The sequence below is a fragment of the uncultured Haliea sp. genome (assembly GCF_963973825.1).
GTDB lineage: Bacteria > Pseudomonadota > Gammaproteobacteria > Pseudomonadales > Halieaceae > Haliea.
Window position 1 is genome coordinate 1 of the sequence record NZ_CAXBAE010000008.1, and the last position, 189,165, is coordinate 189,165.

Here is a 189,165-nt window from a genome sequence, read left to right on the forward strand (position 1 = left end):
ACCGATTGACCGTTCGCCTCTACCAAATTCCCGCTAACCCGCGATGAACCTTTTTAATTGCCGATGCGTGGATTGTGATGCGGGTCATGTTTTTGTCATGGAGGGTTCTCCGGGCTTGCGCTACTTCGCGTACAATATGGGCAGTTTAGTCGGGGAAATCCCCGCCTGCAGCGGCAGGCAGGGTGGTTCAACTCAGAGAAGGCTCGTCATGAAAAAGCAATTCGGTCTGTCGCTCGCCATTCTGGCAGGTAGCCTGCTGCACGCCTCGGCGACGGCGGCACAAACGCAGCCGGTGGCCGACTTCCGCGAGGCCATCACGCAGGCGGTGCTCACCAACCCACGAGTCAGTGCCGCCTGGTACAACTTCGAGGCGACCCGTGAGGCGCAGCGTGCGGCCGAGGGCGGTTACTTTCCCAGCGTGGACCTGAGTGCGGAAATCGGCCGCGAGGAACGCGAGACGCCGCTGGTAGACCTGGGCAGCTACACGCGTGACGCCACCCGGTTCACTATCACGCAAATGCTCTTTGACGGCTTCGCCACCCGCGAGGACGTGCGTGCCCTCGGCTTCACCAAGCTCAACCAGTACTACGAACTGCAGCGCGCGTCTGAGGAGGTTGCCCTCGAGGCTGCGCAGGCCTATCTGGATACGGTGCGCTACCAGAAGCTGGTGCGGTTTGCGGAAGACAATTACGTCTACCACCGCGAGGTGTATGACAAGATCGCCGAGCGCACCCGGGGTGGCGTCAGCCAGGGGGTCGACCTTGAGCAGGCGGCTGCCCGCGTCGCGCTGGCGGAGTCCAATCTGCTGACCGAGATGACCAATCTGCATGACGTGCAGACGCGCTTCCAGCGCATCGTGGGCAACGTGCCCGGCGAGAACCTGGCGATGCCGGAGATTCCTTCGAGCCTCATTCCCGAGCTGCGTGAAGCGGCGCTCAACATGGCCTACGAGAAGAGCCCGGAGATCAACGCCGCCATCGAGAATCTGCGTGCCGCCCAGTCCAACGTCAATCGAACCAACGCCCCCTTCATGCCGCGGGTGGATTTCCGCTATCGCAATGAGATCGAGCACGACACAGACGGCCTGGATGGGCGCTATGACGAGGAAGCCGTGGAACTGGTGCTCAATTACAACCTGTTCCGGGGCGGCGCCGACAGTGCGCGCAAACGTGAATTCTACAACCGCTATAACTCGGCGATGGAAGAGCGCAAGCAGGCGTGCCTGAACGTGCGCCAGAACACCATGATCGCCTTTAACGACATTCGCGCGCTGGAACAGCAGGTCGTGTTTCTGGATCGCAACCGCCTGTCGCAGGACAAGACACGCCGCGCCTACCAGGATCAGTTTGACCTGGGGCAGCGTAGCCTGCTCGACCTGCTGGACTCACAGAACGAATACTTCGATACCGAGCGAGCGTATGTGAGTGCCCAGGCTGCCCTGCGCGCCGCCCAGACCCGTACGCTCTCCAACATGGGGCTCCTGCGTGCCGCCATGAATGTTGATGGGCTCAACGCAGAGCAGATCGCCGAATACAATCTCGAGCTGGCGCGTGGCGATGACCCCAATGGACAGGCGCTGTGTCCTTTGGAAGCGCCTCCGGCGGTGAAGATCGACAAGGAAGCGCTGCTGGCGCGCCTGGCCAGCGCCGGTGGCGGTCAGGATGCAAGCCGCTACCGCAGCGTCGGCGACAATCGTGTCGCGGTGTCGCTGAACGTGCAGTTTGCACTCAACTCCTCGGTGATCACCCGTGCCTATGATACGGAGATTGGCAAGGCTGCGGCATTCCTGCAGGCCAACCCGGACGTGGTCGCCATTGTTGAAGGGCATACCGATAGCAGTGGTACGGAAGCTTATAACCAGTGGCTGTCCGAGCGCCGTGCAAACGCGGTGCGCAGCCTGCTGGTGGAGGAGCATGGAGTCAACGACGCACAAATCAACGCGGTCGGTCACGGTCAGAGTCGACCGCTTGCCGATAACGCCACGCCGGAGGGGCGAGCCCAGAATCGTCGCGTCGATCTGGTGCTGGACAGCAGTGGGTCCTGATGCCCGCGTCTTGATACGCTCTGCCTGAAACAAAAAAAGCCCGGCTTGTGAGAGCCGGGCTTTTTTGTCGGGGTAACGCTAGAACGCGTACTTGGCCCGGATACCGATGATCCGGCCCTCGTCTACGAACTGGCTGTGGGTGCCGGCCAGAACCGGGGTGTCAAAGCTTTGTACCAGCACCTCTTCGTCGAAGATGTTGCGGCTGTAGGCCATGATCTCCCAGTTCTCGCCACGCAGTCCGGTGCGCAGATTTACCCGGGTGTAGTCATCAATGCGATCAATGGGGTCATTGTCGCCGCCCGGCTCGAAGCTGTCCCGGTAGTTGGCTTCACCCGACACGAACAGTTCCAACCCGTTGTTCATCGGGTACTCATAGTCGAATGTGAAGGTGCCGGTGTACTCGGGCGCATAGGTTGTTGCGGCGCCTGACAGATCGTTGCTGGTAAAGCCTCCCGGTGTGCCGCACAGCGGATCCAGATCAAGCTGGATCGCGGTGCAGGGCGCATCCCTGAAGGAATCGTAGGTCGCATCCAGATAGGCGCCGCTGAGGCCCAGGCGCAGGTGGTCGGTGGCCTGCCACAGTACGTCCACCTCAAGCCCCTGGATTTCGGATTTCGCCGCGTTGGTCACACCAAAGCCGAGCCCCTTGAAAATGGAGGTTTGCAGGTTGTCGTACTGGGTATAGAACGCCGCCCAGTTCAACGTCATACCGCCGTCGAGCAGGGTGTGCTTGCCGCCGATTTCGAAGGCATCCACTTCCTCATCGTCAAACTCGAAATCATCGTTGGGGTTGGTTGGGTCATAGCAGGCTTCCACGGGCTGACCGGGCGCGCAGGGGAATGCGCCGGGCGTGAGATCGCCGGGCTCGCCGTCATCCGCGTCGGTGAAACCACCACTCTTGAAGCCCTGTGAGAAGCTTGCATAGAGCATGCTGTTCTCGGTAACGTCCCACTGCACGTTGACGGAAGGCAACCACTTGTCAGTGCTGCGTTTCCGTTCGTAGTCGTATATGTAGGCGTTGAAACTGGTTGCCTGAATAAAGCGCAGGAAGAAATCCTCCGAGGGGTTATTCATGCCGGTGATGCTGTCGCTGAGGAACTGGTTGGTATCCACCTCCTTGTTCTCTTCCGTGTAGCGCAGGCCTACGGTCAGTCGCACACTGTCGCTGAGGTTGAAGGTGCCCTGGCCGAACACCGCAAAGGAGTCGGCATCCTGCTCATAGAGGTGGTTGCGTCCAATCTGCTCGGCCGAGTAGGCGCCGCCGCTGACCAGTGCAAACAGGCTGTTGACCCCCAGCAGCGCCGGTACCAGCCCGTTCATATTGGCATCCAGCGTGACGCGCCGGTCGAACTTGAGTGTGCTCTCCTCGTAGTACACGCCGGCGACGTAGTCGAAGAACTCGCCGCCGGGCGAGGCAAAACGGAATTCCTGACTGAACTGCTCGAACTCCTGGTTATCATCGCGATGGATGAACTGCAGCGGCAGCCAGTCGACATCGACGCCGTCGATGTACTGGTACTCGGACCATCCCGTGGTGGAGGTCAGGGTGCCACCCGGCAGTTCGTAGTCGATGTTCAGCGCGAAGTTGTCGAAGTCTTCGTCGCTGCCATCCGGGTTCTTGCCAATACCGAGGCTGCCGCTGCCGACACCATTGTCCTTGAAGGACACAAACTCCCGCTGCCCGATCTCTGCAAAGTCGGGGAAGAACGAGTCTGTCAACAGATAGGCAATGGTGGCAAAGGCTGAGCGGTTGGGGAACAGCTCATCGCGGCTGGCCGGGTCGAGGTAGCGCTTGGTGGTGGACGGTGAGCCGATGCGCTCGTACTCTGTGTTGCTGTACTTGAAGTTTACGTCGAGCTGCTCGGTAGGCTGCCACACGGTGGTGATGCGGAAGGCAGTTTCATCGATTTCCCCCTCGGAGCGGTTGAGGAATTCGTTATCCATGTAGCCATCGGTCATGCGCGACTTGAAGGCCAGGCGTGCGGCGAAGGTATCGGTGAGCGACCCCTGCACAAAGCCTTCCAGCAACTGCCCATCGTGTGACTCGTAGCTGGCGGCGATTTCACCGCTGAAGTCTTCGCCCGGATCCGGTGATGCGCTGATGATATTCACGGCTCCCGCAACGGTGTTCTTGCCGAAGAGGGTGCCCTGGGGCCCGCGCAGGACTTCCACCCGTTCCAGGTCGAGAAAGCCCGAGCGATACTGGCGACCACGGCCCATGTAGATGCCGTCGATATACATGCCGACCGACTGCTCAAAACCCTGGTTGTTGCCCGATCCGACACCGCGCAGATAGATGTTGGTGTTGACCGAGGCCGCTGCCACATAAAGGTTGGGAACATAGTTCGACAGGGCCTGCATGTTGGGAATGCCGGCGCTTTGCAGTTTTTCGCCCTGTATGGCAGACACGGAAATCGGCACGTCCTGCAGGCTCTCCGCGCGCTTCTGCGCGGTCACGATAACCTCTTCAAGTTGCTGGCTGTGAGCCAGCGGTGTTGCGGAAAGTACGGCGAGTGCCGCGACCAGTGGAGCCTTGCGGAAATGGAAAGCCATGAAGTAGCCCTTTTTGTCAGCTGTTATAAGAATTATGGCTGGCGCTCTGCGGCGCCAGTGACGCGCTTACATACTAGGTTATTACCTCTCGGCGACACAATACCCCCGCGTCCGGGCTTTCGCCGGGCTGGCTGCTGTCTGCTACGCTGGGTCCAGGCACTTTGACAGGGGAAAAACTGACCATGGCAACCCGACTCGAAACCGACAGTATGGGTGAAGTGCAGCTGCCCGAGGGAGCGCTGTTCGGCGCCCAGACGCAGCGCGCACTGAATCACGCAGGCATCGTGCCCGGGCGCGGCATGCCCGCAGCGTTTCTGCACGCGCTGGCGCTGATCAAGGCCGCCGCAGCACGCGCCAACGCGGAGGTCGGCGCACTCACCCCCGCGGTGGCCAAGGCTATTGCCGATGCCGCGGAGTCGGTGGTCGCGGGTCAGCACGACGATGCGTTCCCCGTGCCGGTGTTTCAGACCGGCTCAGGCACCAGCAGCAACATGAATATGAATGAGGTGTTGGCAAACCTGGCCACGCGCAGCCTGGGCGAGCGTGTGCACCCCAACGACGAGGTGAATTGCAGCCAGAGCAGCAATGATGTGGTGCCCTCTGCCACCGCGCTCGCCGCAGCGCAGGAGATTCACGCGACGCTGCGCCCGGCTCTTGAAGGCCTGGAGGCCGTGCTCCTGCGGCGCGGTGCGGAGCTTCAGGCCGTACTCAAAACGGGGCGTACACATCTGATGGATGCCATGCCGGTAACGCTGGGGTTTGAGCTGTGCACCTGGGCGGCTCAGCTGCAGGACTGCCGACAGCGACTTGCCGACCTGCAGCCGCGCCTCTGTGCCCTGCCCATTGGCGGCTCCGCAGTGGGGACCGGTGTCAACGTGCCGTCGGGCTACGTACGCGCGCTGCTGGATGTGCTCAGCGAGCGTGTGGGCTTGCCGCTGACGGCTGCCGCACAGCCCGCCACCCGGATGGCGGGGCAGGAGACCGCAGCCGAGTGCTCGGCCTGCCTGCGCAGCATCGCGCTGGTGCTGATCAAGATGAGCAACGACCTGCGCTGGATGAATTCCGGGCCGCTCGCCGGCCTGGGTGAAGTGCAGTTGGAGGCACTGCAGCCGGGCTCGTCCATCATGCCAGGTAAGGTGAATCCGGTGATACCGGAGGCGGTGCTGATGGCGGCCACCGAGGTGCTGGGGAACGACGCAACCGTGGTCATGGCGGCGCAGTCGGGCAATTTCCAGCTCAACGTGATGTTGCCGCTACTCGCGGACAAGCTGCTGGGCAGTATCGCGCTGCTGACCGGGAGCTGTGCGTCGATGACGGACTGCATCAACGGCCTGCAACCGCTGGCGGATCAGGCGGCGGCGACGTTGGCACGTAACCCGGTGCTGGTCACGGCGCTGAACCCCGAAATTGGCTACGAGGCTGCTGCGGCCATTGCCAAGCGGGCATTGAATGAGGGGCGTCCGGTACTCGATGTGGCGCTGGAGGACACCGATCTACCGCGCGAAACCTTGCTGCGCCTGCTGGACCCCGGGCCGCTCGCCCGGGGCGAACGCGGGGAATAGCGCGCAAGTGATGGGATTCGGTCGGGATTGACGTACCGCAGCGGGGCGCAATCGGCGATGCTGTCAGCCACTGGAACGCAGGTGGATCGAGAGGAGGTCGCCAATGTCGCTGCAAACCGCTCAACATGCGCTGGCTGGTATATTGTGCCTCCCGCTGCTGCTGCCTTCCGCCAGTCGCGCGCAGCTGCCACTGAATATCGAAGAGTTGCTGGTTGCGCCCAACACGTTGACGCTGCAGACCCTGTTCAGTTACAGCAGTACCGATCGCCCACTGAGTGGCGCCGCTCCGGGAGCCTTTCCGGTCCCGGCGGCCAATCTGCAGACCCGCTCCGCAACGGCGCTTACCCGTTTGCGCTATGGCGTGGGTCGGTCGGTCGAGATCAATGCCGATCTGCAGCGCACGCGCGTCGACTGGCAGCAGCCAGCTGCATCCGGCGGTGGCGATGAATATGCGCTGGGGGTGGGCGCCAGCTGGCTGCTGTCGCCCGATACGGAAACACCGGCGCTGCTGCTCAGCGGTGGCGTCGACGCCCTGGCCACGAGCTGGCTGGCTCCGGGTGAGCGTTACAGCGGCAAGGCGCTGCGCGCCGGGGCCCATCTCTATCGGGCGCTGGATCCGGTCGTGCTGTCGCTGGCGTTGTCCTACGAGTGGCGTCGGCCCAGGCCTGTCGGCGTGCGCCGCTACGATCCGGGGGACATTCTGCGCCTGCAGCCGCAGGTCAACTTTGCTGTCAATCCCCGGGTCACATTGATTGGTGGGCTCTCCTGGCAGTATGTCGGTCGCGAGCGCCTCGATACGGCACCGGTAGCGGGCAGCCTTTACCAGACCGGCTTGACCTTCGGTCTTGGCCTTCAGGCGGGGCCCGGCTCAATCATTTTTGTGGATACCCGCGTTGCCACCAGCGGCGGCCGCGGTGCGAGTCTGGGTGTGGACTGGCACTACCAGTTTTAGCGTGAGAGTAGCAGCGAAGAACGCCGCGTGTGTGAGCTTCGCCGGGGAATTATCTGTGTACAAGGAGATGTACCATGAAAACACTAACGTCAATCGGCAGCAGCCTCGCACTGGCTGCGGTCATTCTGAATCCCGCAGTGGCGAGCGCAGGGCCAGCCAGCGATACACCCTGGATGGCCAGTGCCTTCGGCAGCGCGGAAGCCACACTGGAGGGTGCAACTGCACTCTCGACGCAGGAGCTTGAGGCCAGTACGGGGCGCTGGGCACCGCTCGCCCTCGCGCTCGGCATTGCAGGCGTGGATCTCGCGTTGATTTCCGTTTACTGGGGTATCTACCTGCCGACGTACGGCGGTGGTGGATCCTGCGCCGTCTGCAACAACGCCAAGTTCAACGCGCATTGAATGTGCAGGGCAGCGCCCGCCCCGGTGAGCTATGCTTTCCGAGTCGGGCGCTATCCTTAGCCCGGTAAGCTTTGGAGGGGTTTACATGCGTGATCCAGCATTGGAGCAAAAACTCAGGGATTACCGTTTTGAACAATTGGAGCTGCGGTACTCGATTCGCTATCTGGTGCAGGGCAGCGTTGTGGTTGTTGCCTTCACGGGCGTGCTGGTTGCCGTGTTCAACGCGCAGTGGCCAGCGGCGGTGTTTCCTGCGCTCGCCGCAGCAGGGCTGGCCGTGGTTGCCGGCACTGCAATGCGCCTGAGCCGCAGTCGCGCCCTCGCACAGGTGCGCCGCGAGCTGCCTGCTGACGAGCCCTACGAGCCCCCCGGGGATGTTCTCTGACAGCAGGCCCCGGCTATCACTGCGCTGTGGCCTGGTGCTTTGGGCCTGCGGTGTGCTGGCGGCCTCCCCGACGCAGGCAAGCGACGGCGCAGTGTTCAGTTCCTGGCGCGCACTGCGCGATGCCGGCGTCGTCAAGCAGGCCAGGGACTTCTCCTGCGGCCTCGCAGCGCTGGCGACTTACTTTACGGCATACCTCAATGACCCGCTGTCCGAGGCGGCATTGCTGCGTCTCCTGGAGGCGCAGGGAGACGACTGGGGGTTACCCGCGGACTGGCGGGAGCAGGGTGTCTCCTATGCGATTCTCATCGCGCTTGCCACGCACCTGGGCGTGCAGGGTGTGGGCCTCGCGGTAACGCCCGAGCGTCTGCTGTCGTTGCAGGTGCCTGCCATTGTGCGGCTGCACCCTGAGGGGGGTGCACACTTCAGTGTGCTGCGCGGTATCGACCCTGCCGGGCGCGTGCAACTGGCGGACCCCCGTTGGGGTAACCGGCAATTGAGTCGGGCACAGTTTCTCGACCTGTGGCTGGATCCCACACTGGATGCTGAAGTCGGTACGCTGCTCCTCTTGCACAACACCCGCCGCACACGGCAGCAGCGTGAAGGATATTTCACGCTTGTGCCGAGGCTGCCGCTCCTGCGCCCTGGGCTGAACATGGCATTGAGCGCCGGCTGGTTTGCTGACGGGCGTTGACAATCAGCAGGTGCTGGCCAAGGATGTTCTGCACAAGGGGCGTTCCAGTCAATGGTGGGGTGTTTGGCGGCCATGAAGTATGCACAGGGTACTTTGCTCGCAGGATTGCTCCTGCTGGTGTCAGCAACCGGGTCACAGGCGCGCGATACGCTCGCCGATGAGCAACTGCGGACGTTATATGAAGCTGAATACCGGTGGCGACAGCAGGAGTTCGGGCAGGTCCCTGCGGAGCAGGGCGGGTGGCGTGACGGCCCCGCATTGCCGCGCGTGGATGCGGCGACCCAGCGGGAGCGGTTGGCCTACTGGGAGGGCAGCCTCGCGGCGCTGGAGCGCATCCCCGTTGATGCCCTGAGTCCCGAGGGCAGGATCAACGCCGCGGTCTTCAGGCAGATTGTGCAGACACTGGCGGACGAGGTGCGCTACCGTACCTATGAGGCCCCCCTCAATTCCGACACCTTTTTCTGGAGCGGCCTGTACCCGCGTATGGGCGGCTTCGATACCGAACAGGCCTATCGTGACTATCTGCAGCGGCTGAGCCAGCTGCCGCGCTTCTTCGCCGAGCACCAGGCCAATATGCGGGCGGGGCTGGCGCGGGGCTATAGCGTGCCGCGGGTGGCGCTCGCGGGTCGTGAACGGTCCATAGAAGCCTACCTGGCAGGAGGTGAGGACAACCCCTACTGGTCGCCCATCGCGGCCCTGCCGGCCCAGTGGCCAGAGGCGCTGAAGCTGGAGCTGCAGGCGCAGGCTCGCAGCGTCATTGATGCGGCTGTGGTGCCTGCCTACGCGGAGTTGTTGCGTTTCATGCGGGAAGATTATCTGCCCCGCACACGTGAGACACTGGCCGCCCGCGAGCTGCCCGACGGCGACGCGTTCTACCAGGCGCAGATTCGCAACTTCACCACACTGGACCTGACCGCGGAGGAGATCCATGCGATAGGCCTTGCCGAGGTGGCCCGCATTCGCGCGGAGATGGACGCGGTTCGCGCGGCCAGCGGGTTCGAAGGGGATATGCCGGCTTTTCTGGAATTTCTGCGCACTGATCCGCAGTTTTATGCGAAGACGCCCCATGAGTTGCTGGCGTTCACGGCCTGGGTGGCGAAGCGGGTTGACGGCCAGCTGGCCGCGAATCTGGGTTTTCTGCCGCGCCGGCGTTTCACCATCCTGCCGGTGCCGGATGCCATCGCGCCGTTCTATACCGGTGGTCGCGGGGGGCTGGAGAGCTGCCTGTTCAATACCTACAACCTGCCCTCACGGCCCCTGTACACCCTCACCGCGCTGACCCTGCACGAATGCGCGCCGGGGCATTCTCTACAGGCTGCCATCGCCCGGGAGGCCCCCGGTGAGATCCCTGAGTTCCGGGCCAACAATTATTTCTCCGGCTACGGCGAGGGCTGGGGCCTGTACACCGAATGGTTGGGTATTGAGATGGGTGTGTACGACACGCCGTATGAGCACTTCGGGCGGCTGTCCTATGAGATGTGGCGCGCTGCGCGTCTGGTTATCGATACCGGCTTGCACCACTACGGCTGGAGCCGCGAGCGCGCCCAGGCGTTTCTGCGCGAGAATACGGCCCTTTCCGAACATGAGTTGACCACGGAAATAGACCGCTACATCTCCTGGCCTGCACAGGCCCTGTCCTACAAGCTGGGGGAAATGCTGATTCGGCGCAAACGCGCAGAAGCCGAAGCGGCGTTGGGGGCCGCGTTCGACAAGCGCTATTTCCACGACACGATCCTCGGCCTGCGCTCCGTGCCCCTGACGGTGCTGGAGCAGGAGCTGGACCGCTGGATTGCCGCGGGCGGTCCCAACCCGTATGCGGCAGCGGCGTTTCAGTGATCGGCCAGCGTGGCCCCGAGCTTTCGGTACAGGCTGCGCACACTGATTCCCGCAATGGCGGCGGCGCGGGCCTTGTCACCCTCGCAGTGGGCGAGCAGGCTTTTCAGATACTGGGTTTCGCGCGTGCGTAGATCGGTCCACGTGGCCGCAGGCGGCTGGGGTGCGCTGAGAGGTTGTTCAAGGCAGCGCTCGATGATGTGGTGGTCGATCATGTCGCCCTGGGCAAACACCAGGGCCCGTTCCAGGATGTTGCGCAGCTCGCGGATATTGCCGGGGAAGGGCTCCTCCTGCAGCCGCTGCACGGCAGATTCGGTCAGCCGCGCAGGGCGGCCTTGCCGCAGTTTGCCGAGGATGGAGTTGGCGAGCAGGGCCAGGTCCTCACGGCGCTCGCGCAGTGCGGGCAGGTGGATGGGAAACGTGTTGATGCGGTAGAACAGGTCGCGGCGGAAATCGCCTGCGTCCACCATGGCCGACAGGTCTTTGTGCGTGGCGCAAATCAGGCGAAAGTCGGCGTGACGCAGTGTCGTGCTACCCACGGGGCGCCAGGTGCCGGTCTCCAGCAGGCGCAGCAGCTTGACCTGCATGCCCAGCGGCACGTCCCCGATCTCATCCAGGAACAGGGTGCCGCCCTGTGCCGACTCGAGGAGTCCGGGCTTGTCCTGCGTGGCGCCGGTGAAGGCGCCTTTCACATGCCCGAACAGCTCGCTCTCGAACAGGGTTTCAGTGAGGCCGGCGCATTCCACCGCCACCAGTGGGCGGTCGCGCCGTGCACTGGCCTGGTGTATTGCACTGGCCGCCAGTTCCTTGCCGGTGCCCGACTCCCCCAGCAGCAGTATGGATGTTTCGTGGGGGGCTACCAGGTTCACCAGGTTCACCAGTTCATTGAACGCCGCGCTGCGTCCAACCATCTGCCGCGTGCTGAGTTCAGCGCTGGCAACGTTCACCGGGGTCAGCAGCTCCACGAAATACAGAAGCTCACCGGCGTCGTTGTGAATGGGCAGCATGGCGACATCCACGTGCTGGCGGCCCTCGGGAGAGAGATGCACATGCAGCACCCGTTCCTTCTGGCCGCTGCTGCGCGCGGCAGACAGTGGGCAGCTTTCACCGGCCTGATCGCAGGGCACGCGGTAGCCGTGGGAGACCTCGAAGCAGTGTGCGGGGGTCGTGGCGTCCAGTTCACCGAAACTGTCGCGGTACGCGCTGTTGGTGGCGAGGATGCGGTACTCCGGGCTGACCAGGATCGCGGGGCATTCGTAGCCCTCCAGCATCCGGGCGAGGGTGCGGTCAGTATCGGTGGCGATCAATGCACTCATGACATTTCCGGCAAAGTCTTTTGCCAATTTTGGCAGGAATGGGGCGTCGAGCGCTACCCCTTTTTGCAATGCCTCCCCCGGAGGCGTGAAAAGATAGCTATAAAACAATAGGTTACGATATATCGGCAGGGTGTTTAGCGTTCTGGCACGACCGTTGCTAAAACCGGGTAACGCTCAATTCCATGAAGTCGTGAGGTGGATGTTATGCAAGCCCCAGTCAATTTTGCGGTAAATCTGCAGTGCCGACCCGAGGTCGTGCCCTTCTTTGATGCCGATACCAATACCTTTTCCTACGTGGTGCGGGATCCGGACAGCAGGTCCTGCGCCGTGGTCGATTCCGTGCTCGATATTGACTACGCCGCCGGTCGAATCAGCACTGCCAGCGCCGACCGCATTCTCGACTACATCCGCCAGCACGGCCTGTCGCTGGAGTGGATCATCGAAACCCATGTGCATGCGGATCATCTCTCTGCTGCGCCGTATCTGCAGGATGCCCTGGGCGGAAAGATCGGCATCGGCGAGCACATCGTGACGGTGCAGGAGACCTTCGGTAAGGTCTTCAATGCCGGCACGGACTTTGCCCGCGATGGTTCCCAGTTTGATCGCCTGTTTGCCGACGGCGACAGTTACCAGGTGGGCAGCATGACCTGCCATGCCATGCACACCCCCGGTCACACGCCGGCCTGTATGGTGCATGTCATGGGCGATGCCGCCTTTGTGGGGGACACCCTGTTCATGCCTGACGGCGGCACGGCGCGGGCGGATTTCCCCGGCGGCGATGCGCGGACCCTGTATCGCTCTATCCAGCGCGTGTTGTCGCTGCCGGGGGAAACCCGCCTGTTTATGTGCCACGACTATATGCCCAATGGCCGAGAGCTGGAGTATGAGACCAGTGTGGCCGCCGAGCTCGCTGACAACATCCATGTCCACACGGGTATCAGCGAGGACGACTTCGTGCGCATGCGCGAGGCCCGGGATGCAACACTCGACATGCCGCGCCTGATTCTGCCGTCGCTGCAGGTCAACATGCGCGCTGGCCATCTGCCAAAGGCAGAGGACAACGACACGGTTTACCTGAAACTGCCCATTAACGCGCTCTGATAACTGCATTCGAGGACAGTCCCATGGAGATTCGGACACTGGACGATCATCTCACCGTTTCCGGCCAGGTCACGCCCGAGGAACTTGCCGCCCTGGCGGCGCGCGGCGTGCGGCACATCATCTGCAACCGCCCCGACGGTGAAGGTGCGGATCAGCCCGCCTACGCTGAGGTACAGCGCGCCGCCGAGGCAGCGGGCGTCCAGGCGCACTACCTGCCCGTGGTCGCGGGCAAGGTCTCGGACGCCGAGGCGCGTGATTTCGGCCAGCTGCTGGATGCCATTGAGGGTCCGGTGCACGCCTACTGCCGCACCGGAATGCGCTCCACCACCCTGTGGGCCCTGTCCCGCGCGCGCGGTGGTCTGGCACCGACGGAGATTATTCGCCGCGGGCGTGAAGCGGGCTACGACATGAGCAGCGTGGTAGCGCGCGTAGCGGGCGAAGGCCAGAACCACGGCGGGCTGGTGCTGGCGGAGTATGATGTGGTGATTGTGGGCGCAGGAGCCGGGGGCATAGCCTGTGCGTCCAGCCTGTTGAGCCGCGACAGCACGCAGTCGGTGGCCATCATCGACCCTGCCGATATTCACTATTACCAGCCCGGCTGGACCTTCGTCGGGGCGGGTATCTTCCAGCCGGCAACCACTGCGCGCACCATGGCGTCACTAATCCCCCGGGGCGCCGACTGGATCAAGGCGGCGGTGGCGGCGTTTGACCCCATCCACAATTCGGTGGTGCTGGAGGGCTGTCGTGTGATCCGCTATCGCCGGCTGGTGGTGGCCGCGGGCATCAAACTGGATTGGGACGCGATTCCGGGGTTGGCGGAGAGCCTGGGGCGCAACGGCGTCACCTCCAACTACCGCTTCGACCTCGCGCCCTACACCTGGCAATTGGTGCAGAAGCTCAAATCCGGGCGCGCGCTGTTCACCCAGCCCCCGATGCCGATCAAGTGTGCCGGTGCGCCACAGAAGGCGATGTACCTGTCGGCAGACTACTGGCAGCGCCAGCGGCGTCTGCAGAATATTGGCGTGGAGTTCTACAACGCGGGCGCCGTTTTGTTCGGTGTGGCGGATTACGTGCCGGCACTGATGGAATACGTCAAACGCTATGATGCGCGACTCAACTTCAGCCACCGGCTGGTGCGTATCGACGGCGAGGCGCGCCGCGCCGTGTTCGCGGCAACGGACAGCGACGGTGTCACGCGGGAGGTAGAGCGTGACTTCGATATGATACATGTGGTGCCACCCCAGACCGCGCCGGATTTTATTCGCGCCAGCGCCCTGGCCGACGAGGCTGGCTGGGTGGATGTGGATCAGACAACCCTGCGCCACAAGCGGTTCGAAAACATCTGGGCCCTGGGTGATGTCATGAACGCGCCCAACGCCAAGACCGCGGCAGCGGCGCGCATGCAGGCCCCGATCGTCGCCAACAACCTGTTGGTGGACAGCGGGCGCGCTGCGGGCGTGGCACACTACAACGGTTACGGTTCTTGCCCCCTGACCGTGGAACGGGGCAAGATTGTGCTGGCGGAGTTCGGCTACGGGGGCAAGTTGCTGCCGAGCATGCCCGCCTGGCTGCTGGACGGGCGCAAACCCAGCCGGGCCGCCTGGTTTCTCAAGGAGCGTTTGTTGCCGCCGATCTACTGGAAGGCAATGCTGCGCGGCAGGGAGTGGTTGGCAAAGCCGGTGATCGGCGAGGGTTAACGCATTGCAGGGACTCAAGCGCTATCTGCCGCTGCTGGAGTGGGGGCGACGCTACAACCGCGAGAGCTTTGCCAGCGACGGCCTGGCCGCCGTTATCGTCACTATCATGCTGATCCCGCAATCGCTGGCCTACGCCATGCTGGCCGGCCTGCCCGCCGAGATGGGCCTGTACGCCAGCATGCTGCCCCTTATCGCCTACGGGCTGTTTGGCACCAGTACCACACTCTCGGTAGGTCCTGTGGCGGTGGTGTCCCTGATGACCGCGACGGCGGTCAGTCAGGTGGCGGAGGCCGGCAGTGTTGCCTACGTGGATGCCGCGATCCTGCTCGCCTTGATGTCCGGGGCGATGTTGCTGCTGTTCGGCCTGCTGCGGATGGGGTTTCTCGCCAGTTTTCTTTCGCACCCGGTGATTGCCGGCTTCATCACGGCCTCCGGTGTCATTATTGCGGTGTCCCAGTTGGGGCACGTGCTGGGTATTCAGGGGCGGGGAGAGAACCTGCCGCACCTCGCGCAACAGCTCTGGGCGCAGTTGCCCCAGGTGCACATGCCCACCCTGCTGGTGGGCGGCGCCACGCTGCTGTTCCTGTTCTGGGTGCGCAGCGGGCTCAAGCCCCTGCTGCTGAAAGCCGGCCTCCCGGACTACTGGGCGGGCATGTTGACCCGCACGGGACCGGTTTTCGCGGTGATCGGAACCAGCGTTGTGGCCTGGCAGCTGGATCTCGGGGCGCGTGGCGTTGCCCTGGTTGGACACGTGCCGGCGGGGCTGCCGGGCTTTGATCTGCCACCCCTGCTGAACCCTGCCTGGCGTGAACTGGCGGTATCTGCACTGCTGATTTCCATCATCGGGTTTGTCGAGTCGGTGTCGGTGGGGCATACGCTCGCGGCACGCCGTCGCCAGCGCATCGTGCCGGACCAGGAATTGATTGGCCTGGGCGCTTCGAATATCGCCGCCGCGGTCTCCGGTGGTTATCCGGTAACCGGCGGCTTCGCCCGCTCCATCGTCAACTTCGATGCCGGTGCCGCCACCCCGGCCGCCGGTATGCTGACAGCGCTGGGGATTGCCCTCACCGCACTGTTTTTTACCCCCTATCTCGCCTATCTGCCGAAAGCGACGCTGGCGGCGACCATCATTGTCGCCGTGTTGTCGCTGGTGGATTTCTCCATCCTGCGTCGCACCTGGGAGTACGGGATATCCGACTTCGCGGCGGTCGCCATCACCCTCTTCGTCACGCTCGCGGTGGGTGTGGAAACGGGTGTCGCCTGCGGTGTGCTGGCCTCGCTGGCACTGCATCTGTACAAGACCTCGCGGCCACACATGGCGGTTGTGGGGGAGGTGCCGGGCACCGAGCACTACCGCAATGTGGATCGGCACGAGGTCATTACACGCAGTGACATCCTCTCCCTGCGCATTGATGAGAGCCTGTACTTCGCCAACGCCAGTTTCGTGGAGTCCAGTCTCTACGCCCTGCTGGAGAAGCGCCCGGAGGTTCGCCACGTGATTCTCATGTGCACGGCGGTGAATGAAATCGACCTCAGTGCACTGGAGGCGCTGGAGTCGATCAACCGGCAGCTGGCGGAGCGCGATATCACCCTTCACCTGTCCGAGGTGAAAGGGCCGGTGATGGATGTGCTGCGCCACACGCACTTCCTGCAGGACCTTACGGGCAAGGTGTTTCTCTCCCAGCACCACGCGGTACAGCATGTCATGGCCGAAGTTGACGCCGCCCGCACCGACCGCCCCCACGACTGGGTCATCTAGCGCGGACCGAGCCGCCTGCCGCGTGCGGCCCCGTGGCAGGCCGCGGTGACATCGTCGCACTTTCTCAGTACTGTATCGGCATAACGATAGAATACGGAGAGCGTCATGAACTATTTCGTCACCGGCGGGACCGGCTTTATTGGTCGTTTTCTTGTGCCCCGGTTACTGGACCGGGGTGGGCGTGTGTACCTCCTGGTGCGGCCGGGTTCCCTGTCCAAGGTCGACGGTCTACGTGAGCTATGGGGCGCCAACCGGCGTCAGGTGGTTGCGGTGGAGGGTGACCTCAGCGAGCCGCGGCTGGGTGTGAAGCCGGCCTGGGTGCGCCAACACGCGGGCAAGATAGACCACTTCTTTCACCTCGCGGCCATCTATGACATGCAGGCCAGTGCTGAGAGCCAGCGCAAGAGTAATGTCGAGGGCACGCGCCAGGCCCTGGCGCTGGCGAAGTCGCTCAAGGCCGGCTGTTTTCATCAGGTGAGCTCCATTGCCGCCGCCGGCCTGTACGAGGGAACCTTCACCGAGGACATGTTTGAAGAGGCGGGGGCGCTGGAGCATCCCTACTTCCAGACCAAACACGAGTCCGAGGGGATTGTGCGTGCCGAGAAGCGGCTCAAGTGGCGAATCTATCGTCCCGGCATGGTGGTCGGGCACTCGGTCACCGGCGAAATGGACAAGGTAGACGGTCCCTACTACTTTTTCGAGACCCTGCGCAGCCTGAGCAAAGTGGTACCCGAGGGTTTGCCGCTGCTGATGAACAAGGCAGGGCTGCTGAACATCGTGCCGGTCGACTATGTGGTGGCGGCGATGGACCATCTCGCCCATCTGCCAGGCCACGATGGCGAGTGCTTTTTCCTGACCGACCCGGACGGCATCCGGGTGGGTGACCTGTTGAAGACCATGATGCGCGTCTCACACGGCCCGAGGCTGCGGGCGGTCGATGCGTCGCTGCTGGATTCCGCGACCCGCCTGGCGGGCAAGGGTATCGGTCGGCTGGGACCGGTGCGCAAGCTGGGTGAGCGACTGATAAGCCAGATGGGCATTCCCCCCCAGGTGGTGGCCTACATCAATTACCCCACACGCTTTGACTCCAGCCGCACCCGTGCGCTGCTGGAACCTGCCGGAATCCAGTGTCCACCGTTTGAGGACTATGCAGCGGTCATCTGGGATTACTGGTTGCACTTCCTGCGCAAGGACGTGGGCACGCTGGAAAAGGAGGTCGACACGCTGTTCGGTCGCCTGGTGGGGCGGCCCACGCTGGCGGCACTGCGCAAGCGGGTAAAAGGCAAAGTGGTGGTGGTGACCGGCGCCACTTCCGGTATCGGTCGCGAGTGCGCCCTGCGCCTGGCCCGTGCCGATGCCCGTGTGGTGCTGGTGGCGCGCACTGTGGAAAAGCTGGATGAAACCATGGCGGAAATAGAGGGGATGGGCGGTATTGCCCACGCCTATGCCTGCGATGTCGCAGACCTCGCCGCCTGCGACAAACTGGTCGCCGATGTGATCGCCGACTTTGGCGGCGCCGACATACTGATCAATAATGCGGGTCGTTCCATCCGTCGCTCCGTGCGCTACAGCTACGACCGCTTTCACGATTTCGAACGCACCATGCAGCTGAATTATTTCGGTGCCCTGCGCCTGATCATGGGCTTCCTGCCCGGAATGGAAGCGCGTGAGCAAGGTCAGATCATCAACATTTCCTCCATCGGAGTGCTGACCAGCCCCCCGCGTTTCTCTGCCTATGTCGCTTCCAAGGCGGCGCTGGATGCCTTCAGCCTGTGTGCGGCGCCGGAGTTTGCGCGCTGCAATATCGAGTTCACCACGATTCACATGCCCCTGGTGCGCACGCCGATGATTGCACCCACGGGCTTGTACAAGGCGTTCCCCACATTGTCGCCCGAGCAGGCCAGGGACCTAGTGATGAAAGCCATCGTGTCGCGCCCGAAGAAGGTGTCCACCTCCCTCGGGGTCGCCGGTGCCGTGGCGCAGGCGACCATGCCAAGCTTTACCGAAGCCTTCCTCAGCCAGGCCTACGACCTGTTTCCGGATTCGCCAGCGGCGCGCGGCCTGAGTGAAGAGGAAGCGGCGGCCGAACTGGCCCAGATTCCGTCCTCAAAGCTGGCCCTGGCGCGGCGCCTGTTCTCGCAGGTTATGCGCGGAGTGCATTGGTAGAGAGTCGCCTCCATGCAGTTCGGCCTCGTGCTGCTGATGGTGCTGGTGGCACTCAACCTGCGACCGGCGCTGGCATCGCTCGCGCCGCTGTTGAGCCGTGTGCAGGCAGACACCGGGCTCAGCGCCGCCGCGATCGGTGCGCTGACCACAATGCCGGTGCTGTGTCTCGGCCTGTTTGCGCCGCTGGCGCCCTGGCTGTCGAGGCGGATCGGCACGGAGCGCACGCTCTCCCTGGCCCTGCTGCTGTTGGCCGTTGCCCTCATGCTGCGCAGTGGCCCCGGTACCCCGTGGTTGTTTCTGGGTACGGCGCTGGCAGGCGCCGCCATCGGCATTGGCGGCACGGTGCTGCCCGTGCTGGTGAAGCGCGACCTGCCCCGCGGTGCCGACCTGATGACCGGTGTGTACACCATGGCGCTTTGCCTGGGTGGTGCCCTGGGCGCCGGGCTCAGCATTCCTCTGGCCGATGGCCTGGGGAGTTGGCAGCTCAGCCTGGCCAGCTGGTCGGTGCTGGCTTTTCTGGCCCTGTTCTGCTGGCGCCTGTTGGCAGCCCACCCCTGGCCACAGTCCAGCGCCCGCAGCCGAGCCAGGGTGGGCAGCGGCCTGTTGCGCTCCCCCCTCGCCTGGCAGATTACGCTGCTCATGGCATCACAGTCGGCGCTGGCCTACATTGTGTTTGGCTGGCTGCCGGTACTGTTGCAGCGCCGCGGGCTGGGAGAGGCTGAAGCCGGGCTGCTGCTGGGTGCATCGGTGTTTGTGCAGCTGTTTGCCGCACTCGCGGCGCCCTGGCTGGCACGTCTGGGGCGCGATCAACGCCCGGCGCTGCTCTGCGCGCTGACGTTCGTTGCCCTGGGCTTCTACTGCCTGCTACAGGGGCCCGCCATGCTGCGCTGGCCCGGTGTGGTGGCACTGGGCCTGGGGCAGGGCGGGAGTTTCAGCCTCGCTCTGGCGCTGTTGGTGCTGCGCAGCGTGAACCCGGCGGTCGCCGGTGAGCTGTCGGGTATGAGCCAGGGTTTCGGCTACTGCCTGGCGGCACTGGGGCCCCTTGCCGTTGGCCTGTTGTTGCAGTTCAACGTGTCACTGACGGGTATCTGGCTGGTACTCACGGCTGTGGTAGCGCTGGCCATGGTGCTGGCCCTGTTGGCAGGTCGGCAGCGCGTGCTCGATGTCGATGAGGCGGGGTGCTTCGTCACCCGCGAGCAGCGGCGCGGCTGAGCGCGGTTCAGTCCTCTTCCAGATCCTCATCGCCGACTTCATCGGCGCTGTTTTCAACCGCGGGTGTGTGGTTTTCTTCGACCGCTGAGGCATCCGGCTGCTCGGATTCCGCCGCTTCTTCACCACTGCCCGCCGGGGCGTCGGTTGTGACATCGGCGAGCTGTCGCGCGCTGCCGGGATCGGTCGCCACGACGTCTTCCGGGGGGCTGATCTGCCCCTTGGGCGGCGTGATGCCGATATGGTGGGTGGCAAAACCCGGCTGAACGACCTGGTTCAACGCCATACCGATAATGCGCCCGTTGTGATTGGAGATGATGCGGGTACGCACATTGGTGATGGGGTTGGTCACCGTGCCCAGTACGTCCCCGCGTTTCACGGTCTGCCCGAGACTTACCCGGCTGAACACGATACCGCCCACCTGGGCGCGCTCCCACACGGAATTGTAGTACACCGGCTCGGGGTCGCCCCAGAGGCTGAAACGGGTGGTCATGCCGAGATGATTCAGCAGGGTGCGAATCGCCTTTACGCTGTGGCTGACAGCGTCCTCGCTGAGTACCGAAGGGCCACCTGCTTCCAGGGTTACCGCCGGAATGCCTACTTCGACGGCTGCGCGCCGCAGAGTGCCCGCGGTGCCTTCACTGTGCACCACCACAGTGGAGCCAAAGCCCTTGGTCAGCTGCACCACACGGGGGTTGCGCAGGTCGCCGCGCAGCTGTGGCAGGTTGGTGCGGTAGAAAGAACCGGTATGCAAATCGACCAGTGCATCGCAATGTGCGATGACTTCATGGAAAAATGAATAGGCCAGGCGTGAAGCGGAGCTACCTTCCGGATCGCCCGGGAAGTAGCGGTTGAGGTCGCGGCGATCCGTGAGGTAGCGTGAACCGGCATGGAAGCCCTGCAGGTTGACGATGGGAACGCCGATTACGGCCCCCTTGAGCTTGCCGGCATCCAGGTTGTAGAGCACCCGGCGCACGGTTTCTATGCCGTTGAGCTCATCGCCGTGCATGGCGGCCGTCAGGCAGAGTGTAGGGCCGGGCTCCACACCATTCACCACCAGCACCGGCGTATCCACGTAAATTCCCTCAAAGGACTGTGTGGGCGCCCAGGCGAGGCGGGTGGACGTTTTGGGCGGAACCTCGCGGCCCAGCAGTACCAGTTCCTGCAGAACCACGGGTGCCGGGTTGGGCGCTGTGGGTGGTGGCTCGGTCTCCACCGGCTCATCCAGCGGCAGATTGGGTGCGCGAGGTAACCCGGTCGTCGAGGGAGGCTCGCGTTCCTCAAGCTGCACAGCGGCCTCCGGTGCCGGAGCGCCGAGGCCGGCTTCCGGCGTCACCTCGGGCACCGGATCCGGCGCGGGCGCCATCGCTGCCTCCGCTTCCGGAGCGGGTGCAAGGTTCGGCTCGGGTTCTGGCGCGGCGACCGGCCCAGGTTCTGGCGCGGCGACCGGCGCAGGCGTTGACGCGGGGGCTGGCGTCGGTGCTGGTGTGGGCGTTGGCTCTGGCGCCGGTGCTGTGCCGGCCAGCGCCGTTGGCTGTTCCTGCGGCTGTCCGAGCTGCGTTGCGAGCGGGCTCTGCGCTGTCGCCAACCCGCTCCACAGCAGCGCGAGTGCGAGGCCCGGGGCGGAGATCAATCGGTGCAGTTGCGGGTTGTTGGCGCGTGGCAAAGCAGCGTACCGGTCGGTGACAAATGAGGAGGCAGTCTAGCAGATTTGCCTGCGGCAGCGGGCGGAAAAACCAGTATCGGTGGTGGCCGCGGATAGCCATTCGCGGGTTGTGGCCTTGTGTTTCCCTCCCGGTGGTGCGAAATTGGCGTATCGGCGCAGATCGGGGGAGTGTGCACGCTGCTGTCGGTGTACCCATACAAGCTGTGAGGAAGTCCTTATGCTAAAAGAATTCAAAGAATTTGCCATGCGTGGCAACGTCATCGACATGGCGGTAGGCATAATCATCGGCGGCGCCTTCGGCACGATCGTCAAAAGTCTGGTCAACGACGTCATCATGCCGCCCATCGGCCTGTTGCTGGGCGGCGTCGATTTTTCCGACCTGTTTATCACCCTGAAGGAAGGTGCGGTGGCCGGGCCCTACACCACCCTGGCCAGCGCCCAGGAAGCCGGTGCGGTGACCATCAGCTACGGCCTGTTTATCAATGCGGTGATCAGTTTCGTGATCGTCGCCTTCGCGGTATTCCTGCTGATTCGCAGTGTCAATCGCCTGAAGCGCGAAGAGGAGCCGGCGCCTGCGGAGCCTACGGAGAAGGAGTGCCCGTTCTGCCTCTCCAGTATTCCCATCAAGGCAACTCGCTGCGGTCATTGCACATCAGCACTCGAGACTGCCTGACAGGTGGCACGTCGTTGTAGCGGGCGCCAACGTTGGCGCCCGCCCTGCAGGGCACTGCTGGCCATGGCAGGACTGCAGCCGCTGCCTCTGTCCGCTCAGGAGTTGCTCGGTACCACTATCACTGAAGTAACACTGACCGCCTTGCTGGCGGCGATGGCATTCACGCTCGCAGTGGTTCTGGTGCTGTATCGCAATCAACGCCGCCTGACCGCGCTCCTGCTCGCGGAGTCACGCACTGACTATCTTACCCAGGTACCCAACCGGCGCTATTTTCTCGAGCAGCTTGCAAGCAATGTTGCCCGCGCGGAGCGCTACCAGGAGCCTCTGTGTCTGCTCATGCTGGATGTCGACCTGTTCAAATCGGTCAACGATCGCTTTGGTCACGGCGGGGGCGATGTGGTACTGAAGGCGATTGCGAGTGCCCTGCAGGAGCAGCTACGCCGCTCTGACGATGTGGGGCGTCTGGGTGGAGAAGAGTTCGGCGTGCAGCTGCCGATGACCGAGGGCACCGCTGCGCTGGCCATCGCCGAACGTCTGCGCCAGCGCATTGCAGAGCTGCAGTTCACCGGCACGTTTTCCGGGCTGGCGGTGAGTTGCAGTGTGGGTGTCGCGGCGTTCAGCGCCGGCATGTCGGCGGAGACCCTGCTGGCCGCTGCGGATACGGCGCTCTACCGGGCCAAGGACAGCGGGCGCAACCGGGTGGTTGCCGCTGCCAACGAGACCGGTCAGCCGCTGCTGTCCTAGCGGGTCAGAGCGCGTCCAGCGTGTCCATTTGCCGGCGCATCTCGCGCCGGATGCGGGTCAGGTCGTTCACCGTGTCCCCGGCGATCGAGGCGATGACACCCAGCCAGCGGCCACTCAGGCGCACATTGTTCAGCGCACAGCGTGGCGCCGCCGTCAGCGGTGTCGCCCGCACAATCTCCAGTGACTCCCGCACCGCGCAGCGCAGCGTATCCCCTGTCGCCTGCAGTGCCATACGGTTGGCGTTGCCGAGAATCTCCAGTGATTCCAGTGTCGATTCCAGCCCGGCCCACTCGGCAACCACGCCGCGCTCGATGGTACGTCGGGCGCTACGCCGCAGTTTACGTGCGAGGTTCCGGAACTCGCGGTCTACACGCGGGCCGAACACCGGGTCGCCGGTGGCCTGTAGCCGATCGTCAAGCTCCAGTTCCTGCCAGTCGGCCGGCGTCAGTACCGCTTCAATACGGGGGAATACCAGCAGTTCTTCACTCTGCATGTGGCGATTGCTGTTGGCGATGTAGTCACGCCCGGCGCGCACCACCTCCTCGCCAGTGGCATTTCCCGCGCGCCAGCGGCCGATGAGCCCCTGCAGGGCGAGGGCGTTCTTTGCCATGGCGTCGTGTTGTCGCTGCAGGCTGTCCACATCATCGGCAATCTGTTCGTCGAGCTCCGCCGCGCGGCCGTAGATGAGGTCTTCACGCGGGTGATGATGGCGATCTGCCCACCCGACCATGTACCCCATGATTTCGTACAGCACGTGACTGTCGACCGGCCCGCCACTTTCTATGGCATCCAGTTGCTCCGTCATGAGCCCGGAGATGCGCGTGAGGTGTACGTGTTCCGCACGCAGTGTGGCAATCAGCGGTGGCATAGTGTGCAATGTGGACATGTCGACGCTCCAACGCGGTCGCTAGCTCGTTCGCGGCAGGGTAACCCAGGCCGTCCGGCAAGTGTATTGATCTGGCGCATGGCAACGGCCTGCGCCGGGGCCTGTTCAGTCGGAAACCATCACGGCAGGTATCCCCAGCACGTGGCGCAGTCGGTCCTCGCGCTCATCGAGCAGATCCGCCAGGGTGTATTCATCGAGGGCGGCGATAAATGCGTTGAAGGCCTCGCGGAGTGCGCGGGTCAGTTTGCAGTGACCCTGTATGGCGCATTGCCCGCCCTTGTCGAAACATTCCACCAGCGCCGTGGAAGGCTCCATGCGCCGCACGACATCGCCGACCACAATGTCGCTCGCCGGGCGGGCCAGGGCCAGGCCGCCGCCCTTGCCCCGCGTGGCTTCGACAAAGCCGTGTTTGTGCAGATATTGCACGACCTTGGTGAGGTGGTGGCGGGATACGTCGTAGGCCTCCGCGATGTCGCGGATGGTGTGGCGTCCACCCGGGCTCACGCCCAGGTAAATGAGTGTACGCAGGGCGTAGTCTGTGTATTGGGTCAGTCGCATCAACCGGCCTTCCCGTCGATTCGCGGGCGTGTGAGTATCGGGAAGTAGCGCCAGGTGAACAGCAGGAAGGCCGCGACCCAGCACAGCGACGCTGCGTGGATTCCAAAGGCCCAGGGCAGCCAGCCTGTCCCCGCGATGACGCGCAACAGGCCGGCGAGAATTATAAGCCCGAATGCCCACGTGATACCACCGGGCAGGGCCAGAGGCCTGCCGGTGTGGCCCAGCGCCACCCGTGCCATCACGCCGAGGATCATGGTGCCCATCGCGCCCGCGCCCAGGGCATGCAGCCATACGGCGTCGCTGACCAGGGCAAACCCTGCCAGCCCCCGCAACAGGAAGCTGACCGCTACCCACAGCAGCCCGATATGCAGGATGAGCAGCAGCGGCTCGGCGCGCACCTGCCAGCCGCGCCAGAGCAGGGTGCGCAGGCCGGCGGACAGGCCGGCAAGCAGTGCGACACAGGCCAGTAGCGGTTCCGGTAGACCCCGGCTGGCCTCAGCCAGCACCAGCAGCAGGGTGCTGGCCAGTGTCAGTACCTCCAGCCAGCGGTAGCTGGTGATCGCGGGCGCCTGTTGCCCCTGGCGTTGCAGCCAGTTGCGCGAAAACGCCGGCGTGATGCGCCCGCCGACTACCAGAATCAGGCCGCCGGTGAGCAGCATTGCGGCGCGCAGCCAGTGCGTTGCGCCGGAGAGATGGTACGCGACGTCGCACAGCCAGAGCAGGGACAACACCGCCAGTATCGGCAATTGCCGCCACTGCCGGGTAGCGACAATCGGGCGGGCGGCCAGCAGCGCGACAGCGGGCAGGAACGCCAGCTCCACAAGCATTGCCAGGACGGGATGGGTGCCGAACAGCATCACTCCGCGCCCCGCCAGCCACAGCAGCCAGAGTGCGGCCAGTGTCCAGCCAGCGACAGGCCGGGTGCCCGTCCAGGCGCACACGGCGGTAAGCAGGAAGCCGGCGATGGCACTGTTGACGAAGGCGCCGAGCATTTCATGCTGGTGCCAGTCCAGTGCGGGCAGGGCTGGCTGAGCCGCGCTGCCGCTTAGCAGGAAGAACAGCCACAGCGGGATCAGCAGCAGTGCGCTGACCGCCGTCGACAGGAAAAATATCCGAAACGGATAGCGAAACGGGACAGGGGGTTGCGATGTCACGCTGTGCATGGGCGGCCTGCTTGATCTGTGTCAGGTTTCTGTGAATAGAACGTGTTTTCACTCGCATCACCGACAAATCGTGGCGTTGCAACGGTTGACGGCCCGGGCGCCGCGGTGTGAGAATAAAAACATGCATATTATATGCATTTTATAACGGGCGTGTCTGCGGGGTTACTGCAGAATACGCAAGGGGGCAGCAATCATGATGGAATCACTCTCTCGTTCAGCGGCGCGCAATATCTTCTTCGGCGGCTCGCTGTTCTTTTTCCTTGCATTCGCAGGGCTCACCGCGCACAGCCACTGGTACATGGTGAACGTGTCGACTGACAAGGAGGGCCTGACCGAGAGCGTCGCGGCGGGCAAGCATGTCTGGGAGAAGCACAGCTGTATCAACTGCCACAGCCTGATCGGTGAGGGTGCATATTTTGCACCGGAGCTGGGGAACGTGTGGACCCGCTATGGCGGTCGGGAGAATCCGGACGCGGCGCGGGCCGGGATCAAGGGCTGGATCAGGGCGCAGCCGCTGAATATTCCGGGGCGCCGGCAGATGCCGAAATTCGACCTCAGCGAACAGGAACTGGACAACCTGGTGGATTTCTTCCGCTGGGCAGATTCGATCAACACTCAGGGCTGGCCGCCGCACCCGGTAGGTTGAAGCCTTCGCAGAATAGAGTCCGGCGCACACGCAGGCAGGAGAACGCAATGAAATACGAAACGCAACGGGTCGCACTGCCCTTTTTCGCAGTTGCCATGGCGCTTTTTGCGCTGCAGGTCATCTTCGGCATTCTGGCCGCCACGGTGTACATTCTGCCGGAGTTCATGGTGGATCTGGTGCCCTTCCATATCATGCGCATGAGCCATACCAATCTGCTGATTGTGTGGTTGCTGATGGGCTTCATGGGCTGCACCTATTTCCTTCTGCCCGAAGAGGCAGAAACCGAGATCCACAGCCCAATGATCGCCTATATTCAGCTGGCCATCTTCGCGGTGGCCGGTGCGGGGGCGCTGCTGAGTTACCAGTTCGGGATTCACGAGGGCCGAGAGTTTCTCGAACAGCCCCTGTGGTCCAAGATACTGATCACCGTTTCCTTCCTCATGTTCCTGTACAACACCAGCATGACGCTGCTGCGCGGGCGCAAGACGGCGATCAACTCCATCCTCATGCTCGGTTTGTGGCTGGCGGCGATCTTCTGGCTGTTCGCCTTCTACAACCCGTCCAACCTGGCGCTGGACAAGTTGTACTGGTGGTGGATCGTCCACGTGTGGGTCGAGGGCGTGTGGGAGCTCATCATGGCGTCCCTGCTGGCCTACCTGCTGATCAAGCTGACCGGCGTGGATCGTGAGATCATCGAGAAATGGCTCTATGTGATTATCGGCCTGGCCCTATTCTCCGGTCTGCTGGGCACCGGGCACCACTACTACTGGATTGGCGCGCCGGGGTACTGGCAACCGATAGGCAGCTTCTTCTCCACCCTGGAGGTGGCGCCATTCTTCGCCATGGTGATGTTCGCCTTCTACATGTTCTGGAAAGGCCGTCGCAATCACCCGAACAAGGCCGCCATGCTCTGGACCCTGGGCAGTGCGACTGTGGCTTTCTTCGGCGCCGGGGTCTGGGGCTTCATGCACACGCTGCACTGGGTGAACTATTACACGCACGGCACCCAGGTTACCGCGGCCCATGGTCACCTCGCGTTCTATGGCGCCTATGTGATGATGGTGCTGGCGGTGATCACCTACGCCATGCCGCAGCTGCGACGCATACAGCCCTTCAACCAGATCATTAATATGTGGAGCTTCTGGTTGATGACGGCGTCCATGTGCTTCATGACCTTTACCCTCACCTTTGCCGGTGTGGTGCAAACCCACCTGCAGCGGGTCATGGGCATCAACTACATGGAGGTACAGGAGCAGCTGAGCCTGTTCTACGTGATGCGCCTGGGTGCCGGTTGTGTGGTTGCCGTGGCGGCAGTCGTGTTCCTGTGGGCGGTGTTCGGCCCGGCACGGGAGGAAATGCCTGCCGGTGAAACCGGGCTGGCCAACGCATGAACATGCCCGAGCCAAAGCCGCTCCCGCGGGAGGACATTCCTTATTACGAGCCAGTGGGAGACGAGTGTGAGCTGTTCGAGCGGGCCTGGCAGCACGGCCTGCCCCTGCTGCTGAAGGGCCCTACCGGCTGCGGCAAGACCCGCTTCGTCGCGCATATGGCGGCGCGGCTGGGCCGGCCATTGTTCACCGTATCCTGTCACGACGATCTCACTGCCGCGGATCTCACCGGCCGCTTCCTGTTGCTGGAAGGGGAAACGCGCTGGGTTGACGGCCCCTTGACGCGTGCGGTTCGCGAAGGCGGCATCTGCTATCTCGATGAAGTGGTTGAGGCGCGCAAGGACGTCACCGTTATCCTGCACCCGCTGACCGACGACCGCAGGCTGTTGCCTCTGGAGCGCACCGGCGAACTGCTGCAGGCGCCCCCCGAGTTCATGCTGGTGGTGTCCTACAACCCCGGTTACCAGAACGTGCTCAAGGCGCTGAAGCCCAGTACGCGCCAACGGTTTGTCTCCAGCACCTTCGACTTTCCACCGGTAGATCAGGAAGTCAGCATCGTGTCCCGGGAGAGTGGGCTCGCCGCAGAGCGCTGCCGTGCACTGGTAAGCCTTGCACAGCGCCTTCGCGCGATGAAGGGCCAGGATCTGGAGGAGGGCGTATCCACGCGCCTGCTGATCTACTGCGCCACGCTGATCGCATCCGGGATGCCCATTATGCAGGCCACTCGCGCGACGCTGGTGGAACCACTGACCGATGAACCCGATGTCCAGGAGGCCTTGCTGGAAGTGATTGCGATGGCTTTCGGCTCGGACTGAGTCGGTCGCGCAGCGGAGCCTGGCCCATGTTGCATCTGCTCGAATTCGAGGAGCTTGTGGGTCGCTACTGGCATCGGTGGGCCTCCGCCACCAGCAGTTATCCGCACCATCCGCAGGCTGCTGTGCATCTCGATGATATCGCCCCGGTACTGGCGGTGTTTTTTCGCGCTGTCGGCGGGGAGGGGGGCGCCGCGGTCGGTGCGATTGCCCCCAGGGAATCCGGCCACCGCCTGCGTCTGCGCCAGCGTCTGGGCTTTGATCGTGAAGTGATGGACCTCGCGCGCATCGACGAAGAGTCCCTGCTCCTGCCCCCGTGTATCGACCTGTTTCCCGACAGGGCCCTGAACCGGGACCTGTACTTCTGGCTGGCAGCCCACGCCGCTGCCCTGCAGTCGCCGCCTGTTGCCGACAACGCGGTGCAGGCCGACCTGCTGGCCCTGCGTGCCGCCCTCACGGCGGCGGAGCGGGTGTGCAGGGAACTGCCCGGCTTCCGCGCGCGCTACCAGCGGCTGTGCAGTGCGCTGCTGCCGCTGCGACCGCAGCGCAAGCTGCCGGCGCTGGAGCAGGCCCTGGAGTTCGTGATTCGCCACGCCCTGGGTGAAGATACCCCGGCATCGGCCTTCGCCGCCCAACTGGTGACGCTGGTCTCCAGTCCCGGCGTGTCCGTCGAGAATGTCCAGGCTCCGGCACATTACCACCCGCCGTTGCCGGTTCCCCTGTGGGCGACCCGCTTCAGCCTGGGTACCCGGGACGGGGAGCGATCCGGTACCGAGGACGAGGACAACCCGACGTCTGTGCGCGACCAGCAGGAGGGCGGCAAGCGCAAGGCCCGTCGGCAGCGACAGGACCAGGCCGAGCGCGAGGACTCGCTGATTTTCAACCGCTTCGAGAAAATGCTGTCCTTTGCGGAGATGGTCAACGTCAATCGCATGGTCGACGATGAAGAGGATGAGGACGCGGGCAAGGCCGCTGAGCAGCTGGAGGAGATCACCCTGAGCCCGCATCAGCAGCAGGCCGCGGCCCGGATGCGTATGGATCTCGATCTGCCGCCGGGAGAGGCGCTGGGAGCGCCGTCGCTGGCGCGGGTCACCTATCCGGAATGGAACTATCGCAAGGGGGTTATGCTACCGGCACATTGCACCGTCTTGCCCGGCGAGCAGGCGGCAGATGGCGAGCTCTGGCAGCCGGACGTGGCGATGCAACAGCGTGTGCGCCGTGTGCGACGGCAGTTTGAGGCGCTGCGACCCAAGCGCATGCTGCTGCGCGGGCAGCTCGATGGCAATGAGCTCGATATCGACGCAGTGGTGCGCGCCCAGGCAGACCAGTGCGCGTCGGGCAGTAGCAGCGATCGCCTGTATGCCGATGCCCGTACTGTGGAGCGCGACCTCGCTGTCTCCATACTGGTTGACGTATCGCTGTCCACGGAGGCCTGGGTGGATGACCGGCGGGTTATCGACCTCGAGAAAGAGGCCCTGCTGGTGCTGGGGCACGGTTTGCAGGCTTGCGGTGACCAGTTCGCGATACACAGCTTCACGTCCCGGCGTCGGGACAAGGTGTGGTTGCAAACGGTGAAGGATTTCCGTGAGACCATGAACCACAGCGTGGAGCAGCGCATAGGTGCATTGAAACCGGGACATTACACCCGCATGGGCGCCGCGATTCGTCACCTCACCAGCGGTCTGGCCGAGCTCGGTCAACGTCATCGGCTTTTGCTGCTGCTGACCGATGGCAAGCCCAACGACAGCGACTACTATGAGGGCCGCTACGCGCTGGAGGACACGCGCCACGCGGTACGCGAGGCGCGCCGCGCCGGTGTGCGGGTGTTTGCGGTGACCATCGACCGGGAGTCACAGGGTTACTTCCCGCGTATTTTTGGTCGCGGTGGTTACTCGGTGGTGTATCGGCCCGAGCACCTGTCCACAGCGCTGCCCGCAATCTACCGCCAGATTGTCGCGCAGTAGAACACTAGCTGAACAACAGGCTGCTCGGCCGTTCAATGGGGAGATTGGATGTGAGCCGGTGAATGCCCACGCCGCAGCGCGCCACGAACCAGACCAGCAGCGCGGTGATGTACAGGTAGCCGAAGGTCCAGGCTGCCAGCGGTGCTACGGCGAGTATGCCCAGCAGTTGCCATAGCCCCACGGCAGCAGCGGATGCTGCCACCATCCACCAGAATGTACGCACCTGGAAACGCAGGTGACTGCGTACCCAGGGGGCGCTGTGTCCCAGCCGGTAGTGTGCGAGCAGCGCACCCAGTGGCAGCGTCACCAGACTCATGATGGCCCCGAGATACAGGCCATAGACGATAATGGCGGTGCCGCGGCCCGGCGAATCCTTGCCGGTCTGTGCAGACGGATTCCGTGCCTCCTGTGTATCCGGTTCCGACACGCCAACCTCCCGTCAGTTGATGTTCCAGGTGAGCTTCATGGACGCACTGCGTCCCGGCGCGAGCAGGTTTTCGGTGGATTCCCGATAGTCGCGGTCGAACAGATTCTGCAGTTCCACAGCAAGCAGCAGGCGCTCGCCCAGGCTGACACCCAATGCCGCATTCACTGTCGCCCAGCCGCTGCGCCGGGTTTCAACCAGGCCCCTGGCCCCCGGCTCCACCAGCAGGGACCCGCTTTCACCACGCAGGTACACATCTGCCCACAGCGAGTTCCAGAGCCCCGCGAACCGGGGTTCCAGCATGATCCCCGCGCGTCCCGCCAGGGCCGGGATGCCCGTGTCCCAGGTGTCGAAGCTGCCGAAATCGTTGTTGCGCTGCATCCAGGTCACATTCAGGTAGGGTTGCAGTGCCTGATCGGCTGTTTCCCAGGCTAGGTACAGCTCCAGACCGTGTGCGTTGGAGGACCCGATGTTGCGGTACAGTTTATCCGTCGGACTCAGGCAGCGGTCGGCAGCGGTGCAGAAGATGTGGTCGATGTAGTCGCTGGAATCGGCAACGAACAGAGCGGCATCAACCGTCCACGGCCCCTGCATCAAACGCCAGCCCAGCTCGTAGTTGATACTGGTCTCGGGAGTGAGCTCGCTGTTCGGATTGACAAAGCTGGAGCCGGCGTAGGCGCCTGTGGCCAGCTGCATCAGCGAGGGATAAAGATAGCCCTCCGACACGTTGGCACGCAGGGCACTGCCGGGCCCCGTGGACCAGTTGAGCCCCGCTGAAGCGATCAGGTGGCTGTCGGAATCCAGCGGCGCGGCGCGTAACCCGGGCCGGTTGCTGCGATCCAGTTCGCCATCCACCTGGTAGAAGCGGGCGCCCACCATGGCGGTGAGGGTGTCGCCCAATGCCCAGTGGTCCTGCACAAAGGCGGCCAGGGTGCGAATGCTGGCTTGGTCATCGATCCGCTCAATACCGGTGGTAGCGACCGGAGTCCAAGCGCGCGTATCCACCTCGCGGCCTTGATCCACTTCGTCATTGCTGTACTGCAGGCCGCTGATCACGCGATGCTCGCCCCAGGGCAGCCAGTCTGCCTGCAGCAGCAGGCCATCGCTGCGCAATGTGCTGCGGGTGTCGATGTCGCGGCGATACCATACGGTTTCCGTGTTGCTGACGAAGTGGCGCAGGCTGTCCTGGGTGAAACCGGAGATCACCAGTCGGTCCAGCGCGGCGGAGGCCGGTTCCCAGCTGTAATCCAGCGCGAAGCGCTCCCGGTCGCGCTGCGGTGTACTGAGTGCCAGATCGACCAGCGGAAAGGTGCTGCGTGCGGCCTCTTCTACAAAGATGTCTGATCGCGATTCGTAGCGATCCCAGGTCAGCCCCAGGGCATGATTGCCCGCCACTTTTTCCAGGAAGCCGTAGTAGCCCTGATTCTCGAATGCGGTGTTCTCGGCGCGGCCCTCGGGTGTGCGGCGCAGGCTGTGGTCACTGTCGGCGGCCGCCAGTCGATAGCTCCAGCCGTCCTGCAAACCGTGCACGCTGGCAAACAGGGTGTCGCCGTCGGTGGTACCGTCATAGCTGCCTTTCACGGTGGCTTGCAGCGGCGCCGTACCGCCCTTCAGCGTCATCAGGTTGGTGACGCCACTCAGGGCCTTGGAACCATAGAGTACCGACCCGGAGCCGCGCAGCACTTCAATCCGGCCGAGCATATCGGGGTGTATGGTCAGTGGCGTACCCACTTCGCTGTGGTCCGCCAGTTCGTGGCTATCGACCAGAATGGCGCTGCGCCGGGAGTCTTCACCGCGGATACGGATGCGTTTCAGCCCGGCCTGGCCTGAATCGGACACCTGCAGCCCGGGCACGTCGCGCAGGAAGTCGGCCACACCGCTGGCAGTCATGCGTGCCAGATCTTCGCGCGTCATCACGCTGAGACTGGCGCTGCTGTCGAGAAGGCGCTCCTCGACGCGGCTGGCTGTCACCACCACTTCTTCCAGGGGCATGTCGGCGCTGGTGGCGGCAAGCCCCGGCATCGCGCAAAACAGCAGGCTGCGGGCCATTGCGCGTACTGCGGGGTTGGGCCGTGGGCGGAATGTCGGTCTGCGATAGATCATGAGATATCCAATGGGTTATTGCTGTGGGCCCGGACCCGGACAGGCTGCCGCCTGCTTGAGCGCAGAGGCCAGCGCCGGATCGTCCCCGGCCTCGAGGGCCCGCCACAGTTGTGTGTAGTCGGGGCAGTGTGCATCCCTGCCAGTACCGGGGGGCTGATAGATGAAACTGCATTTGCGCAGGTCGGAAGCCAGTGCCGAGCGTTGCAGCGCTGACAGTGGCCTATTCGTTGTGCGCAGCGCTCCCAGCGTGGCAGTGCAGTCGACACGCCACTGCGTTTCCATGTCGTGGCTCCTGGTTGTAAAGCGCTCGTTCACGAGGTCGCTGTCGACGCTGCTCGCGCCGTTGGCGACGCCCGCAAAGAGCATCAAGCAGCTTATCCAGCGTTTCATGCGCTCAGTAAACCGCATTCTGCACGGGAATAAAATGATGCAGATCATTTGCGTCTTATAATCAGCCGTCTATGCTGGTTGCCATCATGTTGCGAGGTCGAGTGCTGTGTTGAGCTACCGGTTAGTGCTGCCTGCCATGCTCTGGCTGGTTGTTGGCCTTGCGCTGGCGCCCGTCAGCGCCCGGGCTGTCGATGACACTGCGGTACAGCAGTTGTTGCCGGGGGTCAGTGTCGCAGCGCCCGTGCCTTCAGTGCCGGGCCTGTTCAGCGCGGACGCACCGGGAGTGGGCCGGGTGCTGTTCTTTGAAACCAGCGATTTTGTGCATATCCCCGCGTATTCGGGATCACCCGTCAACCTGCTGGTGGGCCTGACCGCAACGGGCGAGTTTCTGGCGGCCAGCGTGCAGGCGCATGCGGAGCCGATACTGGTCGTGGGTATCACAGATAGTGACCTGCAGGCCTTTGTGAACCAGTTTGTCGGCAAGCGCGCGTCTGATGCCATCCGCGTGGGTGCCCAGGGCCGCGAGGGCTATGTCGGCATCGACGGGCTGAGTGGCGCGACCATCACAGCCATGGTGATTACCCGCACCATTACGCGCGCCGCGGAGCAGGTGCTGGCGGCCTACGCGGCTGCGGGCGCGACGGCCGCGCCGGTGGTGGGCGCAGGGGTGCCCGCGGTGGCTTCGCCGGCCGAGCCGGAGTGGCACTGGAGCTGGCAGCAGCACCGTGTGCAGGTATCGGTACTGGCGGTCGCCCTTTTTGTCCTGTTGCTGGTGCTCTTTCTGCAGGACTGGCTGGTGCAGCACAAGCGGTTGTTCCAGCGTTTTCGCCTCGCCTGGCTGGTGTTCACGGTGGTCTTTATCGGCTGGGTGTGTCACGCCCAGCTGTCGGTCGTCAACCTGCTGGGTTTTGCCCGCAACCTGGCGGGCGGCTTTTCCTGGGAAAGCCTGCTGCTGGACCCGGTAGTGTTCCTGCTCTGGGCGTTTGTCGCCTTGAGTATCCTGCTCTGGGGGCGCGGCGTGTACTGCGGCTGGCTCTGCCCCTTTGGTGCGGCCCAGGAGCTCTTATCGAAGGCGTCGCGCGCGCTGGGGTTTGCCGGTTGGCAATTCCCGCATGCGGTCCATGAGCGCCTGTGGGCAATCAAGTATCTGATCCTGCTGGCGATTCTCGGGCTGGCGCTGGACTCCATGGCCAATGCCGCGCGTCTGGCAGAGGTTGAGCCCTTCAAGACGGTGTTCGTGATGCAGTTCGACCGCCCACCCGCTTACGTGCTGTACGCGGTGCTGTTACTGGTGATCACGGTGTTCAACAGCAAGTTCTACTGCAAGTATCTGTGCCCGCTGGGTGCGGCCCTGAGCTTTGTCACCCGCTTCAAGGTGTTTGACTGGCTGCGTCGGCGTGTGGAGTGCGGCCATCCCTGCCAGACCTGCGCCCGGGAATGCCAGATCGGCGCCATACGCCCCACCGGGGAGATTATCGACAATGAGTGCCACTACTGCCTGGACTGTCAGGTGACCTACTGGGATGAGCATCGCTGCCCGCCACTGGTGCGCAAGCGCAAGAAGCGCTTTCAGGGCCAGTTGCCGGAGCACGCGGTGATTGCGACCGATGCGGCTGGCAGTCGGAGGGAAAGTTGACCTGTGTCATATTGTCGACTAGAACATGCAGATAATATGCGTTTTAAGAGGCGCATTGAACCTGAGCGCCATTAAGGGGAAGGATGATGAAAAGCAAAGCAAGCAGCTGGAAGCAACGTGCAGGCGCGGGCCTGTTCTCCGTGACACTGGGCTTGAGCGCGGCGGCGTTGGGCCAGGACAAGACCGACCACCCGGGTGTGACGCCGGGTGAAATGGCCTACAAGGGTGCCCCGGTGCCCGCCGGCGAGATGAAGCGCGTGATCTCGCCCGGTGCCCCGGACATGACCCAGGCCGAATTTGACCTGGCCACAAAACTGTACTTTGAGCGCTGCGCGGGCTGCCACGGCGTGCTGCGCAAGGGCGCCACCGGCAAGCCGCTGACCCCGGACATCACCCAGGAGCGCGGCACCGAGTTTCTCAAAGTGCTGATCAACTACGGATCTCCCGGCGGTATGCCCAACTGGGGCACCTCCGGCGACTTCACCGAAGAACAGATCGACATCATGGCGCGCTTCCTGCAGCACGAACCACCGGCTCCGCCGGAGTGGGGCATGGCCGAGATGATGGACACCTGGGAAGTCCTGGTGCCTGAGTCCGAGCGTCCCTCCAAGCCGCAGCACAGCTACGATGTGGACAACATCTTCTCGGTAACCCTGCGGGATTCCGGTGAAATCGCCCTGATCGACGGCGACAGCAAGGACATCATCACGATCCTGCAAACCGGTTACGCGGTGCACATCTCGCGGGCCTCTCACTCCGGGCGCTATGTCTACACCATAGGCCGCGATGCCAAGATCGACATGATTGACCTCTACATGAACCCGCCGCAGCGTGTGGCCACGGTCAAGATCGGTCTCGAGGCGCGCTCTGTGGAGACCTCCAAGTTCCCCGGCTACGAAGACAAGATCGCGATTGCAGGCGCCTACTGGCCCCCACAATACGTGCTGATGGACGGCGCTACGCTGGAGCCGACCAAGATCATGTCGACCCGCGGTATGACGGTTGACACCCAGGAGTACCACCCGGAACCGCGTGTGGCGGCGATTGTGGCGTCCCACGAACATCCCGAGTTCATCGTCAATGTGAAGGAGACCGGCAAGATTCTGCTGGTTGACTACAGCAATCTCGATGCGCTGTCCGTCACGACCCTGGAAGCGGCACGCTTCCTTCATGACGGCGGCTGGGACGCCAGCCACCGCTACTTCCTCACGGCTGCCAACCAGTCTGACAAGATTGCGGTGGTGGACTCCCGTGACCGGAATATCGAGGCCCTGGTGGACGTGACCAAGATTCCCCACCCCGGGCGCGGCGCCAACCTGGTCGACCCGGAATTCGGGCCTGTCTGGGTCACCTCGGCGCTGGGCAACGAGAACATGACCTTCATCGGCACGGATCCGGAAAACCACCCGGAGCAGGCCTGGAAAGTCGTGCGCACCCTGAAAGCGCAGGGCGGTGGCTCGCTGTTCGTCAAGACGCACCCGAAATCGCGTAACCTGTGGGTGGACAACACCCTGCACCCGCAGGAGAGCGTGAGCCAGTCGGCTGCCGTCTACAATATCGACGACTTTGACGCGGGCTATGAAGTACTCCCGATTGCCAAGTGGGCGGGGATCGAAGAGGGGCCCGCGCGCGTGGTGCAGCCGGAGTACAATGCGGCAGGTGATGAGGTCTGGTTCTCGGTGTGGAACGGCATGGAGCAGGTGTCTGCCATCGTGGTTGTGGATGACAAGACGCGCAAGCTGAAGCATGTCATCAAGGACCCACGCCTGGTAACACCTACCGGCAAGTTCAACGTGTTCAACACGCGCAAGGACATCTACTGATATGCGTTCACGGTTGTCAAACGGCAACAACGTGAAGGGGCCCTGCGGGGCCCCAAACGTTCTCGCCAACAGTATTCGTTGCCTGCTGCTGGGCGCCGTCAGCCTTGCCGCGCTGCCGGGCTTTGCAGCCGGTGACAGCACCGACAGTGTGGTGGGCATGATCAGCGATGGCAGTGCCCATCTGGATTTTCGCTACCGACTGGAATACGTGGATCAGCAGCCCCTGGCAGATACCGCGCTGGCCTCCACCCTGCGTTCACGGCTGACCCTGGCGTCGGCCGCCTGGGCGGGGGTGTCATTTGAACTCGAAATTGATGACGTCACGGCGCTGGGCAATGACCTCTACAACTCCACCACCAACGGTGAACTGCGCTACCCCGTGGTGGCGGATCCCGAGGGCACCGAGGTGAACCGCGCACAGCTCGACTACCGCGCGGGTGCGCTGCACGGCACCCTGGGTCGCCAGCGTATCCTGCACGGCAATCACCGGTTTGTGGGCAACGTGGTGTGGCGCCAGAACGAACAGACCTACGACGGGCTGCGTGCACAATGGCAGCCCGCCAGCGGCCTGCAGCTGGATGCCAGTTATGTGTACCGCGTCCAGCGCATTTTCGGGCCCGACGATGGCGCACAGCCTGCGGATTGGGATGGCGACATCGGTCTCTTGCGCGCCACGTTCTCACCGGCGGAGAAACAGAGCCTCTCGGGCTTTGTCTATCTGCTGGATATCGACAGTGACGCCAACTACGCGCCGGCCCTCACCATTGCGAACGCCACAGACACCGTGGGCGTGGAATACAGCGGCCAGTGGTCGGGTTTCAACCTGAACATGGCGCTCGCAACCCAGTCCGATGCCGGTGACAACCCGGCCAGCTACCGCGCAACCTATTACAACGTGGATGCGGGCTGGACCATGCCGCTGGCCAAGCTGGAGCTGGGCTATGAGGTCTTGGGCAGTGACAACGGCGAAGGTTTCCGCACGCCGCTGGCCACCCTGCACAAGTTCCAGGGCTGGGCCGACAAGTTTCTGGGTACGCCGGGCGACGGTATCCGCGATACCTGGTTTGCCGTGTCGGGGCGGCGCGACAGCCTCAACTGGCGCGCGGTCTACCACGACTTCCGCACCGACAAGCACCGTCGCGGCCTCGGTTCGGAGCTGGACCTGCTCCTTGGGTGGACCCTCACCCCCAGGGTGTCGCTGGAGCTGAAGGCAGCCTTCTTTGAAGGCGATGGTCAACCCGCCTATCGGGATACTGACAAAGTCTGGTTGACCGCGCAGGTGGCGCTGTAGTCAAGTGCGACAGGCGGCACTGCCGCCTGTTACTTGCGCTCTGAGGCGAGAATAAACGCTTCCAGCGCCTTGTCGACACCGAATACGTGGCGTCGCAGCCACTCGGTCAGAAAGGTCGCCACCAGAGCGCGAAAGCCGGCGTCATCTTCGTTCTGCGCCAGAAGCGACGCAATCTCCTCCCGGAACTGATTGTGTGCGGCAACGTGAGTCTCGCGCTCGGGGTAGGCGAGCGCCGCCATGTAGTGTTCCTCCAGGGCAAAGTGGCTCTCCGCATAGTCATGCAGGTGGCGCACGGCGTCGATGCCGGACTCCGGCTGGGCAATGAGCTCCAGGATGGCGAACAGCGTCTGGTGCTGCGCGTCCTGCCAGAGAATGTCGCTGGTTTTCTGCATACTGAAAAACATAGCTCATCTGCCCTGTCTGTACAGCCGTCCCGTTCAGTATGGCTACCCGGCGTGGCTATTTTTCACGCGGTCTTCCAGACCGGCGTGCTGTGCTTGCCCCGGCGTACATCCGGCCCGCTATACCTGACGTGCCTGGGGCGTTAAGCTTGCACAGGGCGGTGTTCAGACCCTGCCGCCGCGCAGCCGCGGGTTTGCGCCCGAATACATCGAACAAGGAGCCTGCATGAGCCAGAATGTCGACCCCACACGCGAGCAGTTTGATCGCTTCAAGTCGCTACCGCGTGACACCCCTATCATGATGCTGAACCTGGTCCGCCTGAATGCCCAGGCGGTGTATCCGGACGGTGAGACCATCACCGGTGCGGAAGCCTACGATCGCTACGGCAAATTCAGCGGCCCCGTGTTCCAGCGCCTGGGAGGGAGCATTCTCTGGCGCGGCAGACCCGAGTGCGTGGTCATCGGTCCTCCGGACGAGCACTGGGATGTCGCCTTTATCGCGCTCTACCCGAATGCTGGCGCGTTCATGGCCATGGTGACCGACCCGGAATACCGTGAGGCCGTGGTGCACCGTCAGGTGGCGGTTGCCGATAGCCGACTCATCCGCATGGGGCAGTCGGAAGCCGGGGCGGTATTCAGTGCCTGAGACCGTATTGATGGGCACCTGCGTGTGCCGGAGGCAGCGATGAACTGGATTGTGCAGGGGCTTGACCGGGAGCAGTTGCTGGATCGTTTGCCGGCGATCGGTGGCGCCTTCCGGCAGTTGTACGAAAGCGTGTTTGAACTGCCGCAGGTGTCTGCGGAAACGCTGGAGTTGTGCCGCCTGCGACTGGCGCAGCTGCACCGCAGCGCCGCCGATTTTGCGCTGGAGGAGTGTCCGGTGTCCGCGCCACAGCGTGCGCAGCTGCAGGACTGGCCGCAATCGCCACTGTTCAGTGACGAGCAACGTGCCTGCCTCGCGTTTACCGAGGTGTACGCGATGGATTGCAGCGCCATCACGGATGCGCAGGCCGACGCGGTCAAGGCGCACATCGGCGAGGAGGGTCTGGTGGCGCTGCTGCAGGCGCTGGGGGTTTTTGATGGCCTGATCCGTCTGGGCCTGATCTGGCAGGCAAAGCCTGCGGGGGTACGGCAACATGGGCAGTAATGCGCGCGTACAGGCGCCTGCACAGAATACGGGCAACGTGATCCGGGACTCCGCGCTGGGCATCGTGCCCCGCACAGTGGAGCCCTATCTGGCCCTGAATGCGGCAGTATGGGACGCCGGCCCGCTGTCGGCCGCGGAGGTGGAGCTGGCACGGTTGCGCAACGCGCGCCATACCGGCTGCGTGATGTGCCAGGCGGTGCGTTACGATGTGGCGATCAGCGACGGCTTGACGGAAGAGAAAGTCCAGATGATCCGCGGCGCTGAGCCGGATGCCGAGCTGTCGGCGCGGGAGCGCCTGCTGGTGGCGTTTGTCGACCAGTACAATCTGGATCCGTCCGGGATTGATCAGGGACTGCAGAATGCGCTGCTGCAGGAGTTCAGTGAAGCCGAGCTGCTGCACCTGTCGCTGCTGGTGGCCTGGTTCAATGGGTCGTCGCGCTGTGCCGTGGCGCTTGGTGGCATGCCGGATGCCATGCCGCGCATGGAAATCAGTATCCCGCGCTAGAGAGCGCCCGCCCCGGGCATCGCCCCGGGGCGGGTCAGTGGCAGGCTATTTCTGATTGAGAAAATGGCCGTACTTTTTCATCGCCGCCTCACGCTGGGTGGGCGTGTGGTAGGTCGGGAACAGGCCGGGCGCGGGCTTGTAGTCGCGCAGGACGGTACGCGCCACGGTTATCTTGTGCACTTCCGACGGGCCGTCTACCACGCCCAGCTCCGGAATGTTCGCCCACATGGTCATCAGCGGCACTTCGTCTGACATGCCCAGGCTGCCATGCAGGTGCATGGCGCGGTAAATGACTTCCTGCAGGATTTTCGGCGTCGCAGCCTTGATGGCGGCGATTTCCTTGCGCACCTCCCGGTTGTATTCCTTGTACTTGTCGATCAGCCATGCCGTGTACAGCACGTGCAGCCGGTACTGCAGAATCTGCGTGTAGCTGTCGGCTATCTTGTCCTGGGTCATCTGCTTGGTGGCCAGCAGTTCGCCTTTGGTGGTCCGGCTGAGCACGCGCTCACACATCATATCCATGGCTTTCTTCAGCACGCCGACGCTGCGCATGGCGTGGTGCACACGGCCACCGCCGAGACGCGTCTGCGCCACCAGGAAACCCTTGCCCTCTTCGCCCAGCAGGTTTTCGGCCGGCACACGGCAGTTGGTAAAGCGGATGTAGGCGTGTACACCGTCACCCTGCTCGACATACGGGCCAACAGCGGAGTTGCGCAGGATGTCCATGCCCGGCGTGCCTTTCTCCACCAGGATGATGGACGCGCCTTCGTGGATGGGTACGTCCGGGTTGGTCACGACCATGACCAGCAGGAACTCCGAGAAGCGTGCGTGCGATGCGAACCACTTTTCACCGTTGATCACCCACTCATCACCTTCTCGCGTGGCGGTGCAGGTGAACTCCGCCGGGTCTGCGCCGGCCTGCGGTTCGGTCATGGAGTAGCAGGAGGCAATTTTGCCGTCCAGCAGAGGCTGCAGGTAGCGGGCCTTCTGGTCGGGTGTACCGTAGTGGGCAAGGATTTCGGCGTTGCCCGAATCCGGGGCCTGGCAGCCGAATACGCTGGGGCCAAACCGGCTGCGCCCGAGAATTTCGTTCATGAGCCCGAGCTTCACCTGGCCGTAGCCCTGGCCGCCGAGTTCGGGGCCAATGTGGCAGGCCCACAGGCGCTTCTGCTTGACGATTTCACGCAGCGGCGCCATGGCCCTGGCGGCGGGGGAGTCGGGGTCCCACGGGTCTCCGGGTTCGCGGAAGACGAGATCCAGCGGCTCGATTTCCTCGCGGGTGAAGGTGGCAATCCAGTCCAACTGCTGCTGGAATTCGGGGTCAGTCTCAAAGCTCCAACTCACGATGATATCCTTTATGGTTTGGTTTCTGGTTGAGCTTGGCGGCTGTTCCCGGCATGGGTTGGGGACACTGCGCCAGCCTGTTCAGCCCTCCGGGCGTGTTGCTCGTGTTTTGCTTGACTTGCGTGAAGCCTAGTTTAGACTTGTTAGATGCAAACAAGCAAATAATAAACTCATTCGGGTAGTAGTGAAACAATGGTAGACGAAAAAATCTGGTTCATTACCGGGGCATCGCGCGGAATCGGGCGAGCGATAGCCGAGTGCGCGCTGCAGTCCGGCGACAAGGTCGCGCTGGTGGCGCGGGGGGAGGATGTCATTGCCCTGGCGGAGTCCCTCGGCAGTCACTGCATGGCCTGTCGCGCCGACGTCAGTGATGCGGCAGCCGTGGCGGCGGCGATGGCGTCGGTGGTCCAGCGTTGGGGCCGGGTCGACGTACTGGTGAACAACGCCGGGCTGCACCGCGGTGGACGCATAGGACGCATTGCGCTGGAAGACTGGGAAAGCGTCGTCGACGTCAACCTGAAAGGCGCGGTGAATGTCATCCGCGCGGCCGACCCGCACCTGGGTGAAGGTGGCGCCATCATCAATATCGGCGCGGTCGTGGGGTTCCGCGGTTTCCCGGGCGACTCTGCCTACGCGGCGTCGAAGGCGGGCCTGGCCGGGCTTACCCGCGCCCTGGCGATTGAATATGCCGCGCGCGCCATTACTGTGAATCTGGTGATTCCGGGGCTGGTGCTGACCGAGATGACGGGAGGTCTGTCTGAAAAAGCCCTGGAAGCCATGCGACAGACGATACCGCTGGGCCGCTACGGCCAGCCGGAAGAGATCGCGCAGGTGGTTGATGCCGTAGCCCGGGCCCGCTATATGACCGGGGCCTTCGTGCCCGTTGACGGCGGTCTGATGAGCAGCTTCGGGGTGGCGGGATGACGGCGGGCCACCCATTCGATGCGCCGCTGGCCACGTGGATTGCTGCAGAGGCCGGCGTCACGGGTGCGCGCGTGACCCGCGCCCTGAGCGGCGGCAATGCGAACCTGACGCTGCTGCTGGATACGGATGACGGGCCGCTGGTATTGCGCACTCCGCCGGAAAACGCGATTTCCGCCACATCGCATCGGGGTATCGAGCGTGAGGCGACCGTGCTGCGCGCCATCCAGGGCCACGTCAAAGCGCCGCGCGTAGTCGGCTGGTGCGAGGACGTGTCGGTCATTGGTCGCCCCTTCTTGCTGGTGTCCCACGTCAACGGGGTGGCAATCACCGACACCCTGCCCGGGCCCTACCCGGACACGGCCGCGAGTGTGAACCGGCTGGGTGAGGACCTGATCGACGAACTGGCGGCTATCCACACGGCGCCCTGGCAGTCGATTGGTCTGGAGCGCTTCGGGAACCCCGAGAACTTTCTGCAGCGGCAGATCACCCGCTGGCGCAAGGCTCGCGCGGAGTCCCCCGTGCGCGACCTCCCGCTGCTGGATGAACTGGCCGGCTGGCTGTTGCAGCATATACCCGCCTCAGGCCCCGTGGGGTTGGTGCACGGCGACTACCATCTGGACAACACGCTGTCACACCCGGAACGCCCCGGATTGGCAGCGGTCATCGACTGGGAGCTGGCAACGATCGGGGATCCGCTCGCCGACCTGGGCCTGTTCCTCATGTTCTGGGGGCCGCGCGAACTGGACCCCCCGGGGTTCAGTCACATCCAGGCGGTCAGCCGGCGAGAGGGTGTCTTGTCCCGGCGGGTGTTGGCCGAGCGTTGGGGTGCCGCCACGGGCTACCCGCTGGCCAATCTGGATTTCTATCTGTGCTTCGCCTTCTGGCGCCTGGCGGCGATCGTGGAGGGTGCCTACGCACTGTACTGTGAAGGCAAGGTCGACTCGGCCTATGCCAGGGGGCTGGAATACGACGTGCCCGCACTGTTACAGGAAGCCGCGGCGGCTGCGCGCGGCGACTGGTAAGGAGACGCTTTTCCATGTTGGCAACAATGATGCACATGCCCATGACGGTTCGCATGATCATGGAGCACGGTGCGGCAGTATTCCCCGACAGCCGCGTGGGTGTCTTTGATGGCGAGGTAACCACATGGTCCAGCTACCGCGACGTGGCGGCACGCGCGGAGCAATTGGCCGGAGCGCTCGCCGCGCTGGGTATCACTCAGGGTGACCGTGTCGCCACCTTCAGCTGGAACAATCTGGCGCACATGGAAGCCTATCTGGCGATACCCTCCATGGGCGCCGTTATGCATACGGTCAACATACGACTTTCGGCCGAGCAGGTCGCCTGGGTCATCAATCACGCGGAGAACCGGGTGGTGATCCTGGACGCGAGCCTGCTGGACCTGTTCCTCCCGGTCGTGCCGCTGCTGACGACAGTCGAGCACATTCTGCTGGTCGGTGGCGATGAACAGTCAGTGGGTGGCATTCCCGCAAGCAGCTATGCACGGGCCCTTTCTGCGCAGACGCGGGGCTTTGACTGGCCCGAACTGAATGAAACCGCCGCCGCGGCGGTGTGCTATACCAGCGGCACCACGGGCAATCCCAAAGGGGTTGTCTACAGCCACAAGACGACCTTTGTCCATTCGCTGGCCTCCCGAGCCACCGACACGTTCGGCATCAACGAGCGCGATCGCATACTGTTGCTGCCGCCCATGTTCCACGCCAACGCCTGGGGGCTGCCCTACAGCGGCTGGCTCAGCGGCAGCGACTTCATTCTACCGGGGCCGCACCTCCAGGCTGCAGGCATCGAGGCGATGATCCGCGCCGAGCAGCCTACCTTCACCGCCACGGTGCCCACCATACTCTCGGATCTGCTGCGTGCCTCCCGTGATACCGGCCTGCAGATGGACAGTTTTCGCATGCTGGTCTGCGGCGGGGCGGCTGTAGCGCCGTCGCTGATTGATGCCGCGCGCGAACGCTGGGGCGTTCCCGTGCTGCAGGGTTGGGGCATGACGGAAACCAGTCCGCTCTGCCATCTGTCACATCCGCCCCGGGATCCAGGCCCCGGCGGGGAGACGCCCTGGCGTGCCAAGAGTGGCCGCCCGGTCCCCGGCGTGCAGGTGAGGGTCGTGGATGCCGAGGGCAAGGCGCTACCGCATAATGGGCGCGATGTTGGTGAACTGCAGTTACGCGGTCCGTGGATTACGGGCACCTACCATAAGAACAGTGCGGAAGACTCATTCACGGCGGACGGCTGGTTACGTACCGGCGACGTCGGGCATATCGATGAGAAGCACTTTGTGCAGCTCACTGACCGCACCAAGGATGTCATCAAATCCGGTGGGGAGTGGATTTCCTCGGTGGATCTCGAGAACGCCCTGCTGGCACACCCGGCAGTGCGTGAGGTGGCGGTGATCGCCACGGATGATCCCCGCTGGCAGGAGCGGCCGCTAGCCATTGTGGTACCGGAGTCCACGGTTTCGCCGGCGGATTTGCGGGAATTTCTCGCTGACCGCGTGGCGAAGTTCTGGATTCCCGAGTATTGGGCGTTTGTCGAGGAGATCCCCAAGACCAGTGTCGGCAAACTCGACAAGAAAGTGTTGCGCGCGTGCCACGCAGCCGGAGAATACGACGTCGGTTACGTAAAATAGCGGTCGCTGCGCTTTATCAGCGCTGCAGGATTGGGAGGAGTGCGGATGGGAGTAGCAGGGAAGCGGGCGGTGGAGTCCGGTGCGCGTCGCAGGACGCAGGCGGAGAGAACGGCGCTCTCCGACAAGCGCATGTTCGAGGCGGCGATCCAGCTGATTATCGAGCGGGGCACCGAGCGCACGACGCTCAAGGAGATCGGTGAGCTTGCCGGATACAGCCGGGGACTGGCACATTCCCGCTTCGGCTCGAAGGAAGGGTTCCTGAACAAGCTCTTCGTGCGGTTTGATGGCCGCTGGAAAGAGCACCTTACCAGCTACGTCGGGGGCAAGACCGGCACCGAGGCCGTGCTGGGTGCGCTGCATGCACTGCGCGATTTCCTCACGGCAGAGGCCAGTTACATGCGCGCCATGTACATACTCTGGTATGAGTCGCTGGGCCACGACTCCAAAATACGCAACAAACTGTCGGACCATCACCGCATCTACCGCGAAGACGCCGCCCGCTGGGTGCGGCAGGGTATCGAGGATGGCGAGATCGACCCGGTGATCAACCCGGAACAGTTTTCGGTGCAGTTCAACGCCTTTATTTTCGGCATCATCTACCAGTGGCTGGTGAATGCCGAGGCGCTGGATCTGCACGCCGTCTTCAGTGACTACGAAACCACCATAAAACGACTTCTCAGTAATAAAGGGTAATCTCATGTCCTATCTGCAGACCGATTGTGGCAAGAATGTGTACTTCGAGGATTACGGGGTTGGCAGCAGCGCTGTACTGCTGATCCACGGCTGGGGTTTCAGCTGCCGTGCGTGGGATAACACCCTGCCAGCGCTGTTGGCGGCGGGGCATCGCGTTGTCATGCTGGACCACCGGGGCTGTGGTGCCTCGGACAAGGATTTCGCCGATATGGGCATCAATGCCATCGCCGGTGACGTCGTCGCCCTGGTGGATCAACTCGGCCTGGCCTCCGTCGTGCTCAACGGCTGGTCGCTGGGTGGCGCGGTTGCGGTGGAAGCGGCGAGCCGGCTCGGCAGCCGCTGCAATGGTGTCGTGCTGACCGGTGGTGCCACGCCCATCTATGTGCAGAAGCCCGATCTTCCCCTGGGCGGCACCGAGGCGGATATGGCGGGCACCGTCGCTGCGCTGCAGGCCGATCGCATTGGTTTCCTCGCCGGTCTGGTACACGCGGTCTGCGCCAAAGAGGTGGCGCCCGCCATCACTGACTGGATGTGGCGTGTGTTCTGCGAAGCTTCGCCACTGGCGCACCAGACGCTGGCGCAACTCGCGCCGCTGGATCAGCGCGCCCAGCTTGCCGCCCTCGATGTGCCCATTCTTTCCTTTGTCGGCACGCAGGATGCCTTCGTTGCGCCGGATATCTGTCGCTGGGTGGGCGCCAACAACGCCCGTGCCCGGCTGGTGGAATACGAAGGCGTAGGGCACGCGCCGTTCATCGAAGTTGCCGAGGACTACAACCGTGATCTGCTGGCTTTTCTGGCAGAACTAGCCTGAGCCCGGGAGGTCTCGTTCATGACATCAACTGTAAACTATGGACTCTGGTACGACTTTCGCAATCCGGCCCCGTGGCAGGAAAACTTCGAGAGTTTCTACGCCAGCCGCCTTGGCCAGATAGCGGATGCCGAGGCCCTGGGCTTCAACTCGGTCTGGCTCACCGAGCACCACTTCTGCGAGGATGGCTACACGCCGTCGCCATTGGTGATTGCCGCCGCCATCGCCGCGCGCACACGCGCCATGCACATCGGCACCAACCTGATGCTGCTGCCACTGCATGATCCGGTGCGCATGGCAGAAGACGCAGCGACGGTGTCACTGCTCAGTGGCGGCCGCTTCGATCTCGGTGTCGGTATCGGTTACCGCCAACTGGAGTTTGACCAGTTCGGGCGCCAGCTTTCGCACCGTCCCAGCCTGGTGGAAGAGGGTATCGAAGTGCTGCGCCGCAGCTGGTCGGGCGAACCGGTCAATTTCAGCGGCAAACGCTTCAATGTCGGTGACCTCAAGGTCCTGCCGGCCCCGGTACATACGCCGAAGATTCTCCTCGGCGGCATGGCGCCGCCGGCGATCGAGCGTGCAGCCCGCATCGCGGATGGCTTCCTCTCCACCGGCGGGCTGGGGCTGGATAATTACTGCGAGGCCTTGCTGGCCCAGGGCAAGTCGCTGGACCAGGGGAGCGTGATTCTCGGCTGCTGGGCGATTATTGCCGAGGACCCGGAAGCGGAAGCCGCTCGCATCGCCGATCATATCCTGTACCAGACCAATGCCTACATCCAGTGGGGCGCATTTGGCCCGCCGGAACAGGCAACGCTGTACGACGACGTATTCTCCGCAATCGAGAACGGCCTGTATGAGTTGTGGGACGCGGATATGGCAGTGACAAAGCTGAAGAAGCTGGTGGCAGATTATCCAATGATCCGCGACATTCACTTCTGGGCGCAGTTTCCCGGCGAATCGCTGGAATCAGGCAACCGCCGCCTGCAGTATATCGCCGAGAAGGTCCTGCCCCGGCTGCGCTAACGCCGGTCGTTTCAGGCGCTGAAGCCACTCATCCTGTTCACGGTTTCCGTGAACAGGGTGTGTGCCCGCTCCAGGCTGATATCGTCATCGAAGTACACGGCAGAGCGCAGGCCAATCATCATTGAGTAGGCAATTTCTGCCGAATCCCTGGCGTCAGCCAGCAGCAGCCTGGGGGCCGCCGCAAAAATATTCGCCAGGTGCGCCTTGCAGCGGCTGTCAAAGTCCGCCTTGGTAATGCGCAGGATGTCATCATTCACCGCATTGCCGAAGCACTCCAACATGAAACCGATTTCCAGTCGGGTGCTGGTTTCCCCCTTGAACCAGAAATCGGCCAGCATCTGCACCTGTTGCTCAGCGGGGTGTTGCGCAAAGCCTTCGATGCGCTCGAGGAAACGCACCGCGACGTTGGCAAAGTACTGCTCCAGAATCGCCTCTTTGCCGTTGAAATAATACAACAGGTGACTGGCGGTCATGCCGGCACCTTCGGCGATGTCGGCCAGTGTTGTTTTCACGTAGCCCTTGCTGATGATGCAGTCGTGCAGTGACTTGTAAATCCGTCGGCGGCGCTTTTCCCCGCGCGTATCGCGGCGCACGGAGGTTGCGGGCGCAGCCAGATCACTGTCGGCAGAGTGTGCTTTTGCTGGAAATGAGACCATGATTTGACTGTACCAGCTAGGCGCAAAAGCGGCCAAGAGTTTTTCCTGAATTTTATTCAAAATTATCTTGAACAATGTTCAAATGGAATCTATGCTTCCTGCATAAAGTAGTGAGATAACAATAATGCAGATAAGCGGAATGAACTTTGTCATCACCGGTGCTGGCGCTGGTATCGGTGCAGGAACTGCGCAGGTCGCGGCACGGTATGGCGCTCGGGTTATGGTATCCGATACCAACGACGTGAATGGCCGCGCCGTCGTGCAGTCCATTCGCGATGCGGGTGGCGTTGCGCATTACCAGCACTGCGATGTTACTGACGAGGCTCAGGTGCAAGCGCTGATGCAGGCCGCCGGTGATCAGCTCGGCGGCATTGATGTGCTGCACAACAACGCAGGTATCCACGAGAGCATGCTCGGTGACGGGCTCACCCTGGAGGCCATGTCGCGCAGCACCTTCGATAAGGTGATGGCGGTGAACGTTCTCGGCCCCTGGCTGTGTGCCAAATATGCGCTGCCCTGGCTGCGAGACAGTTCGCAGGCGTCCATTATTAACGCGGGTTCCACCAGTTCGATTGCCGGCTACCCCAACTGCGTTGCCTATGGATCGAGTAAAGGCGCGGTCATGCAGATGACCAAAATGCTTGCAGTCGACCTCGCGGCGGATGGCATTCGGGTGAACTGCTACTGCCCGGGTTCCATCCACACGAAAATGGTTGACGATTTCCTCGCAGCTGCGCCAGATCCGGCTGCCATGTTGAACACCATGACGTTGACGCACCTGATACCCCGCATGGGCAAGCCAGAAGATGTGGCGGAGCTGGTCTGTTTTCTGGCGAGCCCTGCGGCAAGCTTTATCAATGGCGCGGTCTGGCTGATCGACGGCGGATCGCTGGCCTGGCGCGGGACCCTGGATATTCTGGGCATGGGAGAAAGTACATGAGCGCACTGCTTGATACGGCCAACAAGCTGGCGATCCATGAGCTGCTGTCACGCGCGGCCTACGCGCTGGATGAGCGGGAAGTCGACATGCTGGCAGCCTGCTTTGCAGTGGACGCCATGTTCACCATGCGCATCGGTGGCGGCGACCTTGTTGGTCCCTTCGAGTCCCGGGACGGCATTATGGCGCTGATGACGGGTGCCATGGCGGAGCAGACTGACAAGCGTCGCCACGTTGTCTCGAACATCTTTTTCCCGACAGCAGACGAGCCTGGGGAAGGTCTGCCTGTGGTCTCCAACCTGACGCTGCTGGCGACAGAGAACGGCGCTATCAGCCTGCTGTCAGCCGGTGTCTATCACGACCGCGTGGTGCAGCGAGACGGGCAGTGGACGCTGCTGCGGCGGCACTTGGATCTCGACAAGAGTTACTGACGGAAGCGGCGCGTGAATATCGGCAAAATCCCGGCGAAGACTGCCCGTCTGGCACCCACCCGCGAGGCACTGATCGATATCTCGACCAGCCGCCGGATGACCTTCGGCGAGTTGGACGAACGCGTATGTCGCCTTGGTAACGCGCTCATGCAACAGTTGGGGCTTGCCAAGGGTGATCGTGTAGCGGTGCTGGCGCGCAACTGCATCGAGTACATGGAGGTGTATTACGGTTGCGCGAGGGTCGGCCTCATTGTGCAACCTTTGAACTGGCGCCTGGGGGCGCCGGAGCTGCTCAAGATCGCCAGTGGCGGGGAACCGGCGGTGCTCATGTATGCCGCCGAGTACGCCGATGAAGCGGCGACTCTCGTTGCGCAGGCCGGCATTTCCCATGCCTTTGCCTTCGGCGAAGACAGCGACGGCAGCTACGAGGCCCTTCTGGCACAGGCGAGTGCGCAGGAACCCGCCCAGTCCGCGTCGACGGGGGGTGATGATCCGGTACTGATTCTCTACACCGGCGGCACCACGGGGGAATCGAAGGGAGCGCTGCACACACACCGCTCCCTGTTTGCGGGCATGATCAACCAGACCGTCGCCGAGCGTATTGTGCCCTCCGACGTCTACATGCTCACCGGCCAGATGTTTCACATACCGGTAGGTCTGGCCATGAACTACATGGCCCATGGCTGTCCGCTGGTTTTGATCAACTTTGAGGCCCGGCTCGCGCTGGAGGTCATCCAGCGCGAGCGCGTGTCGGCTTTCCTGGGCATCACCACCATGCTCAACTGGATGATGGCGGTGGACAACTTTGCCGATTACGATCTCAGTAGCCTGAGGAATATCCAGTACGGCGGTGGCCCAATGCCGCACAGCGTGGTGAAAGCCGCGCTGGAGGCTTTCCCCTGTACCCTGATCCAGGGCTACGGACAGACTGAAGGCATGACCATGAGCTTTCTCTCGCAGGAGGATCATGCCAACGCAGTCGCCGGTATCCACCCCGAGCGCCTGAGTTCCTGTGGGCGGGAAGGCTTCATGACCACCATCAAGCTGGTTGATGCGCAGGGTGAACCGGTGCCGCGCGATGGCGTGACACCGGGCGAAATACTGGTGCAGTCGGAAGCCAACATGGTGGGCTATTGGCAGCGCCCGGATCTCACCGCCGAGACCCTGCGCGATGGCTGGATGCACACCGGAGACGTGGCGGTGTGGGATGAAGAGGGCTATATCTTCATTGTTGACCGCGCCAAGGACATGATTATTTCCGGTGGCGAGAATATTTACAGCACCCAGGTGGAGGCCGCGATTCACCAGCACCCAGCCGTGCTGGAGTCCGCCGTGTTCGGGGTGCCTGACGCGGAGTGGGGTGAGTCGGTAAAAGCGGTTGTCGTGCTCAAGCCGGGCATGCAGGCCACCGAGCAGGAGATTATCGCCGCTGCCAGCCAGCATCTGGCGTCCTATCAGAAGCCGCGTTCGGTGGATTTTGTGGACAGCCTGCCGAAGGCGCCCACGGGAAAAATTCTCAAGCGCGAACTGCGCGACCCTTACTGGAATCAGGGAGAGAGGAAGGTATGACAAGCCTGCTCAGTGACGAGCTGCTGGCCAATATCGGGCGGCAGAGCACGCCGCACCGCGAGCTGGTCACCCGGCGCGATATTCGAAAATACGCGATAGCGACGGGGAACCGCCAACGCAAATACCTCGACGGAGATCAGGCGCCGCCGATGTTTCACGTGGCGCTGTTCTGGGATGTGGTGGAGCTTGATGAACTGACCCCGGACGGCGTGTCAATCGATTCGCTGCTGCCCAGGTTTCCGCTGGAGCGGGCCATGGCGGGTGGCCTGAAAATCGACTACTTCAAGCCGGTGTATCCCGGCGACTGGCTCACCGCAACGCGTACGCTGACCAACATCTACGAGAAGCATGGGCGCTCCGGCCCGCTGATTTTCTATGAAGTCGACATGCAGATTGTTAACGACGCGGGTGAACCGGTCATCCGTGAACAAACCACACGAATTCTGAGGTGAGCGATTTGGCGCTGTCTGAAAAACAATCTCCGATGTCGGTGCAGGTTGGCGATGCACTCCCGGAGCGTGAGCTCACGCCCGACAATGTGCAGCTGTTTCTGTACAACGCCGCGCTGTGGAATGCACACAGGATCCATTTTGACGAGCCCTATACCCGGGAGGTGGAGGGTTACCCCGGCCTGGTGATTGCCGGGCCAATGCTGGGGGACTGGCTGAACCAGTGTGTGGAGGAGTGGCTGGGTGACCACGGTCGCCTCGTGTCCATTGAATACTCCAACCGCGCCGCAACCTACATAGGTGAAACCCTGACTTCCGGGGGCACCGTGATCGAGGTCGATCCAGCCTCGGGCTCGGTGCGGGTTGAGGTCTTTATCAAGAACGCGGACGGGGAGGTGGTCACCCCCGGCGTGGCCACCGCTGTGTTGGGCGCAGCATGAGCGGCGGCGGGGGCACGCAGTGAGCAGTTTGCGCGGCAAGGTGGCTATTGTCGGGGCGGCGGATACCCGCGTTGGCGTGGTGCCGGACAGGACGGCCACTGAGCTGTGTATCGAATCCGTTCTGCTGGCACTGGCTGACGCCGGCATTGGCAAGGATGAGGTGGACGGCCTCGTTACCTGTAACAGTATGGCGCAACCCATGCTGTACCACGCAGAAGCCATTGCCGAATATCTGGCGATCACACCGCGTTACTGTTTTGCCGCGGGGGCCGGCGGTGGCACAACCTTCTCCGTATTGCACCACGCGGCATCGGCGATCCTGACCGGTATGGCGGAGGTGGTAGTGGTTGCGATGGCGGACAGTCTGCGCAGTGGCCTCACCCGCGACCAGGCGATGCTGATGCAGTCTTCCACCGGGCATCCGCAGTACGAGCAGCCCTACGGTCCCACGGTACCCGCATATTATGCGCTGATCGCGCAGGCGCACATGGCGCGCTACGGCACACGCCCCGAGCATTTTGCAGAAATCGCGGTCGCCTGCAGGGCGCACGCGGCGCGCAACCCGGCGGCACAGATGCGTGAGTCGATCACCGTTGATGACGTGCTCAACTCGCGCATGATTGCCGACCCGCTGCACCTGCTCGATTGTTCCCTGGTGTCAGATGGCGGCGCGGCGATCATACTTGTAGCGGCAGAACGGGCGCGGGCGTTCCGCCAGTCACCCGTGTATGTGCTGGGCGTCGGTGAAGGCCATGGGCACGAGCACATCAGCCAGGCGCAGGATCTCACCGCGTCCGCTGCTCGGGAATCGGGCCAGAGAGCCTATGCCATGGCAGGCCTGCGCCCCGCCGACATGGATTTTGCGCAGCTCTACGACTGCTTTACACCGACCGTGCTGGTGGAGCTCGAGGATCTGGGTTTTTGTGCCAAGGGTGAGGGCGGGGCCTTCGTCAGCGAGGCGGGCATCGGCCCGGCGGGACAGCTGCCGGTGAATACCCACGGGGGTCTGCTGTCCCACTGTCACCCCGGCAATCCCGGGTCCATGTTCGCACTGACAGAGTCGGTCTGGCAGCTGCGACACACGGCAGGTGAGCGCCAGGTCGCGAATGCCCGTTATGGGCTTCTGCATGCGCAGGGCGGCATCATGTCCAGCCACAGCACGCTCATACTGGGCAGGGAGGAAGGCTGACGTGGAACGTATCCAACCGGCCAGCGGCGCACTTGCCGACGCCTATATCGCGGGTTGCCGCGTGGGCGAGTTACGCCTGCAGTGCTGTAGCCGCTGTGGCCTCCACCAGTTCTATCCGCGCATCATGTGTGCCAGCTGCCTCAGCGATGAGCTGGAATGGGTCGCTGCCACGGGGCGTGGGGAAATCATCAGCTTCACCGTGGTGCGCAGGCCCATCTCCAAGGCCTATGAGGCACCGTACGTGGTAGCGCTGATCCAGTTACAAGAGGGGCCGACGCTGATGAGCCATGTCGTCGATTGCGCCCCGGAAGCCGTTGCGGTAGGGCTCCCGGTGCAAGTGGCTTTTGCCCCCTGGTCTGAGAGCGTTACCCTTCCCGTGTTCACGCTTGACAGTCAGAGAGGTAATTCATCATGAATGCGAAAGGTGTACCGATTGCGGTAATCAACCCCGATGCGCCGGTGGAATCCCTGGAGTCGAAGCAGCCGGAGGTGGACAACGGCGTAGAGATGGCCGGCAAGGAAGGGTACTTCAGCCGGGAATACATGCAGCGCGAATGGGACAAGCTCTGGACCCGCTCCTGGCTGATTGCCGGCGTGGAGTCGGATATCCCGGAGGTGGGTGACTTTTTCCTGTTCAACATTCGCGAGGAATCAATCATCGTCACCCGCACCGAGGACGGGATCAAGGCTTTCTACAACGTGTGCAGCCACCGCGGGGCGCGCCTGGTGTGGGACGAGCGCGGTAACCGCAAGGTGTTTGTCTGCCCCTTTCACAGCTGGAGCTTTCACAACGATGGGCGTTTGCGTCGAATAACCGACGAGGAGTATTTCAAGCCTGAGGTCGTGGCGCATCGCCCCGGCCTGAAGCCGGTACATTGCGATACACTTGCCGGCATCGTGTTCATCAACATGGATGATACGCCCGAGCAGCCCCTGAAAGACGCCATCGGGCTGCCAGAGGGCTACCTCGAGGCCTACCGCATTGCAGACATGCGGGTGGCGCGTCACGTGCGCAGCGAGTGGGGTGCCAACTGGAAGGTCGGCGTTGAGGCGTTCTACGAGAGCTACCACCTGCACGCCGTGCACCCGGAAACCCGCGGCGTAATGGGCGACCTGAATGTGCAGTATGACCTCTACCCGAATGGCGCGAGCCGCATGATCGTGCCACTGGGGCAGCCCAGCCCGCGCATGCGCGACCAGACCACGGTGAACGAGGGTCTGAAAATGATGTTGGAGGACGCGGGCCTGGATCCCTCCGGCTTCACCGGCACCGCCGCGGATGTGCGCCGCGCTATCCAGCAGGGCAAACGCCAGCGCGCGGAGCGGCTGGGACTGGATTACTCCCGCTTCGTTGACGGGCAACTGTCTGACAGCTGGGCGACCGGCGTTTTTCCCAACGTGCAGATCGGCTGTCACCCCGAAGCGGTGTTCCTGATGCGCTTCCTGCCTCACGAGACGGACCCGGAGCGTTTCTACTACGACACCATGACGCTGATTTTCCCGGTGGAAGACGGCAGTTATCGTCCACCGGCCTGGATGGGGCTGCCCGAGGGCACCGATACCACGGGGCGGGTGCGTCCGGCCACCGAGCACTACAGCATTGAAGAGGACGCCAACCTGGGCTTGGTGCTGAGTCAGGACTCCGCACTGCTGCCCGTGGTGCAGCAGGGTATGCGTTCTCGGGGATTTGAAGGCCAGCTCTGGAGTGAACAGGAGCAGCGCCTCAGGCACTTTCACGTTGAACTGGAGAGGAGGCTGGCGCGCTAGCGCAAGTGGGTAGAGGGCACCATACTGGGTTGGACGCCGCTTTGACGCGGCCCCGACTCACTGAATTACACATAACTCATAATGTCAGGAGTACGCCGCAATGAAGCACAATAACATCGATAAGAAGGGTCGTTTTACCGTCAGGGCTTTGCCGCTCGCGTTGGCCGTGAGCAGTGCACCGCTGCTGAGTGGTTTGCCGCTCACCGCAACAGCCGCGCTGGAAGAAGTGTTGGTGACGGCGAACCGTCGCAGTGAAACCGACATTCAAACCACAGCGGTGGCTGTGAGTGCCATCACTTCCAATGACATCGATCAGCTGACGCCGCGGGATCTCGGGGATATCGCCACGCTGGTGCCGAACTTTTCGGCGGCAAAGCCCGCAGGGTTCAATGCTGCATCGTTCGCCATGCGCGGCGTGGGCCAGACATCCATTATTGTCTACCAGGATCCGCAAGTGGGTGTGACGGTAGATGATTTCGTGCTACCCAACATCCAGACACAGCTGCTGGAAATGTTCGACATTGCGCAAATTGAAGTCCTGCGCGGACCGCAGGGCACGCTGTTTGGCAAGAACACTACCGGTGGTGTGATCAACGTCAAGACCAAACGCCCGGTGCTTGGCGAGAATTCGCTGGAAGTGCAGGGTAAGGTCGAAAACTTTGGTCGCCTCGAGACCCGCGTGGCCGGCAACGTGGCGGTCGGCGATACCTTGGCACTGCGTGCTTCGGGCATGTACATGGAGTCCGATGGCTACTGGCGCAATGGCGCCGAGTATGGTCCGGTGACGGCGTTCGATCCCTTGCACCCCGCGCTGGGCACCTCCGGCCGCGGTGATGGCAGCAAGATTGGTGGCGATGACTCTATTTCGGCGCGACTGAAAGCCCTCTGGGAGCCCACTCCGAATTTTACCGCGGTGGCGCAGTACGAAATCATCCGGGACGACGGTGACTCGCCGCCGGTAGCCAACGGTACGCCGCCTGGCGCGCCGCTCGTGTTCAACGCGTTGGGGCTGACGTCTGACCCCGGTGGTGACCAGGTGGATAAAGGCGGCATCACCAACCGTGATGACCTGCTGCTGAACATGTCCAACGGCCACCAGGTCGACGTTGACGGCTATTACCTGAACATGGACTGGCAGCTGGACAATTACACTCTCAGTTCTGTGACCGGTTACCGCGAACAGGAAAGCGAGCTCCCATCCACCTACACGGGCGAGGTCGGCCCCGGTGGTTCACTGTTCGATGCCAACCGTCTCGATGAGCGGCAGACATTCCAGCAGGAAGTTCGTCTCGCCTCGAACTTCGATGGCCCGTTCAATTTCGTCCTCGGTGGTTTCTACCAGGATGATGAAACCACCTTCTGCGTGGTTCAGGTGCTGGGTTTCCTCGACCTTCTCGGCGTGGGCTCCTCGGCCTTTGGCGACCCGACCTGGTGGGATAACAACCCGCAAGTCTTGTGTAACGAGCAGGAGGCGGACAACTGGGCCGTATTCGTTGACGGCAGCTATGACATCAATGACCGGCTGACGCTCTCCGGCGGCCTCCGCTACACCGACGAGTCCAAGAGCTGGACGGGCCGCAACCAGGTCTTTTTCCAGCAGTTGAATGGTGGATTCGACCCCAACCTCACCTGGCGCGACTTCGGTAGCGGGCTCGACGCGGCGGACTTCAACAAGTACTCCGAAGGCGTCTTCCGCGACAGCGAGTCCTGGCAGGAGCCCACCTGGCGCCTGACCGCCAGCTATACGTTCTCGGATGATCTGTTTGGCTACCTGAACTATTCGCGAGGCTTCAAGAGCGGCGCCTACAACGACCAGACCGGTACATCGGGTGCGCCCATTACGGCAGCCTCTGCCGCACCTACCGATCCCGAGATTGCCGACTCTTTCGAGGCCGGCCTGAAGGGTGACTTCATGGACAATCGCCTGCGTCTGAATATGGCGGCGTTCTATGTCGAGTACTCGGATGCGCAGCGCGACCTGGTGGCCATTTTCGACAACGGCTTTGGCGGCAGCTTCCAGGAAACGCGCTTCTTCAACGCGGCGGATCTCTCTTCCTACGGTCTGGAACTGGAGATGACCGCAGAGCTGAGCGATAACCTGACGCTGCGCGGTAACCTCGGTTACCTGAAGAGCGAGTATGACGAGTTCCTGGCCGACACCAACTTCGACGGCGAGATCGACATCGACCTGAGCAACGAGGATGTCAACCGGGCACCAGAATGGCAGTACGGCCTTGATGCAATCTACGTGCACGACTTCATGGCGGGTGACCTGACCTGGATCGCGGGTCTGTCATTTGAAGATGAGGCAATATTCGTCTACTCGAATGTCTCCTCTGACCTGCACGGCGTTACCGACGATCGCACCCTGGTAAATGCCAGCGTGACCTACACCACCGCCGATGAGCGCTTTTTCGCCCGTCTCTATGGTCGCAACCTGACTGACGAGGAGTATCGGATTGGTGAGCTGCCGGTCGGTGACCTGTGGACCATGACCTACTACGGCCAGCCGCGCACGTACGGCCTGGAAGTGGGCATGAAGTTCGGCGGTAACTGATTCGGTTTGCGGTACTTGAGGGCCGGCCTTGTCGGCCCTTTTTTTGCCTTGAACTGCAACCGCTACAGACGAGATGCCAGTCATGGAGCTGATACTTCACCACTTCGACATATCCCCCTTCGCCGAAAAGATTCGTCTGGCGCTGGGGCTCAAGGGGCTGGCCTGGCGGTCAGTGGAGATTCCGCTGGTCATGCCCAAGCCGGACCTCACCGCCCTCACCGGTGGTTACCGGAAAACCCCGGTGTTGCAAATTGGCGCCGATGTTTACTGTGATACGCAGCGTATAGCCTGGGAACTGGAGTCAAGGTTTCCGGAACGACCGTCACTGTTCCCGGGGGCGAGCCGGGGCATCTGTCTGGCCCTGTCCGCCTGGAGCGACAGCGTCTTCTTTCGCCCCGGTGCTGGCCTCTCCATGGGCACCAACGAGGGCTTGCCCGAAGCCATCCTCAAGGATCGCAAGGCTTTTTTTAATTTCCTCGATTTCAGCACACTGGATGCGCAGCTGCCGCATCTGTACGCAGCCTTCGAGGCGCAGTTGCACCTGCTCGACAGCATGCTGGCCGACGGCCGACCCTATGTGTTGGGCGATGCGCCGTCCTGGGCGGATATCCTCGGCTATTTTCCGGTGTGGATGTGCCGCGGAAATATCCGCGATGGCGATGCACTGCTGACGCAGTGGCGCTGGTTGCCTGGCTGGGAGCAACGGGTCAAGTCTATCGGTCACGGTGAGCGCAGTGAACTGGATGCGGAATCGGCACTGGCGATTGCCCGTGCATCCGGCTCTACGGTGCAGGTAGCTGTTTCCTCTGCGCACCTGCCGGGTGTGCAGCAGGGAACTGCGGTTACCGTCACGCCGGAAGATTACGGTGCGGTGCCGGTTGCGGGTGAGCTGATGCGGCTCACCAGTGAAGACATTGCCATTCGTCGAACTGATTCGCGAGCCGGGGAGGTGGTTGTGCACTTTCCTCGCGCCGGTTATCGCGTGGAGCCCCTGGAATGAAAAACCCGGTATCTATCGCGCTCTTGGCCACGTTGCTTCTGGCGCCGTTGTCCCACGCCGACGTGCCTGCAGACCAGGAGCCGGATGGCGCAGCGCTGTACCAACAGCATTGTGCCAGTTGCCATGAAGGCGGTGTGGCGAAGGCGCCGCAGCTGAGCCTGCTGCAGATTATGCCTCCGACCTCGATTCTGCGGGCCATGCAGGGCGGCGTGATGCAAACGCAGGCGGCGGCAATGACCGACGCCCAGCAGCGGCTGCTGGCCGAGTACCTCTCCGGACACAGTCTGGCGGAAGCCGCCATGTCCAGTGCAGCGCCGCAGTGCACTGCGCAGCGGTCCGCGTTCGACTTCAGTGCCCAGCCGGATACCGCCGGTTGGGGCGTCAATCTGGGCAACCACCGCTACTATCGGCCTGAAATAGCGGGCATCACAGCCGCGGAGATGGGGGAGCTCGAGCTTAAATGGGCCTTTGCCTTTCCCGGCGCGTTGCGGGCGCGATCCCAGCCCGCGATCGCGGGAGGCGCTGTATTTATCGGCAGCCAGGACGGTACCGTATACGCACTGGACAAGACGACCGGCTGCATTCGCTGGCGTTTTTCGACAGTAGCGGAAGTGCGTAACGGCATCGTGGTCGCCGACTGGGCGGAGGATACGAAATCGCCGCCGCTGCTTTATTTCGGTGACCTGGTCGGCAATGTCTACGCGCTGAACGCAGTGACCGGGGAGCTCGTCTGGCGCGACCGGCCGGATGACCACCCGAGCCTGACGCTCACCGCGTCACCGGCTCTGCACGATGGCCGTCTTTATGTGCCGCTGTCATCACTCGAGGTCACGGCGGCAGCGGATCCCGGCTATGCCTGCTGTACCTTCCGCGGTGGCGTTGCGGTATACGACGCACGCAGCGGCGAGAAGCTGCATACCAGCTACACAATCGCGGAACCGCCGGTGGTGGTGGGTAAAAATGCAGTGGGTACGGATCGCATCGCCCCCTCGGGCTCGCCAGTGTGGAACACACCGGCGCTGGATATTGAGCGCGGCGTGATGTATGTCGGCACCGGGGAGAATTATTCCTCGCCGGCCAACGACACCAGCGACGCCATCCTCGCCCTGAGTCTTGCGGACGGTTCGATTGTCTGGAGCCAGCAGATGACGGTCGGAGATGCCTGGAATATGGGCTGCGAGACCGAGGAGCGCATTAACTGCCCGCCGGAGGATGGTCCGGACTACGACTTCGGTGCGGCAACCTTGCTGGCCACCACCTCCGAGGGGCGCGATCTGGTGCTGGCCGGGCAGAAATCAGGCGATGTCTACGCCCTGGATCCGGCACGTGGTGGAGCGATTGTCTGGCAAAAGAAACTGGGCCGCGGCGGCATACAGGGCGGCGTACATTTCGGCATGGCGCTTGATGGCGACGTGCTCTACGTCCCGATGTCGGATTTTGACGGTGGCGCTCGCTGGCCCGGGAAGGCATTTCCGGGCATGTATGCCGTGGATATTCGCAATGGTGACGTTCTCTGGTTCACGCCGGCGGAAGATCTGTGCGAGGGGCGTGAATTCTGCCAGCCGGGCCTCTCTGCCGCGGCATCCGCCATTGCAGGTGGAGTAGTCGCCGGTGCCATGGACGGCGTGCTGCGCGCTTACGACAAGGCAACGGGCAAAGTGCTCTGGTCCTACGACAGTGTACGCTCTTTCGACACCACTGACGGTGGCACGGCCCTGGGCGGCTCTTTCGGCGGCGCGGCTGGGCCGGTATTCAGTGACGGCATGATGTTCGTCAATTCCGGATACGGCATCTATTTCCACATGCCCGGGAACGTGTTCCTGGCATTCGGCCCTAAAACCCCCTGAGCCACTGGCAAGGCCTGCGTGAGGCTGTTCACGCAGGCCTCGCCTGAGTCCGGCTGCCCCGCGTCCGCTGCGTTCCAGCTGAACACCCTGTTTGTGACTTATTACCGGGTTCCGGCGCAGGCCGCGAGCGCCGGCAGTGCTTGACTCGCCCCCAAATATCACTACACTTGCTAGACGCAAACAAGCTAATTGCAGTTCGATGACATCGGATGCGTGGCAAAGCGTAAGCCTGCTAATGATAAGAATGGCATGAGGTACGACATGTCCGAAGACCGCGACACGTTGACGGCGCTCGCAGCCCGGCTGGACCAGCTGGAAAGTCGGCAGCATATCGTCGACTTGACATCGGATTACTGTCACGGCTTCGACAAGCGGGATTTCGACCGATTCCTGGCGATCTGGAGCGAGGATTGTGTGTGGAATATCGGCCCGCCGTTTGGCACCTTCCGTGGCCACGCGGGCATTCGCGAGGCCGTGCTGGACGTTCTCTGGCCGGCCTGGGAGGAGTCCCATCACCTCTCGACCAACCACATCGTGCATTTTCAGGATGCGGATCACGCGACCTGTGTCTGCGACGTCGACTGCATCGGCACGCTGACCGGCGATACCGACTGCCAAATGGTCGGCGCGACCTACAGCGACACCCTGCGGCGCACCGCGGGGCGCTGGAAGATTGTCCAGCGTGACGTGCAGATCCATTACTTCAACCCAATACCCGGCGCTCCGCTGAAGGCGCCGCAGGGCTGAAAGAGACCCTGACCTGCTCAACAACGATCGATAAGACTATTAACAAACTCGTCGAGGAGACGTTCCATGAAGACACAACGCAGCATTTTGTTCGCCGCCATAGCCGCCGCCTCGGTGGGCGTTTCCGCGCCTGCCGTCGTATCCGCAGCGCCGGGGGTGCTGGAGGAAATCACCGTCACAGCGCGTAAGCGAGAGGAGAGCATGCAGGACGTTGGCCTCGCGGTCAGCGCGCTGAGCGAAACCGAAATCCAGCGTCAGTTTGCGCGCGATATCCAGGACCTCGCCAATATTGCTCCCAACGTCATCATTGATGACACCGGGCAGGGCCCCGGTGGCACCGCAGCCATCTATATCCGCGGCGTTGGTATCGCCGATCTGGAGAAGAACTTTGACCCTGCCGTCGGTGTAAGCGTCGATGGTGTATTCCTCGGCTCCAACGCGGGTGCGTTGTTGCGTGGCATCGATATTGCGCGTGTGGAGGTACTGCGCGGTCCTCAGGGCACATTGTTCGGCCGCAACACCGTGGGTGGCCTGATCAATATCAGTCGTACTCAGCCCACGGGTGAACTGGGTGGCCGTTTCCGCGCCGGGGTCGAGAACTTTGACACTTACTATGTTGACGGCGTCTTCAATTTTGCGGTTACCGATGACCTCGCTATCAAATTGACCGGCGCCAAGCGCGATCAGGGTGAAGGTTACTACGACAACGTTACCGTGCGGGGTGATCAGGGCCGTCAGGACTACGAGTCACTCGGTTTCAACGCGCTCTGGAACGCCACGGATACGCTGGAATTTGAGTATAGCTACACTATGGAACGACTGGATCAGGACACGCCCGCATTGGTGAATGCAACCCGTCCTGATCAGCTGTTCTGTGTTGCCTATGGCTACTGTTCACCGAGTGTCAATTCGACCATCACCGGTGACCGTAACGGCGTCGCCGGCGGCGGTGGCCGTCCGCCAGTGCCGCCGAGCTTTGAGACAAATATTACCCCTGTCGATGCCGTTGACGACTCCTTTATGGATGCGTTCTTTGATACGGACACGCACATTCTGGAAGCGCGCTGGGAAATCAGCGATGCGCTGCGCTTTGACTATATCTTTGGTTCCTGGGAGTCTGATGAAGCCAGTCTGCAGGATTGGGACGGTACTCCGGAGCTGTTGTATCACACGGACCGCCCGGGCGAGTTCGAGCAGCAGAGCCACGAACTGCGGCTTACCTATGACAACGGCGGTGCATTTAACGTCGTCGGTGGGCTGTTCTTCTGGGATTCCGAGTATGAAAGCCGCATGCGGAGCTATATCGGCTTTGCGGTTCCCGGTTTGATTCTGGATATTCCCCAGACCACCCAACAGGAAACCGAGTCGGTTGCTGCATTCTTCGAAGCAGACTATCGCTTTGCTGATCAGTGGGTGCTCACCGTGGGCGGACGGTACACAGAAGATGAGAAGACCTCACGTCAGTTTGGCGAGGTGAACACCATCCCGGGTCAACATCCCAGCGAGAAGTGGGACGAGTTCACTCCCAAAGTGGGCCTGCGCTATAACATGACCGATGATGTGATGTTCTACGCAACCTACTCCAAGGGCTATCGGGCTGGTGGTTTCAATGGCCGCGTTGCGAGCCTGGAGGAAGCGATTCAGCCCTACGATCCAGAGACGATCGATAACTACGAGATCGGCGTGAAAAGCGAACTGCTGGATAACCGGCTGCGTCTGAATGCGACCATCTTTACCATGGATTACAAGGATAAGCAGGAGGAGCTGCAATTGCCCTCCAGCGAAACCGACACCGGGCAGAAGACCGTAGTTATCAACCCGTCGTCGGCGACCATTCAGGGTATCGAACTGGAGATGCAGGCCTACCTGAGTGACAACCTCAGCGTCCGTGCCAACCTGGGTTATCTCGATTCGGAGTATGACGACTTTGTCTATACCGATGTTGAAGGCTCCATTACGGACCTCAGTGGTCTGGAGTTCCGCCGTGCGCCAGAGTTCACCGGTACCGTCGATGCAACCTACGAGTGGGATGTGGCGGGAGGTAACGCCTGGGTACGCGGCGCGTATCGTTACATTGGCTCGCACTTCACCAACGCCACCAACAACGCCGAACTGGCAAACGATAGCCAGGGGATTGTGGACGCATCAGTGAACTACGCCGTTAACAACCTGACGTTCAGTCTGTTCGGCCGCAACCTGACAGATGAAGACGGCTACACGCACGGCTATGAAGTGGCTGGCCTCTGGTCTTACGCTGCTACCCGTCCACCGCGTACCTACGGGTTCGAGGTGGTTTATAACTTCAACAACTGATTGTCGCGATGAACGAACAGTTGCAGGAGTTGCTCGCGAAGCAGGCGATCACGGAAGTGATCGTCCGCTACGCGCGGGCTCTGGACCGGATGGACGAAGTGCTGCTGCGCAGCGTCTTCCATCCGGGCTCGGAGCATCACCATTTCTTCGAGGGGCCATCTTCTGATCCTTCACGTCCGTCCACCGCGGAGCAGCCTGGTGATTTTGTGGCGTTTGCGTTGGGCGTGCTATCGGCGCACAGCCGCACGCACCACCATCTGGGAAACATACTTGTCGAGTTGGATGGACCGGATAAAGCGAGAGCTGAAACCTACTTCACCGCGTTTCACCGCATGCGACCAGTCGGTGACCCATTGGCGGGCCCGGATGCGTTCGATAACGAGATGGACTATTTCGTCGGAGGGCGTTATCTGGACCACTTTGCGCTGCGCGACGGTGAATGGCGCATCGTGCGCAGGGTTGGAATGACCGACTGGACGCGGCTGGAACCGGCCCAGTCGCGCGGGTTTGGCAGCATTGCGCCGGAGACGGTGGGGCAGCGAGCACCCGACGATTACCTGTACCGAATGTAATGAAGTTTGCGGGGGCTGCGGCCCCCTTTTTTTGCAACCTGTAACGTGGAGATAGCAGGCATGAGATTGGCAGGAAAGGTGGCATTGATTACGGGCGCTGCAAGCGGAATCGGGGCCGCCGCGGTGGAACGGTTTATCCAGGAGGGTTGCCGGGTCGCTTTGTGCGATATCCAAAAGGCGGAGGGCACCGCGCTAGCTGAGAAGTACGGCGACAAGGCAATGTTCAGCTACTGCAATATCACCGATGAAGAGAGTGTGAGCGCGGCCATAGATGCGGCGACGACGCACTTTGGGCGTCTGGATGTCATGTTCAACAGTGCAGGAATTGTTGGGTCGGTTGGCCCTGTTGCGCAGACGCCGGGTGCAGAATGGCGTTTTACCATAGACGTACTCCTGAACGGCGCGTTTTACTGCGCAAAGCACGCTGCGCGTGTCATGCAGCCTCAAGGTAGCGGCTCCATAATCAGCATGGCCAGCACAGCAGGACTCATGGGCGGGCTGGGGCCGCACGCCTATACCGCGGCAAAACATGGCGTGGTAGGACTGACCAAAAACCTTGCCGCAGAGCTGGCAGGCAGCAATGTGCGGGTCAATGCGATTGCCGCGGCATCCATGGCCACGCCTATGGTGGCGAGTGTACTCACCGGCGACCCCAAGAATATCGACAAGGCGAAAGAAATGCTTGCGCAAGCTTCCCCCCTTCGCGGTCGTCCCGGGTTGGCCGAAGATGTCGCGAATGCCGCGCTATGGCTGGCGAGTGACGAATCTGGCTATACCACAGGACATACCCTCACGACTGATGCGGGCTTCACAATCGGCGCGACGGTGGCGGGGCCGGCGTTTGCTGAATACCAGCCACTGATTCGAGAGGCGGGCAAGTCCGGATTGCCGGAGTGACAATGTAGGCCAGAGCATGGCATCCCCCTGGTGCGATGATGGGCAAACCCTGTTGGAATCAGGGCGACGAGTGATTTATTTTTCTGGTCGGGCCGCGCTCTTGTCTATTCGCGGCTATTCCACCTCAAACACATACAGCGCCTCTCCGCCCGTCGGCTGGTAGATCTCAGGGCTGACGACGGCGGTCATGGCGCGAAACACACCGATGCCTGTGGGTACCGCAATGTATTGCTTGCCATCCACCGCGTAGCTGATGGGGTAGCCGTGTAGTGGTGCCCCCAACCGTGTTTGCCAGAGCAATTCGCCGGTTTTCACGTCGAAGGCTTTGAAGTAGCGGTCAAGGTCGCCGATGAACACGAGCCCGCCACCGGTGGTGAGCGCCCCCGTCAGGAACATGGCGCGCTGCTCGTGAACCCAGCTTTCGGCCATGCTGCGTACGTCCCATGCGGCAAGCCGTCCGAGCATGCCATTGCTGCCGGGCATGGGGTAGGTGCGTGAGTCTGCACCGTACCCGCCGGAACCCGGTTCCTGGGCGACCGCGCGCCCGATCATGTCGGAACACAGTTGGTGCAGCGGAATGATCAGGTTGCCGGTTTCGGGGCTATAGGCCGAGGCCTGCCAGTTGTGCCCGCCGTAAATGCCGGGGCAGGCCTCAATCGTGTCGCCGACGCCTGCCGCCACGATATCATCGCGATAGCGCACCTTGCCGCGTGCCTTGTCGATCTCGGCGTAGATGGTCTGTTGCAGTGTTTCAGCCACGTTGACATAAGCACCTGTGGCGCGATCCAGCTTCCAGAGCAGCCCGTCTTTGCCGATGGTGTAGAGCAGCGGCCTGCCGTCTACATCGATTAGGACGCGTTCAAAGCCCACTTCCATATCAATGGTTTCACCGGCGATGTGCTGGAAATGCCACACCAGTTCACCCGTGTCGGGCCGCAGTGCCAGGGTTGAGTTGGTATACAGCGCCTCGTCGGTCGCGCTCATGCCGCGGCTTGACGCCACCCAGGGCTTTGCCTGCGAGGTGCCGATGAAGAACAGTTTGAGCTCCGGGTCGTAGGAGCCGGCTATCCAGGTATCGCCGCCGGCGCGCATCTCCGTGGGCAGGCCTGCCCAGGTGTCGCCACCGGGCGTGCCCGGCAGGGCGATGGTGGAGGTACGCCACAGCTCTTCTCCGGTGTCGGCATCGTGGCCGGTGATGAAGCAACCTTCTTCCTTGTACCACTCGCAGCCATTGAGGCCGCTGATCACCACGCCATCACCGATGATGGGCCCCGCCGTGTGTGTGTAGCCCTTGTTGAAGTCGGCCTTGGGCGTGCGCCACACTTCGGCACCCGTGCGTGCGTCAACCGCCACGATGGCGGCGTCGTAGGTGGCCAGGTAGAGCTTGTCCCCGTAGATCGCGATGTTGCGCGTGGGGCCCCCCAGCGTGCGCGAGGCCTCGGGGAAGCTGTAGGCATACTCCCAGATCAGTTCCCCGGTGTCGGCGGCAAGTGCCTGTATCACGTTGCCGGGGTGAGTGAGGTACATGATGCCATTGTGCACCAGCGGCGTTGGCTGGTTACTGCCGTCCTGCATGGTGATCACCCAGGACAGCTTCAACCCGGCCACCGTGTCGCGGTTGACCTGCCTGAGCGGGCTGTAGCCCTGGCCATCGAGCGTGCGTCGCCAGCTCAGCCAATCACCGTCCGCCGGGTTGCGCAGGTCTTCTGCGGTCACGGGTGTAAAGTCGCTGATGCTGCGGTTCTGGAAGCCTCCGCGCGTGCGCGCGTCCGCATCGATGGAACCTGCACCGTCAAAGGCGACCCAGGAGACTTCGGTGCTGCCATCGGCTGCGCCCACCAATTGGTCAGCGCTGGCAAACAGCCGCTGGTCAACCTCGCCGGCCTCACGATTGGAGTCGATGAGATAGGCCGTGATGGCCGCATGCTGCGCGTCCTCCAGGGACCCGGCGCCCCCGGGGGGCATATTGGCGCGATTGAACGCCAGCAGGGTCATGGCTTCGCGCCCGGCCCATTGCGCCAGAAAATCCGCCCCTTTCAGGGTGTTGCCGTGGGCCGAGCCGCGCAGCGTCAGGCCGTGACAGGTGGCGCAGTGTTCTGCGTAGAGGGCTTCACCGCTAGCGGCCAGCGTGGACAGTGCGGCGTCTTGGGTATCCTCTGCCGCCGCCCCGGCCGCAATCAGGCCCAGGGCGGCCAGTAGTGCTCCTGCCCTCGATGTGGTCCGGGAACGCCTGTATGCCGGTTCTTTCATGCGCTGTAGCCTCCATCGATACCGATAATTTGTCCGTTGATATAGCCTGCGGCGTCACTGAGCAGGAAAGCGGCGAGGGCGGAAACCTCCTCCGGTTTCCCCAGCCGGGGCATGGGTGTTTTTGCCAGACAGTCGTTGATGACGCTCTCTGCGACCGGATCTGCAGTAAACGAGCTGTGCACGATCCCGGCGTCAATCACGCCCGGAGCGATACCGTTGAAGCGAACGTGCTGTGGTCCCAGCTCTCTCGCCAGTTGGCGCACAATGCCGCTGATCGCCGTTTTGGGGATGCCCGACATGGCATCGTTTTCCAGGGTGCGCAGCACGGCGGTTGTGAGCAGTTGCACGACACTGCCGCCACCCGTGGCGGCCAGGCACCTGCCTGCCTGCGTGAGCAGATTGAATGCGCCTTCGACGTCGGTGCGCATGATGTGGCTGAAGGTGTCACTGCTGATATCACAGAGCGGCCGCAGCGGTATGGCGGGCCCGGTGGCGTTGACGACACCAGCCAAGTGGGCGCCCCTGCTCGCACCCGCAGCGAGGAACGCTGCGACCTGATCCGCATCGCAGAGGTCCACCTTAACGGCGGTGGCCTGCCCGTCTGCGCTGATGATGTCCTTGACTACCGCTTCCGCGGCTGTGATACCCGACAATGATGTGCAAGCCCTGCGTGCCCAGATGGCGGCACATGGCGGCGCCCAGGCCGCCGCTGCCTCCGGCGATAGCGATGCTGTGTGGCATGATGAATAATCCCGTGGTTGCTGCGCCCGGATCGGTCGCCAGTACTCGTGCGACAGACCTTTATTAAGTTTCTTGTTTGCGTCTAGCAACTGCGAGTGTAGCGGTGAGATTCCGCTTTGTCATCATTTGTGTCTGCAGTCCTTGAGGGTCAAGGAGTGCTCGCGTGTTCCAGGGGTGCTAGCCCCCCAGCATGAACCCCAGCGGCGCGCCCGAGCCGATGCTGTAGAACCGCTCCAGGTTGGGGAGCACCTCGGTCAGGTCGCTGTCATCGACACCGAACCAGCGTGCGAGCTCGGCAAAATAGAGGTCGGTCGCGGTGGTTGGCACGTAGACCCCGCGACCCACATCCAGCGGATTGTCCGGATGGATATCCGGGTAGTCGCCGTAGAACTGACCGCCGTTGACTGCGCCCCCCATCACAATGTGCTGTCCGCCCCAGCCGTGGTCCGAGCCTTTGCCGTTGGAGGTCAGCGTGCGCGCAAAGTCCGAGGTCGTAAAGGTGGTCACCATGGGCAGGGCACCCAGTTCCGCCAGTGCATCGCGGAAGGCGAGCAGCCCGGCATCAATCATCGGCAGCATGGCCGCCTGGTTTTCCAGCAACCCGTCGTGGTGGTCCCAGCCCCCAACGGTGACAAAAAATGTTTGGCGTGAGCTACCAAACTGGTCCCGCACGCTGATCATGCGCGCGATCTGTCGCATGGCCTGGCCGAAGGGATCGGCAGCAAATCCCGTGGTGAGTGGTTGCGCCCCGGACAATGCGCTGGACACCGCCTGCTGGGTGGCAAGTGCATCTGCGAAGCGGTTGCCGTACTCGCGTCGCAGAAGCTGTTGCTGGCTGCTGGCGAGCAGGTCGTCCACCACGGCGCGGGTAAACCGGCCACCGGGTGAATCTTCGGTGTAGCCATTCAATGACTTCGCACCCTGGTCGTCTGTGGTGATGCTATAGGGGGTTGTTGCGCTGCCACTCTGGAACACGTTGTTGCCCGACAGCGAAATGTTCATGGCCAGGCCGTTGGCAGGCGAGGCGCCCTGCATCAGGTCGGCGATGCGCCCGCCCCAGCCCTGGGCGATGCGCGCATCCGAAACCGCAGTCTGCCACTGCTGGATCTGGTCTGCGTGGGAGAACAGGCCGAGCGGGGTAGGCCAGTTGCCTGCCGCAATAGCCGCGCTGTCCAGAGGGGCCACCAGTGCACCCACGTTGTTGATGAGTGCGGCATCGCCGTCATTGAACAGGCGCTGCAGCCCCGGCATGCCAGGGTGCACGGCATAGGCGCGCCCCGTGGCATCGGTGCCCGCCAATGGGCGTAGCGTGCTGCGCGGCAGGGCGAGGTCGGAGCGCATGTTCGCATACCCGGCGTAGGTGGAGGTATCCCAGGGGACCAGCATATTGAAGGAATCATTGCCGCCGGCCAGCAATACGCACACCAGTGCACGGTAGTCGCTTGCTGCGCCCTGGGCCGCGGCATGACGTACCAACCCCAATTGCAGCAGGCTGCCCAGGCCAGTCGATGCGCCTCCGAGCAGAAGGCCCCGCTGCAACAGTCCCCGTCGTGTCAGCATGTCACAACTCCACCGCGTAGTCGGGCGATATCAACAGCAGGTACAGCGCTACGCGGGTGCGCAGTTCCAGGTCGTCCAGCTGCTCTGCAGCCGAGGTGATGCTTGCGCGCGTCTCCGCTCCCAGCGTGCCGTAGGTGAACACCGTATCCAGCCGCTCCAGCAAAGCGGGCACATCCTCTGCGACCTCCAGGTACTCACCGAGATCAAAACGTGCGGCACTGAAGGGCGGTTCGCGTAGATCGTTGAGGAAGTCGCCCAGAACCGCGCCCTGCAGCAGGTTCGATATGGCGACGATGGAGCTACTGTTGGTGATCTGGAATTCCGGCGCTACCAGCCCGCTATCGGCAATGGGACCGACGGGTGCGAAGGCCGGCAGAAAGAAGTTGAACACGCTGGGCGAGGAGAGGGGGTGCTGTTGGATCTGCTCCTGCACGTAGAAGCCCGCGTTGGCGTAGAAACCATCCGGGCTCGAGGTATTCAGCTGGCGCAGTGTGGCGATCAGGCGCAACAGCGGCTCGCGCAGCTTTCCGCGTGGCCGGTCTGGATCGGGCACGGCGCGGGCTTCCGGGTCGAGCAGTACGGCCCGAATCGTGGCGCGCAGGTCTCCACGGGGGCTGCCGTCCTCGCCATCAAACGCGGCGGCAACCCGTGCGACATAGTCGGGAGACGGGTTGGAACTGACCAGACGCTGTATCAGCTGGCGCCCGATGAACGGCCCCACGTTAGGGTGCTGGAACAGGTTGTCCACGGCAGCCTCAATGTCCTGCATGCCGCTCTGCCCGGCGGGCAGGACCGTGCCCCGGAGCAGGCGCTTTTCGCTGCTGTCATGGTATTCCTCGAACATGCGCATGGGTTCGCGGAAGTTGGGCCGGTAGGCCCGGAACGCGTTGTTGCCGCCCCCCCAGGAGAGCCCGGTGAACACCTTGGCGAATTCGCGGATATCGTCGTTGTCGTAAGTGGGAATCGGTCGGCCCATGTCATCCAGGCGTTCACTACCGTCCGGGTTCAGCTCGAACAGGCCGATGCTGAACAGCTGCATGACCTCCCGCGCGTAGTTTTCGTCGGGGAAGGTGTTGGCCTCGGGGTCCGCCTTGGCATTCTGGATATGGCTGAGGTACACCCCCATGGCAGGGTGCAGCGTCACCTCCAGCAGCAGGTCGCGGAAGTTGCCAAATGCGTGCTCAAGCAGCGTGTCGTAGTAGTTGCTCAGTGCGTAGGGTGACTGGAAGAGCAGATCGACGTTGTCCGACACCACAAAGATTTCACTGAGCGCGAAGGCCACGCGCTGGCGCAGCTGGTCTGGCGCGGTGAGGGTGGTGTGCCACCACGCGAGGCGGCTGAAGAGCCCTTCAAGGCGGGTGGGGTCAGGGTCCAGCGCGCTAAGTTCGCCGCGTGCAGCGCGCGCCATCAGGTCACTGACAACGGTATCGTGCCGGCTGGGTGGCGTGTCGAACTGTGCTTCCAGCCAGGCGTTCTCGCCCGCCTGGTCGATGGCGCGGATGTCTTCCCAGGGCATGCCGAAGGTGGCGCGGGATGCCAGCCGCGCCGCGGCATGAATGCCGCGCAGTGGCTCCTCACCGACGGGCTCCGGGTCGACGGGAATCGGTGTCACCGGGGGCGTATCGGGAATCGGGTCAGCCCCGGAGCCGCCACCACCGCCGCAGCCTCCGCTCAGGGCAGCGCACAGAGTGATGATGAAGATGGCAGCTGTTCTCATCGACCATAGCCTCGATGAATGACGCGTATGGCTCGAATATTAGGCGGTCTGGCAGCGGCTGTCCCGTGAATATCGTCGAAAAGTCGAGATTCGTGGGTAGTTGTGTGCGGTATTCCGCCTCAGCCGTAGCGGCGGGGTTGCTGCCTGCGGTCTGCTATCTGACGGCGCTCGCGGGTAATCAGTTCACCGTTGACCGTGATCGGGAACAGTGTGGGGGCGTTTGACTGGCGCCGGTCACCGCGGCTGCGCGGAATATGATCGCGGCCGGTGTTGGGGACCAGGGAAATGTGTTCCGGCTCATCGTCGGACACGTAGCGGCGAGCGGCCATGGTGAAGAGCACGACAGACACGAGGAGGGCGCCCAGGCCCAGAATCGCGATAATGGTCAGTACTGTATTCATGCCCCGATTACTCTCCCCGCGATGCTGACGCCGCAGCGCCGACTGATGCCCGTTAACCCCTTCGTCGTTATTGCTTGTGCAAATTACGCACCAAAAAGGACAGAGCTATGCGATATCAAGAGGTTACCTAATGCGAGGTGGCATCACAAGCCAAACAGCCGGCTGCAGAATTAAAAAACCTGACACATTTGGGTAACAGGGGCGTCACATTCGCCGTCACGGTAACGCACTTTTGGCGGGTTTAGCGGGCACCCTTGCCGAACAGAATCACCTCGGCAGTTTGCAGAATCACCAGGCAGTCGAGAAACAGGCTTTGGTTCTTGACGTAGTAGAGGTCGTACTCCAGTTTGTGCAGGGCATCGCGTGTGGAGGCGCCATAGGGGTAATTCAGCTGGGCCCAGCCGGTAATGCCGGGCTTCACACAGTGGCGCTTGTCGAAGAATGGAATACTCGCGGACAGCTCGCGCACGAACTCCGGCCGTTCCGGTCGCGGCCCTACCAGTGCCATGTCCCCCACAAGTACGTTGACGATCTGTGGCAGTTCATCGATGCGCAGTTTGCGAATGACCTGCCCAACCCGCGTTACCCGGCTGTCATTGGTGGTCGCCCAGCGCGCCTTGCCGTCGCCTTCCGCGTCCACGCTCATACTGCGGAACTTGAGGACGTCGAACACACGCCCGTTCAGGCCCACGCGTTTCTGGCGGAAAATGACCGGCGCCCGCCACCCGTCTTCCAGTTTGATCGCCAGTGCTGTCAGGAGCATCAGAGGCCAGGTGCCAGCCAGCAGGAAAAAGGCGGCGAGCAGGTCGAGTGCGCGTTTGCCACGATTCTTGGCGCCGCCAGCGGCGAAGCCATCGGAGTAAATGAACCATTCCCGCGGCGCTTCTTCTACCAGAATCTTGCTCGCTTCCTGCTCAAAAAAATCAAGAATGTTGACGACTTCTATCCCGGATGTGCGGCAATGCATCAGCTCCTCCGCAGGCAATGCACCGGGGTCATCAAGGGCCACGACAATCTGGCGGATGTCGTGTGCCAGCGCATAATCGTGCAGGGGTTCACTCGGGGTGAATACGCTCCCTGTCTCTACGAGTGTGTCCTCGCCCTCCGTGCGGACATAGCCGGCAATGCGGAAGCCGCGACGGTCGCTTTTGCGGCGCATACGTTCTGCGATGTTGAGTGCCCTCTGGCCAGTGCCCAGGACCAGGATCTTGCGCTTGAACTGCTCGAGTTCGACGGTGTTGGCGAAAATCACCCGCGTGATCAGGCAGGAGGTAAAGGCCAGGACGGATGAGTAGGCCAGTACACCGCGCCACAGATGCAGGGAGGGCAGCAGATAGAATGTGGCGGCCATGGCGATGGTCACCAGCACCAAAGACCCCGCAACACGCAGTAGGATGCCATTCAGTCCTTCGCGCAGGCGAGGCTGGTAGAGACCAAGGGAGGTCATGGCCAGCACGGTGGTGATGGCAAACACCAGGGCGCGGGGCAGCAGCGTCTCCAGATGGGAGTCCAGCAACGCCTGGTCGCGCAGGAAGTACAGAAAGGTCCCCAGGTAGCAGGCACCGGTAAACAATACAGCATCAAGCAATGCCAGCCAGTAGTAGGCAACGTGAACGTGGTGCTTGAAAACGCGTCGGGTTCCCAACAGGCTACTCGCTAACATGGTGGTCTGGCCCCAGTATACTGTGCATGTTCTGTTTGTCGCGCGGTTTGATGAAGGCGAACGTCCGCCAGCCTTCAAACTCTAGCAGCTGCAGGCATTAGTACAGGGAGAATGTTACATTCTGTGACAGGGTTCTCAGATCCGCAACCGCCAGATGCAGAATTTCCAAACGAGCCGCTTGCGGCGCCACCGTGCGGATCGGTCATGCTGTTGGCTCCTCAAACAGGCCTGCGTACTCGGCGTTGAGCGCGCGTCGGTCAATTTTTCCGTTCTGGTTGTGGGGCAGTGCTTCGCGCACGATGACCCTCGTGGGCACCATGAAATTCGGTAACTCACGCTGGCAGAATGCCAGCAGGTCCCGCTCGAGGGTCGCGCTGCTGGCCTGGGAAGAGGGCGTGACGACCAGCGCGATGGCCTGCCCGAGCTGCACATGTGTCAGGCCCAGTGCAGCGGCGCCGGCAACCAGGCCGGACAGGTAGGCCACTTCCTCCACCTCGGTCGGGCTGACCCGGTAGCCCGAGGTTTTGATCATATCGTCCTTGCGGCTAACGAAGTACAGGTAGCCCTCTGCATCACGCACAACCTGGTCTCCCGACCACACAGCGAGTTCCGGCAGCGGTAGAGCCGGGTCCTGCCCCGGTGCGGGCCGGAAGCGTTCTGCGGTTTTCTCCGGGTCGTTCCAGTAGCCCAGGGCGACCAGGGCGCCACGGTGTACCAGTTCGCCGGGCTCGTCGGCAGCGCAGAGCTCGCCGGCCTCGTTCACCACCAGGATCTCAGCATTGGGAATGGCCTTGCCGATGGACTGGGGTCGCTGCTCGAGTTCCTCGGGGGGCAGGTACGTTGAGCGAAAGGCCTCGGTGAGCCCATACATGAGAAAGATGCGGGTGTGCGGCAGTTTCTGTTGCAGGGCCCGCGTACTCGCGACCGGCATGGCGCCTCCGGTGTTGGTGACGTAGCGCAGGCTGGTGGCGACCTCCGCTGGCCACTCCTGTTGCAACAGCTGGTTCCACAGCGGGGGGACTGCGGCCAGCCCCGTTACCTCATAGCGGGCCACGGCTTTCAGCACATCGCGCGGCAGCAGGTAGTCCATGAGTACCACCGAGGCACCCACGGAAAACGCGGTAGTGACCTGACTCAGGCCGGCATCAAAACTGAGAGGCAGCACCGCGAGCAGCCGATCTTCAGGGGTGTTTTCCAGATACTCGGCGACACTGCGTGCGCCGGCCACCATGTTTCGGTGCGAGAGCACTACGCCCTTGGGGTTCCCCGTACTGCCCGAGGTATACAGCAGGGCGGTCATGTCGGTGTCGATGCGCCGGTGGCGCGGGAGGGGAGTCGCTTCCAGCAGATCCTGCCAGTCGATGATGGTCAGCCCCGGGAGGTCACGTGCCAGCGCCTCCCGGCGCTCGCCGCTCAGTGTGTCGACCAGAACCAGGGTGTGCAGGTCGCTGCAGTCGGGCAGTTCCGCCGCCAGCTGCTGCAGCCTCTGTGCCGAGGTGACCAGTATCCGGGCCTGGCTGTGGCGCAGAATGTAGCTCACCTGTCGCGGCTTGAGGACCGGATTGACCGGAACGAAGCAGCCACCCGCAGCTGCCGTGGCGAAAATGCCCACGACGGTCTCCGGCTGCTTCGGCAAATAGATGGCGACACGTTCTGCCGCACAGAGTCCCTGTGCGAGCAGGCCATTGGCGGCATTACTCACCAGATCCCAGACCTGCGCGTACGAAAGCACCGCGTCCCGGAACAACAATGCGGGTCGGTCGCCCTGCACGTGCGCGCCGCGTGCGATAAACTCATGGATAAGATCTGTCACCCGGGGTTCTCCTTGCCAGGGGTTGCCAGCGTTGCCGCCGTTGCGCGGCCTGATGGTTCTGGACTATGGTCACAGGTTTGCAGTGTCGCCTGCAAAAGCCGCTTCGGCAAGCCTGAAGCGGCGAACCCTGCAGGCCCCTGTCACAGGAGTGATGCCATGAGCCGCTTTTTTCGCCTGATCTCTGTGCCCGCGCTCGCTGCGCTGGTGTGCATCGTTGCCTTTATCCAGCCGGTGCCGGTCAGTGCGGCGTCGCTGGCCGACGTGATTGAGAGTGTGCGTCCGGCCATTGTCGGTGTCGGTACGAGTTACCCTCCCCGCCAGCCCATCGGGGATCGCCGTCCGGACAGTTTGCGTGGGACCGGTTTCGTGGTGGGAAACGGCCAGTTGATCGTGACCAACTACCATGTCCTTCCGGAACTGCTGGACCACGACAATCAACAGATGCTGGCTGTGTTTTCAGGGCGCGGACGCCAGGCCCGTGTACACCCGGCTGAAATTGCGGCACAGGACCCTGTGCACGATCTGGCTGTTCTGCGAATCACCGGTAGCCCGCTGCCGACACTGACCCTGGGCGATTCCGACGGTGTTCGTGAGGGCGATGCGGTGGCGTTTACCGGCTTTCCGATCGGCGGTGTGCTGGGTTTGTATCCCGTGACTCATCGCGGCATGGTGTCAGCGATCACTCCCGTTGCACGCACCGCCGACGCCGCGCGCGATCTCAATGCCGTGCAGCTGCAGCGCATGCGTAACCCGTTCGATGTCTTCCAGCTCGACGCCACAGCCTACCCGGGCAACAGCGGCAGTCCGGTATACGATCCGGCAACCGGAAAGGTGATCGGCGTCGTGAACAGCGTGTTCGTCAAGGAATCCCGGGAGTCCGTGCTCGAGCGCCCCTCCGGCATCAGCTATGTGATACCGGTGACCTGGGTGCATCAATTGCTTGATCGGATTGCCCCTTGAGGCGGCGTAAGGGCGAACACAGGTGATCTGGTGGCGGCCGCAGTTGCGTGTTCTGTTTGTGTGTACCGCAAATGTGTGCCGGTCACCGCTGGCAGAAGCCATGCTGCGTCACCGTCTGCGTGGCATGGGGCTGGGGCGGCGGATTGCGGTGGCCTCTGCGGGGACGCGTCCCGGGCAGCTCGGGCGTCCTCCCGATCCTCGGGTTGTCAGGCTGGCGCAGGTCTATGGTGTTCCACTGGGTAGAATACGCGCTCGCCAGGCAACCCCAGCCCTGCTTGAGCGCAGCACGCACATTCTGGTCATGGAGCACGCGCATAGCGAGGAGCTCGCGCAACTGGCTGCCGGTAGTGTGGCGCTGCAGCGTGTGCGCTTGTTGGGGGACTATCAGCCGGGCGCCGCGGCAGGCCGGCCAGTCGCGGACCCCTATTTCGGTGACTGGCAGGGCTTCGAGGCCGTGTATGCACAGATTGATGGAGCACTGGACGGCCTGTTGGAACAGCTGGTCGCCGACCTGAACCTGCACTGAGGGAAAGCAGGCGCTGTTAACGACGGCGCTGCAGCTGTACGTTTCCCATGCCCCGGGGCAGTTGCACCGTCAACGGCTGTGCACCGGGCAGTTGCACCGTCAAGGTATCGTTCGTTGTTGTCAGTGTCGCCAGCATCGGCTGCGTCGGTTGTGCCAGGGATTGCAAATCGGTAGTGCGCATGACAACGAGGAACTCCTGGGTTTCAGCCTCCCGGCCTGGCTGCAGTTCCAGGCGCCAGGCGCCGGGTTCGGCACCACGCTCGCGGCGCAGGCGCTGGGCGGTTGCCTGTAGCGTGCCGCCCTCGTCATAGTTCTGTTCGTCTACGAAGAACTCCAGTCCCGACCCGCCGATGGCGGTGAGGTTTGCATCCTCTGGTAGCAGGACCTGGCCATGCAGCTGTCCGCGCAGGCCACCTGGGTTGAGCGGTGCCGCGATGCGAAAGTCCCTGCCCTGAAGTTCAGGTTCGAGTTCGCTGTGCAGTAACCATTTTTGCCGGAAACTGGCATCGTGGGCCGTCACGCGATCGTAGACAATGATGACCTGCTGTTCTCTGTCGAAGACAAAACTGCGCTGGTAGCTGCGCACCCGCTGGCGGCGCGCCGAAAAGTCCCCCTTGCCGGAAGCCGCATTGGTATAGGCTGGGGTGAGGTCTGCGACCACCCAGGACACGCCGCGCTCGTCTCCGTGGCGCACTTCACCGACGGTGCGATAGTGCTCGGCCTGTTGCTGCCAGTGCTGGAAGTCCAGCGGTGCCGCGCGCCCCCATCCGGAGCCGACTCGCCGCTGCCCGCCATCATTGGCGATGGCGCGGCTGGAGCCGCCCTCGCCCTTGGGTGGCATGGGCACAGTGTCTTCCGGGTCGGTGACCGTGATGACGTTGTGGGCGATGCTTTGAGAGGTGTAGTTCATGTGGTGCTCAGAGCCGTAGCGGTTGTAGAGGCCGCTGTCTATGGCCAGTGCTCCGTTGCGGAAAATGGTGAACGCTCCCTGGTCCAGATGTGAGTGTGACCAGTAGTTGTCGCCCGCGCGAAAGGTTACAAAGGTGGCGTCTTCGCTCCAGCTGGAGCGCGCCAGCAGCAGTCCAATGCCGTCGAACCAGCGGCTGGTGGGCTCGCGCTGCAGGGCAGTCGTATCCGCAAAGCCGGGCTGCGCCAGGGGGCCCCAGGGCCAGGACAGGGGGCGCAGCGGCGTTGTTGGTGCGGCGAGGGTATAGGCGGCGCGGTGCCCGACCTCCAGGGCCAGCGGTGCCAGGTCCGGAATACGGCGACGGAAGTGCGCCGCGTCCCCACTGCGAATGTAGGTGCCGTCGGGTCGGGTCCTGTGCAGGGCGAAATCGGCGAAGCCGCGGATACCCGCTTCGCGGGCGAAGAGATCCTCGCCGGTGGCGTTGCGCCACAGCGCGGGCAACTGGTACACCGCCTGGCCGATACCAATACCGATGTATTCTCCCCCTTCATGCCAGCCACCTGTGGAGCCCATCACCTGGCGCCACACGGGCAGTACCCGGTGGCGCCAGTAGTCTGCGGTGAATCGCATGCAACGGTCGTTGTCACTATCACCGTGGCTGGCGATGGCGGCCATCATCAGTGCCTGCAGCGGACTGTTGTAGAGGTAGACGTTGTACGGCGAGAGGGCGTACTTGTCGGTGATCACGTGAATCTGGTAGTCGCAGGCTGCCTCCACGCTGGCGAGCAGGCTTTGCCGTTGCGCTGGCGTCCACTGTGCGTACAGCCAGTCGTAGGCCAGCGCCAGCGGACGGGTTTGCTCGTGGCCACGCCAGGTGGGTTGCAGTGCCATCAAGTCCGTGTGCAGGGCCTGTAGATCCACGGAGCCGGGTTCTACAAGGGCCATGAGAATCCGTGAGTACAGTTTTCCTTCCCGCGCGGCTTTCCGATGTCGCTCCCAGAAGGCCGGATGGTGTGCGCGCAGCAGGGCGATGTCCTGGTCTGTCGGTGCCGGCAGCCTTGGATGCGCCTGTCGCCAGGACGGAAAAGTGGGCGCTGGGAGTTGTTCAATTGTCGGCAGCGCGTAAGGTGCAATGTCCTCCCGGGCGAGGAATGCGTACAGGCCTGCCAACAGCCCCACGAGGCTGGCGCCGGCGAGCAGCAACACGCGGTGACGCCGGGGAAATCCCGATTTTCCGCCCCTGCGGCGTCCAGCTGATGTGGGCGGCTGCCTCTGGTCACGCTGTGGGTCCGGCTCAACGGGCCAGGGCCAGACCGTGGCCAGCCACCAGCCGCCCGTCGCCACCAGCGCGTCGGTAATGTCGGGGTAGCGGCCGGGCACGAATTGCTGCCACCACTCCAGCCCCAGGGTAACGGCAGCAATGAGGCAGGCCAGCACGGTGCGCAGGTTGCGGTTGCGGCTCCAGGGGTAGGTGACCCAGGCGAGCGCGATGAACACCCACAGGGTCTCCAGCAGGTTGACCACCCCGTGCACGCTATTGATGTGACCGCGAAACGGTATCCAGTTGATGGTACGCAATGCGCTGTTGCCCTCCGCAGGCAGCAACGCGTCCTCTATCAGGAAGGCGGTCAGCGACAGCAGCAGCAATCCGCGCAGCAGGCCGGTGGAGGCGGTGCGCAACAGCCAGAATATCGGGATCAGGCAGACGAAGGCCAGTAGTGCCTCGGCCGACAGTACCCGTCCCAGCACTAGAATCTTGCCTGCCAACACCAGCGCCAGCAGTCCACACACAGCGGACAGGCGGCGCTGGACGGGGGCAAGAACGCTCAGCAGCAGCGTGCCCACGGTAAACAGCATGAATAGATAGCTGACGACCTGGGCGCTGTTCAGGGGTGCCTTGCCGGTGAGTGTGGCCTTGAGGGGGGCCAGGCCTGCGCGCAGGTTGCCGATATCGAGGCTGGGCACGAGTGGGGCCCATTGAGCGAGGATCCAGCAGCCCAGCGCCAGCAGGCCCAGCCTGCCGGTAGCGGGGTCACGGAGTGCTGCAAGCACGCGCTGGGTAAGCCGTCTGGAGAGCGTCAGGCGCACGGCCAGTCCGGCGCCCAGCGCGCCGAGGAATCCGCCGGCGCTGTTCAGTAGCAGGTCTGCCAGTGAACTCACCCGCCCGGGCAGGTAGGTTTGACCAAACTCCAGGCTGGCGGACAGCGCCGTGGCCGCCGCTGTTGCGAGCAGCAGTCTGCGCACAAACGGCCCGCGCAGGCAGAGCATGGCCAGCAGTCCGAAGGGCAGGTACACGATCAGGTTGAGAATAAAGTCCGAGCGGGCCACCCGTTTTGGCCAGTCCATGGCCATGAAAGCCTGCCAGCCTCCCAGTGCCCAGTCCCAGCGGTCGAGCGGGAACCAGGTGCCGTAGACCAGCAGCAGGGAGTACCCAAGCCACAGCCAGGGAAACGGTGAGCGGGTCGGTGGTATCACCGCAGAGAGCTCCGGTTATTTGAAACCGTACTTTTCCAGTAGAGTGTACAGGGTCGGTCGGGTTACACCGAGCAACGCTGCCGCTTCCGAGACGTTGTCCCCGGCATGCCCCATCGCGCGGATGATCGCCCCCCGCTCCGCTGCGTCCCTCACCTGCCGCAGGTTCAACGGCAGGGCATCCTCGGTGGATTGCGTGTCGAGTTCCAGATCCTCTGCGGTTACCTGGGGGCCGTCAGCCATAATGGCCGCCCGTTTCACCCGGCTCTCCAGTTCCCGCACATTGCCTGGCCAGGTGTAGCGTTCCAACGCTTCGAGGGCACTGCTGTCGAAGCTGCGGCCACCATTGCCGAGCTCGGCGGTGAAGCGCGACAGGAATGCCTTGGCCAGCACGGCCGTGTCACCGGTGCGATCTTTCAACGCGGGAATCTTGATCGTCATTTCACTGATTCGGTAATAGAGATCCTCACGGAAGCGACCCTCTCGCATCTGCTCTTCCAGGTTCTGGTGCGTCGCACACACGATACGCACGTCAACCGGTATCTCTTTACGCCCTCCAATACGCTCGACCACGCGCTCCTGCAGAAAGCGCAGCAACTTGGCCTGCAACTCCAGCGGCAAGTCGCCGATTTCATCGAGGAACAGCGTGCCCTCGTTGGCATATTCAATTTTGCCGATGGTCTGCTGGTTGGCGCCGGTGAAGGCGCCTTTTTCATACCCGAACAGTTCGCTTTCGAGCAGGTTTTCCGGAATCGCGGCACAGTTGATGGCCACCATGCGTTTACCCGCCCTGGGGCTCAGTTCGTGCAGCGCGCGTGCGAAGCGCTCCTTGCCGGTGCCGCTGGCGCCAAGCAGTAACGTGGTGATGTCGGTGGGCGCAATTTTCTCCACGGTGCGACACACCTTCAGCATCTCCGGGCTGACCGCAATGATGTCGCGCAGCGGCATGTTCTCGCTGGCTTTCTGCAGCCGCAGGTTTTCCCGCTCCAGGGCATAGACGTGATAGGCGCGGTCCACCAGCATCGACAGCAGCTCCGCATCGGCGGGCTTCTGGTGGAAATCCCAGGCGCCACCGGCAATCGCCTTCACCGCGTTCGCGCGGTCGTTGTCGCCGGTCACCACAATCACCTTTGTTTCCGGCGCGAGGCTCAGGACCTCGCGCAGAGTAGCGAGACCTTCGGTGACGCCCCCCGGATCAGGCGGCAGCCCGAGATCCAGCAACACCACACCGGGCTCGAAGCGGCGCAGTGCGGTGATGGCCTCGCTGCGATCTCCCGCGATGGCCACCTCGTAGCCGTCGAAGGCCCAGCGCAGCTGGCTCTGCAGCCCCTTGTCATCTTCTACCACCAACAGGTGTCTGGTTGTTGTCTTTGCCATGTTGTATCCGGTTATTCCATGTTGCTCGTTGAGAGTCCGCCGGCCTGGGGCAGGGTCACCCGGAAACGGCTGCCGACGCCCGGCTCGCTCTGCACGCTGATATCGCCACCCAGCTGGCGGATGTACTCCCGGCTCTCGAATGCGCCGATGCCCATACCGGTCAGGCCCTTGGTGGATTCAAAGGGGCGGAACAGTCGCAGTCGCAGGAACTCGGCGTCCATGCCGCGGCCGCTGTCGCTGATGTCCACGATCACCTGGTTGTCGCCGGTGGTGATCTGCACACTGACGCTGCCATCGGCCGGGGTCGCCTCCTGTGCGTTCTGGATCAGGTGGTTGAATACGGTGGCGAGCCGTTCGCTGTCCGCTTCCACGTGCACCGGGTGGTCGAGGCCTGCAAGACTGGGGATGGGCCGGGCGCTACTCCTGCCCTCAACGACCTGGCGCAGCAGTGGTTCCAGCTCAACATCAGCCGCACTGACACTGCGCATACCGCTGCGCATTTGCTCCATCAGGCGCTGCATGCGCGCCACCGAGTTGTCGACAGTGGCGATCATGTCATCAATAAATGCCGGATTATGGCGGTGCTTGGCAGCATTGGATACGATCAGGGACTGCTGCGCCAGAATATTTTTCAGGTCGTGCACGACATACGCTGATAAGCGGTTGAACGCATCGAACTGCCGCGCCTCAACGAGTGCCTGGCTCGCCAGATGCTGAGCCAGGTGGCTGGCGGCCTGGCGGCCGGCGGTTTTCAGCAGGTCGCGGTCTTCCCAGTTGATACTGTCCTTCAGTTCCGACCGTCGCAGCATCAATACACCCTCCAGGCGGTCGCGGAAGACCAGTGGGATGATCAGCCAGAGCGATTCATCCTGCCGCAACCAACGCGGCAGTTGCAGGTCAACATAGACATCCGGCGAGGCCCGCCATTCCTGCAGGTTGATCACCCAGTCTGTGCGCTGCAGCCAGGCGGGCAACGCCCCGAGGCCCTCTTCGGCGGCACCCTCGGGAACGCTCATCTCCCAGTGTGCGAGCAGGCGCAGGGGTTGGCCCTCGCTGCCGCCCCACAGCAGACCTGCGCGGCTGTCGACCAGCGGGCCCATGATCCGGATGATCCCCTCAGCGACTTCTTCATTGAGGCTGGCGAGTGCCCGGGTGAACTTTAACCACTCCTCACGGTAATCATAGCGATAGCTGAAGAAGTGTTTACTCAACTGCACGCGCAGTAGCGCTCTCAGGCGGCCGGAGAACAGCAGGCTGAACAGCAGCGTTGCGGCGGCGACCAGAAAAGCGAGCTGCAGCACCGTACCCCAGGTGCCCCCCATGAACTTGAGGAAGTAGCCGATCGCGGCCATACCCAGCAGGTAGATGCCGGCACCCACCAGCGTGACCGTATGGAAGACGACCTGTCGGGAGACCTGGAGTTTCACACGCCATGAGCTGTAGCGTGCAAAGGCAATACCCAGCGCCGGTGTGACCACCGCGTTGACCAGTCCGCGCGCCTGCCACAGGTCCGGGTCCAGGCGACGGAACAGCAGGGCCTCGGAGTACATGAAGAAGTCCCAGGCGGCGATGGCGCCCAGGCTGAAACAGAGAAACTTCAGCGACCAGCGCTCCGCCGTGGTGGCATTGCGGTAGAGCTGTTCCACAACCAACAGCGTGCCGAGGGCAAAGGCCAGCCACAGGCCGAGCGTGACTTCGTAGCCGAAGTGCAGGCCTCCCAGTGGTGCCAGCATCGGCGCCAGCACAATCAACAGGGCGACCGCAGAACCCAGGTAGAACAGCGGCCGCCAGTCGCGGCCGCGCAGGGTGAGCGAGGCGCCGTCGGTCTGCAGGCCAAGCAGTTGTAGCAGGAAGTACACCCAGGCGATATTGCGGACCAGTTCTGCGACCTGTATCAGGTGGACGGGGGGATACTCTGCCAGTGTGCCAAGCCCGATGATGGCAGACCAGAGTGCGGAGGCCGTGCAGGCAAGCACGAGGCTGATACCCAGTGGCTGCACGCGCCACTGAAAGACGAGCAGCAGGGCCAGCAGTCCGAAACTGGTGGCGGCAATCAGGTGCGTTATCAGGCCGATATTGCCCATCATCCGATTGTCCCACTCCCCGCCGAATCTGTCGTGTTATGCCGCGCTGCGTGTGCAGGCATGGCCGTGATAGCGTTCAGACCTTATACTCAGTGTAACAGTGTGTAAACGCTGACAGCGCGTAGATGCCAAACGCAGCACATTTCAGGTCTACAGGGTCGCGCCGCCGCGCCTGTTCCGAATGGGGAAGAGTGGGGAATGAGAACAATCGAAGCAACCGAGGGTGCGCTGCGGGCGAGCCCGGTGACCTGGCTGGTGACCGGTGCCGCAGGGTTCATCGGCTCGCACCTGTGCCAGCGTCTGCTGCAGCTGGGTCAGCATGTGCGCGGCCTGGACAACTTCGCAACCGGCCACCGTCACAATCTTGAGGCGTTGCACCAGGAGGCGCCAGGGGCGGGCAGCTTCGAATTTCAGGAGGGGGATATCCGTTCGCTCGCGGATTGTCGGCAGGCCGTGGAGGGTGTCCACTACGTGCTCCACGAAGCAGCGCTGGGCAGTGTTCCCCGCTCTCTGGAGGATCCTCTCCTGACCAATGCCGCCAACATCGATGGCTTTGTCAACATGCTGGTGGCCGCGCGTGACGCCGGCGTCAGGCGTTTCGTCTATGCCGCCTCGTCATCGACCTACGGTGATCATCCGGGTTTGCCCAAGGTCGAGGACGAGATTGGCAAGCCGCTGTCGCCCTACGCCGTGACCAAATATGTCAACGAGCTTTACGCGGATGTGTTCGGGCGGGCCTACGGCATGCAGACGGTTGGCCTGCGCTATTTCAATGTGTTCGGGCCCCGGCAGGACCCGCAGGGTGCCTACGCTGCCGTTATTCCGCGCTGGTTCGGCGAACTCACCGCCGGGCAGCGCTGCCAGATCAACGGTGATGGCGAAACCTCGCGCGACTTCTGTTACATCGACAACGTGGTGCAAGCCAACCTGCTGGCGGCCACCGTGGAGTCGCCGGAGGCGGTGAACCAGGTCTACAACGTGGCTTACGGCGGGCGCACAACGCTGAACGCCCTGTACTACGGCATACGTGACCTGTTGAGTGAGCGTAGTCCGGAGTTGGCCGCCCTGGAGCCGGTCTACGCAGATTTCCGGGAAGGCGATGTACGGCATTCCCAGGCGGACATCAGCAAAGCAGCGCGCCTGCTGGGGTATACGCCACAGTACGCGGTTGAAGAAGGTCTGGCCCGCACCGCGGCGTGGTTTATGGGGCAGTCATCCAAATGAGCGATTTATCCATGCAAGAAACGGTAGCAATTGTTGGGCTTGGCTATGTTGGCCTTCCTCTGGCGGTCGCCTTCGGCCGCAAGCGCCGCACCATCGGCTTCGACCTGAATGCACGCAAGCTTGCCCATTACCGTGCCGGCCATGATCCGAGTGGCGAGGTGTCGCCAGAGGCGCTGGCTTCGGCTTCACAGTTGGAGTTCACCACCGAGCCTGCGGCGCTTTCTGAGGCGTCTATTATTATTGTGGTGGTGCCGACGCCGATTGACCACGCCCATCGGCCGGACCTGAGTCCCCTTGAAGGGGCGTCGCGCACTGTGGCGCAACACCTGCGCCCGGGCACGGTGGTCATCTTCGAGTCCACGGTATACCCGGGGTGTACGGAGGAAGTGTGCGTGCCCCTGCTGGAGGCCGGTTCAGGGCTGACCTGGGCGGGTCGCAGCGGAGAGGATGTCGCGGCGGATGCCGGTTTTTTCATTGGCTACTCGCCGGAACGCATCAACCCCGGTGACAAGGTTCACCGCTTGGAGACCATCACCAAGGTGGTTTCGGGGGACACCCCTGCCACCCTCGATCGCGTTGCCCGACTTTACGAGAGCGTGGTTGACGCCGGCGTGCACCGCGCCGCCAGTGTGAAAGTGGCTGAGGCGGCCAAGGTCATCGAGAATACCCAGCGCGACCTGAATATCGCCCTCATGAACGAGTTGGCGATGATCTTCAACAAGCTGGGCATCGACACCCTGGATGTGCTGGAGGCGGCGGGCACCAAATGGAATTTTCTGCCGTTCCGTCCCGGTTTGGTGGGGGGGCATTGTATTGGTGTGGACCCGTACTACCTCACTTACAAGGCCGAGAGCGCGGGCTACCATCCGCAGGTCGTGCTCGGTGGGCGCAAAACGAACGATGGCATGGGCAAGTTCATCGCCGAGCAGACGGTCAAGCAACTGGTCAGCCGTGGACACCCGGTGGCAGGTGCGCGTGTCACCGTGCTGGGCCTGACCTTCAAGGAGAACTGCCCGGACCTGCGCAACTCGCGGGTTGAGGACATCATCCGTGAATTGCAGGACTACTGCTGCGATGTGACGGTGCACGACCCCCTCGCCGATGCGGCGGAGGCGGAAGAGGAGTACGGCATCGAGCTGGTCAGCTGGGCATCGCTGCCCGCGGCGCATGCCGTGGTGTTGGCTGTGCCACATGCCGAGTATCTGGCAAAGGGCCTGGAAGTCGTCACCCCGATTCTGGCGCCGGGCGGTGTGGTTATCGACGTGAAGGGCGTGCTGGACCGGGCAGAGGCCGCCACCGCCGGTTTGCCACTCTGGCGACTGTAGTGCGCTGAGTGTCTGCCTTGAACTGGTTCACAATCCGGGAAGTCAAGGCACATGTTACCTTGCGGTACAATGGCTTTGCCTGCACCATTAGGGTCATAACGAGCAACCCGTAGAGACGCGTCGCCATGTACGACCAGTTCTACCGCTTCAATTCGGAGCCTTTCCGGCTCAGTCCGGACCATGCTTTCGCCTATGCCCACAAGGGCTATATCAAGGCGCGCGCCTACATGGCGTACGCGTTCATGCGCGAGGAAGGCTTTGTCATGGTCACCGGCCGCCCCGGCACCGGCAAGACCACGCTGGTCGGCGCGCTGATTGAACACCTCAGCGGCGAAAACGTGCGGGTGGCCAACCTGGTGTGCAGCCAGCTGAAAGCTGACGACTTGCTGAAGCTCGTCGCCTATGAGTTCGGGGTGACGGTTGATGTCGTGGAAAAAGGCGAGTTGCTGCAGCGACTTACCCAGCAGCTGCGCGCCTGGCACCGCGATGGGCGGCGAGCGCTGCTGATCGTCGACGAGGCGCAGGATCTCGCGGTGTCCGCGATGGAAGAGCTGCGTCTGCTGACCAACATTCAGGTCGCTGGGAAACCCCTGCTGCAAATATTTCTCCTCGGTCAACCCGAGCTGCGGGAACTGGTGCTGCGCCCCGAGCTGGAACAGGTGCATCAGCGCATTGTTGCGGCCAGTCATCTGAAGTCACTCGAGCTGGAAGAAACGCGGGAGTACATTCTGCATCGGCTCGACGTCGTCGGCTGGCGGGGCGATCCGGCCTTCAGTCAGGCGGTATTCCCCCTGGTGTACAAGTTCAGTGAAGGGATACCGCGGCGCATCAACCTCATTTGCAGTCGACTGCTGCTGCACTGTGCCCTGGAGCAGCGGCATCGTGTGGAAGTCGCGGATGTGCGCGAGGTGATTGGCGAACTGCAGGACGAGCATCTGGCTGCTGGTGCCAGCTGGTCCGAGGCGGATTTTCACGGGCTGGAGGACACGCCGGATGAAGCGCCCGCGGCAGCGCAGGGTGACGCGGACCCTGAGGTTGCTGGTGCACGTGACACCGAGCAGCGCGACGAAGGAGAGATTGCCGCCGGCGACGCCGGGCGGGCGGATGACGCCGTCCAGCAGCAGCCGGAACAGCAGGTGGTTCGTGGACGTCAGCACCTGACGGTGGTTGCCGGCGCCGCCGGCGTGACGGCGCGGCGCACCGGCACCGACGAATCAGTTCCAACGCCGATACACGGACATGTAGAGACAGAAGTCGCGGTTACCGCAGCGGTGGACGCGATGCGCGCCACGGAAACGATTGCGCCCGCCCCTGCGCCAGCATCAACAGCACAGGACGCGGCGAGTGACCAGCCTTCCGTCAAGGGGAGGCCGGCACCGGGTGGAGCGACCGTGGCGTCGGGTAGGACACGGCGCGCTGCGCCCGCAAAAAAGGGGCGGGTAACGAAGCCGACCACCGCGGCGCGCGGCGGCCACAGTGCCCAGAGCCCGGGCGGGGAGCTTGGCGGGGGCTGGGTGATCGGCGGAATCCTGCTGGCGTCCATTGCCCTGGTCGCCTGGGCGGCTACCGGGTTCAGCTTCGGGTTTTTTCTGGAATAGTGGGGAAAACGGTGGGATATTGCCCATCGAATGTGGTTACCTGTTGTTACGCTGGCAGTTGTTTTTGTGCTGACGACGTGGCACCTGGCAAACGTGGTAAAACAAAATGGGCCGCCAATGGCTCGCTGAGGAGTAGAAGAAGATGAGCATATTCACCGAACTTCCAGAGGGGCGTTCGCCTGTTGCCCGCGTGCTGGCAGCGCTGATGGTCTTGACCCTGGCGGCCTGTGCCTCACATCCACCGGCGCCGGTCGCAGAGCGGTCTGCGGCGCCAGATTACAACTATGTCATCGGTCCCGGCGATACGATGGAGATTTTCGTCTGGGGTAACCCGGAACTCACCACGACGGGCATTGTGCGTCCGGACGGCAAGTTCACCACGCGTCTGGTTGAGGATCTGCAGGCGAGTGGTCGTACCTCGACCGAACTGGCGCGTGATATCGAGAAAGCCTATGGCGATTACGTGCGCCAGCCAGTGGTCAGTGTCATCGTTAACGGATTTGTGGGCGTGCCTGAGCAGCAGGTGCGCGTCGTGGGCGAAGCAGCAACACCCTCCAGCGTACCCTATCGACAGCACATGACGCTGCTCGACCTGATGATCGCGGTGGGCGGGATGACCGAGTTTGCCGCGGGCAATAAATCGGTACTGGTACGTACCCACGGTGGCACGCAGGACTCCTACGGCCTGCGTCTGGATGACCTTCTGAAGAAGGGCGACATCTCCGCAAACATGGCGCTGCAGCCCGGCGACATCGTCATCATATCCGAGAGCTGGTTCTGATGCGTTTGGCGCAGTTTCGGTCGGTCGCGGAGTAGCGAGCCATGCAGGATGTGTTTGCGCAACTGGTCAGCTATGTGCTGGGGGTCTGGCGGCACCGCTGGCTCGCGCTCGCCACGGCCTGGGTGTTGGCCCTCACGGGCTGGGCTTACGTCTGGCAGATGCCGGAGTCCTACGTGGCGACGGCCCGCATGCACGTGGACACGAACTCCGTCCTGCGCCCGCTCATGCGCGGGCTCACCATCACGCCGGACATCAACCAGCGCATCCAGATGATGAGCCAGACGCTGCTCAGCCGGCCGAATATGGAGCGGCTGGCGCGCATGACCGATCTGGACCTCGGGGCGACCACGGAGGTCGAGAAAGAAGCGTTGATCAAGCGTATGCAGGAGTCCATTGGGCTGTCCGGCAGTCGTGGCAACACCTCGCTCTATACCATTTCCGTGACGGACCCAGACCGGGAGACCGCCCGGCGCGTGGCGCAGGCGCTGATCACGGTGTTCATCGAAAATTCCATGAGTGACAAACGCGAGGACAGCTCGGACGCGCAGAGCTTCCTGCAACAGCAAATCGCCGAGTCGGAGCAGCGGCTGGTCGAGGCCGAGCGCCGGCTGGCCATGTTCAAGCAACAGAATGTCGACGTGTTGCCCGGCGGCGGTGGGGACTACTACAGCCGCCTGCAGGAAACCCGGGGTGCCTTGCAACAGGCGCAGCTGCAATTGCGCGAAGTGGAGAACCGCCGGCGTGAGTTGCAGCGCCAAATCGAGGGCGAGGACCCGGTGTTCATCGCGGGTGGCTCAACCGGCACGGCGCAGTCGCCGCTGGACGCCCGGGTACAGTCCCTGCAGCTGCAGATGGACGGATTGCTGGCGCGTTACACCGCGAAGCACCCGGAGGTCGTGCGGTTGCGCGGGCTTATTGAGGAATTGGAAGCAGAGCGCCAGGCCGAGTACGCGCGCATGCGGGAACAGCCCGGTGCCTCGTTCAGTGGCCTGGCCAGCAGCCCGGTCTACCAGGGTATGCGCAGCATGCTGGCGCAGACCGAAGCCGAGGCCGCCGAGCTGCGGGTGCGCGTCGCCGAATTCGAGCGCCGTGCCGACGAGTTGGCGGCGAAGGTGAATCAGATTCCCGAAGTTGAAGCCGAGCTGAAGCAACTGAATCGCGATTACGATGTGATCGCACGGCAGCATCAGCAGATGCTGGAGCGGCGTGAGTCCGCGCGGTTGTCCGGCGATGTGGAAAGCACGGGTGGTGAAGTCAGCTTCCGCGTCATCGATCCGCCGTTTGTGCCGCGTAAACCCAGCAAGCCCAACAAGCTGCTGTTGAACGCCGGCGTGCTGATCGTTGCGCTGGGTGCGGGTGTGGGCGTGGCACTGCTGCTGACGCTGGTGCATCCGATTGTGACCGACGCCCGCATGCTGGCACATTCGACGGGTTTGCCCCTGTTGGGCACCGTCACCTGGAACAAGTCGCCGGAGGAAAAGCGCAGCAGCCTGTGGCGTCTGGCGGGGTTTGCGGTGTGCGGCGGGGCCTTGTTGGTCGCGTTTGCCGGTGTGCTCATCGCGCCGGGGATGACAGCATGATGTCCGTTATCGGGGCCGGTTCGGCTGACAGCAGGCCCAGGGGCCGGAGAGCAGAACAATGAGTACAATCGAGAAAGCCCTCAGCCAGATGGAGGCGGCCAAGAAGTCGCAGCCCCCGCAGCCTGAGCCGCAGAATACGGTGGAGCGGGCCGGCGTAAGCGAGCCGCAGCAGGCCACCGTCGCAGAGCAGCGCGACGAGGACTCTGACTGGCAAAGTGGCGCCGAAGTGCATATTCCCTTCGATGCGCTGCATGCTCAGGGTTTTCTTACGCCCGCGATTCCGCGTAGTGCTATCGCCGAGGAGTTTCGCGCCATCAAGCGGCCTCTGCTGAAAAACGCCTCTGGCGCGTCACCCACGCCCATTCCCAATGCCAACCTGATTATGGTCACCAGCGCGTTGCAGGGGGATGGCAAGACGTTTTCATCGATCAATCTGGCGATGAGTATCGCCATGGAGCGGGACAAGACCGTCTTGTTTGTCGATGCGGATGTGCTCAAGGCCACGGCTGGGCACCGTCTGGGCATTCCCGCTGGTACACCGGGCCTGCTTGATGTCCTGCGTCGCGATGCGAAACCGGAAGACGTCATACTGCGCACCAACATGGAAAAGCTGCGCGTCTTGCCCGCTGGCATCGCCGACGAACATTCCACAGAGCTGTTGGCCAGTGAAAACATGCACCAGTTTATGCTGGAGCTCTCCGCCCGTTACCCCGATCGCATCATCGTCTTTGATTCACCGCCACTGCTGCTCACCACCGAGGCGGGCGTGCTGGCCAGTTTTATGGGGCAGATTGTGTTTGTCGCCTCGGCAGACATTACGCCGCAACACGCGGTCAAGGAGGCGCTGGAACACATCGGCGCCGACAAGATGGTGGCGGTGATGTTGAACCGCGCCTCGCGCCGGCGCATGGGTCTGTTCGGTATGGGTGTCGGCTACGGCTACGGGTATGGCTACGGGTATGGCTATGGTGGCCGTGCCGAGGCCGCCGAGGTGGCGGATCAGGATGCAGCGAGGGCCATGAACCCGTGAAGAGTCCACAGAAAGCCGGCTTAGCAGTCCGTGGGCGCGTACAACCCACCGTCACCTATCGTACCGACGGGCGCCACTGTGGCCCGACGCTCGCTCTCACCGCGCTGGCGGGATTACTGGCAACGCTGCCGGCACTCTCCGCGGAGTGGGAAACCAACGCCGGCATGTCGGTCGGTGGCTATTACTCCGACAACATCTGCCTGGCCCCGAACGACAAGGAAGGCAAGGCGGTGGCGACGGCGCGCCCGGATGTCAGCGTCACCGGGCGCGGCGCACGCGGCAACCTGAACCTGCAGGCGGCGGTTGAGTACAATTCGCTGGGGGACAGCGACCTCGAGTGTGAAACCGGCCAGGCGTCCAACCTGAGCAACCGCAAGTCTTTTATTCCGAGTGTGCGTTTCAACAGCGACTACGAGCTGGTGGAGAACTGGCTGCAACTGGATGCTGCGGCCTCTGCACGGGAAAATGCGCTGAACCCCTTCGGCCCACCCGGCACCGGCAATGGCCGAGACAATACCAACATCGTCTACGACTATACGGTAGGTGCGCTGTTGCAGCGCCGGCTGGCGCAGGCGGCCAACCTGCGTCTGCGCTACGCGTATAACGAGCAGTTCAATGACGCCGATATCTACGGCAACAGCGATGAAGATCGCGTAGAATTCGACCTCGACTCTCTGCCGGGAACGGGGCGCCTGAGTGCCGGGCTCGGCGGTCAGTACAGCAAGATCAACTACGAAGCCACGGACTTCCAGCCGGCTTTCGACAATGAGCTGTCCAATGCCGAGTTCCGCCTCGGTTTCCAGGTGCTGGACAGCCTGCAGTTGAATGGCCTCGCGGGTGAGGAATGGAACGAGTTCACCAGCCAGCGCGAGGATATCGATGGCAGCTACTGGGATGTGGGTGTTCGCTGGACGCCCAACTCCCGGGTGGAAGTCAATGTCGGCACGGGCGAGCGCTTTTTTGGCAGCACCCCCCGGGCGGATATCCGCTACCGCCACAAGCGCAGCGAGTTGAGCGGCAGCTACGTGCGCACACTCACCCTGCCGCGCACCCTGCGTGGCGCCGATGCCAGCCTGGTCGACCCGAATGATCCGTTTGGCCCGGGCTTTGGGGAGTTGCCTGGCGACCTGCTGGGCAACGAGGGCCTGCCGACGTTCATTGGGAATTCGCCGGTGTTGGATGAGCGCTTTGAGTTGCGCTATCGCTTTGAAGCGCGGAGGAGCTCAGTGACGTTTTCTGCGTCGGATTCGCAGCAGCAGCGGGTGGATGACGGCGCTGAGGGGACCTTCCGCGACGCGGGAGTGACGTTTACGCGCAAGCTTTCCAGCACCCTGTCAGCCAACGTGCGCCTGCGCTGGGATGAGCGTGAGGGAGAGGGCGGTAACTTTGGCGGCTTTGGCCAGAACAGCGAGAGCTGGCTGGCTGGCCTGGGCCTTACGCGCCGGCTCGGCAATGACACCACGCTGACACTGGCCTACCAGTTCCTGACACGGGATTCAGACTTCGCGCTGAATAACTACGACGAGAACCGGATAACGTTCAACGTCAGACACGCCTTCTAGGACGTCTCGATCATGAGTGAACAGACAGGCGCGAACATTCTCTGTGTAGTAGGTGCGCGGCCCAACTTCATGAAGATCGCCCCCATTATGCGTGCCTTCAACGCGGCCGGGAGCGGACTCCGCGCCAGCCTTGTGCACACGGGGCAACACTACGATGCGGCGATGAAGCACGCCTTTTTCGAGCAGTTGCACATTCCGGAGCCCGATGTCGACCTGGGAGTGGGCTCTGGCACGCACGCCGAGCAGACGGCCCAGATCATGCTCAAGTTTGAGCCTGTGCTGGATGCGCAGCAGCCGGATGCGGTGTTAGTGGTGGGGGACGTCAATTCTACTATTGCCTGTGCCCTGGTCGCGGTGAAAAAGGGTATACCGGTTATTCATGTTGAAGCGGGCTTGCGCAGTGGAGACCGCGGTATGCCGGAGGAGATCAATCGCATCCTCACGGATCAGCTGTCCGACCTGCTGTTCACGACGGAGATGTCCGCGGCTGACAACCTGGAGCGCGAGGGCATCAGCCGGGACAAGGTGTTCTTTGTCGGTAACGTGATGATCGATACCCTGCGCTACAATCTGGCGTCGGCGACACCCTCAGCCAGCACGCTGGCCGAGGCGGGCCCCCGCTTCACAGAGGGCTACGGTTTGCTCACCCTGCACCGTCCCTCCAATGTGGATGATCCCACGGTGCTGCGGCGCCTGCTGACGGAACTCGTCGATATCAGTCGCGAGACGCCGCTGGTGTTTCCAGTGCACCCGCGCACGCGCGCCCGCATCCGTGACGCGGGCCTCGATGCCGTGATCGCTGGGGCGGATATCCTCCTGCTGCCGCCACAGGGTTACCTGGAAATGCTCGGCCTGATGCGCGATGCGCGTGTGGTGCTGACGGATTCCGGTGGCATCCAGGAAGAAACCACGGCCCTGGGTGTGCCGTGTATCACGCTGCGCGAGAGCACAGAGCGGCCAATTACCGTTGAACAGGGCACGAACACCGTGGTCGGCACAGAGTCTGCGGCCATCCGCAAGGCCTACCGTGAGGTGATTCAGGGGGGCGGCAAGGCGGGCCGCCAGCCTGAGTACTGGGATGGCCAGGCCGCACAGCGCATCGCATCCATTCTGGCGCGCTGGTGTGGGGGTGTGCGACAAGCATGAGTGTTGCATCGGCTGGCACAGTGAACGCCATGACGGTGGATGTAGAGGACTATTTCCAGGTTTCCGCGTTTGAGTCGCAGGTGAGTCGCGCAGAGTGGGAGACGACCCCGCTGCGTGTGCAGGCCAATGTCGAGCGCATCCTGGCACTGTTCGATAGACATGACGTCAAGGCCACCTTCTTTACGCTTGGCTGGGTGGCGGAGCGCCACCCCGAGATGGTGCGCCGGATAGTCGCTGAAGGCCATGAGCTTGCCAGTCACGGTTGGGAGCACACACGGGTTACCACCCAGCTACCCCCGGCGTTCCTCGATGATGTGCGGCGTACCAAGGCCCTGCTGGAAGACATCGCAGGTGTTGAGGTCAAGGGTTATCGCGCGGCCAGCTACTCCATCGGTCGCGACAACCTCTGGGCCCTGGATACGCTGGCTGATGCGGGCTATCGCTACAGTTCCAGCATCGCGCCTATCCGACATGACCTCTACGGGATGCCGGAAGCACCACGTTTCGCTTTTTCAGCGGCGTCGGGCCGGCTGGCGGAAATTCCCGTGACCACGCTGCCCCTCGCCGGGCGTAATATCAACTGTGGCGGCGGAGGCTGGTTCCGCCTGTTTCCCTACGCGTTCTCGCGTTGGGCGCTACGCCGGATCAACCACAGGGAAAGCCAGAGTGCGCACTTCTATTTCCACCCCTGGGAAATCGATCCTGAACAACCCCGGCCGCCGGGTCTGACCGCCCGCACACGCTTTCGCCACTACCTGAACCTGGGCCGGATGGAGTCACGCCTGCAGCGGCTGCTGGGTGATTTTCGCTGGGACCGTATGGATCGCGTATTTGCCCCGGCGATAGCCGCGCCGGAAACGTTGCCGCAGCCGGCCTTTGGCGCCTCAGGCGCCCGTAGCGGTCTGCGGCAGGAGGTGGGCGCGTGACGGTGCGGGTGCGCTGTGCGGAAGCCGCTGACGAGCCGGTCTGGGAGCGGTTCGTGCAGCAATGCCCGCAGGCCACCTTCTTTCATCGCTTCGGTTGGAAACGGGTGCTGGAAGGCGCCTTGCGGCATCGCTGCCATTTTTTGCTGGCCGAGGAACATGGGGCCGTGGTGGGCGTCCTGCCGCTCGCGGAGGTGCGCAGTCGTCTGTTCGGATACAAACTGGCCGGCCTGCCTTTCTGTGTGTATGGGGGAATCGCCTCAGCGCATGAACAGGCCGCTGGCGTGTTGCGGCGCGAGGCCGAGGCTCTGGCCGTGCGCCTCGGTGTAGATGCCCTGGAACTGCGCAATTGCGCAAGCAGTGATAGCGGGTGGCCTGTGAAAGAGCTTTATTACACCTTTCGCAAGCCAATCACCTCGGATAACGATGCCAACCTCAAGGCCATACCCAATCGCCAGCGCGCCATGATTCGCAAAGGTATTCAGGAAGGGCTGGAGGGCGAGGAGGTCGAGGGCACTCAGCGCCTGTATCGCGTGTATGCAGAGAGTGTGCGCAATCTGGGTACTCCGGTGTTCAGCCGACGCTACCTTGACGCACTGCGCGCTGAGTTTGCAGGAGATTGCCGCGTGCTGATGATTCGCCAGTCCGACGAGGATGTCGCCGGGGTGATGAGCTTCTATTTCCGCAACGAGGTATTGCCCTACTACGGCGGCAGCATCGCCCGCGCTCGCAGCATTCGTGGTTGTAACCATTTCATGTACTGGGACCTGATGCGTCGCAGTGCCGAAGAGGGCGTAACGCTGTATGACTTCGGACGCAGCAAGCGCGACACAGGGCCTTTCGACTTCAAGAAAAACTGGGGTTTCGAGCCGCAACCGCTGCCTTACGAATATTTTCTGGTCAACAGCGACCAGGTGCCTGACGTCAACCCCAGTAACCCGAAGTACCGCTTGTTGGTGAATGCGTGGCAGCGACTGCCCTTGCCGGTTGCCAACCTGTTGGGGCCACCGTTGGCCCGCAGTCTGGGATAGGCGCATGGGAGACACGCCGAAGCCCCCGCTGCTGTTTTTGTGCCACCGTATCCCTTATCCACCCAACAAGGGTGACAAGATTCGTTCGTTCCATCTCCTGCATCACCTGAGCCTGCATTTCGATATCCACCTGGGCAGCTTTGTGGATGACCCGGACGACTGGCCCTGGGTGCCGGAACTGGAGAAGTATTGCGCGAGCGTGTTTCTGCGGCCGCTCAACGCGCGGCTGGCCACTTTGCGCAGCGCCTTGGGGCTGGTAACGGGTGAGGCGCTCTCGGTTCCCTACTACAGAGACCGTGCGTTAAGGAGGTGGGTTGCCGACAGTGTTGCCGCTCATGACATTCGGCATGTCATTGTCTATTCGTCATCCATGGCGCAGTTTTTACCGACAGGCAGTCAAGGTTTCCTGCGCAAGGTGATCGATTTTGTGGATGTGGATTCTGACAAATGGTTACAGTACTCGCAGCAGAAAACCTGGCCCTTGAGTTGGGTATATCGACGTGAAGCCCGGTGCCTGCTCGCACTGGAGCAGCAGCTTGCAGAAGAGTTTGATGCCGGTTTGTTCGTATCGTCTACCGAAGCTGATTTGTTTCATAAGCTTTCTCCGGAAACAGCGCACAAAATCGGTTTCTACAATAACGGTGTGAACTGCGATTACTTTGATCCTGCCTACGATGAGTCGGCGCCCCAGCCTAGCCCCTATCCCCAGGGAAGCCTCCCGCTGGTGTTCACGGGAGCAATGGACTACTGGCCAAATATCGATGCTGTGGTGTGGTTTACGCACAACGTGTTGCCTCTTTTGCGTCGTAGCTATCCTGAGATCAGCCTGACTATCGTCGGCGGCAATCCTGCACGGGCGGTGCGCCAGTTGGCGCAGCAGGCGGGTGTGACGGTAACGGGGCGCGTACCCGATGTCCGGCCTTACCTCAAGCATGCACGGGCCGCAATCGCACCCATGCGTATCGCACGTGGTGTGCAGAACAAGGTGTTGGAGGCCATGGCCATGCGTTTACCTGTGCTGGTCAGTACCAAGGGTCTGGAGGGCATAGATGCAAAGGACGGAGATGAAGTGCTTCTCGCGGAATCTGCGTCGGATTATGTCCGGTTGTTCGGCGAACTGGTGCATGGCGAGCACGCCCAGATGGGCGAGAGGGCACGCCACTGCGTGCAGCAGATGTTTAACTGGGCAGAGAACCTGCCAGAGGTAGTATTGTTGCTAGGTAATACCTCTGCAGCACCGCGGTACGCAAGGAAAAGCTGAAATGACGACAAGGCAACTGGATGTTGTGCTGACACGCTCTGAACAGGCTCTGTGGTTCGTGCTGGGCGCTGTGGTGTTCTACGCCTGTGGACTCTTCCTTATTTTCCACGAAACCGTGCATTCGATGGTTGATATCTGGTCGAGGTCTCAAACCTTTGCTCACGGATTTCTCGTTCTCCCTATCAGTATCTGGCTGCTCTGGAGGGAGCGGGAAACATACTATGACTTGCCCGCACGACCGCAACCGTATGCGCTTCTGCCCCTATTGATCTTTGGCGTGATATGGCTCCTTGCCACAATGGTCGACATCGTCGTGCTGGAACAACTCGCATTTGTCGCGATCCTTACCAGCGGTATTTGGGCCATAGTCGGTAATGTCATCGCAGCTCGCGCTGCATTCCCGCTGCTGTTCCTGTTTCTGGCGGTGCCTATGGGCTCGGAGCTGATACCGCCATTGATGAGCCTGACAGCAGCCACCACCGAAATCATGGTGCGTGCCAGCGGCGTTCCTCTCTATCGCGAGGGAATGTACCTCTATCTGCCCACAGGGACATGGTCAGTTATCGCGGAATGTAGCGGCGTTCGCTACCTGATAGCTTCTTTTACACTCGGGCTGATCTACGCATACCTGACCTATAACAGCTTTTGGCGGCGTTTACTTTTCGTACTGGCGTCTATTGCCGTCCCGATTGTCGCAAACAGCCTGCGTGCCTATGGCGTTGTCATGATGGGCCACCTCAGTGACATGCGTCTGGGTGTGGGTGTCGATCACCTGGTGTACGGTTGGGGCTTTTTCGGGCTGGTCATGGTGATTCTGTTCTGGGTTGGTGGGTTTTGGCAGGAGGAAGTCGTAACCACGAGGACGTCCTCAGGTTTGGCGCAGGAAAGCACAGGTGCTTCATCAGTGTCGCTGCTGGCCGCGGCTTTGATCGCAGTAGCGCTCGCAGCGGTTTGGCCGGTGATTGCGCTGACGTCAGACAGAGCGACGACCATGGCGACGGCAGAGGCGATATCAGCGCCCCCGCCCGTTGAAGGTTGGCGTGCCACTGCTACCCCTGAAGGGTTTTGGCACCCGGTGGTAGAGGGGGCCGACCGTAAACTGGACCAGATGTATGATGGCAGGGTGCCTGTCGCACTCTTTCTGAGGCAGTTTTTGACGCAGAAGCAAGGGCTTGAGCTTGTTACAAGCGCCGAACCGTGGAGGCCAGAGCCACGCCAGATGTGGAGAGTCATTGGGCAGCGGCGTGTGCATACCGGGGTGGACTCCCTGGGGTGGGTTGAGGAGGTTCAAGTGCGCTCCGCTTCCCGGATTTACCTTATCTGGTCCTGGTATCATATCGACGGTAGAAACTCAGAAAATCCTTACGCCGCGAAGCTTCTTGAGGCTCGACAGCAACTTTTCGACGGGAGACGCACGGGCGCGCGTATTTTTGTTGCGACACAGATCAATGATGATCTGGATGCATCCAGAGTTCGGCTTACCAGCTTCACCTCTCTGCATCTCGCTTCAATCGTCGATTCTTTGAATCACGGCCTACAAGCACAGTGAGATAGGGCGGTTCATGCACTCAGGAAGCGTAGCTGCTGCCCCTAAGCCGCCTTTGGTAGTCCATGTGATCTATGCGCTGGGTACGGGCGGCCTCGAGAATGGGCTGGTGAATATCATCAATCGATGCCCTCCCGAGCGGTATCGGCACACCATTATCTGCCTGACGCGTAGTGAAGAGTTTGCGGGACGAATCAGGATGCCCGGCGTTGAGGTAATTGAGCTGCACAAAAAACCAGGGCACGACCTGCGTATGTATTGGCGATTGTGGCGTACGCTACGTCGCTTGCGGCCTGCTATTGTGCACACACGTAACCTTGCTGCCCTTGAGACGCAGGCGTTGGGTTTATTGTTGACGGGCTGTAAGCGGGTGCACGGTGAGCATGGCAGGGATGTGAGTGACCTTGATGGCAGCAATTCCAAGTACAAGCTGTTGCGTAGGGCCCTGAGCCCGTTGATCCATCGATTCATCGCGGTCAGCCGTGACCTTGCTGACTGGTTGGTTACCGCTGTGGGCATCCCCGACGACAAAGTCGTGCAGATATACAACGGGGTGGCGCATGACAGGTTTTCGCCGCGGAATATGAAAAATGGCGATTCTTGTCGGGCAAGCGGCACCGCAGAGATCGCAGTGTCGGGTATGCCCGAAGGCTTTTGGGGTGGCACGGAGTGTAGAGTCGTCGGTACTGTAGGGCGGCTTGCGGCGGTAAAGGACCAAAGGACCCTTCTGCTCGCTTTTGCCGAGGTCTTGCGTTCGAGCCCTCAGCAAAGGAACAGCCTGCGCTGTATACTCGTCGGCGATGGGCCCGAACGTTCCGCGCTGGAGAACCTGATTGCAGAACTGGGGATAGAGGGCAGCGTCTGGATGGCTGGTGACCGGGACGACATACCTGAGTTGCTAGCGTGTCTGGATGTGTTCGTATTGCCTTCTCTGGGTGAAGGCATTTCCAACACTGTTCTGGAGGCCATGGCCAGTGGTTTGCCTGTTGTCGCCACTCGTGTAGGTGGCAACCCCGAACTGGTGGAGGATGGGGTTACTGGACTGCTGGTCCCGGTGGGTGATGTAACAGCATTGGCGAATGCACTACTGACGCTGGTCGAAGACCCCACGCAGTGCGAGCAAATGGCTCACGCCGCTGTGCGGCGTGTTCGACGGGATTTTGACTGGGAGCGAACAGTGTCCTCATATCTCCAGGTTTATGACGATCTCCTGGGCTGCCGCCGACCACCGGAATCAATGGACAGGACCTGACTATGTGTGGCATTGCCGGTATTTTTGATCTGACCCAGCAGCGCGAGCCGGATCGTGCTTTGCTCGAAGCCATGAATCAGACCCAGTTTCATCGCGGCCCTGATGAGGGCGGTGTTTTCCTGGCGCCTGGGGTCGGCCTCGCTCACCGCAGGCTGTCCATTATTGATCTGGCCAGTGGGCAGCAGCCCATGTTCAGTGCGGATAACACACTCTGTGTTGTCTATAACGGGGAAATCTACAACTTCAAAGCGCTTGCCAGTGAGTTGGAAGCGCTCGGTTTCCACTTTCGCACGCACTGTGACACCGAGGTCATTCTCTATGCCTGGCAAGCCTGGGGTGAGCGCTGTGTAGAGCGTTTCCGCGGTATGTTCGCCTTTGCCCTGTACGATTCGAATGCCCGCAGCCTGTTTCTCGCCAGGGACCGGTTCGGCATCAAGCCCTTCTTTTACAGTGTACTGGCAGATGGCCAGCTGATATTCGGTTCCGAACTCAAGGTGATCAAGGCGCACCCCGGGCTGCCCCGCGCGCTGCAGCCACAGGCTGTCGAGGATTATTTCGCACTGGGTTATGTGCCGGAGCCGAAAACCATCTATCGCGGTGTATTCAAGTTGCGTCCCGGCCACACGATGTTGTTCCGCCATGGCGAACCCGTGCCCGCACAGAAACAGTTCTGGGATATTCCCTTCAAGCCGGTAGCGGTGGCGAGCGAGGCCGATCTGCAGGCCGAATTGATCGCCAGACTGCGCGAGGCGGTGCAGGTGCGCATGGTGGCCGAAGTGCCGCTGGGTGCCTTCCTTTCGGGCGGTGTGGATTCCAGCGCGGTTGTGGCGATGATGGCGGAATTGCAGAGCGATCCCGTAAACACCTGCGCTATCGGATTTGATGTCAAGCAGTTCAATGAAACCGAGTATGCCGCGCGCGTTGCAGAGCGTTATCACACCAACCATTTTCAGGAAATCGTCAGTAGCGAGGACTTTGATCTTCTTGATGAGCTTGCCGCGCTCTACGACGAGCCCTACGCCGACAGTTCGGCGATCCCGACCTACCGTGTGTGTCAGCTGGCCAAAAAACGGGTGACGGTGGCCCTGTCAGGTGATGGCGGTGATGAACACTTTGCGGGCTACCGGCGCTATCGCTGGCATATGCACGAAGAGCGTTTGCGGCAGGCGCTGCCATTGGGCCTGCGCAAACCTGTCTTTGGCGCTCTTGGCCGGTTGTATCCCAAGGCGGATTGGGCGCCCCGGGTATTCCGTGCAAAAACAACCTTCCAGGCGCTGGCGCGAAACTCGGTGCAGGCCTACCTGCATTCGGTGTCGATCTGCAGCGATGAGCAGCGTGCTGCACTTTTCAGCGACAACTTCAAGCGCGAATTGCAGGGCTATTCGGTACACAGCGTATTTGATGAACATGCGGCTAACAGCCCCACCGACGATCCGCTGTCGATGATTCAGTACCTGGACATGAAAACCTACCTGGTGGGCGACATCCTGACCAAGGTGGACCGCGCCAGCATGGCCCATGCGCTGGAAGTTCGTGTGCCCCTGCTGGATCATCCGCTCACCGAATGGGTTTCCGGGTTGGCCCCGGAATGGAAGCTGCGCGGCCAGGAGGGGAAGTACCTCTTGAAGAAGTCACTCGAGTCCCGCCTGCCGCAGGATGTGTTGTACCGCGACAAGATGGGCTTCGGTGTGCCTCTGGCCAAGTGGTTCCGCGGTCCGCTCAAAGAGCGTTTGCGGAAGGATCTCCTGGAGTCCGGCGGCCTCGCGGCCACCGGGCTGTTCAATCAGGAGTATCTGGCGCGTCTGGTTGATGAGCACCAGTCCGGACGACGCGATCACAGTGCTCCGCTGTGGACCTTGTTGATGTTCCAGGCCACGGTGCGTGATGACCAGTTTGTGGTGGCAGCGTGAGCGGAGGCCCGATGCGTATTCTGCATATCCTCGATCATTCCATACCGCTGCACAGTGGTTACACGTTCCGCACGCGCAATATTCTGCGGGGCCAGCGCGCCCTGGGCTGGCACACAGCCCACGTCACCGGGCTCAAGCAGGGGGTGAGTGACGTAGCGGAAGAAACCGTCGATGGCCTGCACTTCTACCGCACCAGCCCGGGTAACAACCCGCTATCCCGCTTGCCTGTGCTTGACCAGTGGGAGGTGGTGACAACGCTGGCGCGGCGCATTGTGGAGGTGGCAGCGATTGAGAAGCCGGACGTTCTCCATGCCCACTCGCCAGCCTTGAATGGCCTGGCGGCCCTGCGCGCTGGTCGTGAGCTTGGATTGCCGGTCGTCTATGAGTGTCGTGCCTTTTGGGAAGATGCCGCGGTGGATCACGGCACGAGTCGGGAGTGGGGGCCGCGCTATCGCGTCACACGAGCGCTTGAGACGCGCGTTTTTCGGCGCGCCGATGCCGTCACCACCATCTGTGAGGGTTTGCGAGCTGAAATCGCCGGGCGGGGCATAGATGCCGCCAAGATTACGGTCATACCGAACGCGGTCGATACCGAAGGCTTCACCTATGGCGCAGCGGCGAACCCCGAATTACAGCGGGAGCTCGGGCTTGAGGGCAAGACGGTACTGGGGTTCATCGGATCCTTCTACGCCTACGAGGGTATTCCCCTGTTGCTGGATGCACTGCCAGCGCTGTTGGAGCAACACCCCGAACTTCGCCTGCTGCTGGTGGGTGGTGGACCACAGGAGGAACAGATTCGTGGCAAGATTGCCAGCCTGAATCTTGAGGATATCGTCATCCTTACCGGGCGTGTCCCGCATGCGCAGGTACAGGACTATTACAACCTTGTGGATATCTTTACCTACCCCCGCCTGCCGATGCGCCTGACCGAATTGGTAACGCCGCTCAAGCCGCTGGAAGCCATGGCCCAGGGTCGACTGGTTGTGGCATCGGATGTGGGTGGGCACAGGGAACTGGTGCGCTCTGGCGACACCGGGATGCTGTTTACCGCGGGAGATGCCGGGGCGTTGGCGGCTGCCGTCACCGGGCTTCTGGCACGCAGAGGTGACTGGCCGGCTATGCGCGAACGCGGTCGTGCCTTTGTCGAGCAGGAGCGGACGTGGACGGCGAGCGTTGCGCGCTATGCGGCTGTCTATGGTGGTATGAAGTGAGCCAGTTGCACCTGGGCCTCGTCGGGCCTGTGCCGCCGCCCAATGGCGGCATGGCCATGCAGACAGAACAACTGGCGCGGTTGCTGCGGGCCGAGGGACTGCAGGTCTCGCAGGTGGCGACGAACGCGCCCTACCGCCCTGCGTGGGTTGGTCGCGTGCCTGGATTGCGCGCCCTCAGTCGGTTTATTCCGTACCTGTGGGCGGTGTGGCGCCTGGCGGGGAAGGTTGACCTTATCCACCTGATGGCGAATTCCGGTTGGTCCTGGCAGCTATTCTCGGCACCAGTGTTATGGCTGGCGCCACTGCGGCGTTGTCCGGTGATTGTGAATTACCGGGGAGGCGAGGCGCAGGTCTATTTCGCGCGATCCTGGAACCGGGTGAAGCCGTCCCTGAACAGGGCTGCCTTGATTGTGGTGCCCTCAGGGTATCTGAGCGCGGTGTTCAATAGCTACGGGCAGCCCACGCGCATTATCCCCAACATAGTCGACCAGAGTGTTTTCAAACCTGCGCACGATACGTCGGTTTCAGCACGACCCTTCACACTGGTGATCACGCGCAACCTGGAACCCATCTACGGTATTGAAACTGCGCTCAGGGCGCTTGCGGAGGTTTTGCAGACTGCCCCGGCAACCCGTATGCGCATTGCCGGCAGTGGGCCACAGGAGAGCGAGCTGCGTGGTCTTGCCTCTACTTTGGGCGTCGACGGGGCGGTGGAGTTCACCGGAAGGCTTGATCGACCCGGTATCGCCCGGCTCTACGCCGAAGCGGATGCCATGTTGAACCCTACCACGGTCGACAACATGCCGAACTCGGTGATTGAAGCCCTGGCCTGCGGTGTGCCCGTCATCTCCACTGAGGTTGGCGGGGTGCCCTATATCGTGCAAGACGAGCACACAGCGCTGCTGGTGCCCGCAGACGACCCTGCGGCGATGGCGTCAGCGATTCTTCGGTTGCAGAACGATGTGGCGATGCGGAATCACCTGAGCGCTCAAGGCCTGGTGCAGGTGGCACAGTATGCCTGGCCGGCGGTGAGAGAACGGTGGCTCGCGGCCTACTACGAGGTCGCTGGTCGTGAGCCGGAGGCGGTAGTATGAGCCTCTACCAGAAAGCTGTCTCGGAGCTGCTGTTCCCGCTGCATGAAAAGCTCAAAGGGCATGACACCCTTGCCGTTCACAAGGCGATGGAGAAATCGCAGTGGCTTTCACCGCAGGGCCTGGCGGAGTTGCAACTCGATAACCTGCGTCGCTTTTTGGCCAGGATTGGGCAATCAGTGCCTTACTACCGGGAGTTGTTCAAAGCGCTGGACTTCGATCCTGGGCAGGTGAACTCGCTCAAGGAACTGCAGCGGCTCCCGTTGCTTGACAAGGCGACGATACGTGCCAACACCGATGCCCTGAAGGCAGAGGGCGCACAGAGGCTCAAGCGTTTCAATACCGGGGGCTCAAGTGGTGAGCCGCTCATCTTCTATTTGGGTAATGAGCGTGTAAGCCACGATGTGGCAGCAAAGCGACGCGCGACCCGCTGGTGGGATGTAGACATCGGCGATCGTGAGATTGTGGTGTGGGGTTCCCCCATCGAGTTGGGCGCTCAGGACCGGGTTAGATGGGTGCGAGACAAGCTGTTCAGGACTGAGCTTCTCTCGGCGTTTGAGATGTCCCAGGCCAATCTGCAGAAGTTTGTAGAACGGATTCGGGCGTCACGACCAAGAATGCTTTTTGGGTATCCATCGTCGCTTGCGCTGATCGCGCAGTTTGCAAAGGAGCAGGAGATTCCCCTGGACGATCTGGGTGTTCGCGTGGCATTTGTTACCTCAGAGCGCCTGTACGATCATCAAAGGGCGGTAATCGAACAAACCTTTGGCTGCCCCGTTGCCAACGGTTACGGTGGTCGTGACGCAGGCTTTATCGCCCACGCCTGCCCGGCAGGCAGCTTGCATATCACGGCCGAGGACATGGTGCTGGAGATCGTTGACCCTGCGGGTAACGTGTTGCCGGCGGGGGAGAGTGGGGAGATCGTCGTAACGCACCTGTTCACCAGCGAATTCCCGTTTGTGCGCTACCGTACCGGAGATGTCGGGACGCTTAGCGACCAGCTTTGTGACTGTGGTCGGAGCTTGCCGGTGCTGTCTAGCGTTGAGGGTCGCACTACGGACTTTGTTACCGCAGCAGACGGCACCATTCTGCATGGCCTCGCTCTGATCTATGTACTGCGTGACATGCCGGGCGTGGCGAATTTTCGTATTGTGCAAGAGTCGTTGGAGTTGACGCGGGTGGAGGTGGTGCCTCGCAACAGCTTGACGGGCGCTATGGTTATCGAGATCGAGTCTGGACTCAGGGCACGTTTGGGTGAGAGTGTGAAAATTGAGGTTCGCGAGGCTGAAGAGATTCCGCGCGAGACTTCGGGCAAATTCCGCTATGTTGTGAGCAGAGTGCCCCCGGCATGATCGACAGCCTTTTTTTGCTCATGGTTATTACATGCGTTTGTTACTTGTTCTGGTGGGCGGATCGACAGGATGATGACTGATGCGTGACCTACTGTTGGTAGGCTTCCTGTTTGTAGCTATTTATTTTTCCTTCCGTCGGCCTTACATCGGGGTGGCGGCCTGGACGTGGATCGCTTTAATTGCGCCGGTGAATTGGGCGTTCGGGTTCTCCCAGAGTTTCAGGTTGAACCTTACCATCGTGCTGGTAACTATGCTGTCTTATCTCTTTGTGGATAAGCGAAAGGAGTTCAGAGTCAATGCCATTGGTTTTTGGGTATTGGCGTTCGGATGTTGGACTCTAGTTAGTACAGTGTTCAATCTGAACTCTGTTTCGGAAAATGTGTGGGCCTACTGGAACCAGTTTGTCAAAGTTCTCCTGTTGTTTTTCTTCATAACCCTGATAGTTCGTAAGAAACTACATCTTGAGGTGTTGGTGTGGACTATTGTGCTCGGAATCTCCGCTTATGCGGCTATGGAGGCAGTAAAATTCGTCCTTTCCGGTGGTGGCCATAGAATTGTTGGCAGAGCAGGGATTATCGCGGATCGCAATGACTTGGCGGTAGCTATCAATATGTGCATACCCCTCATCGTTTATCTTGCGCAGGTAACCGAGCATAAAATGGTTAGGCTAGGCCTTTGGGGGATGGTGGCTCTGAACATAGTCAGCATTGTTGGAACCGGTTCCCGCGGGGGCTTTATCGGTTTGGCTATTCTGGCGTTCGCTTTCTGGCTAAAGTCGCGACACAAGGGAGTATTCGTGGTTCTAGCGTTTGCGATGTTGCCAGTGCTGTACCAAAGTGCACCCGAAGATTGGCGTGAGCGCCAGGCGACTATTGCGACAGCCGCCGAGGAAGATAGCTCCTTTATTGGCAGGCTTTGGGCATGGAAAATATCGACGCTGATTGCGCTTGATCACCCGCTGACCGGTGGTGGGTTTCGTGCTGTGTTGGATCCCCCGATATGGAATTTTTACGCCCCTGACACACCGAACTTTTCGCCGGTTTATACGCCTCCCATTCCGGAAGCCAGCGGCTCGAAGGCGGCCCACAATATTTATTTTCAGGTGTTAGGGGATCACGGCTTCCCCGGGCTTTTCATTTTCCTGATGTTCCTCGCATTGGCGCTATTCAGTAATATGAAGAACGCGAGCCTGGGTAAAAAACACGAGGTGCTTTGGTATCGGCAGCTTGCCAACGCCTTGACCTTGTCGCTTATTGGTTACGGAATTACAGGCGCTAATGTAAGCCTCGCTTACTTTGACCTGTTGTATGCCGTTCTGGGCATAGTTGCGGTGATGACATTACAGCGGCAGTCACTACTTGGTTTGGATCGGGTTCCGACTCGGGAGCAACGCAGCCTTGGATGAGTCAACGCATACACGCCGTGGGGTGGGCAAGTCCATTGCCAAAGGCGCCTTATGGACCCTGTCCATTCGCCTGGTCAGCCGTTCCATTAGTGTGGTTAGTACGCTCATTCTTGCGCGTCTGCTGACGCCGTCGGATTTTGGCGTATATGCTTTGGCGATGTCGGTTTACGCATTTGTCGAGCTGATCAGGGCATTCGGCTTTGGTACAGCACTGATTCAAAACCAGGACGCCACCGACCTTCACTACCATACCGCCTGGACTTTGCATTTTCTGTTCTCGCTGGTGAGTTCTTGCCTGCTGTATCTGTTTGCCCCGTTAGCCGCCGACCTGCTCAAAGAGCCTGAACTGGTCTCGGTACTGCGCTTCATGTGTCTCCTGTTTCTGATTGATGGGGTCAAGAACGTGGGCATTATCAATTTCCAGAAGCACATGACCTTTGATCGGGAGTTTCGTTTCCAGCTCTCGATCAAGCTGACCGGGTTTTTCGTTGCGGTCCCTTTGGCCTTTCTGCTAAGAAGTTACTGGGCGATGCTGTATGGCTTGTTGTCTACGTCAGTGATGCTGGTGTTGCTCAGTTATATCATGCAGCCCTTCAGACCCCGGTTCCGCCTTGACTACTGGCACGAGCTGTTTTCGTTTTCTGCTTGGCTGCAGGTGAATAATGTTCTCAACTTCTTCAATCGGCATATCGAGAATTTCATGGTGTCGCGCGTGGCGGGCGTCGCTGCAGTTGGCTCATTGTCGATGGCGAAGGAAACCGGACAGCTGCTGCGGGAAATGGCAGAACCCATCAATCGAGCCGCGTTTCCCGGGTACGCGAGGGTCAACAAGGATCCCGCCCGACTGTTGAATGTTTTCTGTGACGTGATGGGCCCCTTGATGATTCTTGGCTTTGTCATGGCCGTAGGCATTTTTTCGGTAGCGCATCTGCTGGTGCCGACCCTGCTCGGTGCCAAGTGGATCCACATCGTGCCTCTAGTGAAATGGCTGGCACTTGCAACCTTGTTGATGATCATGATGTCCAGTACCAATAACGTTCTGATAGCGCTGGGCCGCATTCGCTGGGCCACGTCGATTATCGTGGTGCGCCTGACCCTGATGGTGATCTTTCTGAACCTGTTTTTACCAGTCTATGGCGTACTCGGTGTCGCCTACGCGACCTTTGCCACGCTGTCTCTGGTGCTGGTGGTGGCCTATCTGGTGTTGCGTCGCAATATGGGGCTGGGGCTGAGGCGAGTAGTGTACATTCTCTACAAGCCAGGGCTGGCGGCATTGGCCATGTTTCTGCTGGTAAATGGGTTGTTTCCCGCACACTGGGTGGGGGAGCCGATGCCTTGGCAATTGGCCCAGCTGTTTGCTGCGGTGGCCGTGGGCGGGATTTGCTTCTTTCTGGTGCTTGGGTTTTTGTGGGTATTGGAGTCTCGCCCGGAAGGGCCGGAAATGCAATTGGTGCGCCTCGTGCACACTCGAACCGGCCTGCTGAGTTTCCTGTTGCCCGGGGGTAGTCCCCATGGCTGACTTGCAGCAGCTGGCTTTCCGCGCCGGACTTACGCTGGCTGGGCTCGCACGGCGGCAACGTCTGTCGATACTGATTTATCATCGAGTGCTGCCCCGGCGGGACTGGATGCGCCCAGCTGAGCCCACGGCGGAGGAGTTTGACTGGCAGATGCAACTGCTGAGTCGGCACTTCAATGTATTGCCTCTTCATGAAGCTGTGCGTCTGTTGCGCAAAGGACGCCTGCCACCGCGTGCCGCTTGTATCACTTTCGATGATGGCTATGCTGACAATGCCACAGTAGCCCTGCCAGTTCTGCAGCGCCATGGCTTGCCTGCCACGGTTTTCGTGGCCAGTGGTTACCTCGATGGTGGCCGCATGTGGAACGACACGATTGTCGAAGCCTTGCGGGTTTACGACCAGCCAGAGCTGGACCTGGCGGAGATCGGATTACCCCGGTACGACACCAGCAACCAGGATCAGCGCCGTAGAACTGCCCATGCGATTATTCGAGAGGGGAAGTATCTCGACTTGGTGCGTCGCGATGAAATTGCCTCTTGTGTTGCTGCCCGTGTGGGGCCCTTGCCAGATGACTTGATGTTGACCTCAGCGCAATTGCGGGTACTGCACAACAGCGGCGTGGAAATCGGGGGCCACACTGTGTCACATCCCATACTGGCGCAACTTACGGTGGAGCAGGCACGGGAACAAATTCAGAGCGGCAAGGCTCAGCTGGAAGGCCTGTTAGACGCCCCTCTGCGCACCTTTGCATATCCCAACGGACGCCGAGGAACTGACTATACCGATGAGCATGTGTTGTTAGTCAGAGAGGCGGGGTTTGAATTGGCTGTGGCTACGAACTGGGGGGTCTCCACCCCCGACACAGATGTGTTGCAACTACCGCGCTTTACTCCCTGGGATAAATCCGCCGCCAGATATCTGCTGCGTATGGCCCTGAACATGCGCCGGGGTACTGAGAGCTGAGCCTACGCTCAGCTGTTTACCGCCGGGGAACAAGGTTCGTAGTGGTGCCCCAGATAGGCTATCCTGTAACGTAATCTCCGCATACTGTGGAGTCCTCTATACGTCGCTTTGCTCGGCGGGAAAACAGAGTATCGTATGCGTTTTGGCAGTACCTTTTCAGGATTTATCACGGGCAGTATCGCTGCTTCAGTGCTTTACGCGGCTGTGGTAGTGCCATCCCATGGGCAGGACATCCATATTGAGCGGTACACAGGCCCTGGTGCTGCGCTTTGGGAGGAGTTCGTCCGGATCCGGATGGGAGGCGAGGTGTCCGTGGATCCCGGCCCTGCGCAAGTACCCTCGCCGTCCAGCGTGGGTGCATCCCGGCCACCGCCCGGCACGGTAGGCGAGCTTGCCACACAGGCACCTGAGGCATCAGGCCCCAGAGCGCCTATCGAGGACGAACCTGTCTACGAAGGCAACCTGGAGGAGGCGATCGTCTACGTGCGAGTGCCTCGCACTATCGGCCGTCATCAGGTAGAGCTGAAAAACGACGAGCCTTATACCTTGCACAGCCCGGATGTGTGGGATCGCCTACCAGACTCACGCCATGTGTTCGAGGGCTTCAATGCGCCGGGCCAGCTGATTTATCGGGACGCGGATGGTGGCGAGCGCATCCTGTATGACTGCGTTCTGCGCAATGATCCTTGTGTACCCTTGGACCCTATGGTGTCTTTCGATGGTCGGCGAATCTTGTTCTCCGTCTATTGGGGGAAGCGCCTCAAGAATGCAAGTTGGGATGGTACGACGCTACCTAACAGATGGCTCGACCAGGCCACTGAAGCCCGCCTGCATGTCGTTGACATTGCAACTGGCAAAGTGACGCCGCTCAAGCACGAGGCGGGAGTTTTTGATGTTAGCCCTGCCTGGCTTCCGGACGGTCGCATTCTTTTTGCTTCTTCCCGAGCGCGCTTCCGCGAGCCGTGGCTAGACGGTATTACCCCGAATCGCAGAGTGGAGACTCAGCTTTACATCGCTGACGAGCAAGGGGGCAATGCGGTCAATATAAGCCCGCACGAAGTCACTACGGCGATGCATCCGTATGTCCTACGAAATGGACGGATAGCCTATAGTTCTCATTGGCTAAGCCACAATCTGGCTTACGGCAGTACAAACGGCAGCATCAACTGGCCGGGCACTCTAGACAATATGTGGCTGGTGATGGATATGGATGTTCGGGGTGGTGATATGCACGCACTGCTGGGAGCCCATAGGAATACGTTTAAGTCGGCCTCCGGGCGTACCAAGACTATGAAGGCACTCCATTTTCTTGGGCAGCGTTACAACAGTGATATATGTGTGAGTAATTACTATCGCGGCAACAATCTCGGGCTTGGCGATGTCTTCTGCTGGACCCCCGAGCCGGTCGGGGTCGAGGGTGCGCTTCCTGAGTTCTTGCCGCGTAATCTCTACAATGTCGCGAACTGGTCAAAGTCCAATGATGAGCCCTCCGTGAAGCAGGATGGCCTCTACCAGGGAAAGATTGGCTATCCAGAAGGCATGCCTGGCAATCAACTGTTGTTGACAGTAGGGCGGGGGTTCTGTACGAACGTTTCCGGCACAGTGAAAAGCTTCCAAGAGCGAGTGGCTGAACAGCCCCACCAACGTGGTTGTGATGTGGGTGTGTATCACACCACTCGGATTCCTTCCCGCCAGATGTCCGATATGGTGCGTGTGGTGGACCGTGAGGAGTGGCACGAGTTTGGTGCAAGAGTGGTCGTAGCTCGATCGGCACCAGATGCGCCGGATTTGCGCTATACCAATGACGGTAGTTGCCAGTTGGCTAGCAGTGACGCGGGGACCGCGGAGACCTCCGCATCCAGGCCCTATGCATTCAACAAGAATTATAAATCCATGGCCAATAATGGTGGCGAGGTCCACGGCTTGCCGCACTCGGAATTGGCGGCTATCCGCTTCTGGGAGGTGCTGCCAAACAAGAAGGAGCGGCGGGCTTTCAAGAACTCTATTGGTAACCAATTGCGCCTTCTGGGTGACGTCCCCTTGTTGCGTGATAAATCCTTCAAGGTGGAATTGCCCTGTGATACGCCTTACGTTATGGCCGGGTTGGACAGAATGGGGCGGGTAATCAAGCGGGATCAGGTACCGCAATCCCTGCGCCCCGGAGAAAAGCGCGTGTGCACCGGTTGTCACTTGCACTCCAAATCCGGAAGATCCTACGAGGAATCGCTCGCCTTCACCGCCCAAGCTGAGGTGTTGCTAGACTCCAGACCCGTGCCTACCTACGCACGCGATATAAAGCCGATCTTCGAGCGCCGCTGTCAAACTTGCCATGTCGCGGACTTGCCGCTCATGGATTACGACGCTCTGGTGTGGGACCAGTTTCAGGCATCAGTGCCGGAAGATAAGCGGGTGCTTATGCGCGAGTCAGATAACGAGCGTCGTCGCTGGGGTATCCAGCGACCCTATACCAGTAAGTACGTCAACTCGATGTTTGCCCGTGAGAGCCTGCTCTACTGGAAGGCTGCGAATCAACGCACTGACGGGCGCACTGATACGACATATCCTGATGACATCGATTTTGGTCTGAATCATCCGGTGAGCATAACGGCTATCGAGCTGCGCACCCTCGCGGAGTGGTTGGACTCTGGGGCGGGGGCTTTGGAGTAGCGTGCTAGGAACGCGGCGATGGTTTCGTCAGTGCTTTTCTCGCGCCAGCTTTTGGAAGAGAAGGGTAGGCAGCTCACTCACTTTCATCGCGATGCATCGCGTGGAAGGTATCGCAAGCAGGCGCCTCGATATGCGCTGTAACTGGCGATGAGCGTAAGGAAGCTTAGGTAATGAGCAAACGTATTCTCGTGATGGACGCCCACGCCGTTGGGATGCTGGGTGTAATTCGCTCTCTCGGGCGGGCAGGCTATTCTGTCACTGCCTGTGCAACATCAGGCCGCGCCCTTGGCTTGCATTCACACTATGCCCAGGATGTCGCTGTGCATCCACCGTATTCCAGTGGAGACTTTGCAAGCTGGTTGGAAGACTATATCAGCGAACGACGGATTGACATGATCGTGCCAAGCGAAGGCTTCCTTCATGCCGTTCGTGATTGCTATGAGCGCTTTGTGCCGCTGTTACCTGATGCGGTTCCTAAGTATGTCTGGGAGGGTTGCATGAGTAAGGTCGATAGCGATGCGATCCTGCGTGCCCATCCCGATGGTGCATACAATCTACCCTTTTCTGCTGTCCTCACAGGTGCGCATGAGCTAGAGGCACTTGAGTCGTCCTTGCAGTCGGAGGCATCGCCTTTCTATGTCAAAGGTGATGCGGGCAAGGGGCTGGGCAAGGTCGGCAAGGCAGTGGTACGCCGATGTCTTTCTATCGCTGAAACCCTGGATGCCGTGGCCGAACTTTTGCCAAACTATCAGGCCGTTATTTGCCAAGGGCATGCTCCGGGGCGGAAGGTGGGTGTCAGTTTGTGGCGGCACCGTGGGGAGTTTCGCGCCGAAAGCATGACTTTAGGTATTCATATGAATCCTTTCCATGGAGGGATGATGTCATTACGTGAGACGTTCTGGCACCAGTCTCTTCTCGAAGATGCCAAGCGGAAGATGGAGTTGCTAGGCTGGGAGGGTGTGGCGATGATGGAGTATAAGTGGGACCCGGACTCTGATCGCTTCTGGTTTATTGAGATAAATGCACGTTACTGGGGCTATTTGCATCTCGATCTTTATGCGGGAAAAGATTTCCCTCGCTTACAGGCAGATGCATTTTTTGGCTCTATTGGTTCAGCGCTAGGGCCGCCTCCACAAGGTATTCGTTGTCGATATCTGTTCCCGGCTGATATCGGCCATGTGCTGTCCCTGCTCAGGAGTGATGAGTCACGTTGGAGTGATCGGCTCAGAACTATATTTGAGTTCGTGCTATGGTCACTGAACCCTCGATGTCACGCCGATCTGTGGTTTCCGCGTGACCGCGCCGTATATTGGCGTGCGGCCTTCGACTTTTTCCGCAGGTAAGTACTACGGCAGAGATCCGGCATTTTGTTTCTGGTCACTCCGTTTTGAAGCACCAGACGACTTGCGGGCGGAAAGAGCTGGTACTAGACTGAAGCATTGGCGAGCAATTATTATCCGATTAGGCGTCGTATGTCTTTGTGATTCTTAAGTTTTCCGTTGCGGCGCATGAAGTCAGTCATGACATCGTCCATGAATCCTGTGCCATGGAGTTGTACGAAGCTCGTGCCACCCAGGTCATTCAGCTCAAGCAACACAGGGCCCTCTGGCCCAACCATCACATCCCAGTGGAGAATCTTCATGGTCGCAAAGACACGGGAAGCCTTTAATACTGTATCTACTATCTTCGACCACATGGGTATTTTCAGGTCAGGCAGGTGATATCCAGTTGTGGGGTGATGCTGGAGGATCTCGGCAAATGGCCAATACCCAGTAACAGCGTGAGACAATGCACCTGTTGCTGGGTCGATACGGGCAACCATGTTGCCCCGGCTACCACCATGGAAATTGTCGCTGTAGTTTCCTGGACGAACGAGCTTCATGATACAGCGATGGATGGTGGGGGCCGAAGAGCGTTGGTCTTGTAGCACTATGAAACGCAGTCCCGATGGAGCGCTAGTCCCTGACATTGATGTCAGAAGGGCGTGCTGTGTAATTGGTGTCTGGAATAGGTACCCGGCGCCTCTGTCGTACATGGGGCTCTGCAAATCAATGGTAGTGTCGATCAGTTGCTCTAACGTCATTTCAGAGCTTGTTCCGACGGACACCTTGCCGCTCGTCTGATTGTAGTTGTTGAGATAATAGCCCCCAATATTCTGTTGAGCATGAACTGGCTTAATGAACAAGGGGTATGAGGAAGGAGTGGACAGGAAGCTAACTAGGCTTTCTCGCGTATGTAGTGGATGAGGAATATATTTGGGTAAAGAGCTTCCAGGCTTGAAAACTGCTACATTCCTCGCCGTTGGCAAATCGTGAAGCTGAGCAATCATGTCGAACACCAACTTGTCCCAAGCCGCTGTCACGGCATGCCTGGGATTAAGTGCCTCGCTAGTGGCCGCCAGCGATGTATAGCCCAAGTATGATCGAGCAAGTCGGGCATTTAGATTCTTGTGTTGATAAATTCCAAGTTTGTAGTAGTCCCATATTCTGCATGTTGCATTGGCTCGGCAAAGCTTGAATATGTCGCGGGTCTGACTGACGTAGTTGCGACCAGTCTGCTTTCGCACCTCTTTTGCCATCTCGAACACTTCGCGTATCTTGTTTATATATTTTTTAGGCATAGTCAGTGTGCCCTCAGATAACCAAAACGGTTCTATTTGCTATTCTGGTTGACGTTTGTTGTTGTCATTGTCACCCGAGCGTCGGTCCATTTTGTATTTTGTACGCGATGATAAAGTGATTTCAATCGGTTGCCGGTCACTAAATTGAAGAGCTCCGAGCTATGTTGCTTAATATGGAAACGTCGTATTTTTTTGTAAAACATCTTAGCTAGGGCATGTTCTCCCATTGCGGTTGCCAGTTCCATGATGTCGGTGGCAAACGGGACGGCGGCGATGCTTCCAATTGGCATCTCAGCAGCTCTTGAAAAGGCTTCCAACTCTGGAAGGTTGTTTGAACGAATACCTAGCAACTTCAAGGTGAGCATAGTGCGCAGACATTTGGGACAATTCCCGCAATTCCCATCAAGCCTCGCCCAACACACCTGCAAGTTGTCGAGTAAGGCTTGATTTTCGGCCAATGCCGCCGTCTTTTCAGTTCTGCTGAACTCAAAGCCGTGGTGGATAACCTCGGTCTCCGAGCCTCCCCACAAAAGATCAGTAAGGGGGTGACTGCCCCAAGGAAACAATTGATCTGCGGTGAATGAGGAAGGAATGTATGTAGAATCAAAGCCCAATGCACTTGCAATGCCACCCAGTTCGAGACCATGCTGGAAGTGGTGTGATATTTTTCTCTTCTCAGCGTAGTCTCGAAAGTTTCCGGATACCTCCAGAATTTGTTTTCCCTGTGCTGAACAAAATGCTCGTTGTTTGTCCAGAAACGCAGGCCACTCTTGTGGACTTCGCCAGCCTTCAAAGCTGTTGAGAATTATCAAATGGCTAATCTCATCGAAATGCTTGAGAAGTGTATAGCTACCGTCAACTCCGGCGGAGAAGAATGTAGCAGAGCCTTTGTTATTTGGAGCAGCTATCGCACTTGAGGCAATGACTTTGACCCTTTTCAGGCCCTTGTTCCAACAACAGTAAATATCCTGCAGAGTCGAAATTCGGTTCAACAAGCCGTTGCTTACGGGGATGGACTCTTCTACCTGAATGTCCCTGTTCATTGCCATCGCTTCTAGCAATGTTATTGCGATGTAGGCATCTCCTATGGAGCGGATGTAGATGTTTTCGGGGAATTCGAATTGAACGCTCTCACCATCAACGGTTGCGGTCATGATACGCAGGCCGTCAATTACCACATGGTGGTAGTTATCAATAACTATTCTATTCATTGAGTACCGCTCCGTTTTACGTGGCTAAAGGCCGCTTTCCACTATTTCGGTTACGGTCTGGCCTTAGCGGGGGGCGTACAGTCATCTACGCGCAACTCTCACCCGTGACTAGTTAGTAGAATAGCCGATTGCTAGCCACTGGCTCTACGGTTGCGTAAGAAAATGCACAACATGAACTATTTGATACTATCTCAAGATACGTCGAACTGGCTGAAAATATCTCGATGAGGTCGATCGAAGACTATGGCGGATGCGGGGTCCGGTTCTACATTGAGCTCAATAACTACGGGCCCATCAGCTGTGATCGCAATATCTACGCCAGCAAATTGCAGGCGAGGAAAGGCTGCGACCGCGCGTATCGCCAGACCCACGGCCTCGCCCCAAAATGGTATTTTTTCCCCGGTGATTGGCACTCCTGAATCCTTGTGGAACTCGAAAGTTTCGTTCCAAATGTTTTTGATCACCCCTGGACCTATCTCACCGGAATCTATATCGACAGGAAACGCGAGAGCACCTTGGCTCGTATTGTCGACCAGGCTTCCGTGTCTGCCAATCCGAAGGAAGGCCCCGAGGAAAGTTCCTTTGCCACCTGTACTGGCTGCCCAGATTCTCAGGGTATTGACGCTAGAAGCGTTAAAGTGTGCAAGTTCTGGGTGTTGCTGAAGATATTCTTCAATGATGTAGTCAGTCCCTGATCCGAGCTGCAGAAATTCGTCGATAAACCTGGGAATATCTACCGGCTCATCCGTGTCAAGTAGCCGGAAGGTCAATGTCTCTTCCCTTACCACTCTCACCGCGCGAAAGCCCTCGCCCCCATAGCCTTCCACTAACTTGAAGCACAGCCGGTCTACCTGTGGATAGGTGAACAATAACTCAGTCAAATCTTTATCGTTGATCAAGCGCGCCCCGGTTTTTGCTACGCCGAGTTGCGCATGAAGATGACCAAGGAACCTGGGAGTCGGTATTTTCAGAAGCTCTAAAACGCCTTTTTCGCTAATCTTATTTTGCGAGATCTTTTGGTACGCGGGCGGGTTCAGCTTGCTTACAAAACGGCGAAATTTCTTGTAAGTCCAAAAGCCTGTTTTGAATGCCCAGGGTAGCCCCCTGCGCCAGTATCGCGCGATGTGGTAGTGTCTTGGACCCAAGCCATAGACGAGACGCAACACGATCATTTCCGCGACCTGTCGGTAGGCAGGCAAGTGGCCTTCCCTCGATCGCCGTAGTGTCTGGCGTACTATGTCAGCGAGCGTCGCGGTCGATGTCTGCTTTGAGTTAGTTGCCAATTTAGTATTCTCATGGTGGTTCTTAAGCTGTAGTGCCTCAACGGAGGCCTTCCCTGTATTGGTCACGCGGGAGATCTAAAAAGATTTCGCGCGTGGCGAATCAGTTCCATGAAACCACTCATCTCAGCCTCGAATTCGAGCTCCGAAACGTTCTGCCCATCCAGAATCCGTGGCAGCGCATACCTTTCAGACTGACTGTTCACAAGCCCGATATCCGTGGTTGTTGCCGAAGCGATGCCTGTTCTTCTAAGGGTTGGCCAGATTTCGGGTGAAAATCGTCCGCTGGGATAGCAAAAGTGGGTGGGGACGCGCCCTGTGATTGCCTGAATACGCTCACTATTGATTGCAAGCTCATGTTCCAGGCAATCTTCGTCGTTGTGTGTGATTCTGTGATGGTGAGTGTGCAACTCCACAGCGATGCCTGACTCTGCCGTCTCCTTTACTTCCATCGGGGTCATAAGATGAAACAGGCGGTCTGCCGCCAGACCTTCATAGTCCAACCCCGTTTGTTGGCATAAGGATCGCAAAAACAACTGCTTCGCAGAATCGCTGTCGAGGCTTGCTAAGATTTTAGAAGCGATCGCCAGCACTTGCTTTTTCTCGGTATGGGTACGAGTGGGCAGCGGTCCAAGTCCATATTCTGGAACATGGATTAAAGGGTATCGTTTTGGGTCGATCTGATGAATGGAGTATTGCAGTGCAACGTCAATAACAGGTAATTGGTTGAAGCAATAATAAGTCGTTAGATAAACTGTCGCAGGGTAGTTGAGTGCTTGTAGTACTGGGAGCATGTGCTCATACGTGCTCTGCCAGCCGTCATCGATAGTGATAACGGTTGCGCCCTTGGGTAGTTCGCCGCTTTGGTGTTTTTCCAAAGCCTCAGTGAGTGTGATTACGGGGTAGCCCAACTCCTTGAGAAGCTCCATCCTCCGCTGGAATTTGCATTTGCTCATAAACAGAAAATTTCCGAAGTGGCCTGTACCCATCCATATTCCGTGGTAAGCGAGTATCCTTACCCGATTGGCGGTGACCAGCCTGCTGAGGGAAAAAAGCCCAATAAATCTTGCGAGAGCGAGTATGATGTGTTTCAAATTCCTAAAGCCATCCGATATTGTTGTTTACCCATGCAACCATTTTTGCGCAGGTCGCCTCCCATTGCGAGCTTGAATTTGACCTCACTGAAGTACTTTCGTGCAATAATAGACGCCTTTTAGTCCTCAGCCTCTTGAAGCTGTCTTAAGGATTGGATCATCTCCAGCCCGCACTGGACGCCATGGTTCAATCGCAGATCGATGAATTGCTCGGGTAAACAGCCGATTCTGCAGCATTTCGCGGAAGTCAAAAACCTTTGCGATAGCACAGGAAATCTGACATATGACCATGACCGCTTTGACTAATCGAATTCTGGCTTTCGTTGCCAGTCTTCGCTGGCGGGCGGAGATCGCTACATCCTTGGGCCTCGCGCTGGTGAAAAGGCCTCTGCCGGGCACGGTGGAATTTGTCGCCATCACCGGAAGCGCCGGCAAGACCACTACCAAGGATCTTAGCGCCGGTATACTTTCCTGTCTGGGGGCGGTCACCAAGACGCAGCAATCGTCCAACGATGCGGTAATGGTGGCCGGAACCGTGGCATCGACTCGCCGCAAAGATCGTTACGCAGTAGTGGAAATATCGGGTGGCAAGCCTCACGCAATGGACTGGCCCCTCAGGTTGTTTAAACCACGTATTGCCGTTGTCACGCTGTTTCAGCGAGAGCATGCCCGGTCTGATTTTGGGCTCGAGCAGATTGCCAACGAGAAGTTCCGACTTGTCAATGCGTTGCCAAAGGACGGCACGGCAATTCTCAATATCGATGATCCTCTTCTGCGGCGGCGGGGAGAGGAGTGGGGCGGCAAAGTAATCTGGGTGGGGCGAGATCAGGGTGCTACTCTGCAATTGTTGGAGTGCCAATCAGCGTGGCCTCAGCCACTGACCTTGCGGGTCGCATACGGCGGGGAGCAGTTTATCGTTCCCACCCGGTTGTATGGCGAGCACCTCGCTCTGTCCGCGCTCTGTGCTCTCGCTGTAGCGCTGGCTGCGGGTATGGCGTTACCTCTGGCTATTGCCAATCTCCAAACTCTAGAGCCTAGTGAGGGCCGCATGCAGCTCGTGACGTGCCGAGATGGCGTTACCTTTATCAGAGATGACTGGAAGGCACCAGTTTGGTCACTGGATGCCCCGATGTCTTTCATGCGGGATGCGGTAGCTCCGCGCAAAATAATGGTGATCGGCACGCTTTCGGATTACTCTCGGTCACCCTCCAAGCTCTACCCGAGGGTAGCGGAGAAGGCACTGGCGATTGCCGATCAAGTCATTTTCGTTGGGACTAATGCTTATCGAGCTACCAGGCGAGCTACCAAAGAGCAGCAGGAGCGCTTACAAGGCTTCAGCGAGTTGCGTCAGGCGGCGCGGTATCTGAGCGGTATTCTGCGCCAGGGGGACCTGGTCCTGCTCAAGGGGTCGTCCCGCGTGGATCATCTCTTGAGATTGATTGCTGACCGGGAGGATCCTATCGCTTGCTGGGAGGTTCGGTGTGGCAAGGCCGAATTTTGCACACTTTGCCCGAGGCTTTACGATTTCAACCGTGCCGGCATTGACAACCCATTAGCTTCCGTTGATAACCCTGATGAGTCGCTACCAATCATTCCCGTAGGTATGGGGCGTCTCATCCTGGTGGGGCTTGGTAACAGCGGAGATAAATATCGATTCACTCGGCACAATGCCGGTCATCTCGCTCTGGATGCATTGGCTCGGCAGCAGGGCCTGACTTGGCAGTGGACAGCCGCAGGACAAGTCGCCGAAGGGCTGCTGGAGGGGGAATGCGTTGTATTGGTAAAGCCGACTGGAACCATCAATCATTCTGGCAACGCTATTCTTCGTATGCTCGGATCCGAAGACTTGTCTCGTATTATGGTGATTTATGACGACATAGATCTCGAGGTGGGCACAATGAGAGTACGTCAAGACGGTGGCGATGGCGGTCACCTCGGAGTTCGGTCTATTATCAGAGTGAGAGGGACGCAAAATTTTTGCCGAATATGGCTGGGAGTGCGCCCCCAGGGTGACGTCCGCAAGAGCCTATCACAGTTGCGCCAGAGCCTCTCTGACAAGGAGCAGCTTGTGGCAGCTTTTAATACCGGCTTAGAGCGACTGCCTGTTTAGGGCATCGATTTGATATAGGTGCATGCGAGTTGCAGACATTAAGTATCAGGCGATATTGCCGCCAGTCTGGGACCAACCATTATTTCAAGATGACAGCACAACACCTCTTAAACAGTTACCTCCAATACCCGGCTTTCTGTAGTTTTCGCTTGAGAGCCGGAAAGTCCATTCCAGAAGCGTAGGCTCGCTTGGCATACTCATAGGACTCGGAAAAATTTCCTGAGTCGAATAGGGCAAGGCCGAAGTTATACAGCAGATTAGCGTCATTTGGAGCCATCTTCTCCGCTATACGATAATGTTCAAGGGATTGATTCAATTTTCCCAGTCGATGTAGATAAAGGCCAAATAGCATATGTGGTACCGGATCCGAAGGGCTGAAGTTGACAGCTCTTTGTAGGTAGCACTCGGCGGAATAGTCACCCTTGGAGTTTGGCGCTTCACCCAAGGAAAAGCGTACCGCGGAGTATAGAGCTCTGTGGTGGTTGGGGAACCTGACTAAGGTGTAGTTCACATCGCGCATGGGATCAAGCGTTGATTCGCCTCGAACAAGCTGTTCAACTTGGGGCGTAAAATGTCGTCTTTCGACAACAGGGAGTTTTTCTTTGTCGATGACGTAGTCATATGGACCGAAATTACCTGCGCTACCACCTTTGCACGCTATGCCAGCAAAAGACATTCCGACCCAAGGGGCGGGATCGGCCACAACTGATGCGGAGCACATTACGACAGCTACGAGAAGAATCGTCCTACAAGTAAGCTTCATACCTATAGCTCAAGATCAGAATTTGGGGTTTGATTCCTAAGGTGATCTACTATCCAGTCGCACTTTTCCTTGATACGGCTCGACACAAAAGCTGTTGGAAGCAAGTCAATCACATTTGAATCAACTGTTACAACATTCTCGTGTTTCGGCATGATTGTCGTGGGGTCAAGTTCCAGAAACGCCGCTAATGTATCGATAGAGTCACTCAGGAGTTCAGTTCGCAGCATCAGAGTTCTATCCTCTGGCAAATTTTCAAACAGTAGTTTGTATTGTTCTGAGTACTGGGTGAGATATGCATTCAATGAGTATAGTCCAAGTTCTTTGAGAACAGCCTCTTCTGGTTCGTAGCCGCGGTGGTGACGCCCCCAAATGAAGTCTCGATAACGCTGCCATACCTCGGGCGTCTTGTAGTAGTGAAAGTTAAGACGTGACTTGAGCCAGGGCAGTGGGTCCCTAATGGTGATTACAAACTTGGCTCGCGGAAAGACCTCAGGTAGCCACGGTGCCAGATAGCCCAAAGGATGGGAGGCTTCAATTTCAAGGTTTAGCTGTCTGTCCCTGAAGTATAGCCAATCCTTGATTTCCTGCGGGTGCATTTCCCCGAGAATAACCTTTTCAACAGTTCTGGTGAGGTCCTCCACATTGGGCTCATGTGCCGACCGATAGTGGTCGGCGAACATTGCGGAGAATGACGTCGTGCCAGTTTTTGCTGCACCCAGGCAAAAGCAGTGGCTAGGCCTAATTCGAAAGCTTTTTCGGAGATGGCGGCGGATCTTTGAAGTCAGCATGGGTGTTCCGCTTCTTTTACGAGCAGACGCGTTCTAAGTTCGTCAACCAGTTGGTCCATCATCCTTCGGCGGGCGTCTAGAACGTTGGTATCGCTCAGCATCGCTAAGCCTCGCTTTTTGCGAATAGACAAGAGTTCTCGACGCCTGAGAACGATTTTAACTTTATTCAGTGCGTTCTTTGCTGGGTTGCCAGTCAAGTTCCTGTAGATGGGGGTGATTCTGTGTGGCTGGTATTTAAGGTCGAGTGATTCGCACCAGTCCTGCCACTTGAAAGGGTTCGTCTCGGGAACGCTGGTTACCGGTATCCACGGTACTCGAAACGTATCCGCCACGATCGCAGCGTGCATTGCCTCTGCGATCACCAGCCGACTGGAAGAGATTTGCTGAACGACAGCTTCGACATCAAACCCCTTAGGACTGATGTAGTTGATGCCTGATTCTTTGCACGCTTTTTCCCAAAAGCCCCCCGCAGTCGTGCTGTGGTGTGGCATGAAGGAAACGTCATGTACCTTGTCTTCCTCAGAAACAACGGGGAAAAAGTGTCGTAGTAGAACCGCCGGGTCGGTTAGCGCCTTGTCACTGGATACTCCAATGGCTTTTGCGGTTTTCTTTCCTCGAACGAACACAATGTCACAGTTTTTGAGGTTGGAAAGAGGGTCGCCATAGCCAAAGCCACTGCCAAAGATGATCTTCTTCGGGTCGACCGGTATTCTGTCGTCAAGGATTGTGCCAATTCCGTAAAAGAGGAGGCTTTCCTTGCGATTTTCCTCCATGGTTTCGATGCCGTGGTGACCAAAGCCCTCAACGGCGCCATCAAACAGTCTGGGCCACAACCAGCGGTTCAGCTCATCTCCGAAGTTGCCTTCTGGATCCTGGAAGTAAATTACCTTCATAGTAAGCCCATATTCGTGATGACCAGCTGTCATGATTGTATTCAAGCCGGTTGACTAAGCTCTGGCAGGCTCAATCAGGTACGATTCGCGAATCCACTTTCCTGCCAGTCCGAACATTCTTTCCTGCGCGTCATGGGTGGAGAAAACCTGGTCACCTCCTTTGATGTCCAGTCGCTGATATCCTGGCTTACTGTAGGCCGCTCTCCACGCCGGTGAGGATGACACCAGTCGATCAAATTCGGTGCTCAGTAAAAACCTGTCTCCCATCAAAAACAGTATCTTGCCATTGAACATCTTTAAGCCGGCTAAAAGGTCAGCAGAGAAGTCTTTACCTGCGCCTGCTTGGGGTTCTGAGTCCTGTCTTGCCTTCGGGTTCTTTGGTTTCAGCCTCTGTCGGATGCTTTTGACAGCCCCAGCGGCGTAGTCACCCAGTTTGTATTCCAGCTTCAAGAGCTTCATCCAGAAGGACTTCTGCCTGATACGCGCAAGATAGTGCATCTGCCTCGCTTTGGACGTTGATGTTGACGACCCGACAAACGGGTTTCCCGCTACAATGCATACGACATCTGGTAGCTTGTGCGCATGCAGAATCGCCGCTGAGGCACCGTCGCATCCCCCCCAGAGAATTATGCGTTTCACGGATGGAGCTCTGCGCTTGAACTCCGCAATAGCCGCTTCAATATCGTCTTTAATGTATTGAAAGCCTCTAAACTCTCCCTCACTGTCACCCAGGCCTCTATGATCGAAACGCATGACATGAACGCCGTCAGCTACGAGGCGACGAGCGAGCCTCAACAACTGTCGGCCGACGCCGGTCCTGTACTGTGGCCCTCCCGGTACAATGGTGAGAACGCCCACATCACAACTTGGGTCACCACCGTGTAGGAAACCTATAAGGCTGCTGCCCTCGCAGTCGAACGCGAACGCTGATTCATTCAATGGTGAAATTCGGTCACTCATAGGCTCAGCACCCTTGTCTTTTGCAGGAGGTCATCGCAGTCTGCGCGCTTGTGCAGCTGCCAAACAGGGTCGCCAGTAAACGTACCGACTTCTACTGTCGCGCCTTTATCTCGCAGTTCCGCAATGGCCTTGCTGGATTTCAGGTTCAGGTCAGACGACCCATCACTACAGTGCTCCAGCCAGAAGATGTTGGTGGCAGGAGGGACACTGTTGGCAACGAGGGTAAGGCGATCAATCCCCGTGGCCAATTCGCCTCCCAGTTTGTAGCCTGCCACTTCGATAATTTTTCCCGCAGAAAGTGCGCTCCGCATCTGCTCGGTTGTCTCTGCTTCTTTGCCCGACTGCATCAATGATGCGGTCCGCTGGCGCAACATTTGCGTCAGGAAGAGCTTGCCCGACGTAACCGGCTGCCAGAACAGGAGCTTGCGTGGAGCTATAGGCTGGTGAGATACGTAATCAAAAGCAATGAGAGCACCCAGCCTGAATCCCCACAGGGTGACTGGGGCATCGTTTTGCTCGCTGACTCGCTGGATCGCGTTGGCTATATTTTCTCGCCATATCTCCAGGCTGGCATCTTCGAATTCTCCCTGGCTCTCCCCGGTGCCAAAGTAATCGAGAATCGTGCATGACGAGCCATGACGCGCAAACCAGCGAGCCTGGTTCGCCACGATCGACCGGCAGCGATTCATTTCCTCGCCAAACGGAGGAAGATAGATGATGTTTGCCTTGGGGGCTTCGGTCGGCCAAAACTGCAGTGAAAATGCAGGTTTTTGATTCCCGATAAACTCGGCGATGGTGGTAATCCGGCTCAATTTGATTACGCCTCTGATATTTTCACTTCAATAAAATCGGCCAGAGACTGAAGTGTCTCAAATATCTCGCCACTTATCTCCTGATCACTGATTTCACAGCCGGTTGCGTCCTCGATCTGCGTGATTAGTGTGGTAATGGTGAGGGAATTGAACTCGGGGAATCCGCCCAAGAGTACAGTATCGTCAGATAATGGGTAGTCCGTACCAAGTTGCAGGCATGACCTTACAAGGCGCTTTGTCAGTTCAAGTGCTGTCACGTGGTAGTTCCTCAGGAAAGTTCAATGGGGCACAAGTTGGTTGTTGACGAAATCTATGCAAGACGATAACCGGGATCGTTGGCTTGCAGCCAGATCTCCAGGACGGTAAGGACCCAGATAAGCTCCCCGAAGTAAGAGGCATGTCCTGATCGGTGTTGGATAATCGCATCCTCAAGGAATTGAGGTTTGAAGATCTCGCGGGTTTTGAGTTTGAGTATATGCTCGTATGCCATTTCTTGCAGTGGCTTGTGATCCTTCATCCAGACTCCGAAAGGCAGGCCGAAGCCGTGCTTTTCCTTTTTGATGGTGGCTTCTGGCAGCCAATCGGTGAGCGCTTGCTTGTAGAACTCACGCAGTCGATTCCCTGGCAGTTTCCAACGTGTGGGTAAAGTTGTCGAGAACTCCACAAGATCATCGTCCAGCATTGGGTATCGCACTGCAACACCGGCCAGTGCGCAAACTTGTGAGACCTTGCGTAAATCGTTGTCGGCCAGGGTAGTCTGCCAGTCGAGGAACAGCATGCGGTTCAGATTTGAAGCGTTTTCAGGTGTATCGAAAGTTTCACGCATCAACCTCAGAGGCTGGCTGACATCGACTTGCTGCATGAGACTCGAGGTGAATACCGAGTCGGGGCTGATTTGCTCAAGAAAACTGTAGTATTGCAGGCGGTCCGGTAGCGGCTGGTTGGCTTGGGTGATATAGCTCTTGGCCTTTCCGACCCCCGGCAGCAGGTCAGGCAGTGTGGATATGGCAGGCGTAATCACGGCGCGTTGCAGCCAGGCAGGTAGGCAGCGGTACAGCTCAAATACCTTTTGTTTGGCGTAGCGCTCGTTCCCGGCGAAGAGCTCATCACCACCATCACCCGCGAGCAGAGTTGTGATGCCATCTTCCGCTGCCATCCGTGCACAAAAATAGGCCGGTAGGGCGGATGAATTACCAAAGGGCTCATCGAAGCACGCCGCGATGGTAGGCAGCGCTGCAACCACGTCGTCGGGCGTCACATAGTATTCATGCAGTCGAATACCGAAGCGTTTCGCTGTGATGCGTGCATAGGCCATTTCATCATAGCCTTCGGCATCAAAGCCGATGGCATATGCATCGCAGGTCCCTCCCTCCAACTCACTGAGCATGCCTGCAACGGTGGAGCTGTCCAGGCCGCCGCTCAGAAACGCTCCGGTTTTACCAGCCTTTGATTGGCTGCGGCGCACGGCTTCTTTCAGGTGTTGCCGCAGTGATGCGTGGTGCTGGCTCTTATCCCGAGCCGTTTCGGAAAAATGTGGTGTCCAGTAGCGATACGTGCGCCAGCCTGTGGGCGTTACCTCCAACTGCTCGCCCGCCCGCAGCTTTTGCACGCCGTCCCATACAGATCCGGGGGCCGGTATCATGTGAAAGTAAACGTAGTTGTAGAGGCTTTGGCAGTCCACAGCGCATTGGGGGGATAGCCTGCGCAGGTCAGATAGAGCTGTGCTGGCAACCACATGGCCGTCTGACACCCCAAAGTACACTGGAAGGCGCCCCATGCGATCACTTGCCAGTATCAGTCTTTGTTGCAGCGGGTCTGAGATGAGGAAAGCCCAGGTTCCGCTCAGATACGCGGCACAGTCCTTGCCGTGCTGTTCATAAAGATCAAGAAGATTGCTGCCGTCGAATTCATGCCCGGGACTGCCTCCGGACAATTTCGGTTGCCCGGCTATCACAGCGCAGAGGCCGCTGGCGCGCTGTGCGCTTTGGGTGGATAGGATAAAGTCAGTGTCCGTGGGGGCAATCGCATCGGTGGGAATGCCTGAAAGGATCTGCGGGTTGTAGGCCAACGCGGTCGTTCGCATGCTCGCGGTCAGGTTCGAAGAGTGTTCAATAGCCATGGCTTTGCAATATCCAGTGTTTAGGTGGCCCGCCGTGGGAGGGGCAGGTCATGCTGAGTGGTGGTGCCCACCCGTCAGCCTCGCAAGGCCGCAAGCAGCTCTAGCTGCAGGCAGTAGAGGCGCCACTTGATTGTGTAGCGAAATGCCAGCGCCATTCTGGCAAAGGTGGCGGCGCGGTGGAAATTTCGCTCTCCGGCAAACTCCTGTGCCAGGTTTTTGTAAGCCAGGGTCAATTTATCGCGGCAACGGTCCTGCACCGCTGTGCTGTTGGCGGTGGCCAGGTTTTTCTGGTAAATGGTGGTTTGTGAAAGGAGCTTTCCCACCCTGTTTACTTGGGTGGAAACGTTCGCCTTCTGCGCGGCGTCTGGCACATTGTGGCGCGCAATGATAGTCGGGTTGTAGAGGATGAGTGTCGCGGCATCCAGCGTGCGCAGGTACAAGTCGACTTCACATTCGTAGCGGATACCCTCGTCCATGCCGCCGATTCCAAGGTAGAGCTCGCGTTTAATGATACTGCAATTAAGGTGCGGAAAGCCGGGGCAGCTGAGAAGGAATTCAGCATCTACCGGTTGGGTGACACCTGGTCGCGGTAGTCTTTTCTCCAGAGCGTTTAGCCACAACGCCCCCTTTACGGGTTTGCCATCCGCACTGTAGGCGGTTTGGTTGCTGTAATAAGCATCCACTGTGCCTGTAGCGTTGATGGCGGCGTGGGCTTTTTGCAGGTGGTCCACTGCATCCCAACTGTCATCGTCATCCAGGATGCACAGGTATAGCCCCCGCGCCAATTGAGCACCGGTGTTGATCGAGTAGCTGGGTCCATGGCCATTGGGCCTCTGGGGTTGGTAGTGCCACCGTACTCTCGGGTCTGACGTTGTTTCCAGTTCTTTGTAGCGCTCTAGATTGCCATCATCAGAGCCATCATTAACGACCAGCACCTCAAAGTTCTGGAATGACTGTTTCAGTACCGATTCCAGTGCTCTTTCGAACAGCTCAGGTCGATTGCGTGTCGGCAAGACCACGGAAAAAAAAGGGCGCTGGCTCAGCTTCTCTTCCCCGGCGGGGGTGGTCCTGTTGTGGGTTTCAGTGGTCGGCATGATGGGGGGGCAATTGCCTTACAACGCAGGCTACTGCACGTTGAATATCATGAAAGCATGCGCGATAGGCGGTTTCGGATTTATTGTAGGGGTCTGCGATCTCGGCGTGCAGCCGTTTAGGCCCGGTCAGACAGGCGCCCAGCGAGAAAGTCTTGTTCGCCACCTTTGGGTTGAGCGCGACCAGCCGCTTTCGATGATCCCTTTCCATCACAAATATGATGTCGCTTTCTGCCAAGAGTCGGTCGCCGACCAGACGTGACCGGGAACGAGTCAGGTCTACGCCCTGCGCTGCTGCCACTCGCACCATACGCGGGTCTGCGGGGCGCTGTTCCTCCCTGTGAAAGCCTGCCGAGAGCACCTTCAGTTTGGAAGCGGCGGGCAGTTGGGCCGTCATGAGTGATTGCGCAAGCGCGCTACGGTTGATGTTGCCATAACATATGAACAGGACTGTTTTTGACTCCCGGAGTCTCTCACGAACCGTGCCATTGCGCCAAAGCAAACGCTGTGAAAGTGTGAACATCTTCTCAGCGAGCATGTCATGAAGTCTGCGACCATAGTTCGTTATCAGACGTGTGATTTCAATCAGGCCTGGAAGTGGGTCACTCAGGCTCTGAGTGTCGAAGTGGTGCTTGAGCGAGAATGTCTTGCTCAAGTCCTTCAATACACGGCCAAACGAGGGAACCTGGGTGATTGGGTCGCTACGACTGCGGAATACCATCTCATGCCACATGACGTCGCTAGGCAGGTTTCGACAATACACACCGCGCCGGTATGGGGGGTAGGTGCCAAGTTCACCGGTCAATGACAGCTCTGCCTGCATCGCTGGAAAATCGGCGCCGGCGGCCATGGCGAGTGGTAGGGAACCCCAGAAACGTCCGTTGATCTCCATCAAGCAGTATTCTTTGGTGGCCGGGTTCCACTTGAACTCGACCATCGCTACACCCGTCCAGCGAATTTCCCGGATCAGCCTGGTTGCTGCGTCAAGGAGCCTGGGCTCAAGTTCGGTGCTCATGCGGAAGCTGCTACCGCCGCCCGTCAATGGGACTTCGTGCAAGCGCAGATGTTGGAAGGCGTAAAGGATCTCGCCTTGCTTGGCAATCAGTTCTACACCGGCGCCCAGACCGCGGAAGTAGCTTTGCAGAATAACTGAAGAGTGTCGGAGGCACGCCTTGCACTGCAGGATCAATTCAGCTTCGTCAATCGCGTAGCTGACGTTGCGCTTGGAGTAACCCGCGGCGCCCCCGGATACGGAATGGCTGGGTTTTACCACCACCGGAAAGCGCAGTTGCGGCAGCAACGCCGGTAACTCGTCGATGCTTGAGATATAAAGGCTCTGTGGGGTGGACACGCCGATCCGCTCGGCAAGCGAGAAGGTTGCCGCCTTGTCCAGAACCAACTGAAGGCTGTCGTCATCAGCTATTGCCAGGCAGGTTTCCTGGAACCGGTCCCGAGCGTGGGCGAGGGGCACCAGGCTGCGTTCTGTTACCGGAATGACAAGTGCGTAGGGCGCATGGTGTATGTGTTCTTGTAGCCACGCCAGGAAATCTTCTTCATTCAGCAGCGGGTCTGGGTATTGAAAGTGTGCGGCCACTGAATTTGAGTAGGCGGCAATTGGTGCGGCTTTGGCACTTGCGACATCGACGACGAAGTGCCTGGCCGCCAGCGAGCGGGCTATAGTCAGGGCGCTGACCATGTCGGCATCGAGTACGAGTATGCGTTTGATTTTTTGTTTTCTCTTCACTTGCTGGGATCGTCCCCGGCTTTTCGAATCTGGGGATGCTATAACAAAAACACCGACTACGCCTGAAACACTTGTCGCTTCCCGCGGATTATCCGCTGCGGCATGGTGCTAACAGTCTTGGGTACTGGTGGATACATTCGGTCCTGCGCTGCTCTTGGTGCAAGCAAAAAAAACGGCCCTTTCGGGCCGTTTTCAACTTGAGGGACTCATTCGTTAGCCCGATACAGGGCACGCATGGGCCTTTGGGATCGGCTTAGGCCTTCTTGCGACGGCGACCGGCAAAGCCCAACGCCAGCATACCTGCGCCGAACAGCCCCAGAACTGAAGGCTCGGGAACTGCCGTCGCCATGTAGCTCATCGCTACATGGATAGAGCTGGTGCCGGGGTTGAACTCAGGCGTGTACACAGTGATAGTACCGTCTGGGTTCAGAACAACTTCTGAGGTGCCGGAAGGAACGCCGTTGTCAGTAGAAGTGCCGGCGAACAGAGTGAAGCTGAGGTCGTAACGGTAACCGTCGCGAACGAAAGAAACCGGTGCAAACGCGTCGGATGATGCGGTGAAGATGTCATCGCACAGCGTTTCGAGCGGGTTGAGGCCTGCGCAGGCTGCTTCAGTGCTGGTATTCAGCGTTTCGTTGAAGCTGATGCTGTTGTTGGTGGTGGGGTCAGCATAGGCCAGATCAGTACGCGCGGCATCAGCGTAGATGCGCAGGTTTGCCAGCGTGTCGACAACCCACAGCGGGTCAACGACAGCACCACCGAGAGTGGTCAGTGTTCTGTTGGTCTGCGTGATGGTGTCGATAACCCACCAATCGCCTTCATTCCACTGCCCGTCACCATCGACGGCGAAGGTGGATGTGTAGCGCAGGGGCGTACCATCCAGATCCGCAGTCGGCGCGTTGCCGTTATTGTACGACACAATGGCGATCGACGACTCAACGGGGTCGTTAGCGCCTTCCCAAGCAAAGCTGGTCAGGGTGCCGGCTGGCGCAAGCGGGTCGGTGTTGACCACATCGCTTGCAGGCTTGTACTGCAGTGAAGTGCCGAAGAATGTTGGCTCACCAAAGCCCGCGTGCTGGCTGAAACCCAGCTCCGCAAGCGGCGCTGCCACCGCGGAAGTACCAGCTACGGCCATCGCGAGGAGACTCGCTGCGCCTGCTGTCTTGATCATCGTTTTCATCATGAATCTCCTGGTATTGTGTTCCGACAGTGCCCTGGGGGTATCGGAGTGTTAGCGTCCGGCCAGTGGTTGTGGCCTGGCCGCCGTCGCACGAGTTGTAAAGCAATGCACGTGCCAATAAAAATAAAATGAGCAAAAACAATGGGTTGAGAGTTCCCCCCTATCGCTCTATCGCCTGTCTCCCGCCCTGGTGTAAAAATTCCTGACAGCCGCTTTCCGCAGCTGCCGCAATCTCGTAACATGGCTCCGGCCTTGGCGGGATACGAGGGGTCATTTCCACAAAACCCAACAGCGCAAGGCCACTCAGAAGGCAAGATCCTTTTATGACCAATTCCAAGGCGTTCCGTCCGGAACACTGGCTGAGTACCCGTATAGTCACCCACCCACAGGAACTGCGCCGGATCTATCGGCTGCGCTACAGCGTGTATTGTGAGGAGAGGGCCTTCCTGCCCACGGCGGACTATCCAGAGGGGCTTGAACGCGACGACTACGACTCGCGTGCCAGGTGCTTCGCGGCTTTTGACCGCGACGATGAGGTGGCGGGTTCAGTGCGGCTGGTGCTGGATGCAGCGGGTGCAGGCTTCCCGTTCCAGCGACATTGCCCGCTCTTCGAAAATGCCTCGCTGCCTCCTTCGCATAGCGCCGGGGAGGTGTCGCGCCTGGTCCTCAACCAGCGCTGCCGGACCCCGCCCGGGGGTGGAGACACCGGTACGGTCATCCTTACTGTGTACCGGGAAATGTACCAATACAGCCTGCAGCAGGGTGTCGACTACTGGTATGCGGCCATGGAACGGCCCCTGGTGCGCATGTTGAGTCGCATTGGAGTTGAGTTTGAGCGTATCGGCCCGTCGGTTGACTACCACGGCCCGGTTGCGCCCTACCTGCTGGAACTCTCCGCCCTGCAACGGCGGCTGGCGCAGGTGAATCCCACACTGCTACACTGGCTGGACTCGACGCTTTAGCTTTACCTCAGTTGTCGTTTGTCTTCGGGCGTGCCACCGATTGGTGCTATGCTCCAGAGATAATGAAAACGTCTTAGTGGAGACAGCAATGGATCGCGACGCGGCAGCATCGCTGGGAGCCCTGGCGAAATACTTTTCGCTCCACTCCTATGATCGTGGCAGTGAAACCGCGGAACTCTCCGATCTCTATGCATTGCGCTACCAGATTTACTGCCTGGAGTGCCACTTCCTGAACGCCGCCCGCTACCCCGATGGCCTCGAAACGGACATCTACGATGCGCGGTCCGCACATTTTTCCGCCACCAACGCCGAGGGTGTGGTGGCGGGCACCGCACGCCTGGTGATGCCTGTGGAGGGCGAGCGGCTGCCGTTCTTTGAGCACTGCCCGCCCTTTGCCGACTTTGAGCCACCGCCGGCAGCAGAATCAGGTGAGGTGTCGCGCCTTGCGGTCAAGCGCGAGTACCGGCGGCGTGCCGGTGACAGCCTGTGGGGGATCAACGAGTCGCACCTGAAAGGCCCGGGCGCCGTCGACGAATCACCGCGCGGCGAGAAGCGTGTCAATGCCCCCTTGCTGGTGCTCGGTCTGTACCGGCAAATCTACCGCTTCAGCTGTGAAAACGGCATCCGCTACTGGTATGCGGCCATGGAAAAGGGCCTGGCTCGCGTACTGCGGATCTACGGGTTCGACTTCACCCCCATTGGCCCGGAAAGCGACTACTACGGCCCGGTAACGCCCTACCTTGGCGACTTGCGCAAGCTGGAGGAGGCACTTGAGGCCTCCAATCCGGCCTTGCTGTGGTGGTTCCGCAGCGGACCGTGATGATGCGCTTGCCAGCGACTCGACCCTTTTCATGTCACGCCTGAGCCGACTCAAACGCACTGTACTGTTGTCCCTGCTTGCGCGGCAGACGCCGGAAAAACTCCTTGCTGCGGGTCGCAAGCGCCTGCCCGCGGTGTTTCAGCGCGCGGCGCGTCATTGCACGGCCTATCGCACCCTGCTGGAGGAGGCCGGGGTAAGAGCGGAGCAGTGCGCCAGCGGTGAACAGGTGCTGCAGCGCGCGCCCATCCTCACCAAGGCCGACCTCTTCGAACGGTTCCCCATCCAGCAGCTCATGGTCGACAAGGTGCCACCCACTGCCTTGGCCGGCGTGCTCACCAGCTCCGGCCATGGCGGCAGCAACTTTGCCTTTGGCGTCAGCACCCGCCGACAGCATCACCTGACCCCCGACGACATCGACCTCGGTCTGCAGCAGGCGTTTGGCATCGACCAGCGGTCTACCCTGCTGGTGAACTGCCTGCCGATGGGTGTGGTGTTCACCTCCAATACGGTCTGCGTCGCCAATGTCAGCGTTCGCGAGGACATGGCGCTGGCGATCCTCCGCCAGGCGGGCCCGCTGTTTGACCAGGCCATCCTCTGCACTGACCCGCTGTTCTGCAAGCGCCTGCTGGACTATGCGGCCGAGCAGGCATTCGACTGGTCGCAGTTGCGCATGAACGTCATTCTCGGCGAAGAAATGTTCTCCGAGGACTATAGAAGCTATCTCGCCGCCGCCCTGCAGGTACCCCTGGACGAGCCGGGTGGCACACTGATTGGCAGCTCCATGGGCGTGGGTGAGCTGGGGCTGAACCTGTTTTTCGAAACGTCCGAAACCATTGCCCTGCGTCGCGCCCTGCATCGACAGAATCCCGACCAGCCCCTGCCGTCCTACTTCTGCTTCAACCCGTTGCGCAGCTACGTGGAGATTGTAGACGCAGGGGCGGACGGCGTGGGTGACCTGGTGATCACCATGCTCGACCGCGAGGCGCCTGTGCCCATGATTCGCTATCGCACGGGTGATCGCGCGCGCTGGCTCACGGCGGCCGACCGCGAGCCCCTGACCGAGGCCGAGCGCGCAGCGCTTGCCGCAGTGCCGTTTCCCATGCTGGCGATGCACGGGCGTGCCCGGGATAGGGTCAACGCCGACTGGCACGTGGATCATTTCAAGGCCCTGCTGTATCGGCGGCCGGCGGTCGCTGACCAGCTGTCGGGGGCTTTTCGCGTGCTGGCACCGGCCCAGGGTGGTCTGCGCCTGGACGTGCAGCTGGCGCAGGTCGCGCGCCGTGGGCCGGAGGCCGTGGGCGCCGAGCTGCAGTCCCTGGTGGCCGAGGCCGCCGCGCGCCGCGACGCTGAAGTGCCTGAACTGCGCTGCTTTTCCTACGCCTCATTCCCCCACGGCATGGGCCTGGATTACGAGCGCAAGTTCCGCTACTTTCCGGGGGGTGCCTGAGTGCCCGGCCTGTTGATGGCGCTGTTGCTGGCCCTGCGGAATCTGCGCCGGCAGTTTCGTCGCAGCCTCACCGCGCTGCTGTCCATCGGCTTCGGCGTGACCGCCCTGCTGGTCGCCACTGGCTTCAATGAAGCCATGTTCGAGGAGTTCCGGGAAGCCACGATCCGCTCGCAGTATGGCCACCTGCAGATCACGCGCCCCGGTTTTCAGGAGCGCGGCCGCAGCGATCCCTGGTCGTATCTGTTGCCCGCCGAGATTGCGCTGGACCCGACTCTGCTGCCCCCGGGGTCGACGGTCTCACCGCGCCTGTTGCTGAATGGCCTGGTGAGCTTTGCCGAGCAGACGCTGCCCTTTATGAGTGAAGGGATCGACCCGGCACGGGATATGCTGGACGATCGCGCCCTGCGCATAGAGCAGGGCCGTCGCCTGGCGCCTGGCGATCATCAGCAGGTGGTGCTGGGGGAGGGGCTGGCGCGGCAGCTCGAGGTGGCGCCCGGTGGCTCGGTGGTGCTGCTGGTCAATACACCCGAGGGCCAGCTGGGGGCGGCGGAAGCCGAGGTGGTCGGGGTGTTCAGCTCATTCAGCCAGGAGTTTGATGATGCGGCACTGCTGCTGCCCCTCTCCCTGGCGCGGGAGCTGGCCCAGGTGGAGGGCGCCCATGCCTGGCTGGTGTTCCTGCAGGATACCGCAGCCACGGACGCCGCGTTGGGCCCGGTGCGCGCCGCGCTACCGTCAGCCGCGTTCGATGTGCAACCCTGGTACGCCCTCGCCGAATTTTATGCCCGGGCTTCGGTGCTGTTCGAGCAGCAGCTGGACCTGGTAAAGGGCATCGTGGTGTTCATCATTCTCCTCGGTATTGGTAACACCATGATGATGAGCGTGCTGGAACGCACCGGTGAAATCGGCACGGTCATGGCGCTGGGCAACACGCGGGCGTCGGTGCTGCGCGGATTTCTGCTGGAAGGCGCTTTGCTTGGGTTGCTGGGCGCGGCGCTGGGGCTGTTGGCAGCCCTGGGCGCAGGTCAGCTGTTGGCCCTGGCGGCCATAGAGATGCCGCCGCCACCGACCTTTGCCCGGAGTTACCACGCGGCCCTGCTGATCACGCCGGTGATGGTGCTGGAGGTGTTGCTGATTGCCGTGCTCACCACCACGCTGGCTTCTTTCTACCCCGCCTGGCGCGCATCGCGCATGGAAATCGTGGAGGCCATCCGCCATGTGCGCTGAGTCGTTGGCCAATGGCCGTGCTCGCGGGCACTGCCTGGGGACGAGGCAGTGAAGGCGCTGCTGCAACTTGCCACCCGCAATGTTCTGCGACAGCGCGGCCGGTCGTGGATGACCCTGTTGGCCATTGCCTTCGGTGTGGTGGCCCTGATCCTCGCTGGCGGCTTTATCAAGGACACGGTGGATGAACTGGGCGAATCGATGATTCGTTCCCAATCCGGGCACCTGCAGGTGAACCGCGTGGGTTACCGTGAGCAGGGTAGTCGTGACCCGTCTGCCTATCTGATTGAGGAGCCCGAGGCGCTGCGGCAGGCATTGGCATCGATTCCCGATGTCGAGGAAGTGTTGCTGCGCTCGGTGTTCAGCGGTTTGCTGAACAATGGGCGCACGGATTGGGCCATCATCGGCGAGGGCGTGGAGCCCGACGCCGAGACGCGCCTGGGTACCTACATCAATGTTTCCGCAGGGCGCCAGCTCACCGACGCCGACCCTTATGGCCTGATGCTGGGTGCCGGGGTGGCGCAGGCACTTGATCTGCAGCCCGGGGACTGGGTCGACCTGCTCACCAACACCACGGACGGCGCGGTCAACGTGCTGGAGTTTCAGGTGGTGGGCATTTTCCAGACCTTTTCCAAGGACTATGACGCCCGCGCAGTGCGGATTCCGCTGTCTGCGGCGCAGGCGCTGCTCGGCGATGCTGGTGTGCATCTGGCGTTACTGCGCCTGAGCCGCACGGACGCCACGTCGGTAACGCAGCAGGCGGCCGAGGCCGCGCTGGCCGGGGAGGGCTTTGAGGTTCTGGACTGGAAGCGCCTGAACCCGTTCTATGAGCAGACCGTGGCGCTGTATCGCCAGCAGTTCGGCTTTCTGGTCCTGGTGATTCTGCTGATGGTCAGCCTGAGTGTGGGCAATACCATCAACATGAGTGTCTACGAACGCGCTGCGGAGTTTGGGACCATGCAGGCCTGCGGCGCGCCGCGGCGGGAAATCGCCCGCCTGATTCTGCTGGAAAGTGCCTTGCTGGGCATGGCCGGTGCCACACTCGGCGCGGTCGCGGGCAATGGCCTGGCGCTGCTGATCTCCTGGATCGGTATTCCCATGCCGCCGCCGCCCAACTCCGACATCGCCTACATCGCCCTGGTTCGTCTGGCCTGGTGGATCACCGGGGTGTCTTTCCTGATCGGGCTGCTGGCACCCATTGTCGCAGCCCTGCGCCCGGCTCGGCGCGCGGCCAGGGCGGATATCGCCGACTCACTGCGGCAGGCGGTGTAGGTGCCGCCCCGCGGGCAGGGTGTCAGGATTCTTTACAAAGGCTAGCCAGCGCTTGCCCGAAGAAATTAAATATCTTCGAAAAAACAAGGCGTTAAAGGAGTTGGCTCAAGGCTTGCATTATAAATAGTAGTCAGTAGGTAAACCTTCATCTTTCAGGGACAGGCGCAAAATGAGTGCAATCAGATCGGTAGTGGCGTGTGTGGCGTTGTTGGGTTCGTCCCTGGCGTTTTCGGCGCCGATCACATGGAGCGGTGCCCAGAACACGGCGGGCGCAGCGGATGTTGTGGTCAGCGGTAACCTGATCGAGGCGGTCAACGCGGGCCCGAGCAATGCCGGCTCGGTCACCGTAAATGGCGTCGTGTTTGCCAACAGCGCCGCGCTGCTGCCCCAGTCAACGACTATCAATCCACTCGGTGGTGCGTCAACCGGCGATGCCAATTACGATCTGCTGCTGGGTCGCTTCGATTTCGGCGGCGGGACATCGCGGTCATTGAACATCGGTGGCGGTAACCTGCTGTCCGGCATGAGCTACATCGTACAAGTCTGGTACACGGATCTGCGTAGCTGCTGTTCCGGCCGCACCATGACGTTCGGAGACGGCCTGGGCAACAACGTGAACCTGAATGCAAGCGCCCGTGGCCTTGGCCAGTTCGCCGTGGGGCAATTCACCGCGGGCGGTGCCTCGCAAACCCTGTCTCTGGCCAGCAACGGCTTTGGCAACGTGCACATCACTGCCTACCAGGTGCGTGAAGTGGAACCTGTTTCCGAAGTGCCGGTGCCCGGCCCCTTGTTCCTTATTGGCCTGGGCCTGATGCTGATGAGCGCTCGCCTTCGCGCGAAGGGCTGAATAGGGTGGGGGCAGAGCAGAAGCTGCCCCTGCCAAAAGCGGTTGCCGCGGAGCGCTGCACGGGTTCTGCATGTCCTGAAACGCTTCTTGATCGCTGGTTTCATCAGCCGACTTGAGAAAGAAGGCAAAGATCCCGGCTCTGATAGGCCTGTCATCGTCAACCGCCACCTAGTGGCGTACCATGGATCACGCGCTACGGAGCACCCTGCCGCTTGACTGTCCCTGCAGCGAGCGCCGTGTGCTGTCGATATTTTTTACAAATCAAGTACGATGCTGTGCAGCCAAGGCTCCTCTTTTTAATATAACTCATTGATTTAATTGATTAATGCATTTTCTGGCAGGGGATGTGCTGGTAACCACTGGCGTATGCAACTCACACAGGGAAAAAGAACATGAAAAACCATCCTATTAAAAATGTGCTTGGCTCGGTGGCGTTGCTTTTCGCTTCGTCGCTCACCATGGCTGCACCGATTGTGATCAACTTTGACGTTGATGGTCTCGGTAGTCCTATCGCGCCGAATACGCCGATCACGGATCAGTACGCGAGCGTGGGGGTGACTTTTCTGGGGCTGGAAGATGGCGCCCCGGTGGATATCAACGCCGCACCGGACCCTGACGGGGTGACACCGCCCAGTGGCCCGAACGTGCTCACAAACTGCGCGGATGCGAGTCTTTTCTGCCCCGGCAATCGTGCCGATGTTGTGCGAATTCTGTTTGATATGCCGGTTTTCGACATTAGCCTCCAGCTCGACAGCCTCGGCGGGGACTCGGTGACGTTCAACCTGTACGATGCCGCCGACGCGTTACTTGAAACCCTGACGATCACCTCGGGTAGCAGTGTGTTTGTCCCCGTAGCGTTCACGGCCAGCGATGTCCGACGTATTGACGGAGTGCAGCCCAATGATGGTTGGGCGTGGGCAATGGACGATTTGACGTTCAGCCGTGCCGAGGCATCGGTACCGGTTCCGTCAACACTGCTGCTCTTCGGTCTTGGTCTTCTGGGTCTTGGCATCCGGGTGCGCCGCACCCGTTAGTTGTTCTCGTCGTACTTCTCTCCAGGCGCTCTGGACCAGCAGGTTAAGAGCGCCTCGCTTTATAGCCCGTCGAAGAAACGGGGCCTATAGCCTCCGCAAGTATTGCTGCGTGAACATCCGCTCCGGCAGATCCTTGATGGTCATGGTGTTGTACTCGAGCACGGAATAGTCGCCGTCCTTGAGCGCGTCCTCGATGACGATGCGGGTGGGGCGCACCTGTCCTGCCATGTCCCGAAACGCTTCATAGCGGCTGGTTTTCAGCAGCCGACCGGACACGGCATAGAACTCCGCCTTGATGGGTCGGTCATCGGCAACCGCCACCCAGTAGCGCACCCTGGCGTAGGTCACACCGCGCCCGGCAGCAGTCAGGTCCAGTACCCAGGCATCCTCGCCATCCACCGATTTTTTTCCCGCCAGTGCCGCGGTGTAGTCCCCCGCGAAATTGGCTCGGGCCAGGTCGCCGTTCGCCACCTGTCCGGTCAGCCGCTGCGACAGCGACAGGCGCACGGGCTGGCTGACGGTGGGCATGAATATCCACAGGTCGCGCCCGCGCATCAGCAGGGCCTGGCCGCGCTCGGAGGCCGGGGATTCGGTGAGCACGATGGTGTTTTCATTGCCTCGCGACATCACCTTGTACTCGCGCACATCGCCGGCCTCGTCGGCGCTGTAGTTGGTCACGGTCACCAGGGTTTCAAAGCTCTCGCGGGGAAAGCGGATGGCATCGGCGCGCTGTACCAGGGCAGTGGCGTCCGGAGCGTCCGCCGCCGGGCCGCCGCCTTGGGTGTCGGTGGGCTCTGCAGCGCCCGCAGCAGTGTCCGCAGCGGCCCGGGGCTCTGCCAGCGCCGGGCTCTGCGCCAGCAGGGAGGCCAGCAGCACCCCCCCCAAAATGGTCAAAAAGTCAGGATTTTTGCGAAGTTGCCGGAACATGGGTGCTATCCTGTGGCCACGTGTAACAGCATTCTGGCGCTGTGTAATGGCGATTGTAAAGGTAGAAAAGGTCAGTAAACGCTATCCACTCGGTGAGCAGGTGGTGGAAGCGCTGCGCGATGTGTCGCTGGCGGTCGAGCCGGGCGCGTTCCTGGCCATTGCCGGGCCCTCGGGCAGCGGGAAGTCCACGCTGCTCAACATCATCGGCTGTATCGACACGCCAAGTGCGGGGCGCGTGTTGATTGACGGGCAGGATGTTTCCGGCAAGACGCCGGATCAGCTGGCGGACGTGCGGGCGCGCACCCTGGGCTTTATCTTCCAGACCTTTAACCTGCTGCCGGTGCTCTCTGCCGAGGAAAATGTCGAGTATCCGTTGCTGCAGCTGCGGGAGCTGTCACGCGCCGAGCGTCGCGAGCGGGTCGCGCACTACCTGGACATGGTTGGATTGGCGCGCTATGGCTCGCACCGGCCTAACCAGCTGTCTGGTGGTCAGCGCCAGCGGGTCGCCATTGCCCGCGCTCTGGCCACCCACTCCCGGCTGGTGCTGGCAGACGAGCCGACCGCGAACCTCGACCGTGAGACCGGTCGCAGCATTCTTGAGCTGATGCAGCGCATCAACAGCCAGGCCGGTACCACCTTCGTGTTCTCCACCCACGACAGCCACGTGATGGCCATGGCAGATCGCCTGGTTCATATGGAAGACGGCCGCATTCTTCGCGAAGAAACCGCTGGGGCCCTGCAGGCGGAGGAGGCGGGCGCGTGAATCGTATGCTGTCCGGCTGCCGGGCAGTGCTTCTCGCCTGTGCAGCGCTCGGGATGTGCTCAGCTGTGCCTGTTGCAGCGGCCGGTAGCGACGCTGCCGAGGCCAATCGGGCTGCGCCTGCCAGCGCCGGCATCCGGGTCGGTCGCGAGGCAGGACGTACGCGCATGGTGGTTGACCTGAGCGCCGCGCCGCGATTCGACCTGTTCGAACTGTCGGGCCCGGACCGCATCGTGATTGATCTCAAGAACACGCAGCTCGCCGAGCCTCCGGCCCCCGGCCTGTTCGCGGCGACGCCGGTGGCGGGTTTGCGCACCGGGGTGCATGAGGGCCATACGCTGCGCCTGGTGTTGGACCTGGCGGACGGTGACCTGCGCCACGAAAGTTTTGTGCTGGGCCCGGATGCCAACGGTGGCCACCGCCTGGTTCTGGATATCTACTCGCGCGAGCAGTCCGTGGCGCGCGCGGCCGCTCCGCCGCTGGAGCACCAAAGCCGGGCGACCGCGCCGTTGGCGGCGGCCGATGCTGCCCGGCCGGCATCCAGTGTGTCCCGACCACAGCGCAGGGAGCTCCCGCAGAAGGCAGCGGCGCCGCTGCCAGCGGCGAGCCCACAAGCGGCTCCGGCGACCGGCGTCAGTGACCTGTTGGTGGGTGGTTACGGCGAGCTGGCGGCCGCCTACAACACCGCGCAACCGGAACACTGGTCCAAGCTCCGCGCCCGCCTGGAGTTGGGGGTGAGCGGCAGCCTTGATTGGGGCGCGCGTTTCAAGGTGGTCGGACGCCTGGAAGGCGACGCAGCCTACAGCGTAGAGGACGACTTCTACCCCCTTGCGGTGCGTCGCGACCAGCGGCACGACGCCTCCCTGCGCGAGGCCTACCTGGATTTTGGCGCTGGCGACTGGGAATACCGGCTGGGGCGTCAGCATGTGGTGTGGGGGGAGATGGTGGGTCTGTTCCTCGCCGATGTGGTGTCAGCGCGCGACACCCGGGAGTTCTTCCTGGAGGAGTTCGAAACCATGCGTATTCCGCAGTGGGCGGTGCGCGCGGAACGGTTTGCGGGGGACGCGCATCTGGAATTGCTGTGGGTGCCGTATCCCAGTTACGACAGGATCGGTGAGCCGGGTGCGGATTTCTACCCGTTTCCGGTAGCGCCCGGCACGCCTGTTACGGAACGTAAGCCAGGCCGCAGCAAGGTCGCCAACCACGGCCTCGGTGGGCGTTTTTCCTACCTGCTTTCCGGCTGGGACCTGAGTGGATTCTATTACCAGAGTACCGACGTGGCACCCACACTCTACCAGACAGGCCTTGGTCTGGAGCTGCGCCATGACCGCATCCAGCAGTTCGGCGGTACGTTCTCCAAGGATTTCCTCGATTTTGTGTTCAAGGGCGAGGCCGTCTACACCCGCGGCCGCAGCTACTTCTCGCTGGACCCCGATGCGCCCAACGGCCTGCGGGAGAGCGACGGCCTGGATTACGTGCTCGGCGTCATGCTGCCCCTGGGTGACTGGCGCTTCGATGCCCAGGTGTACGGTCGTCACCTCGCGGATTACGACGCGGCACTGCTCTCCGACCGCGATGAAACGGGTATCACGCTGCTGGTGAACCGGCGTTTTGGTGACCGTGTCGAGGCCGAGGTGTTGTACCTCACCGGCCTGAACCGCAGTGACTGGTCGCTGCAGCCCCGCCTGAGCTGGAACGTCACACAGGAGTGGCGCCTGCAATTCGGCGCAGACCTGTTCGGCGGCAGCGAGATTGGCCTGTTCGGGCAATATGACGCCAGCGACCGCGTTTTTATTGAACTGCGCCGCTGGTTCTAGCCCTTTACCCGCCAAAGTGTGAGCCAGTGCCGCATTTGCGCCTTGGCGGCTCCCCTTTCCTGCCTTAGAGTGTGGTAAAGAATAGGATGTTACGAGGCGTTACCATGCATATGTCCGTTGCCCGCAAGCTGTGGCTCCCCGCTATGGCCGTTCTGGCGATCTCTGCCTGCTCCAAACCGCTGACCCACGATGAGCTTCTGGCCCGAGCGCAGCAGTCATTCGCGGAAGGGAAACTGAACGCGGCAGAGATCGACGCCAAGACGGCATTGCAGCAGGACAGCCGCAGCGCCGAAGGGCGTCGCGTATTGGGGGAGGTGTTCCTGCGCCAGCGCTCCATGGCTGAAGCCGCTGTGGAGTTTGAGAAGTCGCTGGAAACGGAGAAGGTCGGTGAAGTCGCAGTGCTGTATGCCGAGGCCCTGATTGGCGCCGGCGAGGCGGAAAAGCTGCTGCAGCACGTTGCTGACCCCGGCTATGCGTTTGCCGCCCAGGAGCCTGCCTGGCTGGCGCTGGTGGCGCGCGCGCAGGCTGCCACCGGCGACACGTTCAGCGCCGAGGAGACCCTGCGCAGTGCCATGGACCTCGCACCGGAGGACCCGCAGGTGCGACTCGCGCAGGCGTTTGTCTCCGTGACCCACACCGGTGAGCGCGAGGATGCGCAGGCTATCCTCAAGGACCTGACCGAGAAACATCCCGATTTTGCTGAAGCCTGGAGCCTCTACGGTAGCGTGCTGCAGGCGCGGGGTGACTATCCGGCGGCGGAGCAGGCCTTCGCCACGGCCAGCTCACTCAATCGCTTCCGCCTCAACGACCGCCTGAGCATGGTGGCGGTGCAGGTGGAGCAGGGCAAGCATACGGAAGCCGCGAAAGAGCTGGAACAACTCGAGAAGATTATCCCCGATCATCCCGGCGTGAATTACGCCCAGGCCCGCATCCAGATCGAGCAGGGCAACGCAAGTGCCGGGCTCGGTGAGCTGGCCAAAGTGCTGAATGTCGCCCCGAGCCACCTGCCGAGCCTGTACCTGGCGGCGAATGCCAACTTCCGCGAGGGCAACCTGGCCACCGCCGAGGACCAGCTGAGCCGCTTCCTTGCGGCGCAACCCCGCAACATCAACGCGCGACAGATGCTCGCGGCGGTGTACCTGCGTATGGGTGAGCCCGGGCGTGCTGAAACCATCACCCGCAAGTTGCTGGAGGAACTGCCCATGAACGTCCCTACGATGAACATACTCGCGCTGGCGCTGACCGCGCAGGGTATGCATGGCGCGAGCGCCGCAGTCTACCAGGACATGGCGTCGGTCACGCCGGAGTCCGCGCAGGTGCAGATGGAACTCGGCACCTCACTGGTGCGATCCGGTGACCTCGACGCCGGTACCGCGGCGCTGCGCGCTGCGCGTGACCTCGATCCGGCGGACGGAGAAATCCGCTATCGCCTGGTGCGTGCCCTCTCCGCCGGCGGTGATGCCGAAGCTGCAAATGCCGAGTTGCAGGCGTTCCGTGACAGCGCGCCCGGGGATCCGCTGCCCAGCGTGCTGGCGGCACAGCTGGCACTGGATGCGGGCGACCGGGCAGGCGCTGCGGAGAACTACCGCGCGGCATTGGCACTGGACCCGGGCAATACCCAGGCCAGCACCGGACTGGCATCGCTGGCGATGCTCAATGATGATTCCGCCGCGGCACTCGCTATTCTCAATGAAAGCCTGGCGGCGCAGCCCGATGACCTCCAGGGCATGATGAATCTGGCGGCCGTGCACGAGCAGCGCGGTGAAACCACCGAAATGGTCGCTGTGCTGGAGCGCGCCATTGCCGCGCATCCCAAGGCGTTGGAGCCCCGCCTGATGCTGGCACGCTACCAGTTCACACAGCAGCGGCCCGGTGAGGCCGTGGACCTGCTGACCGCGGTGCGCGATGAACACAACGGTGATCCCCGCGTGCACCAGCTGTTGGCCGGGGCATTTCTCGCGCTTGACCAGCCCGGTGCGGCAGTGAATGCCACCCGTCGCCTGCTTGAATTGATGCCCGACAACGTACGCGCGCTGCGTCTGGCCGCGCAGGCTGAGCGGGCCAATGGCGACCTCCCGGCGGCGGAAGGCCGCCTGCGTCAGGCAGTGGAGCTACAGCCGCAGGATGTGGATTCACGCAAGATGCTCGTAGAGGTGCTGTTGCAGCAGAACAAGCTGGCGGAAACCAGCGAGGAACTCGCGCAGCTGCCGCCCGGCGTGGTGCCCGAGCCCCAGCTGAACCTCGCGCGGGGTCGACTGGCCCTGACCCAGGGTGACCTGGACGAAGCCGAGGCGCTGCTGCGCAAGGCGCACGGCGCAGCGCCCTCCAGCAACTCGCTGGTTTTCCTGTCCTCGACGCTGTTGCAGCAGGGCAAGCGAGATGAAGCCTACCGGATGCTGGAAGGGTGGCTGGAAAGCGCACCGGAGGACGTGGTCGTGCTCAGCACGCTCGGACCACTCTACCTGTCGCAGGGACGGGATGAGGACGCGGCGGGCGTATTCGAAACCCTGCACCGACTGGCGCCAGAGGATGTGGTGGCCATGAACAACCTGGCCTGGGCCTATCGTTCATCAAACACTGCCCGTGCGCTGGAACTGGTGCAGAAGGCGCTGCAGAGTGTGCCCGACAATGCCGCCATCCAGGACACCTACGCCATGATCCTGATGGAGAATGGTGACTTAAGCGAAGCACTGGCCGTGAACCAGAAAACGCTGGACGCGGCCCCCGATTCGCCGCAGTTCCGTTTTCACCGCGCCCAGATACTGGCGGCTGCTGAACGGCCCGCCGAGGCGCTGGAACTGCTGGACACGCTGCTGAAGGGGCCCACGTTCCCGGAAGCGGAGGCGGCCAGGGCGTTGGCGCAGAAGCTGCAGGGCCATTGATCGGCCGCTCTCCTGGATGTAGTGCGCTTGCCGGAGTGTAGTGTCCAGTTTTTTTACACGGGACCGGGTTGATACTGTGAAGGGGTTTGTAACCATTTGTTCCATCGCAACTTTTTGATGCTGGCAAGGTTTTTGCTTTGTTTAGAGCATCAGAAAATCAGCCCGCTTCGGAAGAGAGAAACACGATGATGAACATAGGAAAAACGGTATTTTGCAAGGCCGCACTTGCGGTCTCACTCACCTTCGGTGCCCTCGGCCTGCAGGCGGCCCCGATTATCGAGGGCACCTTCGTTGCTGATGCGGTAGAAGATTATGAGGGCACTCCTGGTGGACGCACCTTCCTGACTTCACTGTTTGGCGGGTCGGTAAGTGTTGTCGCGGGAACGGTCAGCCACGCCTCGGTGGACGCGGGTGACTGGTTCGATTTTCGCGGTAGTTCGGCGATTGTCCCGGTCTCCGGGTCGCGCTTCGGAACCGGCTTCGGCGATGGCACGTACGGGCTGGATTTCAGCGGTCTGGGCGGCATCTTCGGCTTTAGCGGCTGGTTCAGCGCCGCAGTGCCCGGTGCGGAGTCCATCGAGTTCTTCGGTGCAGGCAATGAGTCTCTCGGCGTCATCTCCCGCCCGGCTGGTTTCGGCCCCGGCAATGGCACCATGGAGTTTATCAGCGTGACTTCGGACACCGCAATCCAGTCTTTGCTCATCTCCGGGCAGGAGATCGCCTCCGATGATCTGGCCTACACCACGTCGCGCACAGGCTCCACGCCAGTGCCCGTACCCGGCACGCTGGTTTTGCTGGGTCTGGGGCTGATTGGTCTTGGAGCTTCTGTCGGCGGGCGTCGTAAAGCCTAGTCGCGAAATCTGGCGATACATCGCAAATTTAAGGGGGAGGGAGCGCGAGCTTCCTCCCTTTTTTGTTCCTGCGAAGTTTGTGGCGGGAGTCTGAGATTACTCAGGGCGTTGTGGGGCAGCCATGACCTCCCTTATGCCCGACACGGACCAGTCGGTCGTAATGTCGCCGCGATAGTTAACGATGGTCAGGCGCAGCGGTATGCCGAGGCCGGGTTGCAAGCTGGAGAGCAGGTCCGACGGCAGCACCCAGCCCACATAGGCCGGAGCTGCTTGTTGCAGCGCAAGGTACAGGTCATGCACCAATGCCAGCATCGCCGCCAGGGTGTGGCCATGCACTAGCGCGTGCGGGCTGGCGAAGTAGCCAGTGCCCACCTCGGCGTCGCCGTTCAGCAGGCGGTAGCCTTTACAGCGGATACCGTGCAGCGTGTGGTCGTCTCCAGACGCGAGAGCGCGGTCAACCGCGACCCCTTCCGCTGAATCCTCTGGTCGCTTGAACAGCTGTTGCATGCGCAACCGGCTCAGTTTTGCATGCTCCGGTGGCAGTGCGTCGAGTGATCGCTCTAGGGTGTCTGTCTCCACCTGCAGCCGGCTCGCAAGTGCCGCAACGCTGTCCCGATTCGCGACGACGGAAGGACCGTCATTTCCAAGGGTGATCTGCAGCGTGTCCGTTGCGGCATCGTAGACGCCTTCCAGGCCCGCTGCCGGGCTATAGACCCGCACCGCATCGGCCATGATGACAAGTTCGTGTGTGCTGGTGCGCCCGAATGCCTGCAATTCCAATGTGAGGCTGGTGGCAACCTGTGGAGTTGCCATGCTCAGGGTGGGCAGAAGGAGGGGGAGCAGCCGCAGGAGCACAAGGCCCCGGGTGCGGTGCCTCCGGGGATGTGGCAGGTCATGGCGCCAATATCCGGGGCGGCAAGTCAACCATTGGCTGCTCGCTACCCCGTTGCATCTCGGTGCGCGGTCAGGCGCTGGCGAGATGACGTCTGTGCACAAGGGCGAGGATGAGCAGCCCGAACAGGAACAGCCAGAGTGTCATGGGTGTGGGCACTGTGCCAAGTGCCGCACCGCTGCTCAACAGGGCGAAAGCGCTCAGGCCGAGGGCACGGTGTGCCGCTGTAGTCGGGTGGATCTGATCCCAGAACAAGTAGCCATCGGCGCCGGCGCAGCTCACCTCGGTTCTGCCAAGGCCCAGGAAGCCAGAGGACACCACCGAACGACATTCATCCGTGGTGTTGGTGTAGCCAAAGGGCGCTGGGTCCGCGAGGATACTGTTGAAGACAGAAAATACGTCGAGAAAGTAGATCGATGCCGTTGTGGTGCGTGCCAACCCGTTCAGGCGTTGTTCGAGGCCAGTGTTCCATGCTGTGGTGACGAAGGTGGCGGAGGCCGCTTCAGCGGAGGTACGGAACTCCGGGATGCTGCCAAGGTCGGGCAGATTGGGTACCAGCAGGGTGCCGGCACCACTGGCCACCAGTCCACCGAGCACGCCAAACAAGGAGTCCAGCGTGGCATTGATGGCGGCCAGGGGATCGGCGTCGCCCACGAGGTCGCGCATATCATTGCCGCCTGCCCAGGCAACGAACAGGGCATCGGAGTCTGACGGGCCGCCCCCCAGGTCGTTGTTGTAACGGGCCTGCTGGGTGAGTACGCCGGCAGAGAACCCAACTGCGTTATCGACACGAGCGCCGCCATAGGCGTAGTTGTTGCCCCCCGCTGATGAACGCGTTGCGCGGGGCAGGTCGAGCAGGTCCGCGAGGTATTCGTGCCAGACCGGGCCATTGCTGAAACGGCCGTTGGGGCCATAACCCGCCAGCGCGGCGACGGTTCCGGTGGAGCCTAATGGTACGGCTGCACGCGTGTTGCCGGTATCCGAGAGGCTGTCGCCGAACACGTAGATGTCGGAGAACATCGGGGCGGCGTACAGCTGACTGCTGGCGAGGGCCAAAGCGGCAACGGCAGCGCGCGCGGCATGTTTGAGCTGGCAGAAACGTGATTTCATGGTGTTTTTATTCCTTCCGGTTTGGGTAGACTCAAGCGGCGTGCCTTGTGGCTCAGCGCGGGCGAACTCCGGGCCAGTTGGAGGTCGCTCGGAAGCGGCAATGCGAAATTCATGCCACAAAATAACTTATTGATTTATAAGACAAAGAAATGGAAAAGGCGTCCTGTGTGTAAAAAATTCTGACAGTGGCTGATGCCGGGTCAGTGGATGCATAGTTCCCGGTGCCATGAGCACCTTGAAAATCTGTGAACCAGTGCGCAGTGTCTCGCGCGAGCCTGTGCTAGTCTTTATGTGTGTAATTAGCGGTCCATTGGGTGAAGGTGTCCTTGGGTTAGTGGCGCGCATTCCAGCTGTCAGCTGTCGAATATTTTTACAGACTGGAGGCCTTGGCCGATAACCTTTGGTAATTAACGTAGAAAAATCAGCGGCTTGCAAATCTGGCTCGGTTTTTGCTTCATCGTGTCGTACGCAGATGGTCGTGGTGATAACAGGAGTAGTGTCGTGGAGAATAATCAAACAGGTGACAAGAGGTCGGTAGACGCCACCCGGCGCCGCCTGTTGAAGGCATCTGCTGCGGCCCCCTTGCTCGCCTCACTCACGCCGAACGCCGCACTCGCCATGTCCAGCGCAGCGCAGTGTGCTGGTGGGAACTTCTCGAACATGAAATCGGCCAGCCAGGGCAACAGCCTGCAGGGCGACACGGCCGTGCGCATGGAAGTCCCCTATTTCCAGAAGCAGGGTCGCAGGGTTTCAGGTCTGGCAAACAATCTGTATGACATCAACGGGGTCTATTACCACAACAGTGGGACCGCGTACGCAACGAACCGCGAAGAGCTTCTGCACCATGGGTATGAGGAGTCAACGCGCCACGTCCTGGTGCTCTTCGACGTCAGCGGCGGCACGCCGGAAATTGTCGGGTACTGGCCGCAGATTCCCGAGTCCAGTTTCGATGAGATGCACGCGACGCCCATGACGGGCTCCTGCTGGACCTCGCTCAATCCGTCAAACCTGCGCGCGTTCAACTGAGTAAGCCTGAAGCCGTTAAAGCCGTGGTAAACTGCGGCGATGCAGCAATGGCAACCCGTATCAGCTGATTCACTTCTCATCGAGCACGTGGGTGATTGTTGCGCCGTGTATTCCGGAGCGACCGGTGACACACACCTGCTCGACGCCCTGCCCGTAGAGGTCCTGAGATTCGTCATAGACTCCGCGCCGTGCTCCGTCGTGGAGATCGCCGCGTTGATTGCTGATGTTGTGGATGAACCTGCGGATGCCTGGGTAGTGCAGGTCAGTGAAGTGCTGCAGCGTCTACGGGCCTTACAGCTTGTCGAGCACGTACCACATTGAAGCTGGGCGAACTCCCCGAAGATGAACTGCGGGCCAGGCTGCGAGCGCAGCACCTGTCTGTCGCCAGCGGGCCCTTTCTGCTGCGCCTGCGCAGCAACATCCCCAGCTTCGCCGCCACCTGGCAGCAATGCTACGCGGAACTCGAGATACTGCCTGATGACACGGTCTGCCATTTTCGCGTTGCGGTAGAACGCCAGCAGGGCGTGCGGCGCTGGTATCGCCCACAGGTGGTGTTTCGCGTAGAGGAGCTGACGCCCTTCGACCCCTATCCGCTGGACCAGGCATTCCCCATGTTCGAGTGGGGTTTGAACTGGTGTATCGCCATGTCAGCCCACGACTACCTGATGTTGCACAGTGCGGTGGTGGAGCGCGATGGCTGTGCGGTGGTGCTGCCGGCGCAACCGGGCTCCGGCAAGAGCACCCTGTGTGCCGCGCTGGTCGGGCGTGGCTGGCGCCTGCTGTCGGACGAATTTGGTATTCTGCGCCATGCGGATGGCTGTTTCCTGCCACTGCCGCGAGCTGCTCCCCTGAAGAACGCCTCGATCCCCCTGCTGCGCGACTTTGCGCCACACCTCGGTTTCGGTCCCCGCTTCGACAAAACCCGCAAGGGTGATGTGGTGCATATGTTCCCGCCATCAGAGAGTCTGCAGCGGCAGGCGGAAGCCGCCCGGCCGCAGCTCATCGTGTTCCCCCGCTACGAGGCCGGTGCCGCCCTGCAGGTGCAGCAGCAGGCGCCGGAAGTGGCCATGACGCGCCTGGTAAACAACTCCTTCAATTACCGTGTGAGCGGTGCGCAGGGTTTTCGCTCACTCTGCAGGCTGGTGCGCGAGTGCGCCAGTTATCAGTTGACCAATGGCAGCCTGGATGACGCTGTGGCCGCCATCGAACGCCTGGTACAGGAGCGCCGGTCTTGAAGGCGCTGATTGCCGTGTTGCGCGACCCGGCGAGTGCCCGTCACTTCACCCCAGCCGATTGGGAAGCCTTGCTGGGCGAGGGGCGGCGCACCCGGATGCTGGCGCGTGTGCATCACCTGCTGGCGCAGAGCGTGCCCGATCTGCCCCAGCCTGTGGGGGCTCGGGATATGCTGTCCGGCCACGCACACTACGTTGCCCATATGCATGTGCTGGTGCGCAACGAACTGCGCCGGATTGGCGCCGTCGCCGCACAGGTGGATTACCCCGTGATACTGCTGAAGGGGGCGGCATACCTGGCGGCGCAGCTGCCACTGGCGGCGGGCCGCGGGCTCAGCGATATTGATGTGCTGGTGCCGCGTGATGCACTGGATGATTTCGAGCGGCGATTGCTTGCGGCCGGCTGGGAATTTGATCCTTCCCTGTCTGCCTATGATGATCAGTATTATCGGGCGTGGTCGCACGAACTGCCCCCCATGCGCCACCCGGATTCGTCACTGGAACTCGATGTGCACCACAACCTGATTCAGGTGACCAGCCGCAGCGCTCTGGAGGCGGCACCGCTGATCGCTCGTGCCCAACCGGTGGCGGGAACGCCGTTTCATGTGTTGGCAGCACCGGACAGGGTTCTGCACAGCGCGCTGCACCTGCTGATGAGCGATGAACTGCGGGGGGGCATTCGCGATCTTTACGATATTTACGCGCTGTGCCGACTGGCGGCTGCGGAGGATGCCGGCTTCTGGGATGATCTGGCTGCACACGGGCGTGCACTGCAGCTGCTGCGGCCACTCTATTATGTGCTGGCTGCCGCCCGCGACCTGTTCGCCCTGGAGGTACCGGAGAGTGTCTGGTCGACGGTGCGGGAGGCGCGGCCGGCGTATCCTGTCGATCGGGTGATGAGCGCCCTGGTACGCTGGCACCTTGCGCCGCGTATCGACCAGCCCTGGCGCACTGTAGTGGCCGAGCAGTTGCTGTACCTGCGCTCACACTGGGTGCGCATGCCACCGGGGATGTTGCTGCGCCATCTTGCTCACCAGAGTCTGGTTGCCCTGCGTAGACCTCAGGGCGTGTAGTCAATCCCGCCTTTTTCCGCGACGGCCGCCTCGGGCTCCTCCGCAGCCAGTAACCCCTCGCGCACCTCAAACTGGCTCATCCCGGAACTGAATGCCATCTGCTTGCCCAGGGTGACGGTGCGTTGCTCCTGACCACGCTGCAGCAGCAGGTGATGCCCGGGTGCAAAGCCTGTGCGCGGCGTAATGATGGTCTCCCGGCCCTGCGACAGGCGATTCGGCGGCAGGATCATGACCCGAAGGGAAGCGGCCTGGCTGGCGCCGTCGCGCAAGGTCTGGCACGCCCAGGATTCCGCGCGAGAGGCCAGCACCTCGACGCCGGTGGTCGTGCTGCTGGCGTGGCGCCGACGGGTCCAGCGGATGACGCCAAGCAGCCAGGGATCTTTCTGGTCTCTGCGCAGGCAGAGTAGTTCCCCGTTGCGCACGGTGCCGGGTGCGTTAGCGCCCCAATCGAGGCAGTAGCCTCCGGGGCTGGCGTCCACTGTGGTGACGCGCACGATGCTGTAGTTGGCGGGTAATTCGGTCGGCGCTTCCCGTTCCGTTCGGGCCCGGGCCAGAACATTGATGCTGCCGTCACGGTTCAGCGATGAGTGGCTGCGGTCGGTGTCGTGTGTGGCCGCCCAGGGGTCATCGTCTTTTCGCTCCACCAGAAACGGGTTTTCCTTGCTGTGGCTGGCAGCCCGGTTGCGGGGTTTCTGCACCAGGTCCTCAAGCGCGCGCTCACCGGCGAGATGGAAATGCGCCGCACTGAAGCCCAGCACGGCTTGCAGGGGTTCGCTCACGATGACTCGGCGATTTGCCCGTTCCCGCTCGCTGCCCAGGCAGTCCAGCAGGTGGTCCAGCAACGGCAGGGGCACGCGGGTTTCACCCAGCAACGCGGCGCTGCGGCCCGCTTTGCGTGCCGTATCCCTCGCTCTTGTTGCGGAGGCGATAAGGTCGGAGGTATCCAGCAACCGCACCTGCTTGCCCGGCATCGCCATGCTGCTGCGATAGACCGGGGGGCTGGCGCCGTTGAGGTCGACGGCAAACAGGCCCTCAGCCTCTGCGCCGGGTCGCAGCCGGCAGCCGGCCACTGACTCCCGCAGGGCGGCATGCAACACGGCAATGTCGCTGCGCAGCAGTTGGCCGGTCTGGCAGCAGGCGAGCAGCAGTGGCACCAGCCAGGTATTGCGAATGCTGCTCTCCCCACCACCTGCCCCGGGTACCGTCAGCTCTGTCAGCCGGTAGCGCTCTCCCAACAGGTAGGTCTGGTGCAGCGTCGACCAGGTGCGCGACTCGATGGGCAGCTGGAGGTTGAGCGCCAGTACCACCTTGTGCGCTCCGTAGTGCAGGGCATGTTCCAGCGCCTCGCAAACCAGCCTTGCGGGCGCGCGGCGGGTAATCCTGGCGGGCTCCCGGGCGGCCTGCATGACGCAGATGGAGTAGGCGGTGCAGGCCAGTCCACCAATCTGGTCGGAGAGCGCCGCCAGTGCCTGTAGTCGTGGTGGCATCACCAGGGGCTGATTGACCAGCATGCGATCGAGCAGGGTCAGCGTTTGCGTAAGGCTTGGCCGCAGGGTTTCCAGCAGTTCGTAGCGGAGTTCCGGGTCCACTGGCGCGCGATTGAGCTCGTTCAGTGTGTCGCGCAGTGTCTTTGCCACACCGGAAGGATCCGCCATCGGTAGCGCATCGCACCACGCGGCTGCGGCCGACAAGCGGGTCGCGAAACGGGTAAAGGGTGCGCCGTCCTGCGGAGGGATGCGAAGTTCGACGGGAACAGGTGTACTCATGGCGCGGCGCTTGTCGGTGATCAGAAACGAGAGTACCGCAGGGCGAGCAGCGCGCGCCAGATCGCTTAAGTGACGGGGTTCACACCTTTGGCAATCGGTCGAACCAGGGTGCCGCTTTTTCCAGCTGTCCTGCAAGTTGGAACAATAGTGCTTCCTCGCCGTAGCGACCCGCAAACATGACGCCAATCGGCAGGCCATCGGCGCTCCAGTGCAGTGGCACCGACATGGCGGGCTGCCCGGTTGCATTGAACAGGCTGGTGAAGGCCGATACGCTGATGGCGGCCTGCTCGTAGGGCGCCTTTTCCTGGTTCAGGCTCAGTTCCCCGAGTTTTGCTGGCGGGGTGGTCAGGGTGGGTGATAGCAGCACATCGTATGTTTCCTGCAGCAGCGCCACATCCCGCGTCATCCGCTCAATGTCCTGCATCGCCGCATAGAGTTGTTCGGCGCTGTTGTTGCGATCGGCCCGGTACCGCTCCCAGATCAGTGGCTCCAGATCGTTTTCGGTAACGTCCCGCCCCAGCGCCCGTTCCCTGGCGCGAATCCGTTCGACCGTGCTGGCGGCCATGATGGGACCGAAGGCGGCGAAAAAGCGTCGCGGATCGACGGGCAGTGTCACGTCTTCAACGACGTGTCCCAACCCACCGCAGAGGGTTGCGGCGTTGCGTGCGGCGCTGATGCATTCTGCGTGCACCGGGGTGTGCGTGAGCGGCGTAGTGACCAGGCCAATACGCAGGCGCCCCGGCGCCTGTTGCGCCGCCTGCAGAAAGCTGCCTGCGTGGGGCGGTGCGATCACCGTCTGTCCCGGCTCGGGGCCGCTGGTGGCGTCCAGCAGCGCGGCGCTGTCGCGCACGCTGCGCGATACGGCATGCGTGACAGACATGATCGACGACAATGTGCGCGGCCCGGCTGGCACCCGGCCGCGACTGGGCTTCATGCCGAACAGGCCGCAGGCGGATGCGGGGATGCGAATCGAGCCCCCGCCGTCAGTTGCATTGGCGATGGGCAGGATGCCGCCGGCCACCGCCGCCGCCGCACCGCCCGAGGAGCCACCGGCCGAGTGCGCCAGGTTCCAGGGGTTGCGCGTGTCGCCGAAGAGCATGGACTCGCTGCTGCCCGTGCCGCCGAACTCGGGGCTGTGGGTCTTGCCCATGATAACGAGCCCTGCCGCCTGGTACCGTGTGACCACGGTGCTCGTGTAGTCGGCGACATTGTCGCGGAAGAAGCGCGAACCCTCGGTGGTGACTGTGCCTTCAAGCATCATGCCCAGATCCTTGAGCAGGAACGGCACGCCACGGAAGGGGCCGTCCGGCAAGGGCCCGGCGGCGACAGCACGCGCTCGATCGTACAGGGTTTCCACGATGCAATTCAGGGTGGGGTTGACTGCGTTGGCGCGCGCAATCGCGACCTCGAGCACTTCCCGGGCGGAGACGTCCCCGCTGCGCACCCGTTCGGCAATGCCCAGCGCGTCCCACTGTTGGTAGTCTGCAAATGACACCCCGGTGGGCGCGCTGCGCAGGGCGGGTGCGAGGGCTGCCGTGGTGGCGGCGAGCAGGCCCTGTTTGATGAGTGTGCGGCGGGATGGGTCGTCCATTTCGGGTGTCCTCGGTAGCAGTGTTGAGGCAATATAACCCAGAGCTGTGACATGGAGGGTTCAGTTTATTGTTCCGGTCTGGCCGTTTCCAGAGTTCACCAGCGTGGGAGCAAACACTGCTGCGCAAGATAGTTCACATCGATATGGACGCGTTTTTCGCCAGCGTTGAGCAGCGCGATAACCCGGCCCTGCGCGGCCAGCCGGTCGCCGTGGGTGGGTCCGCCGAACGCGGTGTGGTCGCGGCTGCCAGTTACGAAGCGCGGCAGTTCGGCGTGCGTTCCGCCATGCCTTCGGTGAGCGCGAAACGGCGCTGCCCGCAGCTGATCTTCGTGAAGCCGCGGTTTGACGTGTACAAGGCGGTGTCGCGGCAGATTCGCGCGATTTTCGCGCGTTACAGCGGTTTGGTGGAGCCCCTGTCGCTGGACGAAGCCTATCTGGACGTGACTGAAGATCGTCTGGGCATCGGGAGTGCCATTCGTGTCGCGGCAAGTATCCGCAGGGATATTCTCGCGGAGACCGGGTTAACGGCGTCCGCCGGCATCAGCTATAACAAATTCCTGGCCAAGGTCGCGTCGGACCAGAACAAGCCCAACGGGCAGTTTGTGGTACTCCCGGAGGACGGTGCGGCGTTTGTGGCCGCGCTGCCGGCGCGACGTTTTTACGGGGTGGGGCCCCGCACCGCCGAGCGTATGGCGCAGTTGGGTATCCACACGGGTGCGGATTTGAGGGCCCAGAGCCTCGGCTTTCTGCAGCAGCATTTTGGCAAGTCGGCGCTGTATCTGTATCACGCCAGCCGCGGCGAGGATGATCGACCGGTGCGCCCCGATCGGGTACGCAAGTCGGTAGGGGGTGAGCGCACCTACGCGCGCGACCTGCAGTCCAGCGCCGAGTTGCATGCCGCGCTGGACGAGATCATCGACATCGTCTGGCAGCGGGTCGCACAGCAGGGCGTGCAGGGACGAACGCTGACCTTGAAGATGAAGTACGCGGATTTCCGCCAGGTCACCCGGGCGCGCTCCCTGCCCGCGCCGATTCTCGAGCGCCAACAGTTCGATGAAGTGGCGCGATCAATACTGGGGTGCCTGCTGCCAGTGCCGCTGGGGGTGCGCCTGCTGGGGCTCAGCCTGTCCGGATTTGAGCCACCCTCAGGGTCCCTGGCCCCTCGGGTGGCAGAACCCGCTCCGGCGCAATATCCGCTGCAGTTCTGATCACGGATGATAAACTGCGGCTTTTCAGGACAGGACGCACCCGCCATGACCACAATCGGAACTCCCCTGACGGCCCAGGCCACACGCGTGATGTTGCTGGGCAGCGGCGAACTGGGGAAGGAGGTGGCGATTGAACTGCTGCGCTTCGGTTGCGAGGTGATCGCAGTGGACCGCTATGCCAATGCGCCGGCCATGCAGGTGGCGCACCGGTCGCACGTGGTGAACATGCTGGACGGCGCAGCGCTGCGCGGCCTGATCGAGCGGGAACGTCCGCAGCTGATCGTCCCCGAAATTGAGGCCATCGCCACCGATGAACTGGTGGCGATGGAGGCCGAAGGCTGGCACGTCGTGCCCTCTGCTCGCGCCGCGCAATTGACCATGAACCGCGAAGGCATCCGCCGCCTGGCGGCGGAACAACTCGGCTTGGCAACCTCGCCCTACCGTTTTGCGGAAACGCAGGAGGAGTACGCCGCAGCCGTGGCCGAGATCGGCATGCCCTGTGTGGTGAAGCCCATCATGTCCTCCTCCGGCAAAGGCCAGAGCACCGTGCGCACCCCGGACGATGTGCAGGCAGCGTGGGACTATGCGCAGTCGGGCGGACGCAGCGGTGGGGGCAAGCTGATCGTCGAGGGTTTCATCGATTTCGACTATGAAATCACGCTGCTTACCGTGCGTCACCGCGATGGCACCAGTTTCTGCGAGCCCATTGGCCATCGGCAGGAGAAAGGCGACTACCGCGAGTCCTGGCAGCCCCAGGCGATGAGCGCTACGGCGCTGGCGGACGCGCAGCGCATTGCGGCGGCGGTGACCGGTGAACTGGGTGGTCACGGGCTCTTCGGCGTCGAGCTGTTCGTCAAAGGGGACACCGTCATCTTCAGTGAAGTCTCCCCGCGACCACACGATACGGGCCTGGTGACCCTCATTTCCCAGAACCTGTCCGAGTTTGCCTTGCACGCCCGGGCGATCCTCGGTTTGCCCATACCGCTCATTCGCCAGTGGGGGCCCTCAGCCTCTGCGGTGCTGCTGGTGGCGGGCGATTCCAGGGAAATGCGCTATGCCAATCTCGCCGAGGCGTTGCGCGAACCGGACACGGACCTGCGGCTGTTTGGCAAGCCGGAGGTGCGCGGTGAGCGTCGTCTTGGCGTGGGCCTGGCCCGTGCGGACAGTATTGAGACCGCGGTGCAGAAAGCACTGCAGGTGACCGCTGCCATTAAGGTCAGCCTGTGACGGCGGCCGGCATCCCGCGAGCGCGACGCGCGGCTGCATGAGCAGCGAACCGATACGCGGGGCAGCGCGGCTGCATGAACTGCTGGCCCTGCAGGCGCAACGGCAGCCCGAGGCCACAGCGCTGTGGTGGCAGGGCAGGGCAATCTCCTATGCGCAATTGCAGCAGCGTGTGACGCAGCTGGCGCGGCGTCTGGCCAGCGTGGGTGAAACGGGCGAGCGCATCGGCGTGCTCGCGTTCAATGGGCCCGAATTCCTCGAACTGATCTACGCCGCGGCCGCCAGTGGTCGCATCCTGGTACCCCTGAACGCGCGGCTGGCCCCCGCCGAGTGGGTCTATCAGCTGGAGGCTGCCGGCGTGAGCCTGCTGTTTGGCGATACGGCATTGCTGCAGGCGCTGAGGGCGCATCCGCAAGCGCCGTCCCTGCCGATGGTGGACTTGCAGGACGCCTACCGTGGCTGGATTGGACAGGGACCGCAGGCGCCGCTGCCGGTTACCGGGGCGGCGGATCCGGTATGGATTCTCTACACCTCGGGTTCCACCGGGCGGCCCAAGGGCGCTGTACTCACCCACCAGTCTTTCCTGGCGGGTCTGGCGTCGGCCGCCCTGGCGCGCCCCGTCTTGCCCGGCGATATCTTCCTGTACCCCTTCCCGCTGTTTCACGTAGCGGCGCACAATGTGCTGTTGCAGCACCAACACGGTGCTGCGGTGGTGCTGTTGCGCGCATTTTCGTCGGCGGCCACCCTTAGCGCCTGCCGTGAGCTGAACGTCACCACGCTGTCCCTGGCGCCCACGATGATTGCCATGCTGTTGGACGATCCCGCGTTTTCCCCGGCAGACCTCGCGTCGGTGCGCACGATTGGCTACGGCGCATCGGCCATGCCGGAAACGCTGTTGCGGCGTTTGCTGACGGAAACCGGTGTGGGACTCTGCCAAAGCTACGGTATGACCGAGTTGTCCGGCAGCGCGGCCTTTCTCACGGTGGAAGACCACCAGCAGGCAGTGGCGGGCCAGCCCGAGCTGCTGCGCACGGTGGGCAGGCCACTGGCCACGGTGCAGGTAAAGGTGGTGAATGAGGCGGGTTATGAGTGCGAGACGGGCGTGGCCGGCGAGATACTGGTAAGAGGGCCGCAGTGCATGCGCGGCTACTGGCAACAGCCTGAGGCCACTGCCAGCGCGCTGGTGGATGGTTGGCTGCATACCGGGGATATCGGGCGCTTTGACGAGCGGGGTTACCTGAGTATTGTCGATCGCAAGAAGGACATGATCATCAGCGGTGGCGAGAACGTGGCTTCGCGGGAAGTGGAAGAAGCCCTGCGTCTGCACCCCGCCGTGCGCGACTGCGCGGTGATCGGTTTGCCGGATCCGCGCTGGGGAGAGCAGGTCGCGGCAGTGGTGGTGCTGGATGGGGCAGCCAGTGACGAGGAGTTGGCTGCCCATTGCCGCAGCCTTCTCGCAGGTTACAAAACCCCGAAGGCCTGGCGTCGCGTGCAGGCGCTGCCCCTGAACGCAGCCGGCAAGGTCGACAAGCCAGCGTTGCGGGCCGGGGGCGGCGCGCAGCGGTAACCTCGACTATTTTGCGCGCTGTATCGCCTTGCTGACGTACGCCATGAAATCCGTCATATTGGCCGCCTGGTCCGCGTCCACCTGTTTCGACACGGGCTCCTCCGCCATGCGTGCGTCCCACTCAGCAAGGCCGGGCACAGCGGGCAGGATGTCCCACTGCAGCTGGCTGGGGCCTACCAGTTTGGGCATGGCCAGCGCATAGCGCAGGTAGATGTCAGCGAGTGTCAGCTCTTCACCGCAGACCCAGGGTGAAAACTGCGCCAGCTGAGTGAGGCTGGCAGTGCCCTTGTCCAGCGTGGCGCGCACTTCGCCTTTGACCGCATCGGATACCGGTGCATTGGCCAGTACGGCGGGCAGCAGCCGTCGCGCGGCCAGTTCCAGGTAAAGCTCCGCGACCTTCATCACCTGCCGCACCCGGGCCCGCTGCTCCGGGTCGGCGGGCAGCAGGGGCTTGTTCGGATAGGCGTCCTCGATGTACTCCAGCAGCACGCTGCTTTCCGAGAGCGCGGTCCCCTGCTCGGTCGTCATGGCGGGCACTTTGCCTGCCGGGCTGACTGCGAGCAGCTCGGGGGAACCCGGATAGACCAGGTGCTCGGTGAAGGGTACTCCCTTGAGTAACAGGCTGTGCTTGACGATGTTGTAGTAGTTGCTGGCCGAGAAGCCGTGCAGTGTGAGCATGCTGTTGTCATCCTTGCAGTTCATTGTTGGCTAGCCGAGTGTACGCGTAGTGGCCGGCTTGAGGCCAGCGACCTGCTCTTTAGCTCTGCCCCGCCTATCCAGTAAACTGTGCGGCTTTATCGCACCCCACGCCGGCGGTGCGTCAGCGATGGGGTCGAGGCAGTGACGGAAATGGATCAGGCGGTTGTGGCGCGTGAGGCAGCTGTACCGCGTATTGTATGCAAGTTTGGTGGGTCCAGCCTGGCGAGTGCCGAGCAGTTGCTCAAGGTGCGCGCGATTATCGAGGCTGACCCGCGGCGCAGTATCATCGTGCCGTCAGCGCCCGGCAAGCGTGACCCAGCCGACACCAAAGTGACCGATCTGCTGTATCTGTGCCATCACGCGGCGAGCATGAACAGCGATTTCAGTGCACCGTTGGCACAGATTACCGAGCGTTTCACGGCCATCGAGCGGGAGCTCGGCATGCAGCCCATGATTCAGGGTCACCTGGAGCGGTTTCGTGACCAGCTGGCCTCTGGCGTCAGCGCCGATTTTGCCGCCTCCCGTGGCGAGCATTTTTCCGGCCTGTTGCTGGCGGCCTGGCTGGAGGCCGAGTTTGTGGAGCCGGCGGAGTGCGTGGTGATTGGTGCCAACGGTCTGGTGGACCCCGCAACCTGGCCGTTGCTGGGCGCGCGCCTGGAAGACCGCGCCCGTCGTTATGTCGTGCCGGGTTTCTACGGGCGTGATGCCAGCGGCGAAGTGCGTACCTTCTCCCGTGGCGGCTCCGACGTCAGTGGCGCGGTTGCCGCGCGTGCGGCGCATGCCTCGCTGTACGAAAACTGGACGGATGTGTCCGGCCTGCTGATGGCCGACCCACGTATCGTGCCCAACCCCCGGCCCATGGCTGAGGTGACGTACGCGGAAATTCGTGAGCTGTCCTATATGGGGGCGAGCGTGTTGCACGAAGAGGCCATGGCACCCGTACGGGAAGTGGGCATTCCGGTGAACATACGCAATACCAATGAGCCAGACCATCCCGGTACACGCATTGTGGCCGAGCTCTCACCGGAGGTTATCCAGAGCACGCAGATCGCCGGGGTCGCGGGCAAGGCGAGCTTCGCCATGATCACCATCGGCAAGCACCTGATGAATCGTGAGGTGGGGTTTGTCTATCGCCTGCTGGGGGTGCTCGAGCATAACGGCATACCCTTTGAGCACTGCCCGTCCGCCATTGACAGCGTCAGCGTGGTCGTGGAGGCGCGCTGGCTTGAAGGGCGCGTTGATAGCCTGCTGGATGAAATTCGGCGCACACTGGAACCGGACGAGCTGGAGTTTGTGCCGAACATCGCCCTGATCGCGATTGTCGGCGAGGAAATGGCGCGCACACCGGGCATTGCGGCCAAGGTCTTCGGCGCGTTGGCGGCCGCGGGTGTGAATGTGCGGCTGATCAACCAGGGCGCATCAGAGTTGAACATCATTGTGGGGGTCGCACCGGAGGACTACGCGGCGGCGCTGCGGTCAATCTACAGTGCTTTCGTGGGTTAGCGGCTGTCGCGTCCTGGCGTCATTCAAGCCCTAGCCGATAGAGCAGTACGGCAGCGCGCTTGGCCTGCAAAGTCAGTGCCGGCAGGTAGCCGGTTTCATTCACCGTGTGGCCCTCCGTGCCGCTCATGCCGAGGCCGTCGAGGGCCATGTCGACATGCGCCGCCGCGAAGGCGATATCGGCGGCACCGGCGCGCAGCGGACTGACGGCCGTGACCGGCCCAAAACCCAGGTCCTCGCTGACCTCTGAGTACAGTGCAAGCAGCCGCTGGTTGCCCGCCGAGGGCGCCATAGGGGGGTAGCCTTCATCAAAGGTGATTGCCGCGCTGGTGTGTGGCAGATGCTCCGCAACAATCGCCTGCATGCGCGCCCTGGCGCGTACCAACTGCTCTGTCGAGAGCGCGCGAATATCGCCGTCCACGAGCGCGGATTCCGCCACGACGTTGCTCTTGCCGTAGGCGCTGGTGGTGTTTTCCGCGGGTTCGTCGCGCAGCGTGGTGCCGCCGGCAATGCGCCCCGGGTTAAAGGTCAGATACTGTTCATTGCGCAACACACTGTCATCGTGGAACGCGTTGAGGATGCGCGCCGCCTCATAAATTGCGCCGGAGCCAATGTCCTCCCGGAAGACCTGGGATGAATGGGCCGGGGTGCCCGTGACCCTCAGTTGCCAACCCACGCTGCCCCGGCGCGCGACGTTTGCCGTGCGGTAGTCGCCATCCCCGTTCTCGAAGCCCAACGCAATGTCGGCATGACGCGCTGCGTCCACCAGCGCCTGCTTGGACTGGGCCAGCGGCCTGCCGCTCAGCTCTTCATCCCCGGTCAGCACAACGGTGACGTCCAGCCGCTCCAGTGCGCCCGTTACACGCAGTGCCGCGAGCGCCTGCAGCATAATCACATTGCCGCCTTTCATGTCGGCGATACCCGGCCCGGTGGCATGGTGCTCGTCGATACGGGTAAAGCGCTGGAACGGGCTGTCCGGCTCGAACACTGTATCGAGGTGGCCGATCAGCAGCACCTTGCGCCGCGCCTCGGCACCGGTGTGGCGAGCCACCAGGTGGCCCGCCCGCTGAAAGCCCGCACCGTCTATCCATTCCACGGCGAACCCCTCCCGGGCAAAGGCTTCCCCGAACAGCTCACCCACGGCGCGTACGCCGGACAGGTTCATGGTGCCGCTGTTCATATTGACGCTGCGTATCAGCAGGTCCAGGGCGGCGTCCTCCTGCCGGTCGATGTGGGCCAGCAGGCGCTGCTCAACGGGGTCGGGTGTCGCGGTCAGGGCGTGGGTGGACAGTGCCCAGAGCAGTGACGCTGCGCCCAGCAGGCCGGTACGAAAAACAGTCTGCACAGTGGTTCTCCTTATCAACGAGGTCATCAGTCGCTGTACTCCAGCCCCGCAACGAGTACCCGGGTAGCCAGCTGCACCTCCTTGAGGAACAGCACCAGTGCCACGATCAACAGCAGCAGGCCCAGCACGAAGGCGACGACCACAAAGGTTTCGATGTGTATTGCCAGAAAATCACCGATGAACAGGCTGACCACAACAATACACACCATCAGGGCAGAGGCGGTGCACATGCCAATGGACCAGTTGATGATCCTGACCCGCCGCCACAATGTGCGCAATTCCCGGCTGGCCAGTGCCAGTTTGCTCTCGTCGCTGAAGCTGTTCGCCCGACGCTCGAGCACCCTGGCGCGATCGACAATGCGGCCCAGCCGTCCGGACATCACGTTCAGGAAGCCGGCGATGCCCGCCAGCAGAAATACCGGTGCGACGGCAATCTGGATGATGCTGGCCAGCGCTGTGACGGATTCTGCCATGTGTCTCTCCCTGCGGTGTGGTGGCGGTACCGGTCCATTCTGCGCCAGCGGCCATGCACAGGCAAACGGGTATCGCGCAGCCTCAGTCGGTGTGCGCGGATGCAGGCGGCGCCTCGCTGTGAACCAGGGACTGAAGGGCCAGTGCATGGTCGGTAAAGATCCAGTCTGCACCGCGATACACCTCGCGGCGCAGCGCGCCTGCCCGGCTGACGAAACCGGTGCCCACCTGTCGCCCGCTGGCCTGCAACTGGCGCAGGCGTCGACGCCCCAGCAGTGCGAAGGACCCGGCGACTGCGCCGTGGCCGAGGGCCGCGTTCTCCGCAATGATGCGGCGGGTGTTCATCCAGGCGACGTCGACACAGGCGGCGCGGGGCACTGTCGGGAAACCCTCGAGATGGTCGGGCACCAGCGACAGCAGGTGGAAGTCGCACACCGGTTGCAGTTCGGTCAGACAGGCGAGCACACGCGCCGGGTACTCGGGGCGCTGGCGCCATGATTCCTTGAGTTCCAGCATAAGGTGCACCTGGCCGCCAAGGTGGTGCACGAGTTCGGAGAGTGTCGGGATCGCGGGAATGTCGGCGCGCAGCCTCTCCAGTGTGCATTCGGCAATCACCAGGTCGGGCCGCCCGTGCAGGCGGCCGCAATGCGGGTCGTGACAGATCACCGGGTGCCCATCAGCCGTGAGCCGTACATCGGTTTCCACTGCCCACACGCCAGCCCTGGCACACAGTGCAAAGGCCTCAAGCGTGTTTTCCTGCGCGAGTCCGGGGCCGTGCGCCCCCCGGTGTGCGACGAGTCGCACTTCACGACCGCGCAACGGGGTGCGCGAACCTGGCGCCAGCACCCACAGGCAGTTGGCGAGGCTGTTCAGGAGGCTGCTTGGACTGGGCATGTTGATCCTCTATGCGGGGCGCTGTTGCAACCATACGCGCTCCCTTCGCGCTGTCCAGCGGTGGTCGCGCACTTGTTGCCGGGGCAGGCAAGCAGTATCCTCGGCTAACAAGAATTAGTCGCCGGTAGCATCGTCGCCCTCCAACAGCACGCAGCGGAGCCTTGCCATGGATATGCCCCTCGCCGTTCACATCGGCAACAACGATCTGCCCTTCGTCGACATCGGCGATGGCAGCCAACTCAAGGTGCTGCAGGTGAAACCGGATGAAGGCATCTGGGTCATCGAGAATATTTTCCAGGCAGGCTACGAAGTGGAAACCCACCGCCACACCGGGCCGGTGTATGGCTTCACAACCGGTGGCGCCTGGAAGTACAAGGAATATGATTACGTGAACCGCGCGGGCTCATTCCTCTATGAGCCCGCGGGCTCGGTACACACACTGCAGTGCATCGAGGACAACACTCGGGTGTGGTTCCACATGACGGGCTCCAACATCAACCTTGATGCCGCGGGCAATATCACCTCGGTGGTGGATGGTGCACTCACCCTGGCGTTCTACCTTGCCATGTGTGAGCAACAGGGTCTGCCGCGACCCAACGTGCTGATGGGGTGACTATGGAGATCGATATTTACAGCCCCGACAGCTACGTGCAGGGCATTCCGCATGCACAGTTTGCCTGGCTGCGCGAACACGCGCCGGTGTACTGGCATCCGCACCCGGACGGAGGTGGTTACTGGGTGTTGAGCAAGCACGCGGACATCGTTGCCGTGTCGCGGGACTTCAAAACCTTTTCTGCCCAGCGCGGCTTCGTCATGGTGGACGACATGCCGCCGGACATTCTCGGCATGGTGCAGAACCAGCTGCTCGGCATGGATCCGCCCAATCACGGCCCGATTCGTCGCGCCGTTATCACGCGCTTTACATCGCGGCGCCTTGCCGAGCTCGAGCCCAGGGTTCGGGACATTGCGCGACGCATCATGTCCGGTGTGCAGTGCGGCACGGAAATCAATTTTGTCGACGACCTGGCGGGTGACCTGCCCACCGCCGTGATCTGCTCACTGCTGGATATTCCGGAAGACATGTGGCCGCAGATACGTCGCTGGTCGGACGTGCAGACCTCCGGGTCGGATCCGGATCTTGGCGGTACGCCGGAAGAGGTGACACAGGCGTCCATCGATATGGGGTCCTACGGCTATTCACTGGCAGCACAGCGTCGCGATGGCAAGGGTGAAGACCTCGTTTCGCTGCTGGTCAATCAGGAGATCGACGGGCACACGGTGTCGGAGATGGAGTTTGCCTCGCTCTTCGTGCAGCTTGCCGTGGCCGGCAACGAAACCACCCGCGGCCTGATCAGTTCCGGCATGGATCAGGTGTTGCGTATCCCCGGGCTGTATCGGCAGCTGGCATCCAACCCTGGTGCACTGCCACTCGCGATAGAAGAGATGCTGCGCTGGACCTGCCCCCTGCATTATTTCCGTCGCACGGCCACCTGCGATACGCAGGTGCGCGGGCAGCCGATTCGTGAGGGTGAGCGCGTTGTGATGCTGTACAGCTCGGGCAATTTTGACGAGGAGGTGTTTGCCGATCCGATGCGTTTTGATGTGACGCGTTCCCCCAATCCGCATCTCGCCTTTGGTCACGGCATTCACCTGTGTCTCGGTGCCAACCTGGCGCGCATGGAAGCGCGAATTTTCTTTGAGGAATTTTTTCGCGCCTTCGCCGGCATAGAGCGTACCGGAGAGCCGGTGTTTATCCGCTCCAACAGTATTCACGCTTTCAAACAGATGCCGGTTCGTCTGCAAGCCGCCTGACCAACGGCCAACCAGCAAAATAAAAGGAAACCTGCATGCGTCACGCCGTCTTTCTCGCTCTGTTGCTACTGCCTGTCGCGGCCAGCGCCCAGGAGAAAACCCTGCTGTGGGGTGACACTCATCTCCACACCACCTATTCCTCCGACGCCTTTGCCAACAACAACCTGCTTGCGGACCCGGACACCGCCTACCGTTACGCGCAAGGCCTTCCTGTGGTGCACCCGTATCACGGCGCACGCCTGCAGATCGAAACGCCGCTGGACTTTCTCGTGGTGTCTGACCACGCCGAGTACATGGGCGTGATTCGCCATCTTTATTACAGCGGCTCGGACGGTGTGAACCTGGGCCTTGTCGACAGGCTGAAAGCTGATTTTGTCGGCTGGCTGCTGCGGCGCCGGGTAGACGAGGGACGCGGCCGTGAACTGTTCGTGTCGGTTCTGCCCAAGTCCACCGACGATCCCCGCGAGGCCGCCAAGAGTCTGCGTGTTGGCTCCAGCATGATACCGGACATGCCATCCGTGGAAACCGACACCTGGCGACACATTGCCGAAACTGCAGACCGGTACAACCAGCCGGGACGCTTTACGGCGCTGATAGGCTGGGAGTGGAGTTCGATTCCCGGCGGTGCCAATCTGCATCGCGTGGTGGTCACGGACGGGGATGCGCGCAGCGCGCGCAAATACCAGCCCTTCGGCCTGGATGACAGCCAGTACCCTGAGGACCTGTGGCAGTGGCTGGCCGCCACCGCGCAGGAAACCGGTGATGATTTCATAGCGATTCCCCACAACTCCAACATTTCCAAGGGCTTCATGTTCGACGAAACCACGCTGCGGGGGGAGCCACTGACGGAGGAGCTGGCCAGCGTGCGCAGTTATTGGGAGCCGGTAGCGGAGATTACGCAGATCAAGGGCGATTCAGAAACCCATCCGGCGCTGTCGCCCGATGATTCCTTTGCGGCGTTTGAAAACTACCCGTTCTACATTCAGCAGGGTGCGAGCGATTACACCCCCGCGGCCGGTGATTTTCTGCGCCCGGCCTTGCTCCGTGGGCTGGCACTGGAAGCTGAACTTGGCGTGAACCCCTACCAGTTGGGCTTTATCGGCTCCACCGATTCCCACACCAGCCTGTCCTCGGCGGAGGAGAACAACTTCCACGGTAAATTGGCCACGGATTCCATCCCGGCCAACAAGCAGAATCGCTGGGCTGACGAGGAGGGCCCCAGCGGCTGGGCAATGTCGGCCTCCGGGCTTGCTGCAGTCTGGGCGGAGAACAACACCCGGGAATCCATTCTGGAGGCCCTGCGCCGACGAGAAGTCTATGCCACCAGTGGTCCGCGTATCGGCGTGAGACTGTATGCCGGTTGGAACCTGCCTGTGCTTGGCGCAGACAGTGCGGAAGACTGGCAGGCGGCCGCTGCGGCGGGTGTGCCGATGGGCGGCGAGCTGCCCACAGCGCCTACAGACACCGCTCCGCAGATTCTGGTGCAGGCCTCGCGCGACCCGGTGGGCGCCAATCTCGACCGGATTCAGGTCATCAAGGGCTGGATTGATGCGGCGGGGGCCACTCATGAGCGCATTTACGATGTTGCCTGGTCTGATGCGCGGGAGCTGGATGCAGCCGGGGTACTGCCCGCGGTAGGTAACACCGTGAATCTGGCGACCGGTGAGTGGGACAACAGCATCGGTGCGGCGCGTCTCGCGACGCTCTGGCAGGACCCGGATTTCGATCCGTCCCAGAACGCGTTTTATTACGTGCGCGTGCTGCAGATTCCGACACCGCGCCATTCCCTGCTCGACGCGCTGGCGCTCAAGCAGGAGGAGGCCGAGGGTTATCCATCCACCCTGCAGGAGCGGGCCTATACCTCACCGGTCTGGTACCGACCGACCCGTTGAGGCGACATCGGAGCCGTTGCCCATGTCGCGGGCAACGGCTTCCAGTTCAGTGATCATCTCAGCGATGTGGGTGAGGTGGGGGGCTTCGGCGCGCAGTATGGCGAGGAACAGCCGGCGCTTGTAATCCTGCAGGTCGAGCCCGGCGGCAACCGCCTCAGGCGCTGCACTGCCGACAATGTCCACCAGCCGCTCGGCCGCGGTGAGGCGCCCCCAGAGATAGTCGTTCTCGCGAAAGCGCCGTGAAAAGAAGGCGCCAAAGTTGCCAAACTGCACGCCTTTCAGAATATCCCGCGCGCCACCGTGGCGCAGGCTGTTGGCGTCGTCCACAGCGATGCGATCGACTTTGATCTGTTCCAGTGTGTCCATCTGCCGGCTTTGGCTCATCGGGTAGGTCAGCACGTCGTAGTGGGCGAAGCCCAGGTAGCTGGTGAGCACCTCGCGAACCAGATGCATGGCGCCCGCCGCCTGGCACCAGTCTGCCAGTTCGCTCTCCAGCGCCGTATCGAACTCCACCAGGTTCAGCCGTTCCCGAACGCGCACCAGGAAGGCGTTCAGGTGGTCGTCCAGACAGTCTTCTCCGGGACGCTCCAGATGTGCGCCGCGCCAGTCCATGTGCTCGCGCAGGGTTTCTGCGCGGCCGTACAGCCGTAACTTGAGTTGGTCGAGATGCTCACGATAGCGTGGAATGCGCAGGGTGTCGGGGTCGGTATACAGTTCATTCGCACGGCGGATAAGCAGCATGACCCGCCGCAGCCGGTGACGGATATCGTAGTTGCGCAGGAACTGCACCCAGGGGGTCGCTTCCTGAAAGCGTGCGCTGCTGGCGCTGTCACCCATGGGTCGGATGCGCGTCATGCGCGCCCAGGCCTGTAGCCGGGTGACGGCTTCGGCCCGGGTGAGCCCGCGCGTGCTGCGCTGGAACAGTTCTGCCAACTCATCCAGCAGACCGAGCACCTTTAAACGCGAGTAGCCCTCATAGGCGTAGCCGGCATCGACGGCGGCGCGCATATTGGCGTTCTTGCCCCAGGTGGCAATGGTGGCCGCAGAGGGCGCCTTATTGAGCGTATCGTCCAGTTGGTTGCCCACAGTTGCCAGCACCTGCGCGCGCACACCATCGGCGACCTCACGATGCAGGTGTACGGTGTTGTTGAACTCGGCAATCCATTCCAGGTCGTCGCGAATCGGCTGGTGGCGCGGAATGCTGGAGAGCGCGCCCAGCAGGGTGGTGAAAAAGCCGGGCGCCTCGCGCGCGGTTTCGCGTTCCGGTTCCGGGTTGGGCTCCAGGTAGACCAGTCGGCGATCTGTTTCCCGGTGGGCCGGATGGCGCTGTACGGCGTCCAGCGCTACCGAGACCGGCTTGTTCATCAGTACGCTGCCGTCGATAAAAGCCGCCTCGTCTGCACGCTCGCCCGCGCGGCGGGCGCTGCGCAGCTGGCGTGTGATAAAGGCATTGCGGCCTTCCCAGCGGGTGCTGCGCTGCTCCAGTACCGCATCCATTTCCGCCAGGCGCAGCGGCGGGAAGGCGCCAGGGAAACTGCTGGTGGCGCGCGCTGCAAACGCCAGCGACGGGAGATGATCGCGGCCCAGCGTAGAGGGGTGCAGGTCGCGGTTCTGATTGAACTGGTGGTGAAAGTGGAAGGTGTGGCGGTGTTCCCGTTCGCGCACCGTTGCCGGGTCGTGCAGGGGGATGGTTTGCGGCGAGCCCCAGAAGTCCGTGGTGGTGACGAACAACTCCAGTGGCAGTCCCGGCGGCAGCAGTGACTGGCAACCGTCGGCCTGCTCCTCGCCGAGCGCTTCCAGTGCATCAAGCATCATGTTGCTCATGGTGGGCCCGGAAAAGGGTGGCTCAAACCAGCGGGAGCGCATGAACAGCGACAGGTTCCGCAGCACCTCCGGATCTTCACTGGTAATGCCCGCCCGTCGGTTGTGGCGTTTGCGCAGCAGCCCGGCCAGCCAGAACAGTGGGCGCATGTAGAGCTTCGAGAGTCGCGAGGGTCGCGCGGCGGGGTCCAGCAGTGCCTCGATATCCGCAAGATCCAGCCACAGCTTGCGATGCGCGTCGAGCGAGAGGTCAAAAGCCAGCGCGCGCGCCAGCATGATGCCGTTGATGCCGCCAGCTGATGCGCCGGCAATCACGTCCACCAGCACCCGCAGGCGCACGTGCCCGCCGATTTGTTGCAGCAGCTCGAAGTAAACGGTTTCCGTGTCCAGTTCGCCGCGGTGTGGCGCGGCATCAACATACTGTGCGGCAGCCGCCGACTCCTCGGGCACAGCGTGATAGGCCCTGGACGCCCGCACGAGCTTGAGGATTTCCCGCGTCACGCCATGCATGTACACAGCGAGCGATACGCCGCCATAGCACACCAGGGCCAACCGCAGCTCCCGTTCGGGTGCGGCATTGGGTGCATCTCTGGCAGTCATGTCGGCTCCTCAAACGGGTAGCAAAAAGGTTTTCGCGAAGCGCAGTGTGCCAACCAGTATACCGCCGTCCCGCGCGTCCGCCTCAACTATCAATATACCCTGCGGCTGTCCTTCTGCCGCAGAGGCGCTGCGCCGCAGGTTGAAGCCGTTGAGGAAGATGTCGGTGCGGGTCAGGTGGCTGTCTACCGAAAAGCGTGCATAGCGGTCCCAGGCAATCAGCCGCGCGGCCGGGATACTCTGCTGTACCTGCTCGGCGGTGGCGGGCCGCCCGCGCGTCCGCAGTATCAGGCGGCCGGGTCCGCCGCGGCAGCGCGCTGTGTGGAATACCATGCGCCCCATCAGCAACGTGGCGACGCGCAGGCTTATCACCGTGCGCAGCTCAACATGTGCGTTCATCGCTACAAAGTTGCGGTAGCTGAAGACCACCTCTTCACCTTCTGCCATTTCCCAGTCCACCAGGTGTTCGGCTTCCACGGAATTGAATGTCAGGCTGCTGCCCGCCTGCAGCGGCATCGCCACATGGCTCATGTTCCAGGCGCCATAGCGCAGCCTTGAGAGCAGCGATGACCGCCATTGGGGAATGCTGAAACGCGGCGCCGGGCCCAGGGGCTGGTAGTTCGCCTTGTAGTAAATGTCGCAGGGGTAGTCGGCGGCAATATTCACTTCCTGTCGGTGCCGCACGACGCCCTGCGCGGGTGTTCCTTCAACCTCCAGCAGATCCACATCAATCTCGGTGGAGCGGTCGAAGACGACGCGGGCAAAGACGTACAGGTAGCTCTTGATGGCGATGACCACAAGCCACAGCAGCAGCAACTGCTGCGCAGCTTCGCTGGCGGTGCGGAAGCGGGCGATGGCATTGTGGGTCTGGCGCTGTGCGTCCCCCAGCAGCGCCTGCAGCCGGGTTCGTGCCGTTGGTACCCAAGCCGCGTCCTCGGCGTCTGTCTTCAGCGCTGCCGCCCGCCCGCGCATATCGGCAACAAACTTCCGTTCGGTGCGCGCCCTGGATTTGCGGTAGGCCTTGTTCAGCTCCGAGACAACCAGGTTCCTGGCACCGCAGCCAATATCGGCAAAACCGCAGGAAACGGTGCGCATGCCGGTGGAGGCCGGCACCACGGCAAACAGGCGGCGCGCCTCGCGCTCGGCCACATCGGGAACGCGGTCGACAGTGCTGTCGACGCTGCTCAATGCCAGCTCCAGCCGCTGGTGCTGTGCGGCATATGCCCTGGCAACTGTCCGGTCGATATTGCTGAAGATATCAAGCCGGCTGACCTGCCAGGCGATGGCTGTTTCCAGGTCCGGCGGGCACTGGAAGGGTGCCGGCTGCACGTCGTGGATGTCGTCAAAGGGCAGCGGTGGAACATAAGCGCAGAGGGTTTGCGTGGCGGTTTCCATGGGTGCCAGCCGGGTGATCTGCTCGGGGAGCAGTCGGGCATGGCCCGGGGGGCACGCGAGTATGATGTTCGCATCACCCGCCTCCAGAGCGCAGTAGGGAGTGACCGAGCCGCTGCGGTAGAGCATCGCTTCGCCGCCTTCACTGAGCCGGTTGCCCAGGTGCAGGCCAAGCGCAATCAGCAGCAGCATCGGCCACCAGAGCATCAGTGCCCGGGTGATCAGTGCGCGCATGTTGCTGCGACCGAGATCGCGAGCGAAAGGCAGGTTCTGCCGCACGGATTCCACGGCAAGGCGGCCGACGACCAGGGTCAACAGGCAAAGGGCGGCGGCGCTCAGCGAGACCGCATCATCGAACTGCCACAATAACAGCAGCAGCATGGCAAACAGCGCAAAGCCCAATGACATCACCTTCCCGTGGGCGATGAACAGTATCGCTACCACAACGGCAGAGGCGACGTAGACGCTGTTGATGCCATCTAGCAGGTTGCCCACCGGGCTTGCGGCCAGCGTGACCAGGAGACAGGGTGGCACGGCGAGCAGGTAGCGTTTTCCACCCAGGGGCCGTGCCAGCCACCACGCCAGGCCAGCGATGGCCAGACCGGCAACGCCGAAGGGGTTGTCGATAATGCCGAACGAGTAGCGCTCATCCAGCCTGCCAGGCCAGGTGTGCGGCAGCAACAGGTCGGCGCGGAGGGCAGGGTAGAGCCCAAGCAGGGCGACCAGCCAATAGGCATCGCGAAGACGCGGGGTTGTTATTGTCACGTTGATGCCCCTTGCGTTGATGGCTCCAAGTCAGTGTAACAAACACCCCGGTGTTGTCGTGTCTGACGCGGATTGCGGGTGCCGCAGCCTTGCCGGGGCGACTGTGATAGTCTTTCGGCAAACACCCTTCATGAGTGGGATCGTCCTTGATTCTGACCAGACCTGCCACCGCGCTCCTGCTGGCGGCCTGCGCTTGCGCCCTTGTCTTCTGGTGGTGGTGGCGCGGCCCGGCGCTGCCCGCCTACGAGCTTGCCGTCATGCCCCTGCAGCAGACCGTGGTGGCTTCCGGCCGGGTGGCAGCGGTGTCCCGGGCGCAGGTGGGTGCCGAGATGACCGGCGTGGTGCTGGAGCGGCGTGTGCGGGAAGGTGACCGCGTTGCCCCGGGTGACGTGATGCTGGTGCTGCGGCCGGATGAACTGGCGGCGCAGGTGCGGCAGGCGGAGGTGGCGTTGCAGCAGCTGGAGACCGCAACGCGGCCGCAGGCCGAGCTGGCATTGACCCGTGCAGAAACCACGCTGTTGCAGGCGCGCCGCGAGGCGGAGCGACGCCGCGACCTGACCGCGCGCGGCCTGCTGTCACGGGAGGCGCTGGAACAGGCGGAGGAGGCGGAAACGCTGGCGCAGAATGGCGCTGCGACAGCACGTGTGGCGGCTGCGGCTGTGGCACCGGGCGGTACCGAGGAGGCTGTGCTGCGCGCCGGACTGGCATCGCTGCAGGCCCAGCTGGCGAAGACCACGGTGCGGTCAGAGGTTGCCGGCACGGTGCTGACCCGCGATGTCGAGCCGGGTGACCTGGTGCAGCCGGGCAAGGTACTGTTCACCGTGGCCCGCGACGGCGAAACCGAAATTCGCGTGCCGCTGGATGAGAAGAACCTCGCGTTTCTCGCGTTGGGACAGCCGGCGGTGGTGCTGGCCGATGCCTATCCCGGGCGGCCCTTTGACGCGCGTCTCCGCTTCCTGGCGCCCCGTGTGGATCCGGAGCGCGGCACCGTGGAAGCTCACCTGTCGGTGGCTCAGGCGCCGGACTTCCTGCGCGAGGACATGACCGTATCGGTCAGCATCCTGACGGGGCGACGCGATAGCGCGCTTGCGTTGCCCAATGATGCCCTCGCTGCTGTTCAGGGCGCCCGCGCGCAGGTAGTCCGTGTCAGCGAGGGCCGGCTGCAGCGTGTCGCGGTGGAGCTGGGTCTGCGCGGCACGGCGTTCTCGGAAGTGACGACCGGGCTGGCAGCGGGGGACCGGATACTGGTTGATCCCGGCGTCGCGCTGGCCGAGGGCACGCGCGTGCGTATCGAGCCCTGGCCGCTGCCTCTGGGAGAGCGTAGCGGCGCAGACGGCAACCGCAACGCATTGCCGGTGCAGTTTGACTGAGTCGCCCGTCAGCACTGCGGGTGCGCGGCTGTGGACGGCCTGGGTATTGGCGCTGCAGTTTCTGCGCGATGGCCGCGGGCAGACAGTCACCATCATGGTGGGTGTGGCGGTAGGGGTGGCGGTGGTGGTGTTTGTCAGCGCCCTGATCCAGGGTTTGCAGTCGAACATCGTGCAGCGCACCCTCGGTACCCAGGCGCATATCCGCGTGCTGGCCCCGGATGAGGTGAACCAGCGGCCGGCGTTCGCAGAGGACACCCTGCAGCTGGTGTGGGAAGACAGGCGCGCCCAGCGGCGCCGCTCCATCAACAATTGGCAGCAGGTGGTCGCAACCCTGGACACGCTGTCTTCCGTGGGGGCCGTGTCGCCGGTGATCGCCGGGCCGGCTTTCGCGGGTCGCGGCGCCGCGCTGGAATCCGTTGCGCTGACCGGGATCGACCTGCAGCGCTACCAGCAGATTATCCCGTTGGCTGACTACATCACCGGCGGCAGTGTGCGGCTGGAACCGGGTGAAGCCATGATCGGCAGTGAGCTGGCCGCCACGCTCGGTCTGTCGGTGGGTGACAAGTTGCGCCTGGACACCGGCCGCGACAATCCGGCGGTGGTGAACGTCGTGGCCGTCTTTGAGCTCGGTGTGCGGGAGCTGGATGCGCGCAACGTCTATCTTGGCCTGAAACAGGCCCAGGCACTGCTCGGTCTGCCCGGCGGCGTAACCCAGCTCGACCTGGTGGTGGAGGACATTTTCGCCGCCGACACGATTGCCCGGCGCATTGCCCGGCTGACCGGGCTGGAGGCCGAGAGCTGGATGGAAAAGAATGCCCAGCTGATGAATGCGCTGAGCGCGCAAAGCCTCTCCACCAACATGATTATCGTGTTCGTATCGCTGTCGGTGGCCTTTGGCATCGCCAGTGTCCTGTCGGTGAGCGTCGTGCAGCGCACGCGGGAGATCGGCATCCTGCGCGCCATGGGCGCGGGGCGCCAGCAGGTGCTGCAGGTTTTTCTGATTCAGGGCGCCCTGTACGGCTTGCTCGGTGCCCTGATGGGGATTGCCGGTGCCTACGTTCTCGTCTGGGTATTCAATACCTTTGGTCCGGGCCTGTTTTTTATTCCTGTCGCCGGCGGTCTGGTTGTGTTCGCCCTTGTGCTGGCCACGGTGGTTGGCGTGCTCGCCGCAGCGGTGCCCTCACGGCGGGCGGCGATGCTGGATCCGGTGGTGGCCATTCGCTATGTCTGAAGCACAGCCGGCGGTATTGCGCCTGGCGGGGTTGCGCAAATCCTACAATGTCGGCCTGCCCAACGAGACGGAGGTGTTGCACGGCCTGGACCTGGTCATCGAGCGCGATGATTTCGCCGCCTTGATCGGCCCCTCGGGTTCCGGCAAAAGCACGCTGCTGAACCTGATCGGCTTGCTGGACCAGCCCACTGCCGGCGAGCTGTACCTGCTGGGCGAGCCCACCAGCACCATGGACGATGCCGGCCGCACACGGCTACGCGGTGAGTCCATCGGCTTTGTCTTCCAGTTCCATCATCTGGTTCAGGCCTTTGGCGCACTGGACAACGTGTTGATGCCGTTGATGCTGCGTCACGGCCGTCCGGGCCCCGCGGCGATTGACCGCGCCCGGAGCCTGCTTGCGGCAATGGGGCTGGAGAAGTATGCGCAGACCCGACCCAACCAGTTGTCCGGAGGCCAGCAGCAGCGGGTTGCCATTGCCCGCGCGCTGGTCACCCAGCCCTCGCTGCTGCTTGCGGATGAGCCGACGGGCAACCTGGATACCCGTACCGCGGCGGATGTGTTCGAGCTGATGCGGCGCTTTGGTCGCGAGGTGGGCTGTGCGGTGCTGTTGGTGACCCACGATCCGCGCCTGTCCGCGGCCTGCGACAGAACCATTGATCTGGTGGATGGGCGCATCGTCAGCGATACCCGGGCGCCCACCGGTCCGTCGGTCACCGGTTAAACAGCCGCGCTGCGGCGGCTGCGTTACTCGCTGGGGTCCTGTCCGGGCCACGCGTAACCGTGCGGCAGTGGCGCGCCCTGGGCATCCAGATTGACGAATACAATGCGATCGATAGAGATGATGGTCTGCTTGGTGAGCTTGTTGCGGACCTCTGCCCGCAGCGTCACCGAGGTGCGTCCGCAGGCGGTCACTTCCACCCCCATCTCGACAATGTCGCCCTGGTGCGCGGAGCTGACGAAATTGATTTCGGACATGAACTTGGTCACCAGGTGCCGATTTCCACCCAACTGGCTCATGGCGTAAATCACCGCCTCTTCATCGATCCAGCTCAACAGTTGCCCACCAAACAGGCTGCCGTGGGGGTTGAGGTTTTCCGGCTTGATCCACTTGCGTGAATAGAACTTCATCGTCGTGTCTTTCTGTCAGGGTCAGTATTCAGTCTTGCGCGATTCCGGTCTCCAGGGCAAGCCGGGAATCCCTCGAACAGGCGCTATGGTGCGGGCTCGGGCGCCAGCACCTTGCCGGGATTGAGCAGGTTCTTCGGGTCCAGTGCCTGTTTCAGGGTGCGCATCAGGGCGATTTCTGCCGGCGAGCGGCTGCAGGAGAGAAACTCGCGCTTCTCCAGCCCGATCCCGTGTTCCGCTGAGACCGAGCCCTGCAGCGGCACCAGATGTTCATACACAATGCGCTCGATGCGATGCCGGTCGTTGGCGGGACCAACCCCCAGGTGCAGGTTGCCGTCGCCCATGTGGCCGAAGCAGACCAGCCGCGCCTCCGGGCACTGCGCTGCCAGTGCGGCAGTGAGGTCGTCGATATAGTTGTCCATGTGCCGTATCGGCAGGCTGATATCAAAGACGGCAATCGGGTTGATGCGGTGCACAAGCCCCTCCACGTCATCACGCATCGCCCAGAGCTGGTCCGCCTGCTGGCCGCTCTGTGCGATGACGGCGTCCACGACGTGGCCGTCCTCCAGCAGGGCAGCCATCGCATCCGTGAATTGTGCCTCCAGGTGATCTCCATTGGCACCCTGCGCCTCGATCAGTACGTAGTACGGGTGGTGTGTCGGCAGGAATGCCGGGTGCCGCTGCGTCTCTTCCACCAGCAGGTGGTAGTGGCTGTTCCACATGACCTCGAACGCGCTGAGCTTGCCCTCCAGTTCGGTGCCCAGCCGCCGCAGGAGCTGCAGCAGGGAGGGGAACTCGTCCACCGCGACAAAGGCGGTTTGGGTTGCCCGCGGCGCAGGGCGCAGGCGCAACACGGCCCGGGTGACAATGCCCAGGGTGCCCTCGGAGCCAATGAACAGATGCTTCACATCGTAGCCCGCATTGTTCTTCAGCATCTCGTTCATTGAACTGATGACCGTGCCATCGGCCAGTACGGCCTCCAGCCCCAGTACCTGCTCCCTGGCCATGCCGTAACGCACCACGCTGTTGCCCCCGGCATTGGTGGCAATCATCCCGCCGATGCGCGCACTGCCGCGTGCGCCGAAGTCCACGGCGAACAGCCAGCCCGCTTGCGCTGCCGCCTCCTGTACCGTCTGCACAATGGCGCCGGCCTGTACCGTCATCACCCCGGCGCCGTCGTCGAGGTGCTCGATAGCCTGCATGCGCTCCAGGGACAAGACGATGTCACTCGCCGAGCAGGTGATGCCGTCCACCAGGCCGCTGAGGCCGCCCCAGGGCACCACGCTCTGGTTCTGGGCGTGACAGATGCGCATGACCTCCGACACCTCAGCCGTGCTGGCAGGGCGCACGATGGCTTGCGCCTCGCAGCTGCCCTGGCCCCAGCTGTGATTTGGCCTGGCACGGACATCGGCGCCCAGCAGTAATCCCTTGGGCCCGACCACCGCGCCTATCTCATCGATGATGCTCATGCCTCCGCTCCTCCGTATCGCCATGCCGTCAGACAGGAAAGCATGATTACATATCCGTACTGCGTCTGGCTTGCCCCGGATCAAGAAAGCAGGCCGCGCGCCTGTGCTCTCCGGGTGTCCGCGCAGCGCTTGACATCTTTTATCAAATAAGAATAATTATCATTCAAATATTCAGCGATCAGGATCCATAATGTCGGAACGTCCGTTGCACTATCGGTCGGCTGCTGCGCCGTTGCGGCTCAGGGCGCTGGCAGCGCGGGTTTTCGTCAGCCTGTTCGGCAGCTACACGTTTGTCTGGGGCGTCAGCAGCCTGCTGATCGTGGCGCAGGTGGCGGGCGGCATAGCCTGGGATGAGGCCTGGATGGTGGCGATGCTGGTGGCCTTCCCCGGCTTTCTCGCGCTCTTCCTCTGGGCCTACATTGCGCGCAGCCTGCTGCGGCTTTGGTTGTGCCTGTTCGGTGTGGGCGCAGCGTTCACGGCACTCGCGGCCCATTGGCAGCTCAGGCTTCTGGCCGGGGGTTGAGGCATGTTTGAGACGGTTCGCCAGGCCATGGCCTGGGTGCATACGGGTTTCGGTCTGGTACTGGGCTACGTGCTGATGGTGGTGTTTTTCTTTGGCACCCTGTCGGTGTTCGACCGCGAGATCGATCGCTGGGCGGTTCCGGAAACCCGTTTCGCGGTGCAGCCCATGCCGTCCTTCGATCGGGTGTTGGCACCGGTGTACCAGCGCCTGCGCCCGGATCCTGCTGACCTTGAGCGCGTCGCGCGCCGCGTGGCGGGTGAGCTGCCGGATGCGGCCAGCCTGCCGCTGGTGTCGCTGTTCGCCTACACCACACATCGCGACCCGGTACTGCTGGTGGGCGCGGAGTTCGGCGTGCCCAATGCACCCCTGAACCCGGCAGACGATCACCTGCATGTGCATGGGCGAGCCCAGGTCGACCCGCGCAGCGGGACGTTCCTGCCCGACAATCGGCTGCAGATGGGCACCGATTTCTTCTACCCCATGCATTACAGCCTGCATACCTCGCCGGCGATCATCGGCTATTGGGTGGTTGGGCTGGCAGCCATGTCCATGCTGGCCGCGCTGGTAACCGGACTGGTGATTCACCGCCGCCTGTTGCGCGAGTTGTTCACTTTCCGGCCGCACAAGCGCAGCCAGCGCAGTACCCTGGACCTGCACAACCTGACCGGTGTGGTCGCGCTGCCTTTTCATTTTTTCTTCGCCCTCACCGGGCTGCTGATCTTTGCCGCCATCTACCTGCCCGTGCATGACTCGCTGCTGCGGCCCCTGGACAGGCAACACGATGTGCTGGAGGCGGCGCGCACGGGCTTGCCCCATGAGCCCGCGGGCGTGCCCGCGCCGCTCGCTTCGGTAGATGCGATGGTGGCGCAGGCGCAGGCGCGCTGGGCGCAGCGGGGCATACCGGGGGAGGTGGGTTTCCTGACCATCGAGCATGTGGGTGATCGCAACGGCTACGTCAGCGTTTTTCGGGCGGGCAGCGACCGGGTGGCGCTGGTGGGTGAGGGGATACACTTCAGCGCGAGCACCGGTGAGATCCTGTACGAGGATCCCGCCCCGTCTGCGGTGCATGCGGTGAGTGAATTTCTCACCGGCCTGCATCTGCAGCACTTCCGTCACTGGCTGCTGCGCTGGCTCTATGTCCTTGGTGGTCTGGTCGGCTGCGTGTGCATCGCAACGGGATTCATCTTCTTCACGGAAAAGCGCAAGCGCCAGTGGGTCCATCAGGCACCCCGGTCACTGCGCTGGGTGGACGCCCTCGCGGTGACCGCGGTCACGGGGATGGTGCTGGCGGTGCTGGGCATGCTGGTGGCCAATCGGCTCTTGCCGGCAGAGCTTCCCGCGCGCGCTGCATGGGAGGAGCGGGCGTTCTGGTGCACCTGGCTGTGCGCTCTGCTGCACGCCTATGTACGCAGTGCTGCGCTGCTTCGGGGTGCCGTGTCACCGGCCTGGCGGGAGCAGTGTATCGGCATTGCCGCGCTCGCGGTGCTGGCGGTGACGCTTAACTGGGTGACCACCGGGGATCACCTGTGGCATACGGTCACAACGGGCTACTGGCCGGTCGCCGGCGTGGATGCCAGTCTTTTGGCGGTGGCAGTCATCGCGTTCACGGCGGCAGTCAGGCTGTACGGGCGGGGTGCAGAGGCCACCAGCACCGCTGTAGAGCCTGTGGAAATGTCACGTGGCTGATGTGGCCTGGTGGTGGATCGCTGCCCTGGGCAGCTTCAGCGGCGCAGTGTGGCTGGCGCTGGCGAAGCCGGTGCACTGGGCTCAGGTGATGTCCGCCAGGGCCGCGCGCGGACACCCGGCGCCTGTGTTGCGCTGTCTCGGGTGGTTGGCACTGGCGGCTGCACTGGCCGCCTGTCTGCGCGCGGATGCGCCGACCATGGCGGTGCTGGTCTGGGTCATGCTGCTGGTGCCGGCGGCGCTGGCGGTGGCCATGGTGCTTGCCTGGCGCCCTGCTATCTTGCGCTGTTGGGGGGCCGCCGTTTGCCTGCGTCCCGGCAGTTCCCGGCGGTAAGCACTGCGGTCCGGATGCTTGCTCGCTGATCATGCGGCGTCGGCATTTCCGCAGCAAATAGGCAATGGCCACAAATCGTGGCAAAATATTGCATATCAAGTGTCATTATATGCCCGCCGGCAAGTCTGCCAGGGAGGATCATGGGTAAAGCAGAGCAGACAGCAGCACCTGACGGGCGTCGTCTGCGCAGTGAGCGCAGTCGCAACGCCATTATCGAGGCCGCGGTCGCTCTCATGGAGGAGGGTGTGCTGGTGCCCACGGCGCAGCAGGTGGCCCAGCGCGCGGGTGTCGGCATTCGCTCGTTCTTCCGACACTTCGAGGACATGGGCGCGCTGGCCGAGGCGGTCAATGGGCAACTCGGTGACACCTGGAAAAATCTCTTCACCGGCGGCGACCGCGCGGGCACGCTGGATGAACGCCTGGTGCATGCGGTGGAGTGCTACGCGAATGCCTATGAGCAGATCTGCAACGTGATGTTGTCCACGGCAGCGCAGCGCTGGCGCTATGAGTTCCTGCGCAGGAACTATGCGCGCGCCCTGCGTGGATTGCGACACAACCTCAATGACTGGCTCCCTGAGCTGCATGCGCTGCCAGCCGATGAGCGTGAGGCGGTCGACGCGATCGCCTCGTTTGAAATGTGGCATCGCCTGCGTGAGCATCAGGGGCTCAGCAAGGAGAACAGCACCGCCATCGTTACGAAGCTTCTCCGGGGCCTGATCCCCGACCGGTAGATCGCCACAGAGGGTAGCCCATGGCCGAGCAATTCAAGGAACAGGGTGGCGCTGCCACTATGGATCCGAGCCCTGTGGCGCGATGGATCACCTCCACGTTGATGACCCATCTGTTCAGCCCCGGCACCGTCGACAGGCGCCGTGCCAAAGCGGAAAAACGCCGTGCCAGGCAAGGGGCACCCCACCGGGTCGAGTATTTCCATCAGGTTGATGACGGCTACAGCCACCTTATGGCCCAGGTGCTGCCGCGACTGGTTGCGCGCTATGCCATCGAACTGCACTGTCATCTGGTAGAGGGGCCGCAGGGCCGTAACGTGGCCGAGCCCGAGTTGCTGCTGCAGCTGTCGCGCAACGATGCCTGTCACGTTGCGCCGGAGTATGGTCTTGCCTTTCCTCACCACCCGGAACCGCCGGCTGCCGCGTTGGTAGAGCAGGCGTCATTGATTCTTGCGGCCCAGTCATCGGCGGATTTCGCCACACTCGCGTCTGCCGTGGGCAGTGCGCTGTGGGCGCGCGATGCGGAGACCCTCGCGTTGCTCGCCGCACAGCACGGACAGGCGTCGGCGCAGCAGCTGCGTGCCGTACTCGATGCCGGCAACCAGCGGCGTGCGAATTTGCAGCACTATTCCGGCGCCATGCTGTATTACGGTGGCGAGTGGTACTGGAGTGTGGATCGCCTGTATCACCTGGAAAAACGCCTCGCGGGCCTCGGTGCGGATCGGCAGCCAGGTGAGCCGATGCTGGTGCCACGGCCGGAGGTCGATGTGGGCGAACTGCGCGACAGCGGCACACTGACCCTGGAGATGTACGTATCCCTGCGCAGCCCCTATACGGCGATCGTGTTTGACCGGGCCGTGCAGCTGGCCCGCGACGCAGGTGTCACCCTGCAGGTGCGACCGGTACTGCCCATGGTCATGCGCGGGGTGCCCGCTACACGCGAGAAAGGCTTCTATATTTTTATGGATGCCGCCCGCGAAGCCCGGGCAGCCGGCGTGGCCTACGGCATTTTCCATGATCCGATTGGAGAGCCCGCCAGGCGCTGCTATTCGCTGTATCCCTGGGCGCTAGAGCAGGGCAAGGGCAACGCCTTGCTGTCGAGCTTCCTGCGTCACGCCTTTGCCCTGGGCACCAACACCTGCCATGACCGCGGTCTGCGCAAGGTGGTGGAAGGAGCCGGTCTCGACTGGCAGGCCGCAAGCGCCCACCTGGGGCAGCCGGGATGGGAGCCCCTGCTGGAGGAAAACCGCCTGGCCATGTACGCGGCCGGACTGTGGGGTGTGCCGAGCTTCCGGTTGCTTGACGCGCAGGGCGCTCCATTGCTCGCGTTATGGGGCCAGGACCGGTTGTGGCTGGTGGCGCGCGCGATACAGCGTGAGCTGCAACGCGGCGCGCCGGACGCGGCGTGATACCGTCAGAGACCGCCGCGGGTTTGCACAATGGCGTCTGTGCCCGCCGGTAGTGAGAACGACACACCATCTTTGCCGACCGTGTAACGGGGGAAAATATCCCCGGCGCCGTTGAGGAACAGCGTCTCCTGGCCGGGGACGACCAGCGGCGGCACAATGTGGTAGTAGAGCAGGTGCCCGACACCCGCACTGCGTGCGGTTTCTGCCGCGTCTACAGGGCTGGCGTGGTAGTCGAGGATGTCGTGGGTGATCTTCGCCAGTACGTTGTCGCCGTTCTGCAGGGCGGCGTCGTGCATCAGGTTCACCAGGTTGGGCGCCAGCGCCTCGTGCACCAGCAGGTCTACCCCCTGGGCAAACTGCGCGATATTGGCCAGTTTCACGGTGTCGCCCGTGATCAGCAGTGAACGCCCCTTGTAGCTGAAACGATAGCCCACCGCGGGCTCCACGGGAGAGTGGTCAACCGCCAGCGCCTCTACTTTCAGCCCTCCTGCGTCGAGCACCGTGGTGAGTTCACCCAGGGCAGGCATGGCAAACGGGTTGGCGCCCAGGCCCGCCGCGCGCAGCGGAGCGACGCTGTCGCCGTGGTGCTGGTGGCGGTAGCTGAAGTCCTGTGCGTAGGCGAGGTTGAACCCATCGACAACCGCGGTCACACCGGGAGGGCCGTACACCGGCAGCGGGCTGTCGTTATCCCCGCTGGCCCAGCGGAGGGTGCCCATCTCGCCCAGCCCGTCGATGTGATCGGAGTGGAAGTGGGTCAGGAACACGCCCTGCAGGTCGCCGACCGGGTAGCCCATGCGGCTCAGGTTGCGCACACCGTCGGTGCCCGCGTCCACCACGTACAGCGCTGCGCCGGCGACCACGGCGACGCAGGGTCCGGAGGCATCGGGGGCGGGTAGTGGGCCACCGGCGCCGCACAGGGCAAGGTGCAGGCCATCCTCGAGTTCTGCCAGCGCATTGGCACCCAGGCGTGATGCAAGGCCCTGTTCCAGCAACCGGGCTGCAATGTTGGCGCGCTGGCTGTAGGCGATGGCGGCCAGGACAAGTGCGACACCGATAACGACAGCAGACTTTTTCATGGCATTCTCCTGTTTCCGCGCAGGCGGTGTGGACTGGTCACAGATCAGGCTACATAATGACATAAAACATGTCAAAAAATACGCGGCCGGCGGGCTTTGCCGTTGCAGGCTGCACGCAAGGAGGTTTATTCATGCCCATGACACAAAACGCCCTGCGCGTACTGGTACTGGTACCAGCGCTGCTGTTTATCGTGACCGGTGTGCGCTGGCTGATTGCGCCCGCCGGCGTCGCGCCCATGCTTGGTTTGACCCTCGAGGAAGGCATCGGCCTCAGTTCCCAGGTTGGGGACCTGGCGGGGTTTTTCCTGACCCTGGGCGCCTGCATGCTGATCGCGCTGATCAGTGGCCATAGGCTCTGGTATTACCCGGCCATCATGCTGCTCGCCTTTGCCGCAGTGGGCCGCGTACTGGCGTGGCTGCTGCACGACGCCGCGCTGGCCCTGCAGCTGATCGCCCCCGAGGTCATCATCGCGCTGCTGCTACTGGTCGCCGCACGCTATCTGCCCGAGGCGGACTGAGTGACAGACCGCCACAGGCGGTGCTGTGCGGCGCTGGCGGGGCTGGCGCTCACAGCAGGTATGTACGGCGTTGTTGCGGCAGAGGAGGCGCTGACCGGTGCGCGCGACCCGCGACCGAACATTGTGTTCATTCTTGCCGACGACCTCGGCTTCACCGATATCGCGCCTTTTGGCAGCGAGGTGCAGACACCGACACTGAGCGCGTTTGCTGAAACGGGGGTGCGGTTCACCAACTACCACACCGCCGCCAACTGTGCCCCGGCGCGGGCCATGCTGCTGACCGGCGTCAACAACCATCTGGCTGGCGTGCCCAATATCCCGGAGATGCTGGCACCGGAGCAGCGCCGGCACGCGCACTACCAGGGCGTGCTGGGGGACAACGTGGTAACCGTCGCCACCCTGCTGGAAGACGCGGGGTATCACACCTACATGGCGGGCAAGTGGCACCTGGGGGCCAGCCCAGACAAACGCCCCAGCCGCAGGGGTTTCTCGCGCACCGTCGCACTGATGGATTCCGGTGCCGACAACTGGGAGCAGCGCCCCTACCTGCCCTTGTATGACCGGGCCAACTGGTTCGCTGATGGAGAACCGACCACGCTGCCGGAAGACTTTTACTCGTCGCGCTTCCTGATCGATAAAACCATCGAGTTTATCGACAGCAACCTGCAGGACGGCAAGCCGTTCTTTGCCTATGTCCCTTTCATGGCGGTACACATGCCGGTGCAGGCGCCGCAGGCCTTTACCGACCGCTACCAGGGTGTTTATGACGGAGGCTGGGATGAACTGCGCCGGGCGCGCCTGCAGCGGGCCATCGCTCTGGGGATTGTGCCGCCGCAGACCGCGCTGCAGTGGATGGAATCCCGCGGTGACTGGGACGCGCTCACGGCAGACCGCAGACGTTACGAAGCGAAGCGCATGGCGGTGTATGCGGGCATGATTGAAGCCATGGACTTTCATATTGGCCGCCTTGTGGATTACCTCAGGGCCCATGGTGAATACGCCAACACTGTGTTCATTTTTACCTCCGACAACGGCAGTGAGGGCAGTGGCCCGGCGAACCAGGAGGCCCTGTCATCACGCTTCGGTGCGGCCATGATGGGGTACCACGTGGATTACGAACGCCTGGGCCTGCGGGGCAGCTACAACACCATCAGCCCCGGCTTCGCCAGCGCGGCTGCCAGCCCTCTGGCGTTCTACAAGTTCTATACCGGGGAGGGCGGCATGCGAGTGCCGCTGATTATCGCCGGTGATCCGCTGCCGCGACACAACACCCTGACGCCGGCCTTCGCCTGGGCGACGGACATCACGCCGACCATTCTCTCCCTGACCGGCACGCCGTTGCCGGGCGCACGCTACGCCGGCAAGCCCGTGCAGCCGATCACGGGACGCGATCTGACGCCGCTGCTGACCGGCGACAGGGAGCGCGTCTATGCAGAGCAGGATGCGGTGGGGTACGAACTCACGGGCCACGCGGCCCTGTTCCAGGGCGACTATAAACTGGTGCTGAACCGGCCACCCCTGGGTGATGGGCAGTGGCGGCTCTACAACATCGTCAGCGATCCCGGGGAAGTCGTCGACCTTGCCGCGCAGCAGCCCGATCGCTTCCAGGCCATGCAGTTAAGCTACCAGCGTTTTCAGGCCGAGAATGGCGTGCTGCCGCAGCCGCCCGGCTACTCCCAGATGGGCCAGTTGCTCACCAATACGGTGAAGGCACGCTACGCGGATGCGCTGCGGGTGCTGCTGGTGTCCCTGCTGGTACTGCTGCCGTTCTACGTCGCCTACCGCATGCGGCGCTCGGCGCCGCGTTAGCCGCGGGCACTGCTAGAGGTCGTAGCGCAGCGTCATGCCCCAGGTGCGCGGCGGTGTCAGGAAGTAGGCATCCATATCCGTTACCGGGTAGGGCGTGAGGGTTTGCACGGCATAGGCTTCATCGCCCAGGTTCTTGCCCCACAGGCTGACGTTCCACTGGTCGTTACGCCAGCCCAGCGCCATGTTCAGGTTCTCGCGGTTCTGTTCGTCCTTGGCTTCCAGCTGTGCCGCGCTGGCGGAGTTGGTCCAGTGGTCTCCCATGACGTTGTAGTCGCTGCGCAGGTACAGGTTGCCATGGGCGAGTGGGAACACCAGCGTTGCCGCCAGGCTGCCGCTGAGTTCCGCGACAAAGGGCAGGTTCAGCCCCTGGTCAGGCCCGGCCGTGAATTCGTAGGTATCGAGGTACTGCAGCCCGAGGCTGAGGGTAAGGTTGGGCAGCGGCAGTGCGTCCACCTGCAGGTCAATGCCCGACACCTCTGCCTCGCCCTGGTTGCGGGTCACCTGCCCGAGGCCGGAAGCCGCCTGTTGAGAGCTCTGCAGATTGGTGATCGCTGTGAAAAAGAGCGTTGAATTGATGCGCAGGCGCGCATCCAGCAGAGTGCTTTTTACGCCCAGTTCATAGCTGGTCGTGTCTTCGTCATCGAACTCCCGTTCATCCGTTGCGCCTGCCACGCCGTTGAAGCCGCCGGACTTGGTGCCGGTGGAGACGCTGGCGAACAGCAGCGTGTCCGGGTTGAGGTCGTAGCTGACGCTGGCCAGCCAGTCGACATTCCCGGACTCGCGGCTGAAGCGTTCATCGATTTCCGGGCGTGCGGCAGCCAGCAGCGAGAAGGGCGGGAAAATGCCCTGCTGTGCGAGCAACGCAAGCAGCGGCGCCGGTAGCGTGGCCGGGTCCCGCGCGGTCAGCGCGGTCGAGGTCACCTCCACAAACAGGTCGGCCTCTTTCCTTTCCCGGCTCCAGCGCAGTCCGCCGGTGAGATGCCAGTCACTACCCACGTGCCAGGTGGCGCGACTGAACAGGGCGACTGTATCGGTGTGGAACACGTTGTCCTGGATTGCGCTGTCGCCCGGTGCCGCGATAAACCCGAGTTGCGGGCCGAAAATCTGTGTGCCGACACCGACATCATCGCCCACCAGGGCGCTGAGTTCGCCCTCGAACTCGCGGGTAGTTTGCTGGAAATAGTAGAGGCCGGCCATGTAGTCAATGCGGTCGCTGCTGTTGCTGAAACGCAGTTCCTGGGAAAGGCTGTCGCCGGATTGCGGCTGATTGAGGAAGGTGGTGTCCAGCACCGAACGGCTGGTCTCCTGTGACGAATCGACGTCGTATTCGTCCCAGGCAGTAATCGATTGCAGCGTTCCCCAGCCTGTGTCGTAGTCAATGTGCAGGGACACTGCGCTGGAGTCCTGCTTGAATGGGGTCAGGGTGTCCTGCGCGGTTCTCTGGTCGAAGGGGTCAGTGCCCAGCGGGGGCAGTCCACGGTCGATAATCGCCTGCTCGGCCCGCGGGTCGTGCACTGAATCCGGTGCGCAGCAGTCCATATCGCGTCGGACATGGCTGACTTTGGCCAGCATTGAGAACCGATCGTCGGGTTCCCACAGCAACTTGCCGACGAGACTCCATTCATCGGCATCGTTGAGGTCCTTTCCGGCCAGGTTTTGCAGGTAGCCATCCCGTTGATGCACGTTGCCTGCGACGCGATAGGCCAGGGTGTTGCTCAGCGGCCCCGAGAGTGCGCCGGTGACGCGCCCCATCGCATAGTTGCCGGCGGTGGCCTCCAGGTGCCCCTCGGTCGACTCGAAGCTGGGGCGTTTCGTGGTGATGCTGATGGCCCCGGCGTTGGTGTTTTTGCCATACAGCGTACCCTGGGGGCCTTGCAGCACTTCAATGCGCGCGACATCGACCAGGTCCGACACGGCAAGACCCGAGCGGTTCAGGTAGACCCCGTCGACGAAGGTGCCAACGGAGGGCTCAAGAAACGAGGACCCGGGAGTGCCGATGCCGCGTATGGAAATGCGGCTGCTGAAGGGGCTGATATTGGCATTGATATTCAGCGCAGGCGTCAGGATGGCGATATCCGAAGCATCGCGAATGTTGGCTTGCTGGATGGCGTCCTCAGTGAAGACACTGACGGTGACGGCGATGTCCTGCAGGCTTTCGGCCTGCTTGGTCGCCGTCACAATGACCTCCTCCAACACGCCAGCCTGGGCAAGCGCACCGCAGCTGCACAGGGAGAGCGCGGCGACCAGTGGCCGTAGTGTCTGCATGGTGGCAGTCCTCGCATTATTCTGTAATTACGGCATACACTGTGCCATATTATAATGGCAGAGGATATGCCGTAATCGGCGGGAGGGCAAGCGGGGGTGGCGGGGCCGGCGGCGCAGCGCTGCACCGCCGGGGTAGAGCGCCTACGGCGTCACTGTGTGCCGCCAAAGCAGCTCGTAGGGGACAGGCAGCCCCATGTTCGACCCAGCCTCGATCAGTTCCGACCAGGTCTTCGAGCCGCGCATGACGGTAGCACTGGACCCTCCTGTACCCAGTGCCGGCAGGTGCACACCGGCATAGACCCGTGTTGCGAGATAGTCGTCACTGTTGGCCCCACTGGCACCCGCCGTGGCGCTGAAGAGGTTGTTCACCCGCACGCTGCGCATGGCGTTGAGCATCTGCTGCACCCGTTGCAGGTAGGCTTCCTGGGTTGCCTTGCTGCCGTCGCGGGTATCAATGGCTGCCGCGCCATTGACGTGGCTCCGAATGACCGTGTCCATTGCCTGTCCGAGACGTTCACCAAAGGCGCTTCGACTATTGTGGGAACTGCTGTCGGCCTCTGCGAGCGTGACTACGAGGCCGTAGAACTCGTAGGGCTGCACAGTGTTGAACGTGTAGGGAAAGCGTTGTCGGAACTGGTCGCTGTCCGGCGCATAGGGAACACCCCCTGTCGACAGAAAGCCGGTGTCGCCCAGGGTCACCATCGGCGCAGAAAGGGGTACTAGAGACATCCCCGCCGCAATTTTCACATCGCCCTGAAACCCAGGCCGGGCAAGGCTTTCAGGAGTGCCTTACTTTCTGACTTTCCCCTGAATTGGCTGATTTTTAGCCGGTTAGGCTAAGATCGGGCGTTTTGGATTCCCGAATGAGCCTGAAAAGCAAACGCCTCACCATCCTTCTGGATTCAGAAATTCAGGACTTGTATGGCGCACCGAAGTTGGCTCATGAACAGAAGCGGTACTACTTTTCCCTCAATGACCCTGAAGTCGATGCCCTGCGCTCATTCCGAGACAATTACAACAGGGTCTACTTTGTCCTGTTGCTGGGCTATTTCAAGGTCAAACCTGTTGTTTTAAACCTCCGCTATGGTGATGTAAGGGATGATCTGCAGTTTATCGCTACCGAAATTTTCCCCGGCGTAAAACTCAAGCGCGAGAACCTGTCGCCCGCCCAGAAAACGCGGATGTACCTCCACATATTTAAGCTATTTGACTACCAGCCGTTTGATGATGACAGCGAAGCGGGATTGAACAGACGTGCTGCAGCGTCAGCAGCAGCCTTTATCGAGGCTCGATTCCTCTTCGATGAATCGATCAATTGTCTGGCCAAGCAGTCCGCCGTTGAAAATGTCCAGCACAGTGCGCGTAAAATTGTCCGTGACTACCTACTAAAAACTTGACCACCCACCTGAGCTTCACTACGGTGTTTGAAAGGAGTGTGATTGCAGCTAGTTGCACCTCTGCTCCCCCACTAGTGATAAGAATCTCGTTCTGAAGTGCAATTGACACTAGAGTCAGGCACATAGGGGGTTATACATGGAGCTACAGCTTTGCGTGGTGAGGATTTTAAGCCGCTCACATCACAGTAGTTTAATGTTAGTGTTTAGTTTACTGATTGCCACGGCTCTTGCATTTGTCTCCCATACTGCTTTAGCCCAATTCGGTGTCCTCGACGAATCAAAGGAAATCGTCAAGGGTTCAACTCCACCCAAAAGCACTGATCCGGGGAAGAGTTTCACGATCGATTCTAGAAGTGTTATTGCGGAACCAACTACAACAGATAAATCAGAAGACATGTCGAGAAAATATACTCGGCTACTGGAAACTGAGACTAGAGTGAATATTGACCGTCGAAACGTTACAGGACGCGTTGTAAACCTCTTTTCAAAAAATGGACTTGGTAGAATAGAGAAAAACTTAACTGAGGCCCAAGTTTCAGATCGAAATATTATAAATGATTTTCTGGAAGATAATGATGCGATATTTGAAGGTCTCCATGAGTTAGCTTTTCAGGTTGATGAAGTCGTATCCGGCGGGGTACGTATTGTATTCCGACAATTGATTGGCGACACACCACTCGAATCTGCTTCGCATCTAGACATGGACGAATCTGGGAACGTGATCTCCCTGAATATTGTTACAGCTAACCCTGATAATCCGGAATTCGCCCCGAGAAGTTGGTTGTCAGAGCAGGTCTTGATGGATCTTGCTGAGAAAGTTTGGATTGACCGTTCGATGCCAGATCCCTTCAGTCCACACCAGAAAGGGTTTGTGATTAGCTTTGATCTCAATGATGGCACCTATGTCCCAGTCTATAGAGTGTCAGTAGGCGCTTATCAAATCATGATTCATGCCGTAACTGGCGATACAATACGTTTTATGGATATCATTTCTTACGAAAAGCGCTGTACAAAGACACTGTCAGGTATTCCACCTTTCGTAGGATCCGACTGCACACAAGAGAACGGCAGCAACCAACCCTGGTATTTAACGTTTTGGGACTCAGGTTGCGTGAAAGACTCTCCTTTTTGTGAGAATGAAAAATATAATGAAGTAGCAGGCGAGATACTGAATCTTCGCACTTGGATAAATGCCAGGAGTTCAGTCCAGTTAGGTCCGGGGTATGATTTACGCCTCAACACAATACTAAGGATACTCTGAATAAGTCTGGAATTTTGCGATAATACGCCATGCCCCAAGC

General features: G+C 61.6%; 156 protein-coding genes. 104 read left to right on the plus strand and 52 right to left on the minus strand.

Annotated elements, in window-relative coordinates; translation table 11 throughout:
* Positions 1 to 208: 208 nt before the first annotated feature.
* Complete coding sequence (locus AACZ17_RS10555) at positions 209 to 2,044, plus strand: TolC family outer membrane protein (RefSeq protein WP_290745655.1); 1,836 nt, start codon at positions 209 to 211, stop codon at positions 2,042 to 2,044.
* A gap of 78 nt (positions 2,045 to 2,122) precedes the next feature.
* Here AACZ17_RS10555 and AACZ17_RS10560 read toward each other — a convergent pair whose 3' ends face one another.
* Positions 2,123 to 4,597: a TonB-dependent receptor gene (locus AACZ17_RS10560; RefSeq protein ID WP_290745659.1), complete on the minus strand. Its 2,475-nt coding sequence runs from the start codon at positions 4,595 to 4,597 to the stop codon at positions 2,123 to 2,125.
* A gap of 182 nt (positions 4,598 to 4,779) precedes the next feature.
* On the opposite strand from AACZ17_RS10560, the gene AACZ17_RS10565 reads away from it, so the two are divergent.
* The 6 genes from AACZ17_RS10565 (at position 4,780) to AACZ17_RS10590 (ending at position 10,421) form a co-directional block, all read left to right on the plus strand.
* Entirely contained in the window at positions 4,780 to 6,159 is a 1,380-nt protein-coding gene (locus AACZ17_RS10565; protein WP_290745662.1) for a class II fumarate hydratase, read from the plus strand.
* Between the two features lie 103 nt (positions 6,160 to 6,262).
* Positions 6,263 to 7,111: a hypothetical protein gene (locus tag AACZ17_RS10570; RefSeq protein ID WP_290745664.1), complete on the plus strand. Its 849-nt coding sequence runs from the start codon at positions 6,263 to 6,265 to the stop codon at positions 7,109 to 7,111.
* A gap of 74 nt (positions 7,112 to 7,185) precedes the next feature.
* Positions 7,186 to 7,512 carry a hypothetical protein gene (locus tag AACZ17_RS10575; RefSeq protein ID WP_290745667.1) on the plus strand — a complete coding sequence of 109 codons (327 nt, stop codon included), beginning with the start codon at positions 7,186 to 7,188 and terminating at the stop codon, positions 7,510 to 7,512.
* A gap of 85 nt (positions 7,513 to 7,597) precedes the next feature.
* Positions 7,598 to 7,894 carry a hypothetical protein gene (locus AACZ17_RS10580; protein ID WP_290745670.1) on the plus strand — a complete coding sequence of 99 codons (297 nt, stop codon included), beginning with the start codon at positions 7,598 to 7,600 and terminating at the stop codon, positions 7,892 to 7,894.
* Complete coding sequence (locus AACZ17_RS10585; protein ID WP_290745672.1) at positions 7,884 to 8,585, plus strand: cysteine peptidase family C39 domain-containing protein; 702 nt, start codon at positions 7,884 to 7,886, stop codon at positions 8,583 to 8,585. The genes AACZ17_RS10580 and AACZ17_RS10585 overlap by 11 nt, the downstream gene beginning before the upstream one ends.
* 72 nt (positions 8,586 to 8,657) lie before the next feature.
* Positions 8,658 to 10,421 carry a DUF885 family protein gene (locus AACZ17_RS10590; RefSeq protein ID WP_290745675.1) on the plus strand — a complete coding sequence of 588 codons (1,764 nt, stop codon included), beginning with the start codon at positions 8,658 to 8,660 and terminating at the stop codon, positions 10,419 to 10,421.
* On the opposite strand, the gene AACZ17_RS10595 is transcribed toward AACZ17_RS10590, so the two are convergent.
* Positions 10,415 to 11,734, minus strand: a complete 1,320-nt coding sequence (locus tag AACZ17_RS10595) for a sigma-54-dependent Fis family transcriptional regulator (RefSeq protein WP_290745678.1) — start codon at positions 11,732 to 11,734, stop codon at positions 10,415 to 10,417. The two genes, AACZ17_RS10590 and AACZ17_RS10595, sit on opposite strands and share 7 nt — an antisense overlap.
* Before the next feature lie 204 nt (positions 11,735 to 11,938).
* Between AACZ17_RS10595 and AACZ17_RS10600 the strand changes: the two genes are divergently transcribed.
* From AACZ17_RS10600 to AACZ17_RS10620, 5 genes are all read left to right on the plus strand, one after another.
* Entirely contained in the window at positions 11,939 to 12,835 is an 897-nt protein-coding gene (locus tag AACZ17_RS10600; RefSeq protein ID WP_290745681.1) for an MBL fold metallo-hydrolase, read from the plus strand.
* Between the two features lie 23 nt (positions 12,836 to 12,858).
* Positions 12,859 to 14,532, plus strand: coding sequence for a bifunctional protein tyrosine phosphatase family protein/NAD(P)/FAD-dependent oxidoreductase (locus AACZ17_RS10605; RefSeq protein ID WP_290745684.1), 1,674 nt, complete (start codon positions 12,859 to 12,861; stop codon positions 14,530 to 14,532).
* A 4-nt stretch (positions 14,533 to 14,536) separates the two neighbouring features.
* The gene (gene sulP, locus AACZ17_RS10610; protein ID WP_290745687.1) at positions 14,537 to 16,291 is read left to right on the plus strand and encodes a sulfate permease; all 1,755 of its coding nucleotides are present in this window, start codon (positions 14,537 to 14,539) and stop codon (positions 16,289 to 16,291) included.
* A gap of 105 nt (positions 16,292 to 16,396) precedes the next feature.
* A complete protein-coding gene (locus AACZ17_RS10615; RefSeq protein ID WP_290745690.1) occupies positions 16,397 to 18,457 on the plus strand; it encodes an SDR family oxidoreductase in 2,061 nt (686 codons plus the stop codon).
* A 12-nt stretch (positions 18,458 to 18,469) separates the two neighbouring features.
* Positions 18,470 to 19,669: an MFS transporter gene (locus tag AACZ17_RS10620; protein WP_290745693.1), complete on the plus strand. Its 1,200-nt coding sequence runs from the start codon at positions 18,470 to 18,472 to the stop codon at positions 19,667 to 19,669.
* A 7-nt stretch (positions 19,670 to 19,676) separates the two neighbouring features.
* On the opposite strand, the gene AACZ17_RS10625 is transcribed toward AACZ17_RS10620, so the two are convergent.
* Positions 19,677 to 21,332 carry a succinylglutamate desuccinylase/aspartoacylase family protein gene (locus tag AACZ17_RS10625; RefSeq protein WP_290745696.1) on the minus strand — a complete coding sequence of 552 codons (1,656 nt, stop codon included), beginning with the start codon at positions 21,330 to 21,332 and terminating at the stop codon, positions 19,677 to 19,679.
* Positions 21,333 to 21,549: 217 nt separating this feature from the next.
* Between AACZ17_RS10625 and mscL the strand changes: the two genes are divergently transcribed.
* Positions 21,550 to 22,005, plus strand: a complete 456-nt coding sequence (gene mscL, locus AACZ17_RS10630) for a large conductance mechanosensitive channel protein MscL (RefSeq protein WP_290745699.1) — start codon at positions 21,550 to 21,552, stop codon at positions 22,003 to 22,005.
* A 63-nt stretch (positions 22,006 to 22,068) separates the two neighbouring features.
* Positions 22,069 to 22,749: a GGDEF domain-containing protein gene (locus AACZ17_RS10635; protein WP_290745702.1), complete on the plus strand. Its 681-nt coding sequence runs from the start codon at positions 22,069 to 22,071 to the stop codon at positions 22,747 to 22,749.
* Between the two features lie 4 nt (positions 22,750 to 22,753).
* Here AACZ17_RS10635 and AACZ17_RS10640 read toward each other — a convergent pair whose 3' ends face one another.
* The 3 genes from AACZ17_RS10640 to AACZ17_RS10650 form a co-directional block, all read right to left on the minus strand.
* The gene (locus AACZ17_RS10640; protein WP_290745705.1) at positions 22,754 to 23,635 is read right to left on the minus strand and encodes a hemerythrin domain-containing protein; all 882 of its coding nucleotides are present in this window, start codon (positions 23,633 to 23,635) and stop codon (positions 22,754 to 22,756) included.
* A gap of 105 nt (positions 23,636 to 23,740) precedes the next feature.
* Positions 23,741 to 24,193, minus strand: coding sequence for an Rrf2 family transcriptional regulator (locus AACZ17_RS10645; RefSeq protein ID WP_290745707.1), 453 nt, complete (start codon positions 24,191 to 24,193; stop codon positions 23,741 to 23,743).
* A complete protein-coding gene (locus tag AACZ17_RS10650; RefSeq protein WP_290745710.1) occupies positions 24,193 to 25,356 on the minus strand; it encodes an NnrS family protein in 1,164 nt (387 codons plus the stop codon). Before AACZ17_RS10650 ends, AACZ17_RS10645 begins: the two co-directional genes overlap by 1 nt.
* Positions 25,357 to 25,549: 193 nt before the next feature.
* Here AACZ17_RS10650 and AACZ17_RS10655 point away from each other — a divergent pair, with 193 nt between their 5' ends.
* The 4 genes from AACZ17_RS10655 to AACZ17_RS10670 are packed head-to-tail and all read left to right on the plus strand — an operon-like array spanning position 25,550 to position 30,166.
* Positions 25,550 to 26,002: a cytochrome c gene (locus tag AACZ17_RS10655; protein WP_290745712.1), complete on the plus strand. Its 453-nt coding sequence runs from the start codon at positions 25,550 to 25,552 to the stop codon at positions 26,000 to 26,002.
* Between the two features lie 47 nt (positions 26,003 to 26,049).
* Positions 26,050 to 27,393, plus strand: coding sequence for a cbb3-type cytochrome c oxidase subunit I (locus AACZ17_RS10660; RefSeq protein ID WP_290745715.1), 1,344 nt, complete (start codon positions 26,050 to 26,052; stop codon positions 27,391 to 27,393).
* The gene (locus tag AACZ17_RS10665) at positions 27,390 to 28,205 is read left to right on the plus strand and encodes a CbbQ/NirQ/NorQ/GpvN family protein (protein WP_290745718.1); all 816 of its coding nucleotides are present in this window, start codon (positions 27,390 to 27,392) and stop codon (positions 28,203 to 28,205) included. Before AACZ17_RS10660 ends, AACZ17_RS10665 begins: the two co-directional genes overlap by 4 nt.
* Positions 28,206 to 28,231: 26 nt before the next feature.
* A complete protein-coding gene (locus tag AACZ17_RS10670) occupies positions 28,232 to 30,166 on the plus strand; it encodes a VWA domain-containing protein (protein WP_290745720.1) in 1,935 nt (644 codons plus the stop codon).
* Between the two features lie 4 nt (positions 30,167 to 30,170).
* On the opposite strand, the gene AACZ17_RS10675 is transcribed toward AACZ17_RS10670, so the two are convergent.
* The 3 genes from AACZ17_RS10675 to AACZ17_RS10685 are packed head-to-tail and all read right to left on the minus strand — an operon-like array spanning position 30,171 to position 33,059.
* Complete coding sequence (locus AACZ17_RS10675) at positions 30,171 to 30,593, minus strand: hypothetical protein (RefSeq protein WP_290745723.1); 423 nt, start codon at positions 30,591 to 30,593, stop codon at positions 30,171 to 30,173.
* Between the two features lie 12 nt (positions 30,594 to 30,605).
* A complete protein-coding gene (locus AACZ17_RS10680; RefSeq protein ID WP_290745726.1) occupies positions 30,606 to 32,693 on the minus strand; it encodes a TonB-dependent receptor in 2,088 nt (695 codons plus the stop codon).
* Between the two features lie 15 nt (positions 32,694 to 32,708).
* A complete protein-coding gene (locus tag AACZ17_RS10685; RefSeq protein WP_339638248.1) occupies positions 32,709 to 33,059 on the minus strand; it encodes a hypothetical protein in 351 nt (116 codons plus the stop codon).
* A 133-nt stretch (positions 33,060 to 33,192) separates the two neighbouring features.
* Between AACZ17_RS10685 and AACZ17_RS10690 the strand changes: the two genes are divergently transcribed.
* The 3 genes from AACZ17_RS10690 (at position 33,193) to AACZ17_RS10700 (ending at position 37,833) form a co-directional block, all read left to right on the plus strand.
* Positions 33,193 to 34,719, plus strand: a complete 1,527-nt coding sequence (locus AACZ17_RS10690) for a 4Fe-4S binding protein (RefSeq protein WP_290745733.1) — start codon at positions 33,193 to 33,195, stop codon at positions 34,717 to 34,719.
* Between the two features lie 86 nt (positions 34,720 to 34,805).
* Positions 34,806 to 36,542, plus strand: a complete 1,737-nt coding sequence (locus AACZ17_RS10695; protein ID WP_290745736.1) for a nitrite reductase — start codon at positions 34,806 to 34,808, stop codon at positions 36,540 to 36,542.
* A 1-nt stretch (position 36,543) separates the two neighbouring features.
* Positions 36,544 to 37,833 (plus strand): alginate export family protein, encoded by a 1,290-nt coding sequence (locus tag AACZ17_RS10700; protein WP_290745739.1) that lies wholly within the window; start codon positions 36,544 to 36,546, stop codon positions 37,831 to 37,833.
* 29 nt (positions 37,834 to 37,862) lie between these two features.
* Here AACZ17_RS10700 and AACZ17_RS10705 read toward each other — a convergent pair whose 3' ends face one another.
* Positions 37,863 to 38,237, minus strand: a complete 375-nt coding sequence (locus AACZ17_RS10705; protein ID WP_290745742.1) for a hemerythrin family protein — start codon at positions 38,235 to 38,237, stop codon at positions 37,863 to 37,865.
* Positions 38,238 to 38,460: 223 nt separating this feature from the next.
* Here AACZ17_RS10705 and AACZ17_RS10710 point away from each other — a divergent pair, with 223 nt between their 5' ends.
* The 3 genes from AACZ17_RS10710 to AACZ17_RS10720 are packed head-to-tail and all read left to right on the plus strand — an operon-like array spanning position 38,461 to position 39,886.
* Complete coding sequence (locus tag AACZ17_RS10710; RefSeq protein ID WP_290745745.1) at positions 38,461 to 38,880, plus strand: DUF1330 domain-containing protein; 420 nt, start codon at positions 38,461 to 38,463, stop codon at positions 38,878 to 38,880.
* A gap of 39 nt (positions 38,881 to 38,919) precedes the next feature.
* Entirely contained in the window at positions 38,920 to 39,381 is a 462-nt protein-coding gene (locus AACZ17_RS10715; RefSeq protein WP_290745748.1) for a hypothetical protein, read from the plus strand.
* Positions 39,371 to 39,886 (plus strand): carboxymuconolactone decarboxylase family protein, encoded by a 516-nt coding sequence (locus AACZ17_RS10720; protein WP_290745751.1) that lies wholly within the window; start codon positions 39,371 to 39,373, stop codon positions 39,884 to 39,886. The genes AACZ17_RS10715 and AACZ17_RS10720 overlap by 11 nt, the downstream gene beginning before the upstream one ends.
* A gap of 45 nt (positions 39,887 to 39,931) precedes the next feature.
* On the opposite strand, the gene AACZ17_RS10725 is transcribed toward AACZ17_RS10720, so the two are convergent.
* Entirely contained in the window at positions 39,932 to 41,230 is a 1,299-nt protein-coding gene (locus AACZ17_RS10725; RefSeq protein ID WP_290745754.1) for an acyl-CoA dehydrogenase family protein, read from the minus strand.
* A 192-nt stretch (positions 41,231 to 41,422) separates the two neighbouring features.
* Between AACZ17_RS10725 and AACZ17_RS10730 the strand changes: the two genes are divergently transcribed.
* Genes AACZ17_RS10730 through AACZ17_RS10755 form a run of 6 tightly spaced genes read left to right on the plus strand, consistent with a single transcriptional unit; the run spans position 41,423 to position 47,328 of the window.
* On the plus strand, positions 41,423 to 42,154 hold the full coding sequence (locus tag AACZ17_RS10730) for an SDR family oxidoreductase (protein WP_290745757.1): 732 nt from the start codon (positions 41,423 to 41,425) through the stop codon (positions 42,152 to 42,154).
* Positions 42,151 to 43,176 carry a phosphotransferase family protein gene (locus AACZ17_RS10735; RefSeq protein ID WP_290745760.1) on the plus strand — a complete coding sequence of 342 codons (1,026 nt, stop codon included), beginning with the start codon at positions 42,151 to 42,153 and terminating at the stop codon, positions 43,174 to 43,176. The genes AACZ17_RS10730 and AACZ17_RS10735 overlap by 4 nt, the downstream gene beginning before the upstream one ends.
* 14 nt (positions 43,177 to 43,190) lie before the next feature.
* Positions 43,191 to 44,804: a long-chain fatty acid--CoA ligase gene (locus AACZ17_RS10740; protein ID WP_290745763.1), complete on the plus strand. Its 1,614-nt coding sequence runs from the start codon at positions 43,191 to 43,193 to the stop codon at positions 44,802 to 44,804.
* Between the two features lie 45 nt (positions 44,805 to 44,849).
* Positions 44,850 to 45,497 (plus strand): TetR family transcriptional regulator, encoded by a 648-nt coding sequence (locus tag AACZ17_RS10745; protein ID WP_290745766.1) that lies wholly within the window; start codon positions 44,850 to 44,852, stop codon positions 45,495 to 45,497.
* A 4-nt stretch (positions 45,498 to 45,501) separates the two neighbouring features.
* Positions 45,502 to 46,308 carry an alpha/beta hydrolase gene (locus tag AACZ17_RS10750; RefSeq protein ID WP_290745769.1) on the plus strand — a complete coding sequence of 269 codons (807 nt, stop codon included), beginning with the start codon at positions 45,502 to 45,504 and terminating at the stop codon, positions 46,306 to 46,308.
* Positions 46,309 to 46,326: 18 nt separating this feature from the next.
* Positions 46,327 to 47,328 (plus strand): LLM class flavin-dependent oxidoreductase, encoded by a 1,002-nt coding sequence (locus tag AACZ17_RS10755; protein ID WP_290745772.1) that lies wholly within the window; start codon positions 46,327 to 46,329, stop codon positions 47,326 to 47,328.
* Positions 47,329 to 47,339: 11 nt separating this feature from the next.
* Here AACZ17_RS10755 and AACZ17_RS10760 read toward each other — a convergent pair whose 3' ends face one another.
* Entirely contained in the window at positions 47,340 to 47,984 is a 645-nt protein-coding gene (locus tag AACZ17_RS10760; RefSeq protein ID WP_290745775.1) for a TetR/AcrR family transcriptional regulator, read from the minus strand.
* A 139-nt stretch (positions 47,985 to 48,123) separates the two neighbouring features.
* Between AACZ17_RS10760 and AACZ17_RS10765 the strand changes: the two genes are divergently transcribed.
* From AACZ17_RS10765 to AACZ17_RS10835, 15 genes are all read left to right on the plus strand, one after another.
* Entirely contained in the window at positions 48,124 to 48,924 is an 801-nt protein-coding gene (locus tag AACZ17_RS10765; RefSeq protein ID WP_290745778.1) for an SDR family NAD(P)-dependent oxidoreductase, read from the plus strand.
* Entirely contained in the window at positions 48,921 to 49,352 is a 432-nt protein-coding gene (locus AACZ17_RS10770) for a nuclear transport factor 2 family protein (RefSeq protein WP_290745781.1), read from the plus strand. Before AACZ17_RS10765 ends, AACZ17_RS10770 begins: the two co-directional genes overlap by 4 nt.
* A gap of 12 nt (positions 49,353 to 49,364) precedes the next feature.
* A complete protein-coding gene (locus AACZ17_RS10775) occupies positions 49,365 to 50,921 on the plus strand; it encodes an AMP-binding protein (protein WP_290745784.1) in 1,557 nt (518 codons plus the stop codon).
* Positions 50,918 to 51,373: a MaoC family dehydratase N-terminal domain-containing protein gene (locus tag AACZ17_RS10780; protein ID WP_290745786.1), complete on the plus strand. Its 456-nt coding sequence runs from the start codon at positions 50,918 to 50,920 to the stop codon at positions 51,371 to 51,373. The genes AACZ17_RS10775 and AACZ17_RS10780 overlap by 4 nt, the downstream gene beginning before the upstream one ends.
* A complete protein-coding gene (locus AACZ17_RS10785; protein ID WP_290745789.1) occupies positions 51,370 to 51,810 on the plus strand; it encodes a hypothetical protein in 441 nt (146 codons plus the stop codon). The genes AACZ17_RS10780 and AACZ17_RS10785 overlap by 4 nt, the downstream gene beginning before the upstream one ends.
* 19 nt (positions 51,811 to 51,829) lie before the next feature.
* Entirely contained in the window at positions 51,830 to 52,999 is a 1,170-nt protein-coding gene (locus AACZ17_RS10790) for a thiolase family protein (protein WP_290745792.1), read from the plus strand.
* A 1-nt stretch (position 53,000) separates the two neighbouring features.
* The gene (locus tag AACZ17_RS10795; protein WP_290745795.1) at positions 53,001 to 53,414 is read left to right on the plus strand and encodes an OB-fold domain-containing protein; all 414 of its coding nucleotides are present in this window, start codon (positions 53,001 to 53,003) and stop codon (positions 53,412 to 53,414) included.
* A complete protein-coding gene (locus tag AACZ17_RS10800) occupies positions 53,411 to 54,766 on the plus strand; it encodes an aromatic ring-hydroxylating dioxygenase subunit alpha (RefSeq protein ID WP_290745798.1) in 1,356 nt (451 codons plus the stop codon). The genes AACZ17_RS10795 and AACZ17_RS10800 overlap by 4 nt, the downstream gene beginning before the upstream one ends.
* Positions 54,767 to 54,866: 100 nt before the next feature.
* Entirely contained in the window at positions 54,867 to 57,323 is a 2,457-nt protein-coding gene (locus AACZ17_RS10805) for a TonB-dependent receptor (RefSeq protein ID WP_290745801.1), read from the plus strand.
* An 82-nt stretch (positions 57,324 to 57,405) separates the two neighbouring features.
* Positions 57,406 to 58,323 carry a glutathione S-transferase gene (locus tag AACZ17_RS10810; protein WP_290745804.1) on the plus strand — a complete coding sequence of 306 codons (918 nt, stop codon included), beginning with the start codon at positions 57,406 to 57,408 and terminating at the stop codon, positions 58,321 to 58,323.
* Positions 58,320 to 60,170, plus strand: a complete 1,851-nt coding sequence (locus AACZ17_RS10815; RefSeq protein ID WP_290745807.1) for a PQQ-binding-like beta-propeller repeat protein — start codon at positions 58,320 to 58,322, stop codon at positions 60,168 to 60,170. Before AACZ17_RS10810 ends, AACZ17_RS10815 begins: the two co-directional genes overlap by 4 nt.
* A 261-nt stretch (positions 60,171 to 60,431) precedes the next feature.
* Positions 60,432 to 60,917: a nuclear transport factor 2 family protein gene (locus tag AACZ17_RS10820; RefSeq protein ID WP_290745810.1), complete on the plus strand. Its 486-nt coding sequence runs from the start codon at positions 60,432 to 60,434 to the stop codon at positions 60,915 to 60,917.
* A 66-nt stretch (positions 60,918 to 60,983) separates the two neighbouring features.
* Positions 60,984 to 63,230, plus strand: coding sequence for a TonB-dependent receptor (locus tag AACZ17_RS10825; RefSeq protein ID WP_290745813.1), 2,247 nt, complete (start codon positions 60,984 to 60,986; stop codon positions 63,228 to 63,230).
* Positions 63,231 to 63,238: 8 nt separating this feature from the next.
* Positions 63,239 to 63,802 (plus strand): nuclear transport factor 2 family protein, encoded by a 564-nt coding sequence (locus AACZ17_RS10830; protein ID WP_290745816.1) that lies wholly within the window; start codon positions 63,239 to 63,241, stop codon positions 63,800 to 63,802.
* Between the two features lie 78 nt (positions 63,803 to 63,880).
* Entirely contained in the window at positions 63,881 to 64,699 is an 819-nt protein-coding gene (locus AACZ17_RS10835) for an SDR family oxidoreductase (RefSeq protein WP_339638249.1), read from the plus strand.
* A gap of 114 nt (positions 64,700 to 64,813) precedes the next feature.
* Here AACZ17_RS10835 and AACZ17_RS10840 read toward each other — a convergent pair whose 3' ends face one another.
* The 7 genes from AACZ17_RS10840 to AACZ17_RS10870 all read right to left on the minus strand — a co-directional run bounded on the left by AACZ17_RS10840 (position 64,814) and on the right by AACZ17_RS10870 (position 74,844).
* Positions 64,814 to 66,949: a PQQ-binding-like beta-propeller repeat protein gene (locus tag AACZ17_RS10840; RefSeq protein ID WP_290745822.1), complete on the minus strand. Its 2,136-nt coding sequence runs from the start codon at positions 66,947 to 66,949 to the stop codon at positions 64,814 to 64,816.
* Positions 66,946 to 67,602, minus strand: a complete 657-nt coding sequence (locus tag AACZ17_RS10845) for an SDR family oxidoreductase (RefSeq protein WP_290745825.1) — start codon at positions 67,600 to 67,602, stop codon at positions 66,946 to 66,948. The genes AACZ17_RS10840 and AACZ17_RS10845 overlap by 4 nt, the downstream gene beginning before the upstream one ends.
* 265 nt (positions 67,603 to 67,867) lie before the next feature.
* Positions 67,868 to 69,250, minus strand: a complete 1,383-nt coding sequence (locus AACZ17_RS10850) for a DUF1501 domain-containing protein (RefSeq protein ID WP_290745828.1) — start codon at positions 69,248 to 69,250, stop codon at positions 67,868 to 67,870.
* A 1-nt stretch (position 69,251) separates the two neighbouring features.
* A complete protein-coding gene (locus AACZ17_RS10855; RefSeq protein ID WP_290745831.1) occupies positions 69,252 to 70,967 on the minus strand; it encodes a DUF1800 domain-containing protein in 1,716 nt (571 codons plus the stop codon).
* Positions 70,968 to 71,086: 119 nt separating this feature from the next.
* Positions 71,087 to 71,368, minus strand: coding sequence for a hypothetical protein (locus AACZ17_RS10860; protein ID WP_290745832.1), 282 nt, complete (start codon positions 71,366 to 71,368; stop codon positions 71,087 to 71,089).
* Between the two features lie 241 nt (positions 71,369 to 71,609).
* On the minus strand, positions 71,610 to 73,031 hold the full coding sequence (locus AACZ17_RS10865) for a TIGR03013 family XrtA/PEP-CTERM system glycosyltransferase (protein WP_290745835.1): 1,422 nt from the start codon (positions 73,029 to 73,031) through the stop codon (positions 71,610 to 71,612).
* A gap of 202 nt (positions 73,032 to 73,233) precedes the next feature.
* Positions 73,234 to 74,844, minus strand: a complete 1,611-nt coding sequence (locus AACZ17_RS10870) for an acyl-CoA ligase (AMP-forming), exosortase A system-associated (protein WP_290745839.1) — start codon at positions 74,842 to 74,844, stop codon at positions 73,234 to 73,236.
* A 156-nt stretch (positions 74,845 to 75,000) separates the two neighbouring features.
* Between AACZ17_RS10870 and AACZ17_RS10875 the strand changes: the two genes are divergently transcribed.
* Both AACZ17_RS10875 and AACZ17_RS10880 read left to right on the plus strand, forming a co-directional pair.
* On the plus strand, positions 75,001 to 75,804 hold the full coding sequence (locus AACZ17_RS10875) for a serine protease (RefSeq protein ID WP_290745842.1): 804 nt from the start codon (positions 75,001 to 75,003) through the stop codon (positions 75,802 to 75,804).
* Between the two features lie 58 nt (positions 75,805 to 75,862).
* A complete protein-coding gene (locus AACZ17_RS10880; RefSeq protein WP_290746111.1) occupies positions 75,863 to 76,330 on the plus strand; it encodes a low molecular weight protein-tyrosine-phosphatase in 468 nt (155 codons plus the stop codon).
* A gap of 16 nt (positions 76,331 to 76,346) precedes the next feature.
* Here the strand turns inward: AACZ17_RS10880 and AACZ17_RS10885 are convergent, their stop codons facing one another.
* The 3 genes from AACZ17_RS10885 to prsK are packed head-to-tail and all read right to left on the minus strand — an operon-like array spanning position 76,347 to position 83,173.
* The gene (locus AACZ17_RS10885) at positions 76,347 to 79,712 is read right to left on the minus strand and encodes a VanZ family protein (RefSeq protein ID WP_290745845.1); all 3,366 of its coding nucleotides are present in this window, start codon (positions 79,710 to 79,712) and stop codon (positions 76,347 to 76,349) included.
* Between the two features lie 15 nt (positions 79,713 to 79,727).
* On the minus strand, positions 79,728 to 81,086 hold the full coding sequence (prsR, locus tag AACZ17_RS10890) for a PEP-CTERM-box response regulator transcription factor (protein ID WP_290745848.1): 1,359 nt from the start codon (positions 81,084 to 81,086) through the stop codon (positions 79,728 to 79,730).
* An 11-nt stretch (positions 81,087 to 81,097) separates the two neighbouring features.
* Positions 81,098 to 83,173, minus strand: coding sequence for an XrtA/PEP-CTERM system histidine kinase PrsK (gene prsK / locus AACZ17_RS10895; protein WP_290745851.1), 2,076 nt, complete (start codon positions 83,171 to 83,173; stop codon positions 81,098 to 81,100).
* 195 nt (positions 83,174 to 83,368) lie between these two features.
* Here prsK and AACZ17_RS10900 point away from each other — a divergent pair, with 195 nt between their 5' ends.
* From AACZ17_RS10900 to AACZ17_RS11005, 22 genes are all read left to right on the plus strand, one after another.
* Positions 83,369 to 84,394: an SDR family oxidoreductase gene (locus AACZ17_RS10900; protein ID WP_290745854.1), complete on the plus strand. Its 1,026-nt coding sequence runs from the start codon at positions 83,369 to 83,371 to the stop codon at positions 84,392 to 84,394.
* 11 nt (positions 84,395 to 84,405) lie between these two features.
* Positions 84,406 to 85,719 carry a nucleotide sugar dehydrogenase gene (locus tag AACZ17_RS10905; RefSeq protein ID WP_290745857.1) on the plus strand — a complete coding sequence of 438 codons (1,314 nt, stop codon included), beginning with the start codon at positions 84,406 to 84,408 and terminating at the stop codon, positions 85,717 to 85,719.
* A gap of 125 nt (positions 85,720 to 85,844) precedes the next feature.
* On the plus strand, positions 85,845 to 87,317 hold the full coding sequence (locus AACZ17_RS10910) for an AAA family ATPase (RefSeq protein WP_290745860.1): 1,473 nt from the start codon (positions 85,845 to 85,847) through the stop codon (positions 87,315 to 87,317).
* A gap of 142 nt (positions 87,318 to 87,459) precedes the next feature.
* Positions 87,460 to 88,098, plus strand: coding sequence for an XrtA/PEP-CTERM system exopolysaccharide export protein (locus tag AACZ17_RS10915; RefSeq protein ID WP_290745863.1), 639 nt, complete (start codon positions 87,460 to 87,462; stop codon positions 88,096 to 88,098).
* Positions 88,099 to 88,139: 41 nt separating this feature from the next.
* Positions 88,140 to 89,678, plus strand: a complete 1,539-nt coding sequence (locus tag AACZ17_RS10920; protein ID WP_290745866.1) for an XrtA system polysaccharide chain length determinant — start codon at positions 88,140 to 88,142, stop codon at positions 89,676 to 89,678.
* 58 nt (positions 89,679 to 89,736) lie between these two features.
* Complete coding sequence (locus AACZ17_RS10925; protein WP_290745869.1) at positions 89,737 to 90,708, plus strand: XrtA-associated tyrosine autokinase; 972 nt, start codon at positions 89,737 to 89,739, stop codon at positions 90,706 to 90,708.
* Entirely contained in the window at positions 90,705 to 92,270 is a 1,566-nt protein-coding gene (locus tag AACZ17_RS10930) for a TIGR03016 family PEP-CTERM system-associated outer membrane protein (protein ID WP_290745872.1), read from the plus strand. The genes AACZ17_RS10925 and AACZ17_RS10930 overlap by 4 nt, the downstream gene beginning before the upstream one ends.
* Before the next feature lie 12 nt (positions 92,271 to 92,282).
* The gene (gene wecB / locus AACZ17_RS10935) at positions 92,283 to 93,416 is read left to right on the plus strand and encodes a UDP-N-acetylglucosamine 2-epimerase (non-hydrolyzing) (protein ID WP_290745875.1); all 1,134 of its coding nucleotides are present in this window, start codon (positions 92,283 to 92,285) and stop codon (positions 93,414 to 93,416) included.
* Positions 93,413 to 94,342, plus strand: a complete 930-nt coding sequence (locus tag AACZ17_RS10940) for an XrtA system polysaccharide deacetylase (RefSeq protein ID WP_290745878.1) — start codon at positions 93,413 to 93,415, stop codon at positions 94,340 to 94,342. The genes wecB and AACZ17_RS10940 overlap by 4 nt, the downstream gene beginning before the upstream one ends.
* A complete protein-coding gene (locus AACZ17_RS10945) occupies positions 94,339 to 95,370 on the plus strand; it encodes a FemAB family XrtA/PEP-CTERM system-associated protein (protein ID WP_290745882.1) in 1,032 nt (343 codons plus the stop codon). The genes AACZ17_RS10940 and AACZ17_RS10945 overlap by 4 nt, the downstream gene beginning before the upstream one ends.
* 4 nt (positions 95,371 to 95,374) lie before the next feature.
* Positions 95,375 to 96,631 (plus strand): TIGR03087 family PEP-CTERM/XrtA system glycosyltransferase, encoded by a 1,257-nt coding sequence (locus AACZ17_RS10950; protein ID WP_290745886.1) that lies wholly within the window; start codon positions 95,375 to 95,377, stop codon positions 96,629 to 96,631.
* Between the two features lies 1 nt (position 96,632).
* Entirely contained in the window at positions 96,633 to 98,180 is a 1,548-nt protein-coding gene (xrtA, locus tag AACZ17_RS10955) for an exosortase A (protein ID WP_290745889.1), read from the plus strand.
* A 13-nt stretch (positions 98,181 to 98,193) separates the two neighbouring features.
* Positions 98,194 to 99,429 (plus strand): TIGR03088 family PEP-CTERM/XrtA system glycosyltransferase, encoded by a 1,236-nt coding sequence (locus AACZ17_RS10960; RefSeq protein WP_290745892.1) that lies wholly within the window; start codon positions 98,194 to 98,196, stop codon positions 99,427 to 99,429.
* Between the two features lie 2 nt (positions 99,430 to 99,431).
* Positions 99,432 to 101,339 (plus strand): XrtA/PEP-CTERM system amidotransferase, encoded by a 1,908-nt coding sequence (locus AACZ17_RS10965; protein WP_290745894.1) that lies wholly within the window; start codon positions 99,432 to 99,434, stop codon positions 101,337 to 101,339.
* A gap of 11 nt (positions 101,340 to 101,350) precedes the next feature.
* Positions 101,351 to 102,550, plus strand: a complete 1,200-nt coding sequence (locus tag AACZ17_RS10970; protein ID WP_290745897.1) for a TIGR04063 family PEP-CTERM/XrtA system glycosyltransferase — start codon at positions 101,351 to 101,353, stop codon at positions 102,548 to 102,550.
* On the plus strand, positions 102,547 to 103,644 hold the full coding sequence (locus AACZ17_RS10975) for a glycosyltransferase family 4 protein (RefSeq protein WP_290745900.1): 1,098 nt from the start codon (positions 102,547 to 102,549) through the stop codon (positions 103,642 to 103,644). The genes AACZ17_RS10970 and AACZ17_RS10975 overlap by 4 nt, the downstream gene beginning before the upstream one ends.
* Positions 103,641 to 104,993 (plus strand): AMP-binding protein, encoded by a 1,353-nt coding sequence (locus tag AACZ17_RS10980; RefSeq protein ID WP_290745903.1) that lies wholly within the window; start codon positions 103,641 to 103,643, stop codon positions 104,991 to 104,993. Before AACZ17_RS10975 ends, AACZ17_RS10980 begins: the two co-directional genes overlap by 4 nt.
* A gap of 79 nt (positions 104,994 to 105,072) precedes the next feature.
* Positions 105,073 to 106,398, plus strand: a complete 1,326-nt coding sequence (locus AACZ17_RS10985; RefSeq protein ID WP_290745906.1) for a putative O-glycosylation ligase, exosortase A system-associated — start codon at positions 105,073 to 105,075, stop codon at positions 106,396 to 106,398.
* Positions 106,399 to 106,420: 22 nt separating this feature from the next.
* Complete coding sequence (locus tag AACZ17_RS10990) at positions 106,421 to 107,917, plus strand: lipopolysaccharide biosynthesis protein (protein WP_339638251.1); 1,497 nt, start codon at positions 106,421 to 106,423, stop codon at positions 107,915 to 107,917.
* A complete protein-coding gene (locus AACZ17_RS10995) occupies positions 107,910 to 108,878 on the plus strand; it encodes a polysaccharide deacetylase family protein (protein WP_290745913.1) in 969 nt (322 codons plus the stop codon). Before AACZ17_RS10990 ends, AACZ17_RS10995 begins: the two co-directional genes overlap by 8 nt.
* A 351-nt stretch (positions 108,879 to 109,229) precedes the next feature.
* Positions 109,230 to 111,545 carry a hypothetical protein gene (locus tag AACZ17_RS11000; RefSeq protein WP_290745916.1) on the plus strand — a complete coding sequence of 772 codons (2,316 nt, stop codon included), beginning with the start codon at positions 109,230 to 109,232 and terminating at the stop codon, positions 111,543 to 111,545.
* Between the two features lie 170 nt (positions 111,546 to 111,715).
* A complete protein-coding gene (locus tag AACZ17_RS11005; protein ID WP_290745919.1) occupies positions 111,716 to 112,888 on the plus strand; it encodes a hypothetical protein in 1,173 nt (390 codons plus the stop codon).
* A 110-nt stretch (positions 112,889 to 112,998) separates the two neighbouring features.
* Here the strand turns inward: AACZ17_RS11005 and AACZ17_RS11010 are convergent, their stop codons facing one another.
* From AACZ17_RS11010 to AACZ17_RS11025, 4 genes are all read right to left on the minus strand, one after another.
* Positions 112,999 to 114,165: a sugar-transfer associated ATP-grasp domain-containing protein gene (locus AACZ17_RS11010; RefSeq protein ID WP_290745923.1), complete on the minus strand. Its 1,167-nt coding sequence runs from the start codon at positions 114,163 to 114,165 to the stop codon at positions 112,999 to 113,001.
* A 32-nt stretch (positions 114,166 to 114,197) separates the two neighbouring features.
* The gene (locus tag AACZ17_RS11015) at positions 114,198 to 115,376 is read right to left on the minus strand and encodes a hypothetical protein (protein ID WP_290745926.1); all 1,179 of its coding nucleotides are present in this window, start codon (positions 115,374 to 115,376) and stop codon (positions 114,198 to 114,200) included.
* Between the two features lie 191 nt (positions 115,377 to 115,567).
* On the minus strand, positions 115,568 to 116,542 hold the full coding sequence (locus AACZ17_RS11020; RefSeq protein ID WP_290745930.1) for a sugar-transfer associated ATP-grasp domain-containing protein: 975 nt from the start codon (positions 116,540 to 116,542) through the stop codon (positions 115,568 to 115,570).
* A gap of 179 nt (positions 116,543 to 116,721) precedes the next feature.
* Positions 116,722 to 117,612, minus strand: coding sequence for a polysaccharide deacetylase family protein (locus tag AACZ17_RS11025; RefSeq protein WP_290745933.1), 891 nt, complete (start codon positions 117,610 to 117,612; stop codon positions 116,722 to 116,724).
* A 421-nt stretch (positions 117,613 to 118,033) separates the two neighbouring features.
* Here AACZ17_RS11025 and pth point away from each other — a divergent pair, with 421 nt between their 5' ends.
* Positions 118,034 to 119,860 (plus strand): aminoacyl-tRNA hydrolase, encoded by a 1,827-nt coding sequence (pth, locus tag AACZ17_RS11030; RefSeq protein ID WP_290745936.1) that lies wholly within the window; start codon positions 118,034 to 118,036, stop codon positions 119,858 to 119,860.
* A 115-nt stretch (positions 119,861 to 119,975) separates the two neighbouring features.
* Here pth and AACZ17_RS11035 read toward each other — a convergent pair whose 3' ends face one another.
* The 10 genes from AACZ17_RS11035 to AACZ17_RS11080 all read right to left on the minus strand — a co-directional run bounded on the left by AACZ17_RS11035 (position 119,976) and on the right by AACZ17_RS11080 (position 130,210).
* On the minus strand, positions 119,976 to 120,563 hold the full coding sequence (locus AACZ17_RS11035) for a hypothetical protein (RefSeq protein WP_290745940.1): 588 nt from the start codon (positions 120,561 to 120,563) through the stop codon (positions 119,976 to 119,978).
* Positions 120,564 to 120,625: 62 nt separating this feature from the next.
* On the minus strand, positions 120,626 to 121,411 hold the full coding sequence (locus AACZ17_RS11040) for a sulfotransferase (RefSeq protein ID WP_290745943.1): 786 nt from the start codon (positions 121,409 to 121,411) through the stop codon (positions 120,626 to 120,628).
* A complete protein-coding gene (locus AACZ17_RS11045; protein WP_290745945.1) occupies positions 121,405 to 122,337 on the minus strand; it encodes a polysaccharide pyruvyl transferase family protein in 933 nt (310 codons plus the stop codon). Before AACZ17_RS11045 ends, AACZ17_RS11040 begins: the two co-directional genes overlap by 7 nt.
* Before the next feature lie 21 nt (positions 122,338 to 122,358).
* Positions 122,359 to 123,264 carry a hydrolase 1, exosortase A system-associated gene (locus AACZ17_RS11050; protein WP_290745947.1) on the minus strand — a complete coding sequence of 302 codons (906 nt, stop codon included), beginning with the start codon at positions 123,262 to 123,264 and terminating at the stop codon, positions 122,359 to 122,361.
* Positions 123,261 to 124,076, minus strand: coding sequence for a hydrolase 2, exosortase A system-associated (locus tag AACZ17_RS11055; RefSeq protein ID WP_290745950.1), 816 nt, complete (start codon positions 124,074 to 124,076; stop codon positions 123,261 to 123,263). Before AACZ17_RS11055 ends, AACZ17_RS11050 begins: the two co-directional genes overlap by 4 nt.
* 5 nt (positions 124,077 to 124,081) lie before the next feature.
* Entirely contained in the window at positions 124,082 to 124,333 is a 252-nt protein-coding gene (locus AACZ17_RS11060; RefSeq protein WP_290745953.1) for a phosphopantetheine-binding protein, read from the minus strand.
* A 53-nt stretch (positions 124,334 to 124,386) separates the two neighbouring features.
* On the minus strand, positions 124,387 to 126,195 hold the full coding sequence (locus AACZ17_RS11065) for an asparagine synthase-related protein (RefSeq protein ID WP_290745955.1): 1,809 nt from the start codon (positions 126,193 to 126,195) through the stop codon (positions 124,387 to 124,389).
* 74 nt (positions 126,196 to 126,269) lie between these two features.
* On the minus strand, positions 126,270 to 127,289 hold the full coding sequence (locus tag AACZ17_RS11070; RefSeq protein WP_290745958.1) for a glycosyltransferase family 2 protein: 1,020 nt from the start codon (positions 127,287 to 127,289) through the stop codon (positions 126,270 to 126,272).
* A complete protein-coding gene (locus AACZ17_RS11075; RefSeq protein ID WP_290745962.1) occupies positions 127,276 to 129,030 on the minus strand; it encodes an ATP-grasp domain-containing protein in 1,755 nt (584 codons plus the stop codon). The genes AACZ17_RS11070 and AACZ17_RS11075 overlap by 14 nt, the downstream gene beginning before the upstream one ends.
* A 253-nt stretch (positions 129,031 to 129,283) precedes the next feature.
* Entirely contained in the window at positions 129,284 to 130,210 is a 927-nt protein-coding gene (locus AACZ17_RS11080; RefSeq protein WP_290745965.1) for a THxN family PEP-CTERM protein, read from the minus strand.
* Between the two features lie 323 nt (positions 130,211 to 130,533).
* On the opposite strand from AACZ17_RS11080, the gene AACZ17_RS11085 reads away from it, so the two are divergent.
* The 7 genes from AACZ17_RS11085 (at position 130,534) to AACZ17_RS11115 (ending at position 137,813) form a co-directional block, all read left to right on the plus strand.
* Positions 130,534 to 131,172 (plus strand): acyl-homoserine-lactone synthase, encoded by a 639-nt coding sequence (locus AACZ17_RS11085; protein WP_290745968.1) that lies wholly within the window; start codon positions 130,534 to 130,536, stop codon positions 131,170 to 131,172.
* A gap of 88 nt (positions 131,173 to 131,260) precedes the next feature.
* Positions 131,261 to 131,992 carry a PEP-CTERM/exosortase system-associated acyltransferase gene (locus AACZ17_RS11090; RefSeq protein WP_290745971.1) on the plus strand — a complete coding sequence of 244 codons (732 nt, stop codon included), beginning with the start codon at positions 131,261 to 131,263 and terminating at the stop codon, positions 131,990 to 131,992.
* 31 nt (positions 131,993 to 132,023) lie between these two features.
* Complete coding sequence (locus tag AACZ17_RS11095) at positions 132,024 to 133,439, plus strand: hypothetical protein (protein ID WP_290745974.1); 1,416 nt, start codon at positions 132,024 to 132,026, stop codon at positions 133,437 to 133,439.
* Positions 133,440 to 134,663 carry an FtsX-like permease family protein gene (locus tag AACZ17_RS11100; protein ID WP_290745977.1) on the plus strand — a complete coding sequence of 408 codons (1,224 nt, stop codon included), beginning with the start codon at positions 133,440 to 133,442 and terminating at the stop codon, positions 134,661 to 134,663. It abuts the gene before it with no gap.
* A gap of 48 nt (positions 134,664 to 134,711) precedes the next feature.
* Entirely contained in the window at positions 134,712 to 135,932 is a 1,221-nt protein-coding gene (locus tag AACZ17_RS11105; protein WP_290745980.1) for an ABC transporter permease, read from the plus strand.
* Between the two features lie 169 nt (positions 135,933 to 136,101).
* Positions 136,102 to 136,779, plus strand: coding sequence for a hypothetical protein (locus AACZ17_RS11110; protein ID WP_290745983.1), 678 nt, complete (start codon positions 136,102 to 136,104; stop codon positions 136,777 to 136,779).
* A gap of 392 nt (positions 136,780 to 137,171) precedes the next feature.
* Positions 137,172 to 137,813 (plus strand): PEP-CTERM sorting domain-containing protein, encoded by a 642-nt coding sequence (locus AACZ17_RS11115; protein ID WP_290745986.1) that lies wholly within the window; start codon positions 137,172 to 137,174, stop codon positions 137,811 to 137,813.
* Between the two features lie 84 nt (positions 137,814 to 137,897).
* Here the strand turns inward: AACZ17_RS11115 and AACZ17_RS11120 are convergent, their stop codons facing one another.
* Positions 137,898 to 138,740, minus strand: a complete 843-nt coding sequence (locus AACZ17_RS11120) for an outer membrane lipoprotein-sorting protein (RefSeq protein ID WP_290745989.1) — start codon at positions 138,738 to 138,740, stop codon at positions 137,898 to 137,900.
* A 46-nt stretch (positions 138,741 to 138,786) separates the two neighbouring features.
* On the opposite strand from AACZ17_RS11120, the gene AACZ17_RS11125 reads away from it, so the two are divergent.
* The 4 genes from AACZ17_RS11125 (at position 138,787) to AACZ17_RS11140 (ending at position 145,050) form a co-directional block, all read left to right on the plus strand.
* Positions 138,787 to 139,503 (plus strand): ABC transporter ATP-binding protein, encoded by a 717-nt coding sequence (locus AACZ17_RS11125; RefSeq protein WP_290745992.1) that lies wholly within the window; start codon positions 138,787 to 138,789, stop codon positions 139,501 to 139,503.
* 5 nt (positions 139,504 to 139,508) lie between these two features.
* A complete protein-coding gene (locus AACZ17_RS11130; protein WP_290746114.1) occupies positions 139,509 to 141,317 on the plus strand; it encodes an AMIN domain-containing protein in 1,809 nt (602 codons plus the stop codon).
* Positions 141,318 to 141,421: 104 nt separating this feature from the next.
* On the plus strand, positions 141,422 to 144,199 hold the full coding sequence (prsT, locus tag AACZ17_RS11135; RefSeq protein ID WP_290745995.1) for an XrtA/PEP-CTERM system TPR-repeat protein PrsT: 2,778 nt from the start codon (positions 141,422 to 141,424) through the stop codon (positions 144,197 to 144,199).
* 185 nt (positions 144,200 to 144,384) lie between these two features.
* Positions 144,385 to 145,050, plus strand: a complete 666-nt coding sequence (locus AACZ17_RS11140; RefSeq protein WP_290745998.1) for a PEP-CTERM sorting domain-containing protein — start codon at positions 144,385 to 144,387, stop codon at positions 145,048 to 145,050.
* Positions 145,051 to 145,146: 96 nt separating this feature from the next.
* Here the strand turns inward: AACZ17_RS11140 and AACZ17_RS11145 are convergent, their stop codons facing one another.
* Together AACZ17_RS11145 and AACZ17_RS11150 are read right to left on the minus strand one after the other, a co-directional pair.
* Positions 145,147 to 145,863, minus strand: coding sequence for a hypothetical protein (locus AACZ17_RS11145; protein WP_290746001.1), 717 nt, complete (start codon positions 145,861 to 145,863; stop codon positions 145,147 to 145,149).
* Between the two features lie 151 nt (positions 145,864 to 146,014).
* Positions 146,015 to 147,052 (minus strand): SGNH/GDSL hydrolase family protein, encoded by a 1,038-nt coding sequence (locus tag AACZ17_RS11150; protein WP_290746004.1) that lies wholly within the window; start codon positions 147,050 to 147,052, stop codon positions 146,015 to 146,017.
* Positions 147,053 to 147,553: 501 nt separating this feature from the next.
* On the opposite strand from AACZ17_RS11150, the gene AACZ17_RS11155 reads away from it, so the two are divergent.
* From AACZ17_RS11155 to AACZ17_RS11170, 4 genes are read left to right on the plus strand one after another with little or no spacing between them, the layout of a single operon-like run.
* Positions 147,554 to 148,078: a hypothetical protein gene (locus tag AACZ17_RS11155; RefSeq protein WP_290746007.1), complete on the plus strand. Its 525-nt coding sequence runs from the start codon at positions 147,554 to 147,556 to the stop codon at positions 148,076 to 148,078.
* A 39-nt stretch (positions 148,079 to 148,117) separates the two neighbouring features.
* On the plus strand, positions 148,118 to 148,399 hold the full coding sequence (locus AACZ17_RS11160) for an HPr-rel-A system PqqD family peptide chaperone (RefSeq protein WP_290746010.1): 282 nt from the start codon (positions 148,118 to 148,120) through the stop codon (positions 148,397 to 148,399).
* Positions 148,396 to 149,313 carry an HprK-related kinase A gene (locus tag AACZ17_RS11165; RefSeq protein WP_290746013.1) on the plus strand — a complete coding sequence of 306 codons (918 nt, stop codon included), beginning with the start codon at positions 148,396 to 148,398 and terminating at the stop codon, positions 149,311 to 149,313. Before AACZ17_RS11160 ends, AACZ17_RS11165 begins: the two co-directional genes overlap by 4 nt.
* Positions 149,310 to 150,383: a nucleotidyltransferase family protein gene (locus tag AACZ17_RS11170; protein WP_290746016.1), complete on the plus strand. Its 1,074-nt coding sequence runs from the start codon at positions 149,310 to 149,312 to the stop codon at positions 150,381 to 150,383. Before AACZ17_RS11165 ends, AACZ17_RS11170 begins: the two co-directional genes overlap by 4 nt.
* Here the strand turns inward: AACZ17_RS11170 and AACZ17_RS11175 are convergent.
* Together AACZ17_RS11175 and AACZ17_RS11180 are read right to left on the minus strand one after the other, a co-directional pair.
* Positions 150,371 to 152,149, minus strand: a complete 1,779-nt coding sequence (locus tag AACZ17_RS11175) for a hypothetical protein (protein WP_290746019.1) — start codon at positions 152,147 to 152,149, stop codon at positions 150,371 to 150,373. The genes AACZ17_RS11170 and AACZ17_RS11175 overlap by 13 nt on opposite strands.
* A gap of 79 nt (positions 152,150 to 152,228) precedes the next feature.
* Positions 152,229 to 153,740, minus strand: a complete 1,512-nt coding sequence (locus AACZ17_RS11180; protein WP_290746022.1) for an amidase — start codon at positions 153,738 to 153,740, stop codon at positions 152,229 to 152,231.
* A gap of 68 nt (positions 153,741 to 153,808) precedes the next feature.
* On the opposite strand from AACZ17_RS11180, the gene dinB reads away from it, so the two are divergent.
* The 3 genes from dinB to AACZ17_RS11195 are packed head-to-tail and all read left to right on the plus strand — an operon-like array spanning position 153,809 to position 157,739.
* A complete protein-coding gene (dinB, locus tag AACZ17_RS11185; protein ID WP_290746025.1) occupies positions 153,809 to 154,948 on the plus strand; it encodes a DNA polymerase IV in 1,140 nt (379 codons plus the stop codon).
* A 45-nt stretch (positions 154,949 to 154,993) separates the two neighbouring features.
* The gene (purT, locus tag AACZ17_RS11190) at positions 154,994 to 156,175 is read left to right on the plus strand and encodes a formate-dependent phosphoribosylglycinamide formyltransferase (protein ID WP_290746028.1); all 1,182 of its coding nucleotides are present in this window, start codon (positions 154,994 to 154,996) and stop codon (positions 156,173 to 156,175) included.
* A gap of 37 nt (positions 156,176 to 156,212) precedes the next feature.
* Entirely contained in the window at positions 156,213 to 157,739 is a 1,527-nt protein-coding gene (locus tag AACZ17_RS11195) for an AMP-binding protein (protein ID WP_290746031.1), read from the plus strand.
* A 6-nt stretch (positions 157,740 to 157,745) separates the two neighbouring features.
* Here the strand turns inward: AACZ17_RS11195 and AACZ17_RS11200 are convergent, their stop codons facing one another.
* The gene (locus AACZ17_RS11200) at positions 157,746 to 158,417 is read right to left on the minus strand and encodes a glutathione S-transferase family protein (RefSeq protein ID WP_290746034.1); all 672 of its coding nucleotides are present in this window, start codon (positions 158,415 to 158,417) and stop codon (positions 157,746 to 157,748) included.
* Between the two features lie 171 nt (positions 158,418 to 158,588).
* Between AACZ17_RS11200 and AACZ17_RS11205 the strand changes: the two genes are divergently transcribed.
* Entirely contained in the window at positions 158,589 to 159,941 is a 1,353-nt protein-coding gene (locus tag AACZ17_RS11205; RefSeq protein WP_290746118.1) for an aspartate kinase, read from the plus strand.
* A gap of 19 nt (positions 159,942 to 159,960) precedes the next feature.
* On the opposite strand, the gene AACZ17_RS11210 is transcribed toward AACZ17_RS11205, so the two are convergent.
* The 3 genes from AACZ17_RS11210 to AACZ17_RS11220 form a co-directional block, all read right to left on the minus strand.
* Entirely contained in the window at positions 159,961 to 161,283 is a 1,323-nt protein-coding gene (locus AACZ17_RS11210) for a M20/M25/M40 family metallo-hydrolase (RefSeq protein ID WP_290746037.1), read from the minus strand.
* 26 nt (positions 161,284 to 161,309) lie between these two features.
* Entirely contained in the window at positions 161,310 to 161,756 is a 447-nt protein-coding gene (locus tag AACZ17_RS11215; RefSeq protein WP_290746040.1) for a DUF2721 domain-containing protein, read from the minus strand.
* 82 nt (positions 161,757 to 161,838) lie between these two features.
* A complete protein-coding gene (locus tag AACZ17_RS11220; RefSeq protein ID WP_290746043.1) occupies positions 161,839 to 162,648 on the minus strand; it encodes a glycerophosphodiester phosphodiesterase in 810 nt (269 codons plus the stop codon).
* A 166-nt stretch (positions 162,649 to 162,814) separates the two neighbouring features.
* Here AACZ17_RS11220 and AACZ17_RS11225 point away from each other — a divergent pair, with 166 nt between their 5' ends.
* Genes AACZ17_RS11225 through AACZ17_RS11235 form a run of 3 tightly spaced genes read left to right on the plus strand, consistent with a single transcriptional unit; the run spans position 162,815 to position 166,352 of the window.
* On the plus strand, positions 162,815 to 163,261 hold the full coding sequence (locus AACZ17_RS11225; protein WP_290746046.1) for a 2,4'-dihydroxyacetophenone dioxygenase family protein: 447 nt from the start codon (positions 162,815 to 162,817) through the stop codon (positions 163,259 to 163,261).
* Between the two features lie 2 nt (positions 163,262 to 163,263).
* A complete protein-coding gene (locus AACZ17_RS11230; RefSeq protein ID WP_290746049.1) occupies positions 163,264 to 164,460 on the plus strand; it encodes a cytochrome P450 in 1,197 nt (398 codons plus the stop codon).
* Between the two features lie 35 nt (positions 164,461 to 164,495).
* Positions 164,496 to 166,352 (plus strand): DUF3604 domain-containing protein, encoded by a 1,857-nt coding sequence (locus AACZ17_RS11235; RefSeq protein WP_290746052.1) that lies wholly within the window; start codon positions 164,496 to 164,498, stop codon positions 166,350 to 166,352.
* Here the strand turns inward: AACZ17_RS11235 and AACZ17_RS11240 are convergent.
* Positions 166,323 to 168,773 (minus strand): patatin-like protein, encoded by a 2,451-nt coding sequence (locus AACZ17_RS11240; protein ID WP_290746055.1) that lies wholly within the window; start codon positions 168,771 to 168,773, stop codon positions 166,323 to 166,325. The genes AACZ17_RS11235 and AACZ17_RS11240 overlap by 30 nt on opposite strands.
* A 9-nt stretch (positions 168,774 to 168,782) precedes the next feature.
* Positions 168,783 to 170,927, minus strand: a complete 2,145-nt coding sequence (locus AACZ17_RS11245; protein ID WP_290746058.1) for a hypothetical protein — start codon at positions 170,925 to 170,927, stop codon at positions 168,783 to 168,785.
* A 146-nt stretch (positions 170,928 to 171,073) separates the two neighbouring features.
* On the opposite strand from AACZ17_RS11245, the gene AACZ17_RS11250 reads away from it, so the two are divergent.
* The 3 genes from AACZ17_RS11250 to AACZ17_RS11260 are packed head-to-tail and all read left to right on the plus strand — an operon-like array spanning position 171,074 to position 174,249.
* Positions 171,074 to 172,297, plus strand: coding sequence for an efflux RND transporter periplasmic adaptor subunit (locus tag AACZ17_RS11250; RefSeq protein ID WP_290746061.1), 1,224 nt, complete (start codon positions 171,074 to 171,076; stop codon positions 172,295 to 172,297).
* Entirely contained in the window at positions 172,290 to 173,528 is a 1,239-nt protein-coding gene (locus AACZ17_RS11255) for an FtsX-like permease family protein (protein WP_290746064.1), read from the plus strand. Before AACZ17_RS11250 ends, AACZ17_RS11255 begins: the two co-directional genes overlap by 8 nt.
* Complete coding sequence (locus tag AACZ17_RS11260) at positions 173,521 to 174,249, plus strand: ABC transporter ATP-binding protein (protein ID WP_290746067.1); 729 nt, start codon at positions 173,521 to 173,523, stop codon at positions 174,247 to 174,249. The genes AACZ17_RS11255 and AACZ17_RS11260 overlap by 8 nt, the downstream gene beginning before the upstream one ends.
* A 23-nt stretch (positions 174,250 to 174,272) precedes the next feature.
* Here AACZ17_RS11260 and AACZ17_RS11265 read toward each other — a convergent pair whose 3' ends face one another.
* Together AACZ17_RS11265 and AACZ17_RS11270 are read right to left on the minus strand one after the other, a co-directional pair.
* On the minus strand, positions 174,273 to 174,656 hold the full coding sequence (locus tag AACZ17_RS11265; RefSeq protein WP_290746070.1) for a hotdog domain-containing protein: 384 nt from the start codon (positions 174,654 to 174,656) through the stop codon (positions 174,273 to 174,275).
* 83 nt (positions 174,657 to 174,739) lie between these two features.
* Positions 174,740 to 176,122, minus strand: a complete 1,383-nt coding sequence (locus AACZ17_RS11270; protein WP_290746073.1) for an FAD-binding oxidoreductase — start codon at positions 176,120 to 176,122, stop codon at positions 174,740 to 174,742.
* Positions 176,123 to 176,312: 190 nt separating this feature from the next.
* Between AACZ17_RS11270 and AACZ17_RS11275 the strand changes: the two genes are divergently transcribed.
* The 5 genes from AACZ17_RS11275 to AACZ17_RS11295 all read left to right on the plus strand — a co-directional run bounded on the left by AACZ17_RS11275 (position 176,313) and on the right by AACZ17_RS11295 (position 180,799).
* Positions 176,313 to 176,645 (plus strand): iron uptake protein, encoded by a 333-nt coding sequence (locus AACZ17_RS11275; RefSeq protein WP_290746076.1) that lies wholly within the window; start codon positions 176,313 to 176,315, stop codon positions 176,643 to 176,645.
* A 3-nt stretch (positions 176,646 to 176,648) separates the two neighbouring features.
* Entirely contained in the window at positions 176,649 to 178,331 is a 1,683-nt protein-coding gene (locus tag AACZ17_RS11280; RefSeq protein ID WP_290746079.1) for a PepSY-associated TM helix domain-containing protein, read from the plus strand.
* Entirely contained in the window at positions 178,324 to 178,662 is a 339-nt protein-coding gene (locus AACZ17_RS11285) for a DUF3325 family protein (RefSeq protein WP_290746082.1), read from the plus strand. The genes AACZ17_RS11280 and AACZ17_RS11285 overlap by 8 nt, the downstream gene beginning before the upstream one ends.
* A gap of 140 nt (positions 178,663 to 178,802) precedes the next feature.
* Positions 178,803 to 179,393, plus strand: coding sequence for a TetR/AcrR family transcriptional regulator (locus tag AACZ17_RS11290; RefSeq protein ID WP_290746085.1), 591 nt, complete (start codon positions 178,803 to 178,805; stop codon positions 179,391 to 179,393).
* Positions 179,394 to 179,413: 20 nt separating this feature from the next.
* Positions 179,414 to 180,799 (plus strand): DsbA family protein, encoded by a 1,386-nt coding sequence (locus AACZ17_RS11295; protein ID WP_290746088.1) that lies wholly within the window; start codon positions 179,414 to 179,416, stop codon positions 180,797 to 180,799.
* A 5-nt stretch (positions 180,800 to 180,804) separates the two neighbouring features.
* On the opposite strand, the gene AACZ17_RS11300 is transcribed toward AACZ17_RS11295, so the two are convergent.
* Positions 180,805 to 181,875: an MBL fold metallo-hydrolase gene (locus AACZ17_RS11300; protein ID WP_290746090.1), complete on the minus strand. Its 1,071-nt coding sequence runs from the start codon at positions 181,873 to 181,875 to the stop codon at positions 180,805 to 180,807.
* A gap of 131 nt (positions 181,876 to 182,006) precedes the next feature.
* On the opposite strand from AACZ17_RS11300, the gene AACZ17_RS11305 reads away from it, so the two are divergent.
* Together AACZ17_RS11305 and AACZ17_RS11310 are read left to right on the plus strand one after the other, a co-directional pair.
* Positions 182,007 to 182,393 (plus strand): hypothetical protein, encoded by a 387-nt coding sequence (locus AACZ17_RS11305; protein ID WP_290746093.1) that lies wholly within the window; start codon positions 182,007 to 182,009, stop codon positions 182,391 to 182,393.
* Positions 182,394 to 184,202, plus strand: a complete 1,809-nt coding sequence (locus AACZ17_RS11310) for an arylsulfatase (RefSeq protein WP_290746096.1) — start codon at positions 182,394 to 182,396, stop codon at positions 184,200 to 184,202.
* A gap of 12 nt (positions 184,203 to 184,214) precedes the next feature.
* Here AACZ17_RS11310 and AACZ17_RS11315 read toward each other — a convergent pair whose 3' ends face one another.
* Positions 184,215 to 186,467, minus strand: a complete 2,253-nt coding sequence (locus AACZ17_RS11315; RefSeq protein ID WP_290746099.1) for a TonB-dependent receptor — start codon at positions 186,465 to 186,467, stop codon at positions 184,215 to 184,217.
* Positions 186,468 to 186,608: 141 nt separating this feature from the next.
* Complete coding sequence (locus AACZ17_RS11320; protein WP_339638258.1) at positions 186,609 to 187,196, minus strand: hypothetical protein; 588 nt, start codon at positions 187,194 to 187,196, stop codon at positions 186,609 to 186,611.
* A 134-nt stretch (positions 187,197 to 187,330) separates the two neighbouring features.
* Here AACZ17_RS11320 and AACZ17_RS11325 point away from each other — a divergent pair, with 134 nt between their 5' ends.
* Together AACZ17_RS11325 and AACZ17_RS11330 are read left to right on the plus strand one after the other, a co-directional pair.
* Positions 187,331 to 187,864 carry a DUF4158 domain-containing protein gene (locus tag AACZ17_RS11325; RefSeq protein ID WP_290746105.1) on the plus strand — a complete coding sequence of 178 codons (534 nt, stop codon included), beginning with the start codon at positions 187,331 to 187,333 and terminating at the stop codon, positions 187,862 to 187,864.
* 136 nt (positions 187,865 to 188,000) lie between these two features.
* On the plus strand, positions 188,001 to 189,125 hold the full coding sequence (locus tag AACZ17_RS11330) for a hypothetical protein (RefSeq protein WP_290746108.1): 1,125 nt from the start codon (positions 188,001 to 188,003) through the stop codon (positions 189,123 to 189,125).
* The last annotated feature ends 40 nt before the right edge of the window (positions 189,126 to 189,165 follow it).

Coding starts and splice junctions, on each gene's coding strand:
- AACZ17_RS10590 (WP_290745675.1), top strand. CDS start 8,658: ATGAAGTATGCACAGGGTACTTTGCTCGCAGGATTGCTCCTGCTGGTG.
- AACZ17_RS11085 (WP_290745968.1), top strand. CDS start 130,534: ATGACCAATTCCAAGGCGTTCCGTCCGGAACACTGGCTGAGTACCCGT.
- AACZ17_RS10650 (WP_290745710.1), bottom strand. CDS start 25,356: ATGCACAGCGTGACATCGCAACCCCCTGTCCCGTTTCGCTATCCGTTT.
- AACZ17_RS10875 (WP_290745842.1), top strand. CDS start 75,001: ATGAGCCGCTTTTTTCGCCTGATCTCTGTGCCCGCGCTCGCTGCGCTG.
- AACZ17_RS10665 (WP_290745718.1), top strand. CDS start 27,390: ATGAACATGCCCGAGCCAAAGCCGCTCCCGCGGGAGGACATTCCTTAT.
- AACZ17_RS10770 (WP_290745781.1), top strand. CDS start 48,921: ATGAGCGCACTGCTTGATACGGCCAACAAGCTGGCGATCCATGAGCTG.
- AACZ17_RS11325 (WP_290746105.1), top strand. CDS start 187,331: ATGAGCCTGAAAAGCAAACGCCTCACCATCCTTCTGGATTCAGAAATT.
- AACZ17_RS11225 (WP_290746046.1), top strand. CDS start 162,815: ATGGATATGCCCCTCGCCGTTCACATCGGCAACAACGATCTGCCCTTC.
- AACZ17_RS11295 (WP_290746088.1), top strand. CDS start 179,414: ATGGCCGAGCAATTCAAGGAACAGGGTGGCGCTGCCACTATGGATCCG.
- AACZ17_RS10745 (WP_290745766.1), top strand. CDS start 44,850: ATGGGAGTAGCAGGGAAGCGGGCGGTGGAGTCCGGTGCGCGTCGCAGG.
- AACZ17_RS11005 (WP_290745919.1), top strand. CDS start 111,716: ATGAGCAAACGTATTCTCGTGATGGACGCCCACGCCGTTGGGATGCTG.
- AACZ17_RS10940 (WP_290745878.1), top strand. CDS start 93,413: ATGAGTGTTGCATCGGCTGGCACAGTGAACGCCATGACGGTGGATGTA.
- AACZ17_RS10985 (WP_290745906.1), top strand. CDS start 105,073: ATGCGTGACCTACTGTTGGTAGGCTTCCTGTTTGTAGCTATTTATTTT.
- AACZ17_RS10860 (WP_290745832.1), bottom strand. CDS start 71,368: ATGAATACAGTACTGACCATTATCGCGATTCTGGGCCTGGGCGCCCTC.
- AACZ17_RS11115 (WP_290745986.1), top strand. CDS start 137,172: ATGAAAAACCATCCTATTAAAAATGTGCTTGGCTCGGTGGCGTTGCTT.
- purT (WP_290746028.1), top strand. CDS start 154,994: ATGACCACAATCGGAACTCCCCTGACGGCCCAGGCCACACGCGTGATG.
- AACZ17_RS11065 (WP_290745955.1), bottom strand. CDS start 126,195: ATGGCTATTGAACACTCTTCGAACCTGACCGCGAGCATGCGAACGACC.
- AACZ17_RS10910 (WP_290745860.1), top strand. CDS start 85,845: ATGTACGACCAGTTCTACCGCTTCAATTCGGAGCCTTTCCGGCTCAGT.
- AACZ17_RS10950 (WP_290745886.1), top strand. CDS start 95,375: ATGGGAGACACGCCGAAGCCCCCGCTGCTGTTTTTGTGCCACCGTATC.
- AACZ17_RS10830 (WP_290745816.1), top strand. CDS start 63,239: ATGAACGAACAGTTGCAGGAGTTGCTCGCGAAGCAGGCGATCACGGAA.
- AACZ17_RS11015 (WP_290745926.1), bottom strand. CDS start 115,376: ATGAATAGAATAGTTATTGATAACTACCACCATGTGGTAATTGACGGC.
- AACZ17_RS10825 (WP_290745813.1), top strand. CDS start 60,984: ATGAAGACACAACGCAGCATTTTGTTCGCCGCCATAGCCGCCGCCTCG.
- AACZ17_RS11260 (WP_290746067.1), top strand. CDS start 173,521: ATGTCTGAAGCACAGCCGGCGGTATTGCGCCTGGCGGGGTTGCGCAAA.
- AACZ17_RS10680 (WP_290745726.1), bottom strand. CDS start 32,693: ATGATCTATCGCAGACCGACATTCCGCCCACGGCCCAACCCCGCAGTA.
- AACZ17_RS10995 (WP_290745913.1), top strand. CDS start 107,910: ATGGCTGACTTGCAGCAGCTGGCTTTCCGCGCCGGACTTACGCTGGCT.
- AACZ17_RS11040 (WP_290745943.1), bottom strand. CDS start 121,411: ATGCTGACTTCAAAGATCCGCCGCCATCTCCGAAAAAGCTTTCGAATT.
- AACZ17_RS10605 (WP_290745684.1), top strand. CDS start 12,859: ATGGAGATTCGGACACTGGACGATCATCTCACCGTTTCCGGCCAGGTC.
- xrtA (WP_290745889.1), top strand. CDS start 96,633: ATGACGACAAGGCAACTGGATGTTGTGCTGACACGCTCTGAACAGGCT.
- prsK (WP_290745851.1), bottom strand. CDS start 83,173: ATGATGGGCAATATCGGCCTGATAACGCACCTGATTGCCGCCACCAGT.
- AACZ17_RS10715 (WP_290745748.1), top strand. CDS start 38,920: ATGAACTGGATTGTGCAGGGGCTTGACCGGGAGCAGTTGCTGGATCGT.
- AACZ17_RS10570 (WP_290745664.1), top strand. CDS start 6,263: ATGTCGCTGCAAACCGCTCAACATGCGCTGGCTGGTATATTGTGCCTC.
- AACZ17_RS10580 (WP_290745670.1), top strand. CDS start 7,598: ATGCGTGATCCAGCATTGGAGCAAAAACTCAGGGATTACCGTTTTGAA.
- AACZ17_RS10640 (WP_290745705.1), bottom strand. CDS start 23,635: ATGTCCACATTGCACACTATGCCACCGCTGATTGCCACACTGCGTGCG.
- AACZ17_RS10600 (WP_290745681.1), top strand. CDS start 11,939: ATGCAAGCCCCAGTCAATTTTGCGGTAAATCTGCAGTGCCGACCCGAG.
- AACZ17_RS11305 (WP_290746093.1), top strand. CDS start 182,007: ATGCCCATGACACAAAACGCCCTGCGCGTACTGGTACTGGTACCAGCG.
- AACZ17_RS10710 (WP_290745745.1), top strand. CDS start 38,461: ATGAGCCAGAATGTCGACCCCACACGCGAGCAGTTTGATCGCTTCAAG.
- AACZ17_RS10905 (WP_290745857.1), top strand. CDS start 84,406: ATGCAAGAAACGGTAGCAATTGTTGGGCTTGGCTATGTTGGCCTTCCT.
- AACZ17_RS10565 (WP_290745662.1), top strand. CDS start 4,780: ATGGCAACCCGACTCGAAACCGACAGTATGGGTGAAGTGCAGCTGCCC.
- AACZ17_RS10635 (WP_290745702.1), top strand. CDS start 22,069: ATGGCAGGACTGCAGCCGCTGCCTCTGTCCGCTCAGGAGTTGCTCGGT.
- AACZ17_RS10850 (WP_290745828.1), bottom strand. CDS start 69,250: ATGCTGACACGACGGGGACTGTTGCAGCGGGGCCTTCTGCTCGGAGGC.
- AACZ17_RS10735 (WP_290745760.1), top strand. CDS start 42,151: ATGACGGCGGGCCACCCATTCGATGCGCCGCTGGCCACGTGGATTGCT.
- AACZ17_RS10815 (WP_290745807.1), top strand. CDS start 58,320: ATGAAAAACCCGGTATCTATCGCGCTCTTGGCCACGTTGCTTCTGGCG.
- AACZ17_RS10810 (WP_290745804.1), top strand. CDS start 57,406: ATGGAGCTGATACTTCACCACTTCGACATATCCCCCTTCGCCGAAAAG.
- AACZ17_RS10750 (WP_290745769.1), top strand. CDS start 45,502: ATGTCCTATCTGCAGACCGATTGTGGCAAGAATGTGTACTTCGAGGAT.
- AACZ17_RS11175 (WP_290746019.1), bottom strand. CDS start 152,149: ATGAGTACACCTGTTCCCGTCGAACTTCGCATCCCTCCGCAGGACGGC.
- AACZ17_RS10915 (WP_290745863.1), top strand. CDS start 87,460: ATGAGCATATTCACCGAACTTCCAGAGGGGCGTTCGCCTGTTGCCCGC.
- AACZ17_RS11280 (WP_290746079.1), top strand. CDS start 176,649: ATGTTTGAGACGGTTCGCCAGGCCATGGCCTGGGTGCATACGGGTTTC.
- AACZ17_RS11270 (WP_290746073.1), bottom strand. CDS start 176,122: ATGAGCATCATCGATGAGATAGGCGCGGTGGTCGGGCCCAAGGGATTA.
- AACZ17_RS10800 (WP_290745798.1), top strand. CDS start 53,411: ATGAATGCGAAAGGTGTACCGATTGCGGTAATCAACCCCGATGCGCCG.
- AACZ17_RS11095 (WP_290745974.1), top strand. CDS start 132,024: ATGTCACGCCTGAGCCGACTCAAACGCACTGTACTGTTGTCCCTGCTT.
- AACZ17_RS11150 (WP_290746004.1), bottom strand. CDS start 147,052: ATGAAATCACGTTTCTGCCAGCTCAAACATGCCGCGCGCGCTGCCGTT.
- AACZ17_RS10805 (WP_290745801.1), top strand. CDS start 54,867: ATGAAGCACAATAACATCGATAAGAAGGGTCGTTTTACCGTCAGGGCT.
- AACZ17_RS10765 (WP_290745778.1), top strand. CDS start 48,124: ATGAACTTTGTCATCACCGGTGCTGGCGCTGGTATCGGTGCAGGAACT.
- AACZ17_RS11320 (WP_339638258.1), bottom strand. CDS start 187,196: ATGTCTCTAGTACCCCTTTCTGCGCCGATGGTGACCCTGGGCGACACC.
- AACZ17_RS11140 (WP_290745998.1), top strand. CDS start 144,385: ATGATGAACATAGGAAAAACGGTATTTTGCAAGGCCGCACTTGCGGTC.
- AACZ17_RS10555 (WP_290745655.1), top strand. CDS start 209: ATGAAAAAGCAATTCGGTCTGTCGCTCGCCATTCTGGCAGGTAGCCTG.
- AACZ17_RS11125 (WP_290745992.1), top strand. CDS start 138,787: ATGGCGATTGTAAAGGTAGAAAAGGTCAGTAAACGCTATCCACTCGGT.
- AACZ17_RS10705 (WP_290745742.1), bottom strand. CDS start 38,237: ATGTTTTTCAGTATGCAGAAAACCAGCGACATTCTCTGGCAGGACGCG.
- AACZ17_RS11090 (WP_290745971.1), top strand. CDS start 131,261: ATGGATCGCGACGCGGCAGCATCGCTGGGAGCCCTGGCGAAATACTTT.
- AACZ17_RS10620 (WP_290745693.1), top strand. CDS start 18,470: ATGCAGTTCGGCCTCGTGCTGCTGATGGTGCTGGTGGCACTCAACCTG.
- prsR (WP_290745848.1), bottom strand. CDS start 81,086: ATGGCAAAGACAACAACCAGACACCTGTTGGTGGTAGAAGATGACAAG.
- AACZ17_RS11045 (WP_290745945.1), bottom strand. CDS start 122,337: ATGACAGCTGGTCATCACGAATATGGGCTTACTATGAAGGTAATTTAC.
- AACZ17_RS11145 (WP_290746001.1), bottom strand. CDS start 145,863: ATGGCAACTCCACAGGTTGCCACCAGCCTCACATTGGAATTGCAGGCA.
- AACZ17_RS10615 (WP_290745690.1), top strand. CDS start 16,397: ATGAACTATTTCGTCACCGGCGGGACCGGCTTTATTGGTCGTTTTCTT.
- AACZ17_RS10720 (WP_290745751.1), top strand. CDS start 39,371: ATGGGCAGTAATGCGCGCGTACAGGCGCCTGCACAGAATACGGGCAAC.
- AACZ17_RS11080 (WP_290745965.1), bottom strand. CDS start 130,210: ATGAAAACGATGATCAAGACAGCAGGCGCAGCGAGTCTCCTCGCGATG.
- AACZ17_RS10730 (WP_290745757.1), top strand. CDS start 41,423: ATGGTAGACGAAAAAATCTGGTTCATTACCGGGGCATCGCGCGGAATC.
- AACZ17_RS10970 (WP_290745897.1), top strand. CDS start 101,351: ATGCGTATTCTGCATATCCTCGATCATTCCATACCGCTGCACAGTGGT.
- AACZ17_RS10960 (WP_290745892.1), top strand. CDS start 98,194: ATGCACTCAGGAAGCGTAGCTGCTGCCCCTAAGCCGCCTTTGGTAGTC.
- AACZ17_RS10755 (WP_290745772.1), top strand. CDS start 46,327: ATGACATCAACTGTAAACTATGGACTCTGGTACGACTTTCGCAATCCG.
- AACZ17_RS11275 (WP_290746076.1), top strand. CDS start 176,313: ATGTCGGAACGTCCGTTGCACTATCGGTCGGCTGCTGCGCCGTTGCGG.
- AACZ17_RS10900 (WP_290745854.1), top strand. CDS start 83,369: ATGAGAACAATCGAAGCAACCGAGGGTGCGCTGCGGGCGAGCCCGGTG.
- AACZ17_RS10700 (WP_290745739.1), top strand. CDS start 36,544: ATGCGTTCACGGTTGTCAAACGGCAACAACGTGAAGGGGCCCTGCGGG.
- AACZ17_RS10670 (WP_290745720.1), top strand. CDS start 28,232: ATGTTGCATCTGCTCGAATTCGAGGAGCTTGTGGGTCGCTACTGGCAT.
- AACZ17_RS10760 (WP_290745775.1), bottom strand. CDS start 47,984: ATGGTCTCATTTCCAGCAAAAGCACACTCTGCCGACAGTGATCTGGCT.
- AACZ17_RS11130 (WP_290746114.1), top strand. CDS start 139,509: ATGCTGTCCGGCTGCCGGGCAGTGCTTCTCGCCTGTGCAGCGCTCGGG.
- AACZ17_RS11315 (WP_290746099.1), bottom strand. CDS start 186,467: ATGCAGACACTACGGCCACTGGTCGCCGCGCTCTCCCTGTGCAGCTGC.
- AACZ17_RS10655 (WP_290745712.1), top strand. CDS start 25,550: ATGATGGAATCACTCTCTCGTTCAGCGGCGCGCAATATCTTCTTCGGC.
- AACZ17_RS10660 (WP_290745715.1), top strand. CDS start 26,050: ATGAAATACGAAACGCAACGGGTCGCACTGCCCTTTTTCGCAGTTGCC.
- AACZ17_RS10780 (WP_290745786.1), top strand. CDS start 50,918: ATGACAAGCCTGCTCAGTGACGAGCTGCTGGCCAATATCGGGCGGCAG.
- mscL (WP_290745699.1), top strand. CDS start 21,550: ATGCTAAAAGAATTCAAAGAATTTGCCATGCGTGGCAACGTCATCGAC.
- AACZ17_RS11160 (WP_290746010.1), top strand. CDS start 148,118: ATGCAGCAATGGCAACCCGTATCAGCTGATTCACTTCTCATCGAGCAC.
- AACZ17_RS10575 (WP_290745667.1), top strand. CDS start 7,186: ATGAAAACACTAACGTCAATCGGCAGCAGCCTCGCACTGGCTGCGGTC.
- AACZ17_RS10980 (WP_290745903.1), top strand. CDS start 103,641: ATGAGCCTCTACCAGAAAGCTGTCTCGGAGCTGCTGTTCCCGCTGCAT.
- AACZ17_RS11200 (WP_290746034.1), bottom strand. CDS start 158,417: ATGCTCACACTGCACGGCTTCTCGGCCAGCAACTACTACAACATCGTC.
- AACZ17_RS10965 (WP_290745894.1), top strand. CDS start 99,432: ATGTGTGGCATTGCCGGTATTTTTGATCTGACCCAGCAGCGCGAGCCG.
- AACZ17_RS11180 (WP_290746022.1), bottom strand. CDS start 153,740: ATGGACGACCCATCCCGCCGCACACTCATCAAACAGGGCCTGCTCGCC.
- AACZ17_RS10920 (WP_290745866.1), top strand. CDS start 88,140: ATGCAGGATGTGTTTGCGCAACTGGTCAGCTATGTGCTGGGGGTCTGG.
- AACZ17_RS10840 (WP_290745822.1), bottom strand. CDS start 66,949: ATGAAAGAACCGGCATACAGGCGTTCCCGGACCACATCGAGGGCAGGA.
- AACZ17_RS10685 (WP_339638248.1), bottom strand. CDS start 33,059: ATGCTCTTTGCGGGCGTCGCCAACGGCGCGAGCAGCGTCGACAGCGAC.
- wecB (WP_290745875.1), top strand. CDS start 92,283: ATGAGTGAACAGACAGGCGCGAACATTCTCTGTGTAGTAGGTGCGCGG.
- AACZ17_RS11330 (WP_290746108.1), top strand. CDS start 188,001: ATGGAGCTACAGCTTTGCGTGGTGAGGATTTTAAGCCGCTCACATCAC.
- AACZ17_RS11010 (WP_290745923.1), bottom strand. CDS start 114,165: ATGCCTAAAAAATATATAAACAAGATACGCGAAGTGTTCGAGATGGCA.
- AACZ17_RS10865 (WP_290745835.1), bottom strand. CDS start 73,031: ATGTTAGCGAGTAGCCTGTTGGGAACCCGACGCGTTTTCAAGCACCAC.
- AACZ17_RS11290 (WP_290746085.1), top strand. CDS start 178,803: ATGGGTAAAGCAGAGCAGACAGCAGCACCTGACGGGCGTCGTCTGCGC.
- AACZ17_RS11265 (WP_290746070.1), bottom strand. CDS start 174,656: ATGAAGTTCTATTCACGCAAGTGGATCAAGCCGGAAAACCTCAACCCC.
- AACZ17_RS11025 (WP_290745933.1), bottom strand. CDS start 117,612: ATGAGCAAATGCAAATTCCAGCGGAGGATGGAGCTTCTCAAGGAGTTG.
- AACZ17_RS10925 (WP_290745869.1), top strand. CDS start 89,737: ATGAGTACAATCGAGAAAGCCCTCAGCCAGATGGAGGCGGCCAAGAAG.
- AACZ17_RS10560 (WP_290745659.1), bottom strand. CDS start 4,597: ATGGCTTTCCATTTCCGCAAGGCTCCACTGGTCGCGGCACTCGCCGTA.
- AACZ17_RS11230 (WP_290746049.1), top strand. CDS start 163,264: ATGGAGATCGATATTTACAGCCCCGACAGCTACGTGCAGGGCATTCCG.
- AACZ17_RS10645 (WP_290745707.1), bottom strand. CDS start 24,193: ATGCGACTGACCCAATACACAGACTACGCCCTGCGTACACTCATTTAC.
- AACZ17_RS11240 (WP_290746055.1), bottom strand. CDS start 168,773: ATGACTGCCAGAGATGCACCCAATGCCGCACCCGAACGGGAGCTGCGG.
- AACZ17_RS10585 (WP_290745672.1), top strand. CDS start 7,884: ATGTTCTCTGACAGCAGGCCCCGGCTATCACTGCGCTGTGGCCTGGTG.
- AACZ17_RS11195 (WP_290746031.1), top strand. CDS start 156,213: ATGAGCAGCGAACCGATACGCGGGGCAGCGCGGCTGCATGAACTGCTG.
- AACZ17_RS11235 (WP_290746052.1), top strand. CDS start 164,496: ATGCGTCACGCCGTCTTTCTCGCTCTGTTGCTACTGCCTGTCGCGGCC.
- AACZ17_RS10740 (WP_290745763.1), top strand. CDS start 43,191: ATGTTGGCAACAATGATGCACATGCCCATGACGGTTCGCATGATCATG.
- pth (WP_290745936.1), top strand. CDS start 118,034: ATGACCATGACCGCTTTGACTAATCGAATTCTGGCTTTCGTTGCCAGT.
- AACZ17_RS10595 (WP_290745678.1), bottom strand. CDS start 11,734: ATGAGTGCATTGATCGCCACCGATACTGACCGCACCCTCGCCCGGATG.
- AACZ17_RS11110 (WP_290745983.1), top strand. CDS start 136,102: ATGAGTGCAATCAGATCGGTAGTGGCGTGTGTGGCGTTGTTGGGTTCG.
- AACZ17_RS11070 (WP_290745958.1), bottom strand. CDS start 127,289: ATGCCGACCACTGAAACCCACAACAGGACCACCCCCGCCGGGGAAGAG.
- AACZ17_RS10820 (WP_290745810.1), top strand. CDS start 60,432: ATGTCCGAAGACCGCGACACGTTGACGGCGCTCGCAGCCCGGCTGGAC.
- AACZ17_RS11050 (WP_290745947.1), bottom strand. CDS start 123,264: ATGAGTGACCGAATTTCACCATTGAATGAATCAGCGTTCGCGTTCGAC.
- AACZ17_RS11120 (WP_290745989.1), bottom strand. CDS start 138,740: ATGTTCCGGCAACTTCGCAAAAATCCTGACTTTTTGACCATTTTGGGG.
- prsT (WP_290745995.1), top strand. CDS start 141,422: ATGCATATGTCCGTTGCCCGCAAGCTGTGGCTCCCCGCTATGGCCGTT.
- AACZ17_RS10855 (WP_290745831.1), bottom strand. CDS start 70,967: ATGAGAACAGCTGCCATCTTCATCATCACTCTGTGCGCTGCCCTGAGC.
- AACZ17_RS11220 (WP_290746043.1), bottom strand. CDS start 162,648: ATGCCCAGTCCAAGCAGCCTCCTGAACAGCCTCGCCAACTGCCTGTGG.
- AACZ17_RS11215 (WP_290746040.1), bottom strand. CDS start 161,756: ATGGCAGAATCCGTCACAGCGCTGGCCAGCATCATCCAGATTGCCGTC.
- AACZ17_RS10695 (WP_290745736.1), top strand. CDS start 34,806: ATGAAAAGCAAAGCAAGCAGCTGGAAGCAACGTGCAGGCGCGGGCCTG.
- AACZ17_RS11300 (WP_290746090.1), bottom strand. CDS start 181,875: ATGAAAAAGTCTGCTGTCGTTATCGGTGTCGCACTTGTCCTGGCCGCC.
- AACZ17_RS11205 (WP_290746118.1), top strand. CDS start 158,589: ATGGATCAGGCGGTTGTGGCGCGTGAGGCAGCTGTACCGCGTATTGTA.